This is a genomic window from Pseudomonas sp. NPDC089752 (genome assembly GCF_044748725.1).
In the GTDB taxonomy this organism is placed as follows: domain Bacteria; phylum Pseudomonadota; class Gammaproteobacteria; order Pseudomonadales; family Pseudomonadaceae; genus Aquipseudomonas.
Window position 1 is genome coordinate 111,659 of sequence record NZ_JBIVGP010000003.1, and the last position, 230,686, is coordinate 342,344.

The following is a 230,686-nucleotide window of genomic DNA, read 5'->3' on the forward strand; positions in this document are numbered from 1 at the left end:
TCGGTGCTGCCGGTGGACGAACCGCAGGCCACGCCCATGCGCCCGTCGCGGATGCTCGGGTCGCCGAGCAGCCCGGCATCGGCCAGGGCACGCTCGGCGGCGGCCACGGCCAGGCGCGAGACCCGGCCCATGCTGCGCAGCTGCTTGCGGGTCCAGTGGCCGGGCACCTTGAAATCATCGATGGGGCCCGCCAGGCGCGTGTTCAGCTCCTCGAAACGGTCCCATTCGTCCATGCGCCGGATGCCGCTGCGCTGGTTGGCGAAATGCCCGGAGATGCTCGCCCAATCGCTGCCCAGGGCGGTGATCCCGGCCATGCCGGTGACGACGACGCGGCGCATCAGCACAGCCCTCCGTTCACCGCCAGGACCTGGCGGGTTATGTAGCCCGCCTCGGGCGACATCAGGAAATTCACCGCGCCGGCCACTTCGTCCGGCGTGCCCATGCGCCCGGCCGGGATCATTTTCAGCAGTTCCTCCACCGGCACGTGCTCATCGAGCATGGCCGTGTCGATCAGCCCGGGGGCCACGCAGTTGACGGTGATGCGGCGTTTGCCCAGCTCGATGGCCAGGGCCTTGGCGGCGCCGATCAGGCCGGCCTTGGAGGCGCTGTAGTTGACCTGGCCACGGTTACCGATCAGGCCCGACACCGAGGTGATGCAGACGATGCGCCCCGGCGCGCGGCGGCGGATCATCGGCATGGTCAGTGGTTGCAGGACGTTGTAGAAGCCGTCGAGGTTGGTCCGCAACACCTGGTCCCAGTCTTCGTCGGTGAGCGCCGGGAAGGCGCCGTCGCGGGTCAGGCCGGCGTTGCACACCACGCCGTAGTAGGCACCGAAGTTTTCCACGTCGTTTTCGAGGATCGCCCGGCAGGCGGCCCGGTCGCCGATGTCGAACTGCAGCACACGTGCCTGCTGGCCCAGCGCCCGGACTTCCTCGGCGACCGCATCGGCCTCGGCCCGGCCGCTGCGGCAATGCAGCACCAGGTCGTAGCCGGCACGGGCCAGGCGCAAGGCGATGGCGCGGCCGATGCCCCGGCTGGAGCCGGTGACCAGGATGGTATCAGTCATGGGGAGGTTCCTCTGGGCCTGCTTCGGCCAGGTAGCTGGCCGCCTGCGGCGGGCGGTAGACATTCAGGCGGGCGCTGGCATGGATGCCGGGGCCGCGCAGGTGGCATTCGAACACGCCCATGCCGTTCTCGTCTTCGAGTGAGCGCAGGGCGTGGATGCGCAGTTCGGCGCCGGCCGGGAAGTGTTCGACATCGCACTCGAACTTGCGGGTGCCGAGCAGAAAGCCCAGTTCGACCGGCTGGCCATTGCGCCGCGCCCGGCAACCGGCATAGGCCGCCACGCTCTGGGCCATCAGCTCGACGCCGAGCCAGGCCGGCAGGCTGCCATCGGCGCGGTTGAACAGGCCGCCGGGGCGCACGATCGCGCGGGTGTGGATCTGCTCGTCGTCGCAGCTGTCGACCTGGTCGATCAGGATCATGTCGCCGGCGTGGGGCAGCAGCTCGGCCAGTGGCCAGGGGATCATGCGGTGTCTCCGAGAATCAGGCTGACGTTGTTGCCGCCGAAGGCGAACGAGTTGCTCATCAAACGGCGAGGGCGTTGCGCGTCCAGGCGCTGGCTGCCGTCGACCAGGGTCAGGGCCGGCAGCGCCGGGTCCTGCTGGCGGTCCCACACATGCGGTGGCAGCAACCCCTGGGGGTTGTGCCCGCTCAGGCTCAGCCAGCAGAACGCCGCTTCCAGAGCGCCGGCGGCGCCGAGCGTGTGGCCGGTCATCGGCTTGCTCGACGAGCAGGGCAGCGTGGCGCCGAACAGCGTATGCACGGCCAGGCTTTCCATGGCGTCGTTATGCGCGGTGGCGGTGCCGTGCAGGTTCAGGTAATCGATCTGCGCAGCCGCAAGGCCGGCATTGTCCAGTGCTTTGCCCATGCACTGCAAGGCGCCGCTGCCAGTCGGGTCGGGCGCGGAGATGTGGTGGGCGTCGGAACTGGCGCCGGCCCCCAGCAGCGCGATGCGGGTGCCGTCGGTGTTGCCCTCGCGGGTCATCAGGAACAGCGCCGCGGCTTCGCCGATGTTGATGCCGTCGCGGTTGGCCGAGAACGGGTTGCAGCGCTGCTCGCTGATCGCCTCCAGGGCGCCGAAGCCATTGAGGGTCAGGCTGCACAGGCTGTCGACCCCGCCGCACAGCACCGCATCGCACAGGCCCATGTCGAGCAGGCGCCGGGCACTGAGCAGCGCACGGGCGCTGGAGGTACAGGCGGTGGATATCACGTAGGCCGGGCCGCTCAGTTGCAGCCAGTCGGCGAGGAAGTTGGCCGGTGCGCTCAGCTCTTGCTCGGCGTAGCGGTAATCGGCGGGGAACTGACCACTTTGCAGGTACTGTGCGATGCCTTGGCTGGCTTCGGCGATGCCGGAGGTACTGGTGCCGAGGATCACCGCGACGCGGTGCGCGCCATGCCGGGCGATGGCCTGGCGGATGGCCGGCTCGATCTGCAGGGCTGCGCTGTAAAGCAACTGGTTGTTGCGGCTGTGCTGCTCGGGCAGCGGCACGGCGGGCAGGGCGCCGCCGACCGCGCCGACCGGTGGCTGGCGCTCGGGGATCCAGCCCGGTGCGGGCTGCATGCCGGAGCAGTCGCCGGCGAACAGGCGCGCGGCTACATCGGCCTGACCTTGGCCAAGGGCGCAGACCAGGCCGAGGGCATTGAGGTAGGCGGTCATGGGGTTTCCTCGCGGGGCAGAGGGTCGACTACATAACGCAGGCCCTCGCCGAGGTTCAAGTCGAAGGCGTCGGCGGCGCGATAGGTGACCTGCCAGCGATCGCCCAGCCAGCGCCGTTCATTCTGCTGGCGCGCCTGTGGATAAAGCTGCGGCAGTTGCTCGGGCGGGGTCAGGGCGAACAGCACGGCAGCGAACAGCTCGCGCGCGGCCGGGTTCGGCGGCAGCAGCCCATCGGCGTGCCATTGTTGGCCATCGAGCAATTGGCGCGCCTGGGGAATGCCCAGCAGGTCGAGCAGCGACCAGCGCAGGTAGCCATGCTCGCCCTGGATCACCAGCAGCCAGTCCTGGCGCTGGCCGGCCTGTTCACGTTCGACATGCAGCTGTTGCGGCAGTTGCAGCACCGGCCACTGCGCCGGCAGCGGCGGACGTGCGGCGCAGGCGCCGAGCAGCAGGCACAAGGTCATGGCCAGCCAATGTTTCATGGTCGCTCCAGGGGCTTGCGCGCCACCACGTTGACCAGCGTTTCTTCGCGCTGGCCGACCGGTGGCGGCTTGCGCAGGCCCAGGCGTTCGAGCAGGCCGAAGTCCTTGGCGCGGCTCCACCACAGGTAGGGATACGAAACGTTGCGCGGGCCAAACTGAAAGCCTTGTTCGCGCAGCATCTGCAAGTATCCCTCGGCGCTCTTCTGCACGTGCATGGGGTGGCGGAAGAACCAGCGGATCACCCAGGTATCGATGTAGGCTTCTGTGGATTCGGCGAACAGCAGGTAGCCGCCAGGCTTGAGCACCCGGTAGAACTCGGCCAGGGCCTTTTCCTGCTCCACCAGATGATGGAAGGTCTGGTGGCAGAACAGGATGTCGACGCTGGCGTCCGGGTACTGCAGCCGGGCACAGTCGCTGCCGCGCAGCTCTACGTCGAGGCCCAGGCGCCGAGCCTCGGCGGCGCTCAATTCGAGGCTGTGCGGGTCGGCATCGGTGCCCAGCAGCCTGGCGGGGGCGAACACTTGCTGCAGGTGCTTGAACGACTTGCCCTGGCCACAGCCGGCGTCGAGCAGCACCGGCGCCTGCGGCAGCTCACCATCGAACAGCTGGCGCAGGTCGTTGATCGCCACGCGCAGCACATGGTGCTGCCAGACGTGGCTGGCCAGGAAGCGGAAACCGATGCGGGTTTCTTCGACGTAGGTGTCGCTGAGGAACGGGCGCTGGTTCATGCCGGTTGCCTCGCGCACAGCTCGGCCAAGGTGCGCAGTCGCCGCCGAGGCTCGGCGACGAACGGATTGCGCGCGTCCCAGGCGTAGCCGGCGAGGATCGAGCTGATCATGGCGCGGATCTCCGGCGAGCTGCCGGGGTGGTAGATGACGTCCTGGAAGCTGCCGTCGTACCAGCCTTCAACGTACACGCGGAAGGTATCGACGCCACGCTTGAGCGGTTCGGCGAACTCGCCCTGCCAGTCCACCGCCTCGCCTTGCAGCTGGCGGTGCAGCAGGCCGGCGGCCATGCTCGCCGAACGCATGGCGATGGTCACGCCCGAGGAGAACACCGGGTCGAGGAATTCGGCGGCGTTGCCGAGCAGCGCGTAGCCCTTGCCGTGCAAGGCTTTGACGTTGGCCGAGTAGCCGCCGATGGTGCGCGCCGGGGTGTCCCACACCGCGTTGGCCAGGACCTTGGCCAGGCTTGGGGTCTGCGCCACGAAGTGCTTGAGGCAGGCATCCAGGTCCTTTGGTGCGGCGGCGAAGCGCTCGGCGGCGGCAACCACGCCCAGCGAGGTGCGGCCATCGCTGAAGGGGATGGTCCAGAACCAGATGTCGCGGTGCTCGGGGTGGGTGGTGATGAGGATCTTGTCGCGGTCGAAGGCTGGGTGGTCGATGCGGTCTTCGATGTGGGTGAATACCGCCTGGCGCACCGGGAAGTTCGACGGTGCCTCAAGCTCGAGCAGGCGCGGCAGCACGCGGCCGTAGCCACTGGCGTCGAGCACGAACTGCGCCTGCACCAGGTACTCGCTGCCATCCGCTCGGCGGGCACGTACGCGCGGAAGGTCACCGCTCATGTCGGCACTGACGATCTCATGCTCGTAGCGGATCTCGACGCCCTGGGCCTCGGCCTGGTCGGCCAGCAGTTTGTCGAAGCGCCCGCGCTGCACCTGGAAGGTGCTCGGCTTGCCCTGGCTGAAGGTCTGGCCGAAATCGAAAGCGGTATATTCCTCGCCCCAGGCAAAGGCGGCGCCGTTCTTGTACTGGAAACCAGCCGCTTGCAGGGCGTCGAGCATGCCCGCTTCTTCGACGAAGTCGAGGCAGTGGGACAGCAGGCTTTCGCCGATGGAGAAACGTGGAAAGCGCTGGCGTTCGATCACCAGCACATCATGGCCCTGGCGCTTGAGCAGCGCGGCGGCGATGGCGCCGGACGGGCCGGCACCGATCACCAGTACCTGGCGTTGTTGCAGTTCAGTGTTCGGCATGGGGGCTCCTTGCCATGGAAACGGGATTCAGAGGGATACGGTGGAGGCCGGCCAGCGCAGGCATCAGCGTGGCCACCAGGCTCATCAGCATCAGCGCGAAATACAGCGCCGGGCTGATCAACTGCTGCGACAGCAGCAGGTTGAGGAAGACGATTTCGCTCAGGCCGCGGATGTTCAGCAGCAGGCTTTCGCGCCACTTGCTGGCCCCGGCGAACGACGGCGTGGCCCAGCTCAGACCAAGCCAGTTGCCCAGCAGCTTGCTGGCGATCGGCAGCACCAGCAGGGCGGCCAGTTGCCAGGCGTCGAAGCCGCTGAGGGCGTGGTGCACGTCGATCTGCACCACGCCATAGGTGAGGATCAGCGGCACCGCGGCAGCCTGCTGCAGGTTGCGGTTCCAGGCCTCGGGCAGCGGCAGGCGCACCGGTACTTTCAGCCAGGCCAGGCAGCCCAGGTAGCCGATGCCGAAGATCAGCGCGTTGAGTTTGTAGTGCTCGGCGCCAAACAGCAGGGCCAGGAACAACAGGCCATAGGCCCTGGGCGCACGCAGGCCCAGCGCATGCAACGGCAGCGGCAGCAACGCGGCCAGCAGGGGTAAGGCCAGGCTGCCGGGTTGCAGGCTGCCCTGGCCGATGCCCAGCAGCAGCCAGCAGGCCAGGTCGATCAGGATGGCCGCCTGCAGCAGGCGCCGGCTGGCGGCGGCGGGATAGTCGATGGCGCGCAGGTACAGGTACAGCACCGGGATCGCGGTGATGGCGAACACCAGGCCCAGGGCCAGCGCGGTGACGCCGCCCAGGTCGAGCATCCACAGCGCGCAGGCCAGGCCGCAGGCGAATGGCAGCAGGAAGCTCGGAATCGCCAGCTTCAGCGCCTCACGGTCCGGCCGCAGCTCGACCACGTCGGTGAGGATGTGCCCCAGCAGCAGGGCGAAGCCGCAGCCGTACAGGGTCTTGACCCAGGCCGGGGCGACCAGTGCGGCGCCGTCGAGTTGCCAGTGCGGCTCCACCCACAGCAGCATCAGCGGCGGTAGCACCAGGGTCGCCAGCAACAGCTGGCTGACGATCGGGATCAGCCCGAAGCGTTTGCCCAATGCACTGGCCAGGGCGAACAGACACAGGGCCAGGGCCCAGAACGACAGCGGGGTCATGGGTGCGCTTGCGCTCCGTCGCGGGGGGCGGCCCAGGGGGCCAGGAGGAAACTGAACGCCAGGCCGAGGCTCACGGCCAGGCCGAAATTGCTCACAGCCGGGGTGCTCGACAGCGCCAGCAGGCCGAACGACAGCCAGGTGGTCAGCGCCGCCAGCAAGGTGCCGAGCAGGCTCACCGCAGCGCCGCCGATGCGCTCATGCATGAGGATCGCGTAGTCGACGCTGATGGCGGTCACCAGCAGCAGGCCGAACAGGCTGAACAGGGTCAGCGGCTGGCCGAGCCAGCCAAGACTGGCCAGGCTGCACAGCGCCGCCAGCAGCGGCAGGGCGACGATACGCAGCGAACCACGCAGGCCGAACGGCAGCACCAGCAGCACCAGGATCAGCGCGCAGGACAGCAACTTGAGTTCTGCCGCACTCACTTGGGTGGCGGCGAACAGCTGGTTCAGCTCGCCGAGGCGGTCGATCAGTTCCACGCCATCGAGGCCGTCGGTCTGCAGGCGCAGCAGCGCGGTGTCGCTCAGGCCTTGCAGGCTGACGATGGCGGCCACGCCGGTACCCTCCTGGCCCAGCCACAAGGGCCGCCAGGCTTCGCCGAGCGGGCCGGCCAAGACCTGCTCGATGACCTGGTCCGGCAACTGGCGCAGCTGCTCGACCTCTGCGGCCAGCGCGGCTTCGGGAACGCCCAGGTCCAGCAATGACTGCCAGTGCTGCGGCAGGGCGGCCAGCGCCTGGCGTACCTGGCCTTGTTCGGATGGGCTGGCAACCAGCTGGCTGAGGCTCATGAAACCCTTGAGCTTGCCCAGCTCGACCAGCTCTTCAAGCTTGCCGGACAGCACCTGGAGGCGGGCCAGCAGCTGTTGCTGATCGGCCCCGCGCACCAGGTAGAACTGGCTGGTGGGCTGGTAGCCCGTGATGCGCGCCACGGCCTGGGCGTCTTCCAGCAGTTGCGGCGGGGTGCCAACCCACTGGCGGATGTCGTTGCGCGTTTGCAGGTGCCAAAGGCCGGCGGCGCAGAACACTAGCGCCAGCGCCAGCAAGGCGCCGCTGGGCACCTTGCGCAGCAACTGCTCGCGCCAGCTGATGAGGGTTTCGGCGATGCGCAGCGGCCATTGCGCCGGTTGCAGCTCGACCTTGGCCAGCAGCGCCGGCAGCAGGCACACCGCGCTCAGGTAGGCGCCGACCAGGCCCGCCGCCGAGAACGCGGCGATCTGGGTCAGTGCCGGGAATGGCGTGAAGGCCAGGGCCAGGTAGCCGATACAGCTGGTGGCCAGGCTCAGGCTCATGCCCGGCAGGGTCAGGCGCACGGCTGGCCAGCTGCGCCAGGGCTTGAAGCTCCAGCCCTTGGACAGGTAGTGCAGCGGGTAGTCGACCGCCACGCCGATCAGGCTGGAACCGAGCACCAGGGTCATCACATGCATTTGGCCGAACAGCGCCACGCACAGCACCGAGCCAAACAGCATGCCCACCAGTACCGGGACGAACGCCAGCAACGCCTGCCAGCGGCGGAAGGCCAGCAGCAACAGCAACAGGATGCCCAGCGTGGCGCCACCGCCAACCCAGGTGATTTCCCGGCTGGCTTGCTGCTGGCCGGCAGCGGCGTGCAGCAGGCCGCTGGCTGCCTGCAGGTGGGCACCGGCCTGGTCGGCCTGGACGCGGCTTTGCTCGAGCAACTCGGCGATCTGCAAGGGCAGGTGCAGGTCGAAGGCGTTGCCCAGGGTACGCGCGCGCAGCAACACCCAGGCCTGGCCGTCAGCCTGGGCGACCAGTGCGCCGCTGGCGGTATCCAGCTCGACGTTGGCCGGTTTTGGTTGGCTGTTCTGGATACGCCCGGTCAGACCCAGCCAATCGTCTTGGCTGGGCACCAGGCTGAAGCCGGCGAAAGGGTCGAACAGGCTTTGCACGCGCTGCTCGATGAAGACGTCCGGTTGCTCGACCAGCTGTTGCCGGTCCTTGGCCGCGAGCATTGCCAGGCGGCCTTGCAGCAGTTGTTCGCGCAGCGCTTGCAGGTCGGTCTGCAGGCTCCATTGGACCTTTTCGAACAGGCCGCTGGCCTGCCACTGCCCGGCAAGGTTTTCCGCCAGGGCGAGCGCCTGCTGGCGGTCGGCATGGCCGACCAGCACCAGCAACTCGCGGTTTAGCGGCTCCTGCATGCGCTGCTCGGCGCGCTTGACCAGCGGGTCCTGGGTGGCCCCGGGCACTAGGGTCATCAGGTCGGCAGACAGCGGCGCGCCGCGATGCCACTGCCAGCCGGCGATCGCCAACATGGCCAGCAGCAGGCAGACGAACAGGCGCGGCAACAGGCGTTCAGTTGGCAAAATCACGGCGCTCCGCGTCGCTCAGGGCGGCGTCGCCGCTGCTTTCCGGCATACGCAGCACAGTGCTGTCGCCCTGGGTTTCGCTCAGCTCGATGCGCTCGACATAGCGCCCGCCTCTGATGTCGATGTGAGTGAAGACCTGCTTGAGCAGCAGCGAACGGGGCGTCAGGCGCAGTTGCCAGTGCTCGGATTCGCCGCTCAGGCTCAGCTCGAAGTCACGTTGCAGGCCGCTGCTGTCGCCTTGCAGCACGGCGAAGAACAGGCGGTTCTGCTCGGCCCCGGCGCTGCGGCTGGGCAGGGTTTGCCAGCCACTGGGATCGCGCCGGGCAAAGCCCTGGGCGTCGATGCGGTAGTCCTGGCGTAGCGGCGTCTGCAGCAGCCACAGCAGGCCGAGGTCGCGGGCGAGCACGAAGCGGCCCTTGCTCAGCAGCGGCTGGGGCAGGGCACGCAGGTGTTTTTCCTGGATGAACGGGCCTTTGACCACCGCTGGCGTACTCAGCTGCTTTTGCAGATCGTCGAGGCCGAAGGCGAAGGTAAGCGGGCTTACCAACACTAAAGTTAGGGCAGTGAGTACCTGTGGGAGCGGGCTTGCCCGCGAAACAGGCGCTGCGGTGGATGGCACCGGCTTCGCCGGTGTTCGCGGGCAAGCCCGCTCCCACAACGATCGGGAAAGGCCAAAAATCATGGCAGCACCTGCTGCACGGCATCGAGCATCACCTGCGGCGAGGCCAACTGCATCTCGCCGCTGTCGATATGCACCGCCACCTGCACGGTGCTGGCGCGGGTCATGCGTTCGCCGGTTTCGGCGTCGCTGATCAGGTAGTGGATCTTCAGGCGGTTTTCCCACTCCACCAGGCTGGCGCGCACGGTCAGGCGCTGGCCGAAGGTGGCGCCGCGGATGTAGCGCAGCTGCAGGTCGATCACCGGCCACGCATAGCCGCTGGCCTGCATCTGCAGGTAATTGTGCGCCAGGCGGTCGAGCAGGGCACAGCGGGCCACCTCCAGGTACTTCACGTAATGGCCGTGCCAGACGATGTGCATGCTGTCGACGTCGAAGAAGGGCACGACGATCTCGCTGTCGACATGGAACACCCCGGGGTTACGCATGCAGCCTCCAGTGGCGCTGGGCGATGCGCTGCAGGCAGTGGCGCAGGTCGCGTTCCAGGGCGCGGTCCTCGATGACCGGGGCGAAGTCTTGCAGCAGGGCTTCGTGCATGTGCGCCAGGGCCGGCGGCAGCGGCCTTGCGTCGGCCTGGCGGCTGCGCAGCCAGACACCCTGGTTGGCGGCCAGCAATGAGGCGGCGGCCACCTGCTCGGTCAGCTCCAGCACGCGCAAGGCATCGCGCGCGGCGATGGTGCCCATGCTCACCTTGTCCTGGTTGTGGCACTCGGTGGAGCGCGAGAACACGCTGGCCGGCATGGTCTGCTTGAGGGCCTCGGCGGTCCAGGCGCTGGCGCCGATCTGCACGGCCTTGAAGCCGTGGTTGATCATCGCACGCTCGGCTTCGGCGCCGGACAGGTTGCTCGGCAGGCCATGGTTGTAGCGCACGTCCACCAGCAGCGCGAGCTGGCGGTCGAGCAGGTCGGCGACGTTGGCCACCAGGGTTTTCAGGCTGTCCATGGCAAACGCGATATGCCCGCCATAGAAGTGCCCGCCGTGCAGTACACGCTCGGCGTCGCCGTCGATGATCGGGTTGTCGTTGGCGCTGTTCAGCTCCGTCTCGATGAACCCGCGCAGCCACCCCAGGCTGTCGGCCAGCACGCCCAGCACATGCGGCGCGCAGCGCAGCGAGTAGCGGTCCTGCAGGCGGTGCAGTGGCGGCAGCGGCGCGTCGATGGCCAGGTCCTGGCGCAGCCAGGCTGCGACCTGGGTCTGGCCGGGGTGTGGCTTGGCGGCGAACAGGCGTTCGTCGAAGTGTTCCGGGTTGCCCTGCAGGCCGATCACGTTGAGCGCGGTGATGCGCGTAGCCAGCTGCAGCAAGTAATCGGCGCGGGCGAAGGCCAGGCAAGCCAGGCCGGTCATCACGGCGGTGCCGTTCATCAGCGCCAGGGCTTCTTTGGGACGCAGCACCAACGGTTGCCAGCCCAGTTCGCGGTGCACATCGGCACTGCTGCGGCGCTGGCCCTGGTACATCACCTCGCGCTCGCCGGACAGGGTCGCGGCCACATACGACAATGGCGTCAGGTCGCCACTGGCGCCCACCGAGCCTTCTTCGGGGATCAGCGGCAGGATGTCGTGGGCGAGGAAGTCGCGCAGGCGCTCCAGCAGTTCCAGGCGCACGCCCGATACGCCGTGGCTCAGCGAACGCAGGCGGGCGGCCAGCACCGCGCGGGTGGCGGGTGCGTCGAGCAGTTTGCCCAGGCCGCAGCCGTGGAAGGTGTACAGGTGCTGCGGCAAGGCCTCGACGTGCTCCAGCGGCACGGCCACCACGCAGGAGTCGCCATAGCCGGTGGTCACGCCGTAGATCACCCCTTCCTTGTCGAGCAGGGTGTCGAGAAAGCGCGCGCCGCGGGCGATGCGCTCGCGGTAGGCGGCGTCGTCTTGCAGCGCTACCTGCGCGCGGCGCTCGGCCAGGGCCAGGACATCTTCGATTGCCAGCGGCGATTCGCCGAAGGTGACAGGCTCATGCGGATGCATCGTCATCGGTCTTCCAGAAAGGGTAGAAATTGAACCACTGCAACGGCGCCTGGCTGCAGTAGTGCCCCAGGCGTGCGGCGTAACGTGTGGCCCACTCGGCGATCACCTGATCACGCTGCCCGCGCCGCCATTGCAGGCGCTCGGCAAAGGGTTCGAGGGTGACGTGGTAGCGGCCCTGGTGCTTGAGGCAGAAGAACAGGTTGAGCGGGCATTCGAGCATGCCGGCAAGCAGCCACGGGCCTTGTGGGAAGGCTGCCCGGTGGCCGAGGAAATCCACCTCGACGGTGCGTGCGCCATGCAGCGGCACCCGATCACCGGCGATTGCCAGCCACTCGCCGCGCTCCAGGCGCTCGGACAGTTGCAGCATCACCGCCGGGTCCAGCTCGCTGACCTGGATCAGCCGCAGGTGGGTGGCGCCGGCCTCGCCGAGCAGGCGGTTGAAACGCTCGGCATGGCGGGTGTGCACCAGCACGTTCATGGTCACCTGTTCGCCGATCTCGGCCAGGGCCCGGCACACTTCGAGGTTGCCCAGGTGCGCGCCAACCAGCATCTGGCCGCGGGCGCCGCGCAGTTGCTGGCGCAGATTGGCGGGGTCGTGGATCTCGATGTCTTCGATGCGTAGCTTGCCGTTCCACACATCCAGCTTGTCCAGCAGCGCCTCGGCGAAGGCCATGAACTGGCGGAACACCTGCCACTGGCTGGGCGCGGCGGCCTGCCCGGCGTTCCACTGGTGCAGCCGCTGCTGGTACTGCCAGGCGCTACGCCGGGCGCGGCGGCCGAACAGAAAGAAGTAGGCGACGATGATGTGGATCAGCGGGCTGAGCACGCGGCGCCCGAGCAGGCGCACCAGGGTCGCGGTCAGCTTCATCAGCCAGAAGCTGCCCCGCTCCTGGTGCTCGGCCCAGTGTTGCGGCTGCTCGCTCATGCCCGCCACCGGCGCCAGAGGATCAGCGGCGCGCGCAGCAGCATGCCGAAGAACAGCTTGGCGTGCATCTTCGAGATCAGCGCGTTGTCGTGGAACAGACGAAAGTGCGACAGGCCGTCCTGCGGGTAGTGCACGCGGGTCGGCAGCCAGCGCATCGGCTGGTTGCGCCAGGCCAGGCGCACGAGGATTTCCGGGTCGAAGTCCATGCGCTTGCCCAGCTGCACGCTGTCGATCATCGCCAGGGTCGCCGGCAATGGATACACGCGGAAACCGCACATGGAATCGGGTATCTGCAACGACAGGCTGTTGATCCACACCCACACGTGGGTCAGGTAGCGGGCATAAAGGCGGCCCTTGGGCACGCTGGCGTCGTACTGTGGATAACCGCACACCAGCGCCTGTGGATAAGCTTGCGACTGCGCGACGAAGCGGCCGACGTCAGCGAGGTCGTGCTGGCCGTCGGCGTCCACTTGCAGGGCATGGCTGAAACCGAGCCGTGCGGCTTCGCGCAGGCCGGCCATGACCGCGCCGCCCTTGCCCTGGTTGACCGCCAGGGTCACCAGGTACACGTCAGGCCGTTCGGCCAGTTGCCCAAGCACCTGGGCGCAGGGCGCATAGCTGGCGTCATCCACCAGCACGCAGGGGAGGCCGGCGCGCAGGAGGTCGGCGACCACGGCCGGCACTGCCTGCTCGTGGTTGTACACCGGGATCACCGCACAGGGCTTATGCACAGGCGGCCTCCAGCAGAATACGGCCACTGGAGCAGGGCCGCCCGGCGCAGGTGAAGGCGAAGTACAGCTTGCCGCGCTCGATGTCCAGGCGCAGGGTCAGTGCCAGTTCATCGCCTGGGCGCACCAGTTGCTGGAACTTGAGCACTTCCATGCCGCCGAAGCGGCGTTCGCGGTCCAGCAGTTCGCCGGCCAGGGCGATGGCCCAGTCGATCTGCACCACGCCGGGCAATACCGGGGTCTGCGGGAAATGCCCGGGGAAGCAGGCCAGGTCCAGCGGCACGGTCAGGCGCAGGTGCAGTTCATCACCTTCGCGGCGCTGTTCCAGTACTTCGGGCGCCAGGCTGCGAGGGGCCAGCAGCAGGGCCTGCAAGCTGGCCTGGGGCAGCTTGCCCTGGCTGTTCAGCGGCAACTGGCGCAGCAGCCGCCAGCGGCGTGGCAGGGCCAGTGCTTCGCAGTGGCTGGCCAGGTGCGTGCGCAGCCCTTCGACCAACGCCCGACGGCCCTGGTTGCGCAGCGCGTGCAGGCCGGCCGGGCTCGGCACCAGCAGCGCGCCAAGGAAGGCACGGCCTTCCTCGATCATGCCCAGGCGCGCCTCGGCGACCCACGGGTGGCTGCACAGGGCCTGTTCGAGCATGGGCAGGGAAATGCGTTTTTCTTCCAGCTTGACGATGCGGTCGAGGCGTCCGAGCAAGCGGAAGCGCCCGTCCTGGGCGAACTCGACGGCGTCGGCGCTCTGCTCGACATGGCCGGCCGGCAGGTAGCGGGAGGCGATGCGCAGCGCGCCTTGCGCGTCCTGGCTCAGCTGCACATCGGCGAACGGTCGCCACAGCTCTTCGCCCTGGCGCCAGGCGATGCCGCCGGTTTCCGAGCTGCCGAGGATTTCCGCCGGCCACTGGCCCAAGCGCTGGTGCAGGCGCTCGCCAGCCTCGGCCGGCAGTTCGCCGCCGGAAGAGAACACCATGCGCACCGTGCGCAGGGCCAGCCAGTCGAGGTTGTCGCCCATGCGCTTGAGCAGCGCCGGGCTGGCCACCCAGGCAAACGCCGGGTGTTCGCGGCTGGCACGTTGCAGGTCTTCGGGGAAGGGCAACTGGCGGCGCTCGAAGCCGCGCCCGGCGCACAGCGGCCAGAGCAGGCGGAACAGCAGCCCATAGATGTGCTGGGTGGCGACGCTGCCGATGATCCAGGCATCGCCCAGGGTGTTGCCCCAGAGTTGTTCGAGGGCGGTCACTTCGTTGGCCAGCTGGCGCAGTTGCTTGTCGATACGCTTGGGCTCGCCGCTGGAACCGGAGGTGCAGAGGCTGATGCGGCACTGCGCAAGGTCAAGGTCGGCGGGCTCCAGGGCGGTGCCCAGCAAAGCCTCCAGCGTGGCGTCGCCCGGTTGATCGCTGAGCCACAGGTCGACCTGGGCATGCCAGCGCTCGCGGGTGGCCGGTTGCAGGTCGGCGGGCAGCAGCACCTCGACTCCAGCTCGCCAGGCCCCCAGCAGCGCGGCCGCCAGATGCGCGGCGTCCTCCAGGTGCACGGCCAGGCGTTTGACGCCGCGCTGGCGCAGGCCACCGGCCAGTTGCAGGGCCTGCCGGCACAGCGTGGCGTGATCCAGGGCCGGTGCCTGGGTCACCTGGCGCGGCGCTTCCAGCGGGCGCAGCAGGTGTTCGAGGTTGATCCAGTTCATGAGCGTCCTCGCACACGTTGTCTTATCAGCCATTCGATGGCGAACAGCAGGCCCATCGCGGCATAGGCGATCACGCCGTTGTACAGGGTCCACCAGCTCAGTGGCGCCCACAGCGTGAGGCTGGCGGCGATCAGGCCGTTGCACAGAAAGAACAGGCTCCACACCTCGGTCACCCGGCGCGTGTAGCGCACGGCCCGGGGTGGCAGTTCAGGGTCGCGCAGGCGCGCCAGGCGCTCGGCCATGGGCATGCCGTGCAGCAGGGTGCCGCCGAACAGGGCGAGCATGAAGGTGCTGATCAGCACCGGGTACCAGCGCAGCAGTTGCTGGCTGTCGGACAGCCCCAGCACGGCACAGAACGCTAATGCCGCCAGCGCCATCCACAGGCTGCCCGGGCGGCGCGGCGCGCTCAGGGCGCGGGCCAGCCACAGGGCGCCGAGCAGCAGGCCGAATTGCCAGGGGGCGAAATGGGCCATGCCGAAATGCACTGCAAACGGATACAGCAGGCCGGCCAACAGCAGGCCGAGGCCGATCAGGCGTTTCATGCTGCCGGGTTGACCAGGCGGAACACGGCCTCGACCACGTCATTGACGGTACGCACCGACTTGAAGTCGTCGGCGGCGATCTTCTTGCCGGTCTGGCGCTTGATGTGGTCGATCAGGTCGACGGCGTCGATGCTGTCGATCTCCAGATCCTGGTACAGGTTGGATTCCAGGGAGATGCTGGCCGGCTCCAGTTCGAACAGTTCGACCAGGGCGTCGCGCAGGATGTTGAAGATGTCTTCGCGGGTTTGCATGGTACGGTCTCAGGCGGCCTGACGGGCGGTGACGAACGCCGCCAGGGTGGCGACGTTGCTGAAATGGTTGCGGGTGTCCTTGGCGTCGGCGTCGATCTTGAAGCCGTAGCGCTTCTGGATCGCCAGGCCGAGCTCCAGCGCGTCCACCGAATCCAGGCCCAGGCCTTCGCCGAACAGGGTCTGTTCATCGTCGATGTCCTGGACGCTGATGTCTTCCAGGCCCAGGGCGTCGATGATCAGCTGTTTGAGGTCACGGTTCAGGTCTTGCTGTGGCGCGCTCATCGGCGGCGAGCTCCTTGGTGAAGTAGTGGTGCAGGTGGTCGTTGAGCAGGCGCGATGCCTTGGGTGCGGGGCCCAGGGCAGCGAAGGCCTGCGGATCGATATCGGCGCCCACCTTGAGGGTAAAGTGCACGCGGCGGCTTGGAATGCGGTACCAGGGTTCGTTCTTGGTCAGGGTGGTGGGGCTGACCTGGATGGTCACCGGGGTGATGATCTTCGCACCGCGCAGGGCGATCGCGGCGGCGCCGCGATGAAAGGCCGGCGCATGGCCGGGCGCGGTGCGCGTGCCTTCGGGGAAGATCACCAGCGGCTGGCCCTGGCGCAGCGACTCGACGGCGGTGTCGAGCATGTCCATGCTGCCGTCGTTGCCGATGTACTGGGCCTCGCTGACCGGGCCGCGGGTGAACGGGTTGTCGAACAGGCTCTGCTTGACCACGCAGTTCGCCTGGCGCACCAGGCCGATGAGGAATACCACGTCAATCAGCGACGGGTGGTTGGCGATGATCATCTGCCCGGGGCGGCCGAGGCGCTCGGCGCCGTCGATCTGGTAAGTCAGCACGCCGGCGGCGTGCATGAAGCGCACGAACCGCCAGAACAGCCAGCTGATGGTGCGTCGCGCGCGCAGGCGATGGCGTTCGGCGCCGCCTGGCAGGCAGGCCAGCAAGGGGAACACCAGCAGGCGCAGGCACAAGCCACCCAGGCCAAACAGAAAGAAGCTCGCGGCGGTGGCCAGCAGACGCCAGTAGTAAGCGTCGCGTGGCCGGCTCACGGCTGTCGTTGCCAGTTCCATGTACGACGCTTCCAGGTGTGAGTGAAGGAATTGCAGCCAGTCAGCGTGGCCTTGAGCCAGCTGAGGGCGTGCGGCAATTCCACAGGGGATGTTGCCGACGCCTGTGCGGGCGTGAGTTGCCATTGCTGGCCGGGGGTCAGCAGCAGGCCCAGGGCATAGGCGAAAGGCACGTCATCGATCCAAGGGCTGTAGGCATCCGGGGGCAGCTCCTCGGTGACGATCAACAGCACGGCGGGTGCGCCTTCGGCGAGCAGCGCCGCTGCTTCCAGCACGCCTTGCTCGAACCCGTCGCCGGCAGCGGCCAGGGCGGTCATTTCGCTTGTCGAACCGCGCAGGATCGACCACAGGCCGATGACCGCGTTGTGCACCGACAGGCTGAACTGGGTCGGCGACAGCGGCTGGCGCGCGGCCAGCTCGCTGAGAATCGAAAAGGTCCGGGGCGTTTCACCGTGACGCGAAACGAACACCAGCGGCAGCTGCTCGTGGCCCTCGGCCAGTGGCCAACCCACGGCAAAGGCCATGCGCGCCAAGTGGCTGAGGCGACGGCGTTGCATGGCGGGCAGGAAGCTCACGTCGGGCGCGTCTGCATCGCTGCGCAGCGGCTGATGGCCATTTGCCCAAAATTGCCAGTCGGCGTGTGCCGAGAGGCCAGGGGCCCAGGCGCGCCATTGGCTGATTTCAAAGGTGATCACGGTGCTGTGTTTCCCGCCCTGAGGGACTTCCATGCCGAGGGAATGACTCGGCGTAACGACCTGGCAGGGTTGGCGCATTCATCGAGTGGCGCGCATTATCCCGGTGCCGGGGCCATGTATCAATGCATAGTGGTTCAATCAGACATTGCCTTCGTCTCGACATGGCATTCGCTGATCGTCGTGTACGCGTTTTCCGACAACCGGTCAGGGCAAGGTTGTCGGTCGGGGCGTTCCCAACTTGAGTGGAGAATGCTGGCCAATGCCGCGCGGGCGCCACATACTCGGGCATTCGTTGATACACGGAGGTCTCTCATGCGGCGCGTGGTGTTCAATCAGAAAGGCGGTGTGGGCAAGTCGAGCATCGCTTGCAACCTGGCGGCGGTGAGCGCCAGCGAAGGCTATAGGACGCTGTTGATCGACCTGGATGCCCAGGCCAACTCGACCCAGTACCTGACCGGCCTGACCGGCGAAGACATCCCCATGGGCATTGCCGATTTCTTCAAGCAGAGCCTGTCCAGCGGGCCGTTCAGCAAGAAGAACAAGGTCGATATCTACGAAACCCCGTTCGACAACCTGCACGTGGTGACTGCCACGTCGGAGCTGGCCGACCTTCAGCCCAAGCTCGAGGCCAAGCACAAGATCAACAAGCTGCGTAAGTTGCTCGATGAGTTGGACGAGGATTACGAGAGGATTTACATCGATACGCCGCCCGCCCTCAATTTCTACGCTGTTTCTGCGTTGATTGCGGCTGATCGGGTACTGATTCCTTTCGATTGCGATAGTTTTTCGCGCCAGGCGCTCTATGGGCTGCTGGCCGAAATCGATGAACTCAGGGATGACCACAACGAGGACCTGATGGTCGAAGGCATCGTAGTCAACCAGTTTCAGTCACGTGCCACTCTGCCGCAACAGATGCTCGATGAGTTGCTGGCTGAGGGGTTGCCGGTGCTGCCGGTGTATCTGAACAGCTCGGTGAAGATGCGCGAATCGCACCATGCCAGCCTGCCGCTGATTCATCTGGAGCCTCGGCACAAGCTGACGCAGCAGTTTGTGGAGTTGCATTCGTTGCTTGAAGAAAATGTATGACTGCGGTGCTCGCCGGGGCATTTTCTGAGCCTGTGAGACCGAGCGCCGCCCGCGCGGCGCATCGCGAGCAACGCTCGCTCCTACGTCTGTTTCAGGCCAGCAACTCCAGTGACAGACGCGCGCGACCGCCTTGTCTTTACGACTCGATATCGCGTCAAGCACCAAGGCGTTCGCGCGCAAATCCCACAGGCATAACTGGCCCGAAACAAACGTAGGAGCGAGCGTTGCTCGCGATGCGCCGCGCGGGCGGCGCTCGATCTCAAGAGCGACACCCCCCTCAAGACATGCACCCCCCCCTTGTCGTCCTCTAAACCCCCTGACCGCGCACCCACTCCAGCAACGACTGCAGTGGAAACGCCCCAGCCTGCCGGCTGACTTCGCGGCCATTCTTGAACAGAATCAGGCTCGGGATCGAACGAATCCCCAACTGCCCGGCCAGGTTGCGGTTGGTTTCGCTGTCGAGCTTGGCCAGGCGGCAGCGGCCGCTGAGCTGGCGGGCAGCCTGTTCGAAGGTGGGGGCAAAGGATTTGCACGGGCCGCACCAGTCGGCCCAGACGTCGATCAGCAGGGGCAGGTCGCCTTTGATCTGGCTGGCGTAGTTGCTTTCGCTGAGCTCGAACGGTCGGCTCAACAGCACGTCCTGTTTGCAGCGGCCGCATTTGGGAGCGTCGCTCAGGCGATCGGCTGGCAGCCGGTTGAGGCCGTTGCAGTGGGGGCAGGGGATCAGCAGTGGGTCGGACATGTCATTTCCTTACTGGATTGCACAGGCATTGTAGGAGCGGCTTCAGCCGCGAAAAAGACGACGCGGTGAATGGCACCGGCTTTGCCGGTGATCGCGGCTGAAGCCGCTCCCACGGGGATTGCGCAGGTGTTCAATCAGGATGAGCAGCTGATTTCCAGATGCTTGCCCCACTCCGGTGGCCGCTCGGCGTAAGCCTGCATGCCGGGTTGTTCCTCGAACGGCTTGCTCAGTACTTGATGCAACCGCCGTACCTCACTGTAGTCGCCGCCTTCCGCCGCCTCGATGGCCTTCTGCGCAAGATAGTTGCGCAGTACATACAGCGGATTGACCGCATGCATCCGTTCCCGGCGGCCATCGGCATTACCCGCTTCACGCTCACAGCGGGCCAGGTAGTCCGCGCCCCAGGCATCGAAGCCGGCCAGGTCGATGAAATCGTCGCGTACAACCTTCAGCGCCTCGGCCACCGGTTGCTCGCCCAGCCTGCGGAAGAACAGGGTGTAATCCACACCGCCGCGCTGCATGCGCTGCAGCAGGCGCTCGACCAGCGCCATGTCGTCGTCTTCAGCCGTGGTAAGCCCCAGCCGCCGGCGCATCAGGTCCAGGTAATGCGCCTGATACAGCGGCAGGAACAACCCCAGCGCTTCTTTCAGCGGCTCGACCTCGATCACCGTGGTCATGGCCTGGGCCAGCGCGCTGAGGTTCCAGTGCGCGATCGGCACCTGGTTGGCGTAGCTGTAGCGGCCACGATCATCGGAATGGTTGCAGATGAAATTGGCGTCGAAATCGTCGAGGAAGGCGAAGGGGCCGAAATCGAAGGTGATGCCCAGGATCGACATGTTGTCGGTGTTCATCACCCCGTGGCAGAAGCCATAGGCCTGCCAGCGCGCAATCAATTCGGCGTTGCGCTCGACGATGGTGCGGAACATCGCCAGGTACGGCTGCTCGGCGTCGCGGCATTCGGGGTAATGCTGCTCGAGCACGTGGTCGATCAATACCCGCTGCTGCTCGGGCTGCTTGGTGTAGTAGAAGTACTCGAAATGGCCGAAACGCACGTGGCTCTGTGCCAGGCGGGTGAGCATGGCGGCGCTTTCGCGGGTTTCGCGCCATACCGGGGTGCTTGAGCCGATCACGCACAGCGCCCGGCTGCTGGGGATGTCCAGGGCATGCAGGGCTTCGGAGGCGAGGAATTCGCGAATCGACGAGCGCAGCACCGCGCGGCCATCGCCCATGCGCGAGTAAGGCGTCTGGCCGGCGCCTTTGAGGTGCAGGTCCCAGTGCTCGCCCGCTTCGTTGAGCACTTCGGCCAGCAGCAGGCCGCGGCCATCGCCCAGGCGCGGGTTGTACGAGCCGAACTGATGGCCGGAATACACCATCGCCCGCGGGTCGGCTTCTTCCCAGAGCTTGTGGCCGCTGAACAGCTCGGCGAACACCGGCAGTTCGGCCTGGGCCGGGTCGAGGTCGAGCAAGGCCATGGCCGACTCGCTGGCTACCACCAGGCGCGGCTCTGCGATGGGCTCGGGCAGGACCTGGGTGGAGAACGCGTCGCCCAGGCGGGCGAAGCGGTTGTCGAAGGTGAGTTGGTCGAGGGCTTTCACGGGCTGCTCCTGGGGTTCAGCACAGAATAAAGCATTCGAGCCGCATCAGGCCGGCGCAGTGCCATCCGGTTTGGGTTGCTCCACGGGAATCAGCTGCTGCTTGCCGCCTTTGGTGTCCATCAAAAACACTTCTACCTGGCGCACCGAAATCTTGATGTTGTGCGCCTTGAACTCGCGGTTGATGTAGCGGTTGATCTCGTCCAGGGTCGGGTTGCGGTCGCCCAGGTCGCGCACGTGCATGCGCAATTCGTGGTCCAGCGAGCTTTCGCCGAAGTTGAGGAAGTACACCAGCGGTTCCGGGTCCTTGAGCACCCGCGGGTTCTCGTGGGCGCCCTTGAGCAGCAGGTCGCGCACCAGGTCCAGGTCGGAGCCGTAGTCGATGCCCAGCTTCAACGTCACCCGGGTGACCGTGTCGGTCAGCGACCAGTTGATCAGCTGGCCGGTGATGAAGGTCTTGTTGGGGACGATGATGTCCTTGCGGTCGAAGTCGGTGATGGTGGTGGCGCGGATGCGGATCTTGCTCACCGTGCCGGACAGGTTGCCGATGGTGATGGTGTCGCCGATGCGCACCGGGCGCTCGAAGAGGATCATGATGCCGGAAATGAAGTTGGCGAAGATCTCCTGCATGCCGAAGCCCAGGCCCACCGACAGCGCCGCCACCAGCCACTGCAGCTTGTCCCAGCTGACGCCCAGGGTCGACAGGGTGCTGACGATGCCGATGCCGACGATGGTGTACGACAGCAGCGTGGTGGTGGCATAGGCGCTGCCCTGGGCCAGGTTCAGCCGCGACAGCACCAGTACTTCCAGCAAACCTGGCAAGTTGCCGGCCAGGGCGAAGGTGATGCCGACGATCACCAGCGCGCCGAGCAGGTCGCCAAGGCTGATCGGCACCATGCTGGCGGCGGCGCCGGTGCCGCTGGTGTATTCGTACAGGGTGAAGTTGTTGAGGTAGGCGAACACCGAGATCAGGTCTGCCCACACCCAGTAGAGGCCGGCGATGAAGCCGCCGAGCAGGGCCAGGCGGATCAGGCGCAGCGACTGCTGGTTGACCTGCTCGATATCCAGGGTCGGCTCTTCGGTGATCACTTCGCCATCCAGCCCTTCCTTGGCCGCCGCCCGTTTGCTCAGGGCGCGCTGGTAGGCCAGGCGCCGCGCGGCCACCGACAGGCCACGGACGAACGCGGCCTCGATCACCAGCCAGAACATCAGCAGGTACAGGGTGTAGATGAGCCGGTCGGTGAGCTTGAGTGCGGTGTAGTAGTAGCCGAAGCACACCGCGACGAACAAGGCGATCGGCAAGGCGGTGAAGGCCACCCCGACGGCGCGGCGGAACAGCGAGGTATCACGGTGCGCCGGGCTGCTCGCCAACAGACGGCTGAGCAGCCAGGCCATCAGCGCATAGCAGGTGAGCACCACACCGATGCCCAGCACGTCGTCGGCCAGTGCCGAAGGCTGGTGCTCAGCGACCGCCACCACGCCGACCAACGCCAGCACCACGGTGCCCAGCCGGCGCACCCAGCCGCGCAGGAATTCGACCTGCGGCTTGTGCCAGCGGAAGTGGATTTCCGCCACGCCGCCGGGAGCGAGGATGCGGTAGGCGGTGTAGAACACCAGCCAGGCCTGCGCCAGTTGCCAGAGGGCGGCGCCCAGGTTGGCATTCTGCCCACGGGCGTCGATCTGCAGGGCGTAGCTGCACAGGGCCAGGCCCAGACTCACCGGCATCGCCAGGAGGATGTTGATCAGGATCGCCTGCGGCGTGTGCCACTGGCTGTCACGGCGGAAGTGGCCGATGTCCTGGTGCACCTTGCTCAGCCGCTGGTACAGGTATTTGCGCCGCCATAGCAACGCGCCGATCACCAGCAGCAACGGCAGGAACAGCAGCGGGCGCTGGCTCAGGCCGTCGGCCAGTTCCTTGATGCCGGAACCCCACGGCAGGTCGGCGACCTGCTTGGCGAAGCGCTCGGGTACATATTTCAACCAGTCCCAGTCCAGCGGCTTGTTGCTGGGGATCCAGAACATCTGCTCGTCGAGGGTGGTGCGCAGGCCCTGGGCGGTGCCGAGCAGCTGCTTCTGGTTGAGCTGCAGGGTGATCGATTCGTTGAGCAGCGCCGACAGCTCGCGGTTCAGGCGTTCGAGCAGGTCGCTGCGGGTTATGGCGACTTCCAGCAGGGCTTTGCGCAGGGCCGGAGTGACGTCTTCCTGCGGCTGGTTGGCCAGCAGCTTGTCGACGTAGGTCACTGGGCTGCTCATCTGCTCGCGCTGCTGGTTGATCTCGAACTGGTACAGGCGGATGTCAGCGATCTGATCGGCGAGGTCGCGGTCGAGCTTCAGGTGCGGCAGCGCCTGCTTCTGCTTGTAGAGGATCTTGGACAGCAGCAGGCTGCCCTTGAGCACGCTGATCTGCTCGTCCAGCGCCTGGTCGGCCTGGGTCAGGCTGTCGAGCTGCTGCTTGGTGCGCAGGTTCTGCTGGGTCAGTTCGTTGAGGCGGTCGGTGCTCTTGAGCAGGTAGTCGGAGAGTTTGAGGTTGGCCGCGCTTTCGCTGGCCAGCAGGCTGCTGCCACCGGCTTTCTGCGCCTCGATGGACTGCTGGGTGACGGTTTGCTGGGACTGGGCCAGGCGCTTTTCGTTGATCAGCGTCTGCAGGTCCTGGATTTCCTGCTCCAGGCGCGCGGCGCGCTCGATCAGCAGGTCATGGCGGGCATTGCCCAGGTCCTGCAGCAGGCCGTTGCCGGCCAGTTCCTGGCGGCGCAACAGGGTCACGGCGTTGAGCGAGGCCAGTTCGGCAGCGAGCTGGTTGCGCTGGTCGGCGTTGATCGACTTGCCGCCATCCTTGCCGCTCTTGAGGATGTTGTTGATCTGCTGGGTGCGGGTCTGGTTGTTGCTGATCTCGGCCTGGGCGCGCTCGGGGCGGGTCTGCGAGTTGATGATCAGGCTGTTGGCGTCCGACAGGGCTTTTTGCAGCTCGCCTTGCTGGGTGTTGCGCTCGCTGAGCATCTGCTCCAGCTGCGGTACGTTGAGTGTCGCGTAGCGCTGGGCCACCGGTTGCGGCTTGCTGTCCTTGAGCTTGGCCAGTTCCTTCTGGTTGTCGCTGGTTTCCTTCGGCGCGCTGGCCAGCTGCTGCTTGAGCGCGGCCAGCTTCTTTTCGCTGTCTTCCTTGTTGGCGAGCAGGCTCAGGGTCTGTTCGAGCACCTGCTGCAGGGCTTTCTGGTCAGCTTCGGGCAGTTTGCGTTCGGCGATCTTGTCGAGGCTGTGCTGGATGCTGGCAGTGGTTGGAGCCTCGGCCGCGGCAGCCGCGAACGAAAGGGACAGGCACAGCCCGAACAGGGCTGTGCGAAGGTACACGCGCAGGGACATAGGCAGACTACTGTAGCTCGGGCGATAACGGAGTTTAGAGGAACAATCCTGGTCCGGGTCGCGTTCCTTCGGGGAATCTGACGCCCACTTTCTGGATCTTGTTCCCGTCCATGGTCGCCACGGTCCAAATGGTGCCGTGCCATTCGACCTGGTCACCTACTACTGGAGCGCCTCCGACCTTTTGTCGGATGAACTGCGCCAGCGGCATTTTCGCGTCCAGGCCGTCGAGTTTCAGGCCATACAGCGCGGCCACCGCGCCGAGTTCGGCATCGCCTTCGAGCACGAAGTCGCCGAAGAAGCGCAGGTCCAGGCCGCGCTGTGGCGCCTGGCTGAACAACTTGCCCAGCGCCGGCAGGTTATGTTCGTGGCCGATCACGCAGAGCATGTCGCCGACTTCCAGCACGGTACTGCCCGAGGGGTGCAGCAGTTGCTCGCCACGGAACAGCGCGGCGATGCGGGTGCCTTCAGGCATCTTCAGCTCACGCAGGGCGGCGCCGATGCACCATTTTTCCGCACCCAGGCGGTAGACGAACAGCTCCCACTCGCTGGTGATGTGCACCTCCAGCGCAGAGCGCGAGATAGGCGCTGGATCCGGCGGTACTGTGACCTTCAGCAGCTTGGCCATCCACGGCAGGCTGGTGCCCTGCACCAGCAGCGACACCAGCACGATGAAGAACGCCAGGTTGAAGAACAGCTGTGCATCCGGCAACCCGGCCATCAGCGGGAACACCGCCAGAATGATGGGTACCGCGCCGCGCAGGCCGACCCAGGCGATGAAGCCTTTTTCACGGCCATGAAAGGCCTTGAACGGCAGCAGCGCGGCGATCACCGACAGCGGCCGCGCGACCAGGATCATCCACAGCGCCAGGCCCAATGCTGGCAGCGCGATGGGTAGCAGGTCGTGCGGCGTGACCAGCAGCCCCAGCACCAGGAACATGCCGATCTGCGCCAGCCAGGCCATGCCGTCGAGCATGTGCAGGATGCCGTGGCGGCTGCGGATCGGCCTGTTGCCCAGCACCAGACCGCACAGGTACACAGCGAGGAAGCCACTGCCGTGCAGGGCGTTGGTCAGCGAGAACACCGCCAGGCCACCGGCGACCACCAGGATCGGGTACAGGCCGCCGGCCAGGTTGATGCGGTTGACCAGCTGCAGCATCAGCCAGCCACCGCCAAGGCCCAGCAGGCCACCGATGCCGAATTCGCGCAGCAGGTGGGTCAGCAGGCTCCAGTGCAGGCCGGTCTGGCCGCTGGCGATCATGTCGATCAGGGTGACGGTGAGGAACACTGCCATCGGGTCGTTGCTGCCGGATTCGATCTCCAGCGTGGCGGTGACCCGTTCGTTCAGGCCCTTGCCGCCGAGCAGCGAAAACACCGCCGCGGCGTCGGTGGAGCCGACGATGGCGCCGATCAGCAGGCCCTGGATCAGGCTCAGGTCGAACAGCCAGGCGGCTACCATGCCGGTGAGGGCGGTGGTGATCATCACCCCGACCGTGGCCAGCGACAGCGCCGGCCACAAGGCCACGCGGAAGCTCGCCACCCGCGTGCGCAGGCCGCCGTCGAGCAGGATGACGGCCAACGCCAGGTTGCCCACCAGGTAGGCGGTCGGGTAGTTGTTGAAGATGATGCCGCCACCGTCGACGCCGGCGATCATGCCGACGGCGAGGATGATCACCAGGATCGGGATGCCCAGGCGCGACGACAGCGAACTGACCAGGATACTTGCAGCAACCAGCAATGCGCCGATCAGAAACAGGCTGTTGATGGTGCTGGCATCCAAAGGCAGATACTCCGGGGTCGCGCGGGAAAGGGATATGACTGGCAAGTCGCGTGCCAATCGATTCTAACCTGATGAATTGGCGGGATGTAAAGCGTTTCTGCAGATGTGCAAAAGGCACCGCGGGGGGTGCCTTTTGGTGGGGTGCCTGTGTAGGCCCTTTCGCGGGCAAGCCCGCTCCCACAGGTACAGCACAAGTCTCAAGAGTTGTGATAATCCTGTGGGAGCGGGCTTGCCCGCGAAGAGGACAGAGCAGATTTACGCCTGTTTAACTTCCCGCATCGGCTTGCCCTTCACCGGCGCACCTTCAGCCTTGTAGTACTTGGCAGTACTGCGCGGCAGCGGCTTGCGGTTGCGGATCTTGTCGGAGATCTTCTCGGCGATCATGATCGTGGTGGCGTTGAGGTTGCCGGTGATGATGATCGGCATGATCGACGCATCGACCACGCGCAGGCCCTGCATGCCGTGCACGCGGCCTTCGCCATCGACCACCGCCATGTCGTCGGTGCCCATCTTGCACGAGCAGGATGGGTGGAAGGCGGTTTCGGCGTGCTCGCGGATGAACTTGTCCAGCTCTTCATCGGTTTGCACGTGCGCGCCCGGGCTGATCTCGCGACCACGGTACGGGTCCAGCGCCGGCTGAGCCATGATTTCGCGGGTCAGGCGGATGCCGTCGCGGAATTCCTGCCAGTCCTGCTCGGTGGCCATGTAGTTGAACAGGATGCTCGGGTGCTGGCGTGGGTCTTTCGACTTGGCCTGGATGCGGCCACGGCTTGGCGAACGCATCGAACCCATGTGCGCCTGGAAGCCGTGTTCCTTCACGCCGTTGGAGCCGTTGTAGTTAATCGCTACCGGCAGGAAGTGGTACTGAATGTTCGGCCACTCGAACTCAGGGCGGGTGCGGATGAAGCCACCGGCCTCGAACTGGTTGCTGGCGCCGATGCCAGTGCCGTTGAACATCCACTCGGCGCCGATGGCCGGCTGGTTCCACCACAGCAGCGACGGGTACAGCGACACCGGCTGGGTGCAGGCGTACTGCAGGTACAGTTCCAGGTGGTCCTGCAGGTTCTCGCCAACGCCCGGCAGCTCGTGCACCACCGGGATGTCGAGGCTTTCCAGCAGGGCGCGCGGGCCGACGCCGGAGCGCTGCAGCAGTTGCGGCGAGGCGATGGCGCCGGAGCTGACGATGACTTCCTTGCGGGCGCGGGCTTCGACGCGCTCTTCGCTGTCGCCGACCAGGTAGGTCACGCCAACGGCGCGCTTGCCGTCGAACAGCACGCGGTCGCTCAGGGCGTGGGTGACGATGGTCAGGTTAGGGCGCTTCTTGGCCTGGTCCAGGTAGCCGCGTGCGGTGCTGGAGCGGCGGCCTTTCTTGGTCACCGAACGGTCCATCGGGCCGAAGCCTTCCTGCTGGTAACCGTTGAGGTCTTCGGTGCGCGGGTAACCGGCCTGCACGCCGGCCTCGACCATGGCGTGGAACAGCGGGTTGTTGCCCGCTTTTGGCGTGGCGACGCTGAGCGGGCCTTCGCCGCCGTGGTAGTCGTTGGGGCCGATGTCACGGGTTTCCGCTTTGCGGAAATACGGCAGGCAGTCCAGGTAGGTCCAGTCTTCCAGGCCTGGCAGTTCTGCCCAGCCGTCGAAGTCCATGGCGTTACCACGGATGTAGCACATGCCGTTGATCAGCGAAGAGCCACCCAGGCCCTTGCCGCGGCCACATTCCATGCGGCGGCCGTCCATGTGCGGCTCTGGGTCGGTCTCGTAGGCCCAGTTGTAGCGGCGGCCTTGCAGCGGGAAGGCCAGGGCGGCTGGCATCTGGGTGCGGAAATCGAAGCGGTAGTCGGGGCCGCCGGCTTCCAGCAGCAGGACGGTGACGCTGGCGTCTTCGGTCAGGCGGGTGGCCAGGGTGTTACCGGCCGAGCCTGCGCCGACGATGATGTAATCGAATTCTTGGGACATGAACGTACCCTCGTGATGGCGGTGATCAGGGAGCGGAAACGCCCGTGCACGGCGGCACGGGCGTGGCTGGACTGGGCCTTAGAAGACCGAGTTGTAGCCGCCCAGCTCGACCTGGACCGACTTGATGCGAGTGTATTGAGCCAGCGAGCTGACGCCGTTTTCACGGCCAACGCCCGACTGCTTGTAGCCACCAACCGGCATTTCGGCCGGCGATTCACCCCAGGCGTTGATCCAGCAGATGCCGGCTTCGAGCTGGTGAATGATGCGGTGGGCGCGGCTGATGTCGTTGGTGCACACGCCAGCGGCCAGGCCGTATTCGGTGTCGTTGGCGCGGCGGATGACTTCTTCTTCGGTTTCGTAGGTGAGGATGCTCATCACCGGGCCGAAGATCTCTTCCTTGACGATGGTCATGTCGTCGGTGCAGTCGGTGAACACGGTCGGGGCCACGAAGGCGCCCTTGGCGAACTCACCTTCAGTCAGACGCTCGCCACCGCACAGCACGCGGGCACCTTCTTCTTTGCCCTTGGCGATGTAGCCGAGCACGCTTTCCATGTGCTGGAAGCTGACCAGCGGGCCGAAGTTGGTGTTTTCGTCTTCAGGGTTGCCAACGCGGATGCGGGCAACGCGCTCGGCGATCTTGGCTTCGAACGCGGCTTTCATCTCGGCAGGGATGAACACGCGGGTGCCGTTGGTGCAGACCTGACCGGAGCTGTAGAAGTTGGCCATCATGGCGATGTCGGCGGCCTTGTCCAGGTCGGCGTCGGCGCAGATGATCAGCGGCGACTTGCCGCCCAGTTCCATGGTGACTTCCTTGAGCGAGGAGCTCGAAGCGCTGGCCATGACTTTCTTGCCGGTGGTGGTGCCGCCGGTGAAGGAGACTTTCTCGATGCGCGGGTGCTCGGTCAGCAGGGTGCCGACTTCACGGCCGCTGCCGGTCAGGACGTTGAACACGCCGTTCGGCAGGCCGGCTTCGGTGTAGATCTCGGCCAGTTTCAGGGTGGTCAGCGAGGTGACTTCCGACGGCTTGAAGATCATCGCGTTGCCGGCGGCCAGGGCCGGGGCGGATTTCCACAGGGCGATCTGGATCGGGTAGTTCCAGGCACCGATACCGGCGGTCACGCCCAGCGGCTCGCGGCGGGTGTAGACGAAGGACGATTCGCGCAGCGGGATCTGCTCGCCTTCGATGGCCGGTACCAGGCCTGCGTAGTATTCCAGCACGTCGGCGCCGGTGACGATGTCGACGTAGCGGGTTTCCGAGTACGACTTGCCGGTGTCCAGGGTTTCCAGCATGGCCAGCTCGTCGTTGCGCTCGCGCAGGATGTCCACGGCGCGGCGCAGGATGCGCGAGCGCTGCATGGCGGTCATCGCGGCCCAGACTTTCTGGCCACGCTCGGCGCTTTCGACGGCTTTCTCGACGTCAGCCTCGGTGGCACGTTGCACGTGGGCGAGGACTTCGCCGGTAGCCGGGTTGATGGCTTCAAAGGTGGCATCGCTGCCAGCGTCGACGTAAGCGCCATCAATGTAGAGTTTTTGCGTTCCGAAACGGGCCATAGTGTCCTCGCAAGTGCAGTGTGTGGTTGGCGTGCGCGTCACGCTCCTGCCGGGTTGGCAAGGGCCATGCGCGCTTGTTCAGCAGCCTGGTCCGTGCTGTCCAGGGTGTGCTGCTTAGCCAGTTGTAGATCCATGTATTCGTATGCAATCCGTATCGCCTGGTCGGTGTCGAATGCATCACCCGACAGGGCGCCACGCAGCCACAAGCCATCGATCAGGGCCGCCAGGCCGCGGGCTGCCTTGCGCGCATGGTAGAGCGGCAGGGTGCGGCGGAACTGGCAACACAGGTTGGAGTAAAGGCGGTGATCGTTGATCCGCTGCAACCTGTGCAAATCGGGCTGGTGCATGCTGGAAGCCCAGAAGGCCAACCAGGTTTTCATTGCCGGGCCGTTCACCTGGCTGGCATCGAAGTTGCCCTCGATGATCACTTTCAGGTGGGCACGCGGGCTGTCGTCCGTCAGGGCCTGGCGACGTGCTCGAACGCCTTCGTTGAGCATGTTCATGATGTAACCCATCGTCGCTGCGATCAGGCCGTTCTTGTCCCGAAAGTAGTGACTGATGATGCCGTTCGACACACCGGCCAAACGGGCAATCAGCGCAATGCTGGCGTCCCCCAGGCCTACCTGATCGACCGCCTGCAACGTGGCTTCGATCAACTGCTGGCGGCGGATGGGTTGCATACCGACCTTGGGCATCTTGCTATCTCCTCAGGCCCTGCGAGCAGACGACAGGCGGCTGACTCGGCGAAGGCCAGTCTATTTTGTTTTGATTGAACGTTCAATCAATAAAGAATAAGCTCTGCGACAATTTGTGCCATTGACAGTTTTCAAGGCTGTTTCGAAGGCACTGATTGACACCCCAGGAAATCGTGTAACCCCCGGAATACAAGGCGTTGACGGGCATCAGCGATGCAAGATTCAGATTCTGCCGAGTGGTCGACGACCTGCGGCAGGCCCTTGGAGCGGGCGGGGTGCTCTGTGGCGAATGCGCGCACTTCAAGCAAGTGCGGGGCATTTTCAACAGGTCACCTGTCTGTTTTTTTGCAACGTATCGATTCGGGATCACGGTTTCCAAGGTGCTTTTATAACACCTGACGCAGTGGGGCTATTGCACCAATTGCTCGGGAAAGACTGATTAGCCTCCACAAGCCGTACTGCCCGGAGCATTCGTGCAATGAGTTCTGCCTCCCTTACCAAACCCCCCGCCGAGAGGGTACGGGTCAACCGCGTGGTGTTCTTCACCTCCGCGCTGATGATCCTCGTTCTGACTGCCTTGCTGATCGCTGTACCGGAAACCGCCGGCCAGGTGCTGGGCGTTGCCCAGAAATGGCTGACGCGTACCTTCGGCTGGTACTACATGCTGGTGATCTGCGGTTACCTAGTGTTCGTCGTCTACCTGGCGTTTTCCGACTACGGCAGCCTCAAGCTGGGCGGCAAGGACGACCAGCCGGACTTCAGCTACGGCGCCTGGGCCGGCATGCTGTTCTCCTCCGGTATCGGTATCTCGCTGCTGTACTTCGGCGCCTCCGAGCCGCTGGACCACTACTTCAACCCACCCGAAGGCACCCCGGCCAGCCTCGAAGCCGCGCGCCAGGGCCTGCAGCTGACCTTCCTGCACTGGGGCCTGCATGGCTGGGCGATCTACGCGCTGGTCGGCCTGGCCGTGGGTTACTTCGCCTACCGCCACAACCAGCCGCTGGCCCTGCGCTCGGCGCTGTACCCGCTGGTCGGTGAGCGCTGGGTCAAGGGCGCTGCCGGTAATGCCGTGGACATCTTCGGCATGTTCGTCACCCTGCTGGGCCTGGTGACCAACCTGGGAATCGGCTCGATGCAGGTGTCGTCGGGCCTGGAATACCTGTTCGGCATGGACCACAGCAAGACCAACCTGCTGGTGGTGATTCTGGTCATGGCTGGCGTGGCCACCGTGGCGGCGGTGTCGGGTGTGGAAAACGGCATTCGCCGCCTGTCCAACCTGAACATCGCGCTGTTCAGCGGCCTGTTGATCTTCGTCTTGCTGGGCGGCGAAACCCTGCACCTGCTCAACGGCTTCGTGCAGAACGTCGGCGACTACCTCAATGGCATCGTGCTGAAAACCTTCGACCTGTATGTGTATGAAGGCGAAGCGGGCAAGTCCGAGCGCTGGCTGGGCCTGTGGACCGTGTTCTACTGGGCCTGGTGGATTTCCTGGGGCCCATTCGTGGGTATGTTCATTGCCCGTATTTCCAAGGGCCGCACCGTGCGCCAGCTGGTCATGGGCGTGTTGTTGATTCCACTGGGCTTCACCCTGGCCTGGCTGTCGATCTTCGGCAATACCGCGCTGGACCTGGTGATCAACCAGGGCGCAGTGGAGCTGGGCAAGACCGCGCTGGAACAGCCGTCGATGTCGATCTACCAGCTGCTGGAATACTTCCCGGCAGCCAAGATCGTGATCGGTGTGGCGGTGTTCGTCGGCTTCGTGCTGTTCCTCACCCCGGCCGACTCCGGCGCGGTGATGATGGCCAACCTGTCGTGCAAAGGCGGCAAGGTCGACGAAGACGCCCCGCACTGGATGGTGGTGTTCTGGTCGGTGGTCATCACCCTGGTCACCATCGGCCTGCTGTTCGCCGGTAACTTCGAAGCCATGCAGACCATGGTGGTGCTGGCCGGCCTGCCGTTCTCGGTGGTGCTGGTGCTGTTCATGTTCGGGCTGTACAAGGCCATGAAGCAGGACGTTGCCGTGGAGCAGGAGCGCGCCGAACTGGCCGCCCGTGGCCGCCGCGGCTTCAGCGAGCGCCTGACCCAGCTGGAACTGCAGCCGACTCAGGCCGTGGTGCAGCGCTTCATGGACAAACAGGTCAGCCCGGCGTTGAAAGAAGCCGCCGCGCAATTGCAGACGCTCGGTTTCGAGGTGGAAAGCCGCGTCGGCCAGTCGCGCAACACGATGGGCCTGCGGGTGATGATGGACGAGGGCAACCCGTTCGTTTATGAGGTCAGCCTCGACGGCTACATGGCCGCGCCGAGTGAAGCGCCGGTCGAAGGCGAGCCGGAAGTACGCCAGCGCTTCTACCGCGCCGAGGTGTATCTGCACGATGGCAGCCAGGAGTATGACCTGATGGGCTTTGCGCCCGAGCAGATCGTGCGTGATGTACTGGACCAGTTCGAAAGCCACCGCCAGTTGCTGGGGCGTGTGTACAGCTGATTGCTGATCCATCGCGAAAAACCCTGTTCATGTGAGCAGGGTTTTTTTTTGCCAGTAACAAGTAACGCCAGCAAAGCCACGGTTTGCGCGACCTTCCTGCTTCATTTTCCAGGGAGCCGAGCCCATGCCCAACCCCGATACTTCAACGTTCGATTTCAAAAGCGCCGCTGCCGTGCATTTCAGTGATCGCCCAACACTGCGGCAAGTTGCCAGCAAGCACCTGCTCGAGGTGCTGTTGGAAGAACTGCCCTGGCTGGCAGCAGTGGAGCCTGCGCTAGGGTCCGCTGATCCCTTGATGCTGGACAGCCCGGTTCCCGGGGCAGATCACTGGACGACCGAGCCGCTGGTCGATCACCTCTTGAGTGCACTGCTCAGCAGCAGGCCTCTGGATGTCGAGCCCGTGGAGGGCCGTCACCACAACCTGGGGCTCAGTGGGGCCTATCGATTTGCAGGATCGCACAGCGAATTCGATACCCGGCAGACCTCCGGCTTGAGCGGACCCCTCAACGATTTGCTGGGCCGGCTGGCAACCCTGTTTGGCGAGGCGCAAGTCGAGTACTGGGGCAAGCTCGGCGCCGCCGGCGTCAGCCGCGACGTCTGGCTGCAATGGCTGCTCAAGGCGGCTCTGGCCTTTCGCTTGCCAGCGCAGGGGCTGGATGCGCATCAGCAAGCGTGCTTGCGCGGATTGCTGCGAGGGGGTAGCGAGCAACCCCAGGTGTATCTGGTCGAGGCACACCTGGGTTCGGCTAACGAGACGCTGGTTGAAACGCAAGTCGGTGTGCTGGTGGGCGGTGAGTGGGACGAGCAGCGCGTACTGCTGTGGTGTGAACCCACCGGCGACGTTCGCGCGTTCGACTCACTGCAGGCCTTTGCCCTGGGCCTGCGCAATGAGCTGGCGCAGCGGTATGCATTCGACAGCATGAGCTGGAGTCGTTATCCGATACAGGGCAACGTCTTTGCCCAATACGCTGCGCTGTTGCTTGAAACCCAGCTCGAGCGGATCGAGCGGCTGCGCTATTCACCCATCGCTGACCTGGCGCAGTTGGAGCACGTGTTCGCTCAATTGAGCGACCCCGGCCAATGGTTCGCCGGATTCATCGCCGACACAGCGAGGGTGCCGCCTCCGCCAGGGCTCGTTGCCGGCCCTGGGCGCAACAGCTTCGCCTATTGCGAGGCCCTGCTGCAGCTTGGCATCGACCAGATGGAGGCTGATGGCATCGCATCGCTCGATGGCATCCAGAACCTCAACGACTACACCCGGCAACGGCTGGCGGAGTTGATGCGCCAGAAGCACGGCTACCAGGACTCGGTGGACGACCTGGTACTGGAGCTGGGCCTGGCGCGCGGCATTCCAGGCGGCGCGGCCACCGGCAGTGGCGGCGGCGAGCCACTGGAACCTGGCCACAAGACTTTGATCGAGTTCGCCATCGGCAATCTCAGTGCTTTGCACGGGGCTGCCATTCTACGTATCAGGCACCAGGATGGACGCGACGGACCCTACTGGCTGAACGCCGATACCGTGAGGGCACTGGTATCCGAAGCGGACATCGGTGGCCGCTACCCTCGCTATGTGGCCGATGCCCTGGATGCTCCGGACAAGCGCCCCGATCGGTTGAAGCGATTTGCACGTGAATGGCGCAGTGCGATGGTGTTCAGCGCGCTGCAGGCGCAAGTCGACGGCAAACTGACAGAAGCAGGACTGCAGTGCGTAGTGGACTTCTGTGCGGGACGAATGGACCCGCTAACGCCCAGGGCCTCGATGATGCCGCTGGCGTTCAAGCGTCAGCCGCAGTCCCAGCAAATAGACCGCGTTCGCTGCATGTATGTGCTGTATTGCGCGGAACCAGAGCTGGTGCTGTTGTACCGTCCTCTCTATCAACAGGATGCCATTCGCCAATATGCCAGTCTCGCGGCATTGCTGGAGCATATTGGCGAGTCGGCGCTGCTGCAGGACAGCATCGTGCAATGGCTCGAGCCCCGGGTTCGGCACATCTACGCCAACGGCGGTTTCAAAGAGCCGCATGTCGCCAGCATTGGCATCGATCCGTTCGAGACCCTCGAGCGCCCGGCCCCCCCGGTGTTGGTCACTCAGTTCTGGTTCGCGGATTTGGACGAAGCACTGTATTCGGCCAATCGCGATCTGCTGGTTGAACTTGCCGATCTGCACTCTACTTCGGATGCCGAGAGCTACTGGGCGTCGTTGGCTGAGTTCGCCTGGCTGCTGTTCGATACCGTTACGGTCATCCTGAAGGGGCCGGTGGCCAGTGCAGCCTGGTTGCTGCAACTGCTCAGCTCCCTGGAGAGTGATATGGCGGTAATGGAGCAAGAGCAAGGGGTAACACGCAGCGCGGCAGTCGCCAACCTGCTGTTGAACCTTGGCATGGCGTTGTTGCATGTACGCCAACCGCGACCCCTCGGCGGCCCTGGTCCGCATTCTCCGCTTGTGGCCCGCTTCGAGGGCCTGGCAGAGCAGCGGGGCGCGTTTGCCGAGGTGGCGATCACGCCCGATGCCGGGTCTTTGCATGCCAGCGGCGCGTTCGCCAGCGGGCCAGACCGGCGCCTGGACTTCGCCTGGCGGGCGAGCCAGGGTTTCAACTGGCTGCCCGCTCCCCAGCGCGCTGCATTGAGGGCCATGCGCTCAAGCCTGTCACTGCACGGTCTGGCACCGTTGAGCAGTGGCGATAACCAAGGGCTCTATCGTGTGGATGGGCACTACTACGCGGCGCTGGCGGGCGATAGCTATCGTGTCGAAAAGGTGCCTGGCGGTGCGCGGGTCGTGAGTGACAGCGGTGCACAGGGGCCTTGGCTGGCGTACGAACACGGCGAGTGGCGCATAGACAGTGCGTTGCGTCTGAGGGCGGGGATGCCGCGTGAGACGTTGGCCCGCCGGCTCAAATCGAAATACGACAGCATGTTCCAGCTATCCAACGTCCTTTCAGAGCAAGCACGTGCCTCGGCGGCTCTCTATAACGCTGTGATTGACCAGAAGTTCGATACCAACAACAAGTTCGACAATTATTACAAACTCCAAGCCGCTGCGCAGGGCCGGATTGACAGCCGCGCACCCACTGCAGAGAACCAGAAGGCCAATGAGGATGATCAGAGAGTCATCAGCTTATGTGAAGAGAAGATCGAAGGATTGCGGGTCATTGCAAAAAAACTGGACAACCAGTCCGCAGAAATCCTGGAAAAGTCCGTCGGCCTGGACAAGCAGCTTTTCACCCTGCTGAACACCTTGCTTGAAGACAAGTACAACAGTTATCGCAGCGATGGGCATCTGCAATCTCTGGAAGCCATGAAGGTCATCAGTCTGGTCAGCATGATCAGAAGCACCGATATCATGCTCATCCAGCTGACCGAATTGGTCGATTATCCTCGTCTGGATCGGCTCAGAGCCAAGATCGTGGGCAAAAGGGTGGGTACTGTCGAAGAGGCCTATGCCGAGTATCGCCAGGGGCTCGAGCACGTCGTCGCTTACCAGGAGCGCATGTTGCTGGGCGAAGAGTACTTTGATCAATTACTGACGGATGCACCTGGCGACCTGGTGGTTGAGGGTGCAGTGGCAGGTCAAGGCCCTACCGTGGACCAGATCATTGGATTGCGAACTTACAGTACGGTCCAGTTACGTGTTCACCACGTCATGAATCTGGCGGATCTGGCACTGCACATGAACTCCCTCGAGGGTCACGAACGTATTGCTGAATTTCGCGAGAATCTGGCGGGCAAGTCTCTGCTTGCCGCTGCCGGCGCCCATGGCGAGCTTTCCTTCGCCAATGTGTCACTGGACGATCGAATTTCCATCCTTCAAGAAGCGTGGGACGAATATGCGGCGGCGCTGGTCAACAGCGCGACCATCAATAGCACCGGCGGCGCCCTGATCGATGCCCTCTGGCTGCAGCGCTATCGCGAGCATGTCGAGAGGCTCAAGCTGGATGCCGGGCAGCGGCTGGTCAAGGCCATCGAGGCTCAGGAAAGTGCCAACCCCCCACCGCAACGCCAGCCGTACCGGCCCACCGTGCAGCGCCAGCAGGTGCTGCATACGGCTGAAGGGCTGATTGTCATCGCCACCAACGTGCAGGAGAGCGGGCAGGAGATACTGCAGGTTCTCGACCCCATCAGCAAAGAGGTGCGTTCAGTCTACGAGCTCAGGGACAATATATGGCAAGAGCGCCCAGACCCCTCTGCAGCGACAGCCCCGCCGGACGATGAAGTCGTGACTGACACGGCCATGAGGGTTCAGGCGCTGGTTGATAAAAGCGATGAGGTGTTGGCCAAGGCGGATGATTACATCAAGAACAAGTTGCGCAGTCAGAAGGTGGTCCGACTCTTCGATCGGCACATCGACAAGCTTCGTCGCGCTATCGATATGCAGGGCAAGGAAAGTTTGCCGGATGCACTGGTCAGGCGCCTGGAAGAGGAGTTGGACAAGCTGCGCTCGCAAAAGGAGTTGAAGTTGATCAAGCTTTATACCGACACGCCCTATCCCTTTGCTGACGGTTTGAAGTTTCTGCACGACAAAGGCTTGATCAAGGCTGAATACATGTTCCCTCGCAATACCATGGCCGATGGCAGCGCGTTCGATGAGTACAAGATCATTCGTCTGGCCAACCCGGGCGACCAGAAGGGACGACCCTTGTGGGCGGCCCATTTCCACATGCCGTCAGCTGACACAGTGTCGCGTGGCTTTACCGTCGGGCATCTTAAGACATGGGCGCAACGGCGTCGCAGCGGACGCGAAGAGGAGGGTGGGCGAGTTCATCGGGGCAGGCTGACGCTGGAACAGGCGGAAGGCATCATTCCGTTCTGAAGCCGCGTCTGAGCATCGCCAGGCGCCTTGCGTGTGCTTGAAAACCGCCGCAGCCATGCAGCAATGCGCAGCTGCGGCAGGTTCATGGCGAGGTCAGGGCAACTTCGCCTGCAACAGATCGGTGCGAGAGTCGGAGCTTTGCAGATTCAGGTCGATGGCAACGCTGCACAGCTTCAGCGGCAAGGCGGATGCCTCGACCTCGCGGGTGTATCCAGGTAGCAAGCGATAACCGGAAAGATCGTCGCAGTCGGTCGTCTCGGGTGCGCCGCGTTTAACCCGATAAAACACGACGTCGCGCGCTCTCTGCCAGGTGACGCGCAGGTTGCCGTTGGTCAGCTGCTCGGTTGCCACCTGGGCCGTGGGTTTGCCGGCGGGCAGCAGCTCGGCGGCAATGCTGAGGCTGTTGGCCATTAGCGCGTTGGACGGCAACTGATCCGGATCTTGTACACCGAGCAGGCACAGATAGTGGATGCCCGGTGCCGGGCCAATGGGGTCATCGATCAGGTTTTCACTGGAAGAAACAGTGCCGCTGTAGCCGGTCGGATCCTCGCAGGCGAGGGCGTCGGTGCTGGTCTTGTAGCGGTAGCGTGGGGTGTCGATGAGAAATTCGAAGTTCCAGCTTGGCTGTTCAACGGAGCCGTCCGCCAAGGTTTTGATTTTGCTCAGGGGTTTGAACCGATTGCCTTGTGGCTCCAGTTGGAAGCCGGGCAGCAATTGGCAGGTGTCCAGCTCCAGGTCTGCCTTGCCCGCACTGAAGCATCCTTGTACGCGCTCGGTGGGTATGGCCCCCACGCCGTCGTCATGCAGGCTGTTGACCACGCTTACCAGGCGATTGCCGTGGGTTTCCAGGACGGGGCTGCCGGACGCGCCCTCAGCCAGGCCCTGGCAATCGTTGCGCCGTACATTGCGCCACACCCAGTTGCCAACACTCGTGATGGCCTGGTAGCGCTCCGTGCACGTGGAAAGTCGCAGGCCCTGGCCGATGGCGCTGGGTTCACCGATCACCTGGACGCTGCTTTGCGGCGGGGGCGAGGAGCCGAGCCTGATCGGCGAGATGCCCAGCGCCAGCAACCCTTCAAGCGTTGCATCCAATTCCACCAGCGCCAAGTCCGCCCCCTGCAAGCTATTCCACACGATACGCTTGAGGGGTACGGCGAGGCGTTGGGTGGGTGTATCAACGAAGTAGTTGAAGGCAATACTGCCGGTCACAGGCTGGTCGACGAGGACCTTGCCGTTGACGCCGCCAGCGCAGTGGCCGGCCGTCAGGATATAGGCCGGCCCCTGCGCCTGGGCTTGCGAATCACGGCTGTCGAGCAATGTCGCGATGCATTGGTGATCTGCCACTGACAGCCGGCCGATGCCATTCCACTGGCTGTTCTGGCCAGCGCTGTTGTGCAGGATTGCAGGTTCATGGGTGGAGTCGGGCAGCTGGTTGGCGCAGGTCAGCTGACTGAACAATGTCAGGCCGAGCATTGCCAGGAACATGTGCTTATGCATGGCGTACCTCCTAGGGGTGGAGTACGCAGGGTGAAAGCACTACACCCAGGTCAGGCGGTAAATAAGTGAAGGCCTCGATCAGCGGTTGCTGTAGCGGCCATGCTTGCCGTGCGCCGGCATGGCCTGATTGCCGCGTTGGGCGATCATCTGCGGCAGGTTGATCAGGGTGATGCCCTGGCTTTCCAGGCGGGGCAGTTCGCGCGCCAGCACTTCGAGCGTTTGCGGGTACGGGTGGCCGATCAGCACAGCCGAGCCTTGCCTGCGCGCCAGGTCGATGCCCACCTGCAGTTGCCCGGCGATCGCTTCAGGGGTGCGCAGGTCATCGAGAAACACATCTCGGGAGACATGCGCCAGCCCTTGCGCCTGCGCTTCGGCCGCCGCCACCGTGGCAGCACTGGTGCGGCTGTCGACGAAGAACAGGTGTCGTCGCTGCAACTCACCCATCAACCAGGCCATCGGCTCACGCTGGGCGGTCATGCGGCTGCCCATATGGTTGTTGATGCCTGCGGCATACGGCACTTTGGCCAGCGCCGCATCCAGGCGCTGGGCCAGCGCTTCGATCGGCGTCCCGGGGTGCCAGGCATAGGGGCCGGTGGCCGGGTCCATGGGCATGTGCAGGATCACCGTCTTGCCGGCCTTGTGTGCCTGGCGGGCGAAGTCAGTGGCGTGCGGGGTGTCGGGCATCACCGCCATGGTCACCGGGCCAGGCAGCGCCAGGGTGCGGTTGTCGCGCTCGGTGCTCTGGCCCAGGTCGTCGATGATGATGCTCAGATACGCCTTGTTGGCCGGCGCCGCTTGGGCGATGCCGGCCAACAGGCAGAACAGCGGAAACAGCCAGCAGCGCATGAGGTGAATCATTTGCCCGACGTGATGTTCAGGCCTTTGAGCAGGCTCAGGGCCTGGCTCAGCTGGAAGTCATCGTCTTGCGGGCGCTCCTTGCGCTTGCTGCTGCCGGTCGGCCGGTCAGCGCCGCCGTTGCCATTGCCCAGGTGGCCCTGCAGATCGGCTTCCTTGAAGTTGTCGGTGTCGATTTCGGCGGTCAGCTTGGCTGGACGCACTTCGATATCGGGCACGATACCCTGGGCCTGGATCGAGCGCCCGTTGGGGGTGAAATACAGCGCCGTGGTGAGCTTCAGTGCGCGGTCGTTGGCCAGCGGCAGCACGGTTTGTACCGAACCTTTGCCGAAACTGTCGGTGCCCATCAGCACGGCGCGCTTCTGGTCCTGCAGGGCACCCGCGACGATTTCCGAGGCCGAGGCGCTGCCGCCGTTGATCAGTACCACCAGTGGCACGCCCTCGCTGGCGTCGGCCGGGTCGGCGGAGAAGCGCAGTTCGGAGTTGGCGATACGGCCCTTGGTGTAGACGATCAGGCCCTTGGTCAGGAAGTGGTCGGCCACTTCCACCGCCGACTGCAGCACACCGCCAGGGTTGTTGCGCAGGTCCAGCACAACCCCGCGCAGCTTCTTGCCGTTGTCTTTGCGCAGCTTGGCCAGGGCCTTGCCCACCTCTTCGCCGGTCTTGACCTGGAATTGAGTGATACGGATGTAGCCGTAGTCGTTTTCCAGCAGCTGGCTCTTCACGCTCTTGACCTGGATCACCGCGCGGGCGAGGGTCACGTCGAAGGGGTTGCCGCCGTCACGCACCAGGGTCAGGGTGATTTTTTCGCCGACCTTGCCGCGCATCTTGTCAACGGCCTCGGTCATGGTCTGGCCACGGGTGGGCGCGCCGTTGATCTTGACGATCAGGTCGCCCGCCTGCACACCGGCACGTGAAGCCGGGGTGTCGTCGATGGGTGAAACCACCTTGATGAAGCCGTCTTCCTGGCCCACTTCGATGCCGAGGCCGCCGAACTCGCCGCTGGTGCTTTCCTGCAGCTCCTGGAAGTCCTCGGGGCCGAGGTAGGCCGAATGCGGGTCAAGGTTGCTGAGCATGCCCTTGATGGCGTTTTCCAGCAGGGTCTTGTCGTCCACAGGTTCGACATAGGCCGCCTTGATGCGGTCCATGACCTCGGCGAAGGTGCGCAGCTCTTCCAGCGGCAGCGGCGCCTTGGCGGTCACCTCGGTGGCCGGCACCGCCGCAGGCTTGGCTGTCTTGGCCGGCGCCGGCTCGGCGGCGAGGGCCAAAGGCGCGCCAACCGCCAGGGCGATGGTCAGGGCCAGCTGGGTGAGACGAGGCGAGTGCAGCATGTCGAACGAACTCCTGATCCTGTAGGCGCTCCCGAGGGAGCATCGGCGCAGCGCTGGGCGCCATGCCGTAAAAAGTGAACTAAGCCTTAACCTCGGCACCACTGCGATGGGTCGGTGGGCCGGCCCTGCTGGCGAATGGCGAAGTACAAGCCTGCGGCATCCTGGCCGCCGCTGTCGCCAACGGTGGAAATGGCCTCGCCGGCCTTGACGATGTCTCCAGCACTCTTGAGCAGGCTCTGGTTGTGGCCGTAGAGGCTCAGGTAACCATTACCATGGTCGAGAATGACCAGAAGTCCAGCGCCGCGCAACCAGTCGGCGAACACCACGCGCCCGCCGTGTACGGCGCGCACCTGGGTGCCGGGGTTGGCGCTGATCATCACCCCGTCCCACTTGGCCCGGGCATCGCTGCCACGGGCATCGCCGAAGCGTGCCAGCAGTCGACCATTGACCGGCCACGGAAGTTTTCCCCGGGCCGAAGAAAAAGCCCCGCCGTAGCTGGCGCTGTCGCTGGAAACCAGTGGGCCAAGGGTGGTGCGGGCCTTTTTCGGCGGTTCGGACGGTTCGTCGCGTTTGGCCAGCGCTTCCTGCTGTCGGCGCTTCTCGGCCTCCTGCTGGGCAAGCAGGGCTTTCTGGCGCGCCTCTTCGGCTTCGCGGGCCTGACGGGCCAGGGTTTCCTCGATGGTCTTGAGCACCTTGGCCAGGTCCGCCTGGTCCTGCTCGCGAGCCTGCAGCTTCTGGCCGCGGTCTTTCACGTCGCTGTTGAGCTTGGCCAGTACCTGCTGGCGCTTGCCGCGTTCGGCTTCGAGGGCCTGGCGGCGGCTGTCGAGGTCGGCGCGCTGGGCCAGCAACTGTTCTTGCTGGTGGGAAATGTCCTGCTCGACATTGGCCAGCTGGCGCAGGGTCTCGTTGAAGGCACGCAGTTGCTCCATGCGCGCCTTGCTCAGGTAATCGTAATAGCTGAGGGTGCGGGCGAACTTCTCGGGGTTCTGCTGATTGAGCAGCAGTTTGAGGTATTCCTCGCGACCGTTGTTCTGGTAGGCGGAACGCGCCTGGATGGCGATCAGGCGTTGCTGTTCAACGCGGGAGCTCTGGAGTTTTTTTTTCTCGGTATCAAGGCGCTCCAGATCGCCCTCGGTCTTTTTTAGTTCTTGTTGCAGGGCCTCCACCTGCTTCTCCAGGTTACCGATATCGGTTTCGGTGGTCTTGAGGTCCTTCTGCACACCGGCCTTTTCTTCCTGGAGCTTGCCCAGCGTCTTCTTGAGCTCGGCGATGTCCTGGCGGGTGGCGTCCAGTTGTTGCTGGGTCTGCGCGCGCTCGTCGGCGAAGGCCGGGCTGAGCAGGCAAGACAGGGCTAGGAGGATCAGGGCGCGAAGCATGAGGTCTGGCGTACCAAGGATGGAGACTGGCCTAGTATGCCCGCCTGGGGCGGCAAAAAAAACGCCCCACGGCAGATGCGGTGGGGCGTTTGTCTGGAATTGCGGTTATCAGGCGTCGACGAGGATCGAAGTGCCGGTCATTTCGGCAGGTTTTTCCAGGCCCAGCAGCTTGAGCATGGTCGGTGCCACGTCAGCCAGCACGCCGCCTTCGCGGACCTTGACCTTGCGCTTGCCGACATAGATGAACGGCACTGGCTCGGTGGTGTGGGCGGTGTGCGCCTGGCCGGTGCAGGCGTCTTCCATTTGCTCGACGTTGCCGTGGTCGGCGGTGATCAGCGCCTCGCCGTCGACCTTTTCCAGGGCATCGACGATGCGCCCGACGCAGGTATCCAGCGCTTCGACGGCCTTGACCGCTGCTTCGAACACGCCGGTGTGGCCGACCATGTCGCCGTTGGCGTAGTTGACCACGATCACGTCGAAACGCTGCTGCTCGATGGCTTCGACGATGCGGTCGGTGACTTGCGGTGCGTTCATCTCCGGCTGCAGGTCATAGGTGGCGACCTTCGGCGATGGGATCAGGATGCGCTCTTCGCCTTCGAACGGTTCTTCGCGCCCGCCGGAGAAGAAGAAGGTGACGTGGGCGTACTTCTCGGTTTCGGCGATGCGCAGCTGGGTCTTGCCATTCTTGGCCAGATATTCGCCGAGGACGTTGTCCAGGCTGGAAGGCGCAAAGGCCGCCGGTGCCGGGATTTTCGCCGAGTACTGGGTCAGGCCGATGTAGGCAGCCATCTTCGGCAGGCGCGCACGGGGGAATTCGTTGAAGTCCGGCTCGACGAAGGCACGCGACAGCTCGCGGGCACGGTCGGCGCGGAAGTTCATGAAGATCACGGCATCGCCATCTTCGACCTTGACCGCTTCGCCAATGCGCGTGGCTTTGACGAACTCGTCGCTCTCTTCACGGGCGTAGGCGGCTTCAAGGCCCGCCAGGGCGGTGTCTGCGGTGTAGTCGGCAACGCTGTCGACGATCAGGTTGTAGGCGGCGCTGACCCGGTCCCAGCGGTTGTCGCGGTCCATGGCGAAGTAGCGGCCGATGAGGCTGGCGATGCGGCCCTTGCCCAGTTTGTCAAAGGTCGCGTCGAGCAGTTCGAGCGACGACTGCGCACTGCGCGGCGGCGTATCACGGCCGTCGAGGAAGGCATGCAGGTAGATTTCTTCGGCACCACGCTGTGCAGCCAGTTCGGCCATGGCGATCAGGTGGTCCTGGTGGCTGTGCACGCCACCGTCGGAGAGCAGGCCGAGGATGTGCACGGCCTTGCCGGCACTCGCTGCCTTGTCGACCGCGCCGGTCAGTACCGGGTTGGTGAAGAACTCACCATCGCGGATGGCCTTGGTCACGCGGGTGAAGTCCTGGTAGACGACCCGACCGGCGCCGAGGTTCATGTGACCGACTTCGGAGTTGCCCATCTGCCCGTCCGGCAGGCCGACATCCATCCCCGAGCCTGAAATCAAGCCATTCGGCTGACTGGCGCGCAGGCGGTCATAGACCGGGGTGTTGGCGGAATAGATGGCGTTGTATTCGGGGCTTTCGCTGTGGCCGAATCCATCCAGGATGATCAGGACCAGGGGTTTGGGCGTGCTCGTCATCAATCAAACTCACGGTTGTTCAAAGATGATAAAGACACGCATTTTAGGGCAAATACGCCACCTGCGGCGAATAATCGTCCTGTCCCCTGACCGGCGCAGCGCCTGCGGCAACATGAAGGTACCTCTGCCACCGGCCCGTCGGGCTTTGGTGGCACTGGGGGGCTGTGTATACTGGCCGGCATTTTCAATCGCCTGGAACACCGCTGATGGTTGCTCACCTGATTCAATTCGCGACAGATCACTACATCCTGGTTGCGATCTTCGTTGTTCTGCTGGTCCTGCTGCTGCTCAATGAACTCAAACGCGGCGGCCAGAGCCTGAGCAATGGCCAGCTGACCGCTCTGGTCAACGCCGACAAGGGCCTGGTGGTCGACATCCGTACCGCCAAGGAATATTCCGCCGGCCACATCGTCGGTGCGATCAACATTCCGCAGGACAAGCTGGCCGCGCGCATGAGCGAGCTGGACAAGCATAAAGACAAGACCCTGATCGTCGTCGACGCGATGGGCCAGCAGTCCGGCAGCCACTGCCGCGAGCTGCTCAAGGCCGGTTACACCGCCGCCAAGCTGAGCGGTGGCGTTTCCAGCTGGAAAGCCGATAATCTGCCCCTGGTGAAGTGATATGAAGCCCGTCATCGTCTACTCCAGCGACTACTGCCCCTACTGCATGCGCGCCAAGTACCTGCTCGAGAGCAAGGGCGTGGCCTTCGAGGAAATCAAGGTCGACGGCAAACCGCAGGTGCGCGCCGAGATGAGCCAGAAGGCCGGCCGTACTTCGGTGCCGCAGATCTGGATCGGCAGTACCCATGTCGGTGGCTGCGATGACCTCTATGCCCTGGAGCGCGCCGGCAAGCTCGACGCGCTGCTGGCGGCCTGATTTGCACTGCATTCAAAAACATTTGGATAAGGATCTGCCATGACTGACCAACAGACCAACGGCGCCGCCGCCGAAGACACCAGCCCTCAGTTTTCCCTGCAGCGCATCTACGTGCGCGACCTGTCGTTCGAGGCCCCGAAAAGCCCGCAGATCTTCCGCCAGACCTGGGAGCCGAGCGTTGGCCTGGACCTGAACACCAAGCAGAAAGCCCTGGAAGGCGACTTCCATGAAGTGGTGCTGACCCTGTCGGTAACCGTCAAGAACGGTGACGAAGTGGCCTTCATCGCTGAAGTTCAGCAGGCCGGTATCTTCCTGATCAAGAACCTCGACGCGGCCTCGATGAGCCACACCCTTGGTGCGTTCTGCCCGAACATCCTGTTCCCGTACGCCCGCGAGACCCTGGACAGCCTGGTGACCCGTGGTTCGTTCCCGGCCCTGATGCTGTCGCCGGTCAACTTCGACGCCCTGTACGCGCAAGAAATGCAGCGCATGCAGGAAGCCGGCGAAGCACCGACCGTGCAGTAATTGCAGCGGACATGAAAAAGCGCCTTTCGGGGCGCTTTTTTGTTTCCTGTACCGGCCGATTCGCGGGGCAAGCCCGCTCCCACAGAGGTTTGCGCAATACCTGTGGGAGCGGGCTTGCCCCGCGAATCGGCCGGTACAGGCTACCAATCAGCTCCCTGCAAAGCCCTGCTGGCGCCACGCCTCATACACCGTCACCGCCACAGTGTTGGACAGGTTCAGGCTGCGGCACCCCGGCCGCATCGGCAGGCGCAGGCGCTGTTCGGCCGGCAAACTGTCGAGCACCTCGGCCGGCAGGCCACGGCTTTCAGGCCCGAACAAGAAAGCATCGCCCGGCTGGTAAGCGACTTCATGGAAAGGGTGCGAGCCCTTGGTGGTGAAGGCGAACAGGCGCGGGTTGCCGAGGCTTTCCAGGCATCCGGCCAGGCTTTCATGGCGCTTGAGCGTGGCATACTCGTGGTAATCCAGCCCCGCGCGACGCAGCCGCTTGTCGTCCAGCTCGAAGCTGATCGGCTCGATCAGGTGCAGGTCGCAACCGCTGTTGGCGCAGAGGCGAATGATGTTGCCGGTATTCGGCGGAATTTCAGGTTGAAAGAGGATGACGTGAAACATGCACGGCTCCAAGCATGAAGATGGCGAGCATTCTACCCCCGAACCCGAGTCGCGTTCGAAGGGCTTGCCGCGTGTGATGTTGTCGCTGGCGATCGTCGGGGTGATGGTCGGCCTGATGATCGGTCGCCTGACTACACCTGAAGAGCGCGTGCTTGAGCAGGTGGAGGTGGTGCAGGACGGGCTGGACCTGTGGTTCAACGACGAGCCGAAGCTGCATGGTGAGAATGTCGAGGGGACCGTCGCGCTGCTGTTCCAGGCCGAGGGCAAGGCCCAGCGCGGACAGTTGAGCCTGCAGGGCAAGCCGGTGGGCTGGCGGTTGCAGAAGAGTGAGGAAGGGCTGTTGCTGACCGTGGTTGCCGCTCGTCCCCTGCACGGCGAGTGGGCCGGTGCAGAGGACGATGGGCGTTGGCGGGTGCAGGTGAGGCTGCACGAATAAAAGAGGGGATGTCCCGGCCTGCCTGTACCAGGGTCCCCAAAACTTGCACGACTGCGAATAAAAGAGGGGTTCACCCGGCCTGCCTGTACCGAGGCCCCCAAAACTGGAGATACAGTACTTATTGCAGGTGGCGTGCCAGTTTTGAAATGCCCGTAAATATTGGGTTTCAGGGTGATTTGGCCGTGATCAGAGGGAATTTGTGCCATGAGGCGGTGCAGAGGGCACAGCTTCGGTGCATGAGTCAGGTACCGCGTTGACTTTAAGCATTCGCGGGCAAGCCGGATCGCCGGACCGCCGCTCCCACAGGTACTCTGCAAGGCTTGAAACCTGCGCGGTAGTTGTGGGAACGGCGGTCCGGCGATCCGGCTTGCCCGCGAAGAATCCAGCTAAGATTTCAGGGATTAGTGCTCCTCACCCTCGTCATCATCCCCGCCGTCCACATTCATCCCCAATTCCTTGATCTTGCGGGTCAGGGTATTGCGACCCCAACCCAGCAGCAACGCGGCATCACGGCGCCGTCCGGCGGTGTGCTTGAGCGCCGTCTCGATCATGATCCGTTCGAAACTCGGCACCGCGCTGTCGAGCAGGTTCGACTGCCCGCGGGCCAACGCCTGATCGGCCCACTGGCGCAGGGCCTGTTCCCAATTGGTTACTGGCGCGGCGTCCTGCGGCAGGTTGAGCAGCTCTGGCGGCAGGTCGCCGATCAGCACCTCGCGGCTGGAGGCCATCACCGTGATCCAGCGGCAGGTGTTTTCCAGCTGGCGCACGTTACCGGGCCAGGGCAGGTTGCGGATGAACTCTTCGGTTTCAGGTTTGAGCAGTTTCGGTTCGACGGCCAGCTCCTGCGCGGCACGACCGAGGAAATGGCGGGCGAGGGCGGGAATGTCCTCGCGGCGGTCGGCCAGGCGTGGGATGTGGATGCGGATGACATTGAGGCGGTGGAACAAGTCTTCCCGGAACTTGCCGGCTTGTACCAGTGATTCGAGGTTCTGGTGCGTCGCGGCGATGATCCGCACGTCGACCTTTACCGGTATATGACCGCCCACACGGTAGAACTCGCCGTCGGCCAGTACCCGCAGCAGGCGGGTCTGGGTGTCGGCCGGCATGTCACCGATTTCGTCGAGGAACAGCGTGCCGCCATCGGCTTGCTCGAAGCGGCCACGGCGCAGGTTGGCGGCGCCGGTGAAGGCGCCTTTCTCGTGGCCGAACAGCTCCGATTCCATCAAATCCTTGGGGATGGCGGCCATGTTCAAGGCGATGAACGGCGAGGCGGCACGCGGGCTGTGGCGGTGCAGGGCGTGGGCGACCAGTTCCTTGCCGGTGCCGGACTCGCCATTGATCAGCACGGTGATGTTGGAGTGGCTCAAGCGGCCAATGGCGCGAAACACCTCCTGCATCGCCGGCGCTTCACCGATGATTTCCGGGGTGCGCGCCAATGCCTGGGGCACGTCGAGGCCTTGTTGTTCCTGGGCATGCTGGTTGGCGCGCTTGACCAGCGATACCGCCTCGTCGACGTCGAACGGCTTGGGCAGGTACTCGAAGGCGCCGCCCTGGTACGAAGCTACCGCGCTGTCCAGGTCGGAATGGGCGGTCATGATGATGACCGGCAAGCGCGGGTGTTGTTCGCGTATCTGCGCCAGCAGATCGAGGCCGCTGGCACCGGGCATGCGGATGTCGGAAATGATCACGTCCGGTTGCTGCCGGGCCAGGCGGCCCATCACGCCATCGGCGCTGTCGAAGCTCTGGGTGGTCATGCCTTCCTGTTGCAGGGCTTTTTCCAGGACCCAGCGGATGGAGCGATCATCGTCGACGATCCATACGGTTTCACTTCGGCTCATGAGGCGGTGGCTCCTTGTTCCAGGGGCAGGAAGATCGAGAAGGCGGTGTGCCCGGCGTGGCTTTCGCACTCGATCAGGCCCTGGTGCTGGCTGATGATGTTCTGGGTAATGGCCAGGCCCAACCCGGTACCGTCCGGGCGACCGCTGACCATGGGATAGAAGAGCGTGTCCTGCAGTTCACTGGGAATGCCTGGGCCGTTGTCGATGATCTCGACACGGGCCACCAGGCGATGGCGCACATGGCCGATGGTGAACTGGCGCATCGCGCGGCTGCGCAGGGTGATGCGGCCCAGGCGCAGTTCGTTCTGCGAGCTGATCGCCTGCATGGCGTTGCGCACGATGTTCAGCACGGCCTGGATCATCTGCTCGCGGTCGATCAACACGTCCGGAAGGCTCGGGTCGTAATCGCGCACCAGGGTGATGCCGCCCTGGCTTTCCGCCTCGACCAGGCTGCAGACCCGTTCCAGTACTTCGTGGATGTTGGTCATGGCCAACGATGGCAGCTTGTTCGAGCCGAGCATGCGGTCGACCAGGTTACGCAGGCGATCGGCCTCTTCGATGATCACGTTGGTGTAGTCGCGCAGGCCATCTTCCGGCAGCTCGCGGGCGAGCAACTGGGCAGCGCCGCGGATGCCACCGAGCGGGTTCTTGATCTCGTGGGCCAGGCCGCGCACCAGCATCTTGGTGGTTTCCTGTTTGCTCAGCTGAGCTTCTTCCTTGGTGATCCGCAGCAGCCGGTCGCGTGGATGCACCTCCAGCAGCAGCAAGGTACTGCCTTGGTGCAGGATCGGCGTGACGGCATAGTCGACGGTGATGGCCTGCCCGGTCAGCGAGGTCAGTTGCGCTTCGCGCTTGGTGAATGGGTGCGCCTGTTCCACGGCCTGGCGCAGGGAGTTGAGTGCCTCGGTCGACTCGGTGAACAGCTCGCTGATGAACTGCCCATGGCTGCGCTGCCCGCTGACGGCAAGGAGCATTTCTGCCGCCGGGTTCATGTATTCCAGGCGCAGCTCGGCGTTCAGCAGGAGCGTGGCGGTGGTCAGGTTGTCCAGAAGCAGACGGTGCTGTGCATCGCTGATGGTCATAGGGCGTCGTTGACCTCTTTTGGCGCATGTCGGGCAGGGCCCGGCGATAGCCGGGCGCGCGGTGAATCCGCAGATGCCAGTCCTCTCACGAAAATGCAAGAAACAAACCAAGGCTCCGAAAAGAAGCGGAATTGCCTGATAAAGACCTTAACTTGCGCTTATTCGGACCAGAAAGTTCTGGTCTGCCGGTTAACGTGACCTTTTTTGGGGAGTGATGAACGGTGCAGGATGAGCTTCTGCACCAATATAGAGCACTATTGCTACGATTGTTGTGTGCAGAGTTGCAAAGTGGCCCGCAACAACGCCTGGTGGTGCAGCCAGTCATTGGCACGCTGCGCCAGTGCGTGTGACAGCTTGCGCTGACAGTCCTCTGGTTGCTGCTGGTCGAAGCGGCTCAGCTCTTTCAAGAGGCTTACCTGGAGCTTGTCCAGATGCGGCCGAAGATCTCTGGCGAGGTCCATGCGCGTGGCTGGCGGGCGATAGCCCATTCTCGTCCAGCGGTCGAGCAGGGTGTACTGGATAATCTTGTTGGCTTCGATCTGGTCAGTGAAGAACGCGGCGGCGCGCTCCGGGCTGAGGTTATGGTCGGGCGCCATCTCGCGAGCCTGCGACAACACCTGGGCCTCACGTCTGGTGGACTCGACCGGCAGATGCTTGTCCCATTTATGCACTGCGACCGAACTTGCCAGATTCAGTCGTTGTTCGATGCTGGTCAGCAATGGCGTAAATTCGGATGGCGAGGAGTGGGGAGTCTGACAGCCGACAAGGCCGATCGAGAGGCAGAGGGTGATAGGGATGAGGCGCATATGATCTCCTTATTCATGGAGACCTGATTGTGAGCGGGCTGACAATTTCTGAAGGTAGGATTCGTCCGACACTGGTGCTTGGAAAAACCAAAAACGGCCTTCAGAAGAAGGCCGTTTGGGGTGATGTCATCGACGCCAGGCGCCGATCAGATCAGCAGCTGTAGTACAGCTCATATTCCAGCGGGTGTACGAAGGTGCGGACCTTGATCTCTTCTTCGCTCTTCAGCTCGATGAAGGCATCGATGAAGTCGTCGGAGAACACGCCGCCCTTGGTCAGGAACGCACGGCCCTTGTCCAGCTCTTCCAGGGCTTCCTTCAGGCTGCCGCAAACTTGCGGGATGTCCTTGGCCTCTTCTGGTGGCAGGTCGTACAGGTTCTTGTCGGCAGCATCGCCTGGGTGGATCTTGTTCTGGATGCCGTCCAGGCCAGCCATCAGCAGGGCCGCGAAGGCCAGGTATGGGTTGGCCGATGGGTCCGGGAAGCGCGCTTCGATACGGCGGGCTTTAGGGCTGCCGACGTAAGGAATACGGATCGAGGCGGAGCGGTTGCGGGCCGAGTAGGCCAGCATGACCGGGGCTTCGAAGCCTGGGACCAGACGCTTGTAGGAGTTGGTCGACGGGTTGGTGAAGCCGTTAAGGGCCTTGCCGTGCTTGATGATACCGCCGATGAAGTACAGCGCGGTGTCGGACAGGCCGGCATAGCCTTCACCGGCGAAGGTGTTCTTGCCGTCTTTCCAGATCGACATGTGCACGTGCATGCCCGAGCCGTTGTCGCCGTACAGCGGCTTCGGCATGAAGGTAGCGGTACGGCCGTAGGCGTCGGCGACGTTGTGCACGACGTATTTCAGGGCCTGTACTTCGTCAGCTTTCTTCACCAGGGTGTTGAACTTGACGCCGATTTCGTTCTGGCCGGCAGTCGCCACTTCGTGGTGGTGAACTTCGACGACCTGGCCCATTTCTTCCAGTGCGTTGCACATGGCAGTACGGATTTCGTGGTCATGGTCGAACGGCGGAACTGGGAAGTAGCCACCTTTAATGCCAGGACGGTGGCCTTTGTTGCCGCCTTCCACGTCCGCGCCAGTCATCCACGAGCCTTGCTCGGAGAAGATCTTGAACATCGAACCGGAAATGTCCGACTGGAACTTCACTTCGTCGAAGATGAAGAACTCGGGCTCTGGGCCGGCGAACACGGTGTCACCGATGCCGGTGCTCTTCAGGTACTCTTCGGCGCGCTTGGCGATCGCACGTGGGTCGCGATCGTAGCCCTGCATGCTCGATGGGTCGACGATGTCGCAGGTGATGATCAGGGTTGGCTCTTCGGTGAACGGGTCCAGCACGGCGGTATCGTCGACCGGCATCAGGATCATGTCGGAGGCTTCGATGCCTTTCCAGCCAGCGATGGAGGAGCCGTCGAACATCTTGCCGACTTCGAAGAAGTCTTCGTCCAGGCCATCACGCGCTGGCATGGTCACGTGATGCTGAATGCCCTTGGTGTCCGTGAAACGCAGATCAATCCACTTGACGTCATGATCTTTGATGAGTTGAACCGACTTCGACATGTTGTCCTCCGGATGGTCTAGAGCGCGGTGGGCCGCTGCCCTGGAAAAAGGGTGATGCTGGGCGCGGATAGTCGGCCAAGCTTACCTGCCTCACAAGGGAGCAAATTGCATGCCAGTGCCCGAAAATGGCGAGGGCGGGATAAAAGGGGGCGTTTGCGGGCTTGTGATCAGTGATGGTGGCGGGAAATTGCACCCTTAGGAGGCAGGAAAATCGTCTTGAGCACCAAGTTGGTGCAATGCTTGAGGGTTGTGCTGTTTTTGAGGGCCTCATCGCGGATGAATCCGCTCCTACACGCACCTGTAGGAGCGGATTCATCCGCGAGAGGCCCGCACAGGCACCCACAAATACCCCTCCAGCATCTATCTCAAACCTTCTGATCAAAAGTTGCTCAAATCCTGAGCAATTTCCGCTATAATTCGCGCCCCTCATTTTCGGCAGGCCCTGCGCGCGCTGTTAAACCAATGAAACTTATCGTCAAAGTCTTCCCAGAGATCACCATCAAGAGCCGGCCGGTGCGCAAGCGCTTCATTCGCCAGCTCAGCAAGAACATCCGCAACGTGCTCAAGGACCTCGATCCTGAGCTCGCGGTCGATGGTGTCTGGGACAACCTCGAGGTGGTCACCCGCGTCGAGGACGAGAAGGTCCAGCGCGAGATGATCGAGCGCCTCACCTGCACCCCGGGGATCACCCACTTCCTGCAGGTCGAGGAATACCCGCTGGGTGATTTCGACGACATCGTCGCCAAGTGCAAGCAGCATTTCGGTCACCTGCTGGCCGGCAAGCACTTCGCCGTGCGCTGCAAGCGCGGTGGCCACCATGACTTCACCTCGATGGACGTCGACCGTTACGTCGGCAGCCAGCTGCGCCAACAGTGCGGCGCAGCCGGCATCGAGCTGAAGAACCCCGAAGTGCTGGTACGCATCGAAATCCGCAACCAGCGCCTGTACGTGATCCACAACCAGCACAACGGTATTGGCGGCTATCCGCTGGGCGCTCTGGAACAGACCCTGGTGCTGATGTCCGGTGGCTTCGACTCGACTGTGGCGGCCTACCAGATGATGCGCCGCGGCCTGATGACGCACTTCTGCTTCTTCAACCTGGGCGGCCGTGCCCACGAACTGGGGGTGATGGAAGTCGCCCACTACCTTTGGAAGAAATACGGCAGCAGCCAGCGCGTGCTGTTCATCAGCGTGCCGTTCGAAGAAGTGGTCGGCGAGATTCTCAACAAGGTCGACAACAGCTACATGGGCGTGACCCTCAAGCGCATGATGCTGCGCGGCGCCGCGCACATGGCCGATCGTCTGCAAATCGACGCGCTGGTGACCGGCGAGGCGATCTCCCAGGTATCGAGCCAGACGCTGCCGAACCTGTCGATCATCGATTCGGCCACTGACAAGTTGGTGCTGCGCCCATTGCTGGCCAGCCACAAGCAGGACATCATTGACCAGGCTACCGAAATCGGCACCGCCGACTTCGCCAAGCACATGCCTGAGTATTGCGGCGTGATCTCGGTAAACCCGACCACCCACGCCAAGCGTCACCGCATGGAACATGAAGAGAAGCAATTCGACATGGCCGTGCTGGAGCGCGCCCTCGAGCGTGCCAAATTCATTTCCATCGACCATGTGATCGATGAGCTGGGCAAGGACATCGAAATCGAGGAAGTGGCCGAGGCACTGCCGGGCCAGATCGTCATCGACATTCGCCACCCCGATGCCCAGGAAGACGAACCCTTGGCGCTGGACGGTATCGAAGTCCAGGCCATGCCGTTCTATGCGATCAACAGCAAGTTCAAGCACTTGGACCCTACGCGCCAGTACTTGCTGTATTGCGACAAGGGTGTGATGAGCCGTTTGCACGCACACCACCTGCTCAGTGAGGGACATGCCAATGTGCGTGTTTATCGTCCGACATAAGACGCCAGGGCTGTATGGCGGCAGCATCCGCCATCGCCCTCCCGACCGCCGGGCCTGCTGAGCCTTTTACCTTCATATTGGCCGCCTAGACTGGCGGCAACCGAATCCTCTGATCGAGATACAGTTGTGATCGAAAATCTGCGTAACATCGCCATCATCGCCCACGTTGACCATGGTAAAACCACCCTGGTCGACAAACTCCTGCGTCAGTCCGGCACTCTGGAGCGTAACGAGCTCAACGACGAGCGCGTCATGGACTCCAACGACCAGGAAAAAGAGCGCGGTATTACCATTCTGGCGAAAAACACCGCCATCAACTGGAATGGCTACCACATCAACATCGTCGACACCCCCGGCCACGCCGACTTCGGTGGCGAGGTTGAGCGTGTAATGTCGATGGTCGACTCCGTGCTGCTGCTGGTCGACGCCCAAGACGGCCCGATGCCGCAAACCCGCTTCGTGACCAAGAAGGCCTTCGAAGCTGGCCTGAAGCCAATCGTCGTGATCAACAAGGTCGACCGTCCGGGCGCGCGTCCTGACTGGGTTCTGGACCAGATCTTCGACCTGTTCGACAACCTCGGTGCCACCGACGAACAGCTGGACTTCAAAGTCGTCTACGCCTCGGCCCTGAACGGCATCGCCGGTCTGGACCACACCGAAATGGGCGAAGACATGACCGCCCTGTACCAGGCAGTCATCGACCACGTTCCAGCGCCAGCTGTAGACCGTGACGGCCCGTTCCAGATGCAGATCTCCGCACTGGACTACAACAGCTTCCTGGGTGTGATCGGCGTTGGCCGTATTGCCCGTGGTCGCATCAAGCCGAACACCCCGGTTGTTGCCATCGACGCCGACGGCAAGAAGCGTAACGGCCGTATCCTCAAGCTGATGGGCCACCACGGCCTGCACCGCGTCGACGTCGAAGAGGCCCAGGCTGGCGACATCGTCTGCATCAGCGGTTTCGACGAGCTGTTCATCTCCGACACCCTGTGCGACCCGACTGCCGTTGAGGCGATGAAGCCGCTGACCGTTGACGAGCCTACCGTTTCGATGACCTTCCAGGTCAACGACTCGCCGTTCTGCGGCAAGGAAGGCAAGTTCGTCACCAGCCGTAACATCAAGGACCGTCTGGACAAAGAACTGCTGTACAACGTTGCCCTGCGCGTTGAAGAAACCGACTCCCCAGACAAGTTCAAGGTCTCCGGCCGTGGTGAGCTGCACCTGTCGGTACTGATCGAAACCATGCGTCGCGAAGGCTTCGAGCTGGCCCTGGGCCGTCCTGAAGTGATCATCCGTGAAGTCGACGGCGTGAAGCAGGAACCGTTCGAAAACGTCACCATCGACATCCCTGAAGAATCCCAGGGCAAGGTCATGGAAGAGATGGGTCTGCGTAAAGGCGACCTGACCAACATGGTCCCGGATGGCAAGGGCCGTGTGCGCCTGGAATACAACATCCCGGCTCGCGGTCTGATCGGTTTCCGTAACCAGTTCCTGACCCTGACCAACGGTGCAGGCATCCTGACCTCGATCTTCGATCGCTACGACGCAGTGAAGTCCGGCCACATGTCCGGTCGTCAGAACGGCGTACTGGTTTCGGTCGAAACCGGCAAGGCGCTGACCTACTCGCTGGAAACCCTGCAGGCGCGTGGCAAGCTGTTCGTTGAACACGGCCAGGAGATCTACAACGGTCAGATCATCGGCCAGAACAGCCGCGACAACGACCTGGGCGTCAACCCTACCAAGGGCAAGAAGCTCGACAACATGCGTGCTTCGGGTAAAGACGAAGTGATCGCCCTGGTTCCGCCAGTTCGCTTCACCCTGGAACAGGCTCTGGAATACATCCAGGAAGACGAGCTGTGCGAAGTCACGCCGAAGTCCATCCGTCTTCGCAAGAAGATCCTGGACGAAAGCGAGCGTACCCGCGCTGCCAAGAAAGCCAAGAACAGCTAAGTTAGTTCTGGCTGAATGAAAACGCCCCCGGTCGAAAGGCCGGGGGCGTTTTTGTTTGTCTGCAGAATGTGCGCTGGCTTTGCTGGCCTCATCGCGGCTAAAGCCGCTCCCACAGGTACACCACAGATTTCAAGCCATGTGGTTTACCTGTGGGAGCGGCTTTAGCCGCGAAGAGGCCCTGACAGGCCATCAATCAGCGCGAGGCAACCTTCGGCTTGTAAGCACAATACCCCGGCCGCGGCCCGATCTTGGGGTGGTTGCGGCAGGTATCCGGGCGCTTGTCATAAATGGTGCACAGCCGGCTCTTACGATCCAGGTACATGCAGTCATCGTTGCTCATCCGGGTCAGGGTGAAAATCCCTGACTTCTGGTTGAAGCGCTCGATGATGCCTTCTTTCTGCAGGCGCTTGGCCACGTTCTTCGGCGGCTCGTCCTTTTCGAACTCGTCCACCACGCCGATGCGGATCAGGTCTTTGATCTTCACTTCCACGGGCAGCGTGCAGCAGGTCGAATGGCAGCCTCCGCACATATGGCTGGCGTAGCGCTGCCAGGTTTCCAGGCGGTCGACTTCGGCCGCGGCAATCAGGGTCGTTTTCATCTTTATAGGGGGTGGATCACGGTGTTGGGGCGCGCGATGATACCGGAGTTGTTCAATTTGTGAACAACCTTTTGCCGGATTGGCCATGGGAGCATGAAAACTGCGAACACAGGCTGCCACTCCCTGTCGAAGGGTCTAGTCTCAACAATCTCCCTGAGCTTTCGTTCTATTTGCCCGAGGAAACCGCATGTCCCAGGAACCCAAAGCACGTGATGCCGAGGTGGCCGATTTTCGCGCCGCTGTACTGGACAAGCTGACCTATGCGGTCGGCAAGGACCCGGAGCACGCCTTCGACCACGACTGGTTCGAGGCCATTGCCCTGGCCGCCCGTGATCACATGGTCGACCACTGGATGGACCACACCCGTCAGGCGTACCGACGCAGTCAGAAGCGGGTCTACTACCTCTCCCTGGAATTTCTCATCGGCCGCCTGCTGTACGACAGCCTGAGCAACCTGGGCTTGCTGGACATCGCCCGCGATGCGCTGGAAGGGCTGGATGTGGACCTGGAGCGCATTCGCTTGCTCGAACCGGACGCGGCACTGGGCAACGGCGGCCTGGGGCGCTTGGCGGCCTGCTTCATGGAGAGCATGTCGACCCTGGGTATCGCCGCCCACGGCTACGGTATCCGTTATGAACACGGGCTGTTCCGCCAGGCCGTGGTCGATGGCTGGCAACAGGAACAGACCGAGAACTGGCTGGATTTCGGCAACCCCTGGGAGTTCGAGCGCGCCGAGGTGATTTACCCGATCAGCTTTGGCGGCAGCGTTGAAACCGTGAGCGATGCTCACGGCGAGCAGCGCCAGGTCTGGTGGCCGGGCGAAACGGTGCGGGCGGTGGCGTATGACACGCCGGTAGTCGGTTGGCGCGGGGCCAGCGTCAACACCTTGCGGCTGTGGCGTGCCCGGGCGCTGGAAGAGCTGCACCTGGAGCGCTTCAACGCCGGTGATCACCTGGGGGCCGTGGCCGAAGTGGCGCGGGCCGAGAGCATCTCGCGGGTACTGTACCCGGCCGACAGTACCGAGGCCGGCCAGGAGCTGCGTCTGCGCCAGGAGTACTTCTTCGTCTCGGCATCGCTGCAGGACCTGCTGCGACGTCATCTGAACATGCACAAGGATTTGCTCAACCTGCCCGATGCGGCGGCGATCCAGCTCAACGACACGCACCCCTCGATCGCCGTGGCCGAGCTGATGCGGCTGCTGGTCGACCAGCATGAAATCCCCTGGGAAAAGGCCTGGGAGCTGACCGTCGGCACCTTGGCCTACACCAACCACACCTTGCTGCCCGAAGCGCTGGAAACCTGGCCGGTCGCGCTGATGGAGCGCATGCTGCCGCGGCACATGCAGATCATCTATCTGATCAATGCCTTCCATATCGATGCCCTGCGCGCGAAGGGCCTGCACGACTTCGACGTGTTGCGTTCGGTGTCGTTGATCGAAGAGGACAACGGCCGCCGGGTGCGCATGGGCAACCTGGCGTTCCTCGGCTCGCACAGCGTCAACGGGGTGTCGGCGTTGCACAGCAAGCTGATGAAGAGCACGGTGTTCGCCGAGCTGCACAAGCTCTATCCGCAGCGGATCAACAACAAGACCAACGGCATCACCTTCCGCCGCTGGCTGTATCAGTCCAACCCGCAACTGACCGCCATGCTGGTCGAGGCCCTGGGCCCGGAGCTGCTGGACGACGCCGAGGGACGGCTGGCCGATCTGGTGCCCTTTGCCGACAAGGGCAGTTTCCGCAAGCAATTCGCCGCACAGCGCCTGCACAGCAAGCGCGCGCTGGCCAGCATCATCCAGGACCGCGTGGGCGTCACGGTCAACCCCGAGGCGCTGTTCGATGTGCAGGTCAAGCGCATCCACGAATACAAGCGCCAATTGCTCAACCTGCTGCACACCGTGGCGCTGTACCAGGCGATCCGCAACGACCCCGGCACCAACTGGGTGCCACGGGTAAAGATTTTCGCCGGCAAGGCCGCAGCCAGTTACCACCAGGCCAAGTTGATCATCAAGCTGGCCAATGACATCGCCCGTGTGGTCAACAACGACCCCACGGTGCGTGGCCTGCTCAAGGTGGTGTTCCTGCCCAACTACAACGTCAGCCTGGCCGAGAGCATCATCCCTGCGGCGGACCTTTCGGAGCAGATCTCCACGGCAGGCTACGAGGCCTCGGGCACCAGCAACATGAAGTTCGGCCTCAATGGCGCATTGACCATCGGCACCCTCGACGGTGCCAACGTCGAGATGTGTGAACAGGTGGGCGCCGACAACATGTTCATCTTCGGCCTGACCGCACAGCAGGTCGAAGCGCGCAAGCGGGCCGGTGATTTCGGTGCCAGCGCCGCGATCGCCGCCTCCAATCGCTTGAACGATGTGTTGCAGGCGATTCGCAGCGGTGTGTTCTCGCCGGATGATCCGGGGCGTTATGCCGGGCTGATCGACGGGCTGGTGGCCTATGACCGCTTCCTGGTGTGTGCCGACTTCGATGCCTACTGGGATGCCCAGCGGCGTGTCGAGGAGCTGTGGCACACGCCGCAGGAATGGTGGCGGATGGCGGTGCTGAACACGGCGCGGATGGGCTGGTTCTCTTCGGACCGGACCATTCGTGAATATGCGACCGATATCTGGAAGGCACTGGATTGAGCGTTTGGGGCTGCACCGCAGCCCCACTCGACAGCCGGCCTGGCCAAGGCTGAACTACCGACCTATTGTGCCGTCTGACTGCCCAGGCGAGTCTCTTCGCTCGCTAGCATTCAACTCTCCCTGTAAACTGCGGGGGTTTAATCCCCCAATCCGTTCGGAGCCATACATGTCCCGCGTTACCCTGAGTCGCTATCTGATTGAGCAGACCCGCAGCAACAGTACCCCTGCCGATCTGCGCTTCCTGATCGAAGTGGTGGCGCGTGCGTGCAAGGAAATCAGCCACCACGTGTCCAAAGGCGCCCTCGGCGGCGTGCTGGGCAGCATGGGCACCGAAAACGTGCAGGGCGAAGTGCAGAAGAAGCTGGACGTGATTTCCAACGACATCCTGCTCGAAGCCAACGAGTGGGGCGGTCACCTGGCCGGCATGGCCTCCGAAGAAATGGACAATGCCTACCAGATCCCGGGCAAATACCCGAAAGGCGCCTACCTGCTGGTCTTCGACCCGCTGGACGGCTCGTCGAACATCGACGTCAACGTGTCGGTCGGCACCATCTTCTCGGTCCTGCGTTGCCCTAACGAATACCTGAGCCAGAACGAAGCCCTCAACGAAAACGCCTTCCTGCAGCCAGGCACCCAGCAGGTCGCCGCCGGTTACGCCATCTACGGCCCGCAGACCATGCTGATCCTGACCCTGGGCAATGGCGTCAAGGGCTTCACCCTGGACCGCGAGCTGGGCAGCTTCGTCCTGACCCACGAGAACATTCAGGTTCCGGCCACCACCGCCGAATTCGCCATCAACATGTCCAACCAGCGCCACTGGGAAGCCCCGGTACAACGCTACGTTGGCGAGCTGCTGGCCGGCGAGACCGGGCCGCTGAAGAAGAACTACAACATGCGTTGGATCGCCTCGATGGTGGCCGACGTGCACCGCATCCTCACCCGTGGCGGCCTGTTCATGTACCCGCGCGATGCCCGCGAGCCAAGCAAGCCGGGCAAGCTGCGCCTGATGTACGAAGCCAACCCGATGTCGTTCATCATCGAACAGGCTGGCGGCGCCTCCACCAACGGTTACGAGCGCATCCTCGACATCAAGCCGGAGAGCCTGCACCAGCGCGTGTCGGTCATTCTCGGCTCGAAGGAAGAGGTCGAGCGCGTCACCGCCTATCACAAGGAGTAAGTCATGCTCGCACCTTGGCAGCCGTTGCTGGAATGGTGGTTCGGTTGGGGCACCAGTGCCCAGGCCGTGGCTGACGAGAAGAGCACGCTATGGTTCGGCAAGCATCACGATGCCGACGCCCAGGCCATGTTCGGCGACCTGGTCGAGCAGGCCCTGGCGGGCGGGCTCGAAGAGTGGCAGCAGAGCCCGCAGGGCTGGCTCGGCCTGCTGATCCTGCTGGATCAGCTGCCACGCATGATCTACCGCGACACGCCGCGTGCCTTTGAAGGTGACCGACGTGCTCAGGTGGTGGCGATGCAGGGGCTGCAGAAGGGCTGGGATTACCAGTTGCTGCCGATCCAGCGGGTGTTCGTGTTGCTGGTGCTGGAGCATGCCGAGGTGCTGGACTGGCAGAACCTGAGCGTCGAGCGCTATCAGGTGCTGCTCGATGAGCAGCCTGAAGCGCAACGGCGCTTGTTCGAAGGTTTTCTCGACTACGCCGAGCAGCATCAGCGGGTGATTGCCCGGTTTGGGCGTTTCCCGCATCGCAACCTGATGCTGGAGCGGCCGAGTACCAGCGAAGAGATGGATTTTTTGCTGGAGCCTGGGTCCAGGTTCTAGGTCGCCTCTACCGGCCTATTCGCGGGGCAAGCCCGCTCCCACAGAGATTGCACCAACCCTGTGGGAGCGGGCTTGCCCCGCGAAGGCAGCACCGCAGAACTCAGATCCTGAAACTGCCCACCAGATGCTTCAACCGATCGACCTGATGTTCCAGGTCGGTGCAGGCACGCAACGTGCTCTGCAGGTTCTGCACCCCTTCCTGATTCAACGTATTGATCTCGGTAATGTCGACATTGATCGACTCGACCACGGCCGTCTGCTCTTCGGTAGCGGTAGCGACCGACTGGTTCATGCCATCGATTTCACCAATGCGCTGAGTCACGCTGCCCAGGCGCTCGCCCGCCTGGTTGGCGATGCCCACGCTGTGGTCGCTATGCTCACGGCTCTGGTTCATGGTGCTGACGGCCATCTGCGCGCCGGCCTGCAGTTCTTCGATCAGGCGTTGCACTTGCTGCGCCGACTCCTGGGTGCGGTGTGCCAGGTTGCGCACTTCATCGGCGACCACGGCAAAGCCACGGCCCGCCTCACCGGCGCGGGCGGCCTCGATCGCGGCGTTGAGCGCCAGCAGGTTGGTCTGCTGCGAAATGCCGCTGATCACATCAAGAATCTGGCCGATGTTGGCAGTGTGGGCATTGAGCGTTTCGATATTGCCGCACGAGTCGCTGATGCGCGCCGACAGCTGGTTCATCACGTCGATGGTGCGCCCGACCACTTGCTGACCCTCTTCGGCCAGGCCCCGTGCATCGCTGGAGTGCTGCGACGCCAGTGCCGCGTTCTGGGCGATTTCCTGCGCGGCGGCGCCGAGCTGGTTGATGGCAGCCGCCACGCTGCTGGTGCGGCTGGATTGCTGATCGGCGTTATGGATCGAAGCATTCGAGGCACTGACCACCTGGGTCGCCACCGCGTTGACCTGGCCAGTGGCCGAAGCCACTTCACGGATCGACTCGTGAATGCGTTCGACGAAGCGGTTGAACGACTGGCCAAGGCTGCCGAATTCGTCCTGGGCGTGGATGGTCAGGCGCCGGGTCAGGTCACCTTCGCCTTCGGCGATGTCATGCATGGCCCGGCCCATCAGGTGCAGCGGCTCCATCAGCACGCGGATCAGCAAGCCGAGCAGGGCGATGATCACCAGCACGGCGATCAGCGTGGCGACCATGGCCGAGCTGCGCAGCTCGCTGAGCATGGCGAAGGCCGCATCCTGGTCGACCACCAGTGCCACGTACCAGTCGGCCGAAGGCACGCCATCGACGTGGGTGAAGCTGATGAACTGCTTGCGCCCGTCCAGTTCGACTTCCTTCAGGCCTGTGCCAATACGTGGCGTGTCGACAGGATAAACGTCGGCCAGGGTCTTGAGCGCGAGTTCTGCCTTCGGGTGGATGAGGATCTTGCCCTCGCCGTTGACGATGAAGGCGTGGCCGTGGCCATCGAAGTCGAGGGTGTTGATGAGTTTGCTGATGGTTTGCAGGTCGGTGTCGACACCGCTGACGCCGATCATCCGGCCCGCCTGCTGCACGGGGGTGGCCAGGGTGATCACCAGTTTGCCGGCCGAGGCCGAGATGTAGGGCTCGGTCACGATGGTCCGGTTGGCGGCGCTGGCCGCCTTGTACCAGCCGCGCACCCGCGGGTCGTAGTCGGCGGCGCGGCTGCCGACCGGCACCGATTGCATGCTGCCGTCCTGGCCGCCGAAGTAGGTGAGCTGGAAGTTGCTGGCATACACCGGCAGCGCCAGGCTGCGGTCGAGGCTGGTTTTGCCAGGGCCGTCGACGGCGATCTGTTGCGCCAGCGAGTCGAGCAGCTGGATGCGGCTGTCGAGCCAGTTGCCAATGTTGCCGGCGGTGAGGCTGCCGAGGTCCTGCAGGTTGGTCTGGGTATCGCTGCGCAGGGACTGGCGCTGGCGATAGTCGTTGAACAGCACGAAACAGGTAAAGGCGACGGCCACCACCAGGGCGGCGGCGAGCAGGATCTTGTGGCTGAACTTCAGGTTCTTGGTCATTTTTTGTGATCTGCACAAGGCAAGGCGGAGGAGGTGCTGCGACCATGCGTCACAGCGTGCTCGCTGTGTCGACGCGGCGCGGCAAAACATTAATCGTTTGCGCGCGGCCAGCCGACCAACGGTGTAGAACGAAAGGGGGGTTGTCAGGGAACCAGGGAGGGATTTTCTCGTCGAAGGTCACTGCAGGCCACTCGCCTGCATCCACCTTTCAGGAGTGTTCCTTCATGTCGTTGCGTTCCCTCGCCCTGTTGTCCTTGTGCGTCGTCCTGACTGCGTGCAGCAAGATCAATCAGGAAAACTATTCCAAGCTCAAGGCCGGCATGAACAAGGCCGAGGTCGAGCAACTGCTCGGCACGCCCACCGAGTGCTCTGGCGCGCTGGGCATGAGCAGTTGCACTTGGGGGGACGAGAAGAGCTTCATCAGCGTGCAGTACGCCGCTGACAAGGTGTTGATGTATTCAGGGCAGGGCCTCAAATGACGCGTCTGCACCTGCTGCTGGGGTTGTGCCTGGTGATGCTGTTGGGTGGCTGCGCCACCTCGGCCAACGACCCGCTGGCACCGAAGACCGCCGGCAACGTCGACCTCAAGCGCTACCAGGGCAAGTGGTACGAGCTTGCACGTTTGCCCATGCCGTACCAGAGCGAATGTGCGCAGTCAGAGGCGCACTACAACCTCAAGCCCGATGGCTCGTACGGCGTGCTCAACCGCTGCCGCACGATGGGTGATGAATGGCTGCGCGCCGAAGGCCATGCCAACATTCAGCAGCCGGGGCATACCGACAGGCTGTGGGTGGAGTTCGACAACTGGTTCACTCGCCTGGTCCCAGGCCTGACCAAAGGCGAGTACTGGATCCTGTACGTGGATGATCGCTACCGCACGGCAGTTGTCGGCAGCCCCGATCGCAAATACTTGTGGATCCTGTCGCGCACACCGACACTACCGGCATGGGAGCGCGAGAGCCTGCTGGCCAAGGCCCGCCAGCAGGGTTATGACACCAGCCGTTTGATCTGGCGGATGGCGGACAAGCAGATCGTGCAGATGCACTGAGTCTATTGTGTTACCCCTGTGGGAGCGGGCTTGTCCCGCGAAGCAGGCACCGCGCTGGATGGCACGGGCTTCGCCCGTGTTCGCGGGACAAGCCCGCTCCCACAGGGATCGCGCTCCTCAATTATTGACCCAACAGTTGCCGCAATACTTCCAGGAACGCCCGCGCGCTTTCCCCTTCCTGCCCGTGCCGCCCTTCGCGCACCACCCATTGCCCATTGACCATCACATCTCGCACCTGACGATCCCCCCCGGCGAACAGCCAGCGGTTGAGAATGGCATCGCCATCGGCCATGGCGATGTACGGGTCCTGACCATCGAGCACCAGCCAGTCGGCACGTCTGCCCACCGCCAATTCGCCAACCGGTTGCCCAAGCGCCTGCGCACCGCCGCTCAGCGCCGCGTCATACAGGGTGCGCCCGATCATCGGCTGGTCTTCGCGATACAACCGATTACGCCGTTGGTCACGCAGGCGCTGGCCGTACTCCAGCCAGCGCAGTTCTTCGACCACGCTCAGTGACACATGGCTGTCCGAGCCAATGCCCATGCGTCCACCCTGGGCCAGGTAATCCACCGCTGGGAAAATCCCGTCCCCCAGATTGGCCTCGGTAGTCAGGCATAGCCCAGCCACGGCGCCACTGCGGGCCATGGCGGTCACTTCATCGGGCTGCGCGTGGGTGGCATGCACCAGGCACCAGCGCGCATCGACTGCCACATGTTCATATAGCCATTGCAGCGGGCGCATTCCGCTCCAGGCCAGGCAGTCGTCGACTTCCTTCTGTTGCTCGGCGATATGAATATGGATCGGGCACTGCTGGTTGCTGGCAGCCAAAACTTCGGCAATTTGCCCCGGCGTAACCGCGCGCAGCGAATGGAAGCACAGGCCCAGCTGCTGCGCAGGTTGAGCCGCTAGCACCGGGGCCAACTGCGCTTGCAGTTGCAAGTATTGCTCGGTGGAATTGATGAAGCGCCGTTGCCCTTCGTTGGGTGCCTGGCCGCCGAAGCCGGCGTGGCTGTACAGCACCGGCAACAGGGTCAGGCCGATGCCGCTGGAGGCGGCTGCGGCGCTGATGCGACGCGACAGCTCGGCCGGGTCGGCGTAGGCCTTGCCCGCTGGGTCATGATGCACATAGTGGAATTCGGCGACCGAGGTGTAGCCAGCCTTGAGCATCTCGATGTACAGCTGACGGGCAATGATCTCCAGTTGCTCCGGGGTGATCTTGCCGACCATTCGGTACATCAGTTCACGCCAGGTCCAGAAGCTGTCGTTGGGGTTGCCCGCCACCTCCGCCAGGCCCGCCATCGCCCGCTGGAATGCATGCGAGTGCAGGTTGGGCATGCCCGGCAACACCGGCCCGTTGAGGCGCTCGGCGCCGTCGGCACTGGCATCCGCCTGCACTGAAATCAAATGGCCGTCAGCGGCCACCTCGAAACGGACATTACGGGCCCAGCCGTTGGGCAGGAGGGCATGTTCAGCATAATAGGCGGGCATTGCGCTATCCTGTTATTTTCCGACTTGTATATACATATACAGCCGTTTGCCTGCCGGGTAAACTCCGGCAAGCTACCGTTCACCCCATTAGCACAAGGATCAAATGCCGTGCCGACACCTCCTGTCTCCGCGCTGGTACCCCAGATGGGCGAGGGCCCGGCGCCGCTGTACGCCCGAGTCAAGCAGATGATCATCCAGCAGATCGAGAATGGCAGCTGGCCGCCGCACCACCGAGTGCCATCGGAGAGCGAGCTGGTCAGCCAACTGGGCTTCAGCCGCATGACCATCAACCGTGCGTTGCGCGAGCTCACCGCCGAAGGGTTGCTGGTACGCATGCAGGGTGTCGGCACCTTCGTCGCCGAGCCCAAAACCCGATCAGCACTGTTCGAAGTCAACAATATCGCCGACGAGATCGCCGCGCGCGGTCACCAGCACAGCTGCGAGGTGATCACCCTGGTCGAAGAAGCGGCCGGCTCCGAGCGTGCCCTTGCCCTGGACATGCGTGAAGGCCAGCGGGTGTTCCATTCGCTGATCGTGCATTACGAAAACGGTGTGCCGGTGCAGATCGAAGACCGTTACGTCAATGCACAAATCGCCCCAGACTACCTCAAGCAGGACTTCACCCGGCAGACGCCTTACGCCTACCTGTCCCAGGTGGCGCCGCTGACCGAGGGCGAGCACGTGGTGGAAGCCATTCTGGCCGAGCCTGAAGAGTGCCGGTTGCTGCAGATCGAACCCGGCGAACCTTGCCTGCTGATCCGCCGTCGCACCTGGTCCGGTCGCCAGCCTGTGACCGCGGCGCGCTTGATCCACCCTGGTTCCCGCCATCGCCTGGAAGGACGTTTCAGCAAATGAGGCAGCTGCATTGGTTGCGTGCCAAGGACTACCCGCGGATGCCGTGGAAGAACGGCGGCGGTTTCACCGAAGAGATCACCCGCGATGCGGGCGATGGGCTGGATGGCTTCGGCTGGCGCCTGTCAATTGCCGATATCGAAGCATCCGGCGGTTTTTCCAGCTTCGCCGGTTATCAGCGCGTCATCACCGTGCTGCAGGGCGATGGCATGCGCCTGACGGTGGACGGTGAACACAGCCGCTCGTTGTTGCCATTCGACGCCTATGCATTCAGGGGCGAAAGCCAGGTGAGCTGTGCGCTGCTGGGCGGGGCGATCCGTGACTTCAACCTGATCTACGCACCTGCCCGTTACCGGGCGCGGTTGCAGTGGTTCAACGGCGACAGCCGGCTGTTCAGTGCGGCCAGTACCGTGCTGGTGTTCAGTGCCCAGGCAGCGCTGCAGGTGAGCATCGATGGTCAGGTGCAGCCGGCGCTGGAGCGGTATGACTGCTTGCAGCTTACTGGCAACGATCAACTGGCTGAAGTGGATCTGCTGGGTCGCTGCTGTGTCATCGAGCTCAGCCAAATCTAGTCACGATGCTACCGGCGATGGGGCCGGTATAGGCAACATCTAGTTACGTGGTAACGCCTCCGTCTGTTACCGAACGCCCCAAGATGGCGCAATGCCGTCTAGTTGCCACCCTGTTCTCGAGTCCACGGCAAATTTTTTTGTTCATCAGTGCAGCCCACGAATCACCTGGGCTGTTCCGCTCTCGGCACGGTTGGAAAAAGCGCTGGACCACGACTTGGCAATTCAATTGCATATGCTTGTATGTACAAGTAAAGCCAAGTGCGCGAAAGTGGATAGGCCGTCCCCATTCGCGCTGTACGCACCCGAGGAGCACTTTTCGTGACTGACAACAAACTCAACAAATTCCGTGACGTCGAGATCCGCGCCCCGCGTGGTAACAAGCTGACGGCCAAAAGCTGGCTGACCGAAGCCCCGCTGCGCATGCTGATGAACAACCTCGACCCGCAGGTAGCCGAGAACCCGAAAGAGCTGGTGGTGTATGGCGGCATCGGCCGCGCCGCGCGCAACTGGGCCTGCTACGACAAGATTGTCGAGAGCCTGACCAACCTGAACGACGACGAAACCCTGCTGGTGCAGTCGGGCAAGCCGGTCGGCGTGTTCAAGACCCACGCCAACGCCCCGCGCGTGCTGATCGCCAACTCCAACCTGGTACCGCACTGGGCCAACTGGGAGCACTTCAACGAACTGGATGCCAAGGGCCTGGCCATGTACGGCCAGATGACCGCCGGCAGCTGGATCTACATCGGCAGCCAGGGCATCGTCCAGGGCACCTATGAAACCTTCGTCGAAGCCGGTCGCCAGCACTACGGCGGCGGCCTCAGGGGCAAGTGGGTACTGACCGCCGGCCTGGGCGGCATGGGCGGTGCCCAGCCACTGGCCGCGACCCTGGCCGGCGCCTGCTCGCTGAACATCGAATGCCAGCAGAGCCGCATCGATTTCCGCCTCGACACCCGTTATGTCGACGAACAAGCCAACGACCTCGACGACGCCCTGGCGCGCATCGCCAAGTACACCGCCGAAGGCAAGGCCATCTCCATCGCCCTGCACGGCAACGCCGCCGAGATCCTGCCGGAGCTGGTCAAGCGTGGCGTGCGCCCGGACATGGTCACCGACCAGACCAGCGCCCACGACCCGCTCAATGGCTATCTGCCGGCGGGCTGGACCTGGGAGCAGTACCGCGACCGCGCACAAACCGAGCCTGCCGCCGTGGTCAAGGCCGCGAAACAGTCCATGGCCGTGCACGTGCAAGCCATGCTCGACTTCCAGAAGCAAGGCGTGCCGACCTTCGACTACGGCAACAACATCCGCCAGATGGCCAAGGAAGAGGGCGTTGCCAATGCCTTCGATTTCCCAGGCTTCGTTCCGGCCTATATCCGCCCGCTGTTCTGCCGTGGCATCGGCCCGTTCCGCTGGGCGGCGCTGTCCGGCGAGGCTGAGGACATCTACAAGACCGACGCCAAGGTCAAGGAGCTGATCCCCGACGACGCCCACCTGCACCGCTGGCTGGACATGGCCCGCGAGCGCATCAGTTTCCAGGGCCTGCCGGCGCGTATCTGCTGGGTAGGCCTGGGCCTGCGCGCCAAATTGGGGCTGGCGTTCAACGAAATGGTGCGCAGCGGTGAGCTGTCGGCGCCGATCGTGATCGGCCGCGACCACCTCGATTCGGGCTCGGTGTCCAGCCCCAACCGCGAGACCGAAGCCATGCAGGACGGCTCGGATGCGGTGTCCGACTGGCCGCTGCTCAACGCCCTGCTGAACACCGCCAGTGGCGCCACCTGGGTCTCGCTGCACCATGGCGGCGGCGTCGGCATGGGCTTCTCGCAGCACTCTGGCATGGTGATTGTGTGTGATGGCACCGATGAGGCGGCCGAGCGTATTGCCCGTGTGCTGACCAACGACCCGGCGACCGGGGTGATGCGTCATGCCGATGCGGGGTACCAGATTGCGATCGATTGCGCCAAAGAGCAGGGGTTGAACCTGCCGATGATTACTGGCTGAAGGGCTTTGGGGCCGCTTTGCGGCCCATCGCGGATGAATCCGCTCCTACAGTCATGTGGGAGCGGATTTATCCGCGATGCCAATGGACTGCCGATTTCCACTTTCAAGTTTGGGAGCGTCACGCAATGAAAACCAACAAGACCTTGCTCGCCTCGCTGTTCGCCCTCGGCCTGCTCGGCGCTGCCGGCAGCAGCCAGGCCGCTGGCTGGTGCGAGTCTGGCAAGCCGGTGAAGTTCGCCGGGCTGAACTGGGAAAGCGGCATGCTGCTGACCGACGTGATGCAATTCGTGCTGAAGAACGGCTACGGCTGTGAAGTCGACAGCATGCCCGGCAACTCCATCACCATGGAAAACGCCCTGGGCAGCAATGACATCCAGGTGTTCGCCGAAGAGTGGGTCGGCCGCAGCGAGGTCTGGAAGAAGGCCGAGGCCGCCGGCAAGGTGGTCGGCGTCGGCGCCCCGGTGGTGGGCGCGGAGGAGGGCTGGTACGTGCCGCGCTACGTGATCGAGGGCGATGCCAAGCGCAAGCTCGAAGCCAAGGCGCCGGACCTCAAGAACGTGGCCGACCTGGGTAAATATTCCAGCGTGTTCAAGGACCAGGAAGAGCCCGAGAAGGGCCGCTTCTACAACTGCCCGGCCGGTTGGACCTGCGAACTGGACAACAGCAGGATGCTCAAGGACTACGGCCTGGAGAGCAGCTACACCAATTTCCGCCCCGGCACCGGCCCGGCGCTGGATGCCGCAGTGCTGTCGAGCTACAAGCGCGGCGAACCGATCCTCTTCTACTACTGGACCCCAACCCCGCTGATGGGCCAGGTCGACCTGGTCAAGCTGCAGGAAAAAGCCGGTGTGGACAAGACCGTGTCGATCAAGGTCGGGCTGTCGAAAACCTTCCACGAACAAGCCCCAGAACTGGTCGCTGTGCTGGAAAAGGTCAACCTGCCGATCGACCTGCTCAACCAGAACCTGGCGCGCATGACCAAGGATCGGATCGAGTCGCCAAAGCTGGCGAAGCTGTTCCTCAAGGAACATCCTGAAGTCTGGCAGGCCTGGGTCAGCGATGAGGCGGCCATGAAGATCAACGCGGCGCTCTGAGCGTCCTCAGCCGATGAGTGGAACCTATGTTTCCTGACAACCTGACATTCTCCATCGCCGATTGGGTCAACGGCTGGGTCGACGCCCTGGTGACCAACTATGGCGATGTGTTCCGGCACATCTCCGACACCCTGCTGTGGGCCATCGTCAGTCTCGAAGGCCTGCTGCGCGCTACTCCGTGGTGGCTGATGCTCGGCGTGGTGGCGGTGATCGCCTGGCACGCCACCCGGCGCATCCTGCCGACCCTGGTGATCACCGGCTTGCTGTTCCTGGTCGGCGCCGTCGGCCTGTGGGACAAACTGATGCAGACCCTGGCGCTGATGCTGGTGGCGACGCTGATCTCGGTGCTGATAGGCATCCCGCTGGGCATCCTGTCGGCACGCAGCAATCGCCTGCGTGCGGTGCTGATGCCGCTGCTGGACATCATGCAGACCATGCCCAGCTTCGTGTACCTGATCCCGGTGCTGATGCTGTTCGGCCTGGGCAAGGTGCCGGCGATCTTCGCCACGGTGATCTACGCCGCGCCGCCGCTGATCCGCCTGACCGACCTGGGGATTCGCCAGGTCGACGGCGAAGTGATGGAGGCGATCAACGCCTTCGGCGCCAACCGCTGGCAGCAGCTGTTCGGCGTGCAGCTGCCGTTGGCGCTGCCGAGCATCATGGCCGGCATCAACCAGACCACCATGATGGCCCTGTCGATGGTGGTGATCGCCTCGATGATCGGTGCCCGTGGCTTGGGCGAGGACGTGCTGATCGGCATCCAGACCCTCAACGTCGGCCGCGGCCTCGAAGCGGGCCTGGCCATCGTCATTCTCGCGGTGGTGATCGACCGCATTACCCAGGCCTATGGCCGGCCACGCCATGAGGTGAACCAATGAGCACGCAGCCGATCAGCAAGATTGAGGTGAAGAATGTCTTCAAGATCTTCGGCGACCGCGCCGACGAGGCCCTGCGCCTGATCCGCAACCAGCAGAGCAAGGAGCAGGTGCTGGCGCAGACCGGTTGCGTGGTTGGGGTCAACGACTTGTCGTTATCCATCGGCAGCGGCGAGATCTTCGTGATCATGGGCCTGTCCGGCTCGGGCAAGTCGACCCTGGTGCGCCATTTCAACCGCCTGATCGACCCCACCAGCGGGCAGATCCTGGTCGATGGCGAAGACATCCTGCAGTACGACATGGAGGCGCTGCGCGATTTTCGCCGGCGCAAGATCAGCATGGTGTTCCAGAGCTTCGGCCTGCTGCCGCACCGCAACGTGCTGGACAACGTCGCCTACGGCCTGAAGGTGCGCGGCGAGAGCAAGCAACTGTGCGCCGAGCGCGCACAGCAGTGGATCGAGACCGTTGGCCTGAAAGGCTACGAGAAAAAATACCCGCACCAACTGTCCGGCGGCATGCGCCAGCGCGTCGGCCTGGCTCGGGCACTGGCGGCCGACACCGACATCATTCTCATGGACGAGGCCTTCAGCGCCCTCGACCCGCTGATCCGCGCCGAAATGCAGGACCAGCTGCTGGAGCTGCAGAAGACCCTGCACAAGACCATCGTGTTCATCACCCACGACCTGGACGAAGCCGTGCGCATCGGCAACCGCATCGCCATTCTCAAGGATGGCCGGCTGATCCAGGTGGGCACGCCGCACCAGATCCTCCACAACCCGGCCGACGAGTATGTCGACCGTTTCGTTCAACGCCGCGCAGTCGCGGTATGAGGAGCAGCATGTCGCAGGTTGAAAGCGTCATCTTCGCAGGCAGCGCGCTGCGCTGGCAGGACATCGCCGCTGTGGCCCGCCGGGGCGCGCGCCTCGAGTTGGCGCCGCAGGTCTGGGCGCGCATCGACAATGCCCAGGCGATCGTCCGTCATATCGTCGAAAGTGGTGAGCGTGCCTATGGTGTGAACACTGGCCTCGGCGCGCTGTGCAATGTGTCGCTGCAGGGCGAGCAGCTCAGCCAGTTGTCACGCAACACCTTGCTCAGCCACGCCTGCGGCGTTGGCCCGGCGCTGCCCGACGAGCAGACCCGGGCGATCATCTGCGCCGCCATCGCCAACTACAGCCACGGCAAGTCGGGCCTGCAGCGCGGCGTTGTCGAAGCGCTGCTGGCGCTGCTCAACCACGGCATCACCCCGCAGGTGCCGTCGCAGGGCTCGGTCGGCTACCTGACCCATATGGCCCATGTCGGCGTGAGCTTGCTGGGCATCGGCCAGGTCAGCTATCGAGGGCAGATCGTCGACGCCGCCGATGCGCTTGCTGCCGAAGGCCTGGCGCCGGTGCAGCTGGGCGCGAAGGACGGCCTGTGCCTGGTCAATGGCACGCCGTGCATGACCGGCCTGGCCTGCCTGGCGCTGGACGATGCCAGCCGCCTGCTGCAATGGGCCGACGTGATCGGCGCCATGAGCTTCGAGGCCCAACGTGGCCAGATCGCCGCCTTCGACCCTGAGATCATCGCCCTCAAGCCGCATCCGGGCATGCAGGCAGTTGGTGAGAACCTGCGCGCCTTGCTGGCGGACAGCGAAGTGATCGCCACGAGCAAGGGCATCCGTACCCAGGACGCCTTGAGCATCCGCTCCATCCCGCAGGTGCACGGCGCCGCCCGCGATCAACTGGCCCATGCCGCGAAGCAGACAGAGGCCGAGCTCAACGGCGCCAACGACAACCCACTGCTGTTGGGCACCCCGGAAGACTTTCGCGTGGTTTCCCAGGCCAACCCGCATGGCCAGTCGGTAGCGATGGCCGCTGACCTGCTGGCCATCGCCATGGCCGAGATCGGCTCGATCGCCGAGCGCCGCCTGGACCGCCTGATCAACCCGCACGTCAGTGGTCTGCCGGCGTTCCTGGTCAGCAATCCCGGGGTCAACTCGGGAATGATGATCGTCCAGTACGTCGCCGCCTCGCTGTGTGCGCAGAACCGCCAACTGGCGCAGCCGGCGGTGCTTGACAACTTCGTGACGTCGGGCCTGCAGGAAGATCACCTGAGCCTCGGCACCAGCGCCGCGCTCAAGCTGCACCAGGTGCTGGAAAACTGCACCCAGATCCTGGCCATCGAGTACCTGCTGGCCGCCCAGGCCTTCGAATTCCTCAAGGACCAGCGCTTTGGCGCAGGTACCGATGCCGCCTGGCGCCTGCTCCGTGAGCAGGTTCCGGCTTACCTGGAAGACCGCTGGCTGGCGCCGGACATCGCCCGCGCCGCCACGTTGCTGAAAACTTCGCCGCAGCGCGTGCTGCCGGCCTTGCACTGAAGAATTGAAAGGAGAATGCACATGGAAGCCCTGAACCTCATCCCGGGCCAGTTGACCTTGGCTCAGCTGCGCCGCATCCACCAGGCGCCAGTGTCGCTGATGCTGGATGCCAGTGCGGATGCAGCTATCAATGACAGCGTGGCCGTGGTCGAGAAGATTATCGCTGACGACCGCACCGCCTACGGCATCAACACCGGTTTTGGCCTGCTGGCCTCGACGCGCATCGCCCGCCACGACCTGGAAAACCTGCAGCGCTCGCTGGTGCTTTCGCATGCGGCTGGCATCGGCGCACCACTGGATGACGCCATGGTGCGCTTGATCATGGTGCTCAAGATCAACAGCCTCAGCCGTGGCTTTTCCGGCATCCGGCGCAAGGTCATCGATGCCTTGATCAAACTGGTCAATGCCGAGGTCTACCCGCATATCCCGCTCAAGGGTTCGGTAGGCGCGTCCGGCGACCTGGCGCCGCTGGCGCACATGTCGTTGGTGCTGCTGGGTGAAGGCAAGGCGCGGTACAAAGGCGAATGGCTGTCCGCCAGCCAAGCCCTGGCAGTGGCTGGCCTGGAGCCGTTGACCCTGGCTGCCAAGGAAGGTCTGGCACTGCTCAACGGTACCCAGGCGTCTACTGCCTACGCCCTGCGCGGCCTGTTCGAGGCAGAGGACTTGTACGCCTCAGCCATCGCCTGCGGCGGGCTGACCGTCGAAGCAGTGCTGGGCTCGCGTTCGCCGTTCGACCGACGCATCCACGATGCACGTGGGCAGCGCGGCCAGATCGACACTGCCGCGTGCTTCCGTGACCTGCTGGGCGACGCCAGCGAAATCTCGCAGTCTCACCAGAACTGCGGCAAGGTCCAGGACCCGTACTCGCTGCGTTGTCAGCCACAGGTCATGGGCGCGTGCCTGACCCAGCTGCGCCAGGCCGCCGAAGTGCTGGCAGTCGAGGCCAATGCGGTGTCGGACAACCCGCTGGTGTTCGCCGCCGAAGGCGATGTGGTGTCGGGTGGCAACTTCCACGCCGAGCCGGTGGCCATGGCGGCCGACAACCTCGCCCTGGCCATTGCCGAAATCGGCGCGCTCAGCGAGCGCCGCATCTCGCTGATGATGGACAAGCACATGTCGCAACTGCCGCCATTCCTGGTGAACAACGGTGGCGTCAACTCCGGCTTCATGATCGCCCAGGTCACGGCCGCGGCGCTGGCCAGCGAGAACAAGGCCCTGTCGCACCCGCACAGCGTCGACAGCCTGCCGACCTCGGCCAACCAGGAAGACCATGTGTCCATGGCTCCGGCCGCGGGCAAGCGGTTGTGGGAGATGGCCGAGAACACCCGCGGCGTGTTGGCCATCGAATGGCTGGGCGCGTGCCAGGGGCTGGACCTGCGCGAGACACCGGATCGCCAACGGCTGAAGACCTCGGAGAAACTGGAGCTGGCCCACCGGATATTGCGCGACGAGGTGGCTCATTACGATCACGACCGCTTTTTCTCGCCAGATATCGAAAAGGCCAGCACGTTGTTGGCGCGAGGCATGCTGACCCGCTTGTTGCCGGCTGGCGTGTTGCCAAGCCTGTGATGCCGCGTAACGGAGACTGTGTATGAGAACCCTCTGGCAGCACTGCCACGCCGCAACCATGGCCCAGGGCAGCTATTCGATCATCGAGAATGCGGCGATCGTCAGCAATGCCGGCTTGATCGAATGGATCGGGCCGCGTGCCGATGTGCCGGCGCTGGACATTACCCGCACCGTGGACCTGGGCGGCGCCTGGGTCACCCCGGGGCTGATCGACTGCCACACCCATGCGGTGTTCGGCGGCAACCGCAGCGGGGAGTTCGAGCAACGCCTGCAGGGCGTCAGCTATGCCGAGATCGCCGCACAGGGTGGTGGTATCGCCAGCACGGTGCGCGCCACCCGCGCCGCCAGCGAAGATGAACTGTTCGCCAGCGCTCGCCAACGGGTGCAAGCGCTGATGCGCGATGGCGTGACCACGATCGAGGTGAAGTCCGGCTATGGCCTGGACCTGGCCAACGAGCGAAAAATGCTCCGCGTGGCCCGGCGCCTGGCGGAGGAATTGCCGCTGGCGGTACGTGCCACTTGCCTGGCTGCCCACGCCTTGCCGCCTGAGTTCGCGGGCAGGGCGGACGACTATATCACGCATATCTGCGACGAGATGCTCCCGGCGCTGGCCGAGGAAGGCTTGGTGGACGCAGTGGATGCATTCTGCGAACACCTGGCGTTCTCCCCGGCACAGGTCGAGCGGGTGTTCATCAAGGCCCGCGAGCTGGGCCTGCCGGTCAAGCTGCACGCCGAGCAGCTTTCGTCGCTGCACGGCTCCAGCCTGGCGGCGCGCTACCAGGCGCTGTCGGCCGATCACCTGGAGTTCATGACCGAGGAAGATGCCATCGCCATGGCCGAGGCGGGCACCGTTGCCGTGCTGCTGCCGGGCGCCTTCTACTTCCTGCGCGAAACCCAGCTGCCGCCAATGGACGCCCTGCGCCGCCACGGCGTGAAGATCGCCCTGGCCAGCGACCTCAACCCCGGCACCTCGCCTGGGCTGTCGCTGCGTCTGATGCTGAACATGGGCTGCACGTTGTTCCGCATGACGCCGGAAGAAGCCTTGGCCGGCGTCACCACGCATGCCGCCACGGCATTGGGCCTGGGCGATAGTCGCGGCTCGCTGGAAGCGGGCAAGGTGGCGGACTTCATCGCCTGGCAGATCGAACGCCCCGCCGACCTGGCCTACTGGCTCGGCGGCGACTTGCCCAAGCGCGTGGTGCGCAAGGGCCATGAGATTTCCAACTGAGCGAGGCGAGATGGACAAGGTACTGAGTTTCCACCAGGGCCGTTTGCCCCTGCTGATCAGCATGCCCCATGCGGGCGTGAAGCTGACCCCAGCCGTAGACCAGGGGTTGGTCGAGGCAGCGCGCAGCTTGCCCGACACCGACTGGCATATCCCGCGGTTGTACGACTTTTCCCGTGAGCTGGGGGCGAGCGTGGTGGCAGCGGAATATTCGCGCTTCGTCATCGACCTGAACCGGCCGGATGACGACAAGCCGCTGTACGCCGGCGCGACTACCGGCTTGTACCCCGGCACGCTGTTCGAAGGGGAACCGCTGTTCAAGCCAGGCTTGGAGCCGGGCGCTGAAGAGCGCAGCACTTATCTGCAACAGATCTGGCGCCCCTACCACAAGACAATCCAGCAAGAGCTGGCGCGGTTGCGCGAAGTTCATGGCTACGCACTGTTGTGGGATGCCCACTCGATCCGTTCGCTGATCCCACACCTGTTCGAAGGCAAACTGCCGGACTTCAACCTTGGCACCTTCAATGGTGCCAGTTGCGATCCGGGTCTGGCCGAGCAGCTAAAGAACGTGTGTGCTGAGGCCCAAGGATACAGTCATGTGCTCAACGGCCGCTTCAAGGGTGGGCACATCACACGCCACTATGGCGACCCTGCCAATCACGTTCACGCGGTGCAGTTGGAGCTGGCGCAAAGCACTTACATGGAAGAGGTGGAGCCTTTCGCTTACCGAGAGGACCTGGCTACACCCACGCAAGTCGTCTTGCGCAATCTGCTGAAGGCCTTGTTGAGCTGGGGCAAGGAACGTTACGGTCGTTAACTGGCAGTGCCCCCTCGGCGGGGGCACTGCAGGCGGTCAATTGCGTGTGATGTACTGGCGGGTCAGTTCCTCGAGCAGCTCCGTCTGCTCCTGCTCCTTGTCGTTGTAGAGGCCCTGCTGCAGCGCCAACTCGTCATTCAAGGGTAAATCCAACGCACTCAGTTCCTGGACGCGCTCGCCGAAACGCTCGACGATGCTGGAAAAGCGTTCGGCGTGTTCGGCACGCAGGCGGTCGGTCCAGTAAGCGTTCGCTATCAGGTATTGCAGCAACCCATCACTGTTTTCACGGCGGCGTACCTGCTCCAGCACATTGGCCACTTCGCCATGGGCTAGCTGGGCGGCGCTGCGAAAACGCATCACGTCGGCAATCGGCAAGTCCAGTTCGGCGGCAAGTTCGCGGCGATAGGCAAGGCGTACCGAGACATGATCGCCCCGGGCCGTGCGCTGGCTCGCCAGCAGCTCCAACTGCCCCATCCGGTACAGCTGGCGCAGGCGCATGAACAGCGTCTGCAAGGAATCGCCGGCATCGGTCAGCACTCGGTTGTTCATCACCAGTAGCTCGATGTTATTGAACGCCTGAAGCGCGCCATCGTGGCAGGTCTGGAAGCCAGTGTCCGGGTCGAACAGCCCTTCTGCGGCGATTGCGTTCATGGTTGGCCGCAGTTTCTGGTCGGTCGCCGCAGTGACCAGCATCAGGCGCACGCGTTCGCAAAATGCGCCTTGCGATGTCGAGTCGACATACGGCGCGGCATTACGCAAACGGCCAGCCAGGCGTAGCAGGTTGCCGCCATCCTCCGACTGCTCCAGCGTGTTCCAGCAGTCGTTCAGGGCTTCGTTCTGCGCAGGGGTGCCCAGCGCCCATAACTCGACCCTCGGTGTGTCGTCACCGGCCAGTGGGAAGTGTGGATGGTCAGAGATTGAACCTTCGTCCGAGCTTTCGGTGTTCAGCATGCTGGTATCGATGGCGAAGGTGAAGCTGTTCTGGCTTTCCGAGTAGGCGCGAAGACGAAGAATGGTGTCGATCGCCAGTGGGTTCTCGAATAACGCGATCGACGAGATCGGCATCGGATTTTCCAGGTTCTGCAGGATGTAGTCGGGGAGCTGCGAAATGTTGTTGGTACTCAAGTCCAGCAGCTCCAGCGGCAGCAGCTGCTCGCACCAGCTCGGCCAGTTTTGCAGGCCCATGTTGCTTAGCGACAACGAGCTCAGCCGCGCGGCGAAACTGCTCGGTACCTGGGTGATGCTTCCCATCCGATTGCCGGAAATGTCCAGCGTCGTGAGCTGGGTCAGCTGAGCGAAGGTGTCTATCATGGACTGGTCGACTTCCAGCCCCATGTTGCGGAACTCCAGGTGCGCCAGGCGTGGCAGACGTGACAGCGCCGATGGCAGCGTGGGCATGGCGTCGACGTGGGCATCGATGGTCAAGCGGGTGATGTTGGGAAAGCGGCTGAGCATGGCATCGAGCTGGGCAGTGGCACCGCTCATTCTGGTCATCGTCAGTGCGTTCACGCGCTCGGTGAAAAACTCAGGCAGGTGGCTCGGGACATGTTCAAGTGCCGCCTCTTCAAGATGCAGTCGCAGGTATTGCAGCCCTCGCTCCTGGTTGTCCCAGAAATGATTGATTGCCGAGGCAATGCGCTCCCGGCCTTCCATCACGGCCTGGGTCAGGGGATCGCTCGCACTGGAATCGTGCACCCAACTCTCTATGGCATCGCGCAATTGCTGGCGTTCTCGGCCCATGCGCTCGAGCCGTTCGTTCAGCGCATCCGAACGGTCCACGTTGATGTGCGAGACCAGCCGGTTTTCGTTCAGTAACAAGCGCTGCAGATGGTTCTCGCTGATGTCGTTGCCTTCCAGTGAGATCACCGCGTGGCTCAGCGCGGCCTCTGTTTCATTGAGCAGGAATGCGGGTAGGGACCGCAGGTTGTTGTTGCGCAGCGAGACATGTGCGATCCGCCCCAGAGCGTCGCTGCCCAGGCCGATGGGCCATTGGCTCAGCTGCATGTTGTCCAGGCCCAGATAGTCCAACGACAGTTCGTGCAGACTGGGGCTGTTGTTTGGAGCAAAGCGGTTGCCCCGCAGGTCGAGGCGCCTGAGTTCGGGCAGGCCGGCAAGCAAGTCGATATCGGTCGCGGTCAGCGCGATGTTCTGGTTGGTCATGCTCAACATGCGCAGGCCTGGCAGTTGCTCAGTGATCGTGGGCATGCTGAACAGAAACGCCGACGGGGTGGACCGTGGGTTATAGGGGCGGCTGATTTCCAGCTCTTCGAGTTGCGGGAACTGACGCAACAGGCGTTGCAGCAGGCGATCGTGCTGTGCCCAGCTGGCAAGGGTTTCCGGTGTCAGGTCTTGCAGACGCAGCCGGTGCACGCGGTGGGACAGCGACTCGGGGAGGTTCAGCGGGATGTTGGCCAGGGACACGCGTTCCAGGCTGAGTACCGCAGGATGCTGGTTGTCTTCATCCAGCGCGGTGTCGTACCAGTGTCGCATGATTGCGCTGCGCAAACGCTCATGCTCATGGGCGGTTTGGCCCCCTGCAGGTGATACGTCCGCACTCCAGTCGTCCAGCCTGCTGTGCAACTCGAGACGCTCCTCCAGCAACGCCTGCAGCCTTTCCAGGACCTGCGTCTGAGAGCGACCCCGGCGTGCCAGCAAACTCAGGATCTGCTCTGCCGAGCGATGGGTATGCTCGCTCAGGCCGGTCGCCGCCACTGCGTCGAGCAGGGCCTGGCGTGAACTGCCTGGGGCCGTGGGCAACCCACCACTCAACGGATAACCGAGGCGGCCATCGGCAAGCCGCATGGGGGAGCGATAGGCGGGCCGGACGGCTTGCATGCCCAACGCCTTGCGCAATCGAGGGCGGGGCAGCAGAGGGCTTTGTTGAAGCCTGCTGCGCAGTTGGCGCGCGTCGGCAATGCCCAGTTGTGCCATGGTTTCAGGCAGCGCGCTGTGCAGCGCCGAGTAAAGCGTGGAGTGGGCCGTGACGGCTGCGTCTGCGGGGCCAGGGGCGTGGACGATGTAGCCTGCCTCGGCGCGGGTGATGACGCGTTGCTGTTGGGCCGCGGCGGCCCCCACCTGGGTGCGTTGGCTTGGCCAGTTACGGTGCTCTCGCAGTTCCAGCGAGGTGTCCGCTGGCCAGTCTTGGAGCTGCTCGAGAGACTGAATGATCAGGCGGTCGTTGTCCCAGCTTTGCGCGCCTTCCAGGTAAAGCCCTTCGTAGGCGCGGGCAAGGCGAATCTGTTGCTGATAAATGCGTACTTCCTCCGCCAGGCGCAAGGGCACCGTGCCCGACTGCAGGGTTTGCAGTTCGCCGGTGGTGGCGCTGCGCAGCAACTCGTCGGTAACCACGGTGGGCAGGCGCGGATAGATCCGCTGCATCAATTCACCGCCCGCGAGCTGACTGGCGGGCAAGCGACGGTAGGCACGTTCGAACTCGGTCGCCAGCTTCCCGCCCTGGCTGCGCTGGCGGACGACCGCGTCCAGCTTGAAGCGCGCCAAGGTGTCTTCGAGCAGGGCGGGCAAGCGCTGACTTTCGGCCAACGTGCGGCGCAGTGCCTCTTCGCTGATGTCGCTGATGCGCAGCATGGCCAGGGCCGTCTGCTCGCTGAAGCCCTGGTGCGCCTGGCCCATGCGCTGCAGCAGGGTCGGCAATGGCCACTGCACAGGTTGCTCCAGAGGAAGCAACCAGGCACCCGCGCCGTTGTGGCGCAAGGTCGGCCGGTAGGCCTGCGGCCTGGTCGGATGCACCAGGCGATACTCGTCACTGGCTGGCGAGGCCTGCACGATGTACCGGTGACCCTCCAGTGTCAACCATTGCTGGCCTTGATGTTGCCGCAGGCCCAGCTCATCGGGCTCCAGGTCGTTGGGGAGCGCGTCGCGGCGGCGGTAGGGCGAAAGGTCCGGCTTCCACAGTTGAACCCGGCCATCGGGCATCTCGACATCGTGCAATTCTTCTATGAACGAGGGCGTTTCCACGGGGATTCGCTGCACTTCTGCGACCTCCTGCCCGGCACCTGCTTCACCACCGCCTGGCCGTTTCAGTGCTTTGGCTGCGGCGGCCAGTGCTGCCATGATGGCCACGTTTTCGATGACGTCGATCATGTAGCCGTAGGCGATATCGCGTTCGTCGTTGTGCCACGCTTCGACGCCTTCATAAACCTCGTAGGCCAACTGAGCGACGCATACAGCCAGCATCGCCTCACCCAGGCCGGGCACGAAGAAGCCGGCGATGTTCAAGGCGGTCAATGCTCGACCGGCGATCAATTGCCGATGCGCCTGGGCTGCACGGCGGTCGACGATCTCGGTCGGGATGGCGTGAAACAGCACGTCCATTTCATGGCGCTCGGCTTTCTGGAAGGCCATGACGCCCTGGAACGCGTAACGAAAAGGCTGCAGCACCGGGTGCAGCGTGGCGTGTGGATCAGCCACCGGCTCATGCATGCCGCGGGTGCTCCAGCCGAGCGGGGCCAGGCGCTGCTGCAGGCGGGCACTGAGCGAAGCCTTGTCGCGGTCGGGAATGTGCTGGTCCAGATAAGAGATGTTTGCCTGCAATCGGTCGCGTAGCTCGGTGTGCATGGCTGGCAGCGAGGCAAACTCCTTGAGCGGCGCTTCGTCGTCTGCAGGGATGTACAGGGCAAAGGCGGTTCTCCCCTGCGACTGCAAGGTGATCAGCGCGACCCCAGTCAGTTCGACTTCCCAGAGCTTGAGCAGGCTGAAGGTAACGGCCTGAGCCTCGCTTGCCGCCGGGTTGCGGTCCAGGGGCGTGGCCAGGGCAGCGCTGTACAGTGCATCGCTGATGTCGCCCTTGAGCCTGGCGAAGTGCAGGGACTGCCTGAATGCCGACACCTCGGCCTGGCCCAAGGTCTGGTACACGCCCAGCGCTACTTCATCGGCGCTCTGATGTTCGCTGGCGGCGGGGTAGTAGATGGCATGCACCTGGTCATGGTAGGTGCGGCCGATGTCCAGCGTACGGCACAGGTCGGCGAAGGCTTCTGCCGGGATACTCAAGGCATTGGTGATGGGCACTGTGCCCATGAAGCGCCGGTGGTCGAGGATCACCGACTTTTTCAGCAAGGCGTCGGCGGCGTCCATTCCCTGTTCGAGAGTGCTGGCCTGGTCGAAGTTATGCAGGGCGCAGTGCAGCAACGAACGCGTCGCCCGTTCGACGGCCTGGCGACCATCGCGGGCGTTGACGCTGTCGATCAGGCGGGCGTCGACCAGAAAGGTGTGCTCGACGTCGAGGGTGACGCCAAACCTGTTGCTGATGGCTTCCGTCAGCGCCTGTCTGGCAAAGCTGTGCAGGTCGGGAAGGGACTCGAACAGCGCATCGATCTGCGCCTGGTGCTGGCGATGCAGGGCGTGTTCCTGCTGCCAGGCCCTGGCGATTTCTGGCTGGCGCTGGAGGGCGGCATCCAGCCAGCTCGGCGCCTGCTTCCAGTTGCGCATCGCGCGGTGCGTTGCGGGTGGAGCCTGTTTCATCCAGGACGGCAGGGCGCGCTCGATGAGCGAATAATGAAGGCCGGGGGTGGTTGCGGTGCTATCGGTTGGCATGGTCATTCCATTGCGTCAGGTCGAGCAATGGAATGTGGCGGACCTGCGTCGGCGCGGGGGGTAGTTAATTAGGGCGGAACCCGTGAGGCAGGTATAACTTCAGGTCACCGTCACGTGTATCCATCCTCTGTCGCGTGGCCTCGTCGAGCGGATTGTCACGCAGCGAGATGGTCGTGCTCGGCTCGTCCACCACCGGCACGCCGAGGATGACATCGGGCAGGCTGGTCATGTGATTGCTCTCCAGGTCCAGCGTGCCTGTAGGCATCAGCTCGTACAGCCAGGTTGGCCACGCGCTCATGCCAACCTCGTTGAGCACCAGGCACTTGAGCCGGCGAGCGAAGTTGAACGGGCCGCGCAAGCTGGGGCTCAAGCGGTTCCCCGACAGGTCGAGCATCTCCAGTGAGGGCAAGCGTGCCAGCAGTTGCAGGGTGGCATCGTTGATATCGAGCCCCAGGTTGCTCAGCTCCAGCTCGGTCAACAGGGGCAGTTGGGCGATCGAGGCCGGCAGTGCCGGCAAGTCCGTGGGCAGTTCATCCAGGGTCAGGGTCACAAGGTTTGGGTAGCGGCTCAGCAGCTGGTCGAATTGCTGCATCGAGCCGTCCACGCCTTCAAGAATCAGGCTGTCCACCGTTTGCTTGAAAAAATCGGGCAGTCGGTCAGGCAGGTCTGCCACGTCCTGGTCGATGATATGCAGCGGCAGGTCATCGAAGCCGCGCATACGCGCTATCCAGAACTCGCAGAAGTCCTCCGCCATCTTCTTTTTACGGAGGCTGGCCGGGTGCGCGTTCAGCCAGTCGGCGAGGGCTTGGCGCAATTGCCGGCGTTGCTCGACGAGCCGGTCCAGTGCCTGTTGCACGCTTTGGTTGAGGCTCAGATTGAAGCGGAACCTGCGTGTTTGCTCGTCTTCGCTGAAGGCCAGGCTGATCAGCTGTCGCCGGCTGAGCGGATTGCGTTCCAGGGTGACGATCGTGCTTTGCTCGGCAGGCAGGTTGAGATTGAAAAAATCGGGCAGTGAGCGCAGGGCGTTGTCGCTGAGTGAGACGGCGTTGATTCTGCTGAGCGTGGCGCCATCCAGCCAGGCCGGCCATGTGCTCAATGCCATGCGATCCAGGCAGAGGAACTGCAGCGTCCAGTTGCCCGTCGCCGCCGGGGCAGGTGCGAGGGTATTGCCACTGAGGTCGAGGTATTGAAGCGTAGCGGGGCTGGCAAGCTGTTCGATGTCGGCAACCGAAAGCGTCAGGTTCTGATTGACCAGGTGCAGTTCGTCGAGGTTGGCAAAGTACTGATGGATCAGCGGCAATCTGCCCGTCAGTTCTGCTGAGGCATTGGCAATGTAAGGCCGGTCGATCGCAAGAATCTCCAGGTTGGGGAATTGCCGGAAAAGATTTTCGAAAGGCCAGGCTTCCTGCCCAGGCGGGATGAGTGCGTCTGGCCTGAAGTTGAATACCACGTCTTCCAGAAACAGGTTCCTGACGGTTTCACTGAAACTGTTGGGCAGTTGGCTTGGGAACTCTTCCAGGAACGCGGTGTGCAGATAGAGACGGGTTTCCAAGGTGTCACGCAGCCCTGTCGCGTTCTGCACCCAGTGCCACCAGATGCCGGTCTCTATCATGTCCCGGCTTTGATTTGCCAACAGTGGATCGGCGATGCGCAGCGGGTCGGCTCGCCATGCAGCCAGGCAGGCTTGCAGTTGCTGCGCCGCATCCGGGGCAGGCAAGTTGTTGATGGCCCGGAGGATCTGAGCATCGGTCGCATGCTCCTCAAGCAGGGCATTGGTCAGCCAGTCGGCTACCTGGGGGGGAAATCCCTGTTCTTCGATCAGCCGGGCAAAGCGGCTGAAACGGTCGATGCGGGCCAGGTCCTGGACCAGAGGGCTCAAGGGATAGCCAAGGCGGCCATCGGCCAGACGCATCGGTGAACGGAAAGCGTGGCGTTGCATGCCCAGCTTCCTGCGCAAGAGGCCTCTGGGCAGGGGTGCTGCCTGCAGCATTCGCTCGCGCAGGCCAAAGCCACCGGCATGCGTATCCAGCGCCTGCTGCAAGGCCGCGTATAGCGTTTCGTGGAGGGGTGCAGAGAGCGCCGACGGCAGGGGATTGCTGGCTGTGTATCCCTGCGGATAGCGCGTGATGATCCATAGGTGCGCTGCATTGTCGGGGCCGATGGAGTCGATCAGCTCGGCCTGGAGTCCGCCGTCGTGAAGTTCGAATTTCAGGTCCGCAGGCCAGTTTTCCAGTTGCGGCAAGCTATTGAGGATCAGCAGGTCGGAGTCGCCGTTGCGCACCGAATCCAGGTACACGCCTTCATAGGCACGTGCCAGGCGGATCTGTTGCTGATAGTGCCGCACTTCATGGCCAAGGCGCTTGGGCACTCTGCCCTCGTTCAAGGTCGTCAGCTCACCCGTGGCGGCGTTACGCAGCAGCTCTTCGAGTACCGCGTTGGGCAGTTGCGGGTAGATCCTGCGCAACAATGCCGACTGGGGTGTGGTACTCGATAGCTGTTGTTGATAGCGCTCCTGGAATGCTGCCTGACGCAACCTCGCCGGCGCGTGCGGCAGGCTTTGATTGACCTCCCGATCGAGCCTGAAACGCAGCAGGGTGTCTTCGAGAAGTGCCGGCATCCGCTGGTTTTCTGCCAAGGCATGACGCAAGGCGCCTTCCTCGACGCCGCTGACCTGAAGAATGCGCGCCAGGGTGGGCTCGCCGAAGGTCTGGCTGAGCGGGGCGAGCCGATTGAGCAGGCGGCTGCCTTGCCATTCCCTTGGCCGGTCCAATTCGTGCAGCCAGGCACCGGCGCCGTTGTGGCGCAGCGGCGGCTGGTAACCCAGGTATCTGGAAGGGTGCACGACACTGTAGTGGCCGCCTGTCGAATTCCACTTGAGCGCATAGAGCTTGCCATCGAGTTTCAGCCAAAGCCGATCGGCATGCCGGTAGATCCCCAACTGATCGGGCGTGGCCTGCGGCGGCAGGGACACGTTCTGGGCGTAGGGCGTCAAGTCGGGGTTCCACAAGCGTTTGCTACCGTCTGGCAGTTCGACTTCGATCAGTTCTTCGATGAACGAGGGCGTCTCGACCGGTACCGTAGGCACGGCAGGCACGTCGTGCAACGCTGCCTTGGCTCCCTGCGCAACGGCGGTGCCGAGCCCGATGAGCGCCAGGTTCTGCAGAACGTCGAGCAAATAGGCCAGTGCCTGCTGGCGGTCGTCGTTGGCCCAGCTGTCGATCCCTTCGTAGACTTCCTGGCTCAGTTGCAGGGTGGCCAGGGCCATCATCATGTAGCCGATTTCAGGTACCACGAAGCCGACCAGGTTCAGTGCATCGAGCGCAAGCGACTCGAAGTAGGCCAAGCGGTCATGCAAGGTCTTGGCGTCCATGGCCAAGGTGGGCACGGCGTGAAACCTGGCGTCATCTCTGAGCCGCGTGTAGTTCTGATAGAGCAGTTCGGCGCGAAACGGGTAGTTGAACGGGCGCGCAGCAATCGGCAGCACGGCTTCAGGGTCGGCCACCCGCTCGTAGATGTTTTTCCGGGTGAAGGTCAGTGGCAGTAGAAGGTCCTGCAACTTGGCGATGGTCTGCGCCTTGTGCGCATCCGGGATGTGGCCGCTAATGAACGCGAGGTCATTCTGGATCGCATTGCGTAGCTCCAGCTTCAGCGCCTCGAAGGAAGCAAACGCTTTGAGTGCCGAGTCGCCGGCATTACGGGTATAGAGCGCGACGGCGGTGGTGTGCTCGAACTGGATCAGCACCCAGCCAGTCAGCTCGATGCCCCACAAGGTCAGGAAATTGAAACTGGCCAGCTGCTTGTCTGCCTGCGCCAGGGTCTCCAAGGGTGTGGCCCAAAGTGCGCCATGCGCGTGGTTGCTGATCAGCCCTTGAAGAAACGCGCCATGCAAGCTTTGCTTGAAGGCGGACAACTCGACCTCGCCAAGCGTATCGAGCACAGGCGTTTGTGCGACCAACCTGTCTTGCCAGGGTGCCTGTGCAGGGGTTGCAGGGTAATAGATGCCATCGAGAAGCGCCTGGTACTGCCCGCCGATGTCCAATGAGCGGCACAGTGCGGCGAAGGCCGTTGGCTCGATATCGACGACGTTGGCGAAAGGGGGGCCGTTACCGTAGCCCCGTTGGTCGAGGATGACCGAGCGCATGTGCGGCATCGGTACCTCCAGCGTATCGGCTTGGGTAGCGGCGACCTCGAAATTCTGCAAGGCGTGATGCAGCAGCGGCCTGACGAAACGCTCCGGTGCCACGTCTGCCTGCTCCCGGCGCTTGGCATAGTCAACGGCGTCGAAGTAATAGGTCTTCGTCACATCGATGTCCTGCTGAAACTGCTCCTTGATGGCCTCGGTCAGCAAGCGTGTGGCGAAAACCTGCAGAGGCGGCAACCGGCTGAACAACGTGTGCGCCTGGGCTTTGCTCGTACGCAAGCGCGCATGCTCTTCGGCCAGCATCCTGGCGACCTTTGGGTGTTTCAGGCAGGCTTTTTCAAGTGTCGGTGGGGCCTGTTCGACAGCGCCACGCAGGGCGCCGAAGGTAGCCGCCGGTGCGGTCAGCATCCAGGCAGGTGCTTTACCTTTGATCAAGTCGTAATGGGTGGAGCGGGTGCCGGTCGAGGCGGGCGACATGTGCGAGTCCTAACAGGGTCAAGGTCCTGCACATTCATCCGCACAAGGTCGCGTCGGGTGCTATCTATTTCTTCGAGCGCGAACCGGGCGGTATTGGCCCTTTGATCATTGCGCGAGCAAGGCTGAACGTGGGGCATGCTCAAAGCGCAATTCAGGTTTATGATGGCCAACGGTCGAACCAAACCTCACACGGAGTGCGCAATGCAGACCCTGTACCCGCAGATCAAACCCTACGCCCGGCACGATCTGGCCGTGGAAGCGCCGCATGTGCTGTATGTCGATGAAAGCGGCTCGCCTGAAGGTTTGCCGGTGGTGTTCATCCATGGTGGGCCTGGTGCCGGTTGCGATGCCCAGAGCCGCTGCTACTTCGACCCCAACCTGTACCGCATCGTCACCTTCGATCAGCGCGGCTGTGGCCGCTCCACGCCGCACGCGAGCCTGGAGAACAACACCACCTGGCATCTGGTCGAGGACCTGGAGCGCATCCGCGAGCACCTGGGCATCGAGAAATGGGTGCTGTTCGGTGGCTCCTGGGGTTCGACCCTGGCCCTGGCCTACGCACAGACCCACCCCGAGCGGGTGCATGGCTTGATCTTGCGCGGCATCTTCCTGTGTCGCCCGCAAGAGATCGAGTGGTTTTACCAGGAGGGCGCCAGCCGCCTGTTCCCTGACTATTGGCAGGACTACATTGCGCCGATACCGCCGGACGAGCGCGGTGACCTGGTCAAGGCCTTCCACAAGCGCCTGACGGGTAATGACCAGATCGCTCAGATGCACGCGGCCAAGGCCTGGTCCACCTGGGAGGGCCGTACCGCCACCCTGCGCCCCAATCCGCTGGTGGTCGACCGCTTCTCCGAGCCGCAGCGAGCACTGTCGATCGCCCGTATCGAATGCCACTATTTCATGAACAATGCCTTCCTCGAGCCGGATCAGCTGATCCGCGACCTGCCGAAGATCGCCCACCTGCCGGCCGTCATCGTGCATGGCCGTTACGACGTGATCTGCCCGCTGGACAACGCCTGGGCGCTGCACCAGGCTTGGCCGAACAGTGAGCTGAAGGTGATCCGCGACGCCGGCCACGCGGCCTCCGAGCCGGGCATCACCGATGCCCTGGTACGTGCTGCCGACCAGATGGCCCGGCGCTTGCTCGATTTGCCCCTGGAAGAAGCATGAGGGGGCTGCTGCAGCGCGTGCGTGGCGCACGGGTAGAGGTGGCAGGCGAAATTGTCGGCGCCGTCGACCAGGGCCTGCTGGTGCTGGTGGCCGTGGAGCCTGAAGATACCCGTGCACATGCCGATAAGCTGTTGCACAAGCTGCTCAACTACCGCGTCTTCGGCGATGACCAGGGCAAGATGAACCTCTCGCTCAAGGATATCGGTGGCGGTTTGTTGCTGGTGTCCCAGTTCACCCTGGCTGCGGATACCCGAAGTGGCATGCGTCCAGGCTTCTCGACGGCCGCACCGCCAGCGCTGGGTGCCGAGTTGTTCGACTATCTTTTACAGCAGGCCCAGGGCCAACACCCCACCGTGGCCAGTGGGCGCTTCGGGGCGGACATGCAGGTCCACCTGGTCAATGATGGCCCTGTGACATTCTTGTTACAAATATGAGCGAAAAAAACCCCTTGTTTATAGGGAAACAAGGGGTTTTGAACGATAAATAGTTGCTCCAGCCTGATGCGTTGTAACGCGACCTGCTGGATAATCGCGCGCTGCATGGGCCTGCGTTCGCAGGTTCGTATTACTCTTACTCGAGCATTGTCTGACACCGTTTGGGGAATCATTACGCCCTCACGGGGTCCGAACAGTGCTCGCCAACCCGGCATTTGTCGCTGGCCGTTGGTTTCATGATCTGTTTTCGGCGAGGGTTGCTCGTGATTGTTAGTCCCCAAAAAGCATCAAGAATCCCCGGCACACGGCTGCGCAAGGCCCTGATGGCCAGTGTGGCACTGGCAGGCCTGATGAGCGCGGGCCAGCTGTGGGCATTCAATCTTGACGATGTTGCAGCCAAGGCACAGGATCTGGCCGGCCAGAAGTACGAAGCACCGAAAAGTAACCTGCCGGCAGTCTTCCGCGACATGAAGTTCGCCGACTACCAGAAGATTCACTTCCTGCAAGAGAAAGCGGAGTGGGCCAAGGACAAGACCCCCTTCAAGCTGTCCTTCTACCACCAGGGCATGCACTTCGACACGCCGGTGAAGATCAACGAAGTCACCGCCAGCAAGGTCGAGGAAATCAAGTACGACCCGAGCCGCTTCGAGTTCGGTGACGTGCCGCACGACCCGGAAACCACCAAGAACCTGGGTTACGCCGGTTTCCGTGTGTTGTACCCGATCAACAAGGCCGACAAGCAGGATGAAATAATGACCCTGCTGGGGGCCAGCTACTTCCGCGTGGTCGGCAAGGGCCACGTGTACGGCCTGTCGGCCCGCGGCCTGGCCATCGACACCGCGCTGCCGTCGGGCGAAGAGTTCCCGCGCTTCACCGAATTCTGGGTCGAGAAGCCCAAGCCGGCCGACAAGCACCTGGTGATCTACGCCTTGCTGGACTCGCCACGTTCCACCGGTGCCTACAAGCTGATTCTGCGCCCGGGCAACGACACCGTGGTCGACGTGCAGTCGCGCGTGTTCCTGCGTGATCACGTCAGCCGCCTGGGCGTTGCGCCGTTGACCAGCATGTACCTGTTCGGCCCGAACCAGCCGTCCAAGGTCATGAACTACCGTCCGGCCCTGCACGACTCTGAAGGCCTGTCGATCCACGCTGGCAACGGCGAGTGGATCTGGCGCCCGCTGAACAACCCGAAACACCTGGCCGTGAGCAACTTCAGCGTCGAGAACCCGCGTGGTTTCGGCCTGATGCAGCGTCATCGCGACTTCAAGGATTACGAAGACCTCGACGACAACTACCAGAAGCGTCCAAGCGCCTGGATCGAGCCCAAGGGCGACTGGGGCAAAGGCACCGTCGATCTGGTCGAGATCCCGACCGCCGACGAAACCAACGACAATATCGTTGCGTTCTGGAGCCCGGAGACCCTGCCAGAGCCAGGCAAGCCGTTCGAGTACGCCTACCGCCTGCACTGGACCATCGACGAGGCCAAGTTCCAGGCTCAGGACGTCGGTTCGGTTACCCAGACCATGCGCTCCACCGGTGACGTCAAGCAGTCCAACCTGATCCGTCAGCCAGACGGTAGCGTGGCCTTCCTGGTCGACTTCGCTGGCGCCGCCCTGGCTGCCCTGCCGGAAGACGCCCCGGTACGCAGCCAGATCAGCGTCGGCGACAACGCCGAGGTGGTCGAGAACAACCTGCGCTACAACCCGGAGACCAAAGGCTGGCGCCTGACCCTGCGACTGAAGGTCAAGGAAGCCAACAAGTCCACCGAAATGCGCGCCGCGCTGGTGCGTGATGTGCCGGTCGAGCCGGCCAAGCCTGCCGAGGAAACCAAGCAGGACAAGGCCGCCGCCAAGCACGCCAAGCATGAAAAAACCGCCAAGGCGCAGGAGCCAGCCAAGGCCGAACAACCTGCCGCCGATGCGGCGACCACCAACGGGACCCCGGCCACCACCGAACAAGTGCTGACCGAGACCTGGAGCTATCAGTTGCCTGCCGATGAGTAACTCAAGCGCAAGGCCGGAATCGCTTGGCGAGTACCTGGCCCACCTCCCACTGAGCGACGAGCAGCGCGCGGAACTCGCCAGCTGCTCCTCGTTCAGCGAGCTGCACCAACGCCTGGCGGCCAACCCGGCCGCCAACTCCGCCGAGGCCGTGCAGGCCTCGGTGGGCCCCCGCCTGACCGTGGGCAGCGCTGCCGAGCTGGAGGACGCCGAGATGCTCGGCGTCGACGGCAGTGGCCGGCTGTGCCTGAAGATCGCCCCGCCGATCAAGCGTACCCGCGTGGTGCCTGAACCATGGCGCACCAACGTGCTGATTCGCATGTGGCGGCGCATGACCGGCCGTACCAATGCCCCGCAGCCCGAGAAACGCGAGCTGCCCAAGGCACGCTGGCGCACGGTCGGCTCGATTCGCCGCTACATCCTGCTGGCCCTGATGATCGGCCAGACCATCGTCGCCGGCTGGTACATGAAGGGCATTCTGCCGTACCAAGGCTGGTCGTTCGTCGACCTCAACGAAGTGGTCAACCAGCCGATCTGGGATACCGTGGTGCAGGTCTGGCCGTATGCCCTGCAGACGTCCATCCTGATCCTCTTCGGTATCCTCTTCTGCTGGGTCTCGGCGGGCTTCTGGACCGCACTGATGGGCTTCCTCGAGTTGCTCACCGGGCGTGACAAGTACCGTATCTCCGGCAGCAGTGCCGGCAGCGAGCCGATTGCGCCCGAGGCGCGCACCGCTCTGGTGATGCCGATCTGCAACGAAGACGTGCCGCGCGTGTTCGCCGGCCTGCGGGCGACGTTCGAGTCGGTGGCCGCCAGCGGCAACCTCGACCGCTTCGACTTCTTCGTCCTCAGCGACACCAACGACACCGACATCGCCGTGGCCGAGCAACAGGCCTGGCTGGACGTGTGCCGCGAAACCAAAGGCTTTGGCCGCATCTTCTATCGCCGTCGCCGGCGCCGTGTGAAGCGCAAGAGCGGCAACCTCGACGACTTCTGCCGTCGCTGGGGTGGCGAGTACAAGTACATGGTCGTGCTCGACGCCGACAGCGTCATGAGCGGCGAGTGCCTGAGCAGCCTGGTGCGCCTGATGGAGGCCAACCCGGACGCCGGCATCATCCAGACCGCGCCCAAGGCGTCGGGCATGGACACCCTGTATGCGCGCATGCAGCAGTTCGCCACCCGCGTGTACGGCCCACTGTTCACCGCCGGCCTGCACTTCTGGCAGCTGGGCGAGTCGCACTACTGGGGCCACAACGCGATCATCCGCATGAAGCCGTTCATCGAGCACTGCGCCCTGGCGCCGTTGCCGGGCAAGGGCGCGTTCGCCGGGGCCATCCTTTCCCACGACTTCGTCGAAGCTGCGCTGATGCGCCGTGCCGGCTGGGGCGTGTGGATCGCCTACGACCTGCCGGGCAGTTACGAAGAACTGCCGCCGAACCTGCTCGACGAGCTCAAGCGTGACCGCCGCTGGTGCCACGGCAACCTGATGAACTTCCGCCTGTTCCTGGTCAAGGGCATGCACCCGGTGCACCGTGCGGTGTTCCTCACCGGGGTGATGTCGTACCTGTCGGCGCCGTTGTGGTTCTTCTTCCTGGTGCTGTCGACCGCGCTGCTGGCGACCAACACGCTGATGGAGCCGCAATACTTCATCGAGCCGTACCAGCTCTACCCGCTGTGGCCGCAGTGGCACCCGGAGAAGGCCGTCGCGCTGTTCTCCACCACCATCGTGCTGCTGTTCCTGCCCAAGCTGCTCAGCATCATCCTGATCTGGGCCAAGGGCGCGGTCGAGTTCGGCGGGCGGATCAAGGTCACCCTGTCGATGCTGATGGAGATGCTGTTCTCCATGCTGCTGGCGCCGGTGCGGATGATCTTCCACACCCGCTTCGTGCTGGCTGCGTTCCTTGGCTGGGCCGCGACCTGGAATTCGCCGCAGCGTGACGACGACTCCACGCCATGGAGCGAAGCGGTGCGCCGTCATGGTCCGCAGACGCTGCTGGGCTTTGCCTGGGCCGCGCTGGTGGCCTGGCTGAACCCGAGCTTCCTGTGGTGGCTGGCGCCGATCGTCGGTTCGCTGGTGTTGTCGATCCCGGTGTCGGTGATTTCCAGCCGCACCCGCCTGGGCCTGGCGGCCAAGGACGAGAAGCTGTTCCTCATCCCCGAGGAATACGCGACGCCGCAGGAACTGCTGGCAACCGACCAGTACACCCACGAGAACCGCTGGCATGCCCTGCACGACGGCTTCGTGCGTGCCGTGGTCGACCCGCGGCAGAACGCCCTGGCCTGCGCCATGGCCACTGCCCGGCATGGCCAGGCTGCGCCGATCGAAGCGCTGCGTGCTGAACGTGTGGCCAAGGCGATCGAGGTTGGGCCGAAGGGCCTGGACCTGAATACTCGCCTGGCGTTGCTCAGCGACCCGGTGGCGATGAGCCGCCTGCACGAGCAGGTCTGGGCCGAGCACAATGCGGCCTGGATCGACGTGTGGCGTGCTTCGATCAACAACGACCCGCATTCGCCGTTGTTGCCGCTGCATCCAGAGAATGAAGGCCAACCGGCACTCGTCGGCGCCTGATCTGACGCAATCGCGGATGAATCCGCTCCTACACTTGTAGGAGCGGATTCATCCGCGATGTTGTTTTTGGCCAACAAAGTCCCCCCCGGCTCTAGGTCCCAGGGCCGCCATGCGTTAGCATCGCTCCCCGGTAAACCACGCCGGCCGCCAAGGCCGTGCCAACGATAAGATTCGCTACATTTCTTGCTAGGGGACTTGGTGATGATGAAGAAATACCTTTCGCGACTGCTGGTCGGCGTCACCGCGCTGGTCGCAGTGGCTTCGGCCCAGGCTGGCGCCATCGACGACGCGGTCAAGCGCGGCACCCTGCGGGTGGGCATGGACCCAACCTACATGCCGTTCCAGATGACCAACAAACGTGGCGAGATCATCGGCTTCGAAGTCGATATCCTCAAAGCCATGGCCAAATCCATGGGCGTCAAGTTCGAGGCCGTTTCCACCGCCTACGACGGCATCATCCCGGCGCTGCTGACCGACAAGTTCGACATGATCGGCAGCGGCATGACCCTGACCCAGGAACGCAACCTGCGCCTGAACTTCAGCGAACCCTTCATCGTGGTCGGCCAGACCCTGCTGATCCGCAAGGAGCTGGCGGGCGAGATCAAGTCGTACAAGGACCTGAACAACGAAAAGTATCGCCTCACCTCCAAGCTGGGCACCACCGGCGAAATGGTCGCCAAGAAGCTGATTGCCAAAGCCAAGTACCACGGCTACGACAACGAGCAGGAAGCGGTGATGGACGTGGTCAACGGCAAGGCCGACGCCTTCGTCTACGACGCGCCGTACAACGTGGTGGCAGTGGAGAAGGCCGGCGCTGGCAAGCTGCTGTTCCTCGAAGAACCCTTCACCTACGAGCCGCTGGCGTTCGGCCTGAAGAAGGGCGACTACGACAGCATCAACTTCATCAACAACTTCCTGCACCAGATCAAGCATGACGGGACCTACGATCGTATCCACGACAAGTGGTTCAAGAACAAGGACTGGCTGAAGGAAATGGAATAAGGCCCAGGCCACAAGCCCCAGGCTTTGACCCGACGCGCAGGTAAACCCTGCGCGTTCGCATTTACGGACGTACCCACGTGATCAAACACAAGAAAGCCCAATGGCCCTGGCATGCGCTGACCGCGCTGGTCCTGGTGGGCCTGGCGATCAGCCTGTACCTGGCCACCTCGATGATTTCCTACGAGTGGCGCTGGAACCGCGTTCCCCAGTACTTCGCCTACCAGGCCGAGGAAACGCAGCGCGCCAGCGGTTATGGCACGGTCCAGGAAATCGTCGTCTCCGGCGATAACGCCCGCGTTACGCTGAAGGACGAGAACGGCGATGAGCAAGTGCTCGACGTGGCCAAGGACAGCCTGCAACTGAGCCGCGGTGACGACGTCGCCGAAGGCGACTCGATCGGTGTGACCCGCCATTGGGCCGCCGGCCCGCTGGCCTGGGGCCTGTGGACCACCTTGTGGCTGTCGGTGGTGTCCGGGGCGTTGGGCCTGGTGATCGGCCTGTTCGCAGGCTTGTGCAGGCTGTCGAACAACCCGACCCTGCGCGACCTGTCCACCGTTTATGTCGAACTGGTGCGCGGCACGCCGCTGCTGGTGCAGATCTTCATCTTCTACTTCTTCATCGGCACCGTGCTCAACCTGTCCCGGGAGTTCGCCGGGGTGGCAGCGCTGGCGCTGTTCACCGGCGCCTACGTGGCCGAGATCGTGCGTGCCGGCGTGCAGTCGATCGCTAAGGGCCAGAACGAGGCGGCCCGCTCGCTGGGCCTGAATGCCGGCCAGTCGATGCGCCATGTGATCCTGCCGCAGGCCTTCAAGCGCGTGCTGCCACCGCTGGCCGGGCAGTTCATCAGCCTGGTCAAGGACACCTCGCTGGTGTCGGTGATCGCCATCACCGAACTGACCAAGAGCGGCCGCGAGGCCATCACCACCTCGTTCTCGACTTTCGAGATCTGGTTCTGCGTGGCAGGCCTGTACCTGCTGATCAACCTGCCGCTGTCGCACCTGGCCAGCCGGCTCGAGCGGAGGCTTGCGCAAAGTGATTGAAGTCCGTGACCTGCTGAAAGTCTTCGACACCCGTGGCCAAGTGGTTCGCGCGGTGGACAACGTCACCACCCAGGTGGCCAAGGGAGAGGTGGTGGTGGTGCTCGGGCCTTCAGGCTCGGGCAAGTCGACCTTCCTGCGTTGCCTTAACGGTCTGGAGCATTTCGACCAGGGCTCTGTCGCCATCAACGGCGTGCAACTGGCCGACCCGAAGACCGACATCAACGCCTACCGCCGTGAAGTCGGCATGGTGTTCCAGCATTTCAACCTGTTCCCGCACATGACCGTGCTGGAAAACCTGTGCCTGGCGCAAAAGGTCGTGCGCAAGCGCGGCAAGGCCGAGCGCGAGGCCAAGGCACGGGCGCTGCTGGAGAAGGTGGGCATTTCGCAGAAGGCAGACGAGTACCCATCGCGCTTGTCCGGTGGCCAGCAACAGCGGGTGGCGATCGCCCGGGCGCTGGCGATGGAGCCCAAGGTGATGCTGTTCGACGAGCCGACCTCGGCGCTCGACCCGGAAATGGTCGGCGAGGTGCTGGACGTGATGAAGACCCTGGCCCAGGAAGGCATGACCATGGTCTGCGTGACCCACGAAATGGGCTTTGCCCGGGAAGTGGCGGACCGGGTGCTGTTCTTCGACCATGGCAAGCTGCTGGAAGACTCGGCGCCGGTGGCGTTCTTTGATTCGCCGAAGGATCCGCGGGCCCAGGCCTTCCTGCGCCAGGTGCTGTAGGCCTCTTCGCGGGGCAAGCCCGCTCCCACAAAGGCTTTGTGCGATCTCTGTGGGAGCGGCGGTGCGGCGATCCGACTTGCCCCGCGAAGCAGGCGACTCGGTCTCAGAGACTGAACCGCCCCACCATCCCCCGCAACTGCCGCCCCAACTGCTCCAGCTCCCCACTCGAAGCCGCCGTCTGCTCACTGGCCGCGCTGGTCTGATCCGACCCATCGCGCACGCTCATCACGCTGCGGTTGATCTCCTCGGCCACCACGCTCTGCTCCTCGCTGGCCGTGGCAATCTGCTGGTTCATGCCCTGGATGCTCGACACCGTATCGGTGATCTGGCTCAACGCATGCCCAGCCTTGCGGCTCAGCTGCACGCTCTGCTCGGTCAGGCGCTTGCTGTCGTCGAGCAGGCCAGTGACCTCGTCGGTGCCGCTGTGCAGGCTTTCGATCAACTGCTCGATTTCTTCGGTGGATTGCTGCGTGCGCTGGGCCAGCCCGCGCACTTCGTCGGCGACCACGGCAAAACCACGCCCGGCCTCGCCTGCGCGCGCCGCTTCGATGGCGGCGTTCAATGCCAGCAGATTGGTCTGCTCGGACACCGACTTGATCACATCGAGGATGCTACCGATACGCTGGCCTTCCCCCGCCAGGTGTTGCATGGCCACCAGGCAGTCGTCCATTTGCCTGGCCAGTTGTTCGATGTGATCGATGGCTTCAGCCACCACCTGGTCGCCCACTTGCGCCTGCTGATCGGCATTGGTCGCGGCCATCGACGCCTGTTCGGCATTCTGCGCCACTTCCTGCACCGTGGCGCTCATCTGGTTCATGGCGGTGGCCACCTGGTCGGTCTCCTCGCGCTGCTGGTCGATGCGCAGCTTGGTGTCCTCGCTGCTGGCCGCCAGTTGCGTAGCCGCCTGTGACAGGTGGCCGACGCCCTGCTCGATACCGCCGATCAGTTCGCGCAGGCTCAGGGTCATCTCGCGCATGCTGGTCTGCAGTTGGCCCATTTCATCACGGCGCTGCACGGGTTCGACCTGGCTCAGGTCGCCACGGGCGATGCGCGCCGCCACGGCCAGGGCCTGGCGCAGCGGCTGGGTGATCTGACGGGTGATCAGCCAACCGGCCAACACCCCCAGCACCAGCGCCAGCAGGGCTACGCTGGTCAGCAGCGAGCGGGCTGCCAGGGCTTCGCTGTCGCGCTGCTCGACCTTTCTCTGGCCAAGCTCCAGGCTGATGCTGCCAAGCTCGTCATTCATCTGCTGCATGTCGTTGTGCAGCGGCTCGACATCGGCCTGGTTCGGTCGTTGTCCTGGCGCATCGTTGAGTGATTGCAGGGCGGCGAAGCGCTCGCGCAAGCGTTGCAGCAGCTGCAGCTTCTGGCTCAGCATCTGGCGTGTCTCAGCGACCCGGCTGCGTTGCTGCAGCGTCGTCAGCCTGGCTTGCAGCTGTTGCAGGAGGCGGGCGATCTGCGCCTTGCTGGCGTCGTCGGCAAATACCCGATAAGTGATGCGCTCGGCGCGCAGATCCTTGACCAGCTCATTGATCTGGCCGATTTCGCTGAGTTCCTGCGAGCGGCTGATGGCGCCATCCAGTGCGCGCCAGCCACTGACGGTGGTAGCCAGGGTGAGCAGCAGCACCACGGCGAAGCCCAGGGCGAGCTTGGCGCCGACACTGATATTGCCGAGCCTGCGGTTGAGGTAGCCAAACATGGCAAGTCTCCATCCAGTTGAGTAGGGAGCCATGCCAGCACTTCGCTAGCATGACCCCCTGCCCATCGGCGGAGAGCGCGTAGGACTTGACCTGAAAATCAGGTAGGAAATTTCACCGTAGCTTGTAGGACTGTCAGAGTTTGAACCGTCCGACCAAGCCCTGTAGATGAGTGCCCAGCCGCGCCAGTTCGACACTGGAGCTCGCCGTTTCTTCACTCGCCGCCGAAGTCTGGTCAGAGATGTCCCGCACATTCATCACGCTGCGGTTGATTTCCTCCGCCGTCGCACTTTGCTGCTCGGCCGCCGTGGCGATCTGCTGGTTCATCGCCTGGATCGACGACACGGTGCGGGTGATGGTCTCCAGCGAGCCCCCGGCGCGGCGGGTCAGCTCGACGCTGCTGTCGGTGAGCTGGCGGCTGGCGTCCATCACGCTGGCGACCCGTTGGGTACCGCTTTGCAGGCCGGCGATCAGTTCCTCGATCTCTTCGGTGGATTGCTGGGTACGCTGGGCCAGGCTGCGCACTTCGTCGGCGACCACGGCAAAGCCGCGGCCGGCTTCACCGGCACGGGCCGCTTCGATGGCCGCGTTGAGGGCCAGCAGGTTGGTTTGCTGGGCCACCGACTTGATTACATCGAGCACGCTGCCGATCTTGCCGCTTTCGGCCTTGAGCTGGTTCATCGCTTCGCTGGAGTTCACCACTTCGCGGGCCAGGCGCTCGATCTGCGCGACGGCCTCGCTGACCACCCGATCACCTTCGCGGGCCTGTTGGTCGGCGGCCAGCGCCGCTTCCGATGCTTGCTCGGCATTGCGCGCCACTTCATGCACGGTGGCGGTCATCTGGTTCATCGCGGTGGCCACCTGGTCGGTCTCGACCTTCTGATTGTTGACCCCGGCGCTGGTCTGCTCGGTCACTGCCGACAGCTCTTCGGCGGCACTGGCGATCTGAGTGACGCCGTCACCGATGCCGCCGATCAGCTCGCGCAGGCCTTGGGTCATGCGCTGCATGCTGGCCTGCAGCTGGCCGAGCTCGTCGCGTCGCGTGCTGTGCAGGTCCTGGCGCAGGTCGCCGCTGGCGACGCGTTCGGCGGCTGCCAGCGTCTGGCGCAAAGGCAGGATGATCTGCCGGGTGATGACCCAGGCGGCGAGCAGGCCCAGGACCATGGCCAAGGCAGTGGCCCCGGCCAGCATGGCCTTGGCCTGACTGGCGCCGGCATCACGCACCTGGGTCTGCGAAGCGGTCATGGCCTGGCTGGTCTGTAGCAGGACCGTACCCTGGTCAGCCATACGCTGCAGCGCGGGTTCGCCAGCGCCTTGCTTGAGTTCGGCGAACGCCTGGCGATACAGGCGGATCGCCTCGAGCTGTTGCTCCAGGCGTTGGTGATCGGCAGGTTGCTCGATCTGGCTGACCATGAACTGCACCTGGCGCTCCAGGGTGGCCAACGCCTGCTCCAGTTCGCCGATCGATGCCGGGTCTGGCTTGCGTTCATAGTGCTGGCGGGCGATGCGCAGGTCCTGGGTGTATTGCTGGATGACCGAGATGTTACCCAGCTTGTCGCCTCGGTTGATGATGCTGTCCATGCCCATCCACCCGGTGAAGGTGATGGCCAGGGTCATCAGTAACACCAGGCCGAAGCCCAGGCCCAGCTTGCGATTGACGCTTATATTCCCCAGCGATTGGGAAAACCATTGGTACATGTTCGACTCCCCGGCAACGTGGCAGCATGGCTTATTGTTGTGTTGCCATAGCCATCGGCCTGGGCCGGGGAAACTTGATGGGTGAAAGCTGACCCGTTTGTCAGAAAATCCTTGAGAGCAGGGCAGTTACGGCAGTTTCCACCCGCAGGATTCGCTCGCCCAGTTGCACCGGCGCCAAGCCGGCTTTGCCCAGCAGTTCGACCTCGTAGGGAATCCAGCCGCCCTCTGGGCCGATTGCCAGGGTCACCGCGCCTTCCACCGCGCGTGGGCAGGCGGGGTAGGGGCCGGGGTGGCCGACCAGGCCGAGGGTGCCTTCGGCGATGGCGGGCAGGCGGTCTTCGACGAACGGTTTGAAGCGCTTCTCGATGATCACCTCGGGCAGCACCGTGTCGCGGGCCTGCTCCAGGCCCAGGATGAGGTTCTCGCGGATGCTTTCCGGGTTGAGGAACGGCGTCTGCCAGAAGCTTTTCTCGACCTTGTAGCTGTTGACCAGGATCAGCCGTTGCACACCCAGGGTGGCCACCGTCTGGAACAGCCGACGCAGCATCTTCGGCCGTGGCACGGCCAGCACCAGGGTCAGTGGCAGCTTGGCCGGCGGCGGTTGGTCGAAGCCGACCTGCAGTTCGGCTTCGTGCTGCTCAAGGCGCAACACCGTGGCGCTGCCCATCAGGCCATTGATGCGACCCACGCGCAGGCTGTCGCCCACTGCTACGCGGTGGATTTCCTGCATGTGGGTAAAGCGCCGATCGGCAAGGACGACGCGGTCGGCTGAGACGAAGTCGGCCTCTTCAAGAAGCAACAGGTTCACGGTTGGGTCGCTGGCGGCTGGTCGTTGTGGTCGTTGGCCGCTTCATCGTCGCCGTGGCTGCGCTTGCGGATGAGGCTGCCACACAGCACGCCGATCTCGAACAACAGCCACATGGGCACGGCGAGCAGGGTCTGCGAGAAGATGTCCGGCGGGGTGAGGATCATGCCGACCACGAAGCAGCCGATGATCACGTAGGGGCGGATCTTCTTCAGGTACTGCACATCGACCACGCCGATCCACACCAGCAGCACCACCGCCACCGGGATCTCGAAGGCCACGCCGAAGGCGAAGAACAGGGTCATGACGAAGTCGAGGTAGTTGGCGATGTCGGTCATCATCGCCACGCCTGCCGGGGTGGCAGCGGCGAAGAACTTGAACATCAGCGGGAACACCAGGAAGTAGGCGAAGGCCATGCCGGCGTAGAACAGCAGGATGCTCGACACCAGCAGCGGGATGGCGATGCGCTTTTCGTGGCGGTACAGCCCCGGTGCGATGAAGCCCCAGATCTGCTGGAGGATGAACGGGATCGCCAGGAACAGCGAAACGATCATGGTCAGCTTGAACGGCGTCAGGAACGGCGAGGCCACGTCGGTGGCGATCATCGTCGCGTTGGCCGGCAAGTGGTCGCGCAGCGGCGCCGAGACCAGGGTGTAGATCTGCTGGGCGAAGGAGAACAGCCCGGCGAAGATCAGAAAGATCGCGGCCACGCAGCGCAGCAGGCGGGTGCGCAGTTCGGTCAGGTGCGAGACCAGCGGCATGGGCTGGTCGTCTTGCGGTTTTTCGCTCATGGGGCTCGTGGCGGTTGAGGCGGCGCGGGCTGCTCAGGCGCAGGCGTAACGGCTGGCTGCTCGGTGACCGCAGTGGCGGGCGGCTGGGCCGGCGGCGTCAGCGGGTTGAGGATGCGCTTGGCTTCCTGCTCCATCTGCAGGATGTGCTCGTTGTGCAGCTGGCGGCGGATGTCGTCGGCGCCAATCTCGCGCTCGACCTCCATCTTGATCGCATTGAAGCTGCGCTTGAGCCGGCCAATCCACAGCCCCGCAGTCCGCGCGGCGCCGGGCAGGCGCTCGGGGCCGAGCACCAGCAAGGCGACCAGGCCGACGAGCAGCAACTCACTGAAGCTGATGCCGAACATGGCTCAGTCTTTCCGCTGCGGCTCTTGGACCGGCTGGGCCTGGCCCTCGATGGTGTGGCCCTGCTGCGGCGCGGCGGCCTGCTGCTGGGTGGCCTGTACCGGCGGCACTGGCTGAGCGGGCGGCGGAGTCTGCTCGGCCGGCTTGGTTTCTTCTTCGTTCATGGCTTTGCGGAAGCCCTTGATCGATTCGCCCAGGTCACTGCCGAAGTTCTTCAGCTTCTTGGTGCCGAATACCAGCACGACGACGACCAGCAGGACGATCCAGTGTTTCCAGTCAAAAATACCCATGGTGCTCTCCTAGAATTCTCTCTACTCAGGCCGACGGCTGGCGCGCGGCTTTTTCATCGTGCCCGGAAAGGCCGAAACGGCGCTCCAGTTCATCGAGCACGGCTTGTGGATGCTGGCCCAGTGCGCTGAGCATGACCAGGCTATGAAACCACAGGTCTGCGGTTTCATAGATGACATCGCTGTAATCCTTGCTCACCGCGGCGTCTTTGGCTGCGATGATGGTCTCGACGGATTCTTCGCCGAGCTTTTCCAGAATCTTGTTCAGGCCCTTGTGGTACAGGCTGGCCACGTAGGAGCTGTCGGCGGCCGCGTGCTTGCGTTCTTCGAGCACTTCGGCCAGGCGGTTGAGGGTGTCGCTCATGTCAGTGTCCTGCGCTGTAGATGGCATCCGGGTCTTTCAATACCGGGTCGACGGTTTTCCACTGGCCGGCTTCGAAGACGCGGTAGAAGCAGCTTTCACGGCCGGTATGGCAGGCGATATGGCCCAGTTGCTCGACCATCAGGATGATCACGTCGGCATCGCAGTCCAGGCGCATTTCGTGCAACTTTTGCACATGGCCCGATTCCTCACCCTTGCGCCACAGCTTGCCACGCGAACGCGACCAGTAGATGGCACGTTGCTCGGCGGCAGTCAGCGCCAGCGATTCGCGGTTCATCCAGGCCATCATCAGCACGCGTCCGGTCTTGTGGTCCTGGGCGATCGCCGGTACCAGGCCATCGCTGTTCCACTTGATCTCGTCCAGCCAGTCTTTCATCGTCGACTCCAGAACGGGCCCGCTCCTGTACCGGGCCCTTTGCGCTAGTGTGCCAGCCAGCCGCGCGGCTGGCTATTGGCGTACGATCAGGTACAGGCCGGCGGCCAGCATCAGCCACGCCGGCCAGGCGCTGGGAGCCGCCAGGTTGGCGGCTTCGGCGGCGCCGGCAGCCAGGACCGCGCCACCGCCGAGCAGGCCGGCACCGAGCAGGCGCAGCGGCCAGCGGTCGCCCTGGCGGCGCCGCTCGGGCAGTTGCGGGTCATGCAGGTGCGGCTGCGACATACGTTCGAGCAGGTCGCGGGTCATGCCGGCCAGGTGCGGCAGCTGCTCGGCCTGGCTGTAGATGTTGCCCAGCACCGCCTTGGGGCTGTAACGCTCGCGCATCCAGCGTTCGAGGTAGGGTTGGGCGGTGCTCCACAGGTCGAGGTCGGGGTACAGCTGACGGCCCAGGCCTTCGATGTTGAGCAGGGTTTTCTGCAAAAGCACCAGCTGTGGCTGCACTTCCATGTTGAAGCGCCGGGCGGTCTGGAACAGGCGCATCAGTACCTGGCCGAAGGAAATATCCTTTAACGGTTTTTCGAAGATCGGCTCGCACACGGTGCGGATCGCCGCTTCGAATTCGTTGACCTTGGTGTGCGCCGGCACCCAGCCGGAGTCGATGTGCAGCTGCGCCACGCGGCGGTAATCACGCTTGAAGAAGGCGAACAGGTTGCGCGCCAGGTAGTCCTGGTCTTCGGCGGTGAGGCTGCCGACGATGCCGCAGTCGATGGCGATGTACTGCGGGCTCCACGGTTTGACCGTGCTGACGAAGATATTGCCGGGGTGCATGTCGGCGTGGAAGAAGCTGTCGCGGAACACCTGGGTGAAGAACACTTCCACGCCGCGTTCGGCAAGCAGCTTCATGTCGGTGCGCTGGTCGGCCAGGGTCGCCATGTCGGTCACCGGCACACCATAGATGCGCTCCATCACCAGCACCTTGGGGCGGCACAGGTCCCAGTACACCTGGGGCACGTACATCAGCTCCGAGCCTTCGAAGTTGCGTCGCAGCTGGCTGGCGTTGGCCGCTTCGCGCAGCAGGTCGAGCTCGTCGTAGATGGTCTTTTCGTAATCGTTGACGATCTCTACCGGGTGCAGGCGGCGGGCATCGGCCGAGGCGCGCTCGGCGGCCTTGGCGATCAGGAACAGCCAGGCCAGGTCCTGAGCGATCACAGGCTTGAGGCCCGGGCGCACGACCTTGACCACCACCTCTTCGCCGCTTTTCAGACGCGCGGCATGCACCTGAGCCACCGAGGCCGAGGCCAGCGGCTCGACGTCGAAACGGCTGAACACGGCGCCGACCTTGGCACCCAGCTGCTCTTCGATCAGCGCCACGGCCTGCTGTGGGTCGAATGGCGGCACACGGTCCTGCAGCCCCATCAGCTCGTCGGCGATGTCGGTGGGCAGCAGGTCGCGGCGGGTGGACAGCAACTGGCCGAACTTGATGAAGATCGGCCCCAGGTCCTGCAGCGCCAGGCGCAGGCGGGCGCCACGGGTCAGCTCGGACGGCTTGCGCGGCAGCCAGCGCCACGGCATCAGCAGGCGCAGGCTGCGCAGCCACCAGGGCAGCGGCAGGTCGAACAGCAGGTCATCGAGGCGGTAGCGGATCACCACGCGCTGGATGCGGAAGAGACGGCGGACGGCGAGCAGCTTCATGCGTTATCGCTGGTATCGAGGGATCGGGAGAGGCGCTGCAGGCGCGCCTCGAGGCGTTCTATGTCGACCTTCAGGCTGTCGAGTTCGCTGAAGGCGGCTTCGGCTTCGCGCTTGCCCACCAGGGTGCGCGACTCTTCGGCCAGGTATTCGGAAAGGTTCTGACTGAAGCGTGCCAGGCCCTGGCGGGTCCAGCGCGCGCGCAGGCGCACGTGGCCGGCGAGCAGCGAGGTGGCGACCGGGCCGAGCCAGCGTTGCAGCTCGTGCTCCCAGTCCAGCTCCAGGTCCTGCAGCACGCCGAACAGGTCGAGCAGCACGGCGCTGTCGCCATGCAGTTCGACCTGCGGGCTGTGCAGCACGGCGCTCTTGTCCTTGGCCACGGCCAGTTGCAGCAGGCTGCCCGCCGGGGCGCGCAGGCTGCAGTCGACCTCGCCCTCCCAGTGAGCGGCGAGCATCAGGCCCTCTTCATCGGGCAGGATGAACACCTGCAGGGCCGGCTGGCGGCAGTCGATTTCGATGACCTTGCCTTCCAGCGCGGCCAGCCGCGGCAGCGCCGTGCTGTCCATGCGCAGGACGCGGTTCAGGCCATGTTCGACGCTGGCGAGCAGCCCTGCCAGCAGCATCAGGGCTTGATTCCCCGGTGCACGGCAACAATGCCGCTGGTCATGTTGTGGTAGGTGACGCGGTCGAACCCGGCATCGACCATCATGCTCTTGAGGGTTTCCTGGTCGGGGTGCATGCGGATCGATTCGGCGAGGTAGCGGTAGCTCTCGGAGTCATTGGTGATCAGTTTGCCAGCCAGGGGCATGAAGGCGAACGAGTAGGCGTCGTAGGCCTTGGACATCAGCTTGTTGGTCGGCTTGGAGAATTCCAGGATCAACAGGCGGCCACCCGGCTTGAGCACGCGCAGCATCGAGCGGATGGCTTCGTCCTTGTGGGTGACGTTGCGCAGGCCGAAGGCGATGGTCACGCAGTCGAAGTGGTTGTCCGGGAACGGCAGCTTTTCAGCGTCGGCCTGGACGAACTCGATGTTGCCGGCCACGCCTCGGTCGAGCAGGCGGTCACGGCCGACCTTGAGCATCGATTCGTTGATGTCGGCCAGCACCACCTGGCCGGTCGGGCCGACCAAGCGCGAGAACTTGGCGGCCAGGTCGCCGGTACCGCCGGCGATGTCCAGCACCCGGTTGCCGCTGCGCACGCCCGACAATTCGATAGTGAAGCGCTTCCACAGGCGGTGCATGCCGCCGGAGAGCACGTCGTTCATCAGGTCGTACTTGGCGGCCACCGAGTGGAACACTTCGGCGACTTTCTTCGCTTTCTGGCTCTCAGGCACGTCCTGATAGCCGAAATGCGTGGTGGGTTCGGCGTGTTCGCCTTTGCGCTGGTCGTTCATATCGCTTCACCGGAAAAAATTACCGCCATTCTAGGGCGAACCGGCGGATTTGTCTTGGCGGGGTGTGCCCTGTGGCAGGGGCGGGCATAATGGCGATTATGTCTTCATACCCAGGATCACCCGCATGACCCAGATCAGCGTCGAACGCAAACACTCCCTCGGCCGCGAAGCCGCCCGTGCCAAGGCTGAAGTGCTGGTGGACAAGCTGAGCCGTGAGTACGACCTCAAGGCCACCTGGAACGGCGACCGCGTGGACGTTGCGCGCAGTGGGGCCAATGGCAGCGTGCACATTGGCGATGACAGCATCCGTGTCGAATTGAAGCTGGGCATGATGCTGTCGATGATGAGCGGCACCATCAAGGGCGAGATCGAGCGGGCGCTGGACAAGGCGCTGGCCTGAGCCAGGCCCGCTATCGGCTTACGCTGGCAGGTCCGCCGGGAATGGAATGATGCCGACCACCTGTTCCAGGCGTAGATCGCCCCGGTAGATGGCGATCCGCTCCCGTGCGTCTACGGCTTGTTGAAGCATGGCGTCGCGGCCCCTTACGCCTGCGTCCCAGAATTTGAGATGACCTTTGACGAAATCATGCCCCCTCGCTTCGAGGCTGGGATAGTGGAAATGCGCTTCCCACAACACTCGCTGTGGCGCTTGCACATCGCGGACCTCGTAGACGTCGAGGTAATCATTGGCACGGCGTAGTTGCCGTCGAATCACGGTCTGCCTGACCTTGATCCGATGCTGTTCGGCCAGGTAGCGAAGCGCCTTGCCGTCGGGGTGGCGGCTATTCAGATACGCGTCGGTGAGCAAGCGAAGCCGCTCGCCATCGATCCTCTCCACCGCCGCCCGAAGCAGCTCGATCAGGCGGTTGTCCAGGGGATCGTTCAGCGCGGTCAGCTGCTGCTGTATTTCGCGCATGTCATCGGCCGGCCATTGCAGAAAGTCGCTCAGGCTGTTTGGTTCATCGGCATAGTGAGCGGCGAAGGCGATCTTCGCGTCCACCTCCGCCAGCAGGCGGTTGGCGCGCTGGCGCAACTGAGCCCGGTCGTGCTGGGCCGGTGGCGCAGGCTCAGGCACCACGTGCCACACACCATTGCGTTGGGCGAAGTTGCCTGCGGGTTCCTGGTTGAACGCAGTGCGCTGGAATGCCCGATTGCTCACCGGGTCGATTTCCACCAACAGCGGCCGGCCTCGGTCAACACGAATGACCCGGCGCCTGATCGGTGCGAGACGATGGGAGGACGCTGGCGTGGGAGAATTGATGCCGCTGTCGCGGTTGGCCAGGGCTGTGCTCAGCTGCTCCTCGGTGACCCGGATCATTGTCGACAATTCGCGGGTGTACTCATTCAGTACCTCAGCGTCCAGCGCGGGGGCGTCCAGCGTCTGCATGTACTGGGCGCGATCCAGCACGGTTCGGTATTTCTGCAGGATGTCCTCGAGCAGTTCAGCCTTGACCTGGGCTGTCGCCTCGGTGTTTGCCAGGCCGTCGTGGCTCCATACCGTGCGGCTCAGGTCCACGTCGCTGAGCGGCGCGCGCATTGCAGTCAGGTGGTCGGCGTTTTCCTCCGTGAGCTGGGTTTTGTCCACCGAGAGATAGGCCAGGTCGCTGAGCAGCTGGGCGCGAACGACCAGTGTCGAATACGTTCGGCGTCGAAGGGTCTCGGCGAACTTCGCAGCCTTGTTGGGAAAATCGACCCTGGGGTCATGCTGGGCCTCCGGCAGGGTGCGGTCCAGCCGTTGGCTGACGGCAAGCAGGCGACGGGTGGCCTGGCAGGACTCGCGTACCAGCTCGCGATAATCGAGGTATTGGCGGGTCTGCTCGGCTGTTTCCGGATAGGCGGTCAGCCCGATGCCCTGTGCGCTCAGCCCTTGGTGGTCGACCTGCTCCAGCAAGCGGCGGCACAACAGCATGTCGTTGTCGATGGCGATATCGTACCATTTGCCGTATCGGCTTCGGCCCTGGTCGCGGGTGTCGAACTTGCTGAAGCGAGGTTCGCTCATCTCCTTGAATACCTCGACGTTGCCATGCAGCAGCTTGCTCTGGCGCTCCAGATAGAGCGCAGATGCTCTGAGTTCGGGCAAGCGTTGTTTACGCAAGGCATGCAGCGTCTCTTTCTGCAGCAAAAACGCCGCCGGTGGTGAGTCGCGTTCCTGTGCCGGTAGTGCTTCGAAGGCGATGCTGTACTTCAGGGCGATGTCGTCATATGCCTGCAGATGCGTGCGGTTGCGCTCCATCAGTGGCTCCATCTGAGTCAGCGCTTGTTGGTGCTCTACGGCCGTAGCGTTCAATATGTCGAACCGCTGACGGTTTTCCGCGTTGATCGATTGCCGGCTTCGGGGCATGCCGCCGGGGAGATTCAGATTCAACGCCCAGCGGCCATTCCAGCGCGTCACCCACGGCCCTCGTTGCCGCTCACGACCCACGATGTAGTAGCCGTCTGCGGCGCCATTCCACTTGGACACCCATTCGCTGCTGCTCTGATCGGGGCCGATGATCTGCATGCCGTTCCAGGTCTCGACGACCTCATAGACACCATCGCCGAGCTTGACGTAATGAGCGTCGCTGATCTTGAACAAACCACGCAGACGCCCCTGCGCCAGTGGCGCATGCCCTTGCAGTGACTGCATGGCCTGCAGCTGTGTCAGGGACTGACGCTGCTGTACCGACAGGTTGCTCAGGCGCTGCCCGTCATCCCAGCCCTGTACACCAACGAATGTTGACTGCGGTGCCTGGTCAGGGGCGATCCAGGCCTTTTCTTCTGGCTGCGCAAGCTCTGCCGCCGGGAATTCACCTTTTGGCGCAGGGCCCGCGAAGCTTGGCGAGGTAGCCGCTTCGCTGCTGGCAGGTGGCCGTACTGAGCGGTGGGCAAGGAGCAAGGCCAGGTTGGTGAGCAGGTCCGTCGCCGCGACGATCCTGTTGTCGCCGCTATCGTCGATCAGCGCCTCCAGGTCTTGCCTGGCCGCCGACAGCGCCAGCGCCAGCCACACCAGGCTGGCCAGTGGACCATGCCAGAACTGGGTGAGGGTATTGAAGATCGCCCAGGCCGCCTCCTTCACCAATGCCCGCTTTTCCTGGGCATTGGACACACTGCCGCTGGCGGCGGCCAATTGCATGGTGTCGACTCGGGCATTGAACAGGTGGCTGTTCAGATCATCCGTCCAGGGATGGAACGCGACCTCTACTGGCTGCCTGAGGCGTTCCAGAAGCGCGTCCACCAGCTCGCCGTCGGCACTGATCAGGTGCAGCAGACTGGTGAGGTTCGCGTGCAGGTGCGGGTGCCTGAATCCGTCGTTCTGGTAAATCGGGCGTGCAGTGTCGCCGAGCCAGGCCAGGACGCTTTCCTGCAATTCGCCCTCGTGGCGGATCGCGGCCATGAGCGATTCGAGGCTGTCGAACTGCTGCAACGCCAGGTCGGCATAGAAGGGGCGATACAAGACCCAGCCACGGCTCGCCGGCAGTTCGATGACGAACATCCCGTGAGCCACATCGCTTGACGAAGCACCAGGCGCGCAGAGGAATGCCAGGGGGGCAATGCGCAGTCCACCGCTGCCCGTGCCCTGACAGAAATCGAGCAGTGCCTGGCTTGCGGGCTCGTCAAGCTGTCGCTCGATCTTCGCCTTGAGCACGCTGAAGCGAAGGGCGTAACGCCACTCGCTGGCATGCTGGCTGATGCGCTCGGCCCTGCGCGGTTCGGTGCTGACCTGATCCTGCAGGTAGATGGCGTACTGGCCGCCAGCATCGACCTGATGAACAAGCTCCCTGACCTGTTCGATACTCAGCCAGTCGAGCGGCGGCGAGCCCTGCGCCGTGCTGATACCGCTCATCACCTCACCGGCCTCCGGGCGCAGACGGGAGATCGCCAGGTCGGTCAGGGTCACGCTGCGCAGGTACAGGGACTGCCCTTGCGTGCCGGGGCCGATGATGCTCTGGGAAATGCGGATGTTCACCTTGTCCGGGTCGAGCGGCGCTTTGTCTGGATGGTTGGCCTGCAGTTGCTCGCGCAAACGGCGAGCGGCGTAGCGCCGGATGTCTTCGATATCGCCAAACGATGTGGCGCCTTGCGAGCGACCCTGGGTCGCCGCCAGGTCCAGTAACGCGCAGTGATAGGCGTAGCGGTCCTCGGCGCTGGCACCGGCGAGCCATTGCGGCGGACTGATGGCGGCGGCCTGTTCAGGAGCAGGCAAGTCCAGGAAGTAGGTCGATGGGTCGCTGACTTGCCGCAGTAGCTGTTCCAGCTCGCCGATGCTGGCCACGCCACCTGTGTGCAGGCGGTCGATGTCGTCGAGGATGCCGTTGAGCAGTTGCCTGGCCTGGAACGCGAACGGGCGTCCGATCACGGTTGTGCGTGCCCAGGACAACGTGTCGAAGCGATAGTGTTGCACCAGCTGCCGTTGCAGCGTGGCGGCGAAGCTGGCCAGATCGACATGGCGGTGAACCGAACCGCAGGGTTTGCAGTGCAGCACGAAACCCTGGCCGCCACCTGCGGCGGTGAGCAGCAGGTCCGGCAAAGTGAAGCTGTGTGCGCCCTCATCGGTAGCCAGTGTCACTTGTATCGCTTCGACGGTGAGGCTGTCGGATACACCGTCGAGCAGGGCGTACAGCGCCGCTTTTTCATGCTCTTTCAGGTCTTGGCGAGGAAGACTGTCGAGCAAAGCGGCCTTGATGGTGTGCTCCAGCCAAAGCATGCGCGAGACTTGGCTGTCTTCGTCGTATCCATTCCAGAAGCCGATCTGGGCTTGTTGGAAGTCGGGTATCAATGTCTCGAGCAGCGTGTTGAAGTCTTCGTTGAGCTTGGTCAGGTCCGGCACGATTTCGGGTTGATCCTGGCCTTGTTCCTGAAGTCGGAACACCTGCGGCGGGTTGATGCTCAGCGTGTCTGCAGCGCCCAGTTGCACAGGCTGCTTGGCGATGAAGTGCTCGAGAAGCTCATCCAGCAGCCCGCTCTGGCGCGCAAGATCATCTGTGCTGGCCGGTGCATGCAGGACAACGAAAGGGTCGAGCGATGTCATGCGAGGATGGTTGCGCTGCATCCATGGGTACCGGTCGCAGAAGGTCTGAAAGCCTTCCGTTGACAAGACGTCGCGCAGGCTTGGACGGTTGTAGAAACAAGCTGCCACACTTTGCTTGAACGTCAGCCGGGGTTGAATTACTAGGCCAGTCATTGGCGTCGCTCTCGTTGAAAGTGAAGCCTGCGAAGCTAGGGCGTTTGCCGAAAAGACGTGCGGTACATGGATGGGACAGTGCAGACCTTAGGGTGAGGTTTCTAATTTTCTTCCCTACCTTATGCTCAAGCCCAACCTCCATGGGCGGTTTTCCTCCACTCATGAGCATGAGGTACACAGCATGGCCAAAGTGATTGTGAAGAAAAAAGACGAAGCCCTGGGCACGCTTGGCGAGGTGCGCGGTTACGCCCGCAAGATCTGGCTGGCCGGTATCGGCGCCTATGCCCGCGTGGGCCAGGAAGGCTCCGACTACTTCAAGGAACTGGTCAAGGCCGGTGAAGGCGTTGAGAAACGCGGCAAGCAGCGCATCGATAAAGAACTCGATGCCGCCAACCATCAGCTCGACGAAGCGGGTGAAGAAGTCAGCCGCGTACGCGGCAAAGTCGAAGTTCGACTGGACAAAATCGAAAAAGCTTTCGACGCACGGGTAGGTCGCGCCTTGAATCGCCTTGGCATTCCGTCTAAACATGACGTTGAGGCGTTGTCCATCAAGCTTGAACAGCTGCATGAGCTGCTCGAGCGCGTCGCGCACAAACCATAAGGAGAGCAGGATGGCTGGCAAGAAAAATTCCGAGAAAGAAGGCAGCTCCTGGGTCGGCGGGATCGAAAAATACTCCCGCAAGATCTGGCTGGCAGGGCTGGGTATCTATTCGAAGATCGACCAGGACGGCCCGAAGCTGTTCGACTCGCTGGTGAAGGATGGCGAGAAGGCCGAGAAGCAGGCGAAGAAGACCGCGGAAGACGTGGCCGACAACGCCAAGGCTTCGACCACTTCGCGCGTATCGGGTGTGAAGGACCGCGCATTGGGCAAGTGGAACGACCTCGAAGAAGCGTTCGACAAGCGCCTGAACAGCGCCATCTCGCGCCTTGGCGTGCCGAGCCGTAACGAGATCAAGGCGCTGCACCAGCAGGTCGACAGCCTGACCAAGCAGATCGAGAAACTGACCGGTGCTTCGGTTACGCCGATCTCCTCGCGCGCTGCTGCCAAGCCGGCTGCGAGCAAGACTGCGGCCAAACCGCTGGCCAAGGCGGCCGCCAAGCCTGCGGCGAAAACCGCAGCTGCCAAGCCTGCTGCCAAGACCGCAGCGGCCAAGCCGGCAGCCAAGCCTGCGGCCAAGCCCGCTGCCGCCAAGCCTGCAGCCAAGCCTGCTGCGGCGAAAAAGCCTGCGGCGAGAAAAGCACCGGCCAAACCTGCCGCCGCCAAACCGGCAGCACCAGCGGCCAGCGCCGCCCCGGCCGCTACCGCAGCGCCAGCGCCAAGCGCCGCGCCGGCCAGCAACGCGCCGTCGGCACCCGTGGCTACCGGCACGCTGATCTGATAGTGCACCCCGCCCTGTGGGAGCGGGCTTGTCCCGCGAAGCAGTCACCGCGATGGATAGCACGGGCTTCGCCCGTGTTCGCGGGACAAGCCCGCTCCCACAGGAATCGTGCAGCTTTCTGAATTTTGAGCAAGACAGTTGCTCTCACAAAGTTACCGCCGACTCTGCAGACTTACCCCTCCAGGTACCGCACCGCCAACTGCTCAGCCGCCTCCCGCGCCGGTGTTTGCAGATGCGGCGCCACCAGCATCATCACCTGATACACCACGATCCCCACGTCGCCCTCGCGCCCCAGCACCCTCTGGTAGTCCAGCGAGAACATCAGGGTCAGGGTGATCTGCTCCACCAGTTGCCCCAGCGCCTGGGTTTCACTGACCAGCTGACCCTGCCCCTTCAGGCTGGCCAGTAGCGCCGCGAGCGTGCGTTTGAGCGCATTGATCAGGCTGCGCATGCCACGCGCCAGTTTCGGCAGGCGCCCGGTCAGGTTCGACAAGTCCTGGAACAGAAAGCGGTACTGGGCCATGCGCTCGACGATCAGGTGCAGGAACAACCAATAGTCCTCGGCATCCAGGCGCACTTCCAGCGGCGGGTCGAGCAGCGGCATCAGTGCCTCTTCGAAACGCTCGAACAAGCCAATGACCAGGGGCTCCTTGCCATGGAAGTGGTAGTACAGGTTGCCCGGGCTGATGCCCAGTTCGTTGGCGATCTCAAGCGTCGAGACGTTCGGTTCGCCCTGCTGGTTGAACAGCTGCAGGGCGCATTCGAGGATACGGTCGCGGGTCTTCATCCAGTCGGTGTGCTCATCGAGTCAGGACATAGGTGCCTGGCGCGGGGCCCAGCGGTGGGTAGGTGGCGTTGCCCAACGTCTCGCGCGGCGCCTTGAGCGGGCCGGAGCGCGGGGTGATCCAGTCCAGCCACAACGGCCACCAGCTGCCATCGTTGCGCTTGGCGTCGTGGAACCAAGCGCGTGGGTCGCTCGACAGTTTGGGGTTGTCCAGGTAGTAGGCCTTGGGGTTGCCGGGCGGGTTGATGATGCTCTGGATATGCCCGCTGTTGGCCAGCACGAAACGCCGATCGCCACCCAGCAGCAGCGCCGAGCGGTACACCGCATCCCACGGGGTGATGTGGTCGTTGCTGCCGGCCACGGTGAAACTGTCCAGGTCGACTTGCTTGAGGTCGATGGCGGTGCCGCAGACTTCAAGCCCTTTGGAGTGGGTCAGCGGGTTGTGTTTGAAGAAGTCCAGAAGATCGCCATGCAGGGCCGCAGGCAGGCGGGTGCTGTCGGCGTTCCAGTAGAGGATGTCGAAGGCCGGTGGCGTCTTGCCAAGCAGGTAGTTGTTGACCCAGTAATTCCAGATCAGGTCGTTGGGCCGCATCCAGGCGAAGATCCTCGCCACTTCGCCGCCATCGAGCACACCGCGCTGGTACGAGCGGCGCTTGGCTGCCTCGATGGTCTGCTCGTCGGCGAACAGGCTGGCGGGGCTGTCGAACTTGCTGTCGAGCAGGCTGACCAGGTAGGTGGCGCTGCGTACCCGGCGCAGCTGGTGCTTGGCCTGCAGGTGGCCCTGCAGCGCGGCCATGGTCAAACCCCCGGCACAAGCGCCCATCAGGTTCGGGTCGCGGTTGCCGCTGATGCTGCGGCAGGCGTTGAGCGCTTCTTCCAGCGCCTGCACGTAGCTGGACAAACCCCACTCGCGGTGACGCGGGTCGGGGTTGCGCCAGCTGACCATGAACACCTGCAAGCCATTCTTGAGCATGTACTGGACGAAGCTGTTGCTCGCCTGCAGGTCGAAGATGTAGTACTTGTTGATCTGCGGCGGCACCACCAGCAGTGGCCGGGCGTGTTGTTTCTCGCTCATTGGCGTGTACTGGATCAGCTCCAGCAGCTCGTTGCGAAACACCACCGCGCCCGGGGTCGAGGCGAGGTTGCCGCCGACCTCGAAGGCGCGCTCATCGACCTGGCGCGGCAGGCCGTCGTTGTGGCGCAGGTCGTCGAGCAGATGGGCCACGCCGCGCACCAGGCTTTGCCCGCCGGTATTGAGCAGTTCCTTGACCGCCAAGGGATTGAGCAGTGAGTTGCTCGGCGCCAAGGCGTCGTTGATCAGGTTGAACAGAAAATGCGCACGGGCGCGGTCATCGTCGTTCAGGTGACTTTCGTCGATCCACAGACGGGTCTGCTTCTGCCAGGCCAGGTAAGCCTGCAGGCCACGCCGGTAGAAGGGGTTCTGGCTCCACGTCGGGTCACTGAAACGCGCATCGCGTGGGTTGGGCTGATAGGGTGTGTCGCCCAGCATCACACGGCCCAGCTGGCCGCTCAGGGCCAACAGATGGCGGGCGGTATTCAGCGGGTTGCGCAGGCCGTGGCGGCCGACGCTGCGCAGCGTGGAAATCAGGTCGCGACCGCGCAGGCCGAGAATGGCGTTCTGCACGTTCATGCTGGTGGCGGGGAGCGTTGACGTTCCTTTGGCCGGTTTGTCTTTCATGGCAGCACTCCTTCGTCAAGCCATGGTCAGGTCGGAACGACAGCAGACAGCACCCTAAGCGCCGGAGGCTGGGCGGGGGTGCATCACTGCGCGCTGACGTTCTTGCTGGAGGAACTTCATGATGATCGGGGCAACGGCTTCGGCCCGGGTGATCAGGAACAAGTGGCCGTCGTCGATAATGTGTAGCTGGGCATTGGGAATTCGCCAGGCCAGCAAGCGCATGTTGATCAGCGGAATCAACGGGTCGTCGTCGCCAGCCAGCACCAGCGTGGGCTGCTGGATCTTGTGCAACCAGTGGATGCTGGTCCAGCCAAGGCCGGCGAACAGCTGCCAGTAATAGCCCATCTTGCCGCCGGAGCGCACTTTGGACGCATGATGCATGGCCAGGTCGGGGTCGCGGCGAAAGCCACCGCCGTAGATCAACGGGGCAATGCGGATCACATGCGAAGGCTGGATGTAGCGCCGCGGGCTGGCCATCATCCACAGCACCTTGGGCTTGCCCGGCACCATCACCGCACCGGCGGCGGTGGCGGCCAGCACCAGCTTCTTGCAGCGCTCCGGGTAGTCGTGGGCGAACTGCTGGGCCAGAGCGCCGCCCCAGGACACACCGATCACATTCACCTGGCCGTAGTCGAGGTAGTCGAGCATGCGCGCGGTCAGCTTGGCCAGGCCGGGAAACCGATAGGGGTGACGCGGGGTGGATGAACCGCCCACGCCCGGCACATCGAAGGCGATGACTTCCAGGTCCGGGTCAAGGGCCTCGATGAACGGGAACACCAGCTCCAGGTTGGCGCCGATGCCATTGAAGATCAGTAGCGGCGTGAGGTGCGGCTTGCCCGGCCGGACAGCAGTGCGGATGGACTGATCGTCCAGTTCGACGGTCCTGAATATATAGGGTAGCGGCATGCGCGTGGCTCTGTGATGAATGAAGCACCGCGGCCCTTCCAGGGGCCACGGCGTTGCAACTCAACGTTCGTGAACGTAAGTCCCCGGTGCGGCTTCACCTGCGGCAAAGGCACGGTTACCCAGGCGGGTTGGGGCCTTTTTCAGGTCACCGGCTCGCTCGCCCAGCCACTTCTGCCAGTGCAGCCACCAGGAGTCGGCATGTTTTTCGGCGTTCTCTTGCCAGGCCACCGGATCGCCAGGGCGGTCGGCACCGGTCATGAAGCGTGACTTGGGGTTGCCTGGCGGGTTGAGGATGCTCTGGATGTGGCCGCTGTTGGACAGCACGAACTCGATCTTGCCGCCGAACAGGTGCGCCGAGCGGTAGCACGATTGCCACGGGGTGATGTGGTCGTTGGTGCCAGCGACGCTGAAGATGTCGCAGTCGACTTTCTTCAGGTCGATGGCGGTGCCGCACACTTCCAGTGCATCGGCGCGGGTCAGTGGATTGTTCTTGAACATTTCGATCAGGTCGCCGTGGAAGGCCGCCGGCAGGCGTGTGGTGTCGTTGTTCCAGAACAGAATATCGAATACCGGCGGTTCATTTCCCAGCAGGTAATTGTTGACCCAGTAATTCCAGATCAGGTCGTTGGGGCGCATCCAGGCGAACACCTTGGCCATGTCGCTGCCTTCGAGCACGCCGGCCTGGTAGGAGTGGCGCTTGGCCGATTCGAGGGTCTGCTCGTCGACGAACAGCGCGACCTGAGTGTCCATGGTGGTGTCCAGCACGCTGACCAGCAGGGTCAGGGCATTGACCTTCTTCTCCCCCAGGGCGGCGTAGTGCCCGACCAGTGCGGTGCAGGTGATGCCGCCGGAGCAGGCGCCGAGCATGTTCAGGTCCTTGCTGCCGGTGATCGCCAGCACCGCATCGACTGCTTCCTTGAGCGCGTCGATGTAGGTCGACAGGCCCCACTCGCGCTGGGCTTTGGTCGGGTTTCGCCAGCTGATGATGAAGGTCTGCTGCTGCGAACGCAGGCAGAAGCGCGCCAGGCTCTTTTCCGGGCTGAGGTCGAAGACGTAGAACTTGTTGATCTGTGGCGGCACCACCAGCAGCGGGCGGGCATGCACCTGCTCGGTGATGGGGCTGTACTGGATCAGCTCCAGCACGTCGTTGCGGTAGACCACGGCGCCCTCGCTGGTGCCGAGGTTCTTGCCCACTTCGAAGGCGTCCATGTTGACCTGGCTGGGCATGCCACCGTTGTTGACCATGTCCTTGGCCAGGTTGGACAAGCCGTCGAGCAGGCTCTTGCCACCGGTTTCGAAGAAGCGTTTGACCGCCGCCGGGTTGGACAGGGTGTTGGTGGGGGCCATGGCCTCGGTCATCAGGTTGATGACGAACTGACCGCGGCTGATGTCCTGGGGCGACAGGTCGCTTTCGCCGATCCAGTCGTGCAGTTCCTTGCGCCAGGCCAGGTAGGTTTGCAGGTAACGGCGGTACAGCGGGTTCTTGCTCCAGGCCGGGTCGACGAAGCGACGGTCGTCGCCCTCGGGGGCCAGGTTCGACTTGCCCAGCAATACGTTCTTCAGCTCCAGGCCGAAGTGCGCCACGTGCTTGGCGCTGTGCAGCGGTTGGCGCACGGCCTGACGCAGCACGGTACGCGCAGAGCTCAGCAGGTCCTTGCGGCGGATGCCGATGACCGGGTTCAGGCCCAGTGTGTTGTCCGAGGCCTGCCGCTGCAACTCATCGTTGTTCTTGCTACTCATCTACGACGCTCCGTTGTCCTGAGACGAGTACCGGTTTGACAGCCCGGTACTGCTACTCGGGTGACCAGTGATAAGGAACAGCGGTGCTGCGGGCCGGATGCATTCGGCGATGAGCTGCGGGGGAATCTGCGTGTGAAGACTGCCTGCTTTCGCTCGCGACCTCTACAAACCGGCCTGGCCCTGATTGCCTGAAAGCAATGCAGGGAACTTGCCAGCTCCATTGGTAACCCGACTTCATGTAATGCGCAAGACAGTGCTTTGACGAACTGCCTCTCAGGCATTCAAACAGATGAGATTAGAAAATGCGCTCTAACTCTTGGATGGCTTGAGCTAGAGCATCAGTTTGACCACGGATTCGGCAGGATCGCGGGCTTTTCCGGCCTTGTGCAGTTCGTCCAGATACTCAGCCCAGAGCTGCTCCTGGCGCAGGCACAGCTGCTCGAGGTATTCCCAGGTGAACAATCCGCTGTCATGGCCGTCGTCGAAGGTCAGTTTCAGTGCGTACTGGCCGGCGGGTTCGAGGCCGACCAGGCCGACGTTGATCTTGCCAAATTGCAGGATGGGATTGCCGTGGCCCTGGACCTCGGCGGAGGGGGAATGCACGCGCAGGAACTCGGCGGGCAGGTGGTAGACCTCGCCGGGGGCGTAGGTGAGGCTGAGGGTCTTTGAGGCTTTGTGCAGGTTGATGGCGGTGGGCAGGCGGGCCATGAGCTGAATCTCTCGGGAGCTGATGGTGTTTAGCTTCGGGAGATTCGAGCGATTGTGCAAGGGGGCCGCTAAGCGGCCCCCTGCAGTCTTACAGGATGTAACGCGACAGGTCTTCGTTCTGCGCCAGCTCACCCAGGTGGCTGTTCACATAGGCCGCATCGATCTGGATCGGCGCTTCATCATGGGCGCTGGCCAGGTCGCCGGCACTGAACGACACCTCTTCGAGCAGGCGCTCAAGCAGGGTGTGCAGGCGACGGGCACCGATGTTCTCGGTCTTCTCGTTGACCTGATAGGCAATCTCGGCCAAGCGCTTGATGCCGTCGGCCTGGAACTCGATGTTCAGCCCTTCAGTCTTGAGCAGCTCGCGGTACTGTTCGGTCAGCGAGGCGTGTGGCTCCTGCAGGATGCGCTCGAAATCTTCAGGCGTCAGCGCCTTGAGCTCGACACGGATCGGCAAACGGCCCTGCAGCTCAGGCACCAGGTCGCTCGGCTTGCTCAGGTGGAACGCGCCCGAGGCGATGAACAGGATGTGGTCGGTCTTGACCATGCCCAGCTTGGTGTTGACGGTGCAGCCTTCGATCAGCGGCAGCAGGTCGCGCTGCACGCCTTCGCGGGACACATCGGCGCCGCCGACGTTGCCACGCTTGGCCACCTTGTCGATTTCATCGATGAACACGATGCCGTGCTGCTCGACCGCTTCCAGGGCCTTGGCCTTGAGCTCGTCGTCGTTGACCAGGCGGCTGGCTTCTTCGTCGCGCACCATCTTCAGCGCTTCCTTGACCTTGAGCTTGCGCGCCTTGCGCTTGCCCTTGCCCATGTTGGCGAACAGGCTCTGCAGCTGGTTGGTCATCTCTTCCATGCCGGGTGGCGCGGCGATTTCCACGCCCGCGGTTTCGGCCACTTCGATCTCGATTTCCTTGTCGTCCAGCTGGCCTTCACGCAGGCGCTTGCGGAACAGCTGGCGGGTGTTGGAATCGCTGCTGGTCTGCGCGGCCTCTTCGCTGAAGCTGGTCACCCGAGCCTGCGGCAGCAGGGCATCGAGGATACGGTCTTCGGCGGCATCTTCGGCGCGGTGGCGCACGCGGATGATTTCCTGCTCGCGCAGCATCTTCAGCGCGGCATCGGCCAGGTCGCGGATGATCGATTCGACGTCGCGGCCAACGTAACCCACTTCGGTGAACTTGGTCGCTTCGACTTTGAGGAACGGCGCGTTGGCCAGCTTGGCCAGGCGACGGGCGATTTCGGTCTTGCCGACGCCGGTCGGGCCGATCATCAGGATGTTCTTCGGGGTCACCTCGGCACGCAGCTCGGCCGGCAGCTGCATGCGCCGCCAGCGGTTGCGCAGGGCGATGGCCACGGCGCGCTTGGCGTCGTCCTGGCCGATGATGTGGCGGTTGAGTTCGTGGACGATCTCGCGGGGGGTCATGGACATGATGAAAATGGTCCTAAGGCAGATGAAGTCAGCGTGGAAAAACCCCGCTACCGGAGCGGGGCGCCAGAACAGCTGATCAGTCGGCCAGGTCCTGCTCCTCGATGGTCAGGTTGTGGTTGGTGAACACACAGATGTCACCGGCGATGTTCAGGGCGGTCTCGGCGATTTCACGGGCCGAGAGGTCGGTCTTGTTCAGCAGGGCGCGGGCTGCGGCCTGGGCGTAGGCGCCGCCGGAACCCATGGCGATCAGGCCATCTTCCGGCTCGACGACGTCACCGTTGCCGGTGATGATCAGGGATGCGTCCTTGTTGGCCACGGCCAGCATGGCTTCCAGGCGGCTCAGGGAGCGGTCGGTACGCCATTCCTTGGCCAGCTCGACGGCGGCGCGGACCAGATGGCCCTGGTGTTTCTCCAGCTGGCCTTCGAAGCGCTCGAAGAGGGTGAAGGCGTCGGCGGTGGCACCGGCGAAGCCGGCGATGACCTGGCCGTGGTACAGGCGACGGACTTTTTTGGCGTTGCCTTTCATCACGGTGTTGCCGAGGGATACCTGGCCGTCGCCGCCCATGACGACTTTGCCGTTACGGCGGACAGAAACGATGGTGGTCAAGGGAGAGTCTCCACGCAGCGGGGCAAAATTGCCTGATGCAGACTCATATGGGGGTGGGGGGAAGGATTTCAACCTTGGAGGATGGCAGGATAATTTGTGTTGAGCCATTCGCGGGGCAAGCCCGCTCCCACAAGTGTCGGCATATGCAGGACCAATGTGGGAGCGGGCTTGCCCCGCGAATGGGCCGCAGAGCGGCCCCCGGGGTTACTCAGCCCTCGTGGCAGACATGCCCATCGACCAAGGTATACCGCACTGCCCCAGGCAGGCAGTGGCCGATGAACGGGCAGTTGTCGCCGCGCGAGTACCACTGTTCACCAGCAACGGTCGAGGCCTTGGCATCGAACAGCACCAGGTCTGCCGCGCCGCCCACCTTCAGCTCACCCGCTGGCAGGCGCATGGCAGAGGCCGGGCCGCTGGTGAGGCGGGCGAGCAGGGTCGGCAGGTCGAGCAGGCCATCGTCGACCAGGGTCATGGCCAGTGGCAGCAGCAGCTCGACGCTGCTGATTCCCGGCTCCGTCGCACCAAACGGTGCCAGCTTGGCATCGCGCTCGTGGGGCTGGTGATGGCTGGCGATCGCCTGGATCACCCCGGATTTCACAGCCTCACGCAGGCCGTCGCGGTCAGCGGCGCTGCGCAGCGGCGGCTGCACGTGGTAGAGGCTGGAGAACTCGCGCAGCGACTCGTCGGTGAGGATCAGCTGATACAGCGCCACATCGGCAGTCACCGGCAGGCCAAGCTGCTGGGCCTGGGCGATCAGGCGGGCGCCGCGGGCGCTGGTGATCTGGGTGAAGTGCGCGCGCACGCCGCTTTGCTCGACCAGCAGCAGGTTGCGCGCCAGGGCCACGGTCTCGGCGCTTTCCGGGATGCCCGGCAGGCCGAGGAAGCTGGCCATGGCACCCTCATGGGCCAGGCCGCCCTGGGCCAGGTCGCGGTCCTGGGAGTGGAACACCACGGTCAGGTCGAAGGTGGCGGCGTATTCCAGGGCGCGAGCCAAGGTACGGTTGTTGGGGATTTCCTTGAGGCCGTTGGCGAAGGCCACGCAACCGGTGTCGCGCAGGGCCACCAGCTCGGCCAGCTGTTCGCCTTCCAGGCCCTTGGTCAGGGCGCCGATCGGGTAGACCTTGCTGTTGCTGGCTTCACGGGCGCGGTCGAGGATCAGCTCGGCCACCGCCGAGGTGTCCAATATTGGCTTGGTCTGCGGCGGGCAGCACAGGCTGGTGACACCGCCGGCCACGGCCGCGCGGGTTTCGCTGGCGATGGTGCCTTTGCGGCTGTAACCCGGCTCACGCAGGGATACACCCAGGTCGACCAGGCCGGGCGCGGCGATCAGGCCCTCGGCCTGGATCGTGCGGCTGGCGCTGAAACCGGCCGGGGCCGCGCCGATCGCGGCAATGCGGCCGCCGTCCAGGTGCAGGTCGCTGACCTGGTCCAGGCCACTCTTGGGGTCGATGACCCGGGCGCCAAGAATGCTGAGGGTCACTGGGCGTTCTCCTGGTCGAATTGACGTTGCGCGTTCTGCCCGCTCATGGCCATGGACAGCACCGCCATGCGCACGGCGATGCCGTAGGTGACCTGGTTGAGGATCACCGAGTGTTTGCCATCGGCCACCGCCGACTCGATCTCCACACCACGGTTGATCGGCCCCGGGTGCATGACGATGGCGTCAGGCTTGGCGCCGGCCAGGCGCGCGGTGGTCAGGCCGAACAGGCGGTAGAACTCGCCTTCGCTGGGCAGCAGGCCGCCGGCCATGCGCTCGCGCTGCAGGCGCAGCATGATCACCACGTCGACATCCTTCAGGCCTTCGGCGAGGTCGGTGTAGACCTTCACCCCATACTGCTCGATGCCGATCGGGATCAGGGTTTTCGGGCCGATCACGCGGATGTCCGGGCAGCCCAGCGCCTTTAGCGCGAGCATGTCGGAGCGGGCCACACGCGAGTGCAGGATATCGCCGACGATCGCCACCGAAAGGTTCTCGAAGCTGCCTTTGTGGCGGCGAATGGTCAGCATGTCGAGCATGCCTTGGGTCGGGTGGGCGTGGCGGCCGTCACCACCGTTGATCACCGCAACGTCCGGGCACACGTGCTCGGCGATGAAGTGAGCGGCGCCCGAGTCGGAATGGCGCACGACGAACATGTCGGCGGCCATGGCTTCGAGGTTGCGCAGGGTATCGAACAGGGTCTCGCCCTTGCTGGTCGAGGAGGTCGACACATTGAGGCTGATCACGTCGGCCGACAGGCGCTGGGCGGCCAGTTCGAAGGTGGTGCGGGTGCGGGTGGAGTTTTCGAAGAACACGTTGCACACGGTCTTGCCGCGCAGCAACGGGACTTTCTTGACGGCCCGGGCGCCGACTTCGAGGAACGAGTCGGCGGTGTCGAGGATCTCGGTGAGCAGTTCGCGGGGCAAACCGTCGAGCGAGAGGAAGTGGCGCAGCTGGCCCTGATCATTGAGCTGCAGCGGGCGCTTGGCGTCGATTGGCGTCATCGCGAGTGGACTCTTAAAGGGCGGAAGCGGTGGCGAGGTCCTGGCGCTCGAGGGCGAGCGGGGCGGGGCCGGTCAATTTTACCCGTTCATGGGCGGCCAGTGACAGGGTGGCGCCGAGCACATTGGGGCGGATCGGCAGTTCGCCGGCATCCAGATCGAGCAGGCAGACCAGGGTCACGCTGGCCGGGCGGCCGTAGTCGAACAGTTCGTTGAGCGCGGCGCGGATGGTGCGGCCGCTCATCAGCACGTCGTCGACCAGCACCAGGTGCTGGCCTTCGACCTCGAACGGCAGCTCCGACGGGCGCACTTGTGGGTGCAGGCCGTTCTGGCTGAAGTCGTCGCGGTAGAAGGATACGTCGAGCGTGCCCAGCGGGCTTTGATCGGCCATTTCCGCCTGCAGGGCCTGGGCGACCCAGACGCCGCCGGTGCGGATGCCGATGAAGCGCGGTTCGCTGATGCCGCGGCGGGCCAGATGGGCGCGAAGGTCGACAGCCATCTGCCGGATCAGCTCGGCGGGATTGGGTAGGCTCATTGCGTGTCTCCTGGAGGGCGGCGCCGGGTTGGGCCGGCGGCAAAGCGGGAAATTAGGTATTGGCCTCCAGCCACCCTTGCAGCAGCAGGGCAGCGGCGATGGCATCGACCGGGTTGTCACGGTAGCTGCCGCGCTGGCCGCCACGGGCCATGCGCTCGCCTTTGGCCTCGAAGGTGGTCAGGCGTTCGTCGTGGGTGTGTACCGGCAGGTTGAAGCGGCCATTGAGGCGACGGGCGAATTTTTCCGCGCGTTCGCTCATTTCGCTAGGGGTGCCGTCCATGTTCAGCGGCAGGCCGACGACGATGGCATCGGGCTTCCATTCCTTGATCAGTTTTTCCACCTGGGCCCAGTCCGGTACGCCGTTCTGGGCTTTCAGGGTGCAAAGCTCGCGGGCCTGGCCGGTGATCACCTGGCCGACGGCCACGCCGATCTGTTTGCTGCCGTAGTCGAAGCCCAGCAGCAGGCGCAATTCGGCCATCAGGCGTGGCCCGCCTGGCTGGTCAGCAGGCTGAGGTTGATGCCCAGGCTGGCGGCGGCGGCATCCAGGCGCAGGTCACTGGCCAGGCCAAAGATGATTTCAGGGTCGAACGGGCAGTTGAGCCAGGCGTTGTCGGCAAGTTCCGCTTCCAGTTGGCCCGCTTCCCAGCCGGCATAACCCAAAGTGATGAGGCTCTGCTTCGGGCCAACCCCGGCAGCGATGGCAAGCAGCACATCCTGCGACGTGCTCAGCGACAGCCCCTCCAGCGCCACGGTGGCCTGGAAGCTGCATTCGCTGCTGTGCAGTACGAAGCCGCGGTCGGTCTGCACCGGGCCGCCCTGGTAGATCGGCACCTGCAAGGTACTGGCCGGTGGCTCCTCGTCCGGGCGCAACTGCTCGAGAATGTCGGCCAGGTTCAGCTCCTGAGGTCGATTGACCACCAGGCCCATGGCGCCATTGGCGTTGTGCTCGACGATGTACGTGAGGGTCTGGGCGAAGTTCGGATCGGCCATGTGCGGCATGGCGATCAGGAACTGATGCTTGAGGTAGCTCGGGGCGAGGGTTTTCATGGGGGATAGTGTGGCGCCAGGTGGCGAGGCTGACAAGGTGGTTGTGTGTTGCGGTTTTGCGCATGCCGAGAGGTTTCTGGCGGTCATGAGATCGAGCGCCGCCCGCGCGGCGCATCGCGGATGAATCCGCTCCTACATCTGTTTCGGGCCAATTGCTTCAGTGACAGGCGCGCGCGAACGCTTTGTTTCCACGACTCGATATCGCGTCGAGCACCAAGGCGGTCGCGCGCTAATCCCACAGGCATAACTGGCCCGAAACAAATGTAGGAGCGGATTCATCCGCGATGCGCCGCGCGGGCGGCGCTCGATTTCCGCCACGCCTTACATCCCAAGGCGGGCACTCAGTTACTAGACAACCGATCCCCACGCGCAAAGCGCCAGGTCCGAATGATCTCCAGCCGGTCGAATTCCGCCAGATCCCCGGTAAACGGCGCAAACGGCGCCGCCAGCCGCACGATGCGTTGCGCCGCCTGGTCCAGCACCGGCTGCCCGGAAGACTCCAGCACCAGCACCTCATACAACGAACCATCGCGGTTGATCGACACCATCATCCGCAAATTGCCGTAGATCTGCTGCCGGCGCGCTTCGTCGGGGTAATTGAGGTTACCCACCCGCTCGACCTTCTTGCGCCATTCTTCCTTGTACCAGGCACCCTTGTCGCGCATGGTCGAGGCCGCGTTCAAACGGTGGATCCGCGGGCGTTTGGCATACATCTGCTGTTCATTGGACAACTCCGCCTCAAGGCTGGCGATCTGGCTCGACAGCTGCGAGCTGTCGAAATCAGGCGTGGCCGCTGGCTTGGGCTGCGGCTTGCTGGCCTTGGGCTTGGGTTCGACCTTCTGCGCTTTTGGCGCCTGGGTCGCCACAGCGGATTTCTGCGGAGCAGGCTGCACCACCTCGGGCTTGGCCGCAGGTGGCGGGGTGACCTTGTTGATCTTGCTGTCCTGGAACGGCGCCACTTCGGTGGTGGTCGGCACCGCTTTCTTTTCCAGGGTGCCGCTGCCTTGCTGGTTGGCCTGGGCCTGGTAATCGGCCTTCTCGGGCGCTTTCTCGCTTTTGAAGGTGGCCAGGGTGATGTCCATGGTCTGGCGAATTTCCGCCGGTTTGACCACGGTAAAGCCCACGCCAAGGATCAGCGCCAGGTGCACCAGGGCAGCCAGAAACAAGGTAAAACCAAGCCGGTCCACCGGGCGAACGCGGGGTGGCAGCAGGTCGGCGGGGATGTCGGCGGGCAGCGTCATCGGGTATCCAGCAACCGCAGGGCGGGGCAGCAGCTCAGTCGAATAGGACCGGCATCATACCCCACTCTGCGGTATTGCTTCGCGTCGGCGGTCAGCGCGCCTGCAGCTGGCGATCAATGGCATCCATCAACTTGCCACCGATATCGGTGTTGTAGGCCGCATCGATCTCGCGGATGCAGGTCGGGCTGGTGACGTTGATTTCGGTAAGGTAGTCGCCGATCACATCCAGGCCGACAAACAGCAGGCCCTTTTCACGCAAGGTGGGGCCAACCTGGGCGGCGATCCAGCGGTCGCGCTCGCTCAAGGGGCGCGCTTCGCCACGTCCGCCGGCAGCCAGGTTGCCGCGGGTTTCGCCGCTGGCCGGGATGCGCGCCAGGCAGTAGTCGACCGGCTCGCCGTCGATCATCAGGATGCGCTTGTCGCCGTCCTTGATCGCCGGCAGGTAGGCCTGCGCCATGATCTGCTGCGCGCCCAGTGCGGTCAGGGTTTCGAGGATCACCGAGAGGTTGGGGTCGCCGGCACGGTGGCGGAAGATCGAGGTGCCGCCCATGCCGTCCAGCGGCTTGAGGATCACGTCACCATGCTGGGCGGCGAATTCGCGGATGATGTCCGGGCGGCGGCTGACCAGGGTCGGCGGCGTACACTGCGGGAACAGCGTGGCAAAGAGTTTTTCGTTGCAGTCGCGCAGGCTCTGCGGGCGGTTGACCACCAGCACGCCTTCGGCTTCGGCCTGTTCCAGCAGGTAGGTGCTGTAGACGAACTCCATGTCGAACGGCGGATCCTTGCGCATCAGGATCACGTCCAGCTCGGCCAGCGGGCTGTCCTGTTCGTCGCCCAGCTCGAACCAGCGTGCCGGGTCGGCGAACACGCTCAGCGGGCGCATGCGCGCGCGGGCCTTGCCCTCGGCCTGGTACAGGTCGCGCTGCTCCATGTAGAACAGGCTCCAGCCGCGAGCCTGGGCAGCCAGCAACATGGCCAGCGAGCTGTCCTTCTTGTAGGAGATGGACGCGATGGGGTCCATGACAATGCCGAGGCGAACGCTCATGGGGATGGTTCCTCTTGGCGGCCGGTGGCCGCGACGAATCGAAAGAAAAGTGGCTCAGGGTGGCGCCGCGAGCGGCGCGGGTCAAGGGGCGCGGTAGATGGAATGCCCCCTCGGAGTGTGCTAAAAATGCCCTCAGCATCAAGCTGCAAGCCATTCGCGGCGGGCAGCCCACAATCTGCAGCGATGGTAGCGCAACTTATGGAACAGCCCCTGAAGGTGATGGTGATCGACGATTCACGCACGATCCGCCGCACCGCGCAGATGTTGCTCGGCGAAGCAGGCTGCGAGGTGGTCACCGCCAGCGACGGTTTCGACGCCCTGGCCAAGATCATCGACCACCAGCCGCAGATCATCTTCGTCGACGTGCTGATGCCGCGCCTGGATGGCTACCAGACCTGCGCCGTGATCAAGCACAACAGTGCCTTCAAGGACATCCCGGTGATCTTGCTGTCGTCGCGCGATGGCCTGTTCGACAAGGCCCGCGGGCGTGTGGTCGGCTCCGACCAGTTCCTGACCAAACCATTCAGCAAGGAAGAACTGCTCGACGCGATCAGGGCCCACGTGCCCGGTTTCGCCGCGCACGAACAACACGCACCCTGACCGCGCCCGAGGTGGCGCGGCCTTTATTTTCCTGATGGGGAAACAGCATGGCCCGAGTTCTGATTGTCGACGACTCGCCGACAGAGATGTACAGATTGACCGAATGGCTCGAGAAGCATGGCCACCAAGTGCTCAAGGCCAACAACGGCGCCGACGCTGTGGCTCTGGCCCGCCAGGAAAAGCCCGATGCAGTGCTGATGGACATCGTCATGCCCGGCATGAACGGTTTCCAGGCCACCCGGCAATTGAGCAAGGACCCGGAAACCAGTGCCATTCCGGTGCTCATCGTCACCACCAAGGACCAGGAAACCGACCGTATCTGGGCACAGCGCCAGGGCGCGCGCGGCTTCGTCACCAAACCGGTTGAAGAGCAGGCGCTGATCGCCAAGCTCAACGAAGTGCTGGGCGCTTGACCACGCGCCCCCAGGGCGCGTCGCTGACCGCCTTCGAGCTGTTGCTGGACATCGACCGGCGCTGCCGCCTGCTGGTGGCCGACCAGCCGCCACAGGACACCCGGCTGCAGCAATGGAGCGGTATCGGTTTTCGCGTTGCCGGGCAATGGTTCGTCGCGCCGATGGGCGAGGTGGCCGAGGTGGCGCGCGAGCCGCGCAGCAGCCGCGTACCGGGTGTGCAACCCTGGGTTTGCGGGGTGGCCAACCTGCGCGGCCGGTTGCTGCCGGTGATGGACTTGAGCAGTTTTTTCGGTCTTGGCCCAGCGGCGCCGGGCAAACAGCGGCGGGTACTGGTGCTGGACCACGAGGACCTGTTCGTCGGCCTGCTGGTCGATGAGGTGCTGGGCCTGCAGCACTTCGCCTTGGATACCTTGGAGCTGGCACCGCCGCAGCCGGTGATTCGCGCCGCTTCCCGCTTCGTTCAAGGGCATTTCAGCCGTGAACGCAACTGGGCGATCTTCAGCCCCTTCGCCCTGGCCCAGGCACCGGGTTTTCTCGATGTGGCGCTATAAGGATTCTCGACCGTGAACAAACCGGCCACTCCAGTCCCTCCTGCCAGCATGACCCCGCGCACGCGCAGCATCGTGCAGATCACCGTGCTGTTCATCATCCTGATCCTGTCGATCATCCTGCTGTTCGCCAATTTCGCCTACCTCAATACCCAGGCCAACCACGACAAGCAGTACATCGGCCATGCCGGGGAACTGCGCGTGCTGTCCCAGCGCATCGCCAAGAATGCCACCGAGGCCGCGGCCGGCAAGGCCCTGGCGTTCAAGTTGCTGTCGGACGCGCGCAACGATTTCGAGCGGCGCTGGAGCTACCTGCGCGAAGGTGACACGTCCACCGGCCTGCCTGCGGCGCCCGTCGCGGTAAAGGATGAAATGGATGCGGTGCTTCAGGACTGGGAAAACCTGCGCAAGAACACCGACACCATCCTCGCCAGCGAACAGACCGTGCTCTCGTTGCATCAGGTAGCGGCGACCCTGGCCGAAACCGTGCCGCAATTGCAGGTCGAGTATGAAAAGGTGGTCGAGATTCTGTTGCAGAGCGGCGCCCCGGCCAGCCAGGTGGTGGTCGCCCAGCGCCAGCTGCTGCTTGCCGAGCGCATTCTGGGCTCGGTCAACACCGTGCTGGCGGGCGACGACACCGCGGCGCAGGCCGCCGACACCTTCGGCCGCGACGCCAGCCGCTTCGGCCAGGTGCTCGAAGGCATGCTGGCGGGCAACCCGGCGATCCAGGTTACCCGCGTCGAGGATGCCGATGCCCGCGCACGCCTGGCCGAAATCGCCGAGTTGTTCCAGTTCGTCGCCGGCTCCGTCGATGAAATCCTCGAGACCTCGCCCGAGCTGTTCCGCGTGCGCGAGGCGGCCGGCAACATTTTCAGCCTGTCGCAGACCCTGCTCGACGAAGCTTCGCACCTGGCCAACGGCTTCGAGAACCTCGCCGCCGGGCGCACGCTGGATACCGTCGGTGGCTATGTGCTGGGCTTGCTGGCGCTGGCCTCGATCATCCTCATCGGCCTGGTGATGGTGCGTACCACGCACCGCCAACTGCACGAAACCGCCGAGAAGAACGAGCGCAACCAACAGGCGATCATGCGCCTGCTCGATGAAATCGAAGAGCTCGCCGATGGCGACCTGACCGTGACCGTGTCGGTGACCGAAGACTTTACCGGGGCCATCGCCGATTCCATCAACTATTCCGTGGACCAGCTGCGTGACCTGGTGGCGACCATCAACCACAGCGCCGAGCAGGTGGCCGCTGCCGTGCAGGATACGCAGAACACTGCGCGCCAGCTGGCCAAGGCATCGGAACACCAGGCCGACCAGATCAGCGAAGCGTCGGAAGCGGTGGGTGACATGGTCGAGTCGATCGACCGGGTGTCCGCGCATGCCTACGAGTCGGCCAAGGTGGCCGAGCGTTCGGTGGCGATCGCCAACAAGGGCAACGAAGTGGTGCACAACACCATCAACGGCATGGACAACATCCGCGAGCAGATTCAGGACACCGCAAAGCGGATCAAGCGCCTCGGTGAGTCGTCCCAGGAGATCGGCGACATCGTCAGCCTGATCGACGACATTGCCGACCAGACCAACATCCTCGCCCTCAACGCCGCCATCCAGGCCTCGCTTGCCGGTGAAGCCGGCCGTGGTTTTGCGGTGGTGGCCGATGAAGTTCAGCGCCTGGCCGAGCGCTCTTCTTCAGCAACGCGGCAGATCGAAGCGCTGGTGCGGACCATTCAGGCCGACACCAACGAAGCGGTGATTTCCATGGAGCAGACCACCGCCGAGGTGGTGCGCGGCGCACGGCTGGCGCAGGACGCCGGGGTGGCGCTGGCGGAAATCGAAGGGGTTTCGCAGAACCTTGCCGAACTTATCCACAGCATCTCGGATGCCGCCCAGTTGCAGACGTCGTCCGCAGGGCAGATTTCCCACACCATGGCCGTCATCCAGCAGATTACCGCGCAAACCTCCGCCGGCTCCGGCGCCACCGCCGACAGCATTCGCCACCTGGCGCGGATGGCCAGCGAAATGCGCCGCTCGGTGTCTGGTTTTACCCTGCCTGCACCCGCCGAGCGGCGTTGAGGAATGGTCATGGCAGCTGCAGTGAGCCCCGAACGCCACGATACCGTGGCCCTGGCCTGGACCCGGGCCGCCATCCTCGACTGCCTGGGCCAGGCGCGCCAGGCGTTGGAACGCTTTGCCGGAGAAACCGACGACTTGTCGATGCTGGCATTCGTGGTGGACAACCTGCATCAGGTGCATGGTTGCCTGCGCATGCTCGAGCTGCGCGGTGCCACGCGCCTGGCCGAAGAGCTGGAACTGTTGGCCAAAGCCCTGGCCGAGGGCCAGATCAGCCCGCGTGGAGACTGCCTGGGGCCGCTGTTCCGGGGCCTGGAGCAGCTGCCGTCGTACCTGGAGCGGCTACGCGGTGCGCGGCACGACCTGCCGTTGGTGATGCTGCCGCTGCTCAACCAGTTACGCGCCTGCCGCGGTGTCGAGCCCTTGGCCCAGGGCAGCTTGATCAGCGGCGCGGCCCAGCGTTTCGCTGGCTCTGACGATCTGGCCAACCTCGACCTGTCGCTGGGCAACTGGCGTGAGCAGGTTCAGGCTGGGCCTGGGCGTGATGCCTTGCGCTCGGTGATCAGCGCCTTGTGCGACGACCTGATGCGCATCAAGGAGCGCCTGGACCAGTTCGTGCGCGGGGATCGACAGCACAGCGAAGAGCTGGACAGCCTGTTGGCACCTTTGCGCCACGTTGCCGATACCCTCGCGGTACTGGGTTTTCAGCAACCTCGGCGGGTGATCATCGACCAGGTGCTGGCCCTGCAGGCCCTTGCCCAAGGGGAGCGCGCAGCGGATGACGCGGTGCTCATGGATGTAGCGGGGGCCTTGCTATACGTCGAGGCCAGCCTCAACGGCATGGTCGGCCCGCTGGAGGAGGGCGGGCAGGGCGGTTTGCCCGGCTCGGACCTGGCGGAGATACGCCAGCTTGTGCTGAACGAATCGTTGAACGTGCTGCAGCAGGCCAAGGACCTGATCGGCGACTGCCTGGAGTCCGGCTGGCCGCGCCAGCGCCTGCAGCCTTTGCCAGGGCTGGTACAGCAGGTGCGCGGGGCCTTGGCCATGCTGATGCTGCCGGCCGCCGCCGAGGTTTTCGCCGGCTGTGCGGGCTACGTGCAGCGCTGGCTGCAGCATCTGGACGTGGAACCGCCGGCGGACGAGCTTGACCACCTGGCCGATGCCCTCAGCGCTGGTGAGTGCTACCTGCAATGGCGGATCGCCGACCCCTTGGCCGATGGGCAGCCCTTCCTCGACATGGCTCGCGCCAGCCTGGCGGCGCTGGGGGTGCAGTGCTCGCTCGGCGCAACCGCCCAGGATGGCGGCAGCGACGGCATCGATGACGAGTTACGCGACGTATTCCTGGAAGAAGCCGGCGAGCTGCTCCCCGAAATCGAGCGCCACTGGTTGCGCTGGCGCGCCGACAACACCCTGCGCGATGCGTTGCTGGAGGTGCGCCGCGACCTGCATACCCTCAAGGGCAGTGGCCGTATGGTCCACGCCCAGGCGGTGGCCGAGCTGGCCTGGGGTGGCGAGCATCTGCTCAACCGGGTCCTGGAAGGGCGCATGACCCTGACCCCGGAAGGGATGGTGGCGCTGCAACAAGTAGTGGTGCACTTGCCCGACCTGTTGGCCGACTTCGCTGCCGGCCAGATGCCGCAGGTGACCGAGATCGAGCAGTTGGCCAGCCATCTGCATGCGCTGGCGGAAAACGATGTGCCGGCCAGTGCCGAAATCGATGGCCTCGACCCGCTGTTGCTGGACATCTTCCGCAATGAGGCGCAGGGCCATCTGGCCGCGCTGGAGGCGTTTCTGGAGGGTGCCAAAGGTCGCGATAGCGAGGTCAGCGATGGCCTGCAACGTGCCCTGCACACGCTCAAGGGCAGCGCCGCCATGGCCGGCGTGTTGCCTATCGCCGAGCTGGCCACCGCATTCGACCGACTGGTGCGCGAGTACCGCAGCCATCAGCTGCCATTGCAGAGGGCCGAGATCGAGTGGCTCGAAGCGGCGCGTGGATTGTTCCAACGGGGCCTGGCGCAACTGGGCAGTACCCCGCTGGGGGCCATTGCTGGCGCGGCGCCGCTGATCGAGCAGGTCGGCGAGGCTGTCGATACCCGCCTGGCCAGCCTGCACGAGGATGCTCTGCATGCTCGCCGGGGCAAGCGCGATCCGCAACTGATCGCCAACTTCCTGGCACAGGCCATGGATATTCTGCTCGATGCCGAGTCGCTGCTGTCGTGCTGGCAGGAACAACCGGGCCAGCGCCAGTCGTTGGACACCCTGCTCGATGAGCTGACCACGCTGTGCCATGGCGCGCACCTGGCCGACCTGCGGCAGTTGGACGACGTCTGTGAAGCTTTGCTGGACCTCTATGGCGCCGTGGAAGAGGGTAGCCTGGCCGCTGACGCGCAGTTCTTCACCCACGCCCGGCAGGCACACGAAGTGCTCCTCGATATGCTGGATGAGGTGGCAGCGGGCCAGGAACTGACGGCTCGGCCGGACACGATCGCCGCCCTGCGCGGTTTACTCGACGCTGCGCTGGCGCCCGATGCCACAGGCCTGGTGGCGCCTGGCTCGGTCACACGGCTGGACGCACCGCTTGAGCAGGCCGAGGAGGCAGACAACCCGGCAGACAAAGAGTTGTTGGAGGTCTTCCTCGAAGAAAGCTCGGACATCGTCGAAAGCGCTGGCGCCGCGCTGGCACGTTGGCAGGCCGACCCGCGCAGCAGCGTCGAGGTGGACAACCTGCTGCGCGACTTGCATACGCTCAAGGGCGGGGCGCGCATGGTCGAGATCAGCGCCATCGGCGACCTGGCCCATGAGCTTGAATTCCTTTACGAGCTACTGGCCGCCGGGCGCCTGCCACCAAGTGCCCCGTTGTTCGCGCTGTTGCAAAACTGCCATGACCGCCTGGCGCACATGCTCGATGCCGTGCGCCTGGGCCAGCCGCTGCATGCGGCCACCGCGCTGATCGACTACATCCGCAATTTCAGTAGCGCGGCCTTGACCGACAGCGCTGCCGGGCAGGCCCAGGCCGAGACGGCCCCGGCAGAGGTGCCGGCCGCAGCGCCGGAGCGAGCCCCCGGCGACATGGTCAAGGTGGACGCCGAACTGCTCGACGACCTCGGCAACCTGGCCGGCGAACACTCGGTGATCCGCGGGCGCATCGAGCAACAGGTCAACGACGCCCAGTTTGCCCTGAACGAGATGGAAACCACCCTGGAGCGCATGCGCGACCAGCTGCTGCGCCTGGACATGGAAACCCAGGGCCGGCTCAGCAGCCGCCAGCCGTTCGAGGGCGATGACTACGAAGATTTCGACCCGCTGGAAATGGACCGCCACTCGCAGTTGCAGCAGTTGTCCCGGGCGCTATACGAGTCGGCCTCCGACCTGCTCGACCTGAAAGAGACCCTGGCCCAGCGCGCGCAGGAGTCCTACAGCCTGCTGCAGCAGCAGGCGCGGGTGAACAGCCAGTTGCAGGAAGGCCTGACCGCGACCTTGATGGTGCCGTTCGAACGCCTGGTGCCGCGCCTGCAGCGAGTGGTGCGTCAGGTGGCCAGCGAGCTGGGCAAGCAGGTCGAGCTGGTGGTCGGCAACGCCGAGGGTGAGCTCGACCGCAGTGTGCTCGAACGCATGGTGGCGCCGCTCGAACACATGCTGCGCAATGCCGTCGACCATGGCCTGGAAGCCCGCGAAGTGAGGCTTGCCGCCGGTAAGCCGGAGCAGGGCACCATTCACCTGAATCTGCTTCACGAAGGTGCCGACATCGTCATCGAGATGACCGACGATGGCGCCGGCGTGCCACTGGAGGCCGTGCGACGCAAGGCGATCAAGCGCGGCCTGCTGGACCCGCAGGCGCATCTGAGCGACCACGAGATCCTGCAGTTCATCTTGCGCCCGGGCTTTTCCACAGCCGAGAAGATCACCCAGATTTCCGGGCGCGGCCTGGGCATGGACGTGGTGCACGAAGAGGTCAAGCAACTGGGCGGCTCGATGAGTATCGAGTCGGCCCAGGGCAAAGGGGCGCGCTTTCTGATTCGCCTGCCGTTCACCGTGTCGATCAACCGAGCGGTGATGGTGCACCTGGGCGACGAGCAGTACGCCATCCCGCTCAACACCATCGAGGGCATCGTCCGCGTGCCGCCGGCCGAGCTTGCCGCCTGCTATGAGCTTGCGCAGCCACGTTACAGCTATGCCGGTCACGCGTACGAACTGCGCTATCTGGGCGAGTTGCTGCAAGGGCTGCCACGCCCGGGTTTGCTGGGGCAGAGCGTGCCATTGCCGGTGCTGCTGGTGCACTCCCAGGAGCAGTCGTTCGCCATTCAGGTCGACAGCCTGTCGCCCAGCCGCGAAATCGTGGTGAAGAGCCTGGGCCCGCAGTTCGCCGCCGTGGCCGGGCTGTCGGGCGCGACCCTGCTCGGCGATGGCCGGGTGGTGCTGATTCTCGACCTGCTTGGCCAGTTGCGTGGCCAGCAGCGTCGCCTGGCGCGCCTGCCAGGTGGCAGCGGGGTACAGCGCACGTTGTACGGGCCGGCGCCGCGCAAAGCGTCGCTGGTGATGGTGGTGGACGACTCGGTGACCGTGCGCAAGGTCACCAGCCGCCTGCTCGAACGCCACGGCATGAGCGTGCTGACTGCCAAGGACGGCGTCGATGCCATGGCCTTGCTGGAAGAGCACCGCCCTGACGTGCTGTTGCTGGACATCGAGATGCCGCGCATGGACGGCTTCGAGGTGGCCACCCGCATTCGCCGCGACGAGCGCCTGAAGGACTTGCCGATCATCATGATCACCTCACGCACCGGGCAGAAGCACCGTGAGCGGGCCATGGCCATCGGCGTCAACGACTACCTGGGCAAGCCGTACCAAGAGTCGGTGTTGCTGCAGAGCATCGCCCATTGGAGCCAGACCCATGCTTGAACTGATTGCGGGCCAGCGAAGCAGCCTGACTGGCCTGCTGCTGCCACTGGGCGACCGCACCCTGGTGCTGCCCAATGTGGCGGTGGCGGAGCTTATCGGCGAGCGCAACCTGGTGTGCCAACGCGGCGAACCGGCCTGGCACCTCGGGTGGATCGATTGGCGCCAGCAGCATTTGCCGTTGATCGGTTTCGAGGCGGCTTGTGGCGGCGACACCCCCTGTGGCGAGCGGGCGCGCATCGTTGTGCTGAACGCGCTGGGGGATACCGGGCTGCGTTACCTGGCGGTGTTGCTGCAGGACATTCCGCGGTCGTGCAAGCTCGACAGCCAGCTCAATTATGTGGATGTGGCGCTGGGTTGCCTGGAATTGGCGGCGGTGCAGGTGGGCGAGCAGGTGGCGCGGGTGCCCGATCTGGTGGGGCTGGAAAGGCTGGTGCGTGACGCGCAACTGCAACCTGTGCTTGGGTAGGATGGTGATGCTGCCGGCCCTTTCGCGGGGCAAGCCCGCTCCCACAGAGGTCTTCACCGTCCTTGTGGGAGCGGGCTTGTCCCGCGAAGAGGCCGTCACTGACACAATGAGGAACCCAGCCCACCACAGGAGGTCAGTGTCTGCATGTATTACGGTGAACGCTTCAACGCCTGGACCCATCTGGTCGGCGCCGTCCTGGCCAGCATCGGCGCCATCTGGCTGATCGTCGTCGCGGGCCTGCAGGGCGACCCGTGGAAGATCGTCAGTTTCTCCATCTACGGCGGCACATTGCTGCTGCTCTACAGCATCTCCACCCTCTACCACAGCACTCGCGGCCGGGCGAAAGTGATCATGCGCAAGCTCGATCACCTGTCGATCTACCTGCTGATTGCCGGCAGCTACACGCCGTTCTGCCTGGTGAGCCTGCGTGGGCCCTGGGGCTGGAGCTTGTTCGGGGTGGTCTGGGGGCTGGCGGTGATCGGCATGTTGCAGGAAATCAAACCGCGCTCCGAGGCGCGGATCCTGTCGATCATCATCTATGCGGTGATGGGCTGGATCGTGCTGGTGGCGGTCAAACCGCTGCTGCACAGCCTGGGTATTGCCGGCTTCGCCTGGTTGGCGGGCGGCGGGGTGTTCTATACCGTGGGCATTATCTTTTTCGCCTTGGACAGCAGACTGCGCCACGCACATGGTATCTGGCACCTGTTCGTGATCGTGGGCAGCTTGATGCATTTCGTGGCGGTGTCGTTGTATGTGCGGTAGGTGGTGAGGGTGGAAGGTGCTTGTCGTGGGATTTTCTGCGCTATTGAGATCGAGCGCCGCCCGCGCGGCGCATCGCGGATAACATCCGCTCCTACGTTTGTTTCCGGCCAGTAACGTCAGTGACAGACGCGCGCGAACGCCTTGTTCGTACGACTCGGTATCGCGTCAGGCACCCAGGCGGCCGCGCACAAATCCCACCGACATAATTGGCCAGAAACAAACGTAGGAGCGGATTTTATCCGCGATGCGCCGCGCGGGCGGCGCTCGATCTCAATAGCGCAGAAAATGCCTCGCCTTACCCTATGAAAAATCACCCCACAGCTGCTGCGCCACCGACAAGGCAACCACTGGCGCCGTCTCGGTGCGCAGCACGCGCGGGCCAAGACGGGCGGCGTGGAAGCCGGCGCCCTTGGCCTGCTCGACCTCGGCATCGCTCAAACCACCTTCGGGGCCGATGAGGAAGGCCAGGCGCGCCGGCTTGTCATGGCTGGTCAGCGGTTCTGCGACCGGGTGCAGCACCAGCTTGAGGTCGGCATCGCTGCCCTTGATCCACTCGGCCAGGGTCACGGGCGGGTGGATCACCGGCAAGGTCGAACGGCCGCATTGCTCACAGGCGCTGATCGCTACCTGGCGCCAGTGGGCCAGGCGTTTGTCGGCACGCTCATCCTTCAGGCGTACCTCGCAGCGCTCGCTGACGATCGGGGTGATTTCGTTGGCGCCCAACTCGGTGGCCTTCTGAATCGCCCAATCCATGCGCTCGCCACGGGACAGGCCCTGGCCGAGGTGGATATGCAGCGGCGACTCGGCCTGGCCGGCGAGGGCCTGATCGAGGCTGACGCGCACGGTTTTCTTGCCCACTTCCAGAAGCTGGCCGAGGTATTCCTGGCCGCTGCCGTCGAACAGCTGCACGGCATCGCCGGCAGCCATGCGCAGTACGCGGCCAATGTAGTGGGCCTGGGCTTCAGGCAAGTCGTGTTCGCCGAGGCTCAGGGGGGCGTCGATGAAGAAGCGGGACAGTCTCATGTTTTTGCTCGGTTCAAAAGAGGCACAGATCCCCTGTGGGAGCGGGCTTGCCCGCGAAGCTGGCACCGCGGTGTCTGGCAAGGGCTTTGCCCTTGTTCGCGGGCAAGCCCGCTCCCACAGAGGTCGTAAGTGTGGCTAATTTCGGGATTTAGCCCGGATCGCGGAAATCAGGGTGGAAGTTGGCCGGCACGGCGACGCTGACGCTATCGCGCGTGGCGATATCGATCCCTTCGCTGGCCACTTCGGCGAGAAAGTCGATCTGCTCCGGGGTGATCACGTACGGCGGCAGGAAGTACACCACGCTGCCCAACGGACGCAGCAGGGCGCCCCGCGTCAGTGCATGCTCGAACACCTTCAGGCCACGGCGTTCCTGCCACGGATAGGCGACCTTGCCGGCCTTGTCCTTGACCATCTCGATCGCCAAGGCCATGCCGGTCTGGCGGATTTCCGCAACATGCGCATGATCGGCCAGGTGCGCCGTGGCGCTGGCCATGCGCGCAGACAACGCCTTGTTGGCCTCGATCACGTTGTCCTGTTCGAAGATATCCAGGGTCGCCAGCGCCGCCGCGCAGGCCAGCGGGTTGCCGGTGTAGCTGTGCGAATGGAGGAATGCGCGCAGGGTCGGGTAGTCGTCGTAGAACGCCTGGTACACCGTGTCGGTGGTCAGACAGGCGGCCAGCGGCAGGTAACCGCCGGTCAACGCCTTGGACAGGCACAGGAAGTCCGGGCGGATGCCTGCTTGTTCGCAGGCGAACATCGTGCCGGTGCGGCCGAAGCCCACGGCGATTTCGTCGTGGATCAGGTGCACGCCGTAGCGGTCGCAGGCCTCACGCAGCAGCTTGAGGTACACCGGGTGATACATGCGCATGCCGCCGGCGCCCTGGATCAACGGCTCGATGATCACGGCGGCAATGGTTTCGTGGTGTTCGGCCAGGGTCTGTTCCATGGCCTGGAACATGTTGCGCGAGTGTTCTTCCCAGCCCATGCCTTCAGGGCGCAGGTAGCAGTCGGGGCTTGGCACCTTGATGGTATCGAGCAGCAACGCCTTGTAGGTCTCGGTGAACAGCGGCACGTCGCCGACCGACATGGCGGCGATGGTTTCGCCGTGGTAGCTGTTGGTCAGGGTGACGAAGCGTTTTTTCGCCGGTTTGCCGATGTTCAGCCAGTAGTGGAAGCTCATCTTCAGCGCCACTTCGATGCACGATGAGCCATTGTCGGCATAGAACACCCGGTCCAGCCCGGCCGGGGTCATGGCCACCAGGCGCTCGGACAGCTCGATCACCGGTTGATGGCTGAAGCCGGCCAGGATCACGTGTTCGAGCTGGTCGACCTGGTCCTTGATGCGCTGGTTGATGCGCGGGTTGGCGTGGCCGAACACATTGACCCACCAGCTGCTGACCGCATCCAGATAGCGCTTGCCTTCGAAGTCCTCGAGCCACACCCCTTCGCCGCGCTTGATCGGGATCAGTGGCAGCTGCTCGTGGTCTTTCATCTGGGTGCAGGGGTGCCACAGGACCTTGAGGTCACGCTGCATCCACTGATCATTCAGGCCCATCGGCACTTCTCCTGGCGTTACGGCTTGGTTTGACCGCGTAAGCCTAAGCAATGCCGGGAGGCAGAACAACCGCTGTGGTTCATTGGCGGCAGGTGCCGGTCCATTCGAGCTTGCGGATGTGCACTGTGCCGGCCTGCGAAGTGGAGATGGTCAGCCGACGAAACGGCCCTGGGAGTTCATGTTGATAGGGCTTGGTGGAAATGGGCCCAGGCATGAACTCCGTGTACCCACTGCCAGTAAGCGTGAGCCAGTAAAAGCTGCGCGCAGGTGGCGCGAACGGGTCCGTATCTAAGCCATCGGTGTCCAGCAACATCTGCACATCGTCGAAGTGCTGGTCACTGACTACGTAGTACTCGATCTTCAAGCTTTCAACTTCCTTGTCGAAGGCGATTTCTACATCGCTGTGCTCACCGATCACCAGTTCAGTCCCTTCTCCGCCTTTGAATGCTGCATGAAATCCTGTCCATGCGGTGCCATTGGCGCAAATGCTCCAACCTGTTTGCATAACGACGGGCTTGTTATGCCCCAAGAGCTGCCTTTGGACATGTACAAAATCTTCTACATAGCTCATGTGCAGTTCCTTTTGTCGGTTTTTCCCACGCCCGCAACAGCTTTACTCAGCCATCGGCGCGTTGGCTACTGACAAAAATGCCAGTTGTCAAAGGCACTTGTTGCTGCTGTGGTGGCAGGGTGCCCATACCTGACGTATTCTTAACGCATCATCGCTCGGGGCAGTCCTGCCTCTTCCCATTTCTGCAAGTCAACTCGGAGTTCGCCATCATGGCTGCTGCTTGGGTGCGCCTGTGCGCGTTGGTATTGATCGGTGTGTCCAGCGGCGCCGCGCTGGCAAAGGACAAGACACCTACGGCAATCGTGGTGGGTGGTGGCCTGGCAGGCCTGACCGCAGCTTACGAGCTGCAGAGCAAGGGCTGGCAGGTGACCCTGCTGGAAGCCAAGGCGGGCATGGGTGGCCGCTCGGGCCTGGCGACCAGCGAATGGATCGGTAACAGCAAGGCCCAGCCGGTGCTCAACCAGTACCTCGACCGTTTCAAGCTGGAGACACTGCCAGCGCCCGAATTCGTGCGTACCCCGGGTTACCTGATCGACGGTGAGTATTTCAGCGCCAGCGATCTGGCCACCAAGCAGCCTGCGACTGCCGAGGCCCTCAAACGCTACGAGAAAACCCTCGACGACCTGGCCCGCTCGATCGATGACCCGCTCAAGCCTCAGGCCACCAGCACGCTGTTCGCCCTCGATCAGATGAACGTGTCGACCTGGCTCGACAAGCTGCAGTTGCCGAGCACTGCGCGGCAGTTGGTCAACCAGCAGATCCGCACCCGCTACGACGAGCCATCGCGCCTGTCGCTGCTGTACTTCGCTCAGCAGAACCGCGTCTACCGTGGTGTCAGCGACCGTGACCTGCGCGCTGCGCGCCTTCCCGGCGGCAGTCCGGTGCTGGCCCAGGCCTTCGTCAAACAGCTGAAAACCATCAAGACCAGCTCGCCGGTCACCGCCATCGTCCAAGACAAGGACGCTGTGACGGTCAAGGTCGGCAGCACCAGCTACCAGGCCGATTACCTGGTCATGGCCGTGCCCCTGCGTGCCCTGGCCAAGATCCAGATCACCCCGGGTCTGGATACCCAGCACGTGGCGGCGCTCAGAGCCACCAACTACGGTTGGCGCGACCAGCTGATGCTCAAGTTCAAGCAGCCGGTGTGGGAAAGCCGGGCGCGGATGTCGGGTGAGATCTTCAGCAATACCGGCCTGGGCATGCTGTGGATCGAGCCGGCGCTCAAGGGTGGCGCCAACGTGGTGATCAACCTTTCAGGTGATAACGCTCGCCTGTTGCAGGCATTCGGCGACAAGCAGATGGTCGACCAGGTGCTGATCCGCCTGCACGCGTTTTATCCACAGGCACGCGGTGCGTTTACGGGCTATGAGGTCAAGCGCTACAGCGCCGATGCGGGTATGGGCGGCGCCTACCTGGCCTATGGGCCAGGGCAGATCAGCAAATACTGGCGGCTGTGGGAGCGTCCGGTGCAGCGCATCGCGTTTGCCGGCGAGCATACCGACGCGCTCTACCCAGGCACCCTCGAAGGTGCTCTGCGCAGTGGTCAGCGTGCTGCCGGTCAGGTGCAGGATCTGCTGGCTGGCAAATCGTTCGACCTGTTCAAGGCGCCTACTGTCGCGGCCCCGGCTGTGCCGTCGAAGAAAGAGGGCGGCTTTTTCTCGAACATGTTCGGAGGCGGGGCGGACAAAGGTGACAAGGCCGATGCGGCGCCTGCCAAGTCTGAGCCGGCAAAGACTGAAGCGTCTGTGAATGACAAGCCAGGGTTCTTCTCGCGCCTGTTCGGTATGGCCAGCTGAGTTGCTGTCAGCTGCCTCTTCGCGGGTTGAACTGCGAAGAGGCCGCTGCTGACAGGGGGAAATTCTCCTACTATCGTTAATGTTTCCTTAATAGCGAACTAGCAGACTAACTATCAGATTTTTCGATTATCCAAAGCAGTTTTTTGTGCTTTTATTCGATACGTTACGCGTTAGTCTGTGCTCAGCTTTCACGGGGAAACACGTCATCATGCAACTGCGCAACTCAACCTCTCGCTATGGCGTGGTCAGCATTGTCCTGCACTGGGGCGTTGCGCTGGCAGTCTTCGGCCTGTTCGGCCTGGGCCTGTGGATGGTGGGCCTCGACTACTACAGCCCGTGGCGCAAATCCGGCCCAGACCTGCACAAGAGCATCGGCCTGGTACTGCTGGCCGTCATGCTGCTGCGTGTGCTGTGGCGCTTCATCAGCCCACCGCCTCCGGCGCCGGCCAACCATGGGGCATTGACCCGCATGGCCGCCAAACTGGGGCATCTGGCGCTGTACCTGGGGCTGTTCGCGGTGATGATCGCCGGTTATCTGATCTCCACTGCAGACGGTGTCGGTATTCCAGTGTTCGGCCTGTTCGAAGTACCTGCGCTGATCAGCGACCTGCCTGATCAGGCGGACCTGGCTGGCGTGATTCATCTGTGGCTGGCCTGGGGCTTGGTGATCTTCGCCGTGCTGCATGCCCTGGCCGCGCTGAAGCATCATTACATCGACCGTGACGCGACCCTGACCCGCATGCTGGGCCGCAAAGCTTGACTCTCAACCTCAATTGCAAGGAATAGAAAGGATGTTGAAAAAGACTTTTGCCGCTCTGGCGCTCGGTACCGCACTGCTCTCCGCTGGCCAGGTAATGGCAGCTGAATACAAGATCGACAAGGAAGGCCAGCACGCCTTCATCGACTGGAAAATCAGCCACCTGGGCTACAGCTTCATTCACGGTACCTTCAAGGACTTCGATGGCGCCTTTACCTGGGACAGCGCCAAGCCTGAAGCCAGCAAGATCAACGTCGACCTGAAAACCGCCAGCTTGTGGTCGAACCACGCCGAGCGTGACAAGCACATTGCCAGCGCTGACTTCCTCGACGTCAAGAAGTATCCAGAAGCCAAGTTCGTGTCCACCGCCGTCAAATCGACCGGTGCTAAAACCGCTGACGTGACCGGCGACCTGACCCTGCACGGTGTGACCAAGCCGGTCACCTTCAAGGCCACCTTCAATGGCGAAGGCAAGGACCCGTGGGGCGGTGAGCGTGCTGGCTTCAACGCCACCACTACCCTTAAGCTGAACGACTTCGGCATCAAGGGCCCAGGCGATACTTCGCAGACCCTGGACCTGGATATCAGCGTCGAAGGCGTGAAGCAGAAGTAACACAACGCTTGAGCCATAAAAAACGCCGCCCCTTGGGGCGGCGTTTTTTATTTGTGGCGACGTTACGAGCCTTTGCGCGTCAGCAGTGCTGGGCGCTCACCGCGCGGGCGGCTTGGCAGGTCGTCCAGCTGCTCAGGCGTCGGGTAACGATCGAGCTTGGATTCCTTGCGGATGATCACTGGCTGATTCTGCGGCTCACGCGAGCTGCGCACTGCGGGTTCCTGACGCGAAGCGTCATCGCGACCCGCCGAGCGGTTGCGGCCGCCGCCATTGTTGTCGCGACGTGCACCACCATTGTTGTTGCGTGGTGGGCGTTTCTCACCACTGGCACTGCGCGGCTGGCTACCATTGCGGCCTTGGCCACCACCGTTGCTGCTGCGTTGGTTGTTGGCTTGGCCCTGCTGACCCTGGCCTGCACCTGGACGACGGTTGCGACCTTGGTTTTTGCCGTTCTGGTACGGGCTGACATAGTCGGCGCGGTTACCGAAGTTGTCGATGTCGTCGTCACGGAACTCATCGGGCGCACGGTCATCTTGCGCCTTCGGCACGCTGTTCTGGCCGGCTTGCTGCTGACGCGGCTTCTTGTCGCGCGGTTTGCGCGGCTGTTGCTGCTTGTCGGCGGCCTTTTCCTTGTCGGCAGGTTTGTCGGCGGCGTGCTGCTTGGCCTTGCCTTTATCCTTGCCCTTGTCCTTGCGGCCACCGTTGGCGTCTTTGCCGCCATCACCCCGGGCCTGCTGATTGCGGCCACCGCGGCCGTTGTTCTGCGGGCGTTCGCGTACTTCAGGCTTCTCGGCTTCCACCTGGCTTGCGTCGAAGCCCATCAGGTCGCCATCGGCGATCTTCTGCTTGGTGACCCGCTCGATGCTCTTGAGCAGCTTTTCTTCATCCGGCGCGACCAGGGAAATGGCCTCGCCCGAACGGCCGGCACGGCCAGTACGGCCGATGCGGTGAACGTAGTCTTCCTCGACATTCGGCAGTTCGAAGTTGACCACGTGCGGCAACTGGTCGATGTCCAGGCCACGTGCGGCGATGTCGGTGGCGACCAGCACGCGCACGCTGTTGGCCTTGAAGTCGGCCAGGGCTTTGGTGCGAGCGTTCTGGCTCTTGTTGCCGTGGATCGCAGCGGCAGTCAGGCCGTGCTTTTCGAGGTACTCGGCCAGGCGGTTGGCGCCGTGCTTGGTGCGGGTGAACACCAGTACCTGTTCCCACGCACCCAAGGTGATGAGGTGTGCCAACAGCGCGCGCTTGTGGCTGGCGGGCAGGCGATACACGCGCTGCTCGATGCGCTCGACCGTGGTATTCGGCGGGGTGACCTCGATGCGCTCCGGGTTGTGCAGGAGCTTGTCGGCCAGGTCGGTGATGTCTTTGGAGAAGGTCGCCGAGAACAGCAGGTTCTGGCGCTTGGCCGGGAGGCGGGCAAGGACCTTCTTGACGTCGTGGATGAAGCCCATGTCGAGCATTCGGTCGGCTTCATCGAGGACCAGGATTTCAACGTGGGCCAGGTCGACCTTGCCTTGGCCGGCCAGGTCGAGCAGGCGGCCCGGGCAGGCCACGAGGACGTCGACGCCCTTGGCGATGGCCTGGATCTGCGGGTTCATGCCAACCCCGCCGAAGATGCAGGCGCTGACCAGCGGCAGGTCACGGGCGTACACCTTGAAGCTGTCATGTACCTGCGCCGCCAGTTCGCGGGTCGGGGTCAGGACCAGTACGCGGGGTTGGCGTGGGCCATGGCGCTGGGATTTGTCCGGGTGGCCTGCCGGGAACAGGCGCTCCAGGATCGGCAGTGCAAAACCGCCGGTTTTACCAGTACCTGTCTGTGCGGCGACCATCAGGTCGCGGCCTTGCAACACGGCGGGAATCGCCCGCTGTTGCACCGGAGTCGGCTGGGTGTAGCCCGCAGCCTCGATAGCGCGGACAAGAGCCTCGGAGAGACCGAGGGAAGCAAAGGACATGGGCAATCCTGTTCTCGTGTGGGCTGGGCCCGTAGGGATGTTCTGCCTGGCGCGACGGGCATCGGAGGGATGCGATCGCGTCCGGTCCAGCTGGGCTTTCACTGCACATCCGGAAAACGGAGGGTGGACGCCAAGGAGGGCGTCGATGCCGATCGGGATGCCTGTTGCGAGGCCGAGCGTCCGGGCGTGAGCCGGGCGGGAAGGCCCGAGTATAACAGAGCTAGCGCGGCGTGCTGCTTTCCTGCTGCTCAACGGCGTCAGGAAGATGGCTGGTGTCGCCGATGTAGCGTTCGATTATCGCCAGGTAGCTGGGTTCCTGCTTGAAGCGGCGCAACTCGGCGCTGAATGCCTGGGCCAGTTCCTCGCGGCCGGGTTTGCGCGCCAGCCCCAGGTATTGGGCTTGACGGCTGATCACCAGCGGCAGTTCCTCGACCTGCTGCTCCAGGCCGAGTTGTCGGCGCAGGTAGCGCCCGACCAGGCGATCGGTGACCAGCAAATCAATGCGCCCCAGCTTCAGTTTGCCAAAGTTGGCTTCATGGCTGGGGGCGGCTTCGCGCCGAAAGCCCGGCGCATCAGTGAATTCGGCGCCGTAGGCATAGCCGGGCGAGGTGCCCACGGTCAGGCCGGTGAGGTCGCTCAACTGGTGGATGGCATGGCGCTGGCGGCTGGACTGGTACAGCACGAACTCGACATCCGACATCGGTTCGAGCGGATAGACCAGGTACGCCTTGCGCGACTCGACCATGAAGATGTCCATGACGCCGTCGGCCTGGCCGTGCTCGATCATGGCCAGGCAGCGCTTCCACGGCAGGAACTGCCATTCCACTTCTATTCCCAGGCGTTTGAGCACTTCAGTGGTGACTTCGTAGTCGATGCCCTTGGTTTGGCCGGCATCCCGATAGACATAAGGTGCCCAATCGTCGGTAACCAGGCGCAAGCGTTCGCCCTGCGCCAACGGGCTCAGGCAGGCGAGCAGCAGGATGCAGAGCAAGTTGACGATGTGCGGCATGGCGCGAGATTACGCGCTCGTACAAGCCAAAACCAGTGCTGCGGCTCAGGGTTGGGAAGCCCTCAGCAAATGTGCCTCGATGTCCTTGCGCCGAGCGCCGAGCGACAGACGCAGGCCTGGGTGGCGCAGGCACTGGCGCAGTTGCTCGGGTTCCATGCGGCCGTAGCGCTCATTGAGGTTTTGCAGCGCCTTGTCCCACCATGCCGGTGCACAGGCACGGTCGAACTCGTTGGGGTAGGGGTAGCTGCCATACAGCAGCTCGCGAGCGAACTGCCGTTCGCGGCTGGGCATGGTCATGCTCAGGGCCTTGTAGCCCAGGCGCTGCAGGGTAGGTGGGCGCGGCAGCTGGTCGTTTACCAGCAGCACATCGGCCAGCGCGGCAGCGCTCAAGGGCTGGTGCCCATGCTTGCGCAGCCAAGCCTGGATCTTGGCCCGGAACTGAGCCTTGCGGCTCCAGTAGTGATGGATCACGTCGGTGCATTCGGCCAGCGCCAGTGTGCGATAGGCCGCCACGGCCAGGCAGAACTCTTCCAGCGTGTAGGCTGCACGGGCCAGCGGATGGAATTCGTCCATCATGGCGATGGAGTGCTCGAGGATGCCGGCGTCGTCTGCGGTAAGGCCGATCACGCCGGAATTGACCAGGGGCATCTGGCAGTCTGCCAGGCCGCGGTCCTGCAGAATGGTCAGCAGGTTCTTGTACAGCAGACACTTCTGGTTTTCGCCGTAGCGCCCGCCGAACGCGTTGCACAGTAGCGTGCCGGATTTGACCCGCTGGAAGAGTCGCAGCGGCGACGTGCGGAAGAACGTGTCGGTGTCGATGAGTACGGCCAGCGGATGCTGCTGCAGCACCTGGCGCATGAGCACATGCTTGCTGCGGAAATGATACCCGTGGGGTTGGTTCCAGGCTTGGCGGGTTGCCTCATCGAGCAGGTGAACGGTAACCGGCAGCTGATCATAGGGCTGTGGGTTGTCGGTAAAGACCTGGATGTCGATGGCTTCGCCCGCTGCCGCGTCCAGGTGCGCCAGGGCGCTGACGATGCTGAAGCAGGCTTCCTGATGATAGGTGGAAGGGCCGAAGGCCAGGTAGACCAGCTGAGGGCGCGAAGGCGAGAGAGACTGCATGGCTGGCAAAACCTGTGGGAACCAGAAGTAAATAAGGCCTTAGTCTATGACTAAAGCCTTAAGCATTTCTGAACGGGACTTTGCCAAAAAGTTTCAGCGAGGCAACTTCAGGTTGTTCCAGATCGCCAGGCTCGCTTCTGCCTGGTTCAGGGTATAGAAGTGCAGGCCCGGTGCGCCGCCTTGCAGCAGTTGTTCGCACATGCGGGTGATCACTTCTTCGCCGAAGGCCTGGATGCTGGCGTTGTCGTCGCCGTAGGCTTCCAGTTGCTTGCGGATCCAACGTGGGATTTCTGCACCACAAGCGTCGGAGAAACGCGCCAGCTTGCTGTAGTTGGTGATCGGCATGATGCCGGGCACGATCGGGATATCCACGCCCAGCTTCTGCGCGCGCTCGATGAAGTAGAAATAGCTGTCGGCATTGAAGAAGTACTGAGTGATGGCGCTGTCGGCACCGGCCTTGACCTTGTGCACGAAGTTGGCCAGATCGGCCTCGAAGTTGCGTGCCTGGGGGTGCATCTCCGGATAGGCGGCCACTTCCAGGTGGAAATGGTCGGCGCTTTCCTGGCGGATGAACTCGACCAGGTCGCTGGCATAGCGCAGTTCACCACTGGCCATACCCATGCCCGACGGCAGGTCGCCACGCAGGGCGACGATGCGCTTGATGCCGGCAGCCTGATACTGGGCCAGCAGTGCGCGCAGCTCGTCCTTGGTATCGCCGACGCACGACAGGTGCGGCGCGGCCGGAACCTTCACTTCGTTTTCCAGCTGCAGCACGGTGTTCAGGGTGCGGTCGCGGGTCGATCCACCGGCACCGTAGGTGCAGGAGAAGAAGTCCGGGTTGTACGCGGCCAGCTGGCGAGCCACGCCCATCAGCTTTTCGTGACCGGCATCGGTCTTGGTCGGAAAGAATTCGAAACTGTAGCGGCGTTCTTGTGACATCTCTGTTTCCTCAGCTGCAAGCCATGGGCCGCGAGCTGCAAGTAAAAGCCAGGGCGGTGGGGGCCGGCCTGGCTTGGGCATCGATCAAGATTCAACGACTACAAGCGCCAGGCTGCATGCACCTGGCGCTCGCCACGGCTTAGTAGCGGTAGGCGTGTGGCTTGAACGGGCCTTCGACGGTCACACCGATGTAGTCGGCTTGCTGCTTGGTCAGTTTGGTGACCACGCCGCCGAAGCCGCGGACCATTTCCAGGGCCACTTCTTCGTCGAGTTTCTTCGGCAGCACTTCAACGGTCAGACGCTCGGCTTTCTTCTCGGCCGACAGGTCGGCGAACTTCTGCTCGAACAGGAAGATCTGCGCCAGCACCTGGTTGGCGAACGAACCGTCCATGATGCGGCTTGGGTGGCCGGTGGCGTTACCCAGGTTGACCAGGCGGCCCTCGGCCAGCAGGATCAGGTAATCGTCGTTCTGTGCGTCGAAGTCGCCAGCGCCGGTACGGTGGATCTTGTGCACCTGTGGCTTGACCTCTTCCCACGCCCAGTTCTTGCGCATGAAGGCGGTGTCGATCTCGTTGTCGAAGTGGCCGATGTTGCAGACCACCGCACGCTTCTTCAGGGCCTTGAGCATGTTGGCATCGCAGACGTTGACGTTACCGGTGGTGGTGACGATCAGGTCGATCTTGCCCAGCAGCGCCTTGTCGATGCTGGCTTCGGTGCCGTCGTTGACGCCGTCGATGAACGGCGAGACCAGCTCGAAGCCGTCCATGCAGGCCTGCATGGCGCAAATCGGGTCGACTTCGGTGACCTTGACGATCATGCCTTCCTGACGCAGCGACTGGGCCGAGCCCTTGCCCACGTCACCGTAGCCGATCACCAGCGCCTGCTTGCCGGACAGCAGGTGGTCGGTGCCGCGCTTGATGGCGTCGTTGAGGCTGTGACGGCAGCCGTACTTGTTGTCGTTCTTGCTCTTGGTGACCGAGTCGTTGACGTTGATCGCCGGGACTTTCAGCTCGCCCTTGGCCAGCATGTCCAGCAGGCGGTGCACGCCAGTGGTGGTCTCTTCGGTGACGCCGTGGACGCGGTCGAGGACGGCCGGGTATTTCTTGTGCAGCAGCTCGGTCAGGTCGCCGCCGTCGTCGAGGATCATGTTGGCGTCCCATGGCTGGCCATCCTTGAGGATGGTCTGCTCCAGGCACCACTCGTACTCTTCCTCGGTTTCACCCTTCCAGGCGAACACCGGGATGCCGGCGGCGGCGATGGAGGCAGCGGCCTGGTCCTGAGTGGAGAAGATGTTGCAGGACGACCAGCGTACTTCGGCACCCAGCGCAACCAGGGTTTCGATCAGCACGGCAGTCTGAATGGTCATGTGGATGCAGCCCAGGATCTTCGCACCCTTGAGCGGCTGCTCGGCGAGGTACTTGCGACGCAGGCCCATCAGGGCAGGCATTTCCGATTCGGCGATGATGGTTTCGCGACGACCCCAGGCGGCCAGGGAGATGTCGGCGACCTTGTAATCGTTAAAACCTGCAGGCGTGTTTACAGCGCTCATGAGAGCCTCCATTCGTAGTGTGCGAATGGGCGCCGTTGTGCGTTCAAGCGACCGCATGAGCGGACAACGCCCCATCCGAGCCTGACAGGTCGAACCTGCTGCAGCGCCCCTCGGACAGGTGGCGGGCATGGCGCCGCTGTGGGCCGCCATGTAAAACGGCAGGGATTATAGCCTTGGCGGGAGTCATCGCCCAAGGTTTTCTGTCGATTAATCGAGACGATAGTCGATGTTCAATGGAGAGCCAGCGGCCGCTCTGCCATCATTACTGCACGTTAGCCAAGCCGCTCAGGAGTACAGATGAACTTTCACACCCGCAAATGGGTTAAACCCGAAGATCTCAATCCCAACGGCACATTGTTCGGTGGCAGCCTGCTGCGCTGGATCGACGAAGAGGCGGCGATCTATGCCATCGTCCAGCTCGGCAATCAGCGCGTGGTGACCAAGTACATGTCGGAGATCAACTTCGTCAGTGCTTCGCGCCAGGGCGACATCATCGAACTGGGCATTACCGCCACCGAGTTCGGCCGTACTTCGATCACCCTCAAGTGCGAAGTGCGCAACAAGATCACCCGCAAGAGCATCCTGACGGTCGACAAGATGGTCTTCGTCAACCTGGGCGAGGATGGCATGCCGGCAGCGCACGGGCGGACCGAGATCAAGTATGTGCAGGACCAGTTCCCGGACAGTGCAGTGGAATAAGACCTGTATTCACCGCTTCGCGGGCAAGCCCGCTCCCACAGGGGCCTGCGCTGTCCATGTGGGAGCGGGCTTGCCCGCGAAAAGGGCGCAACCTATCTCAAGGCTGCGCGCTGACCTTGCGCACGACGCGGCCGACGCTCAACCCCTGCACCAGGATCGACGACAGCACCACGATGTAGGTGATCGACAGCAACAGGTCCCGTTCCTCACCCAGCGGCAGCGACAGCGCCAGCGCTACCGACACACCACCCCGCAAACCACCCCAGGTCAGTACCCGGATGGTGCCCTTGGGCACGCTGCGCCAGCGCCGCAGCAGCAGGATCGCCGGTGCCACGGTCAGCAGCCGCGACAGCAGTACCGCCAGTGCCAGTACACTGCCTGCCGCCAGGTGCAGCCAGTTGAACGGCAGCAGCAACAGTTCCAGGCCGATCAGGGCGAACAGCAGGGCGTTGAGCATGTCGTCGATCAACTCCCAGAACCCGTCCATGTAGCGACGGGTCATGTCGTTCATCGCCAGGTTGCGCCCCAGGTTGCCGATGATCAGGCCGGCCACGACCATCGCGATCGGCGCCGAAACGTGCAGCTCATAGCACATCGCCGAGCCGCCGATGACCAGCGCCAAGGTCAGCATGACTTCGACCTGATACTGCTCGACGCTCTTGATCATGCGGTAGGTGGCGTAGCCGATCAGGCCGCCGAACACCACGCCGCCGATGGCTTCGCGGGCGAACAGGATCGCCGTGTCGCTGATGCTGGGCGTCTCACCCAACTGGATGATGCCGAGCAGCACGGTGAACACCACCACTGCAGTGCCATCGTTGAACAGCGACTCGCCGACGATGGTGGTCTTCAACGGCTTGGAGGCATTCGCGGTGCGCAGCGCGCCGAGCACGGCGATCGGGTCGGTGGGGGAGATCAATGCGCCAAACAACAGGCAATAGATCAGCGGCAGGTTCCAGCCGAACAGCCCGAACACCCATTGCGAAAGGTAGCCGATCACCACGGTGGCGATCAGCACGCCTATCGTTGCCAGCAGCCCGATCGGCCAGCGGTAGCTGCGCAAATCGTTGAGGTTGACATGCAGTGCGCCGGCGAACAGCAGGAACGCCAGCATCCAGTGCATCAGCAGGTCATTGAAGTCGATCTGGTTCATCAAGCCTTCGACGCGTTCTTCCAGGCCGGGGAAGCCGATCAGGCTCAGGCCCTGCAATATCAGGGAGAACAGCAAGGCGGTGACCATCACGCCGATGGCGGGGGGCAGGCCGATGAAACGGTAGTTTACGTAGGTGAGGAGGGTGGTGAGGCAGATAAACGCGGCAACTAATTCAAGCATCCCAGGTCCTGTACAAATGGCTTCCAAGTCGTAACCCGAATGGCTCGGGCAGTTCTTTGATGACCTGGCGAGGGGTTCGGGGCACAGGATTTGACTGGAATTAGTGGGAATGTTCCATTTGCTTGTCTTGAGCCTTGTTGCGCCCTTGAGATCGAGCGCCGCCCGCGCGGCGCATCGCGGATGAATCCGCTCCTACGGTCTACCTTCGGCCAGTTATGTCTGGCACATTTTCACTGTCCGCCTGGTGTATACGACTCGATATCGACGCGTGCGCCAAGACTGACAGCCCAGATGCCGCAGGCATAACTGGCCAGAGGTAGACCGTAGGAGCGGATTCATCCGCGATGCGCCGCGCGGGCGGCGCTCGATCTCAAGAGCGCCAAAAAACTTTCGACATGCACAAGGACCCCCGAAGCCGTGCTGGCAACTTCCCTGGTACTAGTCGCCGCGCTGCTGCACGCGACCTGGAACACCCTGATCAAATTCAGTGGCGAGCGCCTGCTGGTCATCGCCAGCATGGACCTGGTGGCGCTGGCGTTCGCCGTCCTCGCCGTGGCCTTCGTCGACCTGCCGCCTGCCGAGATCTGGCCCTGGCTGATCGCCTCGGCGCTGGCGGAGCAGTTGTACCGGGTCCTGCTGATCAAGGCCTACCGCGTCGGCGACCTGGGGCTGGTCTATCCTCTGATGCGCGGGCTGTCGCCGCTGGTGGTGCTGGGGTTGACCCTGGCGTTCGCGGGCGAGTCGCTCAGCCAGCAGCAGATCATTGGCATCCTGCTGATCCCCTGTGGCATGGCCTGCCTGCTGTGGCAGGGCGGTGGGGGCGATCGGTTGCCCTGGTCGATGCTGCCGGTGGTAGCGCTGATCGGCCTTTGCATTGGCTGTTACACCTGGTTCGACGGGCAGGCCGTGCGTCTGTGGGGCAAACCCTGGGATTACCTGGTGTGGCTGACCCTGCTCAGTGCCTGGCCGTTTCCACTGTTGGCCGGTGTGGCGCGGCGGGCGCCGTTCGTGCTGTTCTGGCGCCTGCAGTGGCGTCTGGGTTTGGCCGTAGGGTTTTGCGTGCTGTTCAGCTACGCGCTCGTGCTATGGGCCATGCACCTGGGCTCGGTGGCAGAGGCGGCCGCATTGCGGGAATTGAGCGTGATCCTGGTGGTGCTGCTGGGCATGCGCTACCTCAAAGAACCTTTTGGCGGGCCGAGACTCCTAGCTTGCGGGCTGGTGCTGGCAGGCATGCTGGTGATGAAGCTCTAACCTCTCTATTGAACAAGGAGTCCTGTCCATGACCGTTGCCCTGTGGTGCATCCTCATCGCGTTGTTCCTCGCACCGCTCTGCGCGTTGATCGCCAAGGTGTCCAGCGGCCGCTTCGGCCTCAAGGACAATCACGACCCGCGTGCTTTCCTCGACACGCTGTCGGGCCTGCCGCGCCGCGCCCATGCTGCGCAGCAGAACAGCTACGAAGCGTTTCCGGCTTTCGCGGCGGCGGTGCTGGTGGCCGACATCGTCGGCAATGCCGAGCAGGTGACCCAGGACGTGCTGGGGGTGATGTACATCACCAGCCGGCTGCTCTACATCATTTGCTACCTGGCGGACTGGGCGGCGTTGCGATCGCTGGTGTGGTTTGCCGGGTTGGCGCTGATCGTGTCGTTCTTCGTCGTCTCCGCCTGAAAGCTGGTGCAGCCCCTGTGGGAGCGGCTTTAGCCGCGAACACCGGCGAAGCCGGTGCCATGCACTGCGGCGCTTGCTTCGCGGCTGAAGCCGCACCCACCTCAAGGAACCTTTGGCACTTCAGGCAGGGGCTTGCCCTTCGGCCACAGCATCCAGATCTGCCCCTGCTGCTTCATGTTGCCCGCCAGTTCACCGGCCTCAGGCCCGGTGCCCCAGAACAGGTCCGCGCGCACCTCGCCGGTAATCGCACCGCCGGTATCCTGGGCGCCCACTGGCCGTACCACCGGTGTGCCGTCAGGGCGGGTGGTCGATAGCCACAGCAAGCTGCCCAATGGGATCACCTTGCGGTCGATGGCCACGCTGTAGCCGGCGGTCAGCGGCACGTTGAGCGAGCCGCGCGGGCCTTCGTTGCTGTCCGGACGAGTACTGAAGAACACATAGCTGGGGTTGCTGGCCAAAAGCTCCGGCACCCGCTGTGGGTTGGCCTGGGCCCAGGCGTGAATGGCGCCCATGCTTACGTCTTCCTTCTTCAGCTGGCCCTGCTCGATCAACCAGCGGCCGATCGGGCGGTACGGGTGGCCGTTCTGGTCGGCGTAACCCAGGCGCAGTTGCCGGCCATTTTCCAGCGCGACCCGTCCGGAGCCCTGGATTTGCAGGAACTGCAGGTCCATGGGATCAGTCAGCCAGGCCAGTACCGGGGCCTTGACGCCATCGCGGTAGATCGTTTCGGCGGTGTCGTAGGGCTTGAGTACCCGACCATCGAGGCGGCCGCGCAGGCGCTTGCCCTTGAGTTCGGGATAGACGCTGGCCAGGTCGACCACGATCATGTCGTCCGGAATGCCATACACCGGCACCTGGGCGGCATCGGTGCGTTGCAGGCTGCCGGGGTAGACCGGTTCGTAATAGCCGGTGATCAGGCCAGTCGCGCTGTTCTCGGCCGAGCGCAGGCCGTACACCTGCAGGTTCTGTTCAAGGAACGTGCGCACCTGATCGGCGCTTGCGGTATCGCTGCCGGCTGCTTCGCACGTGGCTGCCCACACCGGGTCGCGCTTGAGTTTTTCGCAACCGCTGCGCCAGGCGTAGAAGCCGCTCAGCAGATCGTCGTCGCTGACCGCAGGCAGGTCTTTCCAGGTGGCTGGGCTGTAGGTTGCGATGGCATGAGGCTCGGGCTGGGCGTTTTCGCCGCCATTGCAGCCGGCCAGCAAAGCCAGGGCCGGCAGCGCCCAGGCGAGTTGGCGCAGAGCAGATTTCATGAATGAATCCTTGGAGGGCAACAGATGAAAGTTGCCCGTAGCGTTCGTAAGGGTATTGGTCTTTGTCGAGCGGGCGAGGATACTGTGGCCCCTTTGGGCTGCCAATGTGACCGTGATGTTCAAATGTTTCACCGCCGTGCTGCTGATCAGCCTGTCCCTGGTCGCTTGCGACCGTGTCGATCCTAACTCACCGCTGGGGCAGCGCAAGGCGATCTTCAAGCAGATGCTCAAGACCAGCGAAGACATGGGCGGCATGCTGCGTGGGCGGTTGCCGTTCGACGGCGCGAAGTTCGCCGATGGCGCGGTGAAACTCGATGGCCTGGCCCATGCGCCGTGGCAACATTTCCCACAGCTGAAGGATGAGGGTGAGAGCAGTGCCCTGCCTGAGGTGTGGGAGCGTCAGGCGCGTTTCCAGGAGTTGGCGCAGGCGTTGGAAGGGGTGACGGGCGAACTGCTGACGGTGACGCGCAAGCAGCCATTGGATATGGCGATGCTCAAGGCACCCATGGATAAGGTCGAGGCAGCTTGCAAAGCCTGCCACACGGAGTTTCGCAATCACTGACGCACCAGCCAGCGGTCGATGGGGCGCTGGTTGGCGCACGTGACGGAAGTCTCTTTGAACCCGGTCGGTTTCCTCTCGCGTTTAGCGATCCTGAGTCATCGCTCCAGGTCGTCCACCGCTTCCTGCAGCTCCTTCTTCGCCTCGGCCAGTTTGTCCTTGCGCTTGTTGATCTTCTCAGGATCGCCCTTCTTCATTGCCTTGTCCAAGTCCTTGGTGCGCTGGTTGACCTCATGACGAGCATCGAGCACCTTCTGTTCACGCTCTTTGCGCAGACCTGCGTCGGTGCAGTTCGCTGCGACTTCGCTCAGGGCCTTTTCAAGGCCAGCCTGCTGCTCACTGTTGCCGTGCGCCTTGGCCTGTTCGATCTGTTCGCTGATGGCTTGGCGCTTGGCGGCGCAACCGGTCAGGGCCGGTCGGTCTTCGGCGGCGTGTGCCGACAGGGCGAAAGTCGCCAACAGGAAAAGGGTGGAAATACGTTTCATGAAAAGCCTCCTGCAAGGGGCGGGGCAGCAAAAAGTGAGGAAATCCTGCCTTGATTTTGCTGATTTATAAACCCTTGGTCGGCTTTTGAGGCTGATATCCAGCAATATTCCATGCATCTCATGCCGGTGATTCATTGCAAGTCCACGTCATCTGACGGCCGGAAGCCATCGATCCCTCTGTCGCCCAGCAGCGTGGCCATGTGTTGAACTTCGGAATTGGCGAAGAAATTCGCAAGTTGCTTGGCGCGAGTTTCGCCTATGCCGGGCAAGGCTTGCCAGGCGCTGACGGACCGGCTGGCCAAGGTTGGCCAGTTCTCATCCTTCTGTACATGAATCGAGGCAGGTGCACCCAGACCCTTCACCCATTGGCTGAAAGGCCTGCTGCGGGCAAGTTCGAAACTGCGCTGCAGCTGTGCGGCGCTTCGCTCACTGATGCCTGGAACTGTCCTTAACTGCTGGGTATCGAGTAGCAACCAGTCCGTTAGCGATGTCACTAGGCCGGCTTCGACCAGTCGCCGCCAGTTGCCGGGCCCCATGCCTGGTATGGCCAGTCCTTGCTTGCCCCCGAGCCAGACTAGGCGGGCAATGAATTGTTCTTCACAGACTTCGCTGGCTTGCCAGCAGGTGTGTGGGCCGTAGCGTTCCAATTCGGGCACAGTTAGCGGCTGCCGCTCCACGGCGCGGTGAATTACCTGGTCGAAGCGAGGAATGGTCAGCCCGGCCAGGCTGATTGCGATCTGATCGCCCGGGCGGATATCGAGCGTTTGCCAGCGGGCCAGCGAACCCAGGCTGACCTGGCTGATGCGGCGATCATCCAGGGTGACCGGCTGCAACTTGAGCAGCGGGGTGACCCTGCCGGTGCGGCCGATGCGAAAGCGCACGTCGCGCACCTCTGCCAGTGCCTGGGCGAACGGGTATTTCCAGGCGGCGATCCAATAGGGGGTATTGGCCTGCCAGCGTTCGGCGGCCGGGCGGCTGTCCTGGCGCAGAATCACGCCGTCCGTGGCGAAGGGCAGCGGCGAGCGATACCAGTGCTGTCGCCAGTATTCGGCCTCGTCCACGCCGGTCACGGCGACACTGTAGTGCTGGCTGTCGGGGAATCCCAAGACAGCCAGCTGTGCCAGGCGCTCGGCCTGATTATCGGGGCCTTGCGGCCAGTCCCAGACGAACAAACCAATGCTGGCACCCTGCTCACGACTGAGTTGCTTGCGTGCCAGCAGCCCAGCCACCCCGCCACGGGCGTTGGCGCTGCCAGCCTGGGCCTGCACATGCCCCTCCAGGCGCAAATACAGTTCACCCTGCAGCACCAGGTCGAGCGGTTGCGGCAATTCCTGGTTGATGCTGCCCAGCACAGCGAGATGGCGGCTCCAGTCATGCCCATGAATGCCATCCCCCCGGCTTAGCAGCCGTATCAGCCGCCCTTGCCGATAGATCAGCGTGGTGGCAACGCCGTCGACCTTCGGCTGCAGCCACACGCCTTGCTTGCCGGCCAGCCACCGAGTCACGGCCTTTTCGTCAGGGAGTTTTTCAACGCCCGTATGCGCCACCGGATGGGCAACCGGGCCGCGCGCGCTGGCCAGCGAATCCAGTTCGCCATCGACCGCAAAGCAGCGTTGCAGGCCCATCAGGCGCTGGCGGCTTTGGTCGTAAAGTTCATCGGATACCAACGACTCGCCAAGGCGATGGTAGTGGTCGTCCCATTGGCCAAGGGTTTCGCGCAGCTGGCTGACCTCCGCTTGCGCTCGCCCTGATGACCAGGTCGGGCAGTCGAAGGCCAGGGCCGCAGGGGCCAGTAACAGCAATAGCATCAGCAATGTGAAAGGCATGGCCAGCATCCTTGCTTGGCAAAGTGGAAGCCTCAGCCTAGGCAAATGAGCCTGTCCATGCCCTGCGCAGTTGTCAGCCGATATGTCACAAAAAAGCCCCTGCCGATCACTCGGCAAGGGCTTTCATCTACCGCTGTAGGAATTACAGCCCGGCAGCGTCACGCAGCGATTGGGCGCGGTCGGTACGCTCCCAGGTAAAGGTGGTGAAGGTGTCGTCGCCGACGGTCTTCTGCTGTGGTTCGCGGCCGAAGTGGCCGTAGGAAGCGGTTTCCTGGTACATCGGGTGCAGCAGGTCGAGCATCTTGGTGATGGCGTACGGGCGCAGGTCGAAGCACTCGCGTACCAGCTGGATGATCTTGTCGTCGGAGACCTTGCCGGTGCCGAAGGTGTTGATCGAGATGGAGGTCGGCTGAGCGACGCCGATGGCGTAGGACACCTGAATCTCGCAACGCTCGGCCAGGCCGGCGGCGACGATGTTCTTGGCCACGTAGCGGCCGGCGTAGGCGGCGGAACGGTCGACCTTGGATGGGTCCTTGCCGGAGAACGCGCCACCACCGTGGCGGGCCATGCCGCCGTAGGAGTCGACGATGATCTTGCGGCCGGTCAGGCCGCAGTCACCCACCGGGCCGCCGATGATGAAGTTGCCGGTCGGGTTGATGTGGTACTGGGTGCCCTTGTGCAGCAGCTCGGCCGGCAGGGTGTGCTTGACGATCAGCTCCATCACCGCTTCCTGCAGGTCTTTTTGCGAGACTTCAGGGTTGTGCTGGGTCGACAGGACGACGGCGTCGATGCCGACGACCTTGCCGTTCTCGTAGCGGCAGGTGACCTGCGACTTGGCGTCCGGACGCAGCCACGGCAGCAGGCCGGACTTGCGCGCTTCGGCCTGGCGCTCGACCAGGCGGTGCGAGAAGCAGATCGGCGCCGGCATCAGCACGTCGGTTTCGTTGCTGGCATAGCCGAACATCAGACCCTGGTCGCCAGCACCCTGGTCTTCCGGCTTGGAGCGGTCGACGCCCTGGGCGATATCCACCGACTGCTTGCCGATGATGTTCATCACGGCGCAGGTGGCACCGTCGAAGCCGACGTCGGAGCTGTTGTAGCCGATGTCGATGATGACTTTACGCACCAGATCTTCCAGGTCGACCCAGGCCGAGGTGGTGACTTCGCCGGCGATGATGGCGACACCGGTCTTGACCAGGGTTTCACAGGCCACGCGGGCATATTTGTCCTGGGTGATGATGGCATCCAGCACCGCGTCCGAAATCTGGTCGGCGATCTTGTCCGGATGCCCTTCGGACACGGACTCGGAGGTGAAAAGGGAGTATTCGCTCATCTCGACGGGTTCCTAAAATTTACCGATGGTGTGTGTCGCCAGCCGTCCGCTGAAAATGCCGGACCTGGATCTGGAAACCGTTACGCAAGCCCACATAGAGGCTGTCCCCCGGGGCCAGCCCGGCAGCGTTGGCCCAACGGGCCAGGTCGTCCTGTTCGAAACCGAGCCAGAGGTCGCCGCAGGCTTCCCGCGCCCACCCCTGGTCATGGCTGCACAGTTCGGTGACCAGCAGGCTGCCGCCCGCCTTCACCCGTTTGGCCAGCTGGCGCAATGCCAGGGCCGGGTCGCTGAAATGGTGCAGGACCATGTTCAGCACAACGCAGTCGGCTTCCACATCCGTTGCACCCAGTGCATCGGCCAACTGCAGGTTTACGTTATCCAGGCGCTCGCGTTCGCAGACCTGGCGCGCCAGCTCGAGCATGGTCGGGCTGTTGTCCAGGGCCGTGACGGTGGCGAAGCGCTGGGCCAGGTCAGGCAGAAAGCCGCCGTCACCGGGGCCGACTTCCAACGCGCTGGCGGCTGGCTCGAAATTCAGTGTGTCGAGCAAGGCCAGCAGGCTTTCGCGGTATTGCGGCAGACCGGCGATCAGGTCCTGCTGGGCGCGGAATTTCTCTTCCACGCGCAGGAAGAAATCCTGGCTGGTGGCGGCGCGGCGCAGTTGCACCTGGGCGATGCGCGCCTGCACATCCTGCGGCAAGCTCAGTTCGTCCACCTCTTCGAGCAGCGCCGTGTGCAAACGTCCGCCGAGGCGGTGGCAGTCGGGCAGGGCGCGGCGGTAGAAGATCGCGTTGCCTTCACGTCGCGTGGCTACCAGTTCGGCCTGAGCCAGCACTTTGAGGTGGTGGCTCATGCCCGATTGGCCGATGTCGAAAATCTGCGCCAGCTCCAGCACCCCGAACGAGTCGCTGGCCAGGGCGCGCAAGACGTTCAGGCGCAACTCGTCGCCACTGGCTTTGCACAGGGCGGCCAGGGCGTCGCTTTGCTGAGGAATGGATTGCGCGCGAAGGTTCATGGTGCGGCAGTCTAGACAGGCAAGGCGGCACCCGCAAGGTCAATATCAAAAAGTTTTGATATTGGCGGATGGGCGGAGCGGCTGGCCGGTTTTTCCGCCGGATTGGCGGTCAATCACAGGAAATTCCCCCAACTGCGACCATCCGTCATTGCCCCCGGCCCCCGCAGTGGGCGAAAATGGTCGCCTTTTTTCGTAACACCACCTATTCAAGCCCCAGGAGATAAGCGATGCCCAGCCGTCGTGAACGTGCCAACGCCATTCGTGCCCTCAGCATGGATGCCGTGCAAAAGGCCAACAGCGGCCATCCAGGTGCCCCCATGGGCATGGCGGATATCGCCGAAGTGCTTTGGCGCGACTATCTGAAGCACAACCCGAGCAACCCGAACTTCGCCGATCGCGACCGCTTCGTGCTGTCCAACGGCCATGGCTCGATGCTGATCTACTCGCTGCTGCACCTGACCGGCTACGACGTCACCGTCGATGACCTCAAGTCGTTCCGCCAGCTGCACAGCCGTACCCCGGGCCACCCTGAATTCGGCTACACCCCAGGTGTCGAGACCACCACCGGTCCGCTGGGCCAGGGCCTGGCCAACGCCGTGGGCTTCGCCCTGGCGGAAAAGGTACTGGGCGCCCAGTTCAACCGTGAAGGCCACAACATCGTCGACCACAACACCTACGTGTTCCTCGGCGACGGCTGCATGATGGAAGGCATTTCCCACGAAGTCGCCTCGCTGGCCGGCACCCTGGGCCTGAACAAGCTGGTCGCCTTCTATGACGACAACGGCATCTCCATCGACGGTGAAGTCGAAGGCTGGTTCACCGACGACACGCCGAAGCGCTTCGAGTCGTACAACTGGCTGGTGATCCGCAACGTCAACGGCCACGACGCCGATGAAATTCGCACCGCCATCGAGACTGCGCGCAAGAGCGACCGTCCGACCCTGATCTGCTGCAAGACCATCATCGGTTTCGGCTCGCCGAACAAGCAGGGCAAGGAAGACTGCCACGGCGCTCCGCTGGGCAACGATGAAATCGCCCTGGCCCGCAAAGAGCTGAACTGGAACCACGGCCCGTTCGAAGTGCCTGCCGACATCTACGCCGAGTGGGATGCCAAAGAAGCTGGTGCCAAGGCCGAAGCCGAGTGGAACCAGCGTTTCGACGCCTACGCCGCCGCCTTCCCGGAACTGGCCGGTGAGCTCAAGCGCCGTCTGAGCGGCGACCTGCCGGCCGACTTCGCCGAAAAGGCCTCTGCCTACATCGCTGAAGTCGCTGCCAAGGGTGAAACCATCGCCAGCCGCAAGGCCAGCCAGAACACCCTGAACGCCTTCGGCCCGCTGCTGCCGGAACTGCTCGGCGGTTCGGCCGACCTCGCCGGCTCCAACCTGACCCTGTGGAAAGGTTGCAAGGGCGTCAGCCATGAAGATGCCAACGGCAACTACATGTACTACGGCGTGCGCGAGTTCGGCATGACCGCGATCATGAACGGCGTTGCCCTGCACGGTGGCCTGGTGCCTTACGGCGCGACCTTCCTGATGTTCATGGAGTACGCGCGCAACGCCGTGCGCATGTCCGCTCTGATGAAGCAGCGTGTGATCCATGTCTACACCCACGACTCCATCGGCCTGGGCGAAGACGGCCCGACTCACCAGCCGATCGAGCAGCTGACCAGCCTGCGCAGCACGCCGAACCTGGATACCTGGCGCCCAGCCGACGCCGTCGAGTCGGCGGTGTCCTGGAAGCACGCCCTGGAGCGCAAGGACGGCCCGTCGGCGCTGATCTTCTCGCGCCAGAACCTGCAGCACCAGGACCGCGATGCCCAGCAGATCGCCGATATCGCCCGTGGCGGTTACGTGCTCAAAGACTGCGCCGGCGAGCCTGAGCTGATCCTGATCGCCACCGGTTCCGAAGTGGGCCTGGCCGTGCAGGCATTCGACAAACTGAGCGAACAAGGCCGCAAGGTGCGCGTCGTGTCGATGCCGAGCACCAGCGTGTTCGACGCCCAGGACGCTGCCTACAAGCAGTCCGTGCTGCCGCTGGAAGTCGGTGCGCGCATCGCCATCGAAGCCGCCCACGCCGACTTCTGGTACAAGTACGTCGGCCTGGAAGGCCGTATCATCGGCATGACCACCTACGGTGAATCGGCTCCGGCCAGCGCACTGTTCGAGGAATTCGGTTTCACCCTGGACAACATCCTCGGTACCGCCGAAGAGCTGCTGGAAGACTGATGTAACGATCTGCGGGCGGTGTCGCCCCCGTTCGCGGGCAAGCCCGCTCCCACAGGGATACATGCAAACCCTGTGGGAGCGGGCTTGCCCGCGAATAGCGGCACCGCAGATACCGCAGGCTGACTACAAAACGATCTGTTCCGTGAGTCCCGCATGCCCCACCCGCGTCCCTACAAAGTTGCACTCAACGGTTACGGCCGCATCGGCCGCTGTGTCCTGCGCGCACTGTTCGAGCGTGGGGCGAAGGCCGGCTTCGAGATCGTCGCGCTGAACGACCTGGCCGACCAGGCCAGCGTGGAATACCTGACACGCTTCGACTCCACCCACGGCCGCTTCCCCGGCGAAGTGCGGGTCGACGGCGATTGTCTGCATATCAACGGCGACTGCGTGAAAGTCTTGCGCAGTGCCACCCCCGAAGGTGTCGATTGGGCTGCCCTGGACATCGACCTGGTGCTGGAGTGCTCCGGTGCTTACAACACCCGCGCCGATGGCCAGCGTTTCCTCGATGCCGGCGCCCCGCGCGTGCTGTTTTCGCAGCCCATGGCCAGCGAGGCCGATGTCGATGCCACAGTGGTCTACGGCATCAACCAGGATTGCCTGACCGGCACCGAACAGCTGGTGTCCAATGCGTCTTGCACCACCAACTGCGGCGTGCCGCTGCTACGTGTGCTGGACCAGGCGTTCGGCATCGAGTACGTGCAGATCACCACCATCCACTCGGCGATGAACGACCAGCCGGTGATCGACGCCTATCACCACGAAGACCTGCGCCGCACGCGCTCGGCCTTCCAGTCGGTGATCCCGGTGTCCACGGGGCTGGCGCGCGGCATCGAGCGTCTGCTGCCGGAACTTGCCGGGCGAATCCAGGCCAAAGCGGTACGCGTGCCGACGGTGAACGTCTCGTGCCTGGACATCACTCTGCAGACCGCCCGCGACACCAGCGCGGCCGAAGTCAACCGGGTGTTGCGCGAGGCAGCGCTGGAAGGCCCGCTGAAAGGCCTGCTGGCCTACACCGAGCTGCCCCACGCCAGCTGTGATTTCAACCATGACCCGCATTCGGCGATCGTCGATGCCAGCCAGACCCGCGTCTCAGGCCCCCGCCTGGTGAACCTGCTGGCCTGGTTCGACAACGAATGGGGTTTTGCCAACCGTATGCTCGACGTTGCCGAACACTATCTGCACGTCGTCCAACCAACCCGCACCAAACAGCCCTGAAGGACTGCATTCATGACCGTGTTGAAGATGACCGACCTCGACCTGCAAGGTAAGCGCGTACTGATCCGCGAAGACCTCAACGTGCCTGTGAAGGACGGTGTGGTCGCCAGCGACGCGCGTATCCTGGCAGCGCTGCCGACCATCAAGCTGGCCCTGGAGAAGGGCGCGGCGGTAATGGTCTCCTCGCACCTGGGCCGCCCGAGCGAAGGCGAGTTCTCGGCCGAGAACAGCCTCAAGCCGGTTGCCGATTACCTGAGCAAGGCCCTGGGCCGCGATGTGCCGCTGATCGCCGACTACCTCGAGGGTGTCGAGGTCAATGCCGGTGACCTGGTGCTGTTCGAAAACGTGCGCTTCAACAAGGGCGAAAAGAAGAACACCGACGAGCTGGCGCAGAAGTACGCCGGCCTGTGCGACGTGTTCGTCATGGACGCTTTCGGCACCGCTCACCGCGCCGAAGGCTCCACCCATGGTGTTGCCAAGTTCGCCAAGGTCGCTGCCGCAGGCCCACTGCTGGCCGCTGAACTGGACGCCCTGGGCAAGGCCCTGAAAGCGCCGGCCAAGCCGATGGCCGCCATCGTTGCCGGTTCCAAGGTGTCCACCAAGCTGGACGTGCTGAACAGCCTGAGCGCGGTCTGCGACCTGCTGATCGTCGGCGGCGGCATCGCCAACACCTTCCTGGCTGCTGCCGGCCACCCGGTGGGCAAGTCGCTGTACGAGCCTGACCTGATCGACACCGCCAAGGCCATCGCCGCCAAGGTCAACGTGCCGCTGCCGGTCGACGTGGTGGTTGCCAAGGCCTTCGCCGAGGACGCCGAAGCCACCGTCAAGGCCATCGCCGACGTTGCCGCTGACGACATGATCCTGGACATCGGCCCACAGACCGCAGCCAACTTCGCCGAACTGCTGAAATCGTCGAAAACCATCCTGTGGAACGGCCCGGTCGGTGTGTTCGAGTTCGACCAGTTCGGCAACGGCACCAAAGTGCTGGCCAAGGCCATCGCCGACAGCGCCGCATTCTCCATCGCCGGCGGCGGCGACACCCTGGCAGCCATTGACAAATATGGCGTCAGCAAGGATATCTCCTACATTTCTACCGGTGGCGGTGCCTTCCTCGAGTTCGTCGAAGGCAAGGTGCTGCCGGCTGTGGCGATCCTGGAAGAGCGGGCTAAAGCCTGACAATGGCGGCGCCTGGCAAAGGGAGCGACCTGATGGTCAAGCAATTGCCTGTGATGATCCTGGCCGGCCTGCTGAGCGCTTGCTCCGGCAGCCCGTCCTCGGACAATGATCCGGCACAACCGCCCAAGGGCGGTTGCTACCAGTCCGAGTGGCAAGCCGAGACCGTACCGGTCATCAGCAAGCGCGTGGGTCCGGAAGGCCTGGAAAAGTATGACGAAGACCACCAGCGCAAAGCGCCGGGTTGCCCGTGAACCGATGCATTTGGTCGGCGCCGGCAACCAAGCGAGCGTTGCGTGGTCATCTAGAGGATATGTAATGAAAGCGCTGATGGCCTCCATGGCCCTGGCGACACTGGCAGGATGCTCGCTGCTGCAGCCGGCGCAACCCGCCCCGGCAGACAACTGGACTCGCTGGGTCTGCGACAGCCAGACCGAAGTGCTTTGGCGTTTCGCTGACGCGCAACAGGATTCGGTCGATGTCCGCCTCGGCGGCGGCGACCAGGTCTACCGGCTCAAGTCCGAGCCGAGCGCTTCAGGCGCGATGTACAGCGATGGCGTGCTGGCCTTCCACACCAAGGGCGACGAAGGCCTGGTGTACTGGGTGGCAACAGACGATCTGATTGGGCGGGGCTGCAAGGCACCGTGACTGGCCGGGCCGCGCTGGTGGCCCACACTACTTGAACAGCAACCGCCCCTGCGGCAGGCTTGCACGAAACAAACGACGCTTGTCGGGAGAGAGATACACAATGGCACTCATTAGCATGCGCCAGATGCTGGACCACGCCGCCGAGTTCGGTTACGGCGTTCCAGCTTTCAACGTCAACAACCTCGAGCAGATGCGCGCCATCATGGAAGCGGCCGACAAGACCGATTCCCCCGTGATCGTCCAGGCTTCGGCCGGTGCCCGCAAATACGCCGGCGCCCCATTCCTGCGCCACCTGATCCTGGCTGCCATCGAAGAATTCCCGCACATCCCGGTGTGCATGCACCAGGACCACGGCACCAGCCCTGACGTCTGCCAGCGCTCGATCCAACTGGGCTTCAGCTCGGTGATGATGGACGGCTCGCTGGGTGAAGACGGCAAGACTCCGACCGACTACGAGTACAACGTCCGCGTTACCCAGCAGACCGTTGCCATGGCGCATGCCTGCGGTGTTTCGGTCGAAGGCGAGCTGGGCTGCCTGGGTTCGCTGGAAACCGGCATGGCCGGTGAAGAAGACGGCATTGGCGCCGAAGGTGTGCTGGACCACAGCCAGATGCTGACCGACCCGGAAGAGGCCGCCGACTTCGTCAAGAAGACCCAGGTCGACGCCCTGGCCATCGCCATCGGCACCAGCCACGGCGCCTACAAGTTCACCAAGCCGCCAACCGGCGACGTGCTGGCGATCGACCGCATCAAGGAAATCCACAAGCGCATCCCCAACACCCACCTGGTGATGCACGGTTCGTCCTCGGTCCCGCAAGAGTGGCTGGCGATCATCAACCAGTACGGCGGCGACATCAAAGAGACCTACGGCGTACCGGTCGAAGAAATCGTCGAAGGCATCAAGCACGGCGTGCGCAAGGTCAACATCGACACCGACCTGCGCCTGGCCTCCACCGGTGCCATGCGCCGCCTGATGGCACAGAACCCAAGCGAGTTCGACCCGCGCAAGTTCTTCGGTGAAACCGTAAAAGCCATGCGTGACGTGTGCATCGCCCGTTACGAAGCCTTCGGTACTGCCGGTAACGCTTCGAAGATCAAACCGATCTCCCTGGAAGGCATGTTCCAGCGTTACCTGAAAGGTGAGTTGGCCGCCAAGGTCAATTAATCCAAAAGGTATGAAAGCCCGCAGCGATGCGGGTTTTTTTATGCGCGCAGGGAACGCAAGCGACCGTTAGTCGACTAACCTTGGATTTGTAACTGATAGCGTTCTGATTGCATTGCGTGTTACTCCCTCGTGGCTAGAGTGTTAATCGGATCCAATTGCATCGAAGTCGGTCATACAAGAGAAAGCAGCATGGATGGCGCTTACCCTCAACCACCGGATGGCAGCTCGGTACTCCTGGTGGTGGACGATTACCCCGAGAATCTCATCAGCATGCGTGCTCTGTTGGCGCGCACCGATTGGCAGGTATTGACTGCAAGCTCAGGGATGGAAGCGCTCAGTACCCTGCTGGAGCACGAGGTCGACCTGGTGCTGCTGGACGTGCAGATGCCGGAAATGGACGGCTTCGAGGTCGCCCGGCTGATGCGTGGCAGCCAGCGCACCCGGCTGACGCCGATCATCTTCCTGACCGCCAACGAGCAGTCCGATGCCGCCGTGCTCAAGGGCTATGCCAGTGGCGCGGTAGACTACCTGTTCAAACCCTTCGACCCGCAGATCCTCAAACCCAAGGTGCAGGCGCAACTGGACCAGCAGCGCAACCGGCGCATGCTGCAACGGCTGACCCGCGAACTGGAGGCGGCCAGGGCGTTCAATGCCTCGATTCTGGAGAACGCCGCCGAAGGCATTCTGGTGGTCGATGCCTTTGGCACCATCAGCTTTGCCAACCCGGCGATCTCGCGCCTGCTTGACGCGTCGGTGGAGCAGTTGCAGGGCGCCCATTTGCTGGACCTGGTGCAATTGGCCAATGCCACGCTGTGGAGCGAGTCCGACTTTCACCAGGCGTACCAGGCGCGGCAGATCTTTCGCGTACACGATGCCCACCTGCGTACGGTCAGCGGCCACCTGGTCCCGGTGGCGCTGTCCTGTGCACCGCTGCCGGCCGATCAGCAGGCAATGGTGGTAACGGTGCTGGACATGTCGGTGGTGCGCAACCTGCACCAGCAACTCGAGTACCAGGCGGTGACCGACCCGCTCACCGGGCTGCTCAACCGCCGCGGCTTCTACCAGGCCGCTGAAGGCGTGCTGCTGCGCAACGAACGTTCGGACAAGGCCCAGGCTTTGATGTACATGGACCTGGACGGTTTCAAGCGGATCAACGATTCGTTGGGCCATGAGGCCGGAGACCGGGTGCTGCGCTGGGTGGGCGAACAGCTCAAGGACTGCCTGGGCGGTGAGGCGCTGCTGGCGCGCATGGGTGGTGACGAGTTCACCGCGCTGTTCGACAATCTGCCGTACCCGGAGCAGGCCGGGCGTTTTGCCGAGCAGGTACTCGAGCGGGTGGCCATCCAGCAGCAGGTTGAGGGCCTGGATGTGTGCCTGGGCGTCAGCATCGGCATCGCCACCTATCCTGACTGCGGTGCCAATGTCGAAGGCCTGTTGCGCGCGGCGGATACGGCGATGTACGCGGCCAAACAGGCCGGTCGCCATCAGTATCGCTTCTACGATCAAGAGCTCAATGGCCGAGCGCGTTCGCGGCTGATGCTCGAAGACAGCGTGCGCAATGCGGTCGAGTCTCAGGATTTCAACATGGTGTATCAGCCACAGGTGGCGTTTGCCGATGGCCGTTTGCGAGGCTTCGAGGCGCTGCTGCGCTGGCAGCACCCCAGCGTCGGCGATGTGCCGCCGGGGTTGTTCATCCCCTTGCTGGAAGAAGCCCGGCTCATCAACCGCCTGGCCAGCTGGATCTACCGGCACGGCGCCGCGCAGCGCCAGGCCTGGCGCGAGCGTTTCGCCCCGGACCTGGTGTTGGGGATCAGCCTGAGCCGCGCGCAATTCACCCTGCCCGGTCTGGTCGACGAACTGCAGCGGGTGATTCACGACTACCAGCTCGACCCCACGCAGCTTGAAGTTGAAGTGGCCGAGACCTCGCTGATGTACAACATCGATGCGGCCATCAAACAGATTCACCGCCTGCGCGAGCTGGGCGTGCGCGTGGCGCTCGACGATTTTGGCGCCGGCGACTGTTCGCTGCGCATGTTGCGCGACCTGCCGATCGATACCTTGAAGCTCGACCGCCACCTGGTGGCGCGCCTGCCTGATTCGGCGGCGGACGCGGCCTTGGTGCGCAGCGTCATCGGCCTGTGCGCGGACTACCGCATCACGGTCATCGCCGAGGGTGTGGAAACCCAGGCCCAAGCTGCGTGGTTGAAGGCAAACGGTTGCGAATACGTGCAAGGCTTCCTGGTCGCCTACCCGATGACCGCCGCCGATGCCAGCGGTTTCCCGGCGATTTTTTCCTGGCCGCGGCCGTGATTGGCTAGAATCGTCATTCGTTACGCCGAGCCGTGCCATGACCGTATTACGCTACTTGCAAGCCTACCCCCCGCACCTGCAGGAGCAGGTGCGGCAGATGATCGCCAGTGACCGCCTTGGCGATTACCTGCAGCGCCGCTACCCCGGCCGCCATGACGTGCAGAGCGACAAGGCGTTGTACGGCTACGCCCAGGACTTGCGCCAGCAGTACCTGCGCACCGCCCCCAGCCTGGACAAGGTGCTGTTCGACAATCGACTGGACCTGACCCACCGCGCCCTCGGGCTCAACACTGCGGTGTCGCGGGTGCAGGGCGGCAAGCTCAAGGCCAAGAAGGAAATCCGCATCGCCTCGCTGTTCAAGGAGGCGGCGCCCGCCTTCCTGCGCATGATCGTGGTGCACGAACTGGCGCACCTGCGCGAGCGCGACCACAGCAAGGCGTTCTACCAGCTCTGTCAGCACATGGAGCCGGATTACCATCAACTGGAATTCGACCTGCGCGTCTACCTGACCTATCGGGAGCTGCCGGGTAACCTGTAAGGATCACGCAGCATGGATGTGAGCAAGACCAAGAGCAGCTTTTACCGCCGCTTGTACGTGGCCTGGCTTATCGACAGCCAGACCGCGACCAGCGTGCCGGCATTGATGGAAGCCACCGGCATGCCCCGGCGCACTGCTCAGGACACCATCGCGGCACTGGCCGACCTGGACATCGTCTGTGAGTTCGAGCAGCAGGAAGGCGCGCGCAACCATGCCGGGCACTACCGCATTCATGACTGGGGGGCGATCGACAAGCAGTGGATCATCCAGCACCTGCGCCAGATCAGGGAAGTGCTTGGTTACCCGTGAGGCTCCAAGGTTCGGCCAAAATAGAGGCTAAATGACACTATTGGCCGCTGCCCTGAGCAGCGGCTTTGTGTAGGCTGGATTGCGCGTGTCCCCCATTGCAAAAGGACTTGAGCATGCGGCCACTGCTTTTGGTTTTGGGATTGTTGGGCGTGATGCTGACAGCGCCCGCGCTGGGCCAGGACAAGCTGCGCCTGGTGGCCGACACCTGGCCCCCGTTCACCGATACCAGGATGCCGGGCGGGGGCCTTGCCACCAGCATCGTCACCACCGCGCTGGCCCGCGCCGGGTACCCCAGCGTGTACGAGGAGGCGCCGTGGGCGCGGGCGCTGCTGGGCGTCAGCGAAGGCCGTTACGACGTGCTGATCAACGCCTGGTACAACGATTCGCGCGCGCGTATTGGCCACTTTTCCAAAGCCTACCTGACCAACCGCATCCGCTTGCTCAAGCGCAAGGGCGACAGCTTGCGTTTTCGACGCCAGGCCGATCTCTATCCCTACCGCATCGCCGTAGTGCGCGATTATGCGTATTCGCCTGAGTTCGATGGCGACACCCGCTTGCTCAAGGTGCCGGTGCGCAACTTTTCTTCCGCCGTGCGCATGGTCGCGGCAGGGCGGGTGAACCTGGCGGTGGAGGACGAGTTCGTGGCGCGTTACAACTTGCAGCGTGAGCCCGAACAGGTGCGCGACGCGGTGGCATTGGTCGAGCCGCCGTTGGGCGAGAACACCCTGCACATCCTGGTGAGCCTCAAGCACCCCGAGCATCAGCAGATCGTCGAACGCTTCGAGCAGGCGATTGCTGCCATGAAGGCCGATGGCAGCTATGAAAGGCTTCTGCGCCAGCATGGCTTCTGATCACTATTGCCTGCACTGGCCTCTTTGCGGGGCAAGCCCGCTCCCACATTGGTCCTGCATAAGCCGATCCATGTGGGAGCGGGCTTGCCCCGCGAAGAGGCCGGCACAGGCAATAACACAATCAGGCCGGTGCACCTTCCTTTATCAAATGCGCAGCCAATGTTCTTAACGGTCCCAATTGCCGGCAGATCAATGCCAGCTGGGTCTGTACCAGGCGCTGGTGCTCATCCAGCTCTTCGGGCATCTGCTCCAGGGCATTGGCCAGCTGCTCTTCGCTGTCACTGTGAATCGCCACCGGCAAGCGCGCCGCCAGACCGTTGGCGATTTCATCCAGGCTGTTGGCCAGGCTCTGACCCGCGCCGTCGATCAACTGCTCCTGAACCTCGGCCGGCAACGCCGTATCGCGGTGCGCGCCAAGCCCTGAAAGGTAGCTGAGCAAGGTGTGCGACAGCACCAGGAAGCGGAAGCCCACATCGGCCTCCTTACGGAAATGCCCCGGTTCCATGAGCATGTTGGCCAGCGTGGTGGACAGCGCCGCGTCGGCGTTGTGGGCGTTGCGCCGGGCCAGGCGGTAGGCGAGGTCGTCGCGCTTGCCATGGGCATACTGCTGCATGATCTGGCGCAGGTACACGCTGGCGCAGGCCAGGGTGTTGGCCAGCGCCTTGTTCAGGCGCCGGCCCTGCCAGTCGGGGAGGAACAGGAACACCGCGAGAATGGCGATCAGGCTGCCGACCAGGGTATCGAACAGGCGCGGCAGGAACAGCCCATAACCGTCGCCGATCTGGTTGAAGCAGAACAGCACCATCAGGGTGATCGCCGCCGTGGCCAGGGTATAGCGGGTCGTACGGTTGACGAAGAACACCACCCCGGCGACCACGGCGAACAGCGACTGCACCACCGGGTTGGGGAACAGGTCGAACAGCGCCCAGCCGACGGTCAGGCCGATCGCCGTGCCGAATACCCGCTGCACCAGTTTGCGGCGGGTGGCGCCGTAGTTGGGCTGGCAGACGAACAACGTGGTGAGGATGATCCAGTAGCCTTGGGTCGGGTGAATCAGGTGCACCATGCCGTAGCCGATCGACAGCGCCAGCGGTAGGCGCAGGGCGTGGCGGAATAGCAGGGAGGTGGGCGTCAGCTGGGTGCGCAGGCGCTTCCAGACGTCCTTGAGGTTGCGTGGCGAGCGGTCGAGCAGGCTGCTGTCGCTGGCATCGGCCAGGCTGTCGGGGTTGCTGGCGGCGCCCAGCAGGCGGTCTAGTGTGGCCAGGTTGGCGGCCAGGGCGCGCAACGAGCGCAGCAGCCCGCGCCAGGCCGGGTTGTTCTGGGTGCGCAGGTGCTCCAGCGAAGCGTTGAGGTCTTCCAGGGTGTCGGCGAAACGGCTGTCCAGCACGAACGGCTGGCGCAGGCGAATCGAGCGCGCCAGGTCCTGGCAGGCCGAGCCCTGGTGGCGCAGCAGGCGCTGGCAGCGGAACATCACGTCGCTGTGGAAGAACGCGTCGGCCAAGGCGTTGTACGGGTAGTGCGAGGCGCTGACGCGCTCGTGAATGTCCTGGGCCAGGAAGTACAGCTTGAGGTAGCGGCTGACCTTGGAATTGGGCTGGCTGTTGCCGACCCGGTGCAGGATGATTTCCTTGGCCGCGTTGAGCGCCGCGACCACCTTGCCATTCTGCTGCGCCAGCTCCAGGCGGCGCGCCTCCAGGTCATGGTTGCGGATCGGTTCGAACAGGTTGGCCTTGAGCTTGAGGTAGCGCCCCAGTTCGAAGAACAGCTTGGCCAGGCTCTGCTGCACCGGCTGGTTGGAGAACAGCGCCTGCCACAGCACCGAGAGCAGGCCATACCAGGCCGCACCTGCCACCAGCAGCAGCGGTTCGTGCCAGAAGTCGGTGACCTGGCCGCCGCGCTGGTCGACGCCGATCATCGTGTACACCGCGGTGATCAGCGTTGCCGAGGCGATGGCCCCATAGCGCTCGCCCAAGGCGCCGAGCATGGTCAGGCCGAAGGCCGCCAGGGCCAGCGCGATGGCGAAAATCCAGGGGTAGGGGAACAGCAGTTCGACGGCCAGGGCGGCGATGGCGAAGCAGACCAGGGTCACGGCGAGGGCGCTGAGACGCCCCTGCCAGCTGTCGTCGGTCTCGGCCAGGGCGCTGGCGATGATGCCCAGGAACAGCGGGATCAGCAGCGCCATCTCGTTCTGATACCAGCACAGGGCCAGGCTGCCGGTGAGGGCGATGGTGACCCGGATGCTGTAGCTGAATTTGTCTTGGCCCCACAGGCGACGCAGTGACTGACGGAACGAACTCGATGACATGATGGCCTGCTGGCAGTGATCGAATGAATGCATTGCGGCACGGACCAGCAAGAAGCGTTCCGTGCTGCTGAATGGATTCTACTCTACACGAACTGTGCAGCAGCGTTAGCGGATGCCCAGGCCCACTGGAAGTTGAAACCGCCCAGGTGGCCGGTCACGTCCAGCACCTCGCCGATGAAGTACAGCCCGGGGCTTTTCAGCGATTCCATGGTCTTCGACGACACCTCGCGGGTATCGACGCCGCCCAGGGTCACTTCGGCGGTACGGTAGCCTTCGGTGCCAGCCGGCACCAGCTGCCAGGCCGCCAGTTTATCGGCGATCTGTGCCAATTCTGCCGGGGTGTACTGCTTCATCGGCCTCGATTCGAACCACTGCTCGGCCAGCAGGTTGGCCAGCTTGCGGGTGAACACCTCGCCCAGCACGGTCTTGAGCTCGGCGTTGGCGCGCTCGCTCTGTTGCGCCTGCAGCCAGGTCAGTGCGTCGCGGTCAGGCAGCAGGTTAATTTCGACGGTGTCGCCGGCCTCCCAGAACGACGAGATCTGCAGAATCGCCGGCCCACTCAGACCACGGTGGGTGAACAGCAGGTTTTCGCGGAAGCTCGTGCCGTTGCAGCTGGCGGTGCAGTCCAGCGAGGTGCCCGACAGTTCGGTGCACAATGCCTTGAGTTGGGGCTCGGTGATGGTGAACGGCACCAGTCCGGCGCGGGTCGGCAGCAGGGTGTGGCCAAACTGGCGCGCCACCTGGTAACCGAAGCCGGTCGCGCCCAGGGTCGGGATCGACAGGCCGCCGGTGGCGATCACCAGCGACTGGCAGGCGAACTGCCCGGCGCTGGTTTGCAGCAGGTAGCCGCTTTCGGTCTTTTCGATGTGCTCGATGCTGGTCTGCATGCGCAGTTCGGCACCGGCGTCGTCGCACTCGGCCAGCAGCATGTCGAGGATGTCGCTGGCCTTGTTGTCGCAGAACAGCTGGCCGAGCTTCTTCTCGTGGTACGCCACGCCATGCTTGGCCACCAGCTCGATGAAGTCCCACTGGGTGTAGCGGGCGAGCGCCGATTTGCAGAAGTGCGCGTTGTGCGAGAGGAAGTTGGCCGGCTCGGTGTACATGTTGGTGAAGTTGCAGCGCCCGCCGCCGGACATGAGGATCTTCTTGCCTGGCTTGTTGGCGTGGTCGAGCAGCAGCACCCGGCGGCCACGGCGGGCGCTGAGCTGGGCGCACATCAGGCCGGCGGCGCCGGCGCCGAGGATGATTACGTCGGTGGTGTGCACGGTTTTACCTCTTTATAGCTGGGGCCGCTGTGCGGCCCATTCGCGGGGCAAGCCCGCTCCCACAGGAATTGCACCCGTCTCGAATACTGCAGATATCTTGTGGGAGCGGGCTTGCCCCGCGAATGGGCTGCAAAGCAGCCCCAAAAAATACATCAGAGAATACGGACTTTCAGGGCGCGGCCCTTGATCTTGCCGCTGTTCAAGCGCTGCATGGCCTGTTTGGCCAATGCCCGCTCCACGGCAACGAACGCCTGGAAGTCGAAGATGGCGATCTTGCCCACCTGCTTGCCCGGGATGCCGGCATCACCGGTCAGCGCACCGAGGATGTCACCGGGGCGCAGCTTGTCCTTGCGGCCAGCGGCGATGCACAGGGTGCTCATGACCGGCAGCAGCGGCTCGCCGCCCTTGTTCTTCAGGCTGTCCAGCTGGTCCCAGCGCAGCGGGCTCTTCTGCAGCGCCTCGATGGCCTGGGCGCGGTGGCCTTCGGCCGGGGCCACCAGGCTGACGGCGATGCCTTTCTCGCCAGCACGACCGGTACGGCCGACGCGGTGCACATGGATTTCGGCATCACGGGCCAGCTCGACGTTGATGACCATGTCCAGGCCATCGATGTCCAGGCCACGGGCGGCCACGTCGGTGGCCACCAGCACCGAGCTGCTGCGGTTGGCGAACATGGTCAGCACCTGATCGCGGTCGCGCTGCTCCAGGTCGCCGTGCAGGGCCTGGGCGACGATACCCTTGGCGGTCAGGTGGGCGACCACGTCTTCGCACTGTTGCTTGGTGAAGCAGAACGCCACGCACGACTGCGGGCGATAGTGGCCGAGCACGCGGGTGACGGCTTCCAGGCGATGCTGCGCGTCGATCTCGATGAAGCGCTGCTCGATCTGGTTGTCGGTGTGCAGGCTCTCGACCTTGACCTGCTGCGGCTTGCGCATGAAGTCGGCGGCCAGCTGCTCGATACCGGCCGGGTAGGTGGCCGAGAACAGCAGGGTCTGGCGGCGCGCCGGGGTCTTGCCGATGATGCTGGCGATGGCGTCGAAGAAGCCCATGTCGAGCATGCGGTCGGCTTCGTCCAGCACCAGGGTGTTGAGCCCGTCGAGCACCAGGGTGCCTTTGTCCAGGTGCTGCTGGATGCGGCCTGGGGTGCCGACGATGATGTGCGCGCCGTGCTCCAGCGAAGCGATCTGTGGGCCGAGCGATACCCCGCCGCACAGGGTCAGGATCTTGATGTTGTCCTCGGCGCGGGCCAGGCGGCGCAGCTCCTTGGCGACCTGGTCGGCAAGCTCGCGGGTCGGGCACAGCACCAGCGCCTGGCAGCCGAAGTAGCGCGGGTTGATCGGGTTGAGCAGGCCGATGCCGAAGGCGGCGGTCTTGCCGCTGCCGGTCTTGGCCTGGGCGATCAGGTCCTGGCCCCTGAGGATGACGGGCAGGCTCTGGGCCTGGATCGGCGTCATCGCGGCATAGCCGAGGGCGTCCAGGTTGGCCAGCATGGCGGCGGACAGCGGCAAGGTGGCAAAAGCGGTGGTTTCGGTGGTCACGAGGCGGGCCTGCGTTGCGAAGCGAAAAATGCCGCACAGTCTACCAGCCTCATGGCCATTCGCCCTACGACTCCATGTGCGGTTCCGGACGACGGGCACGCCTTCCGTCCGTCGGCGCCAGTTGCAGGAAGATCGCCGCCGCCAGCATCGCCATGATGCCGATGGTCACGAAGGTCAGCTGGAAGGCGCCCAGGGTGGTCTCTATGCCATCGGCGCTGCCAGCGGCGGTAAAGCCACCGAGCAGTGCGCCAGCACAGGCCACGCCCAGGCTCAGCGACAGCTGTGCGACCACCGACAGCAGGCTGTTGCCGCTGCTGGCGCTGGCATCGTCGAGGTCGATCAGGGTCACTGTGTTCATTGCCGTGAACTGCATGGAGTTCACCGCGCCGAGCAGGGCCAGCTGCACCAGCAGCACGGCGTACGGGGTTTGCTCATCCACCAGACCGAGGCTGGCCAACAGCAGGCCCAGCAGCAAGGTGTTGCCGGTCAGCACGATGCGGTAGCCGAGCCGCTCGATCAGCGGCCGGGCGATGGATTTTGCCACCATCGCCGCCGCCGCCAGCGGGATCATGCTCATGCCGGCCTGCGCCGGCGAATAGCCCAGCGCCACCTGCAGCAGCAATGGTACCAGGAAGGGTAGAGCACCACTGCCCAGGCGCGCGAACAGGTTGCCGAGGATGCCGATGGCGAAGGTGCGCACGCGGAACAGGCTGGGTGAGAACAGTGGCTCCGGGTCGCGCCCGGCGCGCAGCCAGTAGGCGGCCAGGCAGGCCATGCCGGCGAACAGCAACAGCATCACCCGCAGGTGCGGCAGGTGCAGCTCGCCCAGGCCTTCCATGGCGATGGTGATCAGCACCATCGCCGCGCCGAACAGGATGAAGCCAGGGCCATCGAAGGTGGTGCGTTCGGCGCCGCGCAGGTCGGGGATGAACTTCCACACCGCATAGCAGCCGATGGCGCCGACCGGCAGGTTGAGCAGGAAGATCCAGTGCCAGGTGAGGATCTCGACCAGCCAGCCGCCCAGGGTCGGGCCCAGCAGCGGGCCGAGCAGACCGGGAATGGTGATGAAGCTCATGATCCGCACCAGTTCGCTGCGCGGGTAGGCGCGCAGTACCACCAGCCGCCCGACCGGCAGCATCAGCGCGCCGCCCAGGCCCTGCACGATGCGGGCGAAGATCAGGAAACCGAGGCTGTTGGCCATGGCGCACAGCAACGAGCCGAAACTGAACAGCAGGATGGCGCTGAAGAAGATGCGTTTGGTGCCGAAGCGGTCGGCGATCCAGCCCGAGGCCGGGATCAGCAGGGCCACGGTGAGCATGTAGGCGATGATCACGCCCTGCATGCGCAGCGGGTCTTCATCCAGCGAGCGGGCCATGGCCGGCAGGGCGGTGTTGAGGATGGTGCCGTCCAGGGACTGCATGAAGAAGGCGATGGCCACCACCCAGGGGATCCAGCGGGCGGTGGTGGGGTCCAGCGGGGTGCGTTCGGGCATGGCTTCCTCTTCCGTCAGTGCCGGCCTCTTCGCGGGACAAGCCCGCTCCCACAGAGTCTGCAGCAAAACCTGTGGGAGCGGGCTTGCCCCGCGAAGAGGCCGACAAGGCCACTCACAATGTCAGGGTCAGCGCTTTGACCAGCGCCCCCGGCAAATGACTCGACCCGGTGCTGCGTTGCCCATAGGTGCTGGTCGACAAAATCATCTCCCGCTCCTGGGTCAGGTCTTCCAGCTGGCTGCCCAGCAAACTGTACAGGCTGTCATCGAAGCGCATGGTACTCACCGGCCCCTGAATCTCACCGTTCTCCACCCAGAAGGTGGCAAAGCGCGTCAGCCCGGTCATGCGCGCTGCCGGCAAGTCCGAGTAATTCAGGTACCACAGGTTGCTGATATATAGCCCCGTGCCGAGCCGCTGCAGGATATCGGCACTGGCCAGGTTGCCCGCTGCCAGGCTCAGCGCACACGGCGACTCGTAACTGTCGGCACCGTTGGCAAGCAACTCGAATTCGACGGCACTGCGGGCGCTCACCAATCTGTCCACAGCCTGGCCTTGGCGAATCAGCGGCACGTCCAGGCGCGGCGAGCCTTCATCAGAGAACGCCGGGCTCAACGAACCGCTGACCTGCTCGGCGAAGCTGACCAGCGGGCTCAGTTGCGCGTCACCGCTGTATAAACGCTGCAACGCGCTGTTGCCGGTGGCCAGGGCCTGCGCGGAGAACCCGCCCCAGCACAGCATGCCGGCGATTTCGTCCATGGCTGCAGGCGCCAGGTAGGCGCGGTAGCTGCCAGGTTTCAGGGTGACCGCCGGCCGGCCGAGGAAGCCCAGTTGTTCCCGCGCCAGGCGCAGCCGGGCAGTGAAGTCCCCGGCATCCCACACCTGGCCGGCATAGTTGGCCTTCACGGCCTGGCCATTGCCGTGGAACAAGCTCCAGTCGAAGTTGAAGCTGTTGGCCTGGTGCCAGCCGAACGCTCCGTACGAACTGGCGAACCCCCGGCAGATCGGGCCGGCGGCGTAGATGCCGACCAGGTCCAGGTCGCCGGCCTCGGAGCCGAGCAGCGCCAGTACTTCGCTCAGCTCAGGCAGCGCCTGTTCCTGCAGGCTGTGGCTGTGCCAGGCATTTTCGTCCAAGCGCAAGTAAGGGTCGACAGCCAGCAACGGCAGGGTCTGACGCAATTGGGCCAAGGCCTCGCGCAGGCGCTGGCTGTCCAGCGGCGCATCACCGCTCAAGGTGACCTGCTGTTCAGCCTGGCGCCCATCACGGATCAGCCGCAGCTGTGCACTGGCCTGGCTGACCTCGCCGGCCTGGCGCACCTTGGCGTGGTTGAAACGCACGAACTGCGAGCGCTCGGCGCTGTAGCCGAGGGTAAATTGTTCGCCAGGGTGCAGGCCGTCGCGCACGACGCCGACCAGGGCTTCGAAAGCATGTTTCATCAGGCGTCACCTCCGAAAACGTCGATCTGGCGGAACACGCAGGCCGGGGAGGCGTGCCCGACCCGTACCACCTGGTTGGGTTCGCCCTTGCCGCAGTTGGGCGTACCCAGGACCTGGAAGGTGCTGCGGTCGCCGACGGCCGACAGGTTGCGCCAGAACTGCGCGGAGATGCCGCGGTAGTTGGGGTTCTTGACGATGCCTTTGAGCTCGCCGTTTTCGATCAGCTGGCCCCACTCGCAGCCGAACTGGAACTTGTTGCGCGCGTCATCGATGGACCAGGAGCGGTTGGTACGCATCAGGATGCCATGCTCGATCCCCTGAATCAGTTGCTCGAGCGTCCGATCACCCGGCTCGATGTTGAGGTTGGCCATGCGGTCGATCGGCGCGCGGTTCCAGCCACAGGCGCGGCTGTTGGCCACGCCGTCCAGGCCCGAGCGGAACTGCGACAGGGCACCGCCCAGCGGGCGCAGCAGCAGGCCGTCGCGGATCAGGAACTGCTTGCTGGCCGGAGTGCCGTCGTCGTCGTGGCTGTAGCTGGCCAGTTCTTCGCCGATGGTTGGATCGAAGGTCACGTCGAGCAGCTTGGAGCCGTACTGCAGATGGCCGAAGTCGCTGGCTTTGACGAAGCTGGTGCCAGCGTAGTTGCGCTCGTCGCCGAGAATGCGGTCCATCTCCAGCGGGTGGCCGATGGACTCGTGAATCTGCAGCATCATCTGGTCAGGCATCAGCAGCAGATCGCGCTGACCGCTGGGCGTGTTCGGCGCCAGCAGCAACTGCAGCGCTTCGTCGGCGACCCGGTGGGCGGCACCGACCAGGCCGCAGCGCTCGATGATCTCGAAGCCGCCCTGCTGGCCGAAGTTGTCGCGGCCCAGGCTGCGGCTCTGGCTGTCCTGCCCGTCGCTGGCGATCACGCCAAGCCCCGGGAACAGGAAGCGCTGCGCGTGGCGCAGTTCGGCGCCAGCGGAATTCAGGTAAGTCTGCTCGACCAGGGTCTGGCTCAGGCTGGCCTGCCAGTCCACCAGACGCTCGTCCTTGGGCACACTGGCCGATTCAGCGGCGAGCAGGCCAAGGCAGTCAGCAAGGGAGGGCAGAGGTTGCTCGAAATTCGGCGAGATGTGGTCGTGGCGTGCGCTGGTTACAGGCTGGTCGCGCAGGTCGAGCAGGCTATGGCTGGCGATCTGCCTGGCGAGTGCCTCGGCTTGTTCCAACGCGCGTTGCAGGCCTTGCTGGGACAAGTCGGCAGTGGCCGCGTAGGCCTCCACACCATTGACCCGAACAGTGAGCATTGCGCCTTCGTCCTGGCTGAAGAAGGGTGGCTCGGCCACATTGCGCCGCACCGAAAGCGTCTGGTGCGACTGTTTTACATGGCGCAGGGAAAACAACTCGGCCGTGCTGCGCAGCGCGGCAAAGCGCTGGCGTAACAAGGCGCTGGAATCGAACATGGGCAAACCTCCGCGTGCACGGTGGCTCCCCCTAGAACCACCCGTCTTGCTTGCCGAGGCAGATTTCATCGCGTGCCTCGGGCAACACCCGCACATTATGGCAGCCCGGTACTTCCCAGGTCAGGGATTCGTATTGCCTATGGTTGCACCGCGACCCGCCCCGTCCTTCTGGATGGCGGCTTTCAACATTGCGTTCAGATGGGCCGCGACATGATGGGAGGTGTCCGTCAGCAAGTAGATGTGATGTTGGCAAGGTCGGGCAAGCCCATGCCTTCCAGGTAGGCGAGCGATGTATCGCCGTCATCGAGGCCTTCGACGATGCCGACTGCCAGGCCGCTTCGCATGCAGGCCAGCACCGCATGCCAATTGGCGCTTTCCAGCAGCACACGGTACTCGATGCCCTGTGCCTTCAACGCCTGCAAGGCGGCTTCCCGGTACGGGCAGCCCTTCAACTGCAGTGCCAATGGCAAGGGGCGACTGGCGTCATGGGTGAACCCTGGGGCCGCAGCCCAGCGTGGCCGAGTCGAACGCAGCCATTCTCCCTGCTCCCAGTTATCACTGCTGACTGCCACTGCAAGGTCCAGGCGTTGCCGGGCGAACAGGTCGATCAGCTCGGCGCTGGATCGCGCCACGGCCTCCAGTTCCAGCTTGGGATTGCTGGCGACGAACTCCGGCAAAAAGTCGCTCATGAGATCGGCAGCATAGCCGTCGGGTACTCCCAGGCGGACCTTGCCGGTCATCTGCTGCGGCGACAGCGTTGCCAGCAGCCGGTCGTGGACCATGAGGAAACGTGTCGCTTCACCCAGCAAATGACGGCCTGCCGGGGTCAGCTCAACTGACTGGTTGCTGCGGGCGAACAGCTGTTGCCCCAGCTTCTCCTCCAGCTTCTGTATTTGCGAGGTCACTGCCGAGGGGCTGCGGTGGACGTAGTCGGCAGCATCCTTGAAGCGACCTAGCCGAGCCACTGCCTGGAAGGTTCTCAATACATCTATGTCGAGGCCTTTGCCCATATAACTTCCTTATTTGGTTGGATCGAACCAGCGCTTCGATTTAATCAACTGTACAGGCTTCATACCCCCACTTACTGTGGGCCCAAAGCACGCTTCCCTACCGACAATGCAATGGAATGACACGGATGAGCCTGAACGACTTTGTTGTAGATGCACTCGTACGCACCCCCTCTTATCAGCACGCACGCCTATGGACCGTCGAGAACCATGAGAAGTACTCGACGCTTATTCAGCCCGAACCCGTAGCTGACCGTGAACAGCGTTTCAATCACGAGATATTTCTGCTCATGCGGGATCTGAACGAGCAAGGTGTAGGTGACGACGGGCTTTGTGCCGACGCGCAGGGGAAGGGGGCGCTCAAGAGCGTCATCGGCAATGTTGCCGAGCGGCTGGCGGCGCTTGGTAGCGGGCGCCGCGTGCATTACGTCGAGCTAGGCCCGGAGCCGGTCAAGAGTGCCTGCTTGCTCAAGCAAATGGCGCAAACCTCAAGCTCCATTCGCTACACCGCCATCGATATCAATCAGACATCGGAATCCGCCATGAGCGATGCGTTACTGCCCATCGTTCAGGCGGAGGGCAGCTTCAACTACATCGCCGCGGACTATCGCACCGTGACCCACGACGACTTGCGGCACGACCAGGAGCTCACCCTCATCACCCTGCTCGGCTTTCAGGAAGGTAATGAACTGCCGGTGAGCACTGGCAGGCTCATCCGTAATCTGGCGGGTGATACCACCTACATCCTTTCGGAAATGCAGGTGTACGAACAGGGCCTGGAAAACACCATTCTTTCATTCTATGCCAACCCCAACATGCTCCAGTTCTCCCGCATGGTGGCGCTTCAGCAAAGCTTCCTACCCTGTGGCGAGCATGAGGCCATTCTCGTCCCGCTGCGAATTCTGGATGAGTTGATTCACGTAGTCGTGACCCTGCAGCCCGTGCAACGCCTGGAAGAGCATGGGTATCTGCTGACCAACATCTGCCTCAAATACACACCCGAACAGTTCCGCCGCATGCGCGCAAGGCACTGCAACTGCAGTGTGGTGGACGAATTCGCCAGTGGTGACGGTTCGGTGCGCTACCAGATTGCAAAATATCTCCAGTAGTCACTCCACGAGGACGGGCAAATCATGAACCACTCAAGCACCTTACCCCTGTTCGAACGCGGCTTAGGGCGTGTGAAGCTGGCCTTGAAGTCGACATTGAAGCGCACGCAGCGGCCATCGTCGATTTGCCTGGGCGACCCTATCGCCTGGCGCGACGATCTGCTGTGCCAACAAGGGCCCAGTGTCAGCGACAGCCGCACACTCGAACAGCTTGGCTATGCAGAGAGTCCTCACTCAACCATTGAGGCGGACGCCATTACCGGGGTGGCTGTGGTTCATCGGTTGTTCACTCCCGAGGGGGTGGCGGTGTTGCAAGACATCGGTGCCCGCCTGGAGCAACGGGCAGGGGACAGTGACTGGATCATTTCGCGGCGCACCCGGGGGGTAACGGCGCTTTCGTCATTCATCGACGACATGATGAACAGCCGCTCATTCCTGCTGGCTGTTTCCCGGATTGCAGGCGTGCCGCTCGTGCCATACCCGATGCTCAATGCGCGTTCGCAGATCAACTACTTTTATCCCAAGCCTGTCGAGCAACAACAGCAGTTGGGCATGTGGCACACGGACGGCACCAATTACGTGCTCAACGTCGTATTGTCGGGCGGTTGCGACTACAGTGGGGGCGAGTTCCTGTTCCATAACGGAACCATTGATACTTTCGATGCGTTGGATCACCGTACGTTCGAAACTGCAGGCCTGGATGCACCAGGTGATGCGCTGTTCATCTACGGCAGCCGCTTGTTTCATGGTGTCCGGCCGGTGCTGAGCGGCCGACGCATGTCCCTGGTACTGTCTTTCCACTGCCCCTATTTCACTGATGATTCCAATCGTTTCTGGCACCTGGCCTCCGACGATGGCATCCCTGCGACGATTCCCAATTGGTTGAAGCTGCGCTGGGCTCTGCATCGTCCGGCAGCCCGGCAGTATGCCCGGATTGGCATGGAGCCGATTACGTTCGAGGAATTGCGTCACAGGGGGGGGTGATCATGCAAGGCAGCGCGCCATACCTGCTTATCCTGCAAGTCATCTTCGTTCTTTCCTGGAGCTCGGGCTTCATTGGTGCTCGGTTGGGCACGGAGGACGCTGGCGCGATAAATCTGCTGTTCTGGCGCTTTCTGCTGGTCAGCCTCTGCCTGCTGCCGTTGGTCGTGCATCGACTGCGCACGCTGTCTTGGGGGCAGTTGCGTTACAACGCGATTATCGGATTCCTGGCCCAATTTGCTTACCTGGTCAGCGTCTACATCGCTATCCGAGGCGGGCTATCGGCAGGCATTGCGGCCATCATCTGCGCTCTACAACCCTTGATAACGGCATCACTTACCAGCAGAGATCAGCAGGAACGCAGCGGTAGACAGGAGTGGCTGGGGCTGGGGATCGGGTTCGCGGGTGTCAGCATGGTCATTTTCGGCGAGTACAACTTGTCCACCACTCGGCTCGACCTGTGGCTGTATGCGCTGCCGCTGATCGCCGCGATAACGTTGTCGATCGCCACCCTTTATCAGCGACGGCAATCGGTCCTGGCAACCGACCACAGCAAGGACGGTTTGCTGATGCCATTGTTTCTGCAATCGACCACGACCCTGGTATTGCTCACCACCATAGGGTTGCCGCTGGGCTTGATCGAAGTGCCTACCACTACCCAGGTATGGGCCGCAGTTGTCTGGCTGACCTTGTTCTCGACGTTCATCGCCTATCTGAGCCTGTGGATGTTGCTGACCAAGCTGTCGGCAACCCGCGTCTCGACGCTGGTTTATCTCGAACCACCAGTGACCCTGTTATGGGCCGCGCTGATGTTCGGCGATGCGATTCATTGGACGACTTATGCTGGCATCCTGGTGGTGGCGGCTGGCATTGCCATCGCTCACAAGCCGAACACATCAGCCTCTCCCGCAAAATGTGTTGAGTGACGATTCAGGCAGGCTCTAGAACCACGCGTCCTGCATGCTGAGACATGTGTCGTCGCGAGCTTCGAGCAGCGCCAGTTCTTGATGGCAGCCTGGTACCTCCCAGGTAAGGAAGTACCGCGCAGCCTGCAGCTTGCCAAGATAGAAGTCGCGGTCGGCATGGTTGTCTTTCGACAGGCCGAGTTCGGCGTGGGTCGCCTGTTCCAACCAGCGCCAGCCGATCACGCAGTGGCCGAAGGCTTTGAGGTACAGGGCCGAGTTGGCCAGCGCGCCAGCGGTTTTGCCCTCGGCCAGATCGCCTAGCAGGGCCAGAGTCACGGTCTGCAGGCGGTTGATCAACTGTTCGAGGGGCTGGCGCAGGGCATCCAGGCTTGGGTAATGGCTGGCGCGTTCGGCTGTGCCTGCGATCAGGCGAATCAGTTGCTTGAGGCCGGCGCCGTTGTTCTGCGCCAGTTTGCGGCCCAGCAGGTCGAGCGACTGGATGCCCTCGGTGCCTTCGTGAATCGGGTTCAGGCGGTTGTCGCGGTAGTACTGCTCGACCGGGTATTCGCGGGTGTAGCCGTGGCCGCCGAGGATCTGGATCGCCAGTTCGTTGGCCTTGAGGCAGAAGGTCGATGGCCAGGATTTGACGATCGGCGTCAGCAGGTCGAGCAGTTGCTGGGCTTGGACTCGGGCGTCTTCTTCGATGGCGGTGTGGGTGTCGTCGAACAGCCGGGCTGCGTATAGACCCAGGTCGAAGGCTCCTTCCACGTAGGCTTTTTGCGCCAGAAGCATCCGTTTGACGTCGGTGTGGCTGATGATTGGAACCGCAGCGCTTTGTGGATCCTTGTTATCCGGCAGTCGGCCCTGGGGGCGCTGACGAGCGTATTCCAGGGAATACAGATAGCCGGCGTAACCCAGCATGACCGCACCCATGCCGACGCCGATACGTGCTTCGTTCATCATCTGGAACATGCACGCCAGGCCTTGGTGCGGCTGGCCGATGAGGTAGCCGACACACTGGCCGTTGTCGCCGAAATTCAGCGCGGTGGACGTGGTGCCGCGCCAGCCCATCTTGTGGAACAGCCCGGCCAGCAGCACATCGTTGCGCTCGCCCCGACTACCGTCTTGCTTGACCAGGAACTTGGGCACGATGAACAGCGAGATTCCCTTCACCCCAGGTGGTGCGTCGGGCAGCTTGGCGAGGACCATGTGCACGATGTTTTCGGACAGTTCGTGGTCGCCGCCGGAAATGAAGATCTTGTTGCCCTTGATCCGGTAACTGCCGTCGGCAGCCGGTTCGGCGCGGGTGCGGATATCGGCCAGCGAAGAGCCGGCGTGGGGTTCGGTCAGCGCCATGGTGCCGAAGTAGCGGCCCTCGATCATCGGCTGCAGGTACAGGCGTTTCTGTTCATCGCTGCCGAAGCTTTCGATCAGGTTGGCCGCACCCATGGTCAGGAACGGGTAGGCCGTGGTGCCAGCGTTGGCGGCCTGGAAATGCGCGAAGCAGGCCTGCGAGACCAGGCTGGGCAGCTGCATGCCGCCGACTTCGAAGTCGCGGTTGGCGTTGAGGAAGCCCGCTTCGAGGAAGGCATCGACCGCCGGTTTCACCTCGGGGATCAGCTCGGCGCGTCCGTCCACATAGCGCGGCTCGTTTTCATCGGCCTTGCGGTTGTGCGGGGCGAAGAACTTTTCGGCGATGGTGCGCGCGGTGGCCAGCGCCGCATCGAAGGTTTCGCGGCTGTGCTCGGCGAAGCGCGGGCGCTGGGTCAGGGCTTCGGCGTCGAGGACTTCGTAGAGTTCGAAGGCGAGGTTGCGGGGGCTGAGCAGGGTCTCGGGCATGGCGGCGGTCCTTGAGCGGGCTTGGGGCGAGTCTAGGGCCAGGGGGGGAGGCGGGACAGTTTTATAGGTGGGAGTGATATGGCTTTAGAAAGCGGTGCGGCGTGCAGGTGTTCGCCATGGCTTGTCTGGTGGTCTTCAAACCGAGCGCCGCCCGCGCGGCGCATCGCGGATGAATCCGCTCCTACGGTCTACCTCTGGCCAGTTATGCCTGCGGCATCTCCGCTGTCAGTCTTGGCGTACGCCTCGATATCAAGTCGTACGCACAAGGCGGACAGTGAAGATGTGCCAGACATAACTGGCCGTAGGTAGACCGTAGGAGCGGATTCATCCGCGATGCGCCGCGCGGGCGGCGCTCGATATCCGCCGCGCTGCAATAATCAAGGCATGCACCTGGCCGCCCAGACTCAATTTCGGAGCAAGCACAAAAAAAGGAGAGCCGAAGCTCTCCTTTTTCGCCAACGACCCTCAGCCTCAGCCAATAGTCATCAAGCTGGCATTACCACCCGCAGCAGCCGTATTCACACTCACCGCACGCTCAATCACCAACCGCTCCAACGCAATCTGGTGATCCCCGCTGGACAGCCCATGTACGCCAACGATCGCCCCGGCCCGCTTGGCCACCTGCTGGCAAACGCCACGCAGCTGGTCGGAGTCGCCATGGTGGATCACGGCGTCGAACGCCACTTCATCCTTGTTCCAATCCGCCACCAGCTTGATCTTGGCCTGCAGCTCTTTCGGCAGGCGCCCGCGCAAAGCCTTGCCTGGCTCGCTGTCCACCCACACAGCTGAGCTGCCAACCGCCAGCACTGCAGCGAACTGCGCCAACAGGTCAGCCTCGTTATCCGCCAGGCACAGCACATGCTCGCGCGGCAGGATGGTGTAGCTGTTGCGCTCGCCGGTCGGGCCTGGCAGCAGGCGGGCGATGCCGCTTTGCGACTGGCTGGCGAACTGGCTGCACAGCGCGGCCAGGTCGGCCTGTTGGTTGCTCTCGGCCCAAGCCTTGAGGCTGTGCAGCGGCTTGGTCAGCTGTTCGTGCAGGGTGCGTTCCGGCTTGCCTTCGCCGTCCTGTTGCTGGAAGTGACGACCAATGGCGTCCGCCGGGCGGGTCGACAGCAGGCGGTACAGGTACAGCGGGCCGCCGGCTTTCGGGCCGGTGCCGGACAGGCCTTCACCACCGAACGGCTGCACACCGACCACTGCACCGACGATGTTGCGGTTGACGTACAGGTTGCCGGCGTTAGCGTTCTCCACCACCTTGGCGATGGTCTCGTCGATACGGGTGTGCACGCCGAGGGTCAGGCCGTAGCCGGAGTCGTTGATCTGCTGGATCAGCTGATCGAGGTTGCGGCGGTTGTAGCGCACCACGTGCAGCACCGGGCCGAAGATCTCGCGCTTGAGCTCGTCGAAGCTCTCCAGCTCGATCAGGGTTGGCATGACGAAGGTGCCGCGTTTGACCTCGGCGGCATCGGCGATGGCGACCTGGTAGACCGAGCGGCCTTTTTCGCGCATGCCCTGGATGTGCTTCTCGATGCCTGCCTTGGCTTCGGCGTCGATCACCGGGCCGATGTCCACGGCCAGGCGGTCCGGGTTGCCCAGGCGGCTTTCGGCCATGGCACCCTTGAGCATCTCGATCACACGGTCGGCGGAATCTTCCTGCAGGCACAGTACGCGCAGGGCCGAGCAACGCTGACCGGCGCTGTCGAAGGCCGAAGACACCACATCGATCACCACCTGCTCGGTCAGTGCCGAGGAGTCGACGATCATTGCGTTCTGGCCACCGGTTTCGGCAATCAGCGGGATCGGACGGCCCTGGTTGTCCAGACGGCCGGCGACATTTCGCTGCAGCAGACGGGCAACTTCGGTGGAGCCTGTGAACATCACGCCTTTGACGCGCTCGTCACCGACCAGGCCGGCACCGACGGTTTCACCGCGGCCTGGCAGCAGCTGCAGTACGCCTTCGGGAATACCGGCTTCAAGCAGCAGGCGCACAGCCTGGGCCGCGATCAGTGGGGTCTGCTCGGCAGGTTTGGCCAGCACCGGGTTACCGGCCGCCAAAGCTGCGGCTACCTGGCCGCTGAAGATTGCCAGCGGGAAGTTCCACGGGCTGATGCACACCACCGGGCCCAGTGGGCGGTGGGCGTCGTTGCTGAAATCGTTGCGTGCCTGCACCGCGTAGTAGCGCAGGAAGTCCACGGCCTCGCGCACTTCGGCGATGGCGTTGGCGAAGGTTTTGCCAGCCTCACGAACCAGCAGCCCCATCAGCGGCTGAATCTCGGCCTCCATCAGGTCGGCGGTGCGTTCCAGAATGGCGGCGCGTTCGGCCGGCGGGGTGGCCTGCCAGATCGGCGCGGCATTGATGGCGCACTGGATGGCGTTGTCGACGTCACCGACCGTGGCTTCCTGCACATGGCCGACCACGTCGCGATGGTCTGCCGGGTTCAGTACTGGCGTTGCAGCGGACTCGCTGGCGGCGCAGGCCAGCAGCGGGGTGGCTTTCCAGTCGTTGTGCGCGGTGGCCAGCATGGCGCAGGACAGCGACGCCAGGCGGTGTTCGTTGGCCATGTCGATGCCGGCCGAGTTGGCCCGCTCGCTGCCATACAGATCACGCGGCAGCGGGATGCGCGGGTGCGGCAGGCCGATGCTGCCTTCCTGGGTGCCCATGCGTTCGATGCTGGCGACCGGGTCGGCAACCAGCTCCTGAATGGAAATGGAATGGTCGGCGATGCGGTTGACGAACGAGGTGTTGGCGCCGTTTTCCAGCAGGCGACGCACCAGGTAGGCCAGCAGGGTTTCGTGAGTACCGACGGGGGCGTACACGCGGCACGGTCGGTTCAGCTTGCCTTCGGAGACTTTGCCTACGACCTGTTCGTATAGCGGCTCACCCATGCCATGCAGACACTGGAACTCGTACTGGCCCGGGTAATAGTTCTGGCCGGCGATGTGGTAGATGGCCGACAGAGTGTGGGCGTTGTGGGTGGCGAACTGCGGATAGATCGCCTCCGGCACTGCCAGCAGTTTGCGCGCGCAGGCGACGTAGGAAACGTCGGTGTACACCTTGCGGGTGTACACCGGGTAGCCTTCCAGGCCCTCGACCTGGGCACGCTTGATCTCGCTGTCCCAGTAGGCGCCCTTGACCAGGCGGATCATCAGGCGGTGGCGGCTGCGCTTGGCCAGGTCGATGACGTAGTCGATCACGTACGGGCAGCGCTTCTGGTAGGCCTGGATGACGAAGCCGATACCGTTCCAGCCGGCCAGCGATGGCTCGAAGCACAGGCGCTCGAGCAGGTCGAGCGACAGCTCCAGGCGGTCGGCTTCTTCGGCGTCGATGTTCAGGCCGATGTCGTATTGCTTGGCCAGCAGGGTCAGCGACAGCAGGCGCGGGTACAGCTCTTCCATCACGCGCTCGTACTGGGCGCGGCTGTAACGCGGGTGCAGCGCCGACAGCTTGATCGAGATGCCCGGGCCTTCATAAATGCCACGGCCATGGGAGGCCTTGCCGATCGAGTGGATCGCCTGCTCGTAGGAGGCCAGGTACTTCTGTGCGTCATGCTCGGTCAATGCGGCTTCGCCGAGCATGTCGTAGGAATAACGGAAGCCCTTGGACTCGAAACGACTGGCGTTGGCCAGTGCTTCGGCGATGGTTTCGCCGGTGACGAATTGTTCGCCCATCAGGCGCATGGCCATGTCGACGCCCTTGCGGATCATCGGCTCGCCGCTCTTGCCGATGATGCGGGTGAGCGAGGAGGTCAGGCCGGATTCATTGTGCGTGGAGACCAGCTTGCCGGTCAGCAGCAGGCCCCAGGTGGCGGCGTTGACGAACAGCGACGGGCTGTTGCCCAGATGCGGCTGCCAGTTGCCGGTGCTGATCTTGTCGCGGATCAGTGCGTCGCGGGTGCCCTTGTCGGGGATGCGCAGCAGGGCTTCGGCCAGGCACATCAGGGCGACGCCTTCCTGCGACGAAAGGGAAAATTCCTGCAGCAGGCCTTGAACGATGCCAGCACGTCCGCCAGCACTCTTCTGGTTACGCAATTTTTCAGCGATGCCGGCGGCCAGCTTGTTGGTGGCCTCGGCCAGCGGTGCGCTCAGGCGCGCCTGCTCCAGCAGCATCGGAATGACTTCCTGCTCCGGGCGGCGGTAGGCGGCGGTGATGGCGGAACGCAGCACCGACTGCGGCAGAATGCTTTCAGCGAACTCCAGGAAGCACTGGTGGGCATGGTCCGGTTGGACTTCGCCGGCGTCGTCCGCCGAACCGTTGGCTTGACCATTGAGTTCGGTCAGGGTGGCGCCACCCTCGAGCTTCTCCAGGTAGTTGAAGATCGCTTGCTTGATCAACCAGTGCGGCGTGCGGTCAATCGACTGCGCAGCTGCTTTGAGTCGCTCACGGGTCGGGTCATCGAGTTTGACCCCAAGGGTGGTCGTCGCCATTTCTTATCCTCGTTATTGCCACGGCTGTGGCCTAAGCTGACACCAAGAGTATCTGTAGGATATTTCGGGTGCAACCAGGTGCAACCCGTTTTTTTCGTTGATGAGGTGCAACTCGTCCGATGAAAATATCCCCAAAGACAAAAAGGTCGTTTTCGGTGCCTTTCGTTCTGAAAAATACCGTTTTTGCTCCAAATTGGAGCAAAAAAACGGCTTTGCCTGATTTTGCGCGACTGGGTGCAACTTGCAAAAGAAAAATGGTTGCACCCACTTTATGTTGTTGCATAGGATTCGCCGTCTGGGTGCAACCGTCTCGCTGCGGTTGTGCATGAAATAAAAACAAACGCCAGGGCACACGCATGGGCAATCCACTAACGATCACTTTCGTGGTCTACATCGCGGCAATGGTGCTGATCGGCTTCGCCGCTTATCGCGCCACCAACAACCTTTCCGACTACATCCTCGGCGGTCGCAGCCTGGGTAGCGTGGTCACCGCGCTTTCCGCAGGGGCCTCCGACATGAGCGGCTGGCTGTTGATGGGCCTGCCGGGCGCCATCTACTTCTCTGGCCTTTCCGAAGCCTGGATCGCCATCGGGCTGACCGTCGGTGCCTACCTCAACTGGCTGTTCGTTGCCGGCCGCCTGCGCGTGCAGACCGAGCACAATGGCGATGCGCTGACCCTGCCGGACTACTTCTCCAGCCGCTTCGAAGACAAGAGCGGCATGCTGCGCATCATCTCCGCCATCGTCATCCTGGTGTTCTTCACCATCTACTGTGCCTCGGGCATCGTCGCCGGTGCGCGCCTGTTCGAAAGCACGTTCGGCATGTCGTACGAGACGGCGCTGTGGGCCGGTGCTGCCGCAACCATCGCCTACACCTTCGTCGGTGGTTTCCTGGCGGTAAGCTGGACCGATACCGTGCAGGCCTCGCTGATGATCTTCGCGCTGATCCTCACGCCGGTCATCGTGCTGATTTCCACCGGTGGCTTCGACTCCACCTTCGCTGCTATCGAGGCCGTCAACCCGGCCAACTTCGACATGCTCAAGGGTGCGACCTTCATCGGCATCATCTCGCTGATGGGCTGGGGTCTGGGCTACTTCGGCCAGCCGCACATCCTGGCGCGCTTCATGGCCGCCGATTCGGTCAAGTCGATCGCTAACGCCCGTCGCATTTCCATGACCTGGATGATCCTGTGCCTGGCCGGTACCTGCGCCGTGGGCTTCTTCGGTATCGCCTACTTTTCGGCAAATCCTGACCTGGCGGGTCCGGTCACCGAAAACCATGAGCGTGTGTTCATCGAACTGGCGAAGATCCTGTTCAACCCATGGATCGCTGGCGTGCTGCTGTCGGCCATTCTGGCAGCGGTGATGAGTACCCTGAGCTGCCAGTTGCTGGTCTGCTCCAGTGCCCTGACCGAAGACTTCTACAAGGCCTTCCTGCGCAAGAATGCTTCGCAGGTCGAGCTGGTGTGGGTCGGCCGTCTGATGGTGCTGGCCGTTGCGCTGATCGCCATCGCCATGGCCGCCAATCCGGAAAACCGCGTGCTGGGCCTGGTGGCTTACGCCTGGGCCGGCTTCGGCGCTGCCTTCGGTCCGGTGGTGCTGATTTCGGTGCTGTGGAAAGGCATGACCCGTAACGGTGCCCTGGCCGGTATCGTGGTCGGTGCAGTGACCGTGATCGTGTGGAAACAGATCGATACCTGGGGCCTGTACGAAATTATCCCAGGCTTCCTGTTCGCCAGCATCGCCATCTTTGTCGTGAGCAAGCTGGGCAGCCCGTCGAGCAGCATGGTTTCGCGTTTTGAAACTGCTGATGCGGCGTACCACGCCGACAAGTAATACCCGTTGAATCGGCGGCGCCTGCTGCGCAGGCAGGCGCCACCGATCAGCAGTCGGGCCTGACTCCGCCCGCGAGGCAAGGTAAACTTGCCGGCTTCGCAGGAGTTGCCATGAACTATCGTCACGCCTTCCACGCCGGCAACCACGCCGACGTCCTCAAACACATCGTGCTGACCCGCCTCATCGCCCTGATGTCGCGCAAGGAGCAGCCGTTCGCCTATATCGATACCCACGCCGGCCTGGGTCTGTACGACCTGCAGGGCGACCAGGCGACGCGCACGGGTGAATACCTCGAAGGTGTCGCGCGCCTGTGGAATCGCGATGACTTGCCGGCCATGGCGGCAGACTACCTGCGCGTCATCAAGCGCCTGAATGCCGATGGCCAGCTGCGTTACTACCCCGGTTCACCGGAGCTGGCGCGCCGCCTGATGCGTCAGCAGGACCGTGCCTTGCTCAACGAGAAGCACCCGGAAGACGGCCCGCTGCTCAAAGAGAACATGAAGAAAGACCCGCGCGTTGTGGTGCACCTGGGCGAGGGCTGGCATGTGCCGCGGGCGCTGCTGCCGGTGCAGGAAAAACGCGCAATCATGCTGATCGACCCGCCGTTCGAGCAGGCCGATGAGCTCAAGCGCTGCACATCCTCCTTGAAAGAGGCGATCGGCCGGATGCGCCAGACTGTCGCCGCCATCTGGTACCCGATCAAGGATCAGCGTTCGCTGACCCGTTTCTACCAGGACCTGACCAGCACTGGCGCGCCGAAGCTGTTGCGGGTCGAGTTGTATGTTCACCATCAGGACAGCCCGCAGGGCTTGAACGGCTCAGGCCTGGCCATCGCCAACCCGCCATGGGGGCTTGAGGACGAACTCAAGGAGCTGTTGCCCTGGCTGGCCAAAGAGTTGGCGCAGACCGCCGGCAGCTACCGGATGGACTGGCTGATCGCTGAATGAGCAGGCCTGTGAGCGCGCCGCGGTACCTGTGGGAGCGGCTTTAGCCGCGAATCAGGCGACGCGCTGGATAGCACCGGCTTCGCCGGTGTTCGCGGATGAATCCGCTCCTACAGGTTAATGCAGTGTCTCTTTTGTTGTTTGCGTTATAATCCCGCCTTTTAGCCGCCACCCGCCCACGAGGCCGCTGGCGCATCTCTACCGAATGAAGAGGCTAATCCCTTGGCATTGACGATTCTTGGCCTGTCCGGCGCCCTTAGCCATGACCCTTCCGCGGCCCTGTACATCGACGGCAAGTTGATTGCCGCCGCCGAAGAAGAGCGCTTCGTGCGTGACAAGCATGCGAAGAACCGCATGCCCTACGAGTCGGCGAAGTTCTGCCTGGAACAGGCTGGCATCAAGCCGTCCGACGTCGACGTGGTCGCCATCCCATTCGCCCCGATCAGCCTGTTCGGCAAGGCCCGCTGGCACTACGCCAAGCGCTACTGGTACGCCCCGGACCGCGCCCTCGACGCGATCCTGATGGGCAACCGCCGCTACAAGCGCTATCGCAAGAAGATCGTCTGGTGCCTGGAGCAGCTGGGCTTCGACCCGAAAAAGGTCAAGATCGAGCCGGTCGAGCACCACCTGGCCCACGCGTCCAGCGCCTACCATTGCTCGGGCTTCAAAGAGAAAACCGCGATCCTTGGCATCGACGGCAAGGGTGAGTATGCCACCACCTTCTTCGGCTACGGCGAAAACGGCAAGATCCACAAGATCAAGGAATTCTTCGATCCGGACTCGCTGGGCGGCCTGTATGGCGCGATCACCGAATTCCTCGGCTTCGAAATGCTCGACGGCGAGTTCAAGGTTATGGGCATGGCGCCGTATGGCGACGCCAGCAAATACGACTTCTCGCGCCTGGCCAGCTTCGAAAACGGCGAACTGGTGATCAACACCGAGTACGCCAACGTCATCGGCCTGCGCCGCTATAAAGAGAAGGGCAAGGGCTTCTACTTCTCACCGAAGCTGATCGAATGGCTGGGTCCCAAGCGCGAAGGCGACATCGCCGACGAGCCGTACATCCACTACGCAGCCAGCATGCAGGCGCTGTTCGAGAAGCTGGCCCTGCAGATGATCGACCACTACCTGGGCGACACCCTGCGTGAAACCGGCAAGCTGGCCTTTGCCGGCGGCTGCGCGCTGAACGTCAAGCTCAACCAGAAGATCATCGCCCGCCCGGACGTGAAAGAACTGTTCGTCCAGCCGGCCTCCGGCGATGCCGGTACCGCAGTCGGTGCCGCCGCTTATGTTTCCCACGCCCGTGGCGTGCCGGTCGAGAAGATGGAGCACGTCTACCTCGGCCCGTCGTACTCCAACGAGGACGTGATCGCCGCCTGCGCCCGTCACCCGGACCAGCCGAAGTGGCGCAAGCTCGACAACATGCCGCAGCAGATCGCCCAGATCATGGTCGATGGCAACCCGGTGGCCTGGTTCCAGGGCCGCATGGAGTTCGGCCCGCGTGCGCTCGGTGGTCGTTCGATCATCGGCTGCCCGAGCGTCGAAGGCGTGGCAGACCGCATCAACCACCAGATCAAGTTCCGCGAACGCTGGAGACCTTTCTGCCCATCGATGCTCGACACCGTCGCGCCGCAGATGATCAAGGTCGACCACCCGGCGCCGTTCATGACCTTCACCTTCGAAGTTGCCGAAGAGTGGAAGACTCGTGTGCCGGAGGTGGTGCACGAGGATGGCACCTCGCGTGCCCAAGTGCTCAAGCGCGAGTACAACCCACGCTACTACGACATGATGAAGGCGCTGGAAGACCTGACTGGCAACGGTGTGTCGCTGAACACCTCGCTGAACCGCCGTGGCGAGCCGATGATCTGCTCGCCGACCGATGCGCTGAACATGTTCTTCGGCTCGGACCTGCAGTACCTGATCATGGAAGACATCCTGGTGGTGAAGGACGGCGCAGCCGCGTATGACCAGCCGCTCTGAACCGCGCATCCTGCAGTTCTGCCATGGCTATGACGGGCCGTTCCTCGACTGTGCCCGTCAGTACGCCAGCCTGTTTCAGGGTAGTGGCTACAAGGTCACCACCGTATTCCTCACCGGCGCAGCCGACCCGCAGGTTGCGGCCGGCTGCGGGTCGGACGAGGTGCTGTTTCTCGAATTCAGTTCCAAGGCCGTGCGTGGCCTGAAGCTTGACGCCATTCGCGCCCTGCGCCAGATCGCCGCCGAGCGCAATTTCAGTTTCTGCATAGCGCATCGTTTCAAGCCGATCTACGTGGCCTTGCTGGCCACCGGTTTACCCGTGATCGGCGTGCATCATGCGTTTGGCGATTATCAGCGCAAGGGGCGGCGGCTGTTCGCCAACCTGTTCAGCAAACGTTTGAGCCTGCTGGGCGTGTCGGATGCGGTGCGCGACGACATGCGCCGCTGCCTGCCGCAGTGGCCGGCCGAGCGCATCCAGACGCTGTACAACCGTATCGACATCGAGGCCTTGCAAGCGGCCTTGGTACCGCGTGCCGAAGCGCGTCAGGCCCTGGGCCTGGATGCGCAGGCATGGGTCGTTGGCAACGTCGGCCGCCTGCATCCGGACAAGGATCAGGCTACATTGCTGCGCGGCTTTGCCGAAGCATTGCCGGGGTTGCCGGCCGGCGCTCGGCTGGCGATTCTGGGCAAGGGACGCCTGGAAATGTCGCTCAAGGCTTTGGCCGCCGAGCTGGGCATTGCCGGGCAAGTCGACTTCCTGGGCCAGGTGCCGGATGCCCGTCGCTATTTCCAGGCCTTCGATGTTTTTGCCTTGAGTTCCGACCACGAGCCGTTCGGCATGGTCTTGCTCGAAGCCATGGTGGCCGGTGTACCTGTGCTGGCTACCGCTTGCGGCGGTGCTCGCGAGGTGGTCGAGGGCGTGGGCGTGTTGTTCCCGCTCGGCGATGCCGCGCAGCTGGCCCAGGGCCTGAAGCACATGTCGGTGCTGGACGCGCAGCAGCGCCAAGCCTGCGCCGTGCACATGCTGCAGCGCTTGCAGGAGCGTTTCTCCGACCAGGCGGTGCGCCAAGCGTTCTGGCAGCTGCCGCAGGTGCAGGCACTGCAGGTGAAGCAGGCATGATGCTCAATCACATCCAGGCCTTCCGTGAGCGCGGCTGGCAAGTTATCGATGCAGCGGCTTATGCCGAGGCATGGGCGCGTTTCGGCGGCAGTGTTGCCACGCATCCGCAGGTGATCGAACAACTCGCCGACCTGGCGCAAATTCCCGTGCGCTATCTGGGTTGGCATCAGGCCGGTGAGTTGAAGGCCGCTGTGCCGACTTGGGGCCGCCACCTGGCGCTGTCCAAAGACGTGCTCAAACGTGCCGGCAAGAAAGGCCTGTTCGACCTGGGGAATGCCGAGATCATCCTGCCTGCCGCCGCCGATGCGGCGGCGCCATTGCGCCATGCCGCACGCTACCTGTCCGAGCTGAACCAGGGGCGCTTCAGCGGCCTCAAGGCGCAGAAGGAGCAGCTGGCCATGGCTCGCACCCCTGAAGACCTGTCGAAGAAATTCCGCTACAACCAGCGCCGCGAGTTGCGTCTGCTGGAAGAGGCCGGCGGCGTCGTGCGCCCGATCAGCGACTTCAGCGCCGTCGAGATCGCCGCCATGTACCGGGACCTGTTCCAGCGCCGCTGGGGCTTCCCGGCCACGGGTGCCGAGCACATGGCCGATGTATTGGAGCGCTTGCGTGAACTGCTGATCGGCTCGGTGCTGTTGCTCGATGGCAAGCCCATCGCCATTCAGCTGGTCTATCGGGTGGAAGCGCCGGAGTGGATCAGCGTCGAGTACGTCAATGGCGGCGTCGACCCGGAAACCAAGGCGTTCAGCCCGGGCAGCGTACTGAGCTTCCTCAACACCCAGGCGGCCTGGGAAGATGCCCGCGCCCGCAACAAGCCCCTGCGCTTCTCGTTCGGCCGTGCCGACCGCGAGTACAAGGACCGCTGGTGCAACCCTGTGCCGGTGTTTCAGGCGTGAGCCGCAAGCAGCAGTTGCTCAAGCGCCATCGGCGCAACAAACGCCTGGGGCTGCTTGCCGGCCTGGTGGCGCTGGTTGGCCTTGGCGTATTCATTTACTGGTGGCTGCCGCTTCTGCTGTTGCCGCTGCTCTGGGCCGCCCACGAGGCCTGGTTCGCCGATCATCTGTTCTACGCGCCTGGCGAGGACTACGCCTACAACTTCGGCGAGCAAACTCGCCAGGTGCCGGTTGCCTTGCGTGATGGCTTGCTGAAGGTCGATACGGCATTGCAGGGTGATGAAACGCTGATCCTCGAAATAGGCGTGAAAAGCCGATGGCTGGGGCGCTTTCTCGACCCGCGTGTCGAGGTGCTGGCCAATGAGCTCAGTGACCGACAGGCGTTCGAGCGTGGTGTCGACGGGGTTCGCTTCATCAATCTCACTGGCCTTGCCGCGCCGCTGCAGGCGGGTACGCTGCGGATGCGCGGCCGCCACTGCAGCCTGCGGGGCGAACCGCGCCTGTGGATAACGCCCGGCATCGATGTGCAGCGCCGTCGGGTGATGGTCATCGCGCCCCACGCCGATGATGCCGAACTGGCTGCCTATGGCCTGTACAGTCAGGCCGAGGAAACCTGGGTTGTCACCCTGACTGCCGGTGAAATCGAAGCTGAGCATTATCAGCAGATGGGGCTGGGCAAGGCCGAGGCCGCGCGTCTGAAGGGCCGTCTGCGCGCCTGGGACAGCATCGCCGTGCCGCGCTGGGCCGGGGTACCGGAATCGCGCTGTGTGCAGTTGGGCTACTTCTGCCTGCAACTGCCCGCGATGCAGGCCACGCCGGACGTGCCGGCCGCTTCCCGTGAAGCCGACATGGCCGATATCCGCCCATTCCGCCGCTTCAATCCCTTCCCGCTGCCGGCAGACGACGATGGTGCGCCGACCTGGAACAATCTGCTGGCCGACCTGCGCGCCTTGCTGGTAATGGCCAAGCCCGAGGTGCTGGTCATGCCGCACCCGCAGCTCGACCCGCACCCCGACCATATCTGTGCGCAGGCTGCTGTACTGGAGGCCCTGCACGGCCTGGCGTGGCAGCCACAGACGCTGCTGTGCTACGCCAACCACCTGCATGACAACGACCGCTGGCCGATGGGTGATAGTGGAGACGGTGTGGCGTTGCCGCCGCAACTGAGTGCCGACCAGCCGTGGGCGCCATGCACCCTGGTGCTGGACCTGCCAACCCAGCAGGACAAGGCCATGGCTCTGGGCATGATGCACGACCTGCAACCGCCCGCGCCGTTCAAGCGCCGCCTGCGCCGGCTGTTGCAGCGCTGGCTGGCCGGGCGTCGGCCGTCGCCCTATGGAGAAAACGAATTCTTCCGCAAGGCTGTGCGCCGACATGAACTGTTCTGGCGTCGTGAGCTGTGAATCACGCCCATGGTTGACCGCGATGGCGCAGAGCGCCCAAGGAAAGTAATGAAAGTCCTATTTCTGGTGCAGAAGGAACAACGGGCGATCCTCGATCGCCTGTACGACGGCGTCGCGGCCAACTGTGAATGTGACCTGCGCTGGCTGACCAGCGACGACCAGCGCAACCTGCGCCGCTACTTCAAGCGCGAAGTGCAGGTCGAGCGCTATGACCGCATCGTGTTCTTCCTGCGCTTCAAGCAGGAGATCCGCCAGGTGGCGTTCATCCGCACGGTGCCGAACCTGGTCATCCTCGAACATGACGCCTATCAGAACTACATCCCCTGCAAGTACACCGGCAAGTTCAGCGCGCACTACCGCAAACTGCCCTGGGCGCGGGTGATCAGTTCGGGCTACATGGTCAGTGAGCGCCTGCGTCAGGAAGGCTTCGATGCGGTGTTCGTGCCCAAGGGCTATGACGAGCATCTGCTGAGCGATCAGGGCCGCGAGCGCGACATCGACCTGGCGTTCGTCGGCAGCACCAACAGTGTCGCCTACAGTGGCCGCAAGGCGCTGCTGGATGAATTGGGCCGGGTGGAAAACCTGGTGGTGACCCGCACCAAGTCCGGCGAGGATTACGGCAACACGCTCAACCGCATTCGTTTCTTCGTCAGTGCCGATGTCGGCATGGGCGAATACATGATCAAGAACTTCGAAGCGATGGCCTGTGGCTGCGTGCTGCTGGCATTCGACCAGGGCGAGGAAGAAAACCGCGCCCTGGGCTTGCAGGACATGCACAACATCGTGTTCTACGACAACATCCCGACACTGCAGCGCAAGCTGCGCATCCTGCGCGATGACCCGGCCCTGGCTCGGCAGATTGCCGAGAATGGCCGCCATCTGGCAGTTTCTCGTTTCAGTTTCGGGGCAGTTGGCCGTAGCATCGTCGACCATATGCGCCCGGCACTCAGGCCGCACCCGCCGTTGTCCACATGGCAGCGGCTGCGGCTGAAGCTGGGCTTTTGAATTCAAAGAACTTTCGCTTTCACGGATGTAGGCGAAAAGTCGATTGTCGCAACGCGGAGGGAGTCCGGTGCGCTTTTCCCAAGAGAGTGATGTCACGCTCGTCGTGACCAGCTGCGGTCGTTTCGATCTGCTCAAGGAAACCCTTGACAGCTTCGATCGCTACAACACGGCGCCCATACGTGAAGTCTTCATCACCGAAGACTCCGGCGATGAGGCCGTGCATGGTGCTGTACCGGCGCATTGGAAACCCCACTGCACGGTATTCGTCAATCGACCCAAGCTTGGCCAGCTGGCGTCGATCGACCTGGCCTACAGCCATGTCAAGACGCCCTATATCTTCCACTGTGAAGACGACTGGCAGTTCTATCGCCAGGCCTTCGTCGAAGATTCCAAGGCGGTCCTCGAGGTCAGTCCCGACGTGCTGCAGGTCTGGCTGCGCAGCCATGCCCACGACCTGGCGATCCATAGCCCGTACATTCACCTGGGCGAGCGCCAGGTGATTGCCGGGGTGCCTTGCTACCCCCTGCACTCCGAAAAAGCCGAATGGCAGGCGTTCTCCCTGAACCCAGGCTTGCGTCGTTTGAGCGATTACCAGCGCTGTGCGCCATTTGCCGCCTATGCTGGTGAAAAGGCGCTTTCTCGGCGCTACGCTGAGTTAAATCTTACAGCGGTCAAGCTGGAAGGCGACGCAGTGTTGCACACGGGTTTTGGCAGCCATGTGACCTTGCCTGAAGAAGTTCAGCGCAAGGCCAAACGGCGTAATCGCGACCGGGTAAAGCTGGCGTTGACACTGGTCATGGGTGCCTTGATAGGTATGGGAATATCTGTTTTTGTTCACTGACACCGCAGTCCCACCTGGCTTGAGCGGGAGAGGGGCGCTATCCCTATGAACATCGTCAACATGATGTGGGCGGGCGGTTCGCCGTACATGTCCATCCACAAGGTTCATCGGCAGGTGTTGTCGCACGCTGGCGCAGACGCCCGCATCAGCAACTGGCTGTTGCTGGGCAGTGGCCTGTGCTGTGGGCTGGGTTCCACACGCGAATGGCATATGCCGCAACGTGCTTTGAAGGGGCGGCACCTGTGGCGCCTGTTGAGGCCGTGGCTGCGCTTTCGGCTGCGCAGAGCGCTGGCGCAAGCCAACGCCGATGTGCTGCTGCTCGATGGTGTCGGTGTCGCGCGCCTGGTGTTGCCCCTGTTGGAGCAGGTTCCCGGGTTGCGGGCCAAGGTGCTTTTCCATGGCCAGACACGCCTGAATGCCAGCGATGTCCGGTTGCTCCGCGCATTGCCGGCCGACCGTTTGAGCATTGCCGCCGTCTCGCATACGCTCGCTGATGCCTTGGAGCATGATCTTGGCCGGCCAGTGCAGACCTTGCGCATGGCGCTCGATCCGCAGTCATTCGTCGCATCCTTGATGAGCCGGGAGCGTGCACGCCAGGCCCTGGCTTTACCACAAGGCTATGGGCAGGTGCTCGGTGCCGTCGGACGGCTGGTCGAGAGCAAAGGGTTCGAGATGCTGATCGAGGCATTTGCCGCACGTGCTGCCCTGCAGCCCGACATGCAACTGGCAATCATCGGCGATGGTCCTTTGCGCACTACCTTGCAGGCACAGATCGAGGCGCTTGGCCTGAGCGAGCGCGTTCGCCTCTGCGGCCATCACGATGACTTGCACCAGCTCTACCGCGCGTTCGACTGGTTGCTGGTGCCCTCGCGCGCCGAGGGGTTGGGCCTGGTGGTGCAAGAGGCGGTCATGGCCGACGTACCGGTGATTTGCAGTGACCTGCCGGTTTTCCATGAGCAGTTGGGCGAAGCTGGCTGTTACCTGCCGATTGCCGACGTTCAGGCCTGGGCCAACGCGATAGGCTGCTGTGACGCACCTCAAGCAGCAGTGCTGGCTGCCAGGCAGCGTCAGGCGCTAGCACCTGACGCTGCCTGGCAGGCCTTCCAGAACGCCTCGGCGAACCTACTGCGCGGCTGAAGCGCTCAGCGCGCCAGCAGGGCCGCTTGGAAGTCGGCCAGAGGGAAGCGGTCGCCCAGCTTTTCCCGTTCGATGTAACTCACCATGTGTTGCACGTTGCGACGAATCATTCGGGCAGACAAGGGCGGGCGCAGGAAGCGCATGTCTGCCACGTCGATCAGCCCCAGGCGCTGGTCGGGGGTGACCACTACGTTGCCCAGGTGCAGAGAGCGGAAGTAGATGCCACTGCGGTGCAACTGGCGAACCAGTGCGATCAGCCGAGGCAGGTAGTCAGCCCAGCTGAAGTCGTCGTCCCGCGACATCTGCAGCAACGTACGCCCCGGCAGGGGGCGGTACAGCACGGCGGTTCTGCCCGGTAGGTCGAGCTTGTGCTGGCTGATCACTTCGAGCGTCGGGATGCCCAATTGCGCGAGGCGCGCGGCGTTGTCGACGAATCGCTGGGAGTACGGTCGCAATAGCGCAGATGAAATCAAACGCTTCCTACGAAAAACCTTGAGGAAATTACCATCTTCAAGCAGGTAGACTTTGGCGCCATGGCTGTCTGCCTCTAGAACCTGGGCGCCACGTGTCAGCTGATCGAAGTCGACCTGGGTGAGCCGAGAGCATTGCATGAGTTGAGCCTTGTCGTCTGGCGAGCAAAATGACCGGCAATAATGCCGAAAATAATGCCGTAGCACCATGATGGTGTCTTTGATTCACCGGGGGAACTGATGTTGTATCAAAAAAGCTGGGCCCGGGCCTGGTTGGGGATCGGTCTGGTCTGGTTTCTTGGCGCGATCGCCCTGGCGCCCAGCAACAAGGTCTACCAGCAAGGGCTCGTGCTGTTTCTCTGGCTTCCGACCCTGGTGCTGGCGTGGTCGGCCAGGGCGGTGCTCGTGGAGGCCTGGCGTCGTCAGGCAGCCTTGTGGGGGAGCGTGCTGTTATTGATGGCCTGGTGTGCCGTGAGCCTGTTCTGGTCGTCTGCCGAAGAGCCGGTGCGAGAGGCCAAGCGGCTGGTTTACATCGTGGTTTTCCTGCTGGCCTTCCCTTTGCTGGCACAAGCCGGGACAACCCGCATTCGTCACCTGCTGCAGCTCGGCAGTGGCTTGTTGGCGATCGCTGCACTGATTTCGATCGTGCATTTCTATGGCCTGCAGGACCACCCGCTGATCGGCCGCTTGTATGGAATAGGTGAAATATCCCACCCGATCCTTGGCGCTTACGTTGTCGGCTGCGCAGCGCTGCTGTTGCTTTATCAGTTGCCTCACCAGCGTATCTATCAACTGGGCTGGATCTTGGCCCTGGCCTGCCTTGGCGCATTCATCATGCTCAGCCAGAGCCGGGGCGCGGTGTTGGCCTTGCTCCTGACCGTGCTGATCGCACCGCTGTGGTTGCGTACCCGCTACAGTTCCACGCTCGCCGCCCTGGCGCTCGTCGCCACAGGGCTGACGTTCTACGTCGCTTATGACCTTATCAGCGCCCGTGGTTCTTCGTACCGCCCGGAGATCTTCGCGGCGGCGCTGCAGATGATCGGTGAGCATCCGTGGACCGGCCTGGGCTTGGGCGCTTCCTATAAAGTGTTTGCCGCAGCCACGGAATTCGACCACACCCATAACATGTTCACCCATGTTGCAGTGGAGTTGGGCTGGCCCGGCATGTTGTTGTGGACCGCGGTATGGCTGTTCACGTTGGCCGAAATCGTTCGCGCACGGCATCTTCTGCTGGGCAAGCTGCTGCTTGGGCTGTGGATCTTCTCCACCCTGGCCATGCAGTTCGATGCTGCCAGCCTGACGGCGACGCCGCGCGCCGAATGGTTCATCAGCTGGCTTGTGGTGGGCTTGGTCATGTTGTTGCCATGGGGGCGTGCCGAAAATGACGCCTGTGGTAAAATTTCCGGTTCAACCTGAACAGCGAGCTCGATGATGGCCGAAACACCGCTACCGGCGGAGCACACCTCCAGCCTGAAGATTTACTTCCGGCTGCTGAGCTACGTGAAACCCTACATCGGCATTTTTCTGCTGAGTATCGTCGGTTTCGTGATCTTTGCTTCTACCCAGCCGATGCTGGCCGGGATCCTCAAATACTTCGTCGACGGCCTGAGCAACCCGGAAGCGGTGTTGTTCCCCAATGTGCCTTACCTGCGCGACCTGCAGCTGCTGCAGGCGGTACCGCTGCTGATCATCCTGATTGCGGCGTGGCAGGGGTTGGGGTCGTTCCTCGGCAACTATTTCCTGGCCAAGGTCTCGCTTTCCCTGGTGCATGACCTGCGCGTCGAGTTGTTCAACAAGTTGCTGGTGTTGCCCAACCGCTATTTCGACAACCACAACTCCGGGCACCTGATCTCGCGCATCACCTTCAACGTGACCATGGTCACCGGCGCCGCCACCGATGCCATCAAGGTGGTGATCCGTGAAGGCCTGACCGTGGTGTTCCTGTTTGCCTACCTGTTGTGGATGAACTGGCACCTGACCTTGGTGATGGTCGCGATCCTGCCGGTCATTGCGGTGATGGTCAGCGTCGCCAGCAAGAAATTCCGCAAGCAGAGCAAGAAGATCCAGGTGGCCATGGGTGATGTCACGCATGTCGCTTCCGAGACCATCCAGGGCTACCGTGTGGTGCGCAGCTTCGGCGGCGAGGCCTACGAAGAGCAGCGTTTCAGCCGTGCCAGCCAGAGCAACACCGATAAACAGCTGCGCATGACCAAGACCGGCGCGCTGTATACGCCGATGCTGCAGCTGGTGATCTACAGCGCGATGGCGGCCTTGATGTTCCTGGTGCTGTTCCTGCGTGGTGATTCCACCGCCGGTGACCTGGTGGCCTACATTACCGCAGCGGGCCTGCTGCCCAAGCCGATCCGCCAGTTGTCGGAAGTCAGCTCGACCATCCAGAAAGGCCTGGCCGGTGCTGAAAGCATCTTCGAACAGCTGGACGAAGCGCCCGAGGTCGACAGCGGTACCGTCGAGAAAGAGCGGGTCGAGGGCCGTCTGGAAGTCCGCAACCTGAGCTTCACCTACCCCGGTACCAACCGTGAAGTGCTGAGCGACATCAGCTTCACCGCCGAGCCTGGGCAGATGATTGCCCTGGTGGGGCGTTCGGGCAGCGGCAAGTCGACCCTCGCGGCGTTGATTCCGCGCTTCTATCACCATGACCAGGGGCAGATCCTGCTCGATGGCGTGGAGATCGAAAACTACCGCCTGCGCAACTTGCGCCGTCACGTCTCGCAGGTGACCCAGCATGTCACGCTGTTCAACGACACGGTGGCCAACAACATCGCCTACGGCGACCTGGCCGGTGCACCGCGCGCCGATATCGAGGCGGCGGCTGCCGATGCTTACGCCAAGGAGTTCGTCGACCAGCTGCCAAAAGGCTTTGACACCGACGTCGGTGAAAACGGCGTGCTGTTGTCCGGCGGCCAGCGCCAGCGCCTGGCAATCGCGCGGGCGCTGTTGAAGAACGCACCTTTGCTGATCCTCGACGAAGCCACCTCGGCACTGGACACCGAGTCCGAGCGGCATATCCAGGCTGCTCTGGATCATGTCATGCAAGGCCGTACCACGCTGGTGATCGCCCACCGCCTGTCGACCATCGAGAAGGCCGACCAGATTCTGGTCATGGACCAGGGGCGCCTGGTCGAGCGCGGAACCCATGCCGAGCTGCTGGCAGCCAATGGCTATTATGCGCGCTTGCATGCCATGGGCCTGGAAGAGCCGGCGAAGGCCGATATCACCTGAGTACACCTTCATCGGGGCCGTTCGGCCCCGATTGTCACCGGAATTTTCCAGGGGCCGATCTGGCCATAAAGCCGTCGCTTACCCTGTGCTAATATCCTGCCCCTGTTCATTATTTTCATATGGGTTGCCCATGAAGTTGTCCATGCCGCGTTTCGATCAAGCCCCGGTATTGGTGGTCGGCGATGTCATGCTGGACCGCTACTGGCATGGCGGTACTTCGCGTATTTCGCCTGAGGCGCCAGTGCCGGTGGTCAAGGTCGACCAGATCGAGGACCGCCCTGGCGGCGCGGCCAACGTTGCCTTGAACATCGCCGCCCTTGGCGCTCCGGCAGCGTTGATTGGCGTGACCGGCCAGGATGAAGCCGCCGACAGCCTGGCCAACAGCCTGCAGGCTGCTGGCGTACGTTCTGTGTTCCAGCGCATCGCGCATCAGCCGACCATCGTCAAGCTGCGGGTCATGAGCCGTCACCAGCAGCTGCTGCGTATCGATTTCGAAGAACCCTTCGCCACCGACCCGCTGTCGCTGGGTAGCGAAGTTGACAGCCTGCTCGAAGGCGTCAAGGTGCTGGTGCTGTCCGATTACGGCAAGGGCGCGCTGAAGAATCACCAGAGCCTGATCCAGGCCGCACGGGCCAAGGGCATTCCGGTCCTGGCCGATCCCAAGGGCAAGGACTTCTCGATCTATCGCGGGGCCAGCCTGATCACCCCGAACCTCAGCGAGTTCGAAACCATCGTCGGCCGTTGCGCCGATGAGGCCGAATTGGTCGCCAAGGGCCTGCAGTTGCTGCTGGATCTGGATCTGGGTGCATTGCTGGTGACCCGTGGCGAGCATGGCATGACCTTGCTGCGCACTGGCCAGCCGGCGCTGCACCTGCCGGCGCGTGCCCGCGAAGTCTTCGATGTGACCGGTGCCGGCGATACCGTGATTTCCACCCTCGCCGCCGCCATCGCAGCCGGTGAAGACCTGCCCCACGCAGTGGCCCTGGCCAACCTCGCAGCGGGTATCGTGGTCGGCAAGCTGGGTACTGCGGCGATCAGCGCCCCTGAGCTGCGCCGGGCAATCCAGCGTGAGGAAGGTTCCGAGCGTGGCGTACTGGGCCTTGAGCAACTGCTGCTGGCCATCGACGATGCGCGCGCGCACAACGAGAAGATCGTCTTCACCAACGGCTGTTTCGACATCCTGCACGCCGGCCACGTGACCTACCTGGAGCAGGCGCGTGCCCAGGGCGATCGGTTGATCGTGGCGGTTAACGACGACGCCTCGGTCAGCCGCCTGAAAGGCCCTGGCCGCCCGATCAACAGTGTCGATCGGCGCATGGCGGTGCTGGCCGGTCTTGGTGCTGTGGACTGGGTGATCAGTTTCCCCGAAGGCACGCCGGAAAACCTGCTGAGCCAGGTCAAACCGGATGTCCTGGTGAAGGGCGGCGACTACGGCATCGACCAGGTGGTTGGCGCCGATATCGTCAAGGCGTATGGCGGAACTGTGAAGGTGCTGGGGTTGGTCGAGAACAGCTCGACCACCGCGATCGTCGAGAAGATTCGCAAGCACTGACTGCACTTGAGGCCCCTGTGGGAGCGGGCTGGTCCCGCGAAGGGGCCGGCCCAGAATACCTAAGTGTGTGGCCAGGGCTTCGCCCTGGTTCGCGGGGCAAGCCCGCTCCCACAGGCCTGCTCCCAATACCTGCTTCCAGTATCACTTGTGCAGCGAAGTCCGCGCCCGCTCCAGCAGCGCCCGGGCCTTGTCGCCAAAGCGCTGAAGGTGTGACGCCTTGGCTGGCTTGCGCTCCACCAAGCCCTGCTGCTTCACCCATTCCCTCCAGCGTATTCGCTCATCGCTCACCACCCAGCCGTCCTGCCGCGCAAAGCTCTCGGCCAGGTACAGTCCGCGAGTGCTCGCGGGCACCAGTTCGTCTTTCCTGAGCGTGTACAGCTCGGCCAGCGGCTGGCCGTCCTGCACTGGCATCAGGTACAGGTCCGGACGTTTGCGGTTCAACCGTGCCACCAGCTGATCGCCCTCGAGGCGTTCGTCGACATGGAACAGGCTCAGCTTCTTTGCCTCTCTGGGCACTTGCAGGCGCATGTCGTAGATCAGCTGCAGCGAGGCAGTAGGCAGGTGCACATAGGCTCGCGGTCGCTCGAGCAACATCAGGTTGCCGCAATGCACCGGCCGCGCAGCACCAGACTCTGGCGTCAGTACGAAAGGCAGCGACTCACGGTAGTGCAGGGCAGCATCATAGGGCGCCGGTAGCCAGGTGTCGTTGAAGCGTCCACCCAGCCAACCTTCCGGCGTTTCCAGCAGGCATTCTTCGGCCACTTCCTGAACGGCGGTGTGCAACGGCAGGTTGAGCTCCTGAGCCGGGACATAACCTGAAATCAATTTCAGCACCACGTCACCGCGGTCCTGGCGCCGTTGCCGCACCAGTACCCAATAGTCCCGATTCTGCCAGTGCAGGGTCAGCCGCACCGAGACGCCAAGGTTGGCCAGTTCGACCACGAAGCGTTGATTGTCGGGCAACTGAATGGCGCGCCGACGTTGCTGGGTCTGGGCGAAATTCAGCGGCATGCCGATGCTCTGGTAGGCCAGGCCTTCGGGGGTGGCTTCGACGTGCAGCGGCAGTGTCTTGAAGTTGCTCGGGTTCTTGCGGATCAGCGTACGCGGCACGAAGCTCCTCCTTGCGTCGGGTCAGTCTCCAGGCCTAGGCGCAGGGACTGCTCAATGCTGGCCCAGAATACGGGCGACGGCGGCCACGTTGTGGGCCAGGTGCAACGGATTGATGGTGCCGACGATAGCACTGCTGACGCCCGGGTGAGCGAACAGCAGCTCGAAACTGGCCTGTACTGCATCGACACCGGGCGCAAGGCAGACGTGCCCGCTGGCCAGGGCCTTTTTCACCAGGATGGCCTTGCCGTGTTCGGCAGCGTAGTCCAGCACCGGGCGTTCTGCCTGCTCATTGAGGTTGTAGGTGACCATGGCGCAGTCGCCTTGTTCAAGCGCCTTCAGTCCACCGGCAACGGTTTTGCCAGAAAGGCCGTAGCCAAGGATCTTGCCCTCTTGCTTGAGCGCGGCGAGGGTCTGGTAGACCTCCTGCTGTTCGAGGATCGCCAGGTCGTTGCCGTCGGAATGCACCAACACCAGTTCGATGCGGTCGGTCTCGAGGCGGCGCAGGCTGCGTTCGACAGAGAGGCGGGTATGGGCCGCGCTGAAGTCGAAGCGCGACTGCCCATCTTCGAACTCTTCGCCGACCTTGCTGACGATTACCCATTCATCGCGTTGGCCGCGCAGCAGCGGGCCCAGGCGTTCTTCGCTGCGGCCATAGGCAGGCGCCGTGTCGATCAGGTTGATGCCCAACTGGCGCGCCTGTGCCAGTAACAAGCGGGCCTCGTCATCGTCGGGGATGGTGAAGCCGCTTGGGTACTTCACGCCCTGGTCGCGGCCAAGCTTGACCGTGCCCAGGCCCAGAGGGGACACCTTGAGGCCAGTGCTGCCCAGCGGGCGGTGGAAGTCGTGCAGGGTTGGCAGGGTCATGGCAGCAGTCGCTCCCAGGCCGCAACGCCCAGCGGTGGGCGCGGCAGCTCGCTGAGGTCGGTTTGAGCGCCAGGGCGAATACCATCGCGCTGCAGTGCGGCGAGTACACGGTCACTGAAATCGGGCGCCAGTGCCAGCTTGGTCGGCCAGCCCACCAGCAGGTGCTGTTGATCGGCGAGGAAGGCATTGTCCGGGCGTACCAGGCCGGATTGTGCAGGCTCGGCGCGGTCGACGCGCAAGGTCGCCCAGCGCACCTGGCTCTGGTCGACCCAGGGCAGCAGGTTGGCGATTTCTTTTTGCGCCGCAGCGATTTGCGCGGCAGGCTCGCGCGCCACGCCATCGGCTTCGGCCAAGTCGCCGCCGAGGTACCAGACCCACTGGCCATCGGCTGCCGGGTGGGTGGTCACCGTGACCCGTGGCTTGGGCCCGCCACCCAGGCAGTGGGCATATAACGGTTTGAGGTTCGGCCCTTTGGCCATGACCATGTGCAGCGGCCGGGTTTGCATGGCCGGTTGGCTCAGGCCCAAGGCACGTAGCAAATCTTCTGTACCGGCGCCGGCACTGAGGACGATGCGCTGGGCGCGGATCTCACGTCCGTCCACGCGCAGGCCGGCCAGCGCGTCACCATCACGCAGTGGCTCGATACGCTCACCCGCCAGCAGCGAGTCCCCGGCCAGTTCAGCCAGGTTGGCCAGCAGGCTGGGCACGTCGATGACCAGCTCCGCCAGGCGATACACCTTGCCCTTGAAGGCACGGTCCTGCAGCGCCGGGGGCAATTGATCGCCCTTGACCTGGTCGACCCGGCCGCGCACCGCCTTGCTGGCGAAGAAGCTGGTGAGGTTGCCGGCCAGGGTGCCCGGCGACCACAGGTAATGGGCATCGGAGAGCAGGCGGGTGCGGCCGAGGTCCAGCTCGCCGCTGCCGGCCAGGGCTTCGCGCCAGCGTCGTGGCATGTCGGCGATGGCTTCCGAGGCGCCGGTCAGGGCGCCGTGCAGGGCGTACTTGGTGCCGCCATGGATGATGCCCTGGGACTTGATGGTCTGCTCGCCGCCAAGGCTGGCGCGCTCCACCAGCACTGTCGAATAACCCAGGCGGCGCAGGCGGGCGTTCAGCCACAGGCCTGCGACCCCGGCGCCGACGATCAGTACGTCAGTGGAAATGGCGGTTGGCATGGCGGTACCTCGAAGACTGGGACAGCTGGCAAGTATACAGCCCGCATCAATGCCCGGCAGTTTTCGAGAACAGCTGAATCACTACCACTCCGCCGACGATCATCGCCATGCCCAGCATGGCCGGCACGTCCAGCTTCTGGCCGTAGATCACCAGGGCTGCGATGCTGATCAGCACGATCCCCAGCCCCGACCAGATGGCATAGGCGATCCCTACCGGAATGCTGCGCACCACCAGGGTCAGCATCCAGAACGCGACTGCATAGCCGCCTACCATCAGCAGCAGGGGCAGCGGCGTGCTGAAGCCCTTGACCGCTTTCATGGAGGCGGTGGCGATGACTTCGGCGCAGATGGCGATGGCGAGGTAGGTGTAGGCGTTCATGGTGATTCTCCGGTTGCTGGCCGGGCATTCTAGGGGATTTTTTGTGGTGGGGAGGGTGGCAGGCGACCGTCTTGAAGTTTTTAGCGCCCTTGAGATCGAGCGCCGCCCGCGCGGCGCTCGATCTCAAGAGCGCAACACCTATTGCGCCAAGCACCACGCGCGATCAGGTAAACTTCGGCGCCATGAACAGAACCCTCTATACCCTGCTGTTTCACCTTGGCCTGCCACTGGTTGCGCTGCGCCTGTACCTGCGTGCGCGCAAAGCGCCGGCCTACGGCCAGCGCATCGGCGAGCGCTTCGCCCGCAACCTGCCAGCCATGCGCCAGGGAGGCATCTGGGTGCATGCCGTCTCGGTCGGTGAAAGCATCGCCGCCGCTCCCATGGTGCGCGCGCTGCTCAAGGCCTATCCGGAGCTGCCAATCACGCTCACCTGCATGACCCCGACCGGCTCCGAGCGCATTCGCGCCTTGTTCGCCGACGAGCCACGCATTCAGCATTGCTACCTGCCTTACGACCTGCCGTGGGCGGCGGGGCGTTTTCTCGATCATGTGAAGCCCAAGCTGGGCATCATCATGGAAACCGAGCTGTGGCCCAACCATATTCACCAGTGCGCCAAACGCGGTATCCCGGTGGCCCTGGCCAATGCCCGGTTGTCGGAGCGTTCGGCCCGCGGCTATGCGCGCTTTGCCAAGCTGACTCGGCCGATGCTCGCCGAGATGAACCTGATTGCGGTGCAGACCGAAACCGAGGCGCAGCGCTTTCGCGATCTCGGCGCGCGTTCTGAGTGCGTGCAGGTGACTGGCTCGATCAAGTTCGACTTGAAAATCGACGATCAACTGCTGCCGCGCGCCCAGGCACTGCGTGAGCAGTGGGGCGCATGCCAGCGCCCGGTGTGGATTGCCGCCAGTACCCATGAGGGTGAAGACGCGCTGATCCTGCAGGCGCACCAAAAATTGCTTCAAGTACACGGCGATGCACTGCTGATCCTGGTACCGCGCCACCCCGAGCGGTTCGACGCAGTGCATGCTTTGTGCGCTGAACAATTCGCCACCGTGCGTCGTTCTGCCGGCACAGCAGTGGATGGCCAGACCCGCGTACTGCTCGGCGATACCATGGGTGAGCTGCTGTTCCTCTACGCGCTGGCCGACATCGCCTTCGTCGGCGGCAGCCTGGTCGCCACCGGCGGCCACAACCCGCTGGAGCCAGCGGCGCTGGCGTTGCCGGTGATCATGGGGCCGCATGTGTTCAACTTCCTCGAAATCAGCGCGATGCTGCGCGAGGCGGGGGCGTTGCAACAGGTGGAGGATGCCGACGGGCTGGCCGAGGCGGTGCGCCGGTTGGTGGAATTGCCGCAGGATGCGCAACGCATGGGCGAGGCGGGCAGGGCGGTGATGCGGGCCAATCAGGGGGCCTTGCAGCGCTTGCTGGATGGGCTGGGTGCCCTCATAAGGTGAGCATTGCGGTGCGCCCTTCGCGGGGCAAGCCCGCTCCCACAGGTTGAGGTATGCAGTGTACCTGGGAGCGGGCTTGTCCCGCGAACGATTCACCGCCTATCTCAGGGCCTGCGCTCGAAGTTCTTCGCCGCCGCCGCCGCCAGGTCCGGTGGCAGGAAGTCCTTGTCCGGGTTGTAGTCCGCTTTCAGATACCGCTTGAGGTCCACCAGGTCCTGCGGGCTCAAGGTCCCGGCCGCCTGTTTCAGGCTCAGGTTGTCGAGGATGTAGTCGTAGCGGCTGTTGTTGTAGTCGCGCACCGAGGTGTACAGCTGGCGCTGGGCGTCGAGCACGTCGACGATGTTGCGGGTGCCGACCTGGTAGCCGATTTCGGTGGCTTCCAGCGCGCTCTGGTTGGAAATGATCGACTGCTTGCGCGCCTGTACCTGCTCCACATCGGTATTCACCGCGCGGTGCAGGTTGCGTGTGTTCTCCACCACCTGGCGGCGCAGGCTTTCGCGTTGCTGCTCGCTCTGGCTCAGGCGTTGATAGGCCTCGCGCACCTGCGAACTGGTCAGGCCGCCACTGTAGATCGGGATATTCAGCTGCAGGCCGATGCTGGTCTGTTCCACGTCACCGCTGTAGCGCACGCCCAGCTGCGAGGGGTTGCTGAAGCCCAGGTTGTCGTTGTCGCCTTTCTGGTACTTGGCCACCGCATCCAAGGTCGGCGCGTGCCCGGCCTTGCGCTGGCGCAGGGTTTCTTCGGCGGCACTGACGGCGTAGTTGGTCGCCAGCAGGTTGAGGTTCTGCCGACCGGCGGTCTCGACCCAGGCCTTGGCATCGTTGGGCGTGGGCACCTGGATCGGCAGGGTATGGACTACGCCCTGAATCGAGGCGTATTCGCGGTTGGTCAGGGTCACCAGAGCCTCGAAAGCATCCTGTACCTGGCGCTCGGCGATGATCCGGTTGGCCCTGGCGGTGTCGTAGCTGGCCTGGGACTGGAGCACGTCGGTCTTGTCCGACAGGCCCACGTCAAAACGTTCGTTGGACTGGTCGAGCTGGCGCTTGAAGGCAGCTTCCTCGGCCTTGGTCGCGGCCAGGTTGTCCTGGGCGCGGAGCACCGCGAAGTAGTTTTGCGCGGTCTGCAGGATCAGGTTCTGCTCGGTGGCCGACAGTTCCAGCGCCGCCTGCTCGTTGACCGCCTCGGCCGCCTGCAGCTGGAACCAGCGGTCGGCGCGGAACACCGGTTGGGCCAGGGTGGCGCTCCATGAGTTGCCACTGCGGTTGGAAGTGATCGACGGTTCATCGAGTTTGGTGCGGGTGTTCTGCATCTCGGCACCGGCCGACAGGTTCGGCAACAGGCCTGCGCGGGCCTGGGGCACCACTTCGCGGCGGGCGCCATAATCAGCACGTGCGGCAGCAAGATCGGCGTTGTTGTCGACCGCTTCCTGGTAAACGCTGACCAGGTCGGTCTTCACTGTCGTGGGCACATCCGCTGCCCAGACCACTCCGTTGGACGCACAAGACACGGCTATCGCCAGTGAGAGTTTGCGCAGCATAGAGGCAATCCTTGTACGAAATTGTAATTTCTGAACTGTTGAGTTTCGAAAGATGGGCCAGTGTAAGGCCGAGCGCAGCCGGCAACAATCGCCGCGTGCGCCTTTCATCATCGCCACTATTTACCCGCTTGGCTTTACTGACCACTCCAGTCTAGACTGCGCATGTTCTTGTCGGGGTGCCTTGAAGCAAAGGCTGAGATCGCATAGGTGCGGATCCCGTTGAACCTGATCAGGTTAGCGCCTGCGTAGGGAACAAGATTGCTCGCCTTCCCGGGGAGCCTCTTGTGCCAGGTCCGGGAATGTCTCAGCCGCTTGCGGCTCATGGCACCTCGTCCTCGCACTGCACTCGTCTACGAGTGCGTCTGCCTCTTTCAGGTTCACCCCGACATTCCGCCCGCTTGGAAGCCGTCTGGAGAGCCTGTGATGACCAAACAAGAAAAAACGATCAACCTCAGTGAGTCGGCGCAAGTCGATCAGCAGTCCGTGCAACCGTTCCCGCGTTCGCGCAAGGTCTACGTCGAAGGCTCGCGCCCGGACATCCGCGTGCCGATGCGCGAAATCAGCCTGCACGACACCCCCACCGACTTCGGCGGCGAAAGCAACGCCCCGGTGCTGGTGTATGACACGTCCGGCCCGTACACCGACCCGAATGTCATCATCGACGTACGCAAAGGCCTGGCCGATGTCCGTTCCGCCTGGATCGACGCGCGTGGCGACACCGAGCGCCTGGGCGGCCTGAGCTCGAACTTCGGCCAGCAACGTCTGAACGATGCCGAGCTTGCCAAGCTGCGCTTCAACCATGTGCGCAACCAGCGCCGCGCCAAGGCCGGCGCCAACGTCTCGCAGATGCACTATGCCCGCCAGGGCATCATCACCGCCGAGATGGAATATGTCGCCATCCGCGAGAACATGAAGCTGCAGGAAGCCCGCGCTGCAGGTTTGCTCAACCAGCAGCACGCCGGCCACAGCTTCGGCGCCAATATCCCGAAAGAGATCACCGCCGAGTTCGTGCGCGAAGAAATCGCCCGTGGCCGCGCGATCATCCCGGCCAACATCAACCACACGGAACTGGAGCCGATGATCATCGGCCGCAACTTCCTGGTGAAGATCAACGGCAACATCGGCAACAGCGCCCTGGGCTCCTCGATCGAGGAAGAAGTGGCCAAGCTGACCTGGGGCATTCGCTGGGGCTCGGACACAGTCATGGACCTGTCCACCGGCAAGCACATTCACGAAACCCGCGAGTGGATCATCCGCAACTCGCCAGTACCGATCGGCACCGTGCCGATCTACCAGGCTCTGGAGAAGGTCAACGGCGTGGCCGAGGACCTGACCTGGGAGCTGTTCCGCGACACCCTGATCGAGCAGGCCGAGCAGGGCGTGGACTACTTCACCATCCATGCCGGTGTGCTGCTGCGCTATGTGCCGCTGACCGCCAAGCGGGTCACCGGCATTGTCAGCCGGGGTGGTTCGATCATGGCCAAGTGGTGCCTGGCGCATCACCAGGAAAACTTCCTGTACACGCATTTCGACGAAATCTGCGAAATCATGAAGGCCTACGACGTCAGCTTCTCGCTGGGTGACGGCCTGCGCCCCGGTTCGATCGCCGACGCCAACGACGCAGCGCAGTTCGGTGAGCTGGAAACCCTCGGCGAACTGACCAAGATCGCCTGGAAGCACGACGTTCAGTGCATGATCGAAGGCCCGGGCCATGTGCCGATGCAGTTGATCAAAGAGAACATGGACAAGCAGCTGGAGTGCTGCGACGAGGCGCCGTTCTACACCCTCGGCCCGCTGACTACCGACATCGCCCCCGGTTACGACCACATCACCTCGGGCATCGGCGCGGCCATGATCGGCTGGTTCGGTTGCGCCATGCTTTGCTACGTCACGCCGAAAGAACACTTGGGCCTGCCGAACAAGGATGACGTCAAGACCGGCATCATCACTTACAAGATCGCCGCGCATGCCGCCGACCTTGCCAAGGGCCACCCCGGCGCGCAGATCCGTGACAATGCCTTGTCCAAGGCGCGTTTCGAGTTCCGTTGGGAAGACCAGTTCAACCTGGGCCTGGACCCGGACACCGCGCGTGCCTTCCACGACGAGACCCTGCCGAAGGAATCGGCCAAGGTCGCGCACTTCTGCTCGATGTGCGGGCCGAAGTTCTGCTCGATGAAAATCACCCAGGAAGTGCGTGAGTACGCCGCCAGGATCGAGACCGTGGACGTTTCGGTCGAGCAAGGTATGCGTGAGCAGGCCGAGCGTTTCCGCCAGGAAGGCAGCCAGCTTTATCACAAAGTCTAAAGCAGCATTTCACAGTCCTTGTGGGAGCGGGCTTGCCCCGCGAAAGCGTCAGCTGGGCCAATGCATTGGGCAGGCCCGACGCCTTCGCGGGGCAAGCCCGCTCCCACAGGGGATGGCGATATCACTTCAATTCTTCCGGCGATAAGCACAATGACAACCCCCAGCCATTTCTCCCCCGACCACCCGGTCCCCACCACCCAGCGCCCGTTCGGCGGCCGCGACCTGTTCTCGCTGTGGTTCTCCCTCGGCATCGGCCTGATGGTCCTGCAGGTCGGCGCCATGCTCGCCCCAGGCCTGGGCCTGGCCGGCGCGGTATTGGCCATCGCCCTCGGCACTGGCGTGGGCGTGCTGTTGCTGGGGGCTGCCGGCGTGATCGGCAGCGACACCGGCCTGTCCGCCATGGGCACTCTGCGCCTTAGCCTGGGTAGCCACGGCGTGCGCTTGCCGGCGCTGCTCAACCTGCTGCAACTGGTCGGCTGGGGCGCCTTCGAGATCATCGTCATGCGTGACGCGGCCAGCCTGCTGGGCGCACGCGCATTTGGCGAAGGCAGCCTGTGGAACAGCCCGATGCTCTGGACCCTGTGCTTCGGTGGCCTGGCCACCTTGCTGGCGGTGAGTGGGCCGCTGGCGTTCGTGCGCAAGGTGCTGCGCAAATGGGGCATCTGGGTGCTGTTGGGCGCGTGCCTGTGGCTGACCTGGAACCTGTTCGCCAAGGCCGACCTGGGCGAGTTGTGGCGCCGCGCGGGCGACGGCTCGATGTCGCTGGCCGTCGGTTTCGACATCGTCATCGCCATGCCGTTGTCCTGGTTGCCGTTGATCGCCGACTACTCGCGGTTTGCCCGCAATGGCCGGCATGTGTTCGGCGGCACGGTATTGGGGTATTTCATCGGCAATACCTGGCTGATGAGCCTGGGTGTGGCGTACACCCTGGCCTTTGCCCCGAACGGTGAGGCCAACGCGTTGCTGCTGGCCCTGGCTGGCGCCGGGATGGGTATTCCGTTGCTGCTGATCCTGTTGGACGAATCAGAAAAAGCCTTCGCCGATATCCACTCGGCGGCGGTATCGACCGGAATGCTGGTGCGAGTGAAAGTCGAGCACCTGGCCTTGGTCATCGGCGTGCTGTGCACGCTGATCGCCCTGCTGGCGCCGCTGGCCCAGTACGAGAACTTCCTGCTGCTGATCGGCTCGGTATTCGCGCCGCTGTTCGGCGTGGTGTTGATGGACCACTACGTGATCCGCCGTCGCCGCGTGCCCGCCCAGGTCGACGGTTTGCACTGGCAGGCACTGCTGGCCTGGGCGGTGGGTGTGGTGGCCTATCACCTGATTGCAGCGCAAGCGCCGGAGCTGGGCGCGACCCTGCCAGCACTGCTGCTGGCAGGTGGGCTGCATCTGCTACTGAGCTTCAGCCGCGGCCGGGAAACAGTTCGGGCTTGAGCACACCGTTCAGACGCGGGTAGGGGAGCTTCAACTCCACGTGGCCCATGGAATAGGGCGCGATGGAGTAGACCTCGTACTTGACCACCACTGCGCCGTACGTCAGGGCGATGTGCGGCGACTTCTTGAACGGCCAGGTCTTGACGAACTCGGCGTCCTTGTCCATGCCCACGCTGATCAACCAGGCGCGGTGCGATTCCTCGACCGTCTTCCAGAAGGTCTCTTCCTGGCCCGGCAGCAGCATGTCCTGCAGGGTCAGCACCTTGTCCAGCTTGCGCGAATAGTTGATGAAGCCGCGGCCAGGCATGCCGTGGGCACCACCGCTATCGAGGTAGCTGGACAGCTCGATGATCACCAGCCCGTCATGCTGCTCGCGTACCTTGGCTTGCAGGTAGCTGCTGTTGCGTTTGTCGGCGCTGGCCAGGTATTGCTGTTCATACGCCTGCAAAGTGCTGGGCGCGGTGCCATGCTGGTTGTCTTCGGTCAGCTGCAACAGGCGTTTTTCGACGATGGCGTCGAGCTTGGGCAGATCCGGGAAGTGGATGGTGTCGATGTTCACCAGCGGGCAGTCGCTGGCGCTGCAGCCGGGCTTCACATGCTCCCAGGCGTCGCGCTTGACCTCCAGCGGGGCCCGGTAATTGGGCGCGAACAAGCTCTGGCAGGCACCGAGGGCCAAGGCCAGCACAGCCACGGAAGTCAGTTTGACAAGTGTCATGATGATCCTTGCAGTACAGATAAAGTCGCCCTTTGACCGCCTGCGCGGCCTTCAGTTCGCCACTAAGCTAACAGACAGTAGACCCGCTGTCCCGAGTGCGCGAACGGTTACCGGAAAGGGGTGAAACGGGCAAGCGTGCAGAGTAGGATGGCGCGAAGCAGTATTCGAGGTAATGAGGATTTCCATGTCAGACGCGTTGAATTCAGTGCCCAAGGGCTTCGACATCATCGAGCGGGCCAATTGCTTCCAGGGCTTTTACAAGCTCGACAAGCTGCGCCTGCGCCATGAGCTGTTTGCCGGGGGCATGGGCCGTGAGATCAGCCGCGAACTGTTCGTGCGTCACGATGCCGTGTGCGTGCTGCCTTACGATCCGCAGCGTGATGAAGTGGTGCTGATCGAGCAGTTTCGCGTTGGGGCGTTGGGCAAAACGGACAATCCCTGGCTGATCGAGATGGTCGCCGGCCTGATCGACAAGAACGAACAGCCCGAAGAAGTCGCCCACCGCGAAGCCGAAGAGGAAGCCGGCCTGACCTTCAAAGCCTTGTGGCCGATGACGCGCTACTTCCCTTCGCCAGGCGGCAGCGATGAGTACGTGCACCTGTTCCTCGGCCATTGCAGCAGTGAAGGCGCCGGTGGCCTGCACGGCCTGGAAGAAGAGGGCGAGGACATCCGCGTGCGCGTCTGGTCGTTCGAGGACGCCTTGCAGGCCGTGCGCGACGGGCGCATCTGCAATGCGGCAACTATCATCGGTTTGCAATGGCTGGCGCTCAACCGCGACGAAGTACGAGGTATGTGGAAGTGAACCTGCTGCGTGAGCGTTATCGGGTCGATCTGGCCGGGCTGCAAGCAGCCTGCGAGGCCAATTACGCCCGGCTCATGCGCCTGCTGCCCGACATGCGCACCACCCAGAGCTCGCGGCGCATCGGCATGACCCAGGGCGACCAGATGCTCGGCGTGCTGGTGCTCGACGTGCTGCTCGCCTGCCCGTACACCACCACCCTGCGGGTACGCCAGGAGCACAGCCTGCCGTGGCTGCCGGTGCCGCACCTGGAGGTGCAGGTGTATCACGATGCGCGCATGGCCGAAGTGGTCAGCGCCGAACATACCCGGCGCCTGCGCAGTATCTACCCCTATCCGAACCAGGCCATGCACCAGCCGGATGAAAAGGCTCAGCTCAATCTGTTCCTCGGCGAATGGCTGAGCCATTGCCTGGCCTGCGGCCACGAACTGGCAAGCGTGCGCTGAATTGTGAAGGCGGTCGGGTTCGGGTGTTTGCTTGCAGCCCTTACGCCGCCATAATTCCCGCTGAATCCGCACGAGGAGACGGCCGGTGCCGCGCCCAGACCCATCCGATGCACCCGTTCACGTGGTGCAACTGACCGACGCCCATTTGTTCGCCGACCCCGCAGGCTCGCTGCTGGGCCTGCGCACCCGCGACAGCCTGCGGCATGTGATCGACCAGGTGCGGCGCGAGCAGCCGCGAATCGATTTGCTGTTGTGCACGGGCGATCTGTCACAGGATGGCAGTGTCGCGTCGTACCAGGCGTTTCGTGAGCTGACCGGCGAATTCGGCGTGCCAACCCGTTGGCTGCCGGGCAACCATGATGAGGCCAAGGTCATGGCCGAGGTGGCGCCGGAGCTGGTGCAGGCGGTAACCGATGTGGGTGCATGGCGCGTGGTGATGCTGAACTCGGCGGTGATTGGCGCGACCCATGGTTTGCTTGAAGCAGAACAGTTGGCCTTGCTGGATGAGGCGCTGGCGACAGCCGGTGAGCGCCACTGCCTGGTGTGCTGCCACCATCAACCGGTGGATGTCGGTTGTGCCTGGATCGCCCCGATCGGTTTGCGCAATGCTGACGAATTGCTGCATCGCTTGGACGGTTATCCACAGGTGAAAGCGTTGCTCTGGGGGCATATCCACCAGGAATGGGATGAGCAGCGCGGTGGTGTGCGGCTGCTGGCTACGCCCTCTACATGCATCCAGTTCGCCCCCGGTAGCGACGATTTCAAGGTGAGCGAGGAGCAGCCCGGGTATCGGTGGTTGCGTCTATATGCCGACGGTCGGCTGGCAACGGGCGTAGAGCGGGCGACGGACTTTGATGTGAAGCTCGACTTCAATAGCCCTGGTTACTAACGCGTTGTGCAGAGAACACTGTGGGAGCGGCTTCAGCCGCGAAGCAGACGACGCGGTGGATGGTACCGGCTTTGCCGGTGATCGCGGATGAATCCGCTCCTACAGATAAATTGTTGCGAAAATCCCGCTGTCACGCCAAAACCCGACGAACACGCTACACTGCGCATCCCTGCGCCCGCACCCTCGGGCGCGAAGCCGAAGATTTCCGGGGGCAGCATGTCGGGTTCCATCCTCTATATCCATGGCTTGAACAGCTCACCGCTCTCCACCAAGGCGCGCCAGCTGGAGGCCGTGATGCAGCAGCTGGGCCTGTCGAGCCAGTTGCGCGTGCCCGCCTTGCACCATCATCCGCGCGAGGCCATCGCGCAGCTCGAAGCAGCTATCGCCGAACTGGGCGCGCCGCTGCTGGTCGGCAGTTCGCTCGGCGGCTACTATGCCACTCACCTGGCCGAGCGCCATGGCCTCAAGGCGCTGCTGATCAACCCGGCAGTTACTCCGCACAAGCTGTTCGACGGCTATCTTGGCACCCAGCGCAATCATTACACCGACGAAACCTGGGAGCTGACCCACGACCACGTGCAGGCCCTGGCCGAACTGGAAGTGCCTGCCCCCCTTGATGCCAACCGCTATCAAGTGTGGTTGCAGACGGCCGATGAAACACTGGACTATCGCCACGCCGCGCAGTACTACCGCGCCTGCACCCTGCGTATCCAGGCCGGTGGCGACCACAGCTACCAGGGCTTCGCCGCGCAGATTCCGGCCCTGCTGGCCTTTGCCGGGGTTGCCCGGCAGCAGTATGCGGCACTCGATTTTTCTGTATTTTGATCTTTTTGCATTCACCTGACTGACGACGAGAACCCATGGCCAATCCCAGCGCTAGCGCCTATAACGCAGACGCCATCGAAGTCCTCTCGGGCCTTGACCCGGTCCGTAAACGCCCGGGCATGTACACCGATACCAGCCGGCCGAACCACCTGGCCCAGGAAGTCATCGACAACAGTGTCGACGAAGCGCTGGCGGGCCACGCCCGTTCGGTGCAGGTCATCCTGCATGCCGACCACTCGCTGGAGGTCAGCGACGATGGCCGTGGCATGCCGGTGGATATTCACCCTGAAGAGGGCGTCTCGGGGGTCGAGCTGATCCTCACCAAGCTGCACGCCGGGGGCAAGTTCTCCAACAAGAACTACCAGTTCTCCGGCGGCCTGCACGGCGTCGGCATTTCGGTGGTCAACGCCCTGTCGACCCAGGTGCGCGTGCGCGTCAAGCGCGACGGCAACGAATACCAGATGACCTTCGCCGATGGCTTCAAGGCCAGCGAGCTGGAGGTGGTCGGCACGGTGGGCAAGCGCAACACCGGCACCAGCGTGTACTTCAGCCCGGACCCCAAGTATTTCGATTCGCCGAAGTTCTCCATCAGCCGCCTCAAGCACGTGCTCAAGGCCAAGGCCGTGCTGTGCCCGGGCCTGCTGGTCAGCTTCGAGGACAAGGCCAGCGGCGAGAAGGTCGAGTGGCACTACGAGGACGGCCTGCGTTCCTACCTGGTCGACTCGGTCAGCGACTACCTGCGCCTGCCGGACGAGCCGTTCTGCGGCAGCCTGGCTGGCAACAAGGAAGCCGTGGATTGGGCTCTGCTGTGGCTGCCCGAGGGCGGAGACAGCGTTCAGGAAAGTTACGTCAACCTGATCCCCACCGCCCAGGGCGGTACCCACGTCAACGGCCTGCGCCAGGGCCTGCTCGATGCCATGCGCGAGTTCTGCGAGTTCCGCAACTTGTTGCCGCGCGGGGTCAAGCTGGCGCCGGAGGACGTCTGGGAGCGCATCACCTTCGTCCTCTCGATGAAGATGCAGGAACCACAGTTCTCCGGCCAGACCAAAGAACGCCTGTCGTCCCGCGAGGCAGCAGCGTTTGTTTCAGGTGTGGTCAAAGACGCCTTCAGCCTGTGGCTCAATGCCCACCCCGAGGTGGGCATGCAGCTGGCGGAGCTGGCCATCAGCAACGCCGGCAGGCGCCTCAAGGCGAGCAAGAAGGTCGAACGCAAGCGCGTCACCCAGGGCCCGGCATTGCCAGGCAAACTGGCCGACTGCGCCGGGCAGGACCCGATGCGCGCCGAGCTGTTCCTGGTCGAGGGTGACTCCGCCGGTGGCTCGGCCAAGCAGGCGCGGGACAAGGAATTCCAGGCCATCCTGCCGCTGCGCGGGAAAATCCTCAACACCTGGGAAGTGGACGGTGGCGAAGTCCTGGCCAGCCAGGAAGTGCACAACATTGCCGTGGCCATCGGCGTCGACCCAGGTGCCGCCGACCTGTCGCAACTGCGCTACGGCAAAATCTGCATCCTCGCCGACGCCGACTCCGACGGCCTGCACATCGCTACCTTGCTGTGTGCTCTGTTCGTCCAGCACTTCCGCCCACTGGTCGAGGCTGGCCACGTCTATGTCGCCATGCCGCCGCTGTACCGCATCGACCTGGGCAAGGAAATCTACTACGCCCTCGACGAAGCCGAGCGTGACGGCATCCTCGACCGGCTGGTGGCCGAGAAGAAGCGCGGCAAGCCACAGGTCACCCGATTCAAGGGCCTGGGCGAGATGAACCCGCCGCAACTGCGTGAAACCACCATGGACCCGAACACCCGGCGCCTGGTCCAGCTGACCCTGGACGACCTGGCGGGCACCACCGAAATCATGGACATGTTGTTGGCCAAGAAGCGCGCCAGCGATCGCAAGAACTGGCTGGAGACCAAAGGTAACCTGGCCGAGGTTCTGGTTTGATTCGTCTGCTTGTCGCAGCGTTACTCGCGCTGGTTGCTTTGCCGAGCCTGGCAGGCAACTGGCCGGAGCTGAAGTTGACGTCCGAGCATCCGATCGACGGCATGCGCGGCGGCAACCTCTCCGGCCTGGCCTTTTGCCGGGGTGCGCTCTGGGGTGTTTCCGACCGTGACGATGACCGTATCTACCGCCTCGACCAGCAGAACGGCGTCTGGCGCGCCCAGCCGCTGACGTTCACCCCGCCTCCGGTACCTGACAGCGGCTTGCCGTGGGGGTTGAAGTCGCGTAACTGGGCGGTTTCGCACATTCGCGGCGGCGAACTGGATTACGAAGGCATCACCTGCGACCAGGACGGTAACCTTTACCTGGTCAGTGAAGCCCATGCAGCGGTGCTGCAACTGCCAGTCGTCGGTGAGCCTGACTGGCTGAGGATCGACCCGGCGATGATTCGCCAGGCTCGCGCCAGCGGCATGTTGTTGCAATTCAATGCGCTGTTCGAAGGCCTGGCGATCAGCCCGATGGGTGACCGGATGTGGTTGGCAGCAGAGCGTGAGCGCCGCGGCCTGGTGAAGATCGAGCGCCAGCAGTCGGTGTGGACCTGCGGGCGCAGTTGCGTGCTGTTGAGCGAGGCCGGGGTCGAGATGCAACCGGCGCAAATGCCCAATGCCCGCGCGCTTTCGCGCGACTTTGCCGACCTGGCCTGGTTCGACGGCAAGCTGTTCACCCTCGAACGCAATGCCTACCGCGTCTGCCGCCGGGACGTCGACAGCGGCAAGGTCGAGCGCTGCTGGTCGTTCGCTGCTGACGCACTGGTGCCCGAGCGCCGCTACGATCAGCCGTTCGGCCTGGCTGAAGCCTTGGTGGTCGATGCCAAGGGCGCCTGGATCGGCCTTGATAACAACAACGGTGATCGCGCGGATGGCGAAAGCCGGCCGATCGTCTGGCGCTTTGCCGTACCCGAAGGCGGCTGGAGTGGCAATCCATGAGCCAGCCGCCGGGCAAGCGTGCGGGCCGTGTGCTGATGGTCCTCGCCTGGGCGGCGGCGCTGTTCCTCGCCACGCGCTTTTTCGGTGAGTGGGAGGCGCGCGAGCGCAATCCCAACAGCCAGGTACAGTCCGAACACGGCGAAGGCTTCATCGAAGTGCGCTTGCTCGGCAATGGCCAGGGCCATTTCGTGGCAGACGGCGCGATCAATGGCAAAGTGGTGCACTTCATGCTCGACACCGGCGCCACCGACGTGGCGATCCCCGAAGCACTGGCCCGCGACCTGGGCTTGCAGCGTGGCAGCCCGGTCATCCTCAGCACTGCCAACGGCCGTACCGAAGGCTACCGCACCCGCCTGGACAGCCTGCAACTGGGTGACATCCGCCTGCAGGGCGTGCGTGCGCTGGTGGTGCCGGGGCTGGACGGGCAGACCGTGCTGCTTGGCATGAGCGCCCTGAAACAACTTGAATTCACCCAGCGCGGCGGCACCATGCTGCTGCGCCAGAACCTGAAATAACGAGGCCCGCATGAGCGACCCATTGGAACTCAGCCTCGACGGCGTCGAACGCCGCTCGCTGGCTGACTTCACCGAACAGGCCTACCTCAACTATTCCATGTACGTGATCATGGACCGGGCCCTGCCGCACATCGGCGATGGCCTCAAGCCCGTGCAGCGACGCATTGTCTACGCCATGAGCGAGTTGGGGCTGGATGCCGATTCCAAGCACAAGAAGTCGGCGCGTACCGTCGGCGACGTGCTCGGTAAGTTCCACCCCCACGGCGACTCGGCCTGCTACGAAGCCATGGTGCTGATGGCCCAGCCGTTCAGTTACCGCTATACGTTGGTGGATGGGCAGGGCAACTGGGGTGCGCCGGACGATCCGAAGTCGTTCGCCGCCATGCGCTACACCGAGGCGCGTCTCTCCCGCTATTCCGAAGTACTGCTCGGTGAGCTGGGCCAGGGCACTGTGGACTGGGTGCCGAACTTCGATGGCACCTTGCAGGAACCGGCCGTATTGCCGGCGCGCTTGCCAAACATTCTGCTCAACGGCACCACCGGCATCGCCGTCGGCATGGCCACCGACGTACCACCGCATAACCTGCGTGAAGTGGCCAGCGCCTGCGTGCGCTTGCTCGACGAGCCCAAGGCCACCCTGGAGCAGCTGTGCGAGCACATCCAGGGCCCGGACTACCCGACTGAAGCCGAGATCATTACGCCGCGCGCCGAGATTCTGAAGATTTACGAAAGCGGTCGCGGTTCGATCCGCATGCGCGCCGTATACCGCGTCGAAGACGGTGACATCGTCGTCACCGCGCTGCCGCACCAGGTCTCCGGGGCCAAGGTGCTGGAGCAGATCGCCGCGCAGATGCAGGCCAAGAAGCTGCCGATGGTTGCCGACCTGCGCGACGAGTCGGACCACGAGAACCCGTGCCGTATCGTCATCATTCCGCGCTCCAACCGCGTGGATGCCGGCGAGCTGATGCAGCATCTGTTCGCGACCACCGAGTTGGAAAGCAGCTACCGGGTCAACGTCAATATCATCGGCCTGGATGGCCGGCCGCAGCTGAAAAACCTGCGCGCCTTGCTGCTGGAATGGCTTGAGTACCGGATTGGTACCGTTCGTCGCCGCCTCCAGCACCGTCTGGAGAAGGTCGAAAAGCGCCTGCACCTGTTGGAAGGCTTGCTCACCGCCTTCCTCAACCTGGATGAAGTGATCCACATCATCCGCACCGAAGAGCACCCCAAGCAGGCCCTGATAGCCAGGTTCGACCTGACCGAAATTCAGGCCGATTACATTCTTGAGACTCGTCTGCGCCAATTGGCGCGCCTGGAAGAGATGAAAATCCGTGGCGAGCAAGACGAGTTGCTCAAGGAGCAGGCCAAGCTGCTGGCCCTGCTCGGCAGCGATGCCAAGCTGCGCAAGCTGGTCCGCAGTGAGCTGATCAAGGACGCCGAAACCTACGGCGACGACCGCCGTTCGCCAATCGTCGAACGCGCCGAAGCCAAGGCCTTGTCGGAAAACGAGCTGATGCCGACCGAGCCGGTCACCGTCGTATTGTCGGAAAAGGGCTGGGTGCGCTGCGCCAAGGGCCATGACATCGATGCCACTGGCCTTTCCTACAAGGCGGGTGACGGCTTCAAGGCCGCCGCTACTGGGCGTTCCAACCAGTTTGCCGTACTGATCGACTCCACCGGGCGCAGTTATTCGGTGGCCGCGCATACACTGCCATCGGCGCGTGGCCAGGGTGAGCCACTGACCGGCCGGCTGACCCCGCCGCCGGGCGCGACCTTCGAGTGCGTACTGTTGCCGGAAGATGATGCCCTTTACGTGGTGGCTTCCGATGCCGGTTACGGCTTCGTGGTCAAAGGTGAAGACCTGCAAGCCAAGAACAAGGCGGGCAAGGGTCTGCTCAGCCTGCCCAACGGCGCCAAGGTGATCAGCCCGCGTCCGGTGGCCAACCGCGAGCAGGACTGGCTGGCGGCCGTCACCACTGAAGGCCGTCTGCTGGTGTTCAAAGTCGCTGACCTGCCTCAACTGGGCAAAGGCAAGGGCAACAAGATCATTGGTGTGCCCGGTGATCGGGTCGCGAGCCGTGAGGAATATGTCACAGATCTGGCAGTGATCGCCGAGGGTTCGACGCTTGTATTGCAAGCTGGCAAGCGTACCCTGTCACTGAAACCCGACGACCTTGAGCACTACAAGGGCGAACGCGGTAGGCGTGGCAGCAAGCTGCCGCGCGGGTTCCAGCGTGTCGATGGATTGCAGGTGGAAAGTCCTACGTAACCCTGCGAAATGTCTGAAACGGCAATTTCAGCGCCGTTTCAGGCAGAAATACTGGAGTCGGGCCGATATTTCGCGGATGATAGTGCCCCTTCGGTGCCGGCGTGGCCGTGTGCCAGATTGAATCTATATCAGTATCACTGCGGTTAGCCTGGTGGCGACCGCCTGGATGGGATGAATGAAATTTCTGCGCCTTCCATTTGCGCTGTTGATGACGGGCTTGCTGGGGCTGAGCGGGTGCAGCATGCATCAGCCGGTTGCCCTGTATCAGCTCGACAGCGGTGATCCTGGCCAGCCTTCGCAGAGTGCGGGCATGGCCGTGGTGCTCGGCCCGGTGTCGGTCGCCGATTACCTGCAGCGCGAAACCTTTTTGCAGCGTCAGGCCGATGGCAGCTTGAGTTCGGCGACGGATGGTCGTTGGGCTGGCAGCCTGTCGGCAGATATCGATCAACTGCTGGTGCGCCAGCTGGCCTGGCGCCTGGATAGTCAGCGCGTGGTCCTGGCTCCGGCGAGCACCGGCTTTTCGCCGGATGTGCAGGTGTTGCTGTCGATCACCCGCCTGGACTCGGGCAAGAACCAGCCGGCCATCCTCGACGCCCAATGGCGCCTGCTGGACCGCCGCGGCAATGTGCGTGACAACCGCATCGTTCACCTTGAGCAGCAACACGAAGGCACTGAGTCGTCGCAGGTGCAGGCGCAAGGTCAGTTGCTGCAGAAGTTGGCAGAGCAATTGAGCACGGCGGTCAAACCGCTGGCCAATCAGCCGGCGATCGCCGAAGAGGCGCCGAAAAAGCCTGCTGCTCCGGTTCAGGTCAAGAAAGCGCCAGAGAAATCGAAGATCCCGATGGCTTCGCCGATTCGTACCGATATGGAAGTCTATCGGTTCTGATGAATGCGCCAGACACAAAAAAGCCCGCATTCTCGCGGGCTTTTTTGTGTCTGCTGTTCTGGCATCTTCGCGGGACAAGCCCGGCTCCCACAGGCAGGAGTCGATCATTTACCTGTGGGAGCGGGCTTGTCCCGCGAAGAGGCAGCGCGCTATCAGGCCCGGCGCTCGTGCATGCGCGCCAGCTGTCGCTCCAGCATTGAGGGGTAAGGCTCCATCAACCGCTCGACGCAGCAGGCCCCTTCGGGGCTTGCAATCGGGCGAATCCGCGCACGTTGGCGGATCAGCGAGTCATCGTTGATCTGCCGCTCCACCAGCAGCAAGTTGCGGCTGTGCTGGGACAGGGCCAGGGCGTCCTGGGCTTTTTCGGTCATCAACAAGTCGACTTGTTCCAACCCTTGCAGGTCGTCGCTCAGGACCAGGCCCAATTGCAGTTGCAGGGTGATGCCGCTGTCGGCCACTTCGATCTGCAGGGCGTGGCCCAGGGCGCGCAGCAACTCGCCGCAGCAGATGGCGTTGGTCAGGTAGTCTTCGCCACAGTCGCGGCTGTGGAACAGCACCAGAGTGCTGCCGTCGTTGAGGGTGTGGGTCTCGCCCTCGTACAGCGATGCGGCTTGCTCCAGGCAATCGCGGTAGCGTTCCAGCAGTTCGGTGAGGCGGGTACGTGGCAGGCGGCGCAGTTGTTCCTGCGAACCCAGCTGCACGGCCAGCACTGCGCTGTGCTGCGGCTCGTCGGATTCGACCACGGCGGCTCTGGGCGCTGGCTCTTCATTATCCAGCAGGCCGGCGAAGGCGGCGTCATCTTCTTCGTCGTCGGCCAGCGCGGCAGCCTTGACGCGGGGTGCGGCTTTGACGGGTAGTGCAACTTCGTGCAGGTCGTCGAACTCGTCCTCCGCTTCCTCGGGCTCAGGCTCGGGAGGCGGTGGAGGAGCCAGGCGAGCGTGCAGCTGGCGGGCGATATCACCGATCTCGTCCTGGCGGTCGGTAGCCGGTGTATAGGGGTGCGGATCGCGCAGCCAGACCCGCAGTTGCAGCAGCGGCAGGGTGATATGGCGGCCTTGGCGCAGGCTCAGGCTCAGCGCCAGGGCCAGCAGAATCGCGGCAAGGATGCCCATGCTCTGCAGGCTGATCAGCATCGGCTGCTGGAACTGGCTCATGTCCAGGCTGATGCGCAGTTGCCCCGCGGTCACATCCTGGAACGTGATCTTGGTCTGGTACAGGCCTTCGGTTTCGCCCAGCAGGCTGTTGCGCGGGCGCTGGCCGGCCTCGGCGAGGATGCGGTTGTCCACGCTGTAGATCGCCGCATGGGCCACCAGCGGGTTCTTCACCAGGTTGCCCAGCAGCACGTTGAGGCTGAGGATGTCGTTGGACACCAGCAGCTCGGTCGCCGAGGTGGCGGTCTGGGTAATCAGGCTCTGGCCAAGGGCATCTGCCTGCTCGTGCATCGCCTGCTTGAACTGCAGGCCCATCACGCAGGCATAGATCACCAACGCCAGCGCCACCAGGAATATATTGGTGCAGGCGATGCGCAGTGCCAGGGGAACGCGACGTTGGCGCAGGGCACGGAAGATCATGAGGAAGAAGTTGTCTGGTTTGACGGGCGTGGGCCGGTTCACAGAGCGCGGCTCTTAATGGCATGAAAGTGTTGCGCAGTATAGCGATCAGAGTTTTGTCGGCAAAGTATCGTTGGCGCCCGATGGTCATGGAAAATCGGTAGAATGCGCATTTTTCATCGAAGTCGGAGCCAGGTTGTGCGCGAAATCGTCCTGATCAACATCACCGGTGAGGACCGCCCCGGTCTCACCGCCGCCATCACCGGTGTCCTGCTCCAGGGTGCGGTGAACATTCTCGACATCGGCCTGGCGGTCATGCACGGCACGCTGTCGTTCGGCATCCTGGTCGATATCCCCGACAACGAAGTGGCCACCAGCCTGCTGCAAAGCGTGCAGTCCAAAGCCCACGAACTGAACCTGCAGGCCCGCTACACGCCGATTTCCGAGGCGGATTACCAGCACTGGGCCGATGCTCAGGGTGAGTCGCGCTACATCGCCAGCGTACTCAGCCGCAAGATCACCCCTGAGCAACTGCAGCGCGTCAGTGCGGTGATCAGCCAGTATGGTCTGACCATCGAGCGTATCGAGCGGTTGTCCGCACGCGTTGCCCTGGATGCGCAGAGCGAAAAAGGTAAAGCTGCACTGGAAATTTCCGTACGCGGCGAGCCGAGCGATGCCCAGGCGCTGCGTGCCGACTTCTTCGCGTTGTCCGAAGCGTTGAACGTCGACATCGCCTTCCAGAAGGACGACCTGTTCCGTCGCAACCGCCGCCTGGCGGTGTTCGACATGGACTCGACACTGATCGAGGCAGAGGTCATCGATGAGCTGGCCAAGGCGGCGGGTGTCGGTGAGCAGGTGGCGGCCATCACCGAACGGGCGATGCGCGGCGAGCTGGACTTCCGCGCCAGCTTCAAGGAGCGGATGGCGCTGCTCAAGGGCCTGGATGTCGGCGTGCTTGATGAAATCGGTGCTTCACTGCGCCTGACCGAAGGCGCCGAAAACCTGTTCGCCGAGCTCAAGCGCATGGGTTACAAGACAGCCATTCTCTCCGGCGGCTTCACCTACTTTGCCAAGCAGGTGCAGGCGCGCCTGGGCATCGACTATGTGTTCGCCAACGAGTTGGAAGTGGTCGACGGCAAGGTTACCGGCGTGGCTGTCGAGCCGATCGTCGATGCCCAGCGTAAAGCCGAGCTGCTGCAGCAACTGGCGAGCGAGGAGGGCCTGCAACTGGAGCAGACCATCGCCGTAGGTGACGGCGCCAACGACCTGCCGATGCTGTCGCTGGCCGGCCTGGGTGTGGCTTTCCGCGCCAAGCCACTGGTGCGCCAGTCGGCCAAGCAGGCGATTTCGACGTTGGGCCTGGATGGTGTGTTGTATCTGCTGGGCTTGCGCGACCGCGACGCCCGCGGGTGAAATGAATGGGGCCGCAATGCGGCCCCATTCATTGCTAGAGAACCATCAAGCCTGTGCAGGCAATGCCAGCAACTCACCCATACGGGTTGCCGAACCGGCACCTAGATTTTCTGCCCACTTCACCTGCTCCGGCCCGAACAGCACAATGGCTGTAGAGCCCAGCTTGAAGCGGCCCAGTTCCGCACCCTTTTCCAGGTGAATCGGCGCACGGCTGCCTTCGTCATAGCGGAAGGTCTTCAGCTCACGCTTCGGCGGCGTGACCAGGCCAGCCCACACGGTCTCGATCGAGGCAACGATCATCGCGCCGACCAATACGACGGCCATCGGCCCGCGCTCGGTGTCGAACAAGCACACCACGCGCTCGTTGCGGGCAAATAGCTCGGGGACGTTTTCCGCCGTTGTCTGGTTTACCGAGAACAGCCGGCCCGGTACGTAGACCATCTCGCGCAGCGTGCCGGCGAGCGGCATGTGCACGCGGTGGTAGTCTTTCGGCGACAGGTAGATGGTGGCGAACTCACCGCCCATGAAAGGCGCAGCCAGGGCCGGGTCGCCGCCGAGCAGCTCCACGGCGCTGAAGCTGTGGCCCTTGGCCTGGAAAATACGACCGTGCTCGATCGGGCCAAGCTGGCTGACGGCGCCATCGGCCGGGCAAAGGATGGCCCCAGGCGCTTCATCCAGCGGGCGTGCGCCCGGCTTGAGGGCGCGGGTGAAGAAGGCGTTGAAGTGCTCGTAGGCGGTCAGGTCTTCGACCAGCGCCTCGCTCATGTTCACCTGGTAGCGCTTGGCGAACCAGGCGGTGAAAGCGTTCTTGAACCAGCGTGCGCGGCACTCGGCGACGCAGCCGGCGAGCCGCGACAGCAGATGGTGCGGCAGCAGGTACTGGCTGATGATGAACAGACGGGATTTCATGCAGGTTCCTTAGACTTCTACAGGCGTGTCCGGGTGGTTGCCCCACTCGCTCCACGAGCCGGCGTAAGCCTTGACCCGTGGGTAGCCGAGGGCTTTGGCCACCAGGTAAGTGAAACCGGAGCGGCGGTGTGACTGGCAGTGGGTGATCACTTCCTTGTCGGGGGTGATGCCCAGTTGCTTGAGGACCTCGGCGATGTCCTGGCGGATGCGCAGGTGGTCGTTGAGGTCCATGCCGGCGGTCCACTCGAAGTTGATCGCGCCGGGGATGTGCCCGCCTTTGGCGGCCAGGACTTTCTCACCGCTGAACTCCTGGGGGCCGCGGGCATCCCAGACCACCAGGTCGTCGGCGCCCAGGCGGCTTTGCAGGTACTCGCGGGTGGCAGTCGGTTCGCCGTGCAGCTGCAGGCGCACCGGTGTGCTGGCGGGGGCTGGCACGTCGGTCGACAACTTGTCGGCCGGCCAGGCCTGAATACCGCCGTTGAGGTAATGGCTGGCCTTGTGACCGATCACGTCGAGCATCCAGATGAAGCGACCAGCCCAGCCGCCGCCTTCATCGTCGTAGACCACATAGACGGCGTCGTCGCGGTGACCGAGTTCGCTGAACAGCTTTTCCAGGTCGGCCAATGCTGGCAACAGGCCTGGCGCCGGTGGCAGGCCCAGCTGGGTGCGCTTGCCTTCGACGAAGCGGGCGCCGGGGATGTGCCCGCTGACATAGCGGTTGGCGCTGCTCAGGTCGACCAGAATCAGCTGGGGCGAATCCAGGCGCGGCAGCAGGTCCGCGGGTTCGATCACCAGCGGTAGTCCGGCAAAATCAGTCATCCACGGTCTCCAGTGTGGAAAGAGGGGCGATTGTAGCGCAAGGGTCAGGCATTGCGGTTGGCAAACACGGCGAGGGCGCGCTCGATACATTGCGCGGTTTTACCGAACGCCTGCACGCTGACATCGGCCAGCGGCTTGCCGCCCTGATCGGCCACCGCCAGCATCAATACCTGGTCGTTGACCGCCAGCGAGCGCAGCAACAGGTGTTCGCCACGGAAGAAAGCGTGCAACGGGGCCGGCAGCAGGGCCGAGAATTGGGCATGGTTCTCCGGCGTCAGGCGCAGCTGAGCGGCCTTGACCAGCAATTTTTGCAGCAGTTTGCTCTGCGGCACAGGCAAGGCG

At 63.6% G+C, this 230,686-nt stretch carries 187 protein-coding genes, 2 pseudogenes and 2 riboswitches (2 of these 191 cut by a window edge); of the genes and pseudogenes, 86 read left to right on the plus strand and 103 right to left on the minus strand.

Features of this window, described 5'->3' with window-relative positions; translation table 11 throughout:
• The 20 genes from ACIPZF_RS05860 to ACIPZF_RS05955 all read right to left on the minus strand — a co-directional run.
• Positions 1-338, minus strand: partial view of a beta-ketoacyl-ACP synthase gene (locus ACIPZF_RS05860; protein WP_400796366.1) — the 5' portion only. The gene continues 889 nt to the left of window position 1, outside the view; the window shows 338 of its 1,227 coding nt (coding positions 1-338); it begins with the start codon at positions 336-338; its stop codon lies beyond the left edge, outside the window.
• Positions 338-1,066: a 3-oxoacyl-ACP reductase FabG gene (gene fabG, locus ACIPZF_RS05865; protein ID WP_400796369.1), complete on the minus strand. Its 729-nt coding sequence runs from the start codon at positions 1,064-1,066 to the stop codon at positions 338-340. Before fabG ends, ACIPZF_RS05860 begins: the two co-directional genes overlap by 1 nt.
• Positions 1,059-1,529, minus strand: a complete 471-nt coding sequence (locus ACIPZF_RS05870) for a hotdog family protein (RefSeq protein WP_400796372.1) — start codon at positions 1,527-1,529, stop codon at positions 1,059-1,061. Before ACIPZF_RS05870 ends, fabG begins: the two co-directional genes overlap by 8 nt.
• Positions 1,526-2,719, minus strand: a complete 1,194-nt coding sequence (locus ACIPZF_RS05875; RefSeq protein ID WP_400796375.1) for a beta-ketoacyl-[acyl-carrier-protein] synthase family protein — start codon at positions 2,717-2,719, stop codon at positions 1,526-1,528. The genes ACIPZF_RS05870 and ACIPZF_RS05875 overlap by 4 nt, the downstream gene beginning before the upstream one ends.
• On the minus strand, positions 2,716-3,201 hold the full coding sequence (locus ACIPZF_RS05880; protein ID WP_400796378.1) for a hypothetical protein: 486 nt from the start codon (positions 3,199-3,201) through the stop codon (positions 2,716-2,718). The genes ACIPZF_RS05875 and ACIPZF_RS05880 overlap by 4 nt, the downstream gene beginning before the upstream one ends.
• Positions 3,198-3,929 (minus strand): class I SAM-dependent methyltransferase, encoded by a 732-nt coding sequence (locus ACIPZF_RS05885; protein WP_400796381.1) that lies wholly within the window; start codon positions 3,927-3,929, stop codon positions 3,198-3,200. The genes ACIPZF_RS05880 and ACIPZF_RS05885 overlap by 4 nt, the downstream gene beginning before the upstream one ends.
• On the minus strand, positions 3,926-5,173 hold the full coding sequence (locus ACIPZF_RS05890; RefSeq protein WP_400796383.1) for an NAD(P)/FAD-dependent oxidoreductase: 1,248 nt from the start codon (positions 5,171-5,173) through the stop codon (positions 3,926-3,928). The genes ACIPZF_RS05885 and ACIPZF_RS05890 overlap by 4 nt, the downstream gene beginning before the upstream one ends.
• Positions 5,160-6,317 (minus strand): sodium:proton antiporter, encoded by a 1,158-nt coding sequence (locus tag ACIPZF_RS05895; protein ID WP_400796384.1) that lies wholly within the window; start codon positions 6,315-6,317, stop codon positions 5,160-5,162. Before ACIPZF_RS05895 ends, ACIPZF_RS05890 begins: the two co-directional genes overlap by 14 nt.
• Positions 6,314-8,635, minus strand: coding sequence for an MMPL family transporter (locus ACIPZF_RS05900; protein ID WP_400797115.1), 2,322 nt, complete (start codon positions 8,633-8,635; stop codon positions 6,314-6,316). Before ACIPZF_RS05900 ends, ACIPZF_RS05895 begins: the two co-directional genes overlap by 4 nt.
• The gene (locus ACIPZF_RS05905; RefSeq protein ID WP_400796386.1) at positions 8,625-9,185 is read right to left on the minus strand and encodes an outer membrane lipoprotein carrier protein LolA; all 561 of its coding nucleotides are present in this window, start codon (positions 9,183-9,185) and stop codon (positions 8,625-8,627) included. Before ACIPZF_RS05905 ends, ACIPZF_RS05900 begins: the two co-directional genes overlap by 11 nt.
• 131 nt (positions 9,186-9,316) lie before the next feature.
• The gene (locus ACIPZF_RS05910; protein WP_400796388.1) at positions 9,317-9,742 is read right to left on the minus strand and encodes an acyl-CoA thioesterase; all 426 of its coding nucleotides are present in this window, start codon (positions 9,740-9,742) and stop codon (positions 9,317-9,319) included.
• The gene (gene hutH, locus ACIPZF_RS05915; protein ID WP_400796391.1) at positions 9,735-11,279 is read right to left on the minus strand and encodes a histidine ammonia-lyase; all 1,545 of its coding nucleotides are present in this window, start codon (positions 11,277-11,279) and stop codon (positions 9,735-9,737) included. Before hutH (ACIPZF_RS05915) ends, ACIPZF_RS05910 begins: the two co-directional genes overlap by 8 nt.
• A complete protein-coding gene (locus tag ACIPZF_RS05920; RefSeq protein ID WP_400796393.1) occupies positions 11,260-12,198 on the minus strand; it encodes a glycosyl transferase in 939 nt (312 codons plus the stop codon). The genes hutH (ACIPZF_RS05915) and ACIPZF_RS05920 overlap by 20 nt, the downstream gene beginning before the upstream one ends.
• Positions 12,195-12,929 carry a glycosyltransferase family 2 protein gene (locus ACIPZF_RS05925; protein WP_400796396.1) on the minus strand — a complete coding sequence of 245 codons (735 nt, stop codon included), beginning with the start codon at positions 12,927-12,929 and terminating at the stop codon, positions 12,195-12,197. Before ACIPZF_RS05925 ends, ACIPZF_RS05920 begins: the two co-directional genes overlap by 4 nt.
• Positions 12,922-14,601 (minus strand): AMP-binding protein, encoded by a 1,680-nt coding sequence (locus ACIPZF_RS05930; RefSeq protein ID WP_400796398.1) that lies wholly within the window; start codon positions 14,599-14,601, stop codon positions 12,922-12,924. Before ACIPZF_RS05930 ends, ACIPZF_RS05925 begins: the two co-directional genes overlap by 8 nt.
• Entirely contained in the window at positions 14,598-15,143 is a 546-nt protein-coding gene (locus ACIPZF_RS05935; RefSeq protein ID WP_400796401.1) for a hypothetical protein, read from the minus strand. Before ACIPZF_RS05935 ends, ACIPZF_RS05930 begins: the two co-directional genes overlap by 4 nt.
• Positions 15,140-15,394: an acyl carrier protein gene (locus ACIPZF_RS05940; protein WP_029612525.1), complete on the minus strand. Its 255-nt coding sequence runs from the start codon at positions 15,392-15,394 to the stop codon at positions 15,140-15,142. Before ACIPZF_RS05940 ends, ACIPZF_RS05935 begins: the two co-directional genes overlap by 4 nt.
• A 9-nt stretch (positions 15,395-15,403) precedes the next feature.
• Positions 15,404-15,676, minus strand: coding sequence for a phosphopantetheine-binding protein (locus ACIPZF_RS05945; protein WP_400656949.1), 273 nt, complete (start codon positions 15,674-15,676; stop codon positions 15,404-15,406).
• Positions 15,645-16,463 carry a lysophospholipid acyltransferase family protein gene (locus ACIPZF_RS05950; RefSeq protein WP_400796404.1) on the minus strand — a complete coding sequence of 273 codons (819 nt, stop codon included), beginning with the start codon at positions 16,461-16,463 and terminating at the stop codon, positions 15,645-15,647. The genes ACIPZF_RS05945 and ACIPZF_RS05950 overlap by 32 nt, the downstream gene beginning before the upstream one ends.
• Positions 16,439-17,188, minus strand: coding sequence for a beta-ketoacyl synthase chain length factor (locus ACIPZF_RS05955; RefSeq protein WP_400796407.1), 750 nt, complete (start codon positions 17,186-17,188; stop codon positions 16,439-16,441). The genes ACIPZF_RS05950 and ACIPZF_RS05955 overlap by 25 nt, the downstream gene beginning before the upstream one ends.
• 279 nt (positions 17,189-17,467) lie before the next feature.
• On the opposite strand from ACIPZF_RS05955, the gene ACIPZF_RS05960 reads away from it, so the two are divergent.
• Entirely contained in the window at positions 17,468-18,241 is a 774-nt protein-coding gene (locus ACIPZF_RS05960; RefSeq protein ID WP_400796410.1) for a ParA family protein, read from the plus strand.
• 307 nt (positions 18,242-18,548) lie between these two features.
• Here the strand turns inward: ACIPZF_RS05960 and trxC are convergent, their stop codons facing one another.
• The 7 genes from trxC to betI all read right to left on the minus strand — a co-directional run bounded on the left by trxC (position 18,549) and on the right by betI (position 29,908).
• Entirely contained in the window at positions 18,549-18,983 is a 435-nt protein-coding gene (gene trxC / locus ACIPZF_RS05965) for a thioredoxin TrxC (RefSeq protein WP_400796412.1), read from the minus strand.
• 134 nt (positions 18,984-19,117) lie between these two features.
• Positions 19,118-20,578: a protein adenylyltransferase SelO gene (selO, locus tag ACIPZF_RS05970; protein WP_400796415.1), complete on the minus strand. Its 1,461-nt coding sequence runs from the start codon at positions 20,576-20,578 to the stop codon at positions 19,118-19,120.
• A gap of 45 nt (positions 20,579-20,623) precedes the next feature.
• Positions 20,624-23,932, minus strand: a complete 3,309-nt coding sequence (mscK, locus tag ACIPZF_RS05975) for a mechanosensitive channel MscK (RefSeq protein ID WP_400796418.1) — start codon at positions 23,930-23,932, stop codon at positions 20,624-20,626.
• 34 nt (positions 23,933-23,966) lie between these two features.
• A complete protein-coding gene (locus ACIPZF_RS05980; protein ID WP_400796421.1) occupies positions 23,967-25,709 on the minus strand; it encodes a potassium/proton antiporter in 1,743 nt (580 codons plus the stop codon).
• Positions 25,710-25,964: 255 nt separating this feature from the next.
• Positions 25,965-27,662 (minus strand): choline dehydrogenase, encoded by a 1,698-nt coding sequence (betA, locus tag ACIPZF_RS05985; RefSeq protein ID WP_400796424.1) that lies wholly within the window; start codon positions 27,660-27,662, stop codon positions 25,965-25,967.
• Positions 27,663-27,740: 78 nt separating this feature from the next.
• Positions 27,741-29,213, minus strand: coding sequence for a betaine-aldehyde dehydrogenase (gene betB / locus ACIPZF_RS05990; RefSeq protein WP_400796427.1), 1,473 nt, complete (start codon positions 29,211-29,213; stop codon positions 27,741-27,743).
• A gap of 38 nt (positions 29,214-29,251) precedes the next feature.
• A complete protein-coding gene (betI, locus tag ACIPZF_RS05995) occupies positions 29,252-29,908 on the minus strand; it encodes a transcriptional regulator BetI (protein WP_400796430.1) in 657 nt (218 codons plus the stop codon).
• Between the two features lie 478 nt (positions 29,909-30,386).
• On the opposite strand from betI, the gene ACIPZF_RS06000 reads away from it, so the two are divergent.
• Positions 30,387-32,390 carry a BCCT family transporter gene (locus ACIPZF_RS06000; protein WP_400796433.1) on the plus strand — a complete coding sequence of 668 codons (2,004 nt, stop codon included), beginning with the start codon at positions 30,387-30,389 and terminating at the stop codon, positions 32,388-32,390.
• A 124-nt stretch (positions 32,391-32,514) separates the two neighbouring features.
• Complete coding sequence (locus tag ACIPZF_RS06005; RefSeq protein ID WP_400796435.1) at positions 32,515-37,197, plus strand: dermonecrotic toxin domain-containing protein; 4,683 nt, start codon at positions 32,515-32,517, stop codon at positions 37,195-37,197.
• A 93-nt stretch (positions 37,198-37,290) separates the two neighbouring features.
• Here the strand turns inward: ACIPZF_RS06005 and ACIPZF_RS06010 are convergent, their stop codons facing one another.
• The 5 genes from ACIPZF_RS06010 to gpmI form a co-directional block, all read right to left on the minus strand.
• On the minus strand, positions 37,291-38,694 hold the full coding sequence (locus ACIPZF_RS06010) for a trypsin-like peptidase domain-containing protein (protein ID WP_400796437.1): 1,404 nt from the start codon (positions 38,692-38,694) through the stop codon (positions 37,291-37,293).
• Positions 38,695-38,772: 78 nt separating this feature from the next.
• Positions 38,773-39,540, minus strand: a complete 768-nt coding sequence (locus tag ACIPZF_RS06015; protein WP_400796439.1) for a divergent polysaccharide deacetylase family protein — start codon at positions 39,538-39,540, stop codon at positions 38,773-38,775.
• Between the two features lie 8 nt (positions 39,541-39,548).
• Positions 39,549-40,880 (minus strand): S41 family peptidase, encoded by a 1,332-nt coding sequence (locus tag ACIPZF_RS06020; protein ID WP_400796445.1) that lies wholly within the window; start codon positions 40,878-40,880, stop codon positions 39,549-39,551.
• Between the two features lie 86 nt (positions 40,881-40,966).
• Entirely contained in the window at positions 40,967-42,256 is a 1,290-nt protein-coding gene (locus ACIPZF_RS06025; protein ID WP_400796448.1) for a murein hydrolase activator EnvC family protein, read from the minus strand.
• A 108-nt stretch (positions 42,257-42,364) separates the two neighbouring features.
• A complete protein-coding gene (gpmI, locus tag ACIPZF_RS06030) occupies positions 42,365-43,900 on the minus strand; it encodes a 2,3-bisphosphoglycerate-independent phosphoglycerate mutase (RefSeq protein ID WP_400796450.1) in 1,536 nt (511 codons plus the stop codon).
• Between the two features lie 206 nt (positions 43,901-44,106).
• Here gpmI and ACIPZF_RS06035 point away from each other — a divergent pair, with 206 nt between their 5' ends.
• The 3 genes from ACIPZF_RS06035 to secB are packed head-to-tail and all read left to right on the plus strand — an operon-like array spanning position 44,107 to position 45,301.
• A complete protein-coding gene (locus ACIPZF_RS06035) occupies positions 44,107-44,520 on the plus strand; it encodes a rhodanese-like domain-containing protein (RefSeq protein WP_400796453.1) in 414 nt (137 codons plus the stop codon).
• A 1-nt stretch (position 44,521) separates the two neighbouring features.
• Positions 44,522-44,776: a glutaredoxin 3 gene (gene grxC / locus ACIPZF_RS06040; RefSeq protein WP_003249204.1), complete on the plus strand. Its 255-nt coding sequence runs from the start codon at positions 44,522-44,524 to the stop codon at positions 44,774-44,776.
• A 39-nt stretch (positions 44,777-44,815) separates the two neighbouring features.
• Positions 44,816-45,301 carry a protein-export chaperone SecB gene (secB, locus tag ACIPZF_RS06045; protein ID WP_400796456.1) on the plus strand — a complete coding sequence of 162 codons (486 nt, stop codon included), beginning with the start codon at positions 44,816-44,818 and terminating at the stop codon, positions 45,299-45,301.
• A 147-nt stretch (positions 45,302-45,448) separates the two neighbouring features.
• Here the strand turns inward: secB and trmL are convergent, their stop codons facing one another.
• Positions 45,449-45,910, minus strand: a complete 462-nt coding sequence (gene trmL / locus ACIPZF_RS06050) for a tRNA (uridine(34)/cytosine(34)/5-carboxymethylaminomethyluridine(34)-2'-O)-methyltransferase TrmL (RefSeq protein ID WP_008093177.1) — start codon at positions 45,908-45,910, stop codon at positions 45,449-45,451.
• Here trmL and ACIPZF_RS06055 point away from each other — a divergent pair.
• The gene (locus ACIPZF_RS06055) at positions 45,909-46,346 is read left to right on the plus strand and encodes a hypothetical protein (RefSeq protein ID WP_400796459.1); all 438 of its coding nucleotides are present in this window, start codon (positions 45,909-45,911) and stop codon (positions 46,344-46,346) included. The genes trmL and ACIPZF_RS06055 overlap by 2 nt on opposite strands.
• Before the next feature lie 401 nt (positions 46,347-46,747).
• Here ACIPZF_RS06055 and ntrC read toward each other — a convergent pair whose 3' ends face one another.
• The 4 genes from ntrC to glnA all read right to left on the minus strand — a co-directional run bounded on the left by ntrC (position 46,748) and on the right by glnA (position 51,630).
• Positions 46,748-48,184 (minus strand): nitrogen regulation protein NR(I), encoded by a 1,437-nt coding sequence (gene ntrC, locus ACIPZF_RS06060; RefSeq protein WP_400796462.1) that lies wholly within the window; start codon positions 48,182-48,184, stop codon positions 46,748-46,750.
• The gene (glnL, locus tag ACIPZF_RS06065; RefSeq protein WP_400796465.1) at positions 48,181-49,266 is read right to left on the minus strand and encodes a nitrogen regulation protein NR(II); all 1,086 of its coding nucleotides are present in this window, start codon (positions 49,264-49,266) and stop codon (positions 48,181-48,183) included. Before glnL ends, ntrC begins: the two co-directional genes overlap by 4 nt.
• A gap of 260 nt (positions 49,267-49,526) precedes the next feature.
• A complete protein-coding gene (locus tag ACIPZF_RS06070; RefSeq protein WP_400796468.1) occupies positions 49,527-50,072 on the minus strand; it encodes a chorismate mutase in 546 nt (181 codons plus the stop codon).
• Positions 50,073-50,223: 151 nt separating this feature from the next.
• A complete protein-coding gene (gene glnA, locus ACIPZF_RS06075; protein WP_400796471.1) occupies positions 50,224-51,630 on the minus strand; it encodes a type I glutamate--ammonia ligase in 1,407 nt (468 codons plus the stop codon).
• 462 nt (positions 51,631-52,092) lie between these two features.
• Between glnA and thiI the strand changes: the two genes are divergently transcribed.
• Both thiI and typA read left to right on the plus strand, forming a co-directional pair.
• A complete protein-coding gene (gene thiI / locus ACIPZF_RS06080; protein ID WP_400796474.1) occupies positions 52,093-53,547 on the plus strand; it encodes a tRNA uracil 4-sulfurtransferase ThiI in 1,455 nt (484 codons plus the stop codon).
• A gap of 126 nt (positions 53,548-53,673) precedes the next feature.
• Positions 53,674-55,497: a translational GTPase TypA gene (gene typA / locus ACIPZF_RS06085; protein WP_016489590.1), complete on the plus strand. Its 1,824-nt coding sequence runs from the start codon at positions 53,674-53,676 to the stop codon at positions 55,495-55,497.
• 193 nt (positions 55,498-55,690) lie between these two features.
• On the opposite strand, the gene ACIPZF_RS06090 is transcribed toward typA, so the two are convergent.
• On the minus strand, positions 55,691-56,095 hold the full coding sequence (locus tag ACIPZF_RS06090; RefSeq protein ID WP_400796477.1) for a YkgJ family cysteine cluster protein: 405 nt from the start codon (positions 56,093-56,095) through the stop codon (positions 55,691-55,693).
• 187 nt (positions 56,096-56,282) lie between these two features.
• Between ACIPZF_RS06090 and ACIPZF_RS06095 the strand changes: the two genes are divergently transcribed.
• From ACIPZF_RS06095 to ACIPZF_RS06105, 3 genes are all read left to right on the plus strand, one after another.
• Positions 56,283-58,733, plus strand: a complete 2,451-nt coding sequence (locus ACIPZF_RS06095; RefSeq protein WP_400796480.1) for a glycogen/starch/alpha-glucan phosphorylase — start codon at positions 56,283-56,285, stop codon at positions 58,731-58,733.
• A 166-nt stretch (positions 58,734-58,899) separates the two neighbouring features.
• Positions 58,900-59,910, plus strand: coding sequence for a class 1 fructose-bisphosphatase (locus ACIPZF_RS06100; RefSeq protein WP_400796483.1), 1,011 nt, complete (start codon positions 58,900-58,902; stop codon positions 59,908-59,910).
• A 3-nt stretch (positions 59,911-59,913) separates the two neighbouring features.
• Positions 59,914-60,510, plus strand: a complete 597-nt coding sequence (locus tag ACIPZF_RS06105; RefSeq protein ID WP_400796486.1) for a DUF924 family protein — start codon at positions 59,914-59,916, stop codon at positions 60,508-60,510.
• A 100-nt stretch (positions 60,511-60,610) separates the two neighbouring features.
• Here ACIPZF_RS06105 and ACIPZF_RS06110 read toward each other — a convergent pair whose 3' ends face one another.
• Positions 60,611-62,503 carry a methyl-accepting chemotaxis protein gene (locus tag ACIPZF_RS06110; RefSeq protein ID WP_400796489.1) on the minus strand — a complete coding sequence of 631 codons (1,893 nt, stop codon included), beginning with the start codon at positions 62,501-62,503 and terminating at the stop codon, positions 60,611-60,613.
• Positions 62,504-62,727: 224 nt separating this feature from the next.
• On the opposite strand from ACIPZF_RS06110, the gene bamE reads away from it, so the two are divergent.
• Positions 62,728-62,982, plus strand: coding sequence for an outer membrane protein assembly factor BamE (gene bamE, locus ACIPZF_RS06115; RefSeq protein ID WP_079230016.1), 255 nt, complete (start codon positions 62,728-62,730; stop codon positions 62,980-62,982).
• Positions 62,979-63,551, plus strand: a complete 573-nt coding sequence (locus ACIPZF_RS06120) for a lipocalin family protein (protein WP_400796492.1) — start codon at positions 62,979-62,981, stop codon at positions 63,549-63,551. Before bamE ends, ACIPZF_RS06120 begins: the two co-directional genes overlap by 4 nt.
• A 121-nt stretch (positions 63,552-63,672) precedes the next feature.
• On the opposite strand, the gene ACIPZF_RS06125 is transcribed toward ACIPZF_RS06120, so the two are convergent.
• The gene (locus ACIPZF_RS06125) at positions 63,673-65,040 is read right to left on the minus strand and encodes a formimidoylglutamate deiminase (RefSeq protein WP_400796495.1); all 1,368 of its coding nucleotides are present in this window, start codon (positions 65,038-65,040) and stop codon (positions 63,673-63,675) included.
• Between the two features lie 144 nt (positions 65,041-65,184).
• On the opposite strand from ACIPZF_RS06125, the gene hutC reads away from it, so the two are divergent.
• The 10 genes from hutC (at position 65,185) to hutG (ending at position 76,398) form a co-directional block, all read left to right on the plus strand.
• The gene (hutC, locus tag ACIPZF_RS06130) at positions 65,185-65,895 is read left to right on the plus strand and encodes a histidine utilization repressor (RefSeq protein ID WP_400797118.1); all 711 of its coding nucleotides are present in this window, start codon (positions 65,185-65,187) and stop codon (positions 65,893-65,895) included.
• Positions 65,892-66,464 (plus strand): HutD family protein, encoded by a 573-nt coding sequence (locus ACIPZF_RS06135; protein WP_400796498.1) that lies wholly within the window; start codon positions 65,892-65,894, stop codon positions 66,462-66,464. Before hutC ends, ACIPZF_RS06135 begins: the two co-directional genes overlap by 4 nt.
• Before the next feature lie 318 nt (positions 66,465-66,782).
• Entirely contained in the window at positions 66,783-68,462 is a 1,680-nt protein-coding gene (gene hutU / locus ACIPZF_RS06140) for a urocanate hydratase (RefSeq protein ID WP_400796499.1), read from the plus strand.
• A gap of 125 nt (positions 68,463-68,587) precedes the next feature.
• The gene (locus ACIPZF_RS06145) at positions 68,588-69,556 is read left to right on the plus strand and encodes an ABC transporter substrate-binding protein (RefSeq protein WP_400796501.1); all 969 of its coding nucleotides are present in this window, start codon (positions 68,588-68,590) and stop codon (positions 69,554-69,556) included.
• 26 nt (positions 69,557-69,582) lie between these two features.
• Positions 69,583-70,434 carry an ABC transporter permease gene (locus tag ACIPZF_RS06150; RefSeq protein ID WP_400796504.1) on the plus strand — a complete coding sequence of 284 codons (852 nt, stop codon included), beginning with the start codon at positions 69,583-69,585 and terminating at the stop codon, positions 70,432-70,434.
• Positions 70,431-71,261, plus strand: coding sequence for a glycine betaine/L-proline ABC transporter ATP-binding protein (locus tag ACIPZF_RS06155; RefSeq protein WP_400796507.1), 831 nt, complete (start codon positions 70,431-70,433; stop codon positions 71,259-71,261). The genes ACIPZF_RS06150 and ACIPZF_RS06155 overlap by 4 nt, the downstream gene beginning before the upstream one ends.
• 8 nt (positions 71,262-71,269) lie before the next feature.
• Positions 71,270-72,787 carry a histidine ammonia-lyase gene (gene hutH / locus ACIPZF_RS06160; protein WP_400796510.1) on the plus strand — a complete coding sequence of 506 codons (1,518 nt, stop codon included), beginning with the start codon at positions 71,270-71,272 and terminating at the stop codon, positions 72,785-72,787.
• A gap of 21 nt (positions 72,788-72,808) precedes the next feature.
• Entirely contained in the window at positions 72,809-74,356 is a 1,548-nt protein-coding gene (gene hutH, locus ACIPZF_RS06165) for a histidine ammonia-lyase (protein WP_400796513.1), read from the plus strand.
• 22 nt (positions 74,357-74,378) lie between these two features.
• On the plus strand, positions 74,379-75,584 hold the full coding sequence (gene hutI, locus ACIPZF_RS06170) for an imidazolonepropionase (protein ID WP_400796515.1): 1,206 nt from the start codon (positions 74,379-74,381) through the stop codon (positions 75,582-75,584).
• Between the two features lie 10 nt (positions 75,585-75,594).
• On the plus strand, positions 75,595-76,398 hold the full coding sequence (gene hutG / locus ACIPZF_RS06175) for an N-formylglutamate deformylase (RefSeq protein WP_400796517.1): 804 nt from the start codon (positions 75,595-75,597) through the stop codon (positions 76,396-76,398).
• A gap of 36 nt (positions 76,399-76,434) precedes the next feature.
• Here the strand turns inward: hutG and ACIPZF_RS06180 are convergent, their stop codons facing one another.
• Entirely contained in the window at positions 76,435-81,948 is a 5,514-nt protein-coding gene (locus ACIPZF_RS06180; protein ID WP_400796519.1) for a dermonecrotic toxin domain-containing protein, read from the minus strand.
• A gap of 64 nt (positions 81,949-82,012) precedes the next feature.
• Entirely contained in the window at positions 82,013-86,566 is a 4,554-nt protein-coding gene (locus ACIPZF_RS06185) for a dermonecrotic toxin domain-containing protein (protein WP_400796521.1), read from the minus strand.
• Positions 86,567-86,767: 201 nt separating this feature from the next.
• On the opposite strand from ACIPZF_RS06185, the gene pip reads away from it, so the two are divergent.
• The 7 genes from pip to ACIPZF_RS06220 all read left to right on the plus strand — a co-directional run bounded on the left by pip (position 86,768) and on the right by ACIPZF_RS06220 (position 95,511).
• The gene (pip, locus tag ACIPZF_RS06190) at positions 86,768-87,739 is read left to right on the plus strand and encodes a prolyl aminopeptidase (RefSeq protein WP_400796523.1); all 972 of its coding nucleotides are present in this window, start codon (positions 86,768-86,770) and stop codon (positions 87,737-87,739) included.
• The gene (gene dtd / locus ACIPZF_RS06195) at positions 87,736-88,173 is read left to right on the plus strand and encodes a D-aminoacyl-tRNA deacylase (RefSeq protein ID WP_400796525.1); all 438 of its coding nucleotides are present in this window, start codon (positions 87,736-87,738) and stop codon (positions 88,171-88,173) included. Before pip ends, dtd begins: the two co-directional genes overlap by 4 nt.
• A gap of 263 nt (positions 88,174-88,436) precedes the next feature.
• The gene (locus tag ACIPZF_RS06200; RefSeq protein ID WP_400796527.1) at positions 88,437-90,176 is read left to right on the plus strand and encodes a glucan biosynthesis protein G; all 1,740 of its coding nucleotides are present in this window, start codon (positions 88,437-88,439) and stop codon (positions 90,174-90,176) included.
• Positions 90,169-92,742: a glucans biosynthesis glucosyltransferase MdoH gene (gene mdoH / locus ACIPZF_RS06205; RefSeq protein WP_400796530.1), complete on the plus strand. Its 2,574-nt coding sequence runs from the start codon at positions 90,169-90,171 to the stop codon at positions 92,740-92,742. Before ACIPZF_RS06200 ends, mdoH begins: the two co-directional genes overlap by 8 nt.
• 204 nt (positions 92,743-92,946) lie before the next feature.
• Positions 92,947-93,744, plus strand: a complete 798-nt coding sequence (locus ACIPZF_RS06210) for a transporter substrate-binding domain-containing protein (RefSeq protein WP_400797121.1) — start codon at positions 92,947-92,949, stop codon at positions 93,742-93,744.
• 77 nt (positions 93,745-93,821) lie between these two features.
• Positions 93,822-94,784 (plus strand): amino acid ABC transporter permease, encoded by a 963-nt coding sequence (locus ACIPZF_RS06215; RefSeq protein ID WP_400796533.1) that lies wholly within the window; start codon positions 93,822-93,824, stop codon positions 94,782-94,784.
• Positions 94,777-95,511, plus strand: coding sequence for an amino acid ABC transporter ATP-binding protein (locus tag ACIPZF_RS06220; protein ID WP_400797124.1), 735 nt, complete (start codon positions 94,777-94,779; stop codon positions 95,509-95,511). The genes ACIPZF_RS06215 and ACIPZF_RS06220 overlap by 8 nt, the downstream gene beginning before the upstream one ends.
• 103 nt (positions 95,512-95,614) lie before the next feature.
• Here ACIPZF_RS06220 and ACIPZF_RS06225 read toward each other — a convergent pair whose 3' ends face one another.
• The 11 genes from ACIPZF_RS06225 to ubiE form a co-directional block, all read right to left on the minus strand.
• Entirely contained in the window at positions 95,615-97,210 is a 1,596-nt protein-coding gene (locus ACIPZF_RS06225; RefSeq protein ID WP_400796536.1) for a methyl-accepting chemotaxis protein, read from the minus strand.
• Between the two features lie 133 nt (positions 97,211-97,343).
• Positions 97,344-98,906, minus strand: a complete 1,563-nt coding sequence (locus ACIPZF_RS06230; protein WP_400796539.1) for a methyl-accepting chemotaxis protein — start codon at positions 98,904-98,906, stop codon at positions 97,344-97,346.
• 100 nt (positions 98,907-99,006) lie between these two features.
• On the minus strand, positions 99,007-99,714 hold the full coding sequence (locus ACIPZF_RS06235; RefSeq protein WP_400796542.1) for a 16S rRNA (uracil(1498)-N(3))-methyltransferase: 708 nt from the start codon (positions 99,712-99,714) through the stop codon (positions 99,007-99,009).
• A complete protein-coding gene (gene tatC / locus ACIPZF_RS06240) occupies positions 99,711-100,502 on the minus strand; it encodes a twin-arginine translocase subunit TatC (RefSeq protein ID WP_400796545.1) in 792 nt (263 codons plus the stop codon). The genes ACIPZF_RS06235 and tatC overlap by 4 nt, the downstream gene beginning before the upstream one ends.
• A complete protein-coding gene (tatB, locus tag ACIPZF_RS06245) occupies positions 100,499-100,846 on the minus strand; it encodes a Sec-independent protein translocase protein TatB (protein ID WP_400796547.1) in 348 nt (115 codons plus the stop codon). The genes tatC and tatB overlap by 4 nt, the downstream gene beginning before the upstream one ends.
• 3 nt (positions 100,847-100,849) lie before the next feature.
• Positions 100,850-101,134, minus strand: a complete 285-nt coding sequence (locus ACIPZF_RS06250) for a twin-arginine translocase TatA/TatE family subunit (RefSeq protein WP_400796549.1) — start codon at positions 101,132-101,134, stop codon at positions 100,850-100,852.
• Between the two features lie 25 nt (positions 101,135-101,159).
• On the minus strand, positions 101,160-101,495 hold the full coding sequence (locus tag ACIPZF_RS06255; protein ID WP_400796552.1) for a phosphoribosyl-ATP diphosphatase: 336 nt from the start codon (positions 101,493-101,495) through the stop codon (positions 101,160-101,162).
• A gap of 1 nt (position 101,496) precedes the next feature.
• Positions 101,497-101,889 carry a phosphoribosyl-AMP cyclohydrolase gene (hisI, locus tag ACIPZF_RS06260; RefSeq protein WP_159412421.1) on the minus strand — a complete coding sequence of 131 codons (393 nt, stop codon included), beginning with the start codon at positions 101,887-101,889 and terminating at the stop codon, positions 101,497-101,499.
• A 72-nt stretch (positions 101,890-101,961) separates the two neighbouring features.
• The gene (gene ubiB / locus ACIPZF_RS06265) at positions 101,962-103,581 is read right to left on the minus strand and encodes a ubiquinone biosynthesis regulatory protein kinase UbiB (protein WP_400796555.1); all 1,620 of its coding nucleotides are present in this window, start codon (positions 103,579-103,581) and stop codon (positions 101,962-101,964) included.
• Positions 103,578-104,201, minus strand: a complete 624-nt coding sequence (locus tag ACIPZF_RS06270; protein ID WP_400796558.1) for an SCP2 domain-containing protein — start codon at positions 104,199-104,201, stop codon at positions 103,578-103,580. The genes ubiB and ACIPZF_RS06270 overlap by 4 nt, the downstream gene beginning before the upstream one ends.
• Positions 104,201-104,971 (minus strand): bifunctional demethylmenaquinone methyltransferase/2-methoxy-6-polyprenyl-1,4-benzoquinol methylase UbiE, encoded by a 771-nt coding sequence (ubiE, locus tag ACIPZF_RS06275; RefSeq protein ID WP_400796561.1) that lies wholly within the window; start codon positions 104,969-104,971, stop codon positions 104,201-104,203. The genes ACIPZF_RS06270 and ubiE overlap by 1 nt, the downstream gene beginning before the upstream one ends.
• 124 nt (positions 104,972-105,095) lie before the next feature.
• Here ubiE and ACIPZF_RS06280 point away from each other — a divergent pair, with 124 nt between their 5' ends.
• Positions 105,096-105,371, plus strand: a complete 276-nt coding sequence (locus ACIPZF_RS06280; protein WP_400796564.1) for a polyhydroxyalkanoic acid system family protein — start codon at positions 105,096-105,098, stop codon at positions 105,369-105,371.
• 18 nt (positions 105,372-105,389) lie between these two features.
• Here the strand turns inward: ACIPZF_RS06280 and ACIPZF_RS06285 are convergent, their stop codons facing one another.
• A complete protein-coding gene (locus tag ACIPZF_RS06285) occupies positions 105,390-110,132 on the minus strand; it encodes a hypothetical protein (protein WP_400796567.1) in 4,743 nt (1,580 codons plus the stop codon).
• Between the two features lie 181 nt (positions 110,133-110,313).
• On the opposite strand from ACIPZF_RS06285, the gene ACIPZF_RS06290 reads away from it, so the two are divergent.
• The gene (locus ACIPZF_RS06290) at positions 110,314-110,733 is read left to right on the plus strand and encodes a phasin family protein (protein WP_400796570.1); all 420 of its coding nucleotides are present in this window, start codon (positions 110,314-110,316) and stop codon (positions 110,731-110,733) included.
• 10 nt (positions 110,734-110,743) lie between these two features.
• Positions 110,744-111,511 (plus strand): phasin family protein, encoded by a 768-nt coding sequence (locus ACIPZF_RS06295; protein ID WP_400796573.1) that lies wholly within the window; start codon positions 110,744-110,746, stop codon positions 111,509-111,511.
• 172 nt (positions 111,512-111,683) lie between these two features.
• On the opposite strand, the gene ACIPZF_RS06300 is transcribed toward ACIPZF_RS06295, so the two are convergent.
• The 14 genes from ACIPZF_RS06300 to gshB form a co-directional block, all read right to left on the minus strand.
• Positions 111,684-112,298: a TetR/AcrR family transcriptional regulator gene (locus tag ACIPZF_RS06300; RefSeq protein WP_400796576.1), complete on the minus strand. Its 615-nt coding sequence runs from the start codon at positions 112,296-112,298 to the stop codon at positions 111,684-111,686.
• Between the two features lie 13 nt (positions 112,299-112,311).
• Positions 112,312-113,994, minus strand: a complete 1,683-nt coding sequence (gene phaC, locus ACIPZF_RS06305) for a class II poly(R)-hydroxyalkanoic acid synthase (RefSeq protein WP_400796579.1) — start codon at positions 113,992-113,994, stop codon at positions 112,312-112,314.
• Between the two features lie 54 nt (positions 113,995-114,048).
• Positions 114,049-114,900 (minus strand): poly(3-hydroxyalkanoate) depolymerase, encoded by an 852-nt coding sequence (phaZ, locus tag ACIPZF_RS06310; RefSeq protein ID WP_400796581.1) that lies wholly within the window; start codon positions 114,898-114,900, stop codon positions 114,049-114,051.
• A gap of 60 nt (positions 114,901-114,960) precedes the next feature.
• Positions 114,961-116,640, minus strand: a complete 1,680-nt coding sequence (gene phaC / locus ACIPZF_RS06315) for a class II poly(R)-hydroxyalkanoic acid synthase (protein ID WP_400796584.1) — start codon at positions 116,638-116,640, stop codon at positions 114,961-114,963.
• 330 nt (positions 116,641-116,970) lie between these two features.
• Complete coding sequence (locus tag ACIPZF_RS06320) at positions 116,971-117,348, minus strand: gamma-butyrobetaine hydroxylase-like domain-containing protein (RefSeq protein WP_400796585.1); 378 nt, start codon at positions 117,346-117,348, stop codon at positions 116,971-116,973.
• 88 nt (positions 117,349-117,436) lie between these two features.
• A complete protein-coding gene (hslU, locus tag ACIPZF_RS06325) occupies positions 117,437-118,780 on the minus strand; it encodes an ATP-dependent protease ATPase subunit HslU (RefSeq protein WP_400796588.1) in 1,344 nt (447 codons plus the stop codon).
• Positions 118,781-118,856: 76 nt separating this feature from the next.
• Entirely contained in the window at positions 118,857-119,387 is a 531-nt protein-coding gene (gene hslV, locus ACIPZF_RS06330) for an ATP-dependent protease subunit HslV (protein ID WP_003249309.1), read from the minus strand.
• Positions 119,388-119,595: 208 nt separating this feature from the next.
• The gene (locus ACIPZF_RS06335; protein ID WP_400796591.1) at positions 119,596-120,867 is read right to left on the minus strand and encodes a dihydroorotase; all 1,272 of its coding nucleotides are present in this window, start codon (positions 120,865-120,867) and stop codon (positions 119,596-119,598) included.
• A complete protein-coding gene (locus ACIPZF_RS06340) occupies positions 120,864-121,868 on the minus strand; it encodes an aspartate carbamoyltransferase catalytic subunit (RefSeq protein ID WP_008099987.1) in 1,005 nt (334 codons plus the stop codon). The genes ACIPZF_RS06335 and ACIPZF_RS06340 overlap by 4 nt, the downstream gene beginning before the upstream one ends.
• A 13-nt stretch (positions 121,869-121,881) precedes the next feature.
• Positions 121,882-122,400, minus strand: coding sequence for a bifunctional pyr operon transcriptional regulator/uracil phosphoribosyltransferase PyrR (gene pyrR, locus ACIPZF_RS06345; protein WP_400796593.1), 519 nt, complete (start codon positions 122,398-122,400; stop codon positions 121,882-121,884).
• 52 nt (positions 122,401-122,452) lie between these two features.
• Positions 122,453-122,878, minus strand: coding sequence for a Holliday junction resolvase RuvX (gene ruvX / locus ACIPZF_RS06350; protein WP_400796596.1), 426 nt, complete (start codon positions 122,876-122,878; stop codon positions 122,453-122,455).
• Positions 122,878-123,447, minus strand: coding sequence for a YqgE/AlgH family protein (locus tag ACIPZF_RS06355; protein WP_400796599.1), 570 nt, complete (start codon positions 123,445-123,447; stop codon positions 122,878-122,880). Before ACIPZF_RS06355 ends, ruvX begins: the two co-directional genes overlap by 1 nt.
• Before the next feature lie 341 nt (positions 123,448-123,788).
• Positions 123,789-124,688 (minus strand): TonB family protein, encoded by a 900-nt coding sequence (locus ACIPZF_RS06360; protein WP_400796602.1) that lies wholly within the window; start codon positions 124,686-124,688, stop codon positions 123,789-123,791.
• A gap of 91 nt (positions 124,689-124,779) precedes the next feature.
• Positions 124,780-125,733 carry a glutathione synthase gene (gene gshB / locus ACIPZF_RS06365; RefSeq protein WP_400796605.1) on the minus strand — a complete coding sequence of 318 codons (954 nt, stop codon included), beginning with the start codon at positions 125,731-125,733 and terminating at the stop codon, positions 124,780-124,782.
• Positions 125,734-125,931: 198 nt separating this feature from the next.
• Between gshB and ACIPZF_RS06370 the strand changes: the two genes are divergently transcribed.
• From ACIPZF_RS06370 to ACIPZF_RS06400, 7 genes are all read left to right on the plus strand, one after another.
• A complete protein-coding gene (locus tag ACIPZF_RS06370) occupies positions 125,932-126,333 on the plus strand; it encodes a PleD family two-component system response regulator (protein ID WP_400796608.1) in 402 nt (133 codons plus the stop codon).
• A gap of 47 nt (positions 126,334-126,380) precedes the next feature.
• Positions 126,381-126,746 carry a twitching motility response regulator PilH gene (gene pilH / locus ACIPZF_RS06375; RefSeq protein WP_400796611.1) on the plus strand — a complete coding sequence of 122 codons (366 nt, stop codon included), beginning with the start codon at positions 126,381-126,383 and terminating at the stop codon, positions 126,744-126,746.
• Entirely contained in the window at positions 126,743-127,297 is a 555-nt protein-coding gene (locus tag ACIPZF_RS06380; RefSeq protein WP_400796614.1) for a chemotaxis protein CheW, read from the plus strand. The genes pilH and ACIPZF_RS06380 overlap by 4 nt, the downstream gene beginning before the upstream one ends.
• 48 nt (positions 127,298-127,345) lie before the next feature.
• A complete protein-coding gene (locus tag ACIPZF_RS06385) occupies positions 127,346-129,370 on the plus strand; it encodes a methyl-accepting chemotaxis protein (RefSeq protein ID WP_400797127.1) in 2,025 nt (674 codons plus the stop codon).
• A gap of 9 nt (positions 129,371-129,379) precedes the next feature.
• Positions 129,380-134,263: an Hpt domain-containing protein gene (locus ACIPZF_RS06390; protein ID WP_400796616.1), complete on the plus strand. Its 4,884-nt coding sequence runs from the start codon at positions 129,380-129,382 to the stop codon at positions 134,261-134,263.
• Positions 134,256-134,729, plus strand: coding sequence for a chemotaxis protein CheW (locus tag ACIPZF_RS06395; RefSeq protein WP_400796619.1), 474 nt, complete (start codon positions 134,256-134,258; stop codon positions 134,727-134,729). Before ACIPZF_RS06390 ends, ACIPZF_RS06395 begins: the two co-directional genes overlap by 8 nt.
• 144 nt (positions 134,730-134,873) lie before the next feature.
• Complete coding sequence (locus ACIPZF_RS06400) at positions 134,874-135,491, plus strand: hemolysin III family protein (RefSeq protein WP_400796621.1); 618 nt, start codon at positions 134,874-134,876, stop codon at positions 135,489-135,491.
• A gap of 300 nt (positions 135,492-135,791) precedes the next feature.
• Here the strand turns inward: ACIPZF_RS06400 and ACIPZF_RS06405 are convergent, their stop codons facing one another.
• The 3 genes from ACIPZF_RS06405 to ACIPZF_RS06415 all read right to left on the minus strand — a co-directional run bounded on the left by ACIPZF_RS06405 (position 135,792) and on the right by ACIPZF_RS06415 (position 138,640).
• Positions 135,792-136,514, minus strand: a complete 723-nt coding sequence (locus ACIPZF_RS06405; protein ID WP_400796623.1) for a 16S rRNA (uracil(1498)-N(3))-methyltransferase — start codon at positions 136,512-136,514, stop codon at positions 135,792-135,794.
• Between the two features lie 148 nt (positions 136,515-136,662).
• Positions 136,663-138,069 (minus strand): adenosylmethionine--8-amino-7-oxononanoate transaminase, encoded by a 1,407-nt coding sequence (locus ACIPZF_RS06410; RefSeq protein ID WP_400796626.1) that lies wholly within the window; start codon positions 138,067-138,069, stop codon positions 136,663-136,665.
• Between the two features lie 79 nt (positions 138,070-138,148).
• Positions 138,149-138,640, minus strand: a complete 492-nt coding sequence (locus ACIPZF_RS06415) for a hypothetical protein (protein WP_400796628.1) — start codon at positions 138,638-138,640, stop codon at positions 138,149-138,151.
• A 209-nt stretch (positions 138,641-138,849) separates the two neighbouring features.
• Between ACIPZF_RS06415 and ACIPZF_RS06420 the strand changes: the two are divergent.
• The 3 genes and pseudogenes from ACIPZF_RS06420 to ACIPZF_RS06430 form a co-directional block, all read left to right on the plus strand.
• A pseudogene (locus ACIPZF_RS06420) lies at positions 138,850-140,430 on the plus strand (flavin monoamine oxidase family protein); the annotation flags it as partial.
• A gap of 214 nt (positions 140,431-140,644) precedes the next feature.
• Positions 140,645-141,196: a cytochrome b gene (locus ACIPZF_RS06425; RefSeq protein WP_400796630.1), complete on the plus strand. Its 552-nt coding sequence runs from the start codon at positions 140,645-140,647 to the stop codon at positions 141,194-141,196.
• Positions 141,197-141,227: 31 nt separating this feature from the next.
• Positions 141,228-141,806: a YceI family protein gene (locus ACIPZF_RS06430; protein ID WP_400796633.1), complete on the plus strand. Its 579-nt coding sequence runs from the start codon at positions 141,228-141,230 to the stop codon at positions 141,804-141,806.
• A gap of 62 nt (positions 141,807-141,868) precedes the next feature.
• Here the strand turns inward: ACIPZF_RS06430 and ACIPZF_RS06435 are convergent, their stop codons facing one another.
• The 5 genes from ACIPZF_RS06435 to ahcY form a co-directional block, all read right to left on the minus strand.
• The gene (locus ACIPZF_RS06435; protein ID WP_400796636.1) at positions 141,869-143,758 is read right to left on the minus strand and encodes a DEAD/DEAH box helicase; all 1,890 of its coding nucleotides are present in this window, start codon (positions 143,756-143,758) and stop codon (positions 141,869-141,871) included.
• Between the two features lie 220 nt (positions 143,759-143,978).
• Positions 143,979-144,767, minus strand: coding sequence for a substrate-binding periplasmic protein (locus ACIPZF_RS06440; RefSeq protein ID WP_400796639.1), 789 nt, complete (start codon positions 144,765-144,767; stop codon positions 143,979-143,981).
• A 45-nt stretch (positions 144,768-144,812) separates the two neighbouring features.
• Positions 144,813-145,889 carry a hypothetical protein gene (locus ACIPZF_RS06445; protein WP_400796642.1) on the minus strand — a complete coding sequence of 359 codons (1,077 nt, stop codon included), beginning with the start codon at positions 145,887-145,889 and terminating at the stop codon, positions 144,813-144,815.
• A gap of 93 nt (positions 145,890-145,982) precedes the next feature.
• Entirely contained in the window at positions 145,983-146,828 is an 846-nt protein-coding gene (metF, locus tag ACIPZF_RS06450) for a methylenetetrahydrofolate reductase [NAD(P)H] (protein WP_400796645.1), read from the minus strand.
• A gap of 139 nt (positions 146,829-146,967) precedes the next feature.
• Positions 146,968-148,377 carry an adenosylhomocysteinase gene (gene ahcY / locus ACIPZF_RS06455; RefSeq protein ID WP_400796647.1) on the minus strand — a complete coding sequence of 470 codons (1,410 nt, stop codon included), beginning with the start codon at positions 148,375-148,377 and terminating at the stop codon, positions 146,968-146,970.
• A 20-nt stretch (positions 148,378-148,397) separates the two neighbouring features.
• A riboswitch (S-adenosyl-L-homocysteine riboswitch) is annotated at positions 148,398-148,495 on the minus strand.
• A 179-nt stretch (positions 148,496-148,674) separates the two neighbouring features.
• Between ahcY and ACIPZF_RS06460 the strand changes: the two genes are divergently transcribed.
• Positions 148,675-149,076, plus strand: a complete 402-nt coding sequence (locus ACIPZF_RS06460) for an acyl-CoA thioesterase (protein ID WP_027592453.1) — start codon at positions 148,675-148,677, stop codon at positions 149,074-149,076.
• A gap of 97 nt (positions 149,077-149,173) precedes the next feature.
• Here the strand turns inward: ACIPZF_RS06460 and ACIPZF_RS06465 are convergent, their stop codons facing one another.
• Positions 149,174-150,409, minus strand: a complete 1,236-nt coding sequence (locus ACIPZF_RS06465) for a cation:proton antiporter (protein WP_400796652.1) — start codon at positions 150,407-150,409, stop codon at positions 149,174-149,176.
• A gap of 417 nt (positions 150,410-150,826) precedes the next feature.
• On the opposite strand from ACIPZF_RS06465, the gene ACIPZF_RS06470 reads away from it, so the two are divergent.
• Positions 150,827-151,660: an EamA family transporter gene (locus ACIPZF_RS06470; RefSeq protein WP_400796655.1), complete on the plus strand. Its 834-nt coding sequence runs from the start codon at positions 150,827-150,829 to the stop codon at positions 151,658-151,660.
• 28 nt (positions 151,661-151,688) lie between these two features.
• Positions 151,689-152,075 carry an MAPEG family protein gene (locus ACIPZF_RS06475; protein ID WP_400796657.1) on the plus strand — a complete coding sequence of 129 codons (387 nt, stop codon included), beginning with the start codon at positions 151,689-151,691 and terminating at the stop codon, positions 152,073-152,075.
• Between the two features lie 101 nt (positions 152,076-152,176).
• On the opposite strand, the gene ACIPZF_RS06480 is transcribed toward ACIPZF_RS06475, so the two are convergent.
• On the minus strand, positions 152,177-153,328 hold the full coding sequence (locus ACIPZF_RS06480; RefSeq protein WP_400796660.1) for a murein transglycosylase A: 1,152 nt from the start codon (positions 153,326-153,328) through the stop codon (positions 152,177-152,179).
• Positions 153,329-153,443: 115 nt separating this feature from the next.
• On the opposite strand from ACIPZF_RS06480, the gene ACIPZF_RS06485 reads away from it, so the two are divergent.
• The gene (locus tag ACIPZF_RS06485) at positions 153,444-153,890 is read left to right on the plus strand and encodes a c-type cytochrome (protein ID WP_400796663.1); all 447 of its coding nucleotides are present in this window, start codon (positions 153,444-153,446) and stop codon (positions 153,888-153,890) included.
• A 95-nt stretch (positions 153,891-153,985) separates the two neighbouring features.
• Here the strand turns inward: ACIPZF_RS06485 and ACIPZF_RS06490 are convergent, their stop codons facing one another.
• The 4 genes from ACIPZF_RS06490 to ACIPZF_RS06505 form a co-directional block, all read right to left on the minus strand.
• Positions 153,986-154,372, minus strand: coding sequence for a DUF1090 domain-containing protein (locus ACIPZF_RS06490; RefSeq protein WP_400796666.1), 387 nt, complete (start codon positions 154,370-154,372; stop codon positions 153,986-153,988).
• Between the two features lie 131 nt (positions 154,373-154,503).
• Entirely contained in the window at positions 154,504-156,198 is a 1,695-nt protein-coding gene (gene ligB / locus ACIPZF_RS06495; protein WP_400796668.1) for an NAD-dependent DNA ligase LigB, read from the minus strand.
• A 142-nt stretch (positions 156,199-156,340) separates the two neighbouring features.
• A complete protein-coding gene (gene metK / locus ACIPZF_RS06500) occupies positions 156,341-157,531 on the minus strand; it encodes a methionine adenosyltransferase (RefSeq protein WP_400796671.1) in 1,191 nt (396 codons plus the stop codon).
• Between the two features lie 19 nt (positions 157,532-157,550).
• Positions 157,551-158,543 (minus strand): ArsR/SmtB family transcription factor, encoded by a 993-nt coding sequence (locus ACIPZF_RS06505; protein WP_400796674.1) that lies wholly within the window; start codon positions 158,541-158,543, stop codon positions 157,551-157,553.
• Between the two features lie 227 nt (positions 158,544-158,770).
• Here ACIPZF_RS06505 and tkt point away from each other — a divergent pair, with 227 nt between their 5' ends.
• From tkt to ACIPZF_RS06555, 10 genes are all read left to right on the plus strand, one after another.
• The gene (gene tkt / locus ACIPZF_RS06510) at positions 158,771-160,768 is read left to right on the plus strand and encodes a transketolase (protein ID WP_400796677.1); all 1,998 of its coding nucleotides are present in this window, start codon (positions 158,771-158,773) and stop codon (positions 160,766-160,768) included.
• A 153-nt stretch (positions 160,769-160,921) separates the two neighbouring features.
• The gene (gene epd, locus ACIPZF_RS06515; protein WP_400796679.1) at positions 160,922-161,983 is read left to right on the plus strand and encodes an erythrose-4-phosphate dehydrogenase; all 1,062 of its coding nucleotides are present in this window, start codon (positions 160,922-160,924) and stop codon (positions 161,981-161,983) included.
• A 12-nt stretch (positions 161,984-161,995) separates the two neighbouring features.
• The gene (locus tag ACIPZF_RS06520) at positions 161,996-163,159 is read left to right on the plus strand and encodes a phosphoglycerate kinase (RefSeq protein ID WP_400796681.1); all 1,164 of its coding nucleotides are present in this window, start codon (positions 161,996-161,998) and stop codon (positions 163,157-163,159) included.
• A gap of 32 nt (positions 163,160-163,191) precedes the next feature.
• Entirely contained in the window at positions 163,192-163,410 is a 219-nt protein-coding gene (locus ACIPZF_RS06525) for a hypothetical protein (protein WP_400796683.1), read from the plus strand.
• A gap of 64 nt (positions 163,411-163,474) precedes the next feature.
• Complete coding sequence (locus ACIPZF_RS06530) at positions 163,475-163,804, plus strand: MliC family protein (RefSeq protein ID WP_400796686.1); 330 nt, start codon at positions 163,475-163,477, stop codon at positions 163,802-163,804.
• 100 nt (positions 163,805-163,904) lie between these two features.
• A complete protein-coding gene (gene fba / locus ACIPZF_RS06535) occupies positions 163,905-164,969 on the plus strand; it encodes a class II fructose-bisphosphate aldolase (RefSeq protein ID WP_008093958.1) in 1,065 nt (354 codons plus the stop codon).
• A gap of 189 nt (positions 164,970-165,158) precedes the next feature.
• On the plus strand, positions 165,159-167,279 hold the full coding sequence (locus ACIPZF_RS06540) for a putative bifunctional diguanylate cyclase/phosphodiesterase (RefSeq protein WP_400796689.1): 2,121 nt from the start codon (positions 165,159-165,161) through the stop codon (positions 167,277-167,279).
• 37 nt (positions 167,280-167,316) lie between these two features.
• The gene (locus ACIPZF_RS06545) at positions 167,317-167,817 is read left to right on the plus strand and encodes a M48 family metallopeptidase (RefSeq protein WP_400796692.1); all 501 of its coding nucleotides are present in this window, start codon (positions 167,317-167,319) and stop codon (positions 167,815-167,817) included.
• Positions 167,818-167,829: 12 nt separating this feature from the next.
• Positions 167,830-168,126, plus strand: a complete 297-nt coding sequence (locus ACIPZF_RS06550; protein ID WP_023378388.1) for a helix-turn-helix domain-containing protein — start codon at positions 167,830-167,832, stop codon at positions 168,124-168,126.
• A 113-nt stretch (positions 168,127-168,239) separates the two neighbouring features.
• Complete coding sequence (locus tag ACIPZF_RS06555) at positions 168,240-168,977, plus strand: substrate-binding periplasmic protein (protein WP_400796695.1); 738 nt, start codon at positions 168,240-168,242, stop codon at positions 168,975-168,977.
• A gap of 121 nt (positions 168,978-169,098) precedes the next feature.
• Here the strand turns inward: ACIPZF_RS06555 and yccS are convergent, their stop codons facing one another.
• The 7 genes and pseudogenes from yccS to ACIPZF_RS06590 all read right to left on the minus strand — a co-directional run bounded on the left by yccS (position 169,099) and on the right by ACIPZF_RS06590 (position 179,461).
• Positions 169,099-171,282, minus strand: a complete 2,184-nt coding sequence (yccS, locus tag ACIPZF_RS06560; RefSeq protein WP_400797130.1) for a YccS family putative transporter — start codon at positions 171,280-171,282, stop codon at positions 169,099-169,101.
• 83 nt (positions 171,283-171,365) lie between these two features.
• On the minus strand, positions 171,366-172,547 hold the full coding sequence (locus ACIPZF_RS06565) for an NAD(P)/FAD-dependent oxidoreductase (RefSeq protein WP_400796698.1): 1,182 nt from the start codon (positions 172,545-172,547) through the stop codon (positions 171,366-171,368).
• A gap of 152 nt (positions 172,548-172,699) precedes the next feature.
• Complete coding sequence (gene dbpA / locus ACIPZF_RS06570; RefSeq protein ID WP_400797133.1) at positions 172,700-174,037, minus strand: ATP-dependent RNA helicase DbpA; 1,338 nt, start codon at positions 174,035-174,037, stop codon at positions 172,700-172,702.
• Between the two features lie 112 nt (positions 174,038-174,149).
• A complete protein-coding gene (mdtD, locus tag ACIPZF_RS06575; RefSeq protein WP_400796701.1) occupies positions 174,150-175,577 on the minus strand; it encodes a multidrug transporter subunit MdtD in 1,428 nt (475 codons plus the stop codon).
• A 112-nt stretch (positions 175,578-175,689) separates the two neighbouring features.
• Complete coding sequence (locus ACIPZF_RS06580) at positions 175,690-177,009, minus strand: TldD/PmbA family protein (protein WP_400796704.1); 1,320 nt, start codon at positions 177,007-177,009, stop codon at positions 175,690-175,692.
• Positions 177,009-178,451 (minus strand): TldD/PmbA family protein, encoded by a 1,443-nt coding sequence (locus tag ACIPZF_RS06585; protein ID WP_400796707.1) that lies wholly within the window; start codon positions 178,449-178,451, stop codon positions 177,009-177,011. The genes ACIPZF_RS06580 and ACIPZF_RS06585 overlap by 1 nt, the downstream gene beginning before the upstream one ends.
• Before the next feature lie 120 nt (positions 178,452-178,571).
• Positions 178,572-179,461 (minus strand): annotated as a pseudogene (locus ACIPZF_RS06590) (LysR substrate-binding domain-containing protein).
• A 125-nt stretch (positions 179,462-179,586) separates the two neighbouring features.
• Here ACIPZF_RS06590 and ACIPZF_RS06595 point away from each other — a divergent pair.
• Genes ACIPZF_RS06595 through ACIPZF_RS06605 form a run of 3 tightly spaced genes read left to right on the plus strand, consistent with a single transcriptional unit; the run spans position 179,587 to position 182,474 of the window.
• Positions 179,587-180,567, plus strand: coding sequence for a hypothetical protein (locus tag ACIPZF_RS06595; RefSeq protein WP_400796709.1), 981 nt, complete (start codon positions 179,587-179,589; stop codon positions 180,565-180,567).
• Between the two features lie 24 nt (positions 180,568-180,591).
• Complete coding sequence (locus ACIPZF_RS06600) at positions 180,592-181,551, plus strand: 2OG-Fe(II) oxygenase (protein WP_400796712.1); 960 nt, start codon at positions 180,592-180,594, stop codon at positions 181,549-181,551.
• Positions 181,552-181,553: 2 nt separating this feature from the next.
• Entirely contained in the window at positions 181,554-182,474 is a 921-nt protein-coding gene (locus tag ACIPZF_RS06605; protein ID WP_400796715.1) for a DMT family transporter, read from the plus strand.
• A gap of 15 nt (positions 182,475-182,489) precedes the next feature.
• Here ACIPZF_RS06605 and ACIPZF_RS06610 read toward each other — a convergent pair whose 3' ends face one another.
• From ACIPZF_RS06610 to ACIPZF_RS06620, 3 genes are all read right to left on the minus strand, one after another.
• On the minus strand, positions 182,490-184,292 hold the full coding sequence (locus ACIPZF_RS06610; protein ID WP_400796718.1) for an acyl-CoA dehydrogenase: 1,803 nt from the start codon (positions 184,290-184,292) through the stop codon (positions 182,490-182,492).
• Positions 184,293-184,763: 471 nt separating this feature from the next.
• On the minus strand, positions 184,764-188,717 hold the full coding sequence (gene putA / locus ACIPZF_RS06615; RefSeq protein ID WP_400796721.1) for a trifunctional transcriptional regulator/proline dehydrogenase/L-glutamate gamma-semialdehyde dehydrogenase: 3,954 nt from the start codon (positions 188,715-188,717) through the stop codon (positions 184,764-184,766).
• A gap of 31 nt (positions 188,718-188,748) precedes the next feature.
• Positions 188,749-189,075, minus strand: a complete 327-nt coding sequence (locus ACIPZF_RS06620; protein WP_400796723.1) for a hypothetical protein — start codon at positions 189,073-189,075, stop codon at positions 188,749-188,751.
• Here ACIPZF_RS06620 and putP point away from each other — a divergent pair.
• The 9 genes from putP to ACIPZF_RS06665 all read left to right on the plus strand — a co-directional run bounded on the left by putP (position 189,074) and on the right by ACIPZF_RS06665 (position 199,872).
• The gene (putP, locus tag ACIPZF_RS06625; protein WP_400796726.1) at positions 189,074-190,552 is read left to right on the plus strand and encodes a sodium/proline symporter PutP; all 1,479 of its coding nucleotides are present in this window, start codon (positions 189,074-189,076) and stop codon (positions 190,550-190,552) included. The genes ACIPZF_RS06620 and putP overlap by 2 nt on opposite strands.
• Positions 190,553-190,662: 110 nt before the next feature.
• Positions 190,663-191,499, plus strand: coding sequence for a 23S rRNA (adenine(2030)-N(6))-methyltransferase RlmJ (locus ACIPZF_RS06630; protein ID WP_400796729.1), 837 nt, complete (start codon positions 190,663-190,665; stop codon positions 191,497-191,499).
• A 219-nt stretch (positions 191,500-191,718) separates the two neighbouring features.
• Positions 191,719-193,476 (plus strand): carbamoyltransferase, encoded by a 1,758-nt coding sequence (locus ACIPZF_RS06635; RefSeq protein WP_016501928.1) that lies wholly within the window; start codon positions 191,719-191,721, stop codon positions 193,474-193,476.
• On the plus strand, positions 193,460-194,593 hold the full coding sequence (locus ACIPZF_RS06640) for a glycosyltransferase (RefSeq protein ID WP_400796732.1): 1,134 nt from the start codon (positions 193,460-193,462) through the stop codon (positions 194,591-194,593). The genes ACIPZF_RS06635 and ACIPZF_RS06640 overlap by 17 nt, the downstream gene beginning before the upstream one ends.
• A complete protein-coding gene (locus ACIPZF_RS06645; protein WP_400797136.1) occupies positions 194,593-195,489 on the plus strand; it encodes an antimicrobial resistance protein Mig-14 in 897 nt (298 codons plus the stop codon). Before ACIPZF_RS06640 ends, ACIPZF_RS06645 begins: the two co-directional genes overlap by 1 nt.
• Positions 195,486-196,889 (plus strand): PIG-L deacetylase family protein, encoded by a 1,404-nt coding sequence (locus ACIPZF_RS06650; RefSeq protein ID WP_400796735.1) that lies wholly within the window; start codon positions 195,486-195,488, stop codon positions 196,887-196,889. The genes ACIPZF_RS06645 and ACIPZF_RS06650 overlap by 4 nt, the downstream gene beginning before the upstream one ends.
• A 48-nt stretch (positions 196,890-196,937) precedes the next feature.
• A complete protein-coding gene (locus ACIPZF_RS06655) occupies positions 196,938-197,894 on the plus strand; it encodes a glycosyltransferase (RefSeq protein WP_400796738.1) in 957 nt (318 codons plus the stop codon).
• A 67-nt stretch (positions 197,895-197,961) separates the two neighbouring features.
• Positions 197,962-198,735 carry a glycosyltransferase family 2 protein gene (locus ACIPZF_RS06660; RefSeq protein ID WP_400796740.1) on the plus strand — a complete coding sequence of 258 codons (774 nt, stop codon included), beginning with the start codon at positions 197,962-197,964 and terminating at the stop codon, positions 198,733-198,735.
• 45 nt (positions 198,736-198,780) lie between these two features.
• A complete protein-coding gene (locus tag ACIPZF_RS06665) occupies positions 198,781-199,872 on the plus strand; it encodes a glycosyltransferase (protein ID WP_400796742.1) in 1,092 nt (363 codons plus the stop codon).
• A gap of 5 nt (positions 199,873-199,877) precedes the next feature.
• On the opposite strand, the gene ACIPZF_RS06670 is transcribed toward ACIPZF_RS06665, so the two are convergent.
• Positions 199,878-200,483 (minus strand): toluene tolerance protein, encoded by a 606-nt coding sequence (locus ACIPZF_RS06670; protein ID WP_400796745.1) that lies wholly within the window; start codon positions 200,481-200,483, stop codon positions 199,878-199,880.
• A gap of 99 nt (positions 200,484-200,582) precedes the next feature.
• On the opposite strand from ACIPZF_RS06670, the gene ACIPZF_RS06675 reads away from it, so the two are divergent.
• From ACIPZF_RS06675 to hldE, 3 genes are all read left to right on the plus strand, one after another.
• Positions 200,583-201,758, plus strand: a complete 1,176-nt coding sequence (locus tag ACIPZF_RS06675; protein ID WP_400796748.1) for an O-antigen ligase family protein — start codon at positions 200,583-200,585, stop codon at positions 201,756-201,758.
• A gap of 15 nt (positions 201,759-201,773) precedes the next feature.
• Entirely contained in the window at positions 201,774-203,582 is a 1,809-nt protein-coding gene (gene msbA, locus ACIPZF_RS06680; RefSeq protein WP_400796751.1) for a lipid A export permease/ATP-binding protein MsbA, read from the plus strand.
• Between the two features lie 130 nt (positions 203,583-203,712).
• Positions 203,713-205,134: a bifunctional D-glycero-beta-D-manno-heptose-7-phosphate kinase/D-glycero-beta-D-manno-heptose 1-phosphate adenylyltransferase HldE gene (gene hldE, locus ACIPZF_RS06685; protein WP_400796754.1), complete on the plus strand. Its 1,422-nt coding sequence runs from the start codon at positions 203,713-203,715 to the stop codon at positions 205,132-205,134.
• 141 nt (positions 205,135-205,275) lie between these two features.
• On the opposite strand, the gene ACIPZF_RS06690 is transcribed toward hldE, so the two are convergent.
• From ACIPZF_RS06690 to ACIPZF_RS06705, 4 genes are read right to left on the minus strand one after another with little or no spacing between them, the layout of a single operon-like run.
• The gene (locus tag ACIPZF_RS06690) at positions 205,276-206,244 is read right to left on the minus strand and encodes a metal ABC transporter ATPase (RefSeq protein WP_400796757.1); all 969 of its coding nucleotides are present in this window, start codon (positions 206,242-206,244) and stop codon (positions 205,276-205,278) included.
• 51 nt (positions 206,245-206,295) lie between these two features.
• Positions 206,296-207,108, minus strand: a complete 813-nt coding sequence (locus tag ACIPZF_RS06695) for an aldo/keto reductase (RefSeq protein ID WP_400796760.1) — start codon at positions 207,106-207,108, stop codon at positions 206,296-206,298.
• Entirely contained in the window at positions 207,105-208,280 is a 1,176-nt protein-coding gene (locus ACIPZF_RS06700) for an NAD(P)/FAD-dependent oxidoreductase (RefSeq protein ID WP_400796763.1), read from the minus strand. The genes ACIPZF_RS06695 and ACIPZF_RS06700 overlap by 4 nt, the downstream gene beginning before the upstream one ends.
• A gap of 46 nt (positions 208,281-208,326) precedes the next feature.
• On the minus strand, positions 208,327-208,659 hold the full coding sequence (locus ACIPZF_RS06705; protein ID WP_400796766.1) for a DMT family transporter: 333 nt from the start codon (positions 208,657-208,659) through the stop codon (positions 208,327-208,329).
• Positions 208,660-208,841: 182 nt separating this feature from the next.
• On the opposite strand from ACIPZF_RS06705, the gene waaA reads away from it, so the two are divergent.
• A complete protein-coding gene (gene waaA, locus ACIPZF_RS06710) occupies positions 208,842-210,113 on the plus strand; it encodes a lipid IV(A) 3-deoxy-D-manno-octulosonic acid transferase (protein WP_400796768.1) in 1,272 nt (423 codons plus the stop codon).
• 101 nt (positions 210,114-210,214) lie between these two features.
• On the opposite strand, the gene ACIPZF_RS06715 is transcribed toward waaA, so the two are convergent.
• The gene (locus ACIPZF_RS06715) at positions 210,215-211,648 is read right to left on the minus strand and encodes a TolC family outer membrane protein (protein WP_400796770.1); all 1,434 of its coding nucleotides are present in this window, start codon (positions 211,646-211,648) and stop codon (positions 210,215-210,217) included.
• A 162-nt stretch (positions 211,649-211,810) separates the two neighbouring features.
• A riboswitch (TPP riboswitch) is annotated at positions 211,811-211,917 on the plus strand.
• Between the two features lie 154 nt (positions 211,918-212,071).
• Between ACIPZF_RS06715 and thiC the strand changes: the two genes are divergently transcribed.
• On the plus strand, positions 212,072-213,952 hold the full coding sequence (gene thiC / locus ACIPZF_RS06720; RefSeq protein WP_400796772.1) for a phosphomethylpyrimidine synthase ThiC: 1,881 nt from the start codon (positions 212,072-212,074) through the stop codon (positions 213,950-213,952).
• A gap of 150 nt (positions 213,953-214,102) precedes the next feature.
• Positions 214,103-215,386 (plus strand): putative hydroxymethylpyrimidine transporter CytX, encoded by a 1,284-nt coding sequence (gene cytX, locus ACIPZF_RS06725; RefSeq protein WP_400796775.1) that lies wholly within the window; start codon positions 214,103-214,105, stop codon positions 215,384-215,386.
• Here cytX and ACIPZF_RS06730 read toward each other — a convergent pair.
• The gene (locus ACIPZF_RS06730) at positions 215,355-216,101 is read right to left on the minus strand and encodes an RsiV family protein (RefSeq protein ID WP_400796778.1); all 747 of its coding nucleotides are present in this window, start codon (positions 216,099-216,101) and stop codon (positions 215,355-215,357) included. The genes cytX and ACIPZF_RS06730 overlap by 32 nt on opposite strands.
• A 184-nt stretch (positions 216,102-216,285) precedes the next feature.
• Here ACIPZF_RS06730 and ACIPZF_RS06735 point away from each other — a divergent pair, with 184 nt between their 5' ends.
• The 9 genes from ACIPZF_RS06735 to ACIPZF_RS06775 all read left to right on the plus strand — a co-directional run bounded on the left by ACIPZF_RS06735 (position 216,286) and on the right by ACIPZF_RS06775 (position 225,653).
• Entirely contained in the window at positions 216,286-216,903 is a 618-nt protein-coding gene (locus ACIPZF_RS06735; RefSeq protein WP_400796781.1) for an NUDIX domain-containing protein, read from the plus strand.
• Positions 216,894-217,346: a DUF1249 domain-containing protein gene (locus ACIPZF_RS06740; RefSeq protein WP_400796783.1), complete on the plus strand. Its 453-nt coding sequence runs from the start codon at positions 216,894-216,896 to the stop codon at positions 217,344-217,346. The genes ACIPZF_RS06735 and ACIPZF_RS06740 overlap by 10 nt, the downstream gene beginning before the upstream one ends.
• Before the next feature lie 85 nt (positions 217,347-217,431).
• A complete protein-coding gene (gene cpdA, locus ACIPZF_RS06745; protein WP_400796786.1) occupies positions 217,432-218,235 on the plus strand; it encodes a 3',5'-cyclic-AMP phosphodiesterase in 804 nt (267 codons plus the stop codon).
• Positions 218,236-218,451: 216 nt separating this feature from the next.
• Positions 218,452-219,060 (plus strand): YqiA/YcfP family alpha/beta fold hydrolase, encoded by a 609-nt coding sequence (locus ACIPZF_RS06750; RefSeq protein ID WP_400796789.1) that lies wholly within the window; start codon positions 218,452-218,454, stop codon positions 219,058-219,060.
• Positions 219,061-219,095: 35 nt separating this feature from the next.
• Positions 219,096-221,000 (plus strand): DNA topoisomerase IV subunit B, encoded by a 1,905-nt coding sequence (gene parE / locus ACIPZF_RS06755; RefSeq protein WP_400796792.1) that lies wholly within the window; start codon positions 219,096-219,098, stop codon positions 220,998-221,000.
• Complete coding sequence (locus tag ACIPZF_RS06760) at positions 220,997-221,983, plus strand: esterase-like activity of phytase family protein (protein ID WP_400796794.1); 987 nt, start codon at positions 220,997-220,999, stop codon at positions 221,981-221,983. Before parE ends, ACIPZF_RS06760 begins: the two co-directional genes overlap by 4 nt.
• Positions 221,980-222,498, plus strand: coding sequence for a TIGR02281 family clan AA aspartic protease (locus ACIPZF_RS06765; RefSeq protein WP_400796797.1), 519 nt, complete (start codon positions 221,980-221,982; stop codon positions 222,496-222,498). The genes ACIPZF_RS06760 and ACIPZF_RS06765 overlap by 4 nt, the downstream gene beginning before the upstream one ends.
• Before the next feature lie 10 nt (positions 222,499-222,508).
• Positions 222,509-224,767, plus strand: coding sequence for a DNA topoisomerase IV subunit A (parC, locus tag ACIPZF_RS06770; protein ID WP_400796799.1), 2,259 nt, complete (start codon positions 222,509-222,511; stop codon positions 224,765-224,767).
• Between the two features lie 175 nt (positions 224,768-224,942).
• A complete protein-coding gene (locus tag ACIPZF_RS06775; protein WP_400796802.1) occupies positions 224,943-225,653 on the plus strand; it encodes a membrane integrity-associated transporter subunit PqiC in 711 nt (236 codons plus the stop codon).
• A gap of 152 nt (positions 225,654-225,805) precedes the next feature.
• Here ACIPZF_RS06775 and ACIPZF_RS06780 read toward each other — a convergent pair whose 3' ends face one another.
• Positions 225,806-227,266 (minus strand): AhpA/YtjB family protein, encoded by a 1,461-nt coding sequence (locus tag ACIPZF_RS06780; RefSeq protein ID WP_400796804.1) that lies wholly within the window; start codon positions 227,264-227,266, stop codon positions 225,806-225,808.
• A gap of 135 nt (positions 227,267-227,401) precedes the next feature.
• Here ACIPZF_RS06780 and serB point away from each other — a divergent pair, with 135 nt between their 5' ends.
• Positions 227,402-228,616, plus strand: coding sequence for a phosphoserine phosphatase SerB (serB, locus tag ACIPZF_RS06785; RefSeq protein WP_400796807.1), 1,215 nt, complete (start codon positions 227,402-227,404; stop codon positions 228,614-228,616).
• Between the two features lie 45 nt (positions 228,617-228,661).
• On the opposite strand, the gene asd is transcribed toward serB, so the two are convergent.
• The 3 genes in view from asd to ACIPZF_RS06800 are tightly spaced (at most 44 nt apart) and all read right to left on the minus strand, a layout consistent with a single transcriptional unit that may run on beyond the window.
• Entirely contained in the window at positions 228,662-229,525 is an 864-nt protein-coding gene (gene asd / locus ACIPZF_RS06790; protein WP_400796810.1) for an archaetidylserine decarboxylase, read from the minus strand.
• Positions 229,526-229,534: 9 nt separating this feature from the next.
• Positions 229,535-230,344 (minus strand): rhodanese-like domain-containing protein, encoded by an 810-nt coding sequence (locus ACIPZF_RS06795; protein ID WP_400796812.1) that lies wholly within the window; start codon positions 230,342-230,344, stop codon positions 229,535-229,537.
• Positions 230,345-230,388: 44 nt separating this feature from the next.
• Positions 230,389-230,686 carry the 3' end of an HDOD domain-containing protein gene (locus ACIPZF_RS06800; protein WP_400796815.1) on the minus strand. 1,238 nt of this gene lie beyond the right edge of the window, so 298 of the gene's 1,536 nt are visible here — the last part of the coding sequence; its start codon lies off the right edge, out of view — the gene reads right to left on this strand; its stop codon occupies positions 230,389-230,391.

Coding starts and splice junctions, on each gene's coding strand:
- ligB (WP_400796668.1), bottom strand. CDS start 156,198: ATGCCTTTCACATTGCTGATGCTATTGCTGTTACTGGCCCCTGCGGCC.
- metK (WP_400796671.1), bottom strand. CDS start 157,531: ATGAGCGAATACTCCCTTTTCACCTCCGAGTCCGTGTCCGAAGGGCAT.
- trxC (WP_400796412.1), bottom strand. CDS start 18,983: ATGTCCGACCCACTGCTGATCCCCTGCCCCCACTGCAACGGCCTCAAC.
- ACIPZF_RS05935 (WP_400796401.1), bottom strand. CDS start 15,143: ATGAAACGCCTGATCGGCCTCGGCCTGCTGTTGGCCGGCCTGCTGTAT.
- parC (WP_400796799.1), top strand. CDS start 222,509: ATGAGCGACCCATTGGAACTCAGCCTCGACGGCGTCGAACGCCGCTCG.
- ACIPZF_RS06425 (WP_400796630.1), top strand. CDS start 140,645: ATGCAACTGCGCAACTCAACCTCTCGCTATGGCGTGGTCAGCATTGTC.
- gshB (WP_400796605.1), bottom strand. CDS start 125,733: ATGAGCGTTCGCCTCGGCATTGTCATGGACCCCATCGCGTCCATCTCC.
- glnA (WP_400796471.1), bottom strand. CDS start 51,630: ATGTCGAAGTCGGTTCAACTCATCAAAGATCATGACGTCAAGTGGATT.
- ACIPZF_RS06735 (WP_400796781.1), top strand. CDS start 216,286: ATGTCAGACGCGTTGAATTCAGTGCCCAAGGGCTTCGACATCATCGAG.
- ACIPZF_RS06675 (WP_400796748.1), top strand. CDS start 200,583: ATGTTGTATCAAAAAAGCTGGGCCCGGGCCTGGTTGGGGATCGGTCTG.
- ACIPZF_RS06405 (WP_400796623.1), bottom strand. CDS start 136,514: ATGAGACTGTCCCGCTTCTTCATCGACGCCCCCCTGAGCCTCGGCGAA.
- tatC (WP_400796545.1), bottom strand. CDS start 100,502: ATGAGCGAAAAACCGCAAGACGACCAGCCCATGCCGCTGGTCTCGCAC.
- ACIPZF_RS06105 (WP_400796486.1), top strand. CDS start 59,914: ATGCTCGCACCTTGGCAGCCGTTGCTGGAATGGTGGTTCGGTTGGGGC.
- ACIPZF_RS06585 (WP_400796707.1), bottom strand. CDS start 178,451: ATGTTCGATTCCAGCGCCTTGTTACGCCAGCGCTTTGCCGCGCTGCGC.
- hutH (WP_400796513.1), top strand. CDS start 72,809: ATGGAAGCCCTGAACCTCATCCCGGGCCAGTTGACCTTGGCTCAGCTG.
- ACIPZF_RS06255 (WP_400796552.1), bottom strand. CDS start 101,495: ATGAGCGACACCCTCAACCGCCTGGCCGAAGTGCTCGAAGAACGCAAG.
- ACIPZF_RS06020 (WP_400796445.1), bottom strand. CDS start 40,880: ATGCTGCACTCGCCTCGTCTCACCCAGCTGGCCCTGACCATCGCCCTG.
- msbA (WP_400796751.1), top strand. CDS start 201,774: ATGGCCGAAACACCGCTACCGGCGGAGCACACCTCCAGCCTGAAGATT.
- ACIPZF_RS06005 (WP_400796435.1), top strand. CDS start 32,515: ATGCCCAACCCCGATACTTCAACGTTCGATTTCAAAAGCGCCGCTGCC.
- ACIPZF_RS06225 (WP_400796536.1), bottom strand. CDS start 97,210: ATGTTTGGCTACCTCAACCGCAGGCTCGGCAATATCAGTGTCGGCGCC.
- ACIPZF_RS06385 (WP_400797127.1), top strand. CDS start 127,346: ATGACCCCGCGCACGCGCAGCATCGTGCAGATCACCGTGCTGTTCATC.
- gpmI (WP_400796450.1), bottom strand. CDS start 43,900: ATGACGAGCACGCCCAAACCCCTGGTCCTGATCATCCTGGATGGATTC.
- ACIPZF_RS06285 (WP_400796567.1), bottom strand. CDS start 110,132: ATGACTGGCCTAGTAATTCAACCCCGGCTGACGTTCAAGCAAAGTGTG.
- ACIPZF_RS05920 (WP_400796393.1), bottom strand. CDS start 12,198: ATGAGCGAGCAGCCGCAACACTGGGCCGAGCACCAGGAGCGGGGCAGC.
- ACIPZF_RS06100 (WP_400796483.1), top strand. CDS start 58,900: ATGTCCCGCGTTACCCTGAGTCGCTATCTGATTGAGCAGACCCGCAGC.
- ACIPZF_RS06000 (WP_400796433.1), top strand. CDS start 30,387: ATGAGTTCTGCCTCCCTTACCAAACCCCCCGCCGAGAGGGTACGGGTC.
- ACIPZF_RS06400 (WP_400796621.1), top strand. CDS start 134,874: ATGTATTACGGTGAACGCTTCAACGCCTGGACCCATCTGGTCGGCGCC.
- ACIPZF_RS06110 (WP_400796489.1), bottom strand. CDS start 62,503: ATGACCAAGAACCTGAAGTTCAGCCACAAGATCCTGCTCGCCGCCGCC.
- tkt (WP_400796677.1), top strand. CDS start 158,771: ATGCCCAGCCGTCGTGAACGTGCCAACGCCATTCGTGCCCTCAGCATG.
- ACIPZF_RS06025 (WP_400796448.1), bottom strand. CDS start 42,256: ATGCTTCGCGCCCTGATCCTCCTAGCCCTGTCTTGCCTGCTCAGCCCG.
- ACIPZF_RS06395 (WP_400796619.1), top strand. CDS start 134,256: ATGCTTGAACTGATTGCGGGCCAGCGAAGCAGCCTGACTGGCCTGCTG.
- ACIPZF_RS06530 (WP_400796686.1), top strand. CDS start 163,475: ATGAAAGCGCTGATGGCCTCCATGGCCCTGGCGACACTGGCAGGATGC.
- ACIPZF_RS06620 (WP_400796723.1), bottom strand. CDS start 189,075: ATGCGTGTGCCCTGGCGTTTGTTTTTATTTCATGCACAACCGCAGCGA.
- phaC (WP_400796579.1), bottom strand. CDS start 113,994: ATGAAAGACAAACCGGCCAAAGGAACGTCAACGCTCCCCGCCACCAGC.
- ACIPZF_RS06135 (WP_400796498.1), top strand. CDS start 65,892: ATGAGGCAGCTGCATTGGTTGCGTGCCAAGGACTACCCGCGGATGCCG.
- ACIPZF_RS06630 (WP_400796729.1), top strand. CDS start 190,663: ATGAACTATCGTCACGCCTTCCACGCCGGCAACCACGCCGACGTCCTC.
- trmL (WP_008093177.1), bottom strand. CDS start 45,910: ATGTTTCACGTCATCCTCTTTCAACCTGAAATTCCGCCGAATACCGGC.
- ACIPZF_RS06300 (WP_400796576.1), bottom strand. CDS start 112,298: ATGAAGACCCGCGACCGTATCCTCGAATGCGCCCTGCAGCTGTTCAAC.
- ACIPZF_RS05945 (WP_400656949.1), bottom strand. CDS start 15,676: ATGAGCGCGCCACAGCAAGACCTGAACCGTGACCTCAAACAGCTGATC.
- ACIPZF_RS06410 (WP_400796626.1), bottom strand. CDS start 138,069: ATGGGCCTGAATGATCAGTGGATGCAGCGTGACCTCAAGGTCCTGTGG.
- glnL (WP_400796465.1), bottom strand. CDS start 49,266: ATGACCATCAGCGATGCACAGCACCGTCTGCTTCTGGACAACCTGACC.
- ACIPZF_RS06210 (WP_400797121.1), top strand. CDS start 92,947: ATGAAGAAATACCTTTCGCGACTGCTGGTCGGCGTCACCGCGCTGGTC.
- ACIPZF_RS06185 (WP_400796521.1), bottom strand. CDS start 86,566: ATGTCGCCCGCCTCGACCGGCACCCGCTCCACCCATTACGACTTGATC.
- ACIPZF_RS05875 (WP_400796375.1), bottom strand. CDS start 2,719: ATGACCGCCTACCTCAATGCCCTCGGCCTGGTCTGCGCCCTTGGCCAA.
- ACIPZF_RS06015 (WP_400796439.1), bottom strand. CDS start 39,540: ATGCGCTGCTGGCTGTTTCCGCTGTTCTGCCTGTTGGCCGGCATCGCC.
- betI (WP_400796430.1), bottom strand. CDS start 29,908: ATGCCCAAGGTCGGTATGCAACCCATCCGCCGCCAGCAGTTGATCGAA.
- ACIPZF_RS06485 (WP_400796663.1), top strand. CDS start 153,444: ATGTTCAAATGTTTCACCGCCGTGCTGCTGATCAGCCTGTCCCTGGTC.
- ACIPZF_RS06355 (WP_400796599.1), bottom strand. CDS start 123,447: ATGAAAACCCTCGCCCCGAGCTACCTCAAGCATCAGTTCCTGATCGCC.
- ACIPZF_RS06390 (WP_400796616.1), top strand. CDS start 129,380: ATGGCAGCTGCAGTGAGCCCCGAACGCCACGATACCGTGGCCCTGGCC.
- bamE (WP_079230016.1), top strand. CDS start 62,728: ATGTCGTTGCGTTCCCTCGCCCTGTTGTCCTTGTGCGTCGTCCTGACT.
- ACIPZF_RS06095 (WP_400796480.1), top strand. CDS start 56,283: ATGTCCCAGGAACCCAAAGCACGTGATGCCGAGGTGGCCGATTTTCGC.
- tatB (WP_400796547.1), bottom strand. CDS start 100,846: ATGTTCGGCATCAGCTTCAGTGAGTTGCTGCTCGTCGGCCTGGTCGCC.
- ACIPZF_RS06700 (WP_400796763.1), bottom strand. CDS start 208,280: ATGCCAACCGCCATTTCCACTGACGTACTGATCGTCGGCGCCGGGGTC.
- ACIPZF_RS06605 (WP_400796715.1), top strand. CDS start 181,554: ATGCAAGGCAGCGCGCCATACCTGCTTATCCTGCAAGTCATCTTCGTT.
- epd (WP_400796679.1), top strand. CDS start 160,922: ATGCCCCACCCGCGTCCCTACAAAGTTGCACTCAACGGTTACGGCCGC.
- ACIPZF_RS05910 (WP_400796388.1), bottom strand. CDS start 9,742: ATGCGTAACCCCGGGGTGTTCCATGTCGACAGCGAGATCGTCGTGCCC.
- ACIPZF_RS06695 (WP_400796760.1), bottom strand. CDS start 207,108: ATGACCCTGCCAACCCTGCACGACTTCCACCGCCCGCTGGGCAGCACT.
- ACIPZF_RS06445 (WP_400796642.1), bottom strand. CDS start 145,889: ATGCAGTCTCTCTCGCCTTCGCGCCCTCAGCTGGTCTACCTGGCCTTC.
- ruvX (WP_400796596.1), bottom strand. CDS start 122,878: ATGGCCGAATTGCGCCTGCTGCTGGGCTTCGACTACGGCAGCAAACAG.
- ACIPZF_RS06600 (WP_400796712.1), top strand. CDS start 180,592: ATGAACCACTCAAGCACCTTACCCCTGTTCGAACGCGGCTTAGGGCGT.
- ACIPZF_RS06035 (WP_400796453.1), top strand. CDS start 44,107: ATGGTTGCTCACCTGATTCAATTCGCGACAGATCACTACATCCTGGTT.
- ACIPZF_RS06555 (WP_400796695.1), top strand. CDS start 168,240: ATGCGGCCACTGCTTTTGGTTTTGGGATTGTTGGGCGTGATGCTGACA.
- secB (WP_400796456.1), top strand. CDS start 44,816: ATGACTGACCAACAGACCAACGGCGCCGCCGCCGAAGACACCAGCCCT.
- ACIPZF_RS05940 (WP_029612525.1), bottom strand. CDS start 15,394: ATGCAAACCCGCGAAGACATCTTCAACATCCTGCGCGACGCCCTGGTC.
- betB (WP_400796427.1), bottom strand. CDS start 29,213: ATGGCCCGTTTCGGAACGCAAAAACTCTACATTGATGGCGCTTACGTC.
- putA (WP_400796721.1), bottom strand. CDS start 188,717: ATGGCGACGACCACCCTTGGGGTCAAACTCGATGACCCGACCCGTGAG.
- betA (WP_400796424.1), bottom strand. CDS start 27,662: ATGTCCCAAGAATTCGATTACATCATCGTCGGCGCAGGCTCGGCCGGT.
- ACIPZF_RS06525 (WP_400796683.1), top strand. CDS start 163,192: ATGGTCAAGCAATTGCCTGTGATGATCCTGGCCGGCCTGCTGAGCGCT.
- ACIPZF_RS06465 (WP_400796652.1), bottom strand. CDS start 150,409: ATGCTTGAATTAGTTGCCGCGTTTATCTGCCTCACCACCCTCCTCACC.
- mdtD (WP_400796701.1), bottom strand. CDS start 175,577: ATGCCCGAACGCACCCCGCTGGACCCCACCACCGCCCGCTGGATCCCC.
- hutH (WP_400796510.1), top strand. CDS start 71,270: ATGTCGCAGGTTGAAAGCGTCATCTTCGCAGGCAGCGCGCTGCGCTGG.
- metF (WP_400796645.1), bottom strand. CDS start 146,828: ATGTCACAAGAACGCCGCTACAGTTTCGAATTCTTTCCGACCAAGACC.
- ubiE (WP_400796561.1), bottom strand. CDS start 104,971: ATGAACGACCAGCGCAAAGGCGAACACGCCGAACCCACCACGCATTTC.
- mdoH (WP_400796530.1), top strand. CDS start 90,169: ATGAGTAACTCAAGCGCAAGGCCGGAATCGCTTGGCGAGTACCTGGCC.
- dbpA (WP_400797133.1), bottom strand. CDS start 174,037: ATGCTGGCCAACCTGGACGCCCTCGGCTATGCCGCGATGACGCCGATC.
- ACIPZF_RS06610 (WP_400796718.1), bottom strand. CDS start 184,292: ATGCCCGAGACCCTGCTCAGCCCCCGCAACCTCGCCTTCGAACTCTAC.
- hslU (WP_400796588.1), bottom strand. CDS start 118,780: ATGTCCATGACCCCCCGCGAGATCGTCCACGAACTCAACCGCCACATC.
- ACIPZF_RS06730 (WP_400796778.1), bottom strand. CDS start 216,101: ATGACACTTGTCAAACTGACTTCCGTGGCTGTGCTGGCCTTGGCCCTC.
- ACIPZF_RS06705 (WP_400796766.1), bottom strand. CDS start 208,659: ATGAACGCCTACACCTACCTCGCCATCGCCATCTGCGCCGAAGTCATC.
- ACIPZF_RS06490 (WP_400796666.1), bottom strand. CDS start 154,372: ATGAAACGTATTTCCACCCTTTTCCTGTTGGCGACTTTCGCCCTGTCG.
- phaC (WP_400796584.1), bottom strand. CDS start 116,640: ATGAGTAGCAAGAACAACGATGAGTTGCAGCGGCAGGCCTCGGACAAC.
- ACIPZF_RS05880 (WP_400796378.1), bottom strand. CDS start 3,201: ATGAAACATTGGCTGGCCATGACCTTGTGCCTGCTGCTCGGCGCCTGC.
- ACIPZF_RS06665 (WP_400796742.1), top strand. CDS start 198,781: ATGAACATCGTCAACATGATGTGGGCGGGCGGTTCGCCGTACATGTCC.
- dtd (WP_400796525.1), top strand. CDS start 87,736: ATGAGGGGGCTGCTGCAGCGCGTGCGTGGCGCACGGGTAGAGGTGGCA.
- ACIPZF_RS05950 (WP_400796404.1), bottom strand. CDS start 16,463: ATGGAACTGGCAACGACAGCCGTGAGCCGGCCACGCGACGCTTACTAC.
- pilH (WP_400796611.1), top strand. CDS start 126,381: ATGGCCCGAGTTCTGATTGTCGACGACTCGCCGACAGAGATGTACAGA.
- hldE (WP_400796754.1), top strand. CDS start 203,713: ATGAAGTTGTCCATGCCGCGTTTCGATCAAGCCCCGGTATTGGTGGTC.
- hutH (WP_400796391.1), bottom strand. CDS start 11,279: ATGACGATGCATCCGCATGAGCCTGTCACCTTCGGCGAATCGCCGCTG.
- ACIPZF_RS06775 (WP_400796802.1), top strand. CDS start 224,943: ATGAAATTTCTGCGCCTTCCATTTGCGCTGTTGATGACGGGCTTGCTG.
- ACIPZF_RS06280 (WP_400796564.1), top strand. CDS start 105,096: ATGACCCAGATCAGCGTCGAACGCAAACACTCCCTCGGCCGCGAAGCC.
- ACIPZF_RS06475 (WP_400796657.1), top strand. CDS start 151,689: ATGACCGTTGCCCTGTGGTGCATCCTCATCGCGTTGTTCCTCGCACCG.
- mscK (WP_400796418.1), bottom strand. CDS start 23,932: ATGTCCCTGCGCGTGTACCTTCGCACAGCCCTGTTCGGGCTGTGCCTG.
- ACIPZF_RS06090 (WP_400796477.1), bottom strand. CDS start 56,095: ATGAAAACGACCCTGATTGCCGCGGCCGAAGTCGACCGCCTGGAAACC.
- ACIPZF_RS06435 (WP_400796636.1), bottom strand. CDS start 143,758: ATGTCCTTTGCTTCCCTCGGTCTCTCCGAGGCTCTTGTCCGCGCTATC.
- ACIPZF_RS06010 (WP_400796437.1), bottom strand. CDS start 38,694: ATGCATAAGCACATGTTCCTGGCAATGCTCGGCCTGACATTGTTCAGT.
- asd (WP_400796810.1), bottom strand. CDS start 229,525: ATGAAATCCCGTCTGTTCATCATCAGCCAGTACCTGCTGCCGCACCAT.
- ACIPZF_RS06550 (WP_023378388.1), top strand. CDS start 167,830: ATGGATGTGAGCAAGACCAAGAGCAGCTTTTACCGCCGCTTGTACGTG.
- ACIPZF_RS05895 (WP_400796384.1), bottom strand. CDS start 6,317: ATGACCCCGCTGTCGTTCTGGGCCCTGGCCCTGTGTCTGTTCGCCCTG.
- ACIPZF_RS05885 (WP_400796381.1), bottom strand. CDS start 3,929: ATGAACCAGCGCCCGTTCCTCAGCGACACCTACGTCGAAGAAACCCGC.
- fabG (WP_400796369.1), bottom strand. CDS start 1,066: ATGACTGATACCATCCTGGTCACCGGCTCCAGCCGGGGCATCGGCCGC.
- pyrR (WP_400796593.1), bottom strand. CDS start 122,400: ATGAGCCTACCCAATCCCGCCGAGCTGATCCGGCAGATGGCTGTCGAC.
- ACIPZF_RS05870 (WP_400796372.1), bottom strand. CDS start 1,529: ATGATCCCCTGGCCACTGGCCGAGCTGCTGCCCCACGCCGGCGACATG.
- ubiB (WP_400796555.1), bottom strand. CDS start 103,581: ATGAAGCTGCTCGCCGTCCGCCGTCTCTTCCGCATCCAGCGCGTGGTG.
- thiC (WP_400796772.1), top strand. CDS start 212,072: ATGACCAAACAAGAAAAAACGATCAACCTCAGTGAGTCGGCGCAAGTC.
- ACIPZF_RS06480 (WP_400796660.1), bottom strand. CDS start 153,328: ATGAAATCTGCTCTGCGCCAACTCGCCTGGGCGCTGCCGGCCCTGGCT.
- ACIPZF_RS05930 (WP_400796398.1), bottom strand. CDS start 14,601: ATGAACTGGATCAACCTCGAACACCTGCTGCGCCCGCTGGAAGCGCCG.
- hisI (WP_159412421.1), bottom strand. CDS start 101,889: ATGAAAGACTGGCTGGACGAGATCAAGTGGAACAGCGATGGCCTGGTA.
- ACIPZF_RS06520 (WP_400796681.1), top strand. CDS start 161,996: ATGACCGTGTTGAAGATGACCGACCTCGACCTGCAAGGTAAGCGCGTA.
- ACIPZF_RS06120 (WP_400796492.1), top strand. CDS start 62,979: ATGACGCGTCTGCACCTGCTGCTGGGGTTGTGCCTGGTGATGCTGTTG.
- ACIPZF_RS06655 (WP_400796738.1), top strand. CDS start 196,938: ATGAAAGTCCTATTTCTGGTGCAGAAGGAACAACGGGCGATCCTCGAT.
- ACIPZF_RS06055 (WP_400796459.1), top strand. CDS start 45,909: ATGCACGGCTCCAAGCATGAAGATGGCGAGCATTCTACCCCCGAACCC.
- ACIPZF_RS06155 (WP_400796507.1), top strand. CDS start 70,431: ATGAGCACGCAGCCGATCAGCAAGATTGAGGTGAAGAATGTCTTCAAG.
- ACIPZF_RS06270 (WP_400796558.1), bottom strand. CDS start 104,201: ATGCTGCTGGCAGGGCTGCTCGCCAGCGTCGAACATGGCCTGAACCGC.
- ACIPZF_RS05960 (WP_400796410.1), top strand. CDS start 17,468: ATGCGGCGCGTGGTGTTCAATCAGAAAGGCGGTGTGGGCAAGTCGAGC.
- ACIPZF_RS06125 (WP_400796495.1), bottom strand. CDS start 65,040: ATGCCCGCCTATTATGCTGAACATGCCCTCCTGCCCAACGGCTGGGCC.
- ACIPZF_RS06070 (WP_400796468.1), bottom strand. CDS start 50,072: ATGCGCCTCATCCCTATCACCCTCTGCCTCTCGATCGGCCTTGTCGGC.
- ACIPZF_RS06415 (WP_400796628.1), bottom strand. CDS start 138,640: ATGAGCTATGTAGAAGATTTTGTACATGTCCAAAGGCAGCTCTTGGGG.
- ACIPZF_RS06370 (WP_400796608.1), top strand. CDS start 125,932: ATGGAACAGCCCCTGAAGGTGATGGTGATCGACGATTCACGCACGATC.
- ACIPZF_RS06440 (WP_400796639.1), bottom strand. CDS start 144,767: ATGCCGCACATCGTCAACTTGCTCTGCATCCTGCTGCTCGCCTGCCTG.
- ACIPZF_RS06290 (WP_400796570.1), top strand. CDS start 110,314: ATGGCCAAAGTGATTGTGAAGAAAAAAGACGAAGCCCTGGGCACGCTT.
- ACIPZF_RS06640 (WP_400796732.1), top strand. CDS start 193,460: ATGACCAGCCGCTCTGAACCGCGCATCCTGCAGTTCTGCCATGGCTAT.
- ACIPZF_RS05955 (WP_400796407.1), bottom strand. CDS start 17,188: ATGGAAGTCCCTCAGGGCGGGAAACACAGCACCGTGATCACCTTTGAA.
- hutC (WP_400797118.1), top strand. CDS start 65,185: ATGGGCGAGGGCCCGGCGCCGCTGTACGCCCGAGTCAAGCAGATGATC.
- cytX (WP_400796775.1), top strand. CDS start 214,103: ATGACAACCCCCAGCCATTTCTCCCCCGACCACCCGGTCCCCACCACC.
- ACIPZF_RS05890 (WP_400796383.1), bottom strand. CDS start 5,173: ATGCCGAACACTGAACTGCAACAACGCCAGGTACTGGTGATCGGTGCC.
- thiI (WP_400796474.1), top strand. CDS start 52,093: ATGAAACTTATCGTCAAAGTCTTCCCAGAGATCACCATCAAGAGCCGG.
- putP (WP_400796726.1), top strand. CDS start 189,074: ATGGGCAATCCACTAACGATCACTTTCGTGGTCTACATCGCGGCAATG.
- hutI (WP_400796515.1), top strand. CDS start 74,379: ATGAGAACCCTCTGGCAGCACTGCCACGCCGCAACCATGGCCCAGGGC.
- pip (WP_400796523.1), top strand. CDS start 86,768: ATGCAGACCCTGTACCCGCAGATCAAACCCTACGCCCGGCACGATCTG.
- ACIPZF_RS06795 (WP_400796812.1), bottom strand. CDS start 230,344: ATGACTGATTTTGCCGGACTACCGCTGGTGATCGAACCCGCGGACCTG.
- ACIPZF_RS06595 (WP_400796709.1), top strand. CDS start 179,587: ATGAGCCTGAACGACTTTGTTGTAGATGCACTCGTACGCACCCCCTCT.
- ACIPZF_RS06645 (WP_400797136.1), top strand. CDS start 194,593: ATGCTCAATCACATCCAGGCCTTCCGTGAGCGCGGCTGGCAAGTTATC.
- ACIPZF_RS06670 (WP_400796745.1), bottom strand. CDS start 200,483: ATGCAATGCTCTCGGCTCACCCAGGTCGACTTCGATCAGCTGACACGT.
- ACIPZF_RS06545 (WP_400796692.1), top strand. CDS start 167,317: ATGACCGTATTACGCTACTTGCAAGCCTACCCCCCGCACCTGCAGGAG.
- ACIPZF_RS06320 (WP_400796585.1), bottom strand. CDS start 117,348: ATGGCCCGCCTGCCCACCGCCATCAACCTGCACAAAGCCTCAAAGACC.
- ACIPZF_RS06715 (WP_400796770.1), bottom strand. CDS start 211,648: ATGCTGCGCAAACTCTCACTGGCGATAGCCGTGTCTTGTGCGTCCAAC.
- ahcY (WP_400796647.1), bottom strand. CDS start 148,377: ATGAGCGCTGTAAACACGCCTGCAGGTTTTAACGATTACAAGGTCGCC.
- ACIPZF_RS06430 (WP_400796633.1), top strand. CDS start 141,228: ATGTTGAAAAAGACTTTTGCCGCTCTGGCGCTCGGTACCGCACTGCTC.
- waaA (WP_400796768.1), top strand. CDS start 208,842: ATGAACAGAACCCTCTATACCCTGCTGTTTCACCTTGGCCTGCCACTG.
- ACIPZF_RS06150 (WP_400796504.1), top strand. CDS start 69,583: ATGTTTCCTGACAACCTGACATTCTCCATCGCCGATTGGGTCAACGGC.
- phaZ (WP_400796581.1), bottom strand. CDS start 114,900: ATGCCGCTACCCTATATATTCAGGACCGTCGAACTGGACGATCAGTCC.
- ACIPZF_RS06295 (WP_400796573.1), top strand. CDS start 110,744: ATGGCTGGCAAGAAAAATTCCGAGAAAGAAGGCAGCTCCTGGGTCGGC.
- ACIPZF_RS06765 (WP_400796797.1), top strand. CDS start 221,980: ATGAGCCAGCCGCCGGGCAAGCGTGCGGGCCGTGTGCTGATGGTCCTC.
- ACIPZF_RS06340 (WP_008099987.1), bottom strand. CDS start 121,868: ATGACGCCAATCGACGCCAAGCGCCCGCTGCAGCTCAATGATCAGGGC.
- grxC (WP_003249204.1), top strand. CDS start 44,522: ATGAAGCCCGTCATCGTCTACTCCAGCGACTACTGCCCCTACTGCATG.
- ACIPZF_RS06505 (WP_400796674.1), bottom strand. CDS start 158,543: ATGAACCTTCGCGCGCAATCCATTCCTCAGCAAAGCGACGCCCTGGCC.
- yccS (WP_400797130.1), bottom strand. CDS start 171,282: ATGTCATCGAGTTCGTTCCGTCAGTCACTGCGTCGCCTGTGGGGCCAA.
- ACIPZF_RS06540 (WP_400796689.1), top strand. CDS start 165,159: ATGGATGGCGCTTACCCTCAACCACCGGATGGCAGCTCGGTACTCCTG.
- parE (WP_400796792.1), top strand. CDS start 219,096: ATGGCCAATCCCAGCGCTAGCGCCTATAACGCAGACGCCATCGAAGTC.
- ACIPZF_RS06250 (WP_400796549.1), bottom strand. CDS start 101,134: ATGGGTATTTTTGACTGGAAACACTGGATCGTCCTGCTGGTCGTCGTC.
- fba (WP_008093958.1), top strand. CDS start 163,905: ATGGCACTCATTAGCATGCGCCAGATGCTGGACCACGCCGCCGAGTTC.
- hutG (WP_400796517.1), top strand. CDS start 75,595: ATGGACAAGGTACTGAGTTTCCACCAGGGCCGTTTGCCCCTGCTGATC.
- ACIPZF_RS06145 (WP_400796501.1), top strand. CDS start 68,588: ATGAAAACCAACAAGACCTTGCTCGCCTCGCTGTTCGCCCTCGGCCTG.
- ACIPZF_RS06580 (WP_400796704.1), bottom strand. CDS start 177,009: ATGAAACATGCTTTCGAAGCCCTGGTCGGCGTCGTGCGCGACGGCCTG.
- ACIPZF_RS06230 (WP_400796539.1), bottom strand. CDS start 98,906: ATGTACCAATGGTTTTCCCAATCGCTGGGGAATATAAGCGTCAATCGC.
- ACIPZF_RS06460 (WP_027592453.1), top strand. CDS start 148,675: ATGAACTTTCACACCCGCAAATGGGTTAAACCCGAAGATCTCAATCCC.
- ACIPZF_RS06180 (WP_400796519.1), bottom strand. CDS start 81,948: ATGCCAACCGATAGCACCGCAACCACCCCCGGCCTTCATTATTCGCTC.
- ACIPZF_RS06750 (WP_400796789.1), top strand. CDS start 218,452: ATGTCGGGTTCCATCCTCTATATCCATGGCTTGAACAGCTCACCGCTC.
- ntrC (WP_400796462.1), bottom strand. CDS start 48,184: ATGAGCCGAAGTGAAACCGTATGGATCGTCGACGATGATCGCTCCATC.
- ACIPZF_RS06360 (WP_400796602.1), bottom strand. CDS start 124,688: ATGACGCTGCCCGCCGACATCCCCGCCGACCTGCTGCCACCCCGCGTT.